The organism is Mesorhizobium qingshengii (assembly GCF_027563465.1).
Taxonomy (GTDB): Bacteria; Pseudomonadota; Alphaproteobacteria; order Rhizobiales; family Rhizobiaceae; genus Mesorhizobium; species Mesorhizobium qingshengii_A.
The window spans coordinates 450292-671483 of record NZ_JAPFQA010000002.1 but is presented as its reverse complement, the minus strand read 5'-3'; the positions used below and the strand labels follow the sequence as shown (position 1 = coordinate 671483).

General features: G+C 64.3%; 228 protein-coding genes, 2 tRNA genes and 1 pseudogene (2 of these 231 only partly in view). 125 read left to right on the top strand and 106 right to left on the bottom strand.

What is annotated here, in order from left to right:
• Positions 1-2321: the 3' portion of an aconitate hydratase AcnA gene (acnA, locus tag OOJ09_RS07885; RefSeq protein ID WP_269904644.1), read on the top strand. It extends 370 nt beyond the left edge of the window; only the last 2321 of its 2691 coding nucleotides appear in the window; the start codon falls outside the window, past its left edge; it ends in the stop codon at positions 2319-2321.
• A 47-nt stretch (positions 2322-2368) separates the two neighbouring features.
• On the opposite strand, the gene OOJ09_RS07880 is transcribed toward acnA, so the two are convergent.
• Positions 2369-3046, bottom strand: a complete 678-nt coding sequence (locus OOJ09_RS07880) for a ceramidase domain-containing protein (protein ID WP_269904643.1) — start codon at positions 3044-3046, stop codon at positions 2369-2371.
• A 174-nt stretch (positions 3047-3220) separates the two neighbouring features.
• Between OOJ09_RS07880 and OOJ09_RS07875 the strand changes: the two genes are divergently transcribed.
• Positions 3221-4006 carry a DUF1223 domain-containing protein gene (locus tag OOJ09_RS07875; protein ID WP_269904642.1) on the top strand — a complete coding sequence of 262 codons (786 nt, stop codon included), beginning with the start codon at positions 3221-3223 and terminating at the stop codon, positions 4004-4006.
• 645 nt (positions 4007-4651) lie between these two features.
• A complete protein-coding gene (locus tag OOJ09_RS07870) occupies positions 4652-5038 on the top strand; it encodes a DUF2794 domain-containing protein (RefSeq protein WP_091576226.1) in 387 nt (128 codons plus the stop codon).
• 54 nt (positions 5039-5092) lie between these two features.
• Here the strand turns inward: OOJ09_RS07870 and OOJ09_RS07865 are convergent, their stop codons facing one another.
• From OOJ09_RS07865 to OOJ09_RS07850, 4 genes are all read right to left on the bottom strand, one after another.
• Positions 5093-5671 (bottom strand): GNAT family N-acetyltransferase, encoded by a 579-nt coding sequence (locus tag OOJ09_RS07865; protein ID WP_269904641.1) that lies wholly within the window; start codon positions 5669-5671, stop codon positions 5093-5095.
• Between the two features lie 111 nt (positions 5672-5782).
• Complete coding sequence (locus tag OOJ09_RS07860; protein ID WP_269904640.1) at positions 5783-6562, bottom strand: Bax inhibitor-1/YccA family protein; 780 nt, start codon at positions 6560-6562, stop codon at positions 5783-5785.
• A gap of 239 nt (positions 6563-6801) precedes the next feature.
• Complete coding sequence (locus OOJ09_RS07855; RefSeq protein WP_269904639.1) at positions 6802-9351, bottom strand: ABC transporter permease; 2550 nt, start codon at positions 9349-9351, stop codon at positions 6802-6804.
• Entirely contained in the window at positions 9351-10046 is a 696-nt protein-coding gene (locus OOJ09_RS07850; protein WP_256752066.1) for an ABC transporter ATP-binding protein, read from the bottom strand. Before OOJ09_RS07850 ends, OOJ09_RS07855 begins: the two co-directional genes overlap by 1 nt.
• An 88-nt stretch (positions 10047-10134) precedes the next feature.
• Between OOJ09_RS07850 and OOJ09_RS07845 the strand changes: the two genes are divergently transcribed.
• Positions 10135-10779 carry an arylesterase gene (locus tag OOJ09_RS07845; protein WP_269904638.1) on the top strand — a complete coding sequence of 215 codons (645 nt, stop codon included), beginning with the start codon at positions 10135-10137 and terminating at the stop codon, positions 10777-10779.
• 129 nt (positions 10780-10908) lie between these two features.
• A complete protein-coding gene (thpR, locus tag OOJ09_RS07840) occupies positions 10909-11505 on the top strand; it encodes an RNA 2',3'-cyclic phosphodiesterase (RefSeq protein ID WP_269904637.1) in 597 nt (198 codons plus the stop codon).
• Here thpR and OOJ09_RS07835 read toward each other — a convergent pair.
• Positions 11409-11927: a low molecular weight protein-tyrosine-phosphatase gene (locus OOJ09_RS07835; protein WP_269904636.1), complete on the bottom strand. Its 519-nt coding sequence runs from the start codon at positions 11925-11927 to the stop codon at positions 11409-11411. The two genes, thpR and OOJ09_RS07835, sit on opposite strands and share 97 nt — an antisense overlap.
• A gap of 58 nt (positions 11928-11985) precedes the next feature.
• Here OOJ09_RS07835 and OOJ09_RS07830 point away from each other — a divergent pair, with 58 nt between their 5' ends.
• The 6 genes from OOJ09_RS07830 to OOJ09_RS07805 all read left to right on the top strand — a co-directional run bounded on the left by OOJ09_RS07830 (position 11986) and on the right by OOJ09_RS07805 (position 16065).
• Entirely contained in the window at positions 11986-12282 is a 297-nt protein-coding gene (locus OOJ09_RS07830) for a 4a-hydroxytetrahydrobiopterin dehydratase (protein ID WP_269904635.1), read from the top strand.
• A gap of 137 nt (positions 12283-12419) precedes the next feature.
• The gene (locus OOJ09_RS07825) at positions 12420-12782 is read left to right on the top strand and encodes a YkvA family protein (protein ID WP_269904634.1); all 363 of its coding nucleotides are present in this window, start codon (positions 12420-12422) and stop codon (positions 12780-12782) included.
• Between the two features lie 276 nt (positions 12783-13058).
• Entirely contained in the window at positions 13059-13562 is a 504-nt protein-coding gene (locus OOJ09_RS07820; RefSeq protein ID WP_091575980.1) for an invasion associated locus B family protein, read from the top strand.
• A gap of 312 nt (positions 13563-13874) precedes the next feature.
• Positions 13875-15110, top strand: a complete 1236-nt coding sequence (gene rlmN, locus OOJ09_RS07815; RefSeq protein ID WP_269904633.1) for a 23S rRNA (adenine(2503)-C(2))-methyltransferase RlmN — start codon at positions 13875-13877, stop codon at positions 15108-15110.
• 59 nt (positions 15111-15169) lie between these two features.
• Positions 15170-15556: a hypothetical protein gene (locus OOJ09_RS07810; protein WP_269904632.1), complete on the top strand. Its 387-nt coding sequence runs from the start codon at positions 15170-15172 to the stop codon at positions 15554-15556.
• Positions 15553-16065: a hypothetical protein gene (locus OOJ09_RS07805; RefSeq protein ID WP_269904631.1), complete on the top strand. Its 513-nt coding sequence runs from the start codon at positions 15553-15555 to the stop codon at positions 16063-16065. The genes OOJ09_RS07810 and OOJ09_RS07805 overlap by 4 nt, the downstream gene beginning before the upstream one ends.
• Before the next feature lie 3 nt (positions 16066-16068).
• Here the strand turns inward: OOJ09_RS07805 and OOJ09_RS07800 are convergent, their stop codons facing one another.
• The gene (locus OOJ09_RS07800; protein ID WP_269904630.1) at positions 16069-16710 is read right to left on the bottom strand and encodes a LysE family translocator; all 642 of its coding nucleotides are present in this window, start codon (positions 16708-16710) and stop codon (positions 16069-16071) included.
• A gap of 205 nt (positions 16711-16915) precedes the next feature.
• On the opposite strand from OOJ09_RS07800, the gene OOJ09_RS07795 reads away from it, so the two are divergent.
• Positions 16916-18139, top strand: a complete 1224-nt coding sequence (locus OOJ09_RS07795; RefSeq protein WP_269904629.1) for an argininosuccinate synthase — start codon at positions 16916-16918, stop codon at positions 18137-18139.
• A gap of 185 nt (positions 18140-18324) precedes the next feature.
• Here the strand turns inward: OOJ09_RS07795 and OOJ09_RS07790 are convergent, their stop codons facing one another.
• Positions 18325-19122, bottom strand: a complete 798-nt coding sequence (locus OOJ09_RS07790) for a lytic murein transglycosylase (RefSeq protein ID WP_269904628.1) — start codon at positions 19120-19122, stop codon at positions 18325-18327.
• A 269-nt stretch (positions 19123-19391) separates the two neighbouring features.
• Between OOJ09_RS07790 and OOJ09_RS07785 the strand changes: the two genes are divergently transcribed.
• From OOJ09_RS07785 to rpsP, 7 genes are all read left to right on the top strand, one after another.
• Positions 19392-20489 (top strand): zinc-binding metallopeptidase family protein, encoded by a 1098-nt coding sequence (locus OOJ09_RS07785; protein WP_269904627.1) that lies wholly within the window; start codon positions 19392-19394, stop codon positions 20487-20489.
• Positions 20490-20551: 62 nt separating this feature from the next.
• Positions 20552-21157 (top strand): DUF1236 domain-containing protein, encoded by a 606-nt coding sequence (locus tag OOJ09_RS07780; protein WP_269904626.1) that lies wholly within the window; start codon positions 20552-20554, stop codon positions 21155-21157.
• Positions 21158-21329: 172 nt separating this feature from the next.
• Positions 21330-22286 carry a CPBP family intramembrane glutamic endopeptidase gene (locus OOJ09_RS07775; RefSeq protein ID WP_269904625.1) on the top strand — a complete coding sequence of 319 codons (957 nt, stop codon included), beginning with the start codon at positions 21330-21332 and terminating at the stop codon, positions 22284-22286.
• A 120-nt stretch (positions 22287-22406) separates the two neighbouring features.
• Entirely contained in the window at positions 22407-22601 is a 195-nt protein-coding gene (locus OOJ09_RS07770) for a hypothetical protein (protein WP_269904624.1), read from the top strand.
• Between the two features lie 323 nt (positions 22602-22924).
• Positions 22925-24532 (top strand): signal recognition particle protein, encoded by a 1608-nt coding sequence (gene ffh / locus OOJ09_RS07765; protein WP_269904623.1) that lies wholly within the window; start codon positions 22925-22927, stop codon positions 24530-24532.
• A 7-nt stretch (positions 24533-24539) separates the two neighbouring features.
• Positions 24540-24866, top strand: a complete 327-nt coding sequence (locus OOJ09_RS07760) for a chorismate mutase (protein ID WP_269904622.1) — start codon at positions 24540-24542, stop codon at positions 24864-24866.
• Positions 24867-24976: 110 nt separating this feature from the next.
• On the top strand, positions 24977-25378 hold the full coding sequence (gene rpsP / locus OOJ09_RS07755) for a 30S ribosomal protein S16 (RefSeq protein ID WP_172222069.1): 402 nt from the start codon (positions 24977-24979) through the stop codon (positions 25376-25378).
• 84 nt (positions 25379-25462) lie between these two features.
• On the opposite strand, the gene OOJ09_RS07750 is transcribed toward rpsP, so the two are convergent.
• The 4 genes from OOJ09_RS07750 to OOJ09_RS07735 all read right to left on the bottom strand — a co-directional run bounded on the left by OOJ09_RS07750 (position 25463) and on the right by OOJ09_RS07735 (position 27848).
• On the bottom strand, positions 25463-25726 hold the full coding sequence (locus OOJ09_RS07750; protein ID WP_269904621.1) for a YMGG-like glycine zipper-containing protein: 264 nt from the start codon (positions 25724-25726) through the stop codon (positions 25463-25465).
• Positions 25727-25856: 130 nt separating this feature from the next.
• Positions 25857-26384 carry an SRPBCC family protein gene (locus tag OOJ09_RS07745; protein ID WP_269904620.1) on the bottom strand — a complete coding sequence of 176 codons (528 nt, stop codon included), beginning with the start codon at positions 26382-26384 and terminating at the stop codon, positions 25857-25859.
• A gap of 17 nt (positions 26385-26401) precedes the next feature.
• Positions 26402-26812, bottom strand: coding sequence for a DoxX family protein (locus OOJ09_RS07740; protein WP_269904619.1), 411 nt, complete (start codon positions 26810-26812; stop codon positions 26402-26404).
• A gap of 130 nt (positions 26813-26942) precedes the next feature.
• A complete protein-coding gene (locus tag OOJ09_RS07735; RefSeq protein WP_269904618.1) occupies positions 26943-27848 on the bottom strand; it encodes a bestrophin family protein in 906 nt (301 codons plus the stop codon).
• 200 nt (positions 27849-28048) lie between these two features.
• On the opposite strand from OOJ09_RS07735, the pseudogene OOJ09_RS07730 reads away from it, so the two are divergent.
• A pseudogene (locus OOJ09_RS07730) lies at positions 28049-28447 on the top strand (ACT domain-containing protein); the annotation flags it as partial.
• A gap of 172 nt (positions 28448-28619) precedes the next feature.
• On the opposite strand, the gene OOJ09_RS07725 reads toward OOJ09_RS07730, so the two are convergent.
• Positions 28620-29654: an aspartate-semialdehyde dehydrogenase gene (locus tag OOJ09_RS07725; RefSeq protein ID WP_269904617.1), complete on the bottom strand. Its 1035-nt coding sequence runs from the start codon at positions 29652-29654 to the stop codon at positions 28620-28622.
• Between the two features lie 105 nt (positions 29655-29759).
• Entirely contained in the window at positions 29760-30092 is a 333-nt protein-coding gene (locus OOJ09_RS07720; RefSeq protein ID WP_269904616.1) for a hypothetical protein, read from the bottom strand.
• Between OOJ09_RS07720 and OOJ09_RS07715 the strand changes: the two genes are divergently transcribed.
• Positions 30085-31956, top strand: a complete 1872-nt coding sequence (locus OOJ09_RS07715; RefSeq protein WP_269904615.1) for a DEAD/DEAH box helicase — start codon at positions 30085-30087, stop codon at positions 31954-31956. The two genes, OOJ09_RS07720 and OOJ09_RS07715, sit on opposite strands and share 8 nt — an antisense overlap.
• Here OOJ09_RS07715 and OOJ09_RS07710 read toward each other — a convergent pair.
• On the bottom strand, positions 31953-33401 hold the full coding sequence (locus OOJ09_RS07710) for a glycosyltransferase (RefSeq protein WP_269904614.1): 1449 nt from the start codon (positions 33399-33401) through the stop codon (positions 31953-31955). The two genes, OOJ09_RS07715 and OOJ09_RS07710, sit on opposite strands and share 4 nt — an antisense overlap.
• Positions 33402-33541: 140 nt before the next feature.
• Between OOJ09_RS07710 and OOJ09_RS07705 the strand changes: the two genes are divergently transcribed.
• On the top strand, positions 33542-34252 hold the full coding sequence (locus OOJ09_RS07705; RefSeq protein WP_269904613.1) for a DUF805 domain-containing protein: 711 nt from the start codon (positions 33542-33544) through the stop codon (positions 34250-34252).
• On the opposite strand, the gene OOJ09_RS07700 is transcribed toward OOJ09_RS07705, so the two are convergent.
• The 6 genes from OOJ09_RS07700 to leuD all read right to left on the bottom strand — a co-directional run bounded on the left by OOJ09_RS07700 (position 34242) and on the right by leuD (position 38884).
• Positions 34242-34727 (bottom strand): GNAT family N-acetyltransferase, encoded by a 486-nt coding sequence (locus tag OOJ09_RS07700; RefSeq protein ID WP_269904612.1) that lies wholly within the window; start codon positions 34725-34727, stop codon positions 34242-34244. The genes OOJ09_RS07705 and OOJ09_RS07700 overlap by 11 nt on opposite strands.
• Positions 34728-34731: 4 nt before the next feature.
• Complete coding sequence (leuB, locus tag OOJ09_RS07695; RefSeq protein ID WP_269904611.1) at positions 34732-35835, bottom strand: 3-isopropylmalate dehydrogenase; 1104 nt, start codon at positions 35833-35835, stop codon at positions 34732-34734.
• A 354-nt stretch (positions 35836-36189) separates the two neighbouring features.
• Entirely contained in the window at positions 36190-36531 is a 342-nt protein-coding gene (locus OOJ09_RS07690; RefSeq protein ID WP_269904610.1) for a VOC family protein, read from the bottom strand.
• 8 nt (positions 36532-36539) lie between these two features.
• A complete protein-coding gene (locus OOJ09_RS07685; protein ID WP_269904609.1) occupies positions 36540-36932 on the bottom strand; it encodes a RidA family protein in 393 nt (130 codons plus the stop codon).
• Positions 36933-37271: 339 nt separating this feature from the next.
• Positions 37272-38207, bottom strand: a complete 936-nt coding sequence (locus OOJ09_RS07680) for a hypothetical protein (RefSeq protein ID WP_269904608.1) — start codon at positions 38205-38207, stop codon at positions 37272-37274.
• Positions 38208-38278: 71 nt separating this feature from the next.
• Positions 38279-38884, bottom strand: coding sequence for a 3-isopropylmalate dehydratase small subunit (leuD, locus tag OOJ09_RS07675; RefSeq protein ID WP_256753227.1), 606 nt, complete (start codon positions 38882-38884; stop codon positions 38279-38281).
• Between leuD and OOJ09_RS07670 the strand changes: the two genes are divergently transcribed.
• From OOJ09_RS07670 to OOJ09_RS07645, 6 genes are all read left to right on the top strand, one after another.
• Positions 38871-39464, top strand: a complete 594-nt coding sequence (locus OOJ09_RS07670) for a GNAT family N-acetyltransferase (RefSeq protein WP_420107497.1) — start codon at positions 38871-38873, stop codon at positions 39462-39464. The two genes, leuD and OOJ09_RS07670, sit on opposite strands and share 14 nt — an antisense overlap.
• A 95-nt stretch (positions 39465-39559) precedes the next feature.
• Positions 39560-39871: an ArsR/SmtB family transcription factor gene (locus OOJ09_RS07665; RefSeq protein WP_208604591.1), complete on the top strand. Its 312-nt coding sequence runs from the start codon at positions 39560-39562 to the stop codon at positions 39869-39871.
• The gene (locus tag OOJ09_RS07660) at positions 39871-40317 is read left to right on the top strand and encodes an SRPBCC family protein (RefSeq protein WP_269904607.1); all 447 of its coding nucleotides are present in this window, start codon (positions 39871-39873) and stop codon (positions 40315-40317) included. The genes OOJ09_RS07665 and OOJ09_RS07660 overlap by 1 nt, the downstream gene beginning before the upstream one ends.
• Before the next feature lie 43 nt (positions 40318-40360).
• Complete coding sequence (locus OOJ09_RS07655) at positions 40361-40852, top strand: SRPBCC family protein (protein ID WP_269904606.1); 492 nt, start codon at positions 40361-40363, stop codon at positions 40850-40852.
• Positions 40853-40891: 39 nt separating this feature from the next.
• A complete protein-coding gene (locus OOJ09_RS07650) occupies positions 40892-41326 on the top strand; it encodes an SRPBCC family protein (protein WP_269904605.1) in 435 nt (144 codons plus the stop codon).
• Positions 41327-41410: 84 nt separating this feature from the next.
• Complete coding sequence (locus tag OOJ09_RS07645; RefSeq protein ID WP_269904604.1) at positions 41411-42139, top strand: DUF72 domain-containing protein; 729 nt, start codon at positions 41411-41413, stop codon at positions 42137-42139.
• A gap of 48 nt (positions 42140-42187) precedes the next feature.
• On the opposite strand, the gene OOJ09_RS07640 is transcribed toward OOJ09_RS07645, so the two are convergent.
• From OOJ09_RS07640 to OOJ09_RS07625, 4 genes are all read right to left on the bottom strand, one after another.
• On the bottom strand, positions 42188-43354 hold the full coding sequence (locus OOJ09_RS07640; protein ID WP_269904603.1) for an NAD(P)/FAD-dependent oxidoreductase: 1167 nt from the start codon (positions 43352-43354) through the stop codon (positions 42188-42190).
• A 70-nt stretch (positions 43355-43424) separates the two neighbouring features.
• The gene (locus tag OOJ09_RS07635; protein WP_269904602.1) at positions 43425-45038 is read right to left on the bottom strand and encodes an ATP-binding protein; all 1614 of its coding nucleotides are present in this window, start codon (positions 45036-45038) and stop codon (positions 43425-43427) included.
• Positions 45029-45721 (bottom strand): response regulator transcription factor, encoded by a 693-nt coding sequence (locus tag OOJ09_RS07630; RefSeq protein WP_269904601.1) that lies wholly within the window; start codon positions 45719-45721, stop codon positions 45029-45031. Before OOJ09_RS07630 ends, OOJ09_RS07635 begins: the two co-directional genes overlap by 10 nt.
• A gap of 3 nt (positions 45722-45724) precedes the next feature.
• Positions 45725-47266: a DUF4173 domain-containing protein gene (locus OOJ09_RS07625; RefSeq protein ID WP_269904600.1), complete on the bottom strand. Its 1542-nt coding sequence runs from the start codon at positions 47264-47266 to the stop codon at positions 45725-45727.
• 333 nt (positions 47267-47599) lie between these two features.
• Between OOJ09_RS07625 and OOJ09_RS07620 the strand changes: the two genes are divergently transcribed.
• Both OOJ09_RS07620 and OOJ09_RS07615 read left to right on the top strand, forming a co-directional pair.
• Positions 47600-48493 carry an HpcH/HpaI aldolase/citrate lyase family protein gene (locus OOJ09_RS07620; RefSeq protein ID WP_269904599.1) on the top strand — a complete coding sequence of 298 codons (894 nt, stop codon included), beginning with the start codon at positions 47600-47602 and terminating at the stop codon, positions 48491-48493.
• Between the two features lie 110 nt (positions 48494-48603).
• On the top strand, positions 48604-48810 hold the full coding sequence (locus tag OOJ09_RS07615; protein WP_269904598.1) for a DUF1737 domain-containing protein: 207 nt from the start codon (positions 48604-48606) through the stop codon (positions 48808-48810).
• Between the two features lie 13 nt (positions 48811-48823).
• Here OOJ09_RS07615 and OOJ09_RS07610 read toward each other — a convergent pair whose 3' ends face one another.
• Together OOJ09_RS07610 and OOJ09_RS07605 are read right to left on the bottom strand one after the other, a co-directional pair.
• Positions 48824-49249 carry a hypothetical protein gene (locus tag OOJ09_RS07610; RefSeq protein WP_269904597.1) on the bottom strand — a complete coding sequence of 142 codons (426 nt, stop codon included), beginning with the start codon at positions 49247-49249 and terminating at the stop codon, positions 48824-48826.
• Between the two features lie 7 nt (positions 49250-49256).
• Positions 49257-49679 carry a metallopeptidase family protein gene (locus OOJ09_RS07605; RefSeq protein ID WP_269904596.1) on the bottom strand — a complete coding sequence of 141 codons (423 nt, stop codon included), beginning with the start codon at positions 49677-49679 and terminating at the stop codon, positions 49257-49259.
• 182 nt (positions 49680-49861) lie between these two features.
• Between OOJ09_RS07605 and OOJ09_RS07600 the strand changes: the two genes are divergently transcribed.
• Genes OOJ09_RS07600 through OOJ09_RS07590 form a run of 3 tightly spaced genes read left to right on the top strand, consistent with a single transcriptional unit; the run spans position 49862 to position 55675 of the window.
• Positions 49862-50914 (top strand): ImuA family protein, encoded by a 1053-nt coding sequence (locus OOJ09_RS07600; protein WP_269904595.1) that lies wholly within the window; start codon positions 49862-49864, stop codon positions 50912-50914.
• Positions 50856-52331 (top strand): DUF6504 family protein, encoded by a 1476-nt coding sequence (locus OOJ09_RS07595; protein WP_269904594.1) that lies wholly within the window; start codon positions 50856-50858, stop codon positions 52329-52331. Before OOJ09_RS07600 ends, OOJ09_RS07595 begins: the two co-directional genes overlap by 59 nt.
• Positions 52328-55675, top strand: coding sequence for an error-prone DNA polymerase (locus OOJ09_RS07590; protein ID WP_269904593.1), 3348 nt, complete (start codon positions 52328-52330; stop codon positions 55673-55675). The genes OOJ09_RS07595 and OOJ09_RS07590 overlap by 4 nt, the downstream gene beginning before the upstream one ends.
• A 95-nt stretch (positions 55676-55770) precedes the next feature.
• Here the strand turns inward: OOJ09_RS07590 and OOJ09_RS07585 are convergent, their stop codons facing one another.
• From OOJ09_RS07585 to OOJ09_RS07570, 4 genes are all read right to left on the bottom strand, one after another.
• Positions 55771-56013 (bottom strand): Trm112 family protein, encoded by a 243-nt coding sequence (locus tag OOJ09_RS07585; RefSeq protein WP_269904592.1) that lies wholly within the window; start codon positions 56011-56013, stop codon positions 55771-55773.
• Between the two features lie 20 nt (positions 56014-56033).
• Positions 56034-56705: an LON peptidase substrate-binding domain-containing protein gene (locus OOJ09_RS07580; RefSeq protein ID WP_256753244.1), complete on the bottom strand. Its 672-nt coding sequence runs from the start codon at positions 56703-56705 to the stop codon at positions 56034-56036.
• Between the two features lie 96 nt (positions 56706-56801).
• The gene (gene trxA / locus OOJ09_RS07575; protein ID WP_269904591.1) at positions 56802-57806 is read right to left on the bottom strand and encodes a thioredoxin; all 1005 of its coding nucleotides are present in this window, start codon (positions 57804-57806) and stop codon (positions 56802-56804) included.
• Between the two features lie 84 nt (positions 57807-57890).
• Positions 57891-58388, bottom strand: a complete 498-nt coding sequence (locus OOJ09_RS07570; RefSeq protein WP_269904590.1) for a prolyl-tRNA synthetase associated domain-containing protein — start codon at positions 58386-58388, stop codon at positions 57891-57893.
• A gap of 220 nt (positions 58389-58608) precedes the next feature.
• Between OOJ09_RS07570 and OOJ09_RS07565 the strand changes: the two genes are divergently transcribed.
• Positions 58609-58683 (top strand) — tRNA-Gly (locus tag OOJ09_RS07565).
• A gap of 103 nt (positions 58684-58786) precedes the next feature.
• Here the strand turns inward: OOJ09_RS07565 and OOJ09_RS07560 are convergent.
• Positions 58787-59701, bottom strand: a complete 915-nt coding sequence (locus tag OOJ09_RS07560; RefSeq protein ID WP_269904589.1) for a class I SAM-dependent methyltransferase — start codon at positions 59699-59701, stop codon at positions 58787-58789.
• Positions 59702-59713: 12 nt separating this feature from the next.
• Here OOJ09_RS07560 and OOJ09_RS07555 point away from each other — a divergent pair, with 12 nt between their 5' ends.
• Positions 59714-60958, top strand: a complete 1245-nt coding sequence (locus OOJ09_RS07555) for a M24 family metallopeptidase (protein WP_269904588.1) — start codon at positions 59714-59716, stop codon at positions 60956-60958.
• A gap of 256 nt (positions 60959-61214) precedes the next feature.
• Here OOJ09_RS07555 and OOJ09_RS07545 read toward each other — a convergent pair whose 3' ends face one another.
• The 5 genes from OOJ09_RS07545 to OOJ09_RS07525 all read right to left on the bottom strand — a co-directional run bounded on the left by OOJ09_RS07545 (position 61215) and on the right by OOJ09_RS07525 (position 67231).
• Positions 61215-62651 (bottom strand): amidase, encoded by a 1437-nt coding sequence (locus tag OOJ09_RS07545; RefSeq protein WP_269904587.1) that lies wholly within the window; start codon positions 62649-62651, stop codon positions 61215-61217.
• Between the two features lie 229 nt (positions 62652-62880).
• Positions 62881-63969, bottom strand: coding sequence for a Gfo/Idh/MocA family protein (locus OOJ09_RS07540; protein WP_269904586.1), 1089 nt, complete (start codon positions 63967-63969; stop codon positions 62881-62883).
• A 293-nt stretch (positions 63970-64262) separates the two neighbouring features.
• Positions 64263-65429: an ABC transporter substrate-binding protein gene (locus OOJ09_RS07535; protein ID WP_269904585.1), complete on the bottom strand. Its 1167-nt coding sequence runs from the start codon at positions 65427-65429 to the stop codon at positions 64263-64265.
• 129 nt (positions 65430-65558) lie between these two features.
• The gene (locus OOJ09_RS07530; RefSeq protein WP_269904584.1) at positions 65559-66407 is read right to left on the bottom strand and encodes an ABC transporter permease; all 849 of its coding nucleotides are present in this window, start codon (positions 66405-66407) and stop codon (positions 65559-65561) included.
• Entirely contained in the window at positions 66404-67231 is an 828-nt protein-coding gene (locus OOJ09_RS07525; protein ID WP_269904583.1) for an ABC transporter ATP-binding protein, read from the bottom strand. The genes OOJ09_RS07530 and OOJ09_RS07525 overlap by 4 nt, the downstream gene beginning before the upstream one ends.
• Before the next feature lie 357 nt (positions 67232-67588).
• Here OOJ09_RS07525 and OOJ09_RS07520 point away from each other — a divergent pair, with 357 nt between their 5' ends.
• The 3 genes from OOJ09_RS07520 to OOJ09_RS07510 all read left to right on the top strand — a co-directional run bounded on the left by OOJ09_RS07520 (position 67589) and on the right by OOJ09_RS07510 (position 71274).
• Positions 67589-68533: a MurR/RpiR family transcriptional regulator gene (locus OOJ09_RS07520; protein WP_269904582.1), complete on the top strand. Its 945-nt coding sequence runs from the start codon at positions 67589-67591 to the stop codon at positions 68531-68533.
• A gap of 210 nt (positions 68534-68743) precedes the next feature.
• Positions 68744-70528: an NAD(P)/FAD-dependent oxidoreductase gene (locus OOJ09_RS07515; RefSeq protein ID WP_269904581.1), complete on the top strand. Its 1785-nt coding sequence runs from the start codon at positions 68744-68746 to the stop codon at positions 70526-70528.
• Positions 70529-70743: 215 nt separating this feature from the next.
• The gene (locus OOJ09_RS07510) at positions 70744-71274 is read left to right on the top strand and encodes a CatB-related O-acetyltransferase (protein ID WP_269904580.1); all 531 of its coding nucleotides are present in this window, start codon (positions 70744-70746) and stop codon (positions 71272-71274) included.
• A gap of 149 nt (positions 71275-71423) precedes the next feature.
• On the opposite strand, the gene OOJ09_RS07505 is transcribed toward OOJ09_RS07510, so the two are convergent.
• Positions 71424-72659 carry an amidohydrolase/deacetylase family metallohydrolase gene (locus OOJ09_RS07505; RefSeq protein ID WP_269904579.1) on the bottom strand — a complete coding sequence of 412 codons (1236 nt, stop codon included), beginning with the start codon at positions 72657-72659 and terminating at the stop codon, positions 71424-71426.
• Between the two features lie 28 nt (positions 72660-72687).
• A complete protein-coding gene (locus tag OOJ09_RS07500) occupies positions 72688-73053 on the bottom strand; it encodes a RidA family protein (RefSeq protein WP_269904578.1) in 366 nt (121 codons plus the stop codon).
• A gap of 217 nt (positions 73054-73270) precedes the next feature.
• Here OOJ09_RS07500 and OOJ09_RS07495 point away from each other — a divergent pair, with 217 nt between their 5' ends.
• From OOJ09_RS07495 to OOJ09_RS07485, 3 genes are all read left to right on the top strand, one after another.
• A complete protein-coding gene (locus OOJ09_RS07495) occupies positions 73271-73756 on the top strand; it encodes a hypothetical protein (protein WP_269904577.1) in 486 nt (161 codons plus the stop codon).
• 158 nt (positions 73757-73914) lie between these two features.
• Positions 73915-74670 (top strand): COG4280 domain-containing protein, encoded by a 756-nt coding sequence (locus OOJ09_RS07490; protein ID WP_269904576.1) that lies wholly within the window; start codon positions 73915-73917, stop codon positions 74668-74670.
• Positions 74667-74879, top strand: a complete 213-nt coding sequence (locus OOJ09_RS07485) for a hypothetical protein (protein ID WP_269904575.1) — start codon at positions 74667-74669, stop codon at positions 74877-74879. Before OOJ09_RS07490 ends, OOJ09_RS07485 begins: the two co-directional genes overlap by 4 nt.
• 11 nt (positions 74880-74890) lie before the next feature.
• Here the strand turns inward: OOJ09_RS07485 and OOJ09_RS07480 are convergent, their stop codons facing one another.
• Positions 74891-75526: a methyltransferase family protein gene (locus OOJ09_RS07480; protein WP_269904574.1), complete on the bottom strand. Its 636-nt coding sequence runs from the start codon at positions 75524-75526 to the stop codon at positions 74891-74893.
• A 265-nt stretch (positions 75527-75791) separates the two neighbouring features.
• On the opposite strand from OOJ09_RS07480, the gene OOJ09_RS07475 reads away from it, so the two are divergent.
• The 9 genes from OOJ09_RS07475 to OOJ09_RS07435 all read left to right on the top strand — a co-directional run bounded on the left by OOJ09_RS07475 (position 75792) and on the right by OOJ09_RS07435 (position 84321).
• Positions 75792-76049: a hypothetical protein gene (locus OOJ09_RS07475; protein ID WP_269904573.1), complete on the top strand. Its 258-nt coding sequence runs from the start codon at positions 75792-75794 to the stop codon at positions 76047-76049.
• A 145-nt stretch (positions 76050-76194) separates the two neighbouring features.
• Positions 76195-76986, top strand: a complete 792-nt coding sequence (locus tag OOJ09_RS07470) for a hypothetical protein (protein WP_269904572.1) — start codon at positions 76195-76197, stop codon at positions 76984-76986.
• Between the two features lie 133 nt (positions 76987-77119).
• The gene (locus OOJ09_RS07465) at positions 77120-77803 is read left to right on the top strand and encodes a winged helix-turn-helix domain-containing protein (RefSeq protein WP_269904571.1); all 684 of its coding nucleotides are present in this window, start codon (positions 77120-77122) and stop codon (positions 77801-77803) included.
• Positions 77800-79176, top strand: a complete 1377-nt coding sequence (locus tag OOJ09_RS07460) for a sensor histidine kinase (protein ID WP_269904570.1) — start codon at positions 77800-77802, stop codon at positions 79174-79176. Before OOJ09_RS07465 ends, OOJ09_RS07460 begins: the two co-directional genes overlap by 4 nt.
• A gap of 112 nt (positions 79177-79288) precedes the next feature.
• Positions 79289-79894, top strand: coding sequence for a hypothetical protein (locus OOJ09_RS07455; RefSeq protein ID WP_269904569.1), 606 nt, complete (start codon positions 79289-79291; stop codon positions 79892-79894).
• A 1-nt stretch (position 79895) separates the two neighbouring features.
• Entirely contained in the window at positions 79896-80558 is a 663-nt protein-coding gene (locus OOJ09_RS07450; RefSeq protein ID WP_269904568.1) for an ABC transporter ATP-binding protein, read from the top strand.
• A complete protein-coding gene (locus tag OOJ09_RS07445) occupies positions 80551-81234 on the top strand; it encodes an ABC transporter ATP-binding protein (protein ID WP_269904567.1) in 684 nt (227 codons plus the stop codon). The genes OOJ09_RS07450 and OOJ09_RS07445 overlap by 8 nt, the downstream gene beginning before the upstream one ends.
• Positions 81231-83885: an ABC transporter permease gene (locus OOJ09_RS07440; protein ID WP_269904566.1), complete on the top strand. Its 2655-nt coding sequence runs from the start codon at positions 81231-81233 to the stop codon at positions 83883-83885. Before OOJ09_RS07445 ends, OOJ09_RS07440 begins: the two co-directional genes overlap by 4 nt.
• 181 nt (positions 83886-84066) lie before the next feature.
• A complete protein-coding gene (locus OOJ09_RS07435; RefSeq protein ID WP_269904565.1) occupies positions 84067-84321 on the top strand; it encodes a DUF1344 domain-containing protein in 255 nt (84 codons plus the stop codon).
• 496 nt (positions 84322-84817) lie between these two features.
• On the opposite strand, the gene OOJ09_RS07430 is transcribed toward OOJ09_RS07435, so the two are convergent.
• The gene (locus OOJ09_RS07430) at positions 84818-85246 is read right to left on the bottom strand and encodes an Lrp/AsnC family transcriptional regulator (protein WP_269904564.1); all 429 of its coding nucleotides are present in this window, start codon (positions 85244-85246) and stop codon (positions 84818-84820) included.
• Positions 85247-85448: 202 nt separating this feature from the next.
• Between OOJ09_RS07430 and OOJ09_RS07425 the strand changes: the two genes are divergently transcribed.
• Positions 85449-86552 (top strand): saccharopine dehydrogenase family protein, encoded by a 1104-nt coding sequence (locus tag OOJ09_RS07425; protein ID WP_269904563.1) that lies wholly within the window; start codon positions 85449-85451, stop codon positions 86550-86552.
• 269 nt (positions 86553-86821) lie between these two features.
• Here the strand turns inward: OOJ09_RS07425 and lpdA are convergent, their stop codons facing one another.
• The 4 genes from lpdA to OOJ09_RS07405 all read right to left on the bottom strand — a co-directional run bounded on the left by lpdA (position 86822) and on the right by OOJ09_RS07405 (position 92045).
• Positions 86822-88216, bottom strand: a complete 1395-nt coding sequence (gene lpdA, locus OOJ09_RS07420) for a dihydrolipoyl dehydrogenase (protein ID WP_269904562.1) — start codon at positions 88214-88216, stop codon at positions 86822-86824.
• A 246-nt stretch (positions 88217-88462) separates the two neighbouring features.
• Positions 88463-89794 carry a dihydrolipoamide acetyltransferase family protein gene (locus OOJ09_RS07415; RefSeq protein WP_269904561.1) on the bottom strand — a complete coding sequence of 444 codons (1332 nt, stop codon included), beginning with the start codon at positions 89792-89794 and terminating at the stop codon, positions 88463-88465.
• A 1-nt stretch (position 89795) separates the two neighbouring features.
• Positions 89796-90809: an alpha-ketoacid dehydrogenase subunit beta gene (locus tag OOJ09_RS07410; RefSeq protein WP_269904560.1), complete on the bottom strand. Its 1014-nt coding sequence runs from the start codon at positions 90807-90809 to the stop codon at positions 89796-89798.
• A 3-nt stretch (positions 90810-90812) separates the two neighbouring features.
• Positions 90813-92045 carry a 3-methyl-2-oxobutanoate dehydrogenase (2-methylpropanoyl-transferring) subunit alpha gene (locus tag OOJ09_RS07405; protein ID WP_269904559.1) on the bottom strand — a complete coding sequence of 411 codons (1233 nt, stop codon included), beginning with the start codon at positions 92043-92045 and terminating at the stop codon, positions 90813-90815.
• 569 nt (positions 92046-92614) lie between these two features.
• Between OOJ09_RS07405 and holA the strand changes: the two genes are divergently transcribed.
• A complete protein-coding gene (gene holA / locus OOJ09_RS07400; protein WP_269904558.1) occupies positions 92615-93658 on the top strand; it encodes a DNA polymerase III subunit delta in 1044 nt (347 codons plus the stop codon).
• 45 nt (positions 93659-93703) lie between these two features.
• Here holA and OOJ09_RS07395 read toward each other — a convergent pair whose 3' ends face one another.
• The 7 genes from OOJ09_RS07395 to mnmE form a co-directional block, all read right to left on the bottom strand.
• Positions 93704-94492 carry a DUF2182 domain-containing protein gene (locus OOJ09_RS07395; RefSeq protein ID WP_269904557.1) on the bottom strand — a complete coding sequence of 263 codons (789 nt, stop codon included), beginning with the start codon at positions 94490-94492 and terminating at the stop codon, positions 93704-93706.
• 32 nt (positions 94493-94524) lie between these two features.
• A complete protein-coding gene (locus tag OOJ09_RS07390) occupies positions 94525-95151 on the bottom strand; it encodes a DUF1326 domain-containing protein (protein ID WP_269904556.1) in 627 nt (208 codons plus the stop codon).
• 418 nt (positions 95152-95569) lie between these two features.
• Positions 95570-96457, bottom strand: coding sequence for a ParB/RepB/Spo0J family partition protein (locus OOJ09_RS07385; protein ID WP_269904555.1), 888 nt, complete (start codon positions 96455-96457; stop codon positions 95570-95572).
• Positions 96458-96522: 65 nt separating this feature from the next.
• Positions 96523-97323: a ParA family protein gene (locus tag OOJ09_RS07380; protein WP_091575900.1), complete on the bottom strand. Its 801-nt coding sequence runs from the start codon at positions 97321-97323 to the stop codon at positions 96523-96525.
• A 42-nt stretch (positions 97324-97365) separates the two neighbouring features.
• Complete coding sequence (gene rsmG / locus OOJ09_RS07375) at positions 97366-97998, bottom strand: 16S rRNA (guanine(527)-N(7))-methyltransferase RsmG (protein WP_269904554.1); 633 nt, start codon at positions 97996-97998, stop codon at positions 97366-97368.
• Positions 97995-99866 carry a tRNA uridine-5-carboxymethylaminomethyl(34) synthesis enzyme MnmG gene (mnmG, locus tag OOJ09_RS07370; RefSeq protein ID WP_269904553.1) on the bottom strand — a complete coding sequence of 624 codons (1872 nt, stop codon included), beginning with the start codon at positions 99864-99866 and terminating at the stop codon, positions 97995-97997. The genes rsmG and mnmG overlap by 4 nt, the downstream gene beginning before the upstream one ends.
• A 199-nt stretch (positions 99867-100065) precedes the next feature.
• On the bottom strand, positions 100066-101397 hold the full coding sequence (mnmE, locus tag OOJ09_RS07365; protein WP_269904552.1) for a tRNA uridine-5-carboxymethylaminomethyl(34) synthesis GTPase MnmE: 1332 nt from the start codon (positions 101395-101397) through the stop codon (positions 100066-100068).
• Positions 101398-101454: 57 nt separating this feature from the next.
• Between mnmE and OOJ09_RS07360 the strand changes: the two genes are divergently transcribed.
• Entirely contained in the window at positions 101455-103473 is a 2019-nt protein-coding gene (locus OOJ09_RS07360) for a thioredoxin domain-containing protein (RefSeq protein WP_269904551.1), read from the top strand.
• A 2-nt stretch (positions 103474-103475) separates the two neighbouring features.
• Here OOJ09_RS07360 and OOJ09_RS07355 read toward each other — a convergent pair whose 3' ends face one another.
• The 4 genes from OOJ09_RS07355 to hemE all read right to left on the bottom strand — a co-directional run bounded on the left by OOJ09_RS07355 (position 103476) and on the right by hemE (position 107591).
• A complete protein-coding gene (locus OOJ09_RS07355; RefSeq protein ID WP_269904870.1) occupies positions 103476-104414 on the bottom strand; it encodes a DMT family transporter in 939 nt (312 codons plus the stop codon).
• A gap of 173 nt (positions 104415-104587) precedes the next feature.
• Positions 104588-105853, bottom strand: a complete 1266-nt coding sequence (gene rho, locus OOJ09_RS07350; RefSeq protein WP_082525387.1) for a transcription termination factor Rho — start codon at positions 105851-105853, stop codon at positions 104588-104590.
• Between the two features lie 161 nt (positions 105854-106014).
• Complete coding sequence (gene hemJ / locus OOJ09_RS07345) at positions 106015-106551, bottom strand: protoporphyrinogen oxidase HemJ (protein ID WP_420107504.1); 537 nt, start codon at positions 106549-106551, stop codon at positions 106015-106017.
• 8 nt (positions 106552-106559) lie between these two features.
• The gene (gene hemE / locus OOJ09_RS07340; protein WP_269904549.1) at positions 106560-107591 is read right to left on the bottom strand and encodes a uroporphyrinogen decarboxylase; all 1032 of its coding nucleotides are present in this window, start codon (positions 107589-107591) and stop codon (positions 106560-106562) included.
• A 310-nt stretch (positions 107592-107901) separates the two neighbouring features.
• On the opposite strand from hemE, the gene OOJ09_RS07335 reads away from it, so the two are divergent.
• The 5 genes from OOJ09_RS07335 (at position 107902) to dnaQ (ending at position 112140) form a co-directional block, all read left to right on the top strand.
• Positions 107902-108816, top strand: a complete 915-nt coding sequence (locus OOJ09_RS07335; RefSeq protein WP_420107496.1) for a pyruvate, water dikinase regulatory protein — start codon at positions 107902-107904, stop codon at positions 108814-108816.
• Positions 108817-109100: 284 nt separating this feature from the next.
• Positions 109101-109700, top strand: coding sequence for a Maf-like protein (locus tag OOJ09_RS07330; RefSeq protein WP_269904547.1), 600 nt, complete (start codon positions 109101-109103; stop codon positions 109698-109700).
• Positions 109693-110535 carry a shikimate dehydrogenase gene (locus OOJ09_RS07325; protein ID WP_269904546.1) on the top strand — a complete coding sequence of 281 codons (843 nt, stop codon included), beginning with the start codon at positions 109693-109695 and terminating at the stop codon, positions 110533-110535. The genes OOJ09_RS07330 and OOJ09_RS07325 overlap by 8 nt, the downstream gene beginning before the upstream one ends.
• On the top strand, positions 110532-111113 hold the full coding sequence (gene coaE / locus OOJ09_RS07320) for a dephospho-CoA kinase (RefSeq protein ID WP_269904545.1): 582 nt from the start codon (positions 110532-110534) through the stop codon (positions 111111-111113). Before OOJ09_RS07325 ends, coaE begins: the two co-directional genes overlap by 4 nt.
• 322 nt (positions 111114-111435) lie before the next feature.
• Complete coding sequence (gene dnaQ / locus OOJ09_RS07315) at positions 111436-112140, top strand: DNA polymerase III subunit epsilon (RefSeq protein ID WP_269904544.1); 705 nt, start codon at positions 111436-111438, stop codon at positions 112138-112140.
• 101 nt (positions 112141-112241) lie between these two features.
• Here dnaQ and secB read toward each other — a convergent pair whose 3' ends face one another.
• Both secB and OOJ09_RS07305 read right to left on the bottom strand, forming a co-directional pair.
• Entirely contained in the window at positions 112242-112742 is a 501-nt protein-coding gene (gene secB, locus OOJ09_RS07310; RefSeq protein ID WP_109663564.1) for a protein-export chaperone SecB, read from the bottom strand.
• A 125-nt stretch (positions 112743-112867) separates the two neighbouring features.
• On the bottom strand, positions 112868-113368 hold the full coding sequence (locus OOJ09_RS07305; protein ID WP_269904543.1) for an FxsA family protein: 501 nt from the start codon (positions 113366-113368) through the stop codon (positions 112868-112870).
• A 214-nt stretch (positions 113369-113582) separates the two neighbouring features.
• On the opposite strand from OOJ09_RS07305, the gene OOJ09_RS07300 reads away from it, so the two are divergent.
• The 4 genes from OOJ09_RS07300 to OOJ09_RS07285 all read left to right on the top strand — a co-directional run bounded on the left by OOJ09_RS07300 (position 113583) and on the right by OOJ09_RS07285 (position 116416).
• On the top strand, positions 113583-114290 hold the full coding sequence (locus tag OOJ09_RS07300) for a Tim44/TimA family putative adaptor protein (RefSeq protein ID WP_256753290.1): 708 nt from the start codon (positions 113583-113585) through the stop codon (positions 114288-114290).
• A gap of 127 nt (positions 114291-114417) precedes the next feature.
• Positions 114418-115524: a murein transglycosylase A gene (locus tag OOJ09_RS07295; RefSeq protein WP_269904542.1), complete on the top strand. Its 1107-nt coding sequence runs from the start codon at positions 114418-114420 to the stop codon at positions 115522-115524.
• Positions 115521-116051 (top strand): Smr/MutS family protein, encoded by a 531-nt coding sequence (locus tag OOJ09_RS07290; protein ID WP_269904541.1) that lies wholly within the window; start codon positions 115521-115523, stop codon positions 116049-116051. The genes OOJ09_RS07295 and OOJ09_RS07290 overlap by 4 nt, the downstream gene beginning before the upstream one ends.
• Positions 116048-116416 carry a helix-turn-helix domain-containing protein gene (locus OOJ09_RS07285; protein WP_136620337.1) on the top strand — a complete coding sequence of 123 codons (369 nt, stop codon included), beginning with the start codon at positions 116048-116050 and terminating at the stop codon, positions 116414-116416. The genes OOJ09_RS07290 and OOJ09_RS07285 overlap by 4 nt, the downstream gene beginning before the upstream one ends.
• A 90-nt stretch (positions 116417-116506) precedes the next feature.
• On the opposite strand, the gene OOJ09_RS07280 is transcribed toward OOJ09_RS07285, so the two are convergent.
• The 4 genes from OOJ09_RS07280 to OOJ09_RS07265 all read right to left on the bottom strand — a co-directional run bounded on the left by OOJ09_RS07280 (position 116507) and on the right by OOJ09_RS07265 (position 119725).
• Positions 116507-116761, bottom strand: a complete 255-nt coding sequence (locus OOJ09_RS07280) for a hypothetical protein (protein ID WP_269904540.1) — start codon at positions 116759-116761, stop codon at positions 116507-116509.
• A 178-nt stretch (positions 116762-116939) separates the two neighbouring features.
• Positions 116940-117557: a transglutaminase-like cysteine peptidase gene (locus OOJ09_RS07275; RefSeq protein ID WP_269904539.1), complete on the bottom strand. Its 618-nt coding sequence runs from the start codon at positions 117555-117557 to the stop codon at positions 116940-116942.
• 290 nt (positions 117558-117847) lie between these two features.
• The gene (locus tag OOJ09_RS07270) at positions 117848-119125 is read right to left on the bottom strand and encodes a polyhydroxyalkanoate depolymerase (RefSeq protein ID WP_269904538.1); all 1278 of its coding nucleotides are present in this window, start codon (positions 119123-119125) and stop codon (positions 117848-117850) included.
• Between the two features lie 231 nt (positions 119126-119356).
• Entirely contained in the window at positions 119357-119725 is a 369-nt protein-coding gene (locus OOJ09_RS07265) for a septal ring lytic transglycosylase RlpA family protein (RefSeq protein WP_269904537.1), read from the bottom strand.
• Positions 119726-120030: 305 nt separating this feature from the next.
• Between OOJ09_RS07265 and OOJ09_RS07260 the strand changes: the two genes are divergently transcribed.
• The 4 genes from OOJ09_RS07260 to OOJ09_RS07245 all read left to right on the top strand — a co-directional run bounded on the left by OOJ09_RS07260 (position 120031) and on the right by OOJ09_RS07245 (position 122731).
• A complete protein-coding gene (locus tag OOJ09_RS07260) occupies positions 120031-120216 on the top strand; it encodes a hypothetical protein (protein ID WP_269904536.1) in 186 nt (61 codons plus the stop codon).
• A gap of 455 nt (positions 120217-120671) precedes the next feature.
• Positions 120672-121640: a glycine betaine ABC transporter substrate-binding protein gene (locus OOJ09_RS07255; protein WP_269904535.1), complete on the top strand. Its 969-nt coding sequence runs from the start codon at positions 120672-120674 to the stop codon at positions 121638-121640.
• The gene (locus OOJ09_RS07250; RefSeq protein WP_269904534.1) at positions 121637-122341 is read left to right on the top strand and encodes a L,D-transpeptidase; all 705 of its coding nucleotides are present in this window, start codon (positions 121637-121639) and stop codon (positions 122339-122341) included. The genes OOJ09_RS07255 and OOJ09_RS07250 overlap by 4 nt, the downstream gene beginning before the upstream one ends.
• Positions 122342-122395: 54 nt before the next feature.
• Entirely contained in the window at positions 122396-122731 is a 336-nt protein-coding gene (locus OOJ09_RS07245; protein ID WP_269904533.1) for a hypothetical protein, read from the top strand.
• A gap of 132 nt (positions 122732-122863) precedes the next feature.
• Here OOJ09_RS07245 and OOJ09_RS07240 read toward each other — a convergent pair whose 3' ends face one another.
• The 9 genes from OOJ09_RS07240 to OOJ09_RS07200 form a co-directional block, all read right to left on the bottom strand.
• The gene (locus tag OOJ09_RS07240) at positions 122864-123679 is read right to left on the bottom strand and encodes an ATP-binding cassette domain-containing protein (protein WP_269904532.1); all 816 of its coding nucleotides are present in this window, start codon (positions 123677-123679) and stop codon (positions 122864-122866) included.
• An 8-nt stretch (positions 123680-123687) separates the two neighbouring features.
• On the bottom strand, positions 123688-124464 hold the full coding sequence (locus tag OOJ09_RS07235; RefSeq protein WP_269904531.1) for an ABC transporter permease subunit: 777 nt from the start codon (positions 124462-124464) through the stop codon (positions 123688-123690).
• Positions 124461-125624, bottom strand: a complete 1164-nt coding sequence (gene ssuD, locus OOJ09_RS07230) for an FMNH2-dependent alkanesulfonate monooxygenase (RefSeq protein ID WP_269904530.1) — start codon at positions 125622-125624, stop codon at positions 124461-124463. Before ssuD ends, OOJ09_RS07235 begins: the two co-directional genes overlap by 4 nt.
• Positions 125625-125700: 76 nt before the next feature.
• Positions 125701-126654 (bottom strand): sulfonate ABC transporter substrate-binding protein, encoded by a 954-nt coding sequence (locus OOJ09_RS07225; protein ID WP_269904529.1) that lies wholly within the window; start codon positions 126652-126654, stop codon positions 125701-125703.
• A gap of 244 nt (positions 126655-126898) precedes the next feature.
• A complete protein-coding gene (locus OOJ09_RS07220; RefSeq protein ID WP_269904528.1) occupies positions 126899-127081 on the bottom strand; it encodes a hypothetical protein in 183 nt (60 codons plus the stop codon).
• 20 nt (positions 127082-127101) lie between these two features.
• Entirely contained in the window at positions 127102-127962 is an 861-nt protein-coding gene (locus OOJ09_RS07215) for an ABC transporter permease subunit (RefSeq protein WP_269904527.1), read from the bottom strand.
• Positions 127959-128732 (bottom strand): taurine ABC transporter ATP-binding protein, encoded by a 774-nt coding sequence (locus OOJ09_RS07210; protein WP_269904526.1) that lies wholly within the window; start codon positions 128730-128732, stop codon positions 127959-127961. Before OOJ09_RS07210 ends, OOJ09_RS07215 begins: the two co-directional genes overlap by 4 nt.
• A 193-nt stretch (positions 128733-128925) precedes the next feature.
• Complete coding sequence (gene tauA, locus OOJ09_RS07205; RefSeq protein ID WP_269904525.1) at positions 128926-129939, bottom strand: taurine ABC transporter substrate-binding protein; 1014 nt, start codon at positions 129937-129939, stop codon at positions 128926-128928.
• A gap of 253 nt (positions 129940-130192) precedes the next feature.
• A complete protein-coding gene (locus tag OOJ09_RS07200; RefSeq protein ID WP_269904524.1) occupies positions 130193-130540 on the bottom strand; it encodes a hypothetical protein in 348 nt (115 codons plus the stop codon).
• A 111-nt stretch (positions 130541-130651) separates the two neighbouring features.
• Between OOJ09_RS07200 and OOJ09_RS07195 the strand changes: the two genes are divergently transcribed.
• The 9 genes from OOJ09_RS07195 to OOJ09_RS07155 all read left to right on the top strand — a co-directional run bounded on the left by OOJ09_RS07195 (position 130652) and on the right by OOJ09_RS07155 (position 142096).
• On the top strand, positions 130652-131155 hold the full coding sequence (locus OOJ09_RS07195) for an RrF2 family transcriptional regulator (protein ID WP_269904523.1): 504 nt from the start codon (positions 130652-130654) through the stop codon (positions 131153-131155).
• Positions 131156-131186: 31 nt separating this feature from the next.
• A complete protein-coding gene (locus tag OOJ09_RS07190; RefSeq protein ID WP_269904522.1) occupies positions 131187-132521 on the top strand; it encodes an FAD/NAD(P)-binding protein in 1335 nt (444 codons plus the stop codon).
• Between the two features lie 256 nt (positions 132522-132777).
• Positions 132778-134202: a pyridoxal-phosphate dependent enzyme gene (locus OOJ09_RS07185; protein ID WP_269904521.1), complete on the top strand. Its 1425-nt coding sequence runs from the start codon at positions 132778-132780 to the stop codon at positions 134200-134202.
• Positions 134199-135395, top strand: coding sequence for a trans-sulfuration enzyme family protein (locus tag OOJ09_RS07180; protein ID WP_269904520.1), 1197 nt, complete (start codon positions 134199-134201; stop codon positions 135393-135395). The genes OOJ09_RS07185 and OOJ09_RS07180 overlap by 4 nt, the downstream gene beginning before the upstream one ends.
• A 283-nt stretch (positions 135396-135678) precedes the next feature.
• Positions 135679-136647: a GlxA family transcriptional regulator gene (locus OOJ09_RS07175; RefSeq protein WP_269904519.1), complete on the top strand. Its 969-nt coding sequence runs from the start codon at positions 135679-135681 to the stop codon at positions 136645-136647.
• 261 nt (positions 136648-136908) lie between these two features.
• Positions 136909-138213, top strand: a complete 1305-nt coding sequence (locus tag OOJ09_RS07170; RefSeq protein WP_269904518.1) for a M24 family metallopeptidase — start codon at positions 136909-136911, stop codon at positions 138211-138213.
• Between the two features lie 235 nt (positions 138214-138448).
• Positions 138449-139129, top strand: coding sequence for an isochorismatase family protein (locus tag OOJ09_RS07165; protein ID WP_269904517.1), 681 nt, complete (start codon positions 138449-138451; stop codon positions 139127-139129).
• Positions 139126-140088, top strand: coding sequence for an alpha/beta hydrolase fold domain-containing protein (locus OOJ09_RS07160; RefSeq protein ID WP_269904516.1), 963 nt, complete (start codon positions 139126-139128; stop codon positions 140086-140088). Before OOJ09_RS07165 ends, OOJ09_RS07160 begins: the two co-directional genes overlap by 4 nt.
• A gap of 367 nt (positions 140089-140455) precedes the next feature.
• Positions 140456-142096, top strand: a complete 1641-nt coding sequence (locus OOJ09_RS07155) for an ABC transporter substrate-binding protein (protein ID WP_269904515.1) — start codon at positions 140456-140458, stop codon at positions 142094-142096.
• A 253-nt stretch (positions 142097-142349) separates the two neighbouring features.
• On the opposite strand, the gene OOJ09_RS07150 is transcribed toward OOJ09_RS07155, so the two are convergent.
• Entirely contained in the window at positions 142350-142865 is a 516-nt protein-coding gene (locus OOJ09_RS07150; protein WP_269904514.1) for a hypothetical protein, read from the bottom strand.
• A 1286-nt stretch (positions 142866-144151) separates the two neighbouring features.
• On the opposite strand from OOJ09_RS07150, the gene OOJ09_RS07145 reads away from it, so the two are divergent.
• Together OOJ09_RS07145 and OOJ09_RS07140 are read left to right on the top strand one after the other, a co-directional pair.
• Positions 144152-144415: a hypothetical protein gene (locus OOJ09_RS07145; protein ID WP_269904513.1), complete on the top strand. Its 264-nt coding sequence runs from the start codon at positions 144152-144154 to the stop codon at positions 144413-144415.
• 62 nt (positions 144416-144477) lie between these two features.
• Positions 144478-145524: a hypothetical protein gene (locus OOJ09_RS07140; RefSeq protein ID WP_269904512.1), complete on the top strand. Its 1047-nt coding sequence runs from the start codon at positions 144478-144480 to the stop codon at positions 145522-145524.
• Between the two features lie 114 nt (positions 145525-145638).
• On the opposite strand, the gene lepA is transcribed toward OOJ09_RS07140, so the two are convergent.
• The gene (lepA, locus tag OOJ09_RS07135) at positions 145639-147444 is read right to left on the bottom strand and encodes a translation elongation factor 4 (RefSeq protein ID WP_269904511.1); all 1806 of its coding nucleotides are present in this window, start codon (positions 147442-147444) and stop codon (positions 145639-145641) included.
• A 275-nt stretch (positions 147445-147719) separates the two neighbouring features.
• On the opposite strand from lepA, the gene OOJ09_RS07130 reads away from it, so the two are divergent.
• The 5 genes from OOJ09_RS07130 (at position 147720) to msrA (ending at position 151587) form a co-directional block, all read left to right on the top strand.
• Positions 147720-148796 carry a TadE/TadG family type IV pilus assembly protein gene (locus tag OOJ09_RS07130; RefSeq protein WP_269904510.1) on the top strand — a complete coding sequence of 359 codons (1077 nt, stop codon included), beginning with the start codon at positions 147720-147722 and terminating at the stop codon, positions 148794-148796.
• 134 nt (positions 148797-148930) lie between these two features.
• The gene (locus OOJ09_RS07125; protein WP_269904509.1) at positions 148931-149302 is read left to right on the top strand and encodes an endonuclease domain-containing protein; all 372 of its coding nucleotides are present in this window, start codon (positions 148931-148933) and stop codon (positions 149300-149302) included.
• 257 nt (positions 149303-149559) lie between these two features.
• Positions 149560-150264, top strand: a complete 705-nt coding sequence (locus OOJ09_RS07120; RefSeq protein ID WP_269904508.1) for a DUF1223 domain-containing protein — start codon at positions 149560-149562, stop codon at positions 150262-150264.
• A gap of 99 nt (positions 150265-150363) precedes the next feature.
• On the top strand, positions 150364-150657 hold the full coding sequence (locus OOJ09_RS07115) for a hypothetical protein (RefSeq protein ID WP_269904507.1): 294 nt from the start codon (positions 150364-150366) through the stop codon (positions 150655-150657).
• 192 nt (positions 150658-150849) lie between these two features.
• Positions 150850-151587, top strand: coding sequence for a peptide-methionine (S)-S-oxide reductase MsrA (gene msrA / locus OOJ09_RS07110; RefSeq protein WP_269904506.1), 738 nt, complete (start codon positions 150850-150852; stop codon positions 151585-151587).
• Between the two features lie 190 nt (positions 151588-151777).
• Here the strand turns inward: msrA and OOJ09_RS07105 are convergent, their stop codons facing one another.
• Together OOJ09_RS07105 and OOJ09_RS07100 are read right to left on the bottom strand one after the other, a co-directional pair.
• The gene (locus OOJ09_RS07105) at positions 151778-152281 is read right to left on the bottom strand and encodes a hypothetical protein (RefSeq protein WP_269904505.1); all 504 of its coding nucleotides are present in this window, start codon (positions 152279-152281) and stop codon (positions 151778-151780) included.
• A gap of 343 nt (positions 152282-152624) precedes the next feature.
• Positions 152625-152897: a DUF4242 domain-containing protein gene (locus OOJ09_RS07100; protein WP_269904504.1), complete on the bottom strand. Its 273-nt coding sequence runs from the start codon at positions 152895-152897 to the stop codon at positions 152625-152627.
• A 222-nt stretch (positions 152898-153119) separates the two neighbouring features.
• Between OOJ09_RS07100 and OOJ09_RS07095 the strand changes: the two genes are divergently transcribed.
• The gene (locus tag OOJ09_RS07095) at positions 153120-155708 is read left to right on the top strand and encodes a helix-turn-helix transcriptional regulator (RefSeq protein ID WP_269904869.1); all 2589 of its coding nucleotides are present in this window, start codon (positions 153120-153122) and stop codon (positions 155706-155708) included.
• A gap of 46 nt (positions 155709-155754) precedes the next feature.
• Here the strand turns inward: OOJ09_RS07095 and OOJ09_RS07090 are convergent, their stop codons facing one another.
• The 3 genes from OOJ09_RS07090 to OOJ09_RS07080 form a co-directional block, all read right to left on the bottom strand.
• Complete coding sequence (locus OOJ09_RS07090) at positions 155755-158298, bottom strand: mechanosensitive ion channel family protein (protein ID WP_269904503.1); 2544 nt, start codon at positions 158296-158298, stop codon at positions 155755-155757.
• A gap of 192 nt (positions 158299-158490) precedes the next feature.
• Positions 158491-159495, bottom strand: a complete 1005-nt coding sequence (locus OOJ09_RS07085; RefSeq protein WP_269904502.1) for a cytochrome d ubiquinol oxidase subunit II — start codon at positions 159493-159495, stop codon at positions 158491-158493.
• Between the two features lie 4 nt (positions 159496-159499).
• Positions 159500-160861 (bottom strand): cytochrome ubiquinol oxidase subunit I, encoded by a 1362-nt coding sequence (locus OOJ09_RS07080; RefSeq protein WP_269904501.1) that lies wholly within the window; start codon positions 160859-160861, stop codon positions 159500-159502.
• Positions 160862-161099: 238 nt separating this feature from the next.
• Here OOJ09_RS07080 and OOJ09_RS07075 point away from each other — a divergent pair, with 238 nt between their 5' ends.
• On the top strand, positions 161100-162026 hold the full coding sequence (locus OOJ09_RS07075) for an ABC transporter ATP-binding protein (protein WP_269904500.1): 927 nt from the start codon (positions 161100-161102) through the stop codon (positions 162024-162026).
• Positions 162023-162784: an ABC transporter permease gene (locus tag OOJ09_RS07070; RefSeq protein ID WP_269904499.1), complete on the top strand. Its 762-nt coding sequence runs from the start codon at positions 162023-162025 to the stop codon at positions 162782-162784. Before OOJ09_RS07075 ends, OOJ09_RS07070 begins: the two co-directional genes overlap by 4 nt.
• A gap of 32 nt (positions 162785-162816) precedes the next feature.
• Here the strand turns inward: OOJ09_RS07070 and OOJ09_RS07065 are convergent, their stop codons facing one another.
• On the bottom strand, positions 162817-163854 hold the full coding sequence (locus tag OOJ09_RS07065; RefSeq protein ID WP_269904498.1) for a phosphatidylglycerol lysyltransferase domain-containing protein: 1038 nt from the start codon (positions 163852-163854) through the stop codon (positions 162817-162819).
• Positions 163855-164211: 357 nt separating this feature from the next.
• Between OOJ09_RS07065 and OOJ09_RS07060 the strand changes: the two genes are divergently transcribed.
• The 3 genes from OOJ09_RS07060 (at position 164212) to OOJ09_RS07050 (ending at position 166716) form a co-directional block, all read left to right on the top strand.
• On the top strand, positions 164212-165402 hold the full coding sequence (locus OOJ09_RS07060) for a flavin-containing monooxygenase (protein WP_269904497.1): 1191 nt from the start codon (positions 164212-164214) through the stop codon (positions 165400-165402).
• A gap of 151 nt (positions 165403-165553) precedes the next feature.
• Complete coding sequence (locus OOJ09_RS07055; RefSeq protein ID WP_269904496.1) at positions 165554-166039, top strand: MarR family winged helix-turn-helix transcriptional regulator; 486 nt, start codon at positions 165554-165556, stop codon at positions 166037-166039.
• A complete protein-coding gene (locus OOJ09_RS07050) occupies positions 166036-166716 on the top strand; it encodes a GNAT family N-acetyltransferase (protein WP_269904495.1) in 681 nt (226 codons plus the stop codon). The genes OOJ09_RS07055 and OOJ09_RS07050 overlap by 4 nt, the downstream gene beginning before the upstream one ends.
• 22 nt (positions 166717-166738) lie before the next feature.
• Here the strand turns inward: OOJ09_RS07050 and OOJ09_RS07045 are convergent, their stop codons facing one another.
• Both OOJ09_RS07045 and OOJ09_RS07040 read right to left on the bottom strand, forming a co-directional pair.
• Positions 166739-166963 (bottom strand): hypothetical protein, encoded by a 225-nt coding sequence (locus OOJ09_RS07045; RefSeq protein WP_269904494.1) that lies wholly within the window; start codon positions 166961-166963, stop codon positions 166739-166741.
• A 134-nt stretch (positions 166964-167097) separates the two neighbouring features.
• Complete coding sequence (locus tag OOJ09_RS07040) at positions 167098-169089, bottom strand: PhoX family protein (protein WP_269904493.1); 1992 nt, start codon at positions 169087-169089, stop codon at positions 167098-167100.
• Between the two features lie 220 nt (positions 169090-169309).
• Between OOJ09_RS07040 and OOJ09_RS07035 the strand changes: the two genes are divergently transcribed.
• The gene (locus OOJ09_RS07035; protein ID WP_091576210.1) at positions 169310-169651 is read left to right on the top strand and encodes a hypothetical protein; all 342 of its coding nucleotides are present in this window, start codon (positions 169310-169312) and stop codon (positions 169649-169651) included.
• Between the two features lie 13 nt (positions 169652-169664).
• Positions 169665-170366 carry a phosphatase PAP2 family protein gene (locus OOJ09_RS07030; protein WP_269904492.1) on the top strand — a complete coding sequence of 234 codons (702 nt, stop codon included), beginning with the start codon at positions 169665-169667 and terminating at the stop codon, positions 170364-170366.
• 49 nt (positions 170367-170415) lie between these two features.
• Here OOJ09_RS07030 and OOJ09_RS07025 read toward each other — a convergent pair whose 3' ends face one another.
• From OOJ09_RS07025 to OOJ09_RS07015, 3 genes are all read right to left on the bottom strand, one after another.
• The gene (locus tag OOJ09_RS07025; RefSeq protein WP_269904491.1) at positions 170416-170610 is read right to left on the bottom strand and encodes a hypothetical protein; all 195 of its coding nucleotides are present in this window, start codon (positions 170608-170610) and stop codon (positions 170416-170418) included.
• Positions 170611-170793: 183 nt separating this feature from the next.
• Positions 170794-171720 carry a DMT family transporter gene (locus OOJ09_RS07020; protein WP_269904490.1) on the bottom strand — a complete coding sequence of 309 codons (927 nt, stop codon included), beginning with the start codon at positions 171718-171720 and terminating at the stop codon, positions 170794-170796.
• Between the two features lie 136 nt (positions 171721-171856).
• On the bottom strand, positions 171857-172717 hold the full coding sequence (locus OOJ09_RS07015) for an SMP-30/gluconolactonase/LRE family protein (protein WP_269904489.1): 861 nt from the start codon (positions 172715-172717) through the stop codon (positions 171857-171859).
• 113 nt (positions 172718-172830) lie between these two features.
• Here OOJ09_RS07015 and OOJ09_RS07010 point away from each other — a divergent pair, with 113 nt between their 5' ends.
• Positions 172831-173628 carry a helix-turn-helix domain-containing protein gene (locus OOJ09_RS07010; protein WP_269904488.1) on the top strand — a complete coding sequence of 266 codons (798 nt, stop codon included), beginning with the start codon at positions 172831-172833 and terminating at the stop codon, positions 173626-173628.
• A 110-nt stretch (positions 173629-173738) separates the two neighbouring features.
• Here OOJ09_RS07010 and OOJ09_RS07005 read toward each other — a convergent pair whose 3' ends face one another.
• From OOJ09_RS07005 to OOJ09_RS06995, 3 genes are all read right to left on the bottom strand, one after another.
• The gene (locus tag OOJ09_RS07005; protein ID WP_269904487.1) at positions 173739-174539 is read right to left on the bottom strand and encodes a lipo-like protein; all 801 of its coding nucleotides are present in this window, start codon (positions 174537-174539) and stop codon (positions 173739-173741) included.
• 233 nt (positions 174540-174772) lie between these two features.
• Complete coding sequence (locus OOJ09_RS07000) at positions 174773-175714, bottom strand: CHAD domain-containing protein (RefSeq protein ID WP_269904486.1); 942 nt, start codon at positions 175712-175714, stop codon at positions 174773-174775.
• Positions 175711-176184, bottom strand: coding sequence for a CYTH domain-containing protein (locus tag OOJ09_RS06995; RefSeq protein ID WP_269904485.1), 474 nt, complete (start codon positions 176182-176184; stop codon positions 175711-175713). Before OOJ09_RS06995 ends, OOJ09_RS07000 begins: the two co-directional genes overlap by 4 nt.
• Positions 176185-176293: 109 nt before the next feature.
• Between OOJ09_RS06995 and OOJ09_RS06990 the strand changes: the two genes are divergently transcribed.
• From OOJ09_RS06990 to OOJ09_RS06975, 4 genes are read left to right on the top strand one after another with little or no spacing between them, the layout of a single operon-like run.
• Entirely contained in the window at positions 176294-176983 is a 690-nt protein-coding gene (locus OOJ09_RS06990; protein ID WP_269904484.1) for a CerR family C-terminal domain-containing protein, read from the top strand.
• A complete protein-coding gene (locus OOJ09_RS06985) occupies positions 176980-177930 on the top strand; it encodes an HlyD family secretion protein (protein WP_269904483.1) in 951 nt (316 codons plus the stop codon). Before OOJ09_RS06990 ends, OOJ09_RS06985 begins: the two co-directional genes overlap by 4 nt.
• Positions 177927-178847: an ABC transporter ATP-binding protein gene (locus tag OOJ09_RS06980; protein ID WP_269904482.1), complete on the top strand. Its 921-nt coding sequence runs from the start codon at positions 177927-177929 to the stop codon at positions 178845-178847. The genes OOJ09_RS06985 and OOJ09_RS06980 overlap by 4 nt, the downstream gene beginning before the upstream one ends.
• Positions 178844-179980 (top strand): ABC transporter permease, encoded by a 1137-nt coding sequence (locus OOJ09_RS06975; RefSeq protein WP_269904481.1) that lies wholly within the window; start codon positions 178844-178846, stop codon positions 179978-179980. Before OOJ09_RS06980 ends, OOJ09_RS06975 begins: the two co-directional genes overlap by 4 nt.
• Positions 179981-180096: 116 nt before the next feature.
• Here the strand turns inward: OOJ09_RS06975 and OOJ09_RS06970 are convergent, their stop codons facing one another.
• The 4 genes from OOJ09_RS06970 to OOJ09_RS06955 all read right to left on the bottom strand — a co-directional run bounded on the left by OOJ09_RS06970 (position 180097) and on the right by OOJ09_RS06955 (position 182630).
• A complete protein-coding gene (locus OOJ09_RS06970; protein WP_269904480.1) occupies positions 180097-180702 on the bottom strand; it encodes a DNA-3-methyladenine glycosylase in 606 nt (201 codons plus the stop codon).
• Positions 180703-180714: 12 nt separating this feature from the next.
• Positions 180715-181095, bottom strand: coding sequence for a nuclear transport factor 2 family protein (locus OOJ09_RS06965; RefSeq protein WP_269904479.1), 381 nt, complete (start codon positions 181093-181095; stop codon positions 180715-180717).
• 84 nt (positions 181096-181179) lie between these two features.
• Entirely contained in the window at positions 181180-182163 is a 984-nt protein-coding gene (locus OOJ09_RS06960) for a threonine/serine dehydratase (protein ID WP_269904478.1), read from the bottom strand.
• A 143-nt stretch (positions 182164-182306) separates the two neighbouring features.
• On the bottom strand, positions 182307-182630 hold the full coding sequence (locus OOJ09_RS06955) for a hypothetical protein (RefSeq protein ID WP_269904477.1): 324 nt from the start codon (positions 182628-182630) through the stop codon (positions 182307-182309).
• A 178-nt stretch (positions 182631-182808) separates the two neighbouring features.
• Here OOJ09_RS06955 and mbfA point away from each other — a divergent pair, with 178 nt between their 5' ends.
• Positions 182809-183798: an iron exporter MbfA gene (gene mbfA, locus OOJ09_RS06950; protein ID WP_269904476.1), complete on the top strand. Its 990-nt coding sequence runs from the start codon at positions 182809-182811 to the stop codon at positions 183796-183798.
• Positions 183799-183970: 172 nt separating this feature from the next.
• On the opposite strand, the gene OOJ09_RS06945 is transcribed toward mbfA, so the two are convergent.
• Positions 183971-184315, bottom strand: coding sequence for an antibiotic biosynthesis monooxygenase family protein (locus tag OOJ09_RS06945; RefSeq protein ID WP_269904475.1), 345 nt, complete (start codon positions 184313-184315; stop codon positions 183971-183973).
• The gene (locus OOJ09_RS06940) at positions 184312-184644 is read right to left on the bottom strand and encodes an NIPSNAP family protein (protein WP_269904474.1); all 333 of its coding nucleotides are present in this window, start codon (positions 184642-184644) and stop codon (positions 184312-184314) included. The genes OOJ09_RS06945 and OOJ09_RS06940 overlap by 4 nt, the downstream gene beginning before the upstream one ends.
• Positions 184645-184799: 155 nt before the next feature.
• Between OOJ09_RS06940 and OOJ09_RS06935 the strand changes: the two genes are divergently transcribed.
• Entirely contained in the window at positions 184800-185474 is a 675-nt protein-coding gene (locus tag OOJ09_RS06935; protein ID WP_269904473.1) for an ArsR/SmtB family transcription factor, read from the top strand.
• A 25-nt stretch (positions 185475-185499) separates the two neighbouring features.
• On the opposite strand, the gene ligD is transcribed toward OOJ09_RS06935, so the two are convergent.
• Both ligD and OOJ09_RS06925 read right to left on the bottom strand, forming a co-directional pair.
• Positions 185500-188010: a DNA ligase D gene (ligD, locus tag OOJ09_RS06930; RefSeq protein ID WP_269904472.1), complete on the bottom strand. Its 2511-nt coding sequence runs from the start codon at positions 188008-188010 to the stop codon at positions 185500-185502.
• Between the two features lie 12 nt (positions 188011-188022).
• Entirely contained in the window at positions 188023-188889 is an 867-nt protein-coding gene (locus OOJ09_RS06925; RefSeq protein WP_269904471.1) for a Ku protein, read from the bottom strand.
• Between OOJ09_RS06925 and OOJ09_RS06920 the strand changes: the two genes are divergently transcribed.
• The 6 genes from OOJ09_RS06920 (at position 188888) to OOJ09_RS06895 (ending at position 193579) form a co-directional block, all read left to right on the top strand.
• Positions 188888-189271 carry a hypothetical protein gene (locus OOJ09_RS06920; protein ID WP_269904470.1) on the top strand — a complete coding sequence of 128 codons (384 nt, stop codon included), beginning with the start codon at positions 188888-188890 and terminating at the stop codon, positions 189269-189271. The two genes, OOJ09_RS06925 and OOJ09_RS06920, sit on opposite strands and share 2 nt — an antisense overlap.
• Entirely contained in the window at positions 189268-189408 is a 141-nt protein-coding gene (locus tag OOJ09_RS06915) for a hypothetical protein (protein ID WP_013528645.1), read from the top strand. Before OOJ09_RS06920 ends, OOJ09_RS06915 begins: the two co-directional genes overlap by 4 nt.
• A 283-nt stretch (positions 189409-189691) precedes the next feature.
• Complete coding sequence (locus tag OOJ09_RS06910) at positions 189692-190078, top strand: thiol-disulfide oxidoreductase DCC family protein (RefSeq protein ID WP_269904868.1); 387 nt, start codon at positions 189692-189694, stop codon at positions 190076-190078.
• A gap of 24 nt (positions 190079-190102) precedes the next feature.
• Complete coding sequence (locus tag OOJ09_RS06905) at positions 190103-191821, top strand: SDR family oxidoreductase (protein WP_269904469.1); 1719 nt, start codon at positions 190103-190105, stop codon at positions 191819-191821.
• A 136-nt stretch (positions 191822-191957) separates the two neighbouring features.
• Positions 191958-192335: a YciI family protein gene (locus tag OOJ09_RS06900; RefSeq protein ID WP_269904468.1), complete on the top strand. Its 378-nt coding sequence runs from the start codon at positions 191958-191960 to the stop codon at positions 192333-192335.
• Positions 192332-193579 (top strand): RNA polymerase sigma factor, encoded by a 1248-nt coding sequence (locus tag OOJ09_RS06895; RefSeq protein ID WP_269904467.1) that lies wholly within the window; start codon positions 192332-192334, stop codon positions 193577-193579. Before OOJ09_RS06900 ends, OOJ09_RS06895 begins: the two co-directional genes overlap by 4 nt.
• Before the next feature lie 21 nt (positions 193580-193600).
• Here OOJ09_RS06895 and OOJ09_RS06890 read toward each other — a convergent pair whose 3' ends face one another.
• The 6 genes from OOJ09_RS06890 to hrcA form a co-directional block, all read right to left on the bottom strand.
• Positions 193601-194227: a glutathione S-transferase family protein gene (locus OOJ09_RS06890; RefSeq protein ID WP_269904466.1), complete on the bottom strand. Its 627-nt coding sequence runs from the start codon at positions 194225-194227 to the stop codon at positions 193601-193603.
• A gap of 130 nt (positions 194228-194357) precedes the next feature.
• Complete coding sequence (gene cysK / locus OOJ09_RS06885) at positions 194358-195338, bottom strand: cysteine synthase A (RefSeq protein WP_269904465.1); 981 nt, start codon at positions 195336-195338, stop codon at positions 194358-194360.
• Positions 195339-195535: 197 nt separating this feature from the next.
• The gene (locus OOJ09_RS06880) at positions 195536-196153 is read right to left on the bottom strand and encodes a LysE family translocator (RefSeq protein WP_269904464.1); all 618 of its coding nucleotides are present in this window, start codon (positions 196151-196153) and stop codon (positions 195536-195538) included.
• Positions 196154-196358: 205 nt separating this feature from the next.
• On the bottom strand, positions 196359-197708 hold the full coding sequence (locus OOJ09_RS06875; RefSeq protein WP_269904463.1) for a PQQ-dependent sugar dehydrogenase: 1350 nt from the start codon (positions 197706-197708) through the stop codon (positions 196359-196361).
• 94 nt (positions 197709-197802) lie between these two features.
• Positions 197803-198000 carry a hypothetical protein gene (locus OOJ09_RS06870; protein ID WP_091576205.1) on the bottom strand — a complete coding sequence of 66 codons (198 nt, stop codon included), beginning with the start codon at positions 197998-198000 and terminating at the stop codon, positions 197803-197805.
• Positions 198001-198176: 176 nt separating this feature from the next.
• Positions 198177-199274, bottom strand: a complete 1098-nt coding sequence (gene hrcA / locus OOJ09_RS06865) for a heat-inducible transcriptional repressor HrcA (RefSeq protein WP_269904462.1) — start codon at positions 199272-199274, stop codon at positions 198177-198179.
• 200 nt (positions 199275-199474) lie between these two features.
• On the opposite strand from hrcA, the gene rph reads away from it, so the two are divergent.
• From rph to OOJ09_RS06835, 6 genes are read left to right on the top strand one after another with little or no spacing between them, the layout of a single operon-like run.
• A complete protein-coding gene (gene rph / locus OOJ09_RS06860; RefSeq protein WP_269904461.1) occupies positions 199475-200191 on the top strand; it encodes a ribonuclease PH in 717 nt (238 codons plus the stop codon).
• Between the two features lie 15 nt (positions 200192-200206).
• On the top strand, positions 200207-200617 hold the full coding sequence (locus OOJ09_RS06855; RefSeq protein WP_269904460.1) for a VOC family protein: 411 nt from the start codon (positions 200207-200209) through the stop codon (positions 200615-200617).
• Positions 200617-201279 (top strand): RdgB/HAM1 family non-canonical purine NTP pyrophosphatase, encoded by a 663-nt coding sequence (gene rdgB / locus OOJ09_RS06850; protein ID WP_269904459.1) that lies wholly within the window; start codon positions 200617-200619, stop codon positions 201277-201279. Before OOJ09_RS06855 ends, rdgB begins: the two co-directional genes overlap by 1 nt.
• Positions 201276-202439 carry a radical SAM family heme chaperone HemW gene (hemW, locus tag OOJ09_RS06845; RefSeq protein ID WP_269904458.1) on the top strand — a complete coding sequence of 388 codons (1164 nt, stop codon included), beginning with the start codon at positions 201276-201278 and terminating at the stop codon, positions 202437-202439. The genes rdgB and hemW overlap by 4 nt, the downstream gene beginning before the upstream one ends.
• A gap of 20 nt (positions 202440-202459) precedes the next feature.
• Positions 202460-202783 carry a low molecular weight protein tyrosine phosphatase family protein gene (locus OOJ09_RS06840; RefSeq protein ID WP_269904457.1) on the top strand — a complete coding sequence of 108 codons (324 nt, stop codon included), beginning with the start codon at positions 202460-202462 and terminating at the stop codon, positions 202781-202783.
• A 21-nt stretch (positions 202784-202804) separates the two neighbouring features.
• A complete protein-coding gene (locus OOJ09_RS06835; protein WP_269904456.1) occupies positions 202805-203242 on the top strand; it encodes an EamA family transporter in 438 nt (145 codons plus the stop codon).
• Between the two features lie 73 nt (positions 203243-203315).
• Here the strand turns inward: OOJ09_RS06835 and OOJ09_RS06830 are convergent, their stop codons facing one another.
• Positions 203316-203504 (bottom strand): hypothetical protein, encoded by a 189-nt coding sequence (locus OOJ09_RS06830; RefSeq protein WP_269904455.1) that lies wholly within the window; start codon positions 203502-203504, stop codon positions 203316-203318.
• Between the two features lie 148 nt (positions 203505-203652).
• Here OOJ09_RS06830 and rsmI point away from each other — a divergent pair, with 148 nt between their 5' ends.
• Both rsmI and OOJ09_RS06820 read left to right on the top strand, forming a co-directional pair.
• Complete coding sequence (gene rsmI / locus OOJ09_RS06825) at positions 203653-204549, top strand: 16S rRNA (cytidine(1402)-2'-O)-methyltransferase (protein WP_269904454.1); 897 nt, start codon at positions 203653-203655, stop codon at positions 204547-204549.
• Positions 204550-204633: 84 nt separating this feature from the next.
• Positions 204634-205011, top strand: a complete 378-nt coding sequence (locus tag OOJ09_RS06820; RefSeq protein WP_269904453.1) for a YraN family protein — start codon at positions 204634-204636, stop codon at positions 205009-205011.
• Between the two features lie 140 nt (positions 205012-205151).
• On the opposite strand, the gene OOJ09_RS06815 is transcribed toward OOJ09_RS06820, so the two are convergent.
• Complete coding sequence (locus OOJ09_RS06815; protein WP_269904452.1) at positions 205152-205958, bottom strand: undecaprenyl-diphosphate phosphatase; 807 nt, start codon at positions 205956-205958, stop codon at positions 205152-205154.
• Between the two features lie 160 nt (positions 205959-206118).
• Between OOJ09_RS06815 and OOJ09_RS06810 the strand changes: the two genes are divergently transcribed.
• The 13 genes from OOJ09_RS06810 (at position 206119) to OOJ09_RS06750 (ending at position 218117) form a co-directional block, all read left to right on the top strand.
• Complete coding sequence (locus OOJ09_RS06810) at positions 206119-206811, top strand: glutathione S-transferase family protein (protein WP_269904451.1); 693 nt, start codon at positions 206119-206121, stop codon at positions 206809-206811.
• Complete coding sequence (queG, locus tag OOJ09_RS06805; protein ID WP_269904450.1) at positions 206792-207952, top strand: tRNA epoxyqueuosine(34) reductase QueG; 1161 nt, start codon at positions 206792-206794, stop codon at positions 207950-207952. Before OOJ09_RS06810 ends, queG begins: the two co-directional genes overlap by 20 nt.
• The gene (locus OOJ09_RS06800; protein ID WP_269904449.1) at positions 207949-208848 is read left to right on the top strand and encodes an SDR family NAD(P)-dependent oxidoreductase; all 900 of its coding nucleotides are present in this window, start codon (positions 207949-207951) and stop codon (positions 208846-208848) included. Before queG ends, OOJ09_RS06800 begins: the two co-directional genes overlap by 4 nt.
• 87 nt (positions 208849-208935) lie before the next feature.
• Complete coding sequence (gene mepA / locus OOJ09_RS06795; RefSeq protein WP_269904448.1) at positions 208936-210012, top strand: penicillin-insensitive murein endopeptidase; 1077 nt, start codon at positions 208936-208938, stop codon at positions 210010-210012.
• A 187-nt stretch (positions 210013-210199) separates the two neighbouring features.
• Positions 210200-211246 (top strand): glucokinase, encoded by a 1047-nt coding sequence (locus OOJ09_RS06790; RefSeq protein WP_269904447.1) that lies wholly within the window; start codon positions 210200-210202, stop codon positions 211244-211246.
• Between the two features lie 78 nt (positions 211247-211324).
• Positions 211325-213196 carry an ABC transporter ATP-binding protein gene (locus OOJ09_RS06785; protein ID WP_269904446.1) on the top strand — a complete coding sequence of 624 codons (1872 nt, stop codon included), beginning with the start codon at positions 211325-211327 and terminating at the stop codon, positions 213194-213196.
• Positions 213193-214035, top strand: a complete 843-nt coding sequence (dapB, locus tag OOJ09_RS06780) for a 4-hydroxy-tetrahydrodipicolinate reductase (RefSeq protein WP_269904445.1) — start codon at positions 213193-213195, stop codon at positions 214033-214035. Before OOJ09_RS06785 ends, dapB begins: the two co-directional genes overlap by 4 nt.
• A gap of 90 nt (positions 214036-214125) precedes the next feature.
• Positions 214126-214746: a 2,3-bisphosphoglycerate-dependent phosphoglycerate mutase gene (locus tag OOJ09_RS06775; protein ID WP_269904444.1), complete on the top strand. Its 621-nt coding sequence runs from the start codon at positions 214126-214128 to the stop codon at positions 214744-214746.
• Positions 214747-214821: 75 nt separating this feature from the next.
• Positions 214822-214906, top strand: a tRNA-Leu gene (locus OOJ09_RS06770).
• Positions 214907-215158: 252 nt separating this feature from the next.
• Complete coding sequence (locus OOJ09_RS06765; RefSeq protein WP_269904443.1) at positions 215159-216445, top strand: PD-(D/E)XK nuclease family protein; 1287 nt, start codon at positions 215159-215161, stop codon at positions 216443-216445.
• Between the two features lie 99 nt (positions 216446-216544).
• On the top strand, positions 216545-216976 hold the full coding sequence (locus OOJ09_RS06760; RefSeq protein WP_269904880.1) for a hypothetical protein: 432 nt from the start codon (positions 216545-216547) through the stop codon (positions 216974-216976).
• A complete protein-coding gene (locus tag OOJ09_RS06755; protein ID WP_269904442.1) occupies positions 216976-217284 on the top strand; it encodes a UBP-type zinc finger domain-containing protein in 309 nt (102 codons plus the stop codon). Before OOJ09_RS06760 ends, OOJ09_RS06755 begins: the two co-directional genes overlap by 1 nt.
• 290 nt (positions 217285-217574) lie before the next feature.
• Positions 217575-218117, top strand: a complete 543-nt coding sequence (locus OOJ09_RS06750; protein ID WP_269904441.1) for a cytochrome b — start codon at positions 217575-217577, stop codon at positions 218115-218117.
• A 99-nt stretch (positions 218118-218216) separates the two neighbouring features.
• On the opposite strand, the gene OOJ09_RS06745 is transcribed toward OOJ09_RS06750, so the two are convergent.
• On the bottom strand, positions 218217-218699 hold the full coding sequence (locus OOJ09_RS06745; RefSeq protein ID WP_269904440.1) for a DUF2127 domain-containing protein: 483 nt from the start codon (positions 218697-218699) through the stop codon (positions 218217-218219).
• Between the two features lie 38 nt (positions 218700-218737).
• Between OOJ09_RS06745 and OOJ09_RS06740 the strand changes: the two genes are divergently transcribed.
• On the top strand, positions 218738-219280 hold the full coding sequence (locus OOJ09_RS06740) for a phosphatase PAP2 family protein (protein ID WP_269904439.1): 543 nt from the start codon (positions 218738-218740) through the stop codon (positions 219278-219280).
• A gap of 47 nt (positions 219281-219327) precedes the next feature.
• Here the strand turns inward: OOJ09_RS06740 and OOJ09_RS06735 are convergent, their stop codons facing one another.
• Positions 219328-219507, bottom strand: coding sequence for a hypothetical protein (locus OOJ09_RS06735; RefSeq protein ID WP_269904438.1), 180 nt, complete (start codon positions 219505-219507; stop codon positions 219328-219330).
• Positions 219508-219605: 98 nt separating this feature from the next.
• Positions 219606-221192, bottom strand: partial view of a BTAD domain-containing putative transcriptional regulator gene (locus OOJ09_RS06730; protein ID WP_269904867.1) — the 3' portion only. Its footprint extends 411 nt past the window's final position; 1587 of the gene's 1998 nt are visible here — the last part of the coding sequence; the start codon falls outside the window, past its right edge; it ends in the stop codon at positions 219606-219608.

The following is a 221192-nucleotide window of genomic DNA, read 5'->3' as shown; positions in this document are numbered from 1 at the left end:
TGCCGGTCGACCTCGTCATCGACCACTCCGTCATCGTCGATGAATTCGGCACGCCGATGGCCTTCGCCCGCAATGTCGAGCTTGAATATGAGCGCAACGAGGAGCGCTACAAGTTCCTGAAATGGGGCCAGCAGGCCTTCCGCAACTTCCGCGTCGTGCCGCCAGGCACCGGCATCTGCCACCAGGTCAACCTCGAATATCTCGGCCAGGTCGTCTGGACCAACACCGAGGACGGCGAAACCACCGCCTATCCCGATACCTGCGTCGGCACCGATTCGCACACCACGATGATCAACGGCCTTGGCGTGCTCGGCTGGGGTGTCGGCGGCATCGAGGCCGAGGCGGCCATGCTCGGCCAGCCCGTCTCCATGCTTTTGCCCGAGGTCATCGGCTTCCGCCTCACCGGCAAGCTCAAGGAAGGCGTCACCGCCACCGACCTCGTGCTCACCGTCACCCAGATGCTGCGCAAGAAGGGCGTCGTCGGCAAGTTCGTCGAGTTCTTTGGCCCAGGCCTCTCCAACATGACGCTGGCCGACCGCGCCACCATCGGCAACATGGCGCCGGAATATGGCGCCACCTGCGGCTTTTTCCCGGTCGACAGCGAAACCATCCGTTACCTCACAATGTCCGGCCGTAGCGAGGACCGCATCGCGCTGGTCGAGGCCTATTCCAAGGCGCAAGGCCTGTGGCGCGACACCGGCTCGGCCGACCCGGTCTTCACCGACCTGCTCGAACTCGAGCTTGGCAGCGTCGTGCCGTCGATGGCTGGCCCCAAGCGTCCCGAAGGCCGTGTCGCGCTGGAAGGCATTCCGGCCGGCTTCGCCAAGGCGATGGAGACCGAATACAAGAAGGCCGCCGAAATCTCCAAGCGCTACGCCGTCGAAGGCACGGACCATGACCTCGGCCATGGCGACGTCGTCATCGCCGCCATCACCTCCTGCACCAACACCTCGAACCCGAGCGTGCTGATCGGCGCTGGCCTCTTGGCGCGCAACGCCAACCGGCTCGGCCTCAAGCAGAAGCCGTGGGTGAAGACCTCGCTGGCGCCGGGCAGCCAGGTGGTCGCTGAATATCTGGAGAAATCCGGCCTGCAGAAGGAGCTCGACCAGATCGGCTTCAACCTGGTCGGCTTCGGCTGCACCACCTGCATCGGCAATTCCGGCCCGCTGCCGGCTCCGATCTCGAAAACCATCAACGACAAAGGCTTGATTGCTGCCGCGGTCTTGTCCGGCAACCGCAATTTCGAAGGCCGCGTCTCGCCCGACGTGCAGGCGAACTATCTCGCCTCGCCGCCGCTGGTCGTCGCCCACGCGCTGGCTGGAACCGTCACCAGGGACCTCACCACCGAGCCGCTCGGCGAGGACAAGAACGGCAATCCGGTCTACCTCAAGGATATCTGGCCGAGCTCGGCCGAGATCCAGGAGTTCATCGAGAAGAACGTCACCCGCGAGCTGTTCGCCCGCAAATACGCCGACGTCTTCAAGGGTGACGAGCACTGGCAGAAGGTCCAGGCGCCGGAAGGCCAGACCTATGCCTGGGACGACAACTCGACCTATGTGCAGAACCCGCCCTATTTCGCCGGCATGACCGCTGGGTTCGGCAAGATCGGCGACATCAAGGGCGCCCGCGTGCTCGGCTTGTTCGGCGACAAGATCACCACCGACCACATCTCGCCGGCGGGCTCGATCAAGGCGGCCTCACCGGCCGGCAAGTACCTCACCGATCATGGCGTCGGCGTCGCCGACTTCAACCAGTACGGCACGCGGCGCGGCAATCACGAGGTGATGATGCGCGGCACCTTCGCCAACATCCGCATCCGCAACCACATGCTGGGCGAGAACGGCAGGGAGGGCGGCTACACCATCCACTACCCATCGAAGGAAGAGGAATCGATCTACGACGCGGCGATGGAGTACAAGAAGGAAGGCGTGCCGCTGGTCATCTTCGCCGGCGTCGAATACGGCAATGGCTCGTCGCGCGACTGGGCGGCCAAGGGCACGAATCTACTTGGTGTCCGCGCGGTCATCGCCCAGTCCTTCGAGCGCATCCATCGCTCGAACCTGGTCGGCATGGGTGTCATTCCCTTCGTCTTCGAGGACGGCACCTCGTGGGCCTCGCTCAACCTGAAAGGCGACGAGCTGGTCGAGATCGACGGACTGAGCGCCATCAAGCCGCGCCAGACGATGACTGCCAGGATCACCTATGGCGACGGCACGGTGAAGAATGTGCCGATCATCTGCCGCATCGATACGCTGGACGAGCTCGACTACTTCAAGAACGGCGGCATCCTGCAATACGTCCTGCGCGATCTTGCTGCGTAGCAGCAAGGGAATAGGGCTTGGGCAGTAGGGAATAGGACGCCTACTGCCTACTGCCTACTGCCTGCTTTCGGCACTCCAAACCGCGCCACCGCCGCCAGAAGCACGCCGAGCATCAGCCCGTTGAGGATGTGCCACAGGAAATGCGTGCCGAGCGGAAAGCTGGCGCAGACCAGCGGATCGATCATCCGGCAGATGACCGAGACGACGAAGATCGCCGATCCCGCCAGATTGTACCAGCCGGCGCGATTGCCGCCCGCCGCCACCAGGATGCCGAAGAAGGCGAGCGCGAGGAACGGCGGCAGATAGCCGGTCGTGCCGTTCGATGCCTGGCGCAGCCAATCCGGCACGGCCAGCGTCACCAGCCCGGCAACCGCGTAGAAGGCAACGAAGACGGCAATGGCCTTGCCCCATTTCATGCCGAGGAAGCGGCGCAGGTTGAACAGCGTGTAGGCCAGCGTGAAGCCGGCGATCGGCAGCACGTCGGCCCAGATGGTGCCCTTGGTGGCAAAGGTGTGGAATATCGTCGAGCCGATGCCGATCGCCACCACCCACCAGGCCAGCAGCTCGGCAAAGGTGCCGGTCCCCAGCCTTCGCACCTCGCGCACGCCCCACAGGCCGGCGGCGATGAAAGCGAGATTTGTCAGGGCATTGACCGGCTCGGCCCAGAGTCCCGGTCCGGTTCTCTCGCAGTAGAGATCGACCGGCGCCAAAAGTGTTTGCCACATCGTGATTGCCGCCCGAATCGGTTTCCACCCTGAAGTGCAGGCCTTGGTCCTATTGTGCCGTTGCGGTCGGTTGCAATGGCAAAATTTCACCGCAACGTGACTTCCTGTTGACTTCCGGTTCTGCCACATATTTCAGCAATCACAATAAAGCCGGCACCACCGGCGGGAATCGGAATGGCCATGGCCTCGCGAAAATCATTGTGGCTGGCAGCCTTTGCGCTGGCCTTTTCGGCGTTTGCCGGCACCGGACAGGCTGGCGAGCTCGACAAGCCCCAGTCCGACAGAGGTTCGACCGACAAACCCCTGGGCGTGGTCGAGCTGTTCACCAGCCAGGGCTGCAATTCCTGTCCGCCGGCCGATGCGTTGTTTGCCGAACTTGCCGCCAAGGAAGACATCGTCGCGCTCGCCTATCACGTCGACTACTGGGATTATCTTGGCTGGCAGGACACGCTGAGCCGCAAGGAGAACACCGAGCGGCAATATGACTACATGCGCGCCTTCGGCAGCCGCTCCGTCTACACGCCGCAGGCCGTCATCAACGGCCGCGTCCATGTCAACGGCGCCAGCCGCGGCGAGGTCGATGGCGCGCTCGCCCGTCTGGCGAAGACCGGCGAAGGCATGCGCGTCGCCATCAAGGTCAGCCGAACCAGCGACCGCGTGATGATCGACGCCGGCGATGCCGGCGCCGGGCCCAGCGATGCCCATGTCGTCATCGTCTATTTCGACCCGCCGCAGACGATCAAGATCGGCCAGGGTGAGAACACCGGCCGCAAGATGACCTACTGGAACGCTGTTACGGGTATCCAGACCGCTGGCATGTGGCACGGCAAGGCGCAGCGCTACGAATTGCCGATGAGCGAGATTTCCAAGAAGGGCGGCTGCGCCGTGCTGTTGCAGTCGGTCGGCAAGGATGGCCTGCCCGGTCCCATTCTGGGCGCCGCCTTCATCCACAAGCCTTAGGCACCCTTCAGATCCTGGTTGAGCGCCGCTATCTCGCCGGTGACGGGACGATCGTCATTTCGTCGTCCTGAGGCAGAGCAGGAACGACGCCCGTCGCGGAAACTGATGCCAGGGCTTTCAAGCACAGATTGGCAAAAGCGGGGGTGAAGGCCAATCTCCTCCTTGTGCGGGAGATGTCGGGCAGGGGCGCGAAGGATCGCCTGCGTTAGCGGATGGAGCAATGAAGCTGCGCACCTGTCGAAGACGTTCAGCCTCGATCAACCAGACATGAAAAAACCGACGCCAGCTTGCTTCTGACGTCGGTTATTCAGGTTTTGGGATCGTCGCACCCGGTCTTTCCAAGGAAAAACCGAGGTTGGTTCGATCCGACGCTGACCCGTGGGCGGGGGGCTTGGGGTTTACGAGCCGGTGCCGGACCGAACCGTCTCAGGCAACGCCGGTAAATTCGTCGGACATTGGGGCATGAGCGCGGATAAAAAAAGGCGGAAATGTGGCGAAGCATCACCAATTCCAACACGGCGTTTCATAAAAGTGACTGGACGTTGCAGAAACGGCGCAGCGCGGGGCTCGCTTCGCCGGGTCTTGCAATTCCTTCGCGAACGCGCCAACTTTGTTTGGCAAAGATTCATTTTGAAGGATCGAGGCATGACCGATGACGGCGGCGGGACGGGGGATGGCGACGCATCCGCAATATTGATCCCGCTGCACGAGGCAAGACGCGAGCGCCTCGATCAGCCGGTGCGGTTCGACCGGCGTGAACTGGACCAGATCCTCAGGATCTACGGGCGCATGGTCGCCGCCAATGAATGGCGGGACTACGCCATCGACCACCTTACCGACCGCGCCGTGTTTTCCGTCTTCCGCCGCACCAGCGAAGTGCCGCTGTTCCAGATCGTCAAGGATCCGAAACTGGCCCGCAAGCAGGGCGCTTTTGCCGTCATTGCCGCTGGTGGCCGCATCCTCAAGCGCGGCCAGGAGCTTGGCCGCGTACTTGGGGTGTTCGACGGCAAGCTGAAACTGGTCGAGGCTTAAAGCAATCCCAGGAAAAGCGCGAAGCGGTTTTCCGTCCGAAATTGCGTAAAAAGATCAAGTAGTTATCTTTTTCTGGCGGAATTTCCGCTCCGGCAGCGAATCCGGATCAGGGGGCGCCGAGGCCCCGCCGTTCAACGACAGCTGCATGAAGACCGTGTCCAGCCAGCGCCCGTGCTTGTAGCCGGAACCTTCAAGGCGGCCCGAATGGCGAAAGCCAAGCTTTTCGTGCAGCCGCACCGAAGCGCTGTCCGGCCGTCCATCGCCGATCACCGCGACGATCTGGCGAAAGCCCGCCGCGCGGCATGCCTCGATCAGCTTCCGCATCAGCAACAGGCCAACCCCCTGGCCCTTGGCCTCGGGCGCGACATAGACGGAATCCTCGACGATGAAGCGGTAGGCCGGGCGCGGCCGGAACGCCCCGGCATAGGCATAGCCAAGCACGGCTCCGTCCTTCTCCGCCACCAGGTAGGGAAAGCCGCCGGCCACCAGACCGTCGAAGCGCGCGCCCATGTCGGATCGGATCGGCGGCTCCAACTCGTAGCTGGCGGTGCCGTGCGTCACCGCATCGGCGTAGATTTCCGTGATTCGGTCGAGGTCGGCCGCTGCCGCCGGCCGTATGGTGATGCTGCTCATTTCCTACGCACGTTGTTTCTCTGCCCGCAATAACAGCAAAGGCCGGCACAAAAGAAAAGGGCGGCCGTTGGGCCGCCCTTCCAAACTCGCTGGTCCAGTCCAGATAAAGCCTTAGCGGCGATCACCCATGAACTGCAGCAGGAACATGAACAGGTTGATGAAGTCGAGATAGAGCCTCAGGGCACCCATGATCGCCTTGCGGCCGGCGACATCCGAAGCGTCGCCATCGAAATACATCTCCTTGATCTTCTGCGTGTCATAGGCGGTGAGGCCCGAGAAGATCAGCACGCCGATCGCCGAAACGGCGAAGGACAGGGCCGATGACTGCAGGAAGATGTTGATCACCATCGCGATGATCAGGCCGAACACGCCCATGATCAGGAACGAACCCATCGCGGTCAGGTCGCGCTTGGTCGTGTAGCCGTAGAGCGACAGCGCGCCGAAGGCCGCGGCGGTGGCGAAGAAGGTCTGCGAAATGCTGGCCGTCGTGTAGACCAGGAAGATCGACGACAGCGACAGGCCGACGAGGCCGGCATAGACCCAGAACGTCGTCTGCGCCGCCGCAACGCTCATCGACTGGACACGGAACGACAGGAACATCACTGCGGCCAGCGGGGCGAAGATCACCACCCAGCGCAGCGGCGAGCCGAAGATCGCGTAGCCGAAGGAGGTCAGCATTTGGCCGCTGGGCAGCGTCGCGACGGCCGAGGCCGGATCGGTGGTGGTGGCCAGCATGATCGTGCCGATCGCGGCGAGGCCGGTGATGAGGAGGCCAAGCCCCATCAGATTGTAGACCTTGATCATGTAGGCGCGCAGGCCTTGATCGATATCAGCACCGACGCCGACGCCGGGCACGGCGCGCGTCTGGTAGTTGCGAATGGGATCAGCCATGGTAGTCCTCTATTGCTTCTGCCCCGTCCGGTGTCAGGTCCGCCCGGACCCAGGCGCCGCTGGCAGGGCTCCAGCATGCCTGTGGCGAAATATGATGGTTATTCGCGTCAAGAACAAGACCGTAACGGGGTGTAATGCTTCGTGAGGCGCGCATGGCCCGGTTTTTCGGCCTTTGAAGGGAGAACATTACGCCGATTTAACCAAATGCCGGCCGCCAGCACGTGCGACTCACGCGAAACTCAGAGGTTGCGCAGCACCGGCGCGGCCTTGTGGCCAAGCACCCGCCAGGTGCCGGCGAGACCGATGCCAACCGTGATGGCGAGCGAAAAGACGATCGTCGCCACCGCTACTTCGGGCATGAAATGCGACGGCAATGTCATGATGCGCGCGACGACGAACCAGGCAGCGGCACTGCCGGCGGCCAAGGCGAAGATCGCGGTGGCGAGCCCGATCAGCATGTATTCGAGCGAGAAGGCGGCGATCAGCGTCGTGCGCGTCGCGCCCAGTGTCTTCAGCACCACCGCATCGTGGATGCGCGCCCGGTTGCCGGCGGCAAGCGCGCCGGCCAGCACCAGCACCGAAGCGATCAGCGCCACGCCGGCCGCGGCCCGGATCGCCGTGCCCAGTTGCCCGACCAGCCGGTTGACGACATCGAGCGCGTCCTTGACCCGGACCGTCGTCACCGCCGGGAAGGCGCGGGTGACGGCATTGAGGATGCGGGCGTCATCGGCCGTCGAGGCATTCTTTTCGGTCAGCGTCGCCATCCAGCCATGCGGGGCGCCGGCGAATGTGTTGGGCGAGAACACCATGACGAAATTGATGCCCATCGTCTCCCATTCGACCTGGCGGAAATTGGCGATCCTGGCCGTCACGTTGCGGCCGAGCACATTGACGGTGATGGTGTCGCCGAGCTTCAGCCCGATCTCTTTGCCTTCCACGGCCGAAAAAGAGACCAGCGGCTCGCCGGCATAATTGTCCGGCCACCAGCTGCCCTCGGTCAGCGTCGCGTTTTCCGGCAGTTTCGCGTCATAGGTCAGGCCGCGATCGCCTTTCAGCACCCAGGCGCCTTCCGCCGGAACCTTCACCTTGTCGACATCGACGCCGTTCAGCGCCATCACCCGGCCGCGCAGCATCGGCACCTTGGCGAGCGTTCCCCGTGGCGCCTCCTTGCCGATCAGCGCGGAGAACGAATCGACATCGCTGCTCTGGATATCGACGAAGAAGAAGTTCGGCGCCCGCTCCGGCAGGCTGCCGGAGATCTGCCGCCGCAGATTGCCGTCGATCAGCGCCAGCGTCACCAGCAGCGTCAGCCCGAGCCCCAGCGACAGCACGACCGATGGGGTCAGCGCACCGGGCCGGTGGATGTTGCCTACGGCGAGCCGCAGCGCCACGAAGCGCACACGCGGGCTCTTCCGCGCCGCCCATTGCACCAGCGCGCCGACGAAGCGCAGCACCAGGAAGGCGAAGATGGTGGCGCCGACGAAGATCGAGGCGATGCGGCGGTCGCTGGAAAACAGGATGGCCAGCGCCGCCAGCAACAGCGCGATGCCGACGGCTGAGGCAATATAGACAGGGCGCGGAAAGCCCCGCCCTTCCAGCCCCATCTCGCGGAACAGAGCGGTGGCCGGCACGTCGCGGGCGCGGCCGAGCGGCAGAAGCGCGAAGGCCAGCGTCACCAGCAGGCCGAACAGCGCCGCCATGCCGAGCGCGCCGGGATAGAAGCCGCCTTCCGCCGGCACCGGGATGACGGATTTGAGCGCGGCACTGGCGGCGAACGGCATCAGCGCGCCCAGCAGCAGGCCAAGCAGAATGCCCAAAGCGGCGATGATCAGGATCTGCACCAGATAGACGGCAAAGACGAAGCCGCCGGAAGCGCCCAGGCTCTTGAAGGTGGCAATGACGCCGCGCTTGCCGTCGAGATAGGCGCGCACCGCGTTGGCGACGCCGACACCGCCCACCACCAGCGCCGTAAGCCCGACCAGCGTCAGGAATTGCGAGAAGCGTTCGATGTTGGACGACAGCGCCGGGGCGGCATTGCTGCGCGTGCGGATCGACCAGCCGGCCTCGGGAAAATCCTTGGCCGCCTGATCCTGGATGGCCTTGAGCCGCGCCTCGTCGGCGCCGGCCGGCAGCCGGATCTTGTAGGCATTTTCGACCAGGCTGCCCGGCTGGATCAACCCGGTGGCCGCCAGTCCCTGACTCGAGATCAACAGCCGCGGCGCGAAGCCGAAACCGTCGGACACGGCGTCCGGCTCGGTGACCAGCCTGACGCGCAGCTCGAAGGTGGCGGTGCCGAGCTTCAGCCGGTCGCCGAGCTTGAGATGCAGCCTTTCGAACAGCAGATCCGGTGCCGCGGCGCCGAAAACGCCAAACTCTTCGCCAAACAGTTCCCGCTTCGACAGCGCCGGCTCGGTTTCCAGCGCGCCATAGAGCGGATAGGCGTCGTCCACCGCCTTGGCCTCGACCAGCGCCTGGTCGGATCCGTCGGCGAGACGCGCCATCGAGCGCATGCTGATGGTACGCGAAATCGCGCCCAGGCCGTTGAGGAAGCCGCGTTCGGCCTCGCTGGCATCGCGCTGGTTGATCTGGAAGCGAAGATCGCCGCCAAGCAGCGTCTGGCCCTGATTGGCGACGCCGGCGGTGATGGCGCGCGCCACCGAATTGACGCCGCCGATCGCCGCGACGCCGAGCGCGATGCAGGCGAGGAAGATGAGGAAGCCGGACAGGCCGCCGCGCATTTCGCGCAGCGAGAAGCGGATCGCGAGCTTCAACGTCTGCGCCAGCGGCATCAGGCGGTGACCTTGACGGGCGCCGGCGCCTCGATCCGGCCGGAGCGCATCGAAACCTGGCGCGAGCAGCGCGCCGCGAGTGCGGGGTCATGGGTGACCAGCACCAGCGTCATGCCACGCTCGGCCGCCTTGGCGAACAGGAGGTCGGCGACCTGCCGCCCCGTTGCCTGGTCGAGATTGCCGGTCGGCTCGTCGGCGATCAGGATACGCGGCGACGGCGCCAGCGCCCGGGCGATCGCCACGCGCTGCTGCTCGCCGCCCGACAGTTCGCCCGGATAATGGGTGACGCGGTCGCTCAGGCCGACCGCCGCCAGTTCGCGCGCCGCCACCGAAAACGGATCGGCATGGCCGGCCAGTTCCAGCGGCACCGCGACATTTTCGAGTGCCGTCATGTTGGGAATGAGGTGGAACGACTGGAACACGATGCCAATGTTTCGGCCGCGAAACGAAGCAATCCGGTCCTCGCTTTTGCCGTTGAGCAGCTCGCCGGCGATTCGTACCGTACCCGAATCGACCCTTTCCAGGCCGGCCAGGACCATCAGCAAGGTCGACTTGCCGGAGCCCGATGGACCGACGATGCCGGTCGCCTCGCCGCGCGCCACCTCAAGGCTGACGCCTTTCAGCACATGGACCGACGACGCCCCTTCGCCAAGCGTCAGAGACACGTCTTTCAGCTCGATGACGGCTTCTGTCAAAATGAAAGCGTCCTATATGGGAGAATGAAGGCTCTGCTTGTCGCAGACCGTCGCCGAAAGAATTCCTTGGTCATATGGGGCCTGCCGCATGTCTTTCAAACGCAGTATTGCCGCAGGCTTCATCGTTTTCCTCGCCATTTGCGGCGCCATTTCGTCGGCGCGTGCCGAGCCGTTCAAGATCGTCGGCTTCGGTGACAGCCTGATGGCGGGCTTCGGCCTTGGGCCGGACGAGGGCTTCACCGACAAACTGCAGGCCGCGCTTCGCGCCAAGGGCCATGACGTGACCGTCGCCAATGCCGGCGTTTCCGGCGACACGTCGAGCGGTGGCCTGGCGCGGCTCGACTGGTCGGTGCCGGACGGCACCCAGCTGGTCATCCTTGAACTCGGCGCCAACGACATGCTGCGCGGTGTCCCGCCCGACATCACGCAAAAGAACCTGGACGAGATGCTGGGCAAGCTGAGGGAGCGCAAGATTGCCGTGCTTTTGGCCGGCATGCGCGCCGCGCCCAATCTCGGTGCCGACTATCAGAACGCCTTTGACGCCATCTTTCCGCAGCTGGCCGGGAAATATGATGTTTCGCTCTACCCGTTCTTTCTCGACGGCGTCGCCGGCCAGCCTGGCCTGCAGCTCGAGGATGGCATGCATCCGAACGCCCGGGGCGTCGACCGGATGGTCGAACGCATCCTGCCGACGCTCGAGAAGGCCGTCGCGGCGGTGCCAGGAGGTTGGTGAGGCCGGACTGGACCTGTTTCCGTTGGGGAAGCTTTTTGGCAGGGACTGTGACCAACAAACCTCTTGCTCCGTTTGACTATCGATGATTCGCTACGGGTGACAGTTCGATTCGAGGAAGGGAGGCTCTTCATGCCGCGTCTTTTCACCGCCCTCGAAATACCGCGTGACGCCGCTCTTTCGCTGTCCCTGCTGCGGGGCGGCCTGCCAGGCGCCCGCTGGATCGACGTCGAAAACTACCATCTGACGCTGCGCTTCATCGGCGATGTCCCAGGCCATGTCGCCGACGAGATCGCCAACGCGCTCGACCGCGTTCACCGTCCCTCCTTCCCGCTGACGCTGTCCGGTGTCGGCGCTTTCGGCCAGAAGAAACCGCACGCGGTGTGGGCGGGCGCTTCCGCCTCGCCCGATCTGACGGCACTTCAGGGCGAAATCGAGCGCATCTGCCAGCGGCTCGGCATCCCCGCCGACCCGCGCAAGTTCATGCCGCATGTAACCCTAGCCCGGCTGCGCAATTCGACCCCGCTGGACGTCGCCCAGTATCTGTCGGCGCGCGGCAATTTCTCGACGCTGCCGTTCCGCGTCGGCCGCTTCGTTTTGATGTCGTCGCGCGATTCGGTCGGCGGCGGGCCCTATATCGTCGAGGAAGCCTGGCCGCTGTCGGGCAGTGACGCCCGCGCTTCCAGTCGCATAGCCAGCGCCTCTGACGCATCGCGGATCATGCGATAGACGGACGCGAACGCTTCCGCGCCGTCATGGTAGGGATCCGGCACGTCGCGCGCCGTTCCCTCGGCGAATTCCAGGAACAGGTGGATGCGCTCGTGCATGGCTGCCGGCGCCAGCGCCTTCAGGTCGCGGACATTCGACCGGTCCATGCCGAAAATCAGGTCGAAGCGATGAAAATCCCCGGATGTGACCTTGCGCGCCCGCTGTCCGGAAATATCGATGCCGTGACGCACCGCGACCGCGATTGAGCGTGGATCGGGGGCGGAGCCGACCTCCCAGCCGCTGGTGGCGGCTGAATCGAGCAGGATGTCCCGGCCCCGTCCGCGCTCCGCCCAGACGGCGCGAAACACGCCCTCGGCCAGCGGCGACCGGCAGATGTTGCCGAGGCAGACAAACAGAATGGAATTTATGGGCTTCGCGCGCATCGATCCGGCGTTATGGTGTCGGCTTCAGAGACTGTTCGAAATAGCACGGGAAATCGACATGGCGAGAGAGAAACTGGGCAGGGAAGCCGCTGAAGCAGCGCTGACCGGGCTCGACGGCTGGGTCCTCGCAAAGGACGCCGGCTCCATCAGCCGCACCTTCACCTTCAAGAATTTCTCCGAGGCCTTTGCCTTCATGACCCGTGTCGCGCTTGCCGCCGAAAAGATGGACCATCATCCGGAGTGGTCGAACGTCTACAAGACGGTCGACGTGACGCTCAACACCCATGATGTCGGCGGCTTGAGCGTGCTCGATATCGAGATGGCGAAGAAGATGAACCGCTATTTCGGCGGCTGAGTGCCTTCCGGACATGCCTGCGATTGAGCGGCGGACCTCAAATCGGAGCCGGCACTTGCAGCAGGGTTCGGATTTCACCACATCTTCCCCCGCGGGCATGCGCCAGGATGCGCATGTGCCCCCGCAAGGAGAGGTTGATGGCGCAAGAATCCGGTTTTGATTTCTTCGGCTTTGGCGACAAGCTCGGCGGCGAGAGCGAAGTGCGCGAGAAATTCTGGCGCACGGCGAAGAAGGCCGCACGGCAGATTCCGTTCATGGAAGAGGTCGTCGCCGCCTACTACTGCGCCATGGACAAGAACACGCCGTTGCGCGCCAAGGGCATATTGGTCGCCGCGCTCGGCTATTTCGTCCTGCCGGTGGACGTCATCCCCGACTTCGTCCTCGGGCTTGGCTTCACCGATGACATCGCCGTGCTGACCGCCGCCATCACCGCCGTCAGCGCCCACATCACGCCGGCGCACCGGCAGGCCGCCAAGGAGGCCATCGCCGACAAGGGCTGAGCGTCTCCACGCCAGCCCACGCCCCCTGGACATCGGCCTTAAGCGGCCAGGGAAAAAGTCAAACTCTTGCCGCTTTCGTGGCCTCCAAGTCGCCGAAGGGACGTCGCGCCACCCGCTGACGAGGCGGCGGCGCGGGAATGGCGGCGGTTTCCTCGGGTGAGGGTCCTTTTCTCGAAGGAGATTCACCGTTTGGTAACCCAGATTAAATCAAAATGAAGCGACGGGCAGGACGCCAAGCCGGCCTGCCGCCGCACCATTTGGGATACGGGAAAAACGATGCGCGGATTGATTGCTATAGTTTCGAGCCTGGTCCTGGTGGCCGCGGCAGCGCCGGCACTGGCGCAGTCGGCGACCAAGATCGGCCAGCACAATGCCTGGGGCACCTACAGCTACCAGGCATCGGGCGGCAAGGTCTGCTATGTCCTGACCGTGCCGACCGACAAGCAGCCGCCGACGCTCGACCATGGCGACATGTTCTTCTTCGTCAGCCAGCGGCCCGGCCAGCAGGTGTCCTACGAGCCGCAATTCATTGCCGGCTACAACTTCCAGGAAGGCTCCAAGGCCACCGTCACCATCGACAAGAAGTCCTTCTCGATGTTCACGCGCGGCAAGTCGGCCTGGGTCGAGAACGCCGCCGAGGAGCCGGTGCTGATCGCCGCCATGAAGACCGGCACCGACATGAAGGTGACGGCGAAGTCGGGCCGCGGCAATCCCACTTCCTATGTCTTCTCGCTGAAAGGCATTTCGGCGGCGCTGTCCTCGATCGCCAAGTGCAAATAGGCTGGCACGGCTCCCCCCTTCTCCCCCTGTGGGAGAAGGTGGCCGAGCGAAGCTCGGTCGGATGAGGGGTGTTCCAGTTTGGCGAAACCCTCCGTCCAGGCGCTGACCGACTGACGGCGGCCAGTTTACCAACGCCTCATTCCGTCCAACACCCCTCATCCGTCTCGGCGCTGCGCGCCGATCCACCTTCTCCCACAGGGGGAGAAGGAAAGGTCGTCCGGCATGACTCTGCCCTCAACCTGTGCTATGCGCCGCGCTTCATATCAGGCACGATGATGAAATCGGCCGCAAACCGCTTATATCAGTGCAACCATGACCCTTTCATTCGATCTTACCGCCGAAGGCGCCCGTGACGCATTGCGCGCCCGCGCAACACAGCCCGAGAAGCCGTCGCTGATCGGCCTGACGCGCGTCGAACTCGGCGAGGCTCTCGTCGCTTCGGGCATCGTGCCGGAGCGCCAGGCCAAGATGCGCGCCCAGCAGCTCTGGCACTGGATGTATGTGCGCGGCGTCTCCGACTTCGCCGGCATGTTCAACATCTCCAAGGATTTGCGCGCCGAGCTTGACAAGCATTTCACCGTCGCCAGGCCCGAGATCGTCGAGGAACAGATCTCTTCGGACGGCACACGAAAGTGGCTGTTCCGTTTTCCGCCGCGCGGCGCCGGCCGGCCGGTCGAGATCGAGACCGTCTATATTCCCGAAGAAGGCCGCGGCACGCTCTGCATCTCCTCGCAGGTCGGCTGCACGCTGACCTGCTCGTTCTGCCACACCGGCACGCAGAAGCTGGTGCGAAACCTCACCGCCGAGGAGATCCTGGCGCAATTGCTCACCGCGCGCGACCGGCTCGGCGACTTCCCCGACCGCGACACACCGGACGGCGCCATCGTGCCAGCCGAGGGCAGAAAAGTCTCCAACATCGTCATGATGGGCATGGGCGAGCCGCTCTACAATTTCGAGGCGGTGAAGAAGGCGCTGCTGATCGCCTCCGACGGCGACGGTCTTTCCCTGTCGAAGCGCCGCATCACGCTGTCGACCTCCGGCGTCGTGCCCGAGATTTTCCGCACTGGCGAAGAGATCGGCGTCATGCTGGCGATCTCGCTGCACGCCACCAATGACGATCTGCGCGACTTGCTTGTGCCGATCAACAAGAAGTATCCGCTGAAGGAACTGATCGCCGCCTGCCGCGCCTATCCCGGCCTGTCGAACGCCAGGCGCATCACCTTCGAATATGTGATGCTGAAGGACGTCAACGATTCCATCGAGGACGCCAAGGGGCTGATCAAGCTGCTCAAGGGCATTCCAGCCAAGATCAATTTGATCCCGTTCAACCCGTGGCCGGGCACCAACTACCAGTGCTCGGACTGGGAGACGATCGAGAAGTTCGCCGACTACATCAACAATGCCGGCTATGCCTCGCCGATCCGCACCCCGCGCGGCCGCGACATCCTGGCCGCCTGCGGCCAGCTCAAGTCGGACTCGGAGCGCATGCGCAAGGTCGACCGGCTGGCGCTGGAAGCCATGATGATCGCGGGGCACGGCGAGGCGTGAGCCGTCCCTTTGCCTGGCTGAAGCGCTTCGCCATCATAGCAGTCGGTTATATCACCGCCGTGCTGACCTCGATCCTGGTACCCGTGCTGCTGATCGCTCTTCTGGAAGGTGTGGAAGACGGGAACTGGTCCATCATTTTCGCATTCGACTGGCTGGGCTCCTTCCCGCTCGCCGTGTTGACCGTGATGGTCGGCGCCCTGTTGATCGTCGGCCCGGCAATCCTGGTCGCCGAACGGTTGTCGCTTCGAGGATGGTTCTACTTTGCGGTCACGGGTGCGATCACCTCCATCGCCTTTGGTGTTTCCATCCCGCGCTCGGCCGAAGGTTTTGTTTTCAATCCGGGCTATCTCGGTTTTCTGGCCACGGCCGGCATTGCCGCCGGTTTGGTCTACTGGCTTCTGGCCGGGCGCAAGTCCGGCCATCTCGCACGCTGGGATTTGGGATGAGCCGTTTCGCCGCCTACCTCGTCCGTTTCGCCGTCATCCTGTTCGGCTATGCGGTCGCCTCGCTGGCGGCGAGCGCCTTCCTCAACATCCTGTTCCTGGCCTCGCTCGGCTACACGCCGGAGCACGCGCAACCGGCGGCAGCAGCTTCCCTTTATTTTTCAATTCCCTTCATCGCCCTGTTCGTCGCCTATTTCGCCTTCATGCCGGCGGCGATCGTCATCCTGCTTGCCGAGATCCTCGGCCGGCGCGACTGGCTGTTCTATGCACTGGCGGGCGCGGTGGTTGCGGCGGTTTTCCTCGGCCTGGTCGACCATGCAGATGACGCCACTTTCGCGGTCAGGGACACCAGCGCCATCATGGCGGTGATTGGCGGCGGCATGGTGGGCGGCATCTTCTACTGGCTCAGCGCCGGGCGCTGGGCCGGAAGCTGGTGGCAGGACGGAACCGACCATGATCCCGAAAGGCGGAAATCGGCTTTCGGGAAGGATCCCGGTCAAACGGGAAGATGAAGCCTACTTCGCCTGCGCCGTCAGGATCTTGAGCGCGAAGGCGGAGAACACGCCGGCGAAGAGATAGTCGACCACCCGCGTGACGCGCGGGCTGGCCTTCATCGCCGCTGAAAATCTTTCCGCCGCCAGCACCATCGGCACGGTCACCGGGATGGACAGCACTATGAACATCGAGCCGAGGAAAAACAGCTTTCCGGGCGCGTTCGGATCATGCGCGGAGACGAACTGCGGCAGGAAGGTCATGAAGAACAGGATGATCTTCGGGTTGAGCAGGTTGACGCCAAGCCCCGCCGCCCAGCTGCGCAACAGCGAAATCCGGGGGCCTGTCTTCTTCTCCGGCGAAAAGGCCGAGCCCTTGGTGATCGCCTGCCAGGCCAGGAAGACCAGATAGCCGGCGCCAAAGATCTTCAATACGAAGAAGGCCATCGGCGAGGCAACGATCAGCGCCGAGACGCCGACCACCACCAGCGTGGTGTGGATCAGGGTGCCGCACAGCGCGCCGGCCATCGAGGCGAAGCCGGTGGCGCGGCCCTGGCTCAGCGTGCGCGAGACGAACAAGGTCATGTCCGGCCCCGGCGTGATCGCCAGGATCACGGTGGCGATGGCGAACTGGATCAGCGTGGTGGTGTCGGGAATGAAGGACATGGGTGGCCCCGGGGGATCGGACACGCAGCCTTTAGGGGATAGGGCCTGCGGTTGCCAGCGGCTGGGTGATTGAAACGCTGATCCAGCCCCCTTGAATCGCCTGTCCGCTTGCCGCCTCGCGGCGATCCACGGCGTTCATCTCTTGCGGTGACCGGAAACGGCGTGATACCTCGCCCGCCGAGAACTCCTGTCGCGGAACCGCCAAATGTCAAAAGCAAAAGACGTCAAGAAGGTCGTGCTCGCCTATTCCGGCGGCCTCGACACATCCATCATCCTGAAATGGCTGCAGACCGAACTCGGTGCCGAAGTGGTGACCTTCACCGCCGATCTTGGCCAGGGCGGCGAACTCGAGCCGGCGCGCCGCAAGGCGGAGATGATGGGCATCAAGGACATCCGCGTCGTCGACGTGCGCGAGGAGTTCGTGTCCGACTTCGTCTTTCCGATGTTCCGCGCCAATGCCGTCTATGAAGGCACCTACCTCCTGGGCACCTCGATCGCGCGGCCGCTGATCTCCAAGCACCTGGTCGAGATCGCCAGGGAAACCGGCGCCGACGCGATCGCCCACGGCGCCACCGGCAAGGGCAACGACCAGGTTCGTTTCGAGCTTTCCGCCTACGCGCTGAACCCCGACATCAAGGTCATCGCGCCATGGCGCGACTGGTCGTTCAAGTCGCGCACCGACCTGATCAACTTCGCCGAGCAGCACCAGATCCCGGTGCCGAAGGACAAGAAAGGCGACGCGCCGTTCTCGGTCGACGCCAACCTGCTGCATTCGTCCTCCGAGGGCAAAGTGCTGGAAGATCCGTGGAGCGAGCCGCCGGAATTCGTGCACCAGCGCACCGTTTCGCCGATGGACGCGCCGGACAAGGTCACCGAGATCGAGATCGAATTCCTCAAGGGCGATCCGATCGCGCTCAACGGCAAGAAGCTGTCGCCGGCAACCATGCTGGCGGCGCTCAACGATCTCGGCCGCGACAATGGCATCGGCCGGCTCGATCTGGTCGAGAACCGTTTCGTCGGCATGAAATCGCGGGGCGTTTATGAGACTCCCGGCGGCACGATCCTGATCGCGGCCCACCGCGCCATCGAATCGATCACGCTCGATCGTGGGGCCGCCCACCTCAAGGACGAGTTCATGCCGCGCTACGCCGAGCTGATCTACAATGGCTTCTGGTTCGCGCCCGAGCGCCTGATGCTGCAGGCGATGATCGACAAGAGCCAGGAAGACGTCGAAGGCACGGTGCGGCTGAAGCTCTACAAGGGCAACGTGATGGTCACCGGCCGCAAGTCGAAGAAGACGCTCTATTCCGATGCGCTGGTCACCTTCGAGGACGACCGCGGCGCCTACGACCAGAAGGACGCCGCCGGCTTCATCCGCCTCAACGCGCTGCGGCTGAGGACGCTTGCCGCGCGCAATCGCAACAAATAACTCGGATGCCTTGCCTCGGCCGAGGCCTGGCGCCGCTGGTTCTTCTGGCGGGTCCGGCCATGGCCGAGGATTTCGATCCGCCCTCTGCCGGCGTGAGCCTCGCCGCGCGCATCACGCTCGGCGTCTCGAAAAAAAAGCCCGGCGCATAGCCGGGCTCTTGCTCTTTCTATCGGCAGAAATTTCTATCAGTCGGCATCGATCGCCATGGCGATGCGGGCGATGGCCTGCTGATAGACGCTCGCGGAGTTCCAGCCGGCAATTGCGCCCATATTCGCCTGCGCGCTCGCGCCAGCCCGCCAACCATGACCCTTGAGGAAGTTGGCGGTGGAGGCCAACGCCGTGTTCCTGTCGCGCAGGTTTCCGTTGCCGACCGCATACTTCAAGACATTTCCGGGCAGGAACTGCGTGTGGCCAATCTCGCCATGCATGGCGCCGACAGACGAGGCGGTCAATGCTCCGCGATCGACCAGCTTCAGGGCTGCAATGGCGTGCGGATAGAAGTAGTCCGGGCGACGGCAATCATAAGCAAGCGTCAAAATGGCGGAAACCGTGTTCTGGTTGCCCATGGAGGCACCGAAGCCCGTCTCCATGCCCCAGATGGCGAGCAACACACCCGGCGACACGCCGTAGTTCCGTTCGATCTGGCTGAACAGCGCCGCGTTCGACTTCTTCAGCGAACGACCCTTGGAAATGATCGTGGCCCCGCCACGACGCTTCATGAAATCTTCCACCGAGCCGCTGAAAGCCTTGTGGATGGCGCGGTCGGCGGAGATCGTCCTTGTTGCGTAGGTGGCGCCAGCCAGTGCGGACAGCCCCCTCGAGCCCACACCTTCGGCCTTGGCCTGCTCGGCAAAATCCTGCTTCCAGGCATCGAAGCCGGCGCCGGTCTTGCCACAGCTGCCCGCCGCCTGCGCGCCCGTCGCCAGCGCAAGCACCGCCACCACCGCAGCCACTAAAATCCTACCCTTGGCAAGAAATGCCATGTTGTTCTCCTGGTTGTCTGATTCACGTCCCAGCTGCGAATTTGCCAGCGAAACACGCCCTTGTCACTGCCAAGAAGTCGTCACGTGGTTTCGTCGCGCGCCGCCGCCAGCGAATGGTGAGAACTTGACTACGATCAGGTGTTTAATGTGGCAAGATATGTCGTTCCAGCAACCAGCGGCAAAATAACCTGAGCGCACCGAGGAACACCGGCAGGTGGCGAACGTTTGAGACCTTTATCGATCGGGTGCCTGATGAAATCGAGACCTGCATGAAGCTCTTCGACTGCCCGCATTGCGGCCATCGTCTATACTTCGAGAACGCCCAGTGCCTGAACTGCGGCAGCCTCGTGCTCTACTATCCGGAGCACGCACGTTTCGCCCTGTCGGGCGTCGACGGCATTTTCCAGTGCACCAATGCCGATGAATGCGCCTGCAACTGGATGGCCGAGCCGGGACAGGCTTTTTGCCAGGCGTGCGTGCTGAACAAGCTGATCCCGGATCTCTCCGTCGACGGCAATCGCCGCCGCTGGATCCGCGTCGAGGCGGCAAAGAAGCGCGCCATCTATTCGCTGCTGGCCTTCGGCCTGCCGGTCGCGCCCAAGCAGGACCCTGCCGACGAGGCCGGCCTTGCCTTCGACTTCCTGGCCGATCCGATTGGCGGCGGTCCGGGCGGCGAGCGCATCCTGACCGGCCACGACAACGGCCTGATCACGCTCAACGTCGCCGAGGCCGATTCGGCCGAGCGTGAGAAACGTCGCGTCGAGATGGGTGAGAACTATCGCACCTTGCTCGGCCACTTTCGCCATGAGCTCGGCCATTATTACTGGGATCGCCTGATCCGCGACGTCCCGGAAAGGCTTGTCGCTTTCCGCGCTTTGTTCGGCGACGACCGCGCCGGCTACGAACAGGCGCTGCAGACTTATTACGCCGGTGGCGCGCCGCCCGACTGGCAACAGAGCCACATCTCGCCCTATGCCACCTCCCATCCGTGGGAAGACTGGGCGGAGACCTGGGCCCATTATCTGCACATCACCGACACGCTGGAAATGGTCCGTGCGCTGAACTTTCCGCTTGGCCGGCTGGCGACGGTGGAGGCGAACGACTTGCCACGGGGCGACACCGGTGGCGAACCGCAGGCGGCGCCATCGGAGCCTTCGGCTGCAGCCGAGCCGTTCGAAAGGATCCTCGCCCGCTGGCTGGTGCTGTCGGAGGCCTCCAACTCCATAAACCGCTGCATGGGCCTGCCCGACCTCTATCCCTTCATTATCTCCGACGTCACGGCGCGCAAACTGGCCTTCGTTCACGAACTTCTGACCGGTCTGCCGAAAGAAACCGGAACAAATCGTGAGTTGGCTCAGGCATTTTAGCCGGAACGCATACGCCACAGCTCCGTTTCGCTGGCGAGGGACCACGAAAACGGAGAGAACCCATGAAATCCATACTGTTTCCCGCGATCGCCGGGATGCTCACCGTGATGTCGGGTGCCGCGCTTGCCGACACCGCCGTCTCCGCCGTCACCGATCTCAACGTGCGCGCCGGCCCCGGCCCGCAATATCCTGTCATCGGCGTGCTCGCCGCCGGACAGTCGGCGACGCTCAATGGCTGCATCGAAAACAGCAAATGGTGCACCATCGCCGAAGCCGGCGGCCAGGGCTGGGTCTATTCCGACTATGTGACGGCCGACTTTGGCGGCAGCCGGGTCGTGCTGACGCAACGGCCGCACGGTTCCAGCGTTACAATCGTTTCACCGCCGGAAGACATAGGAAACTATCCGGGCGACTATACCGGAGCCATCGTTGCCGGTGAACCTGTCGAGGACGTTTTCCCGCCACCGCCGTCCGAGGTCAGAACCTATGTCGACACGCACCGCCTCGACCCCGTCTATCTGGACGGAGAGGTCGTCACCGGTGCAACCCTGCCCGACACCGTCGAGCTGCGCGAAATTCCAGACTACAACTACCGCTATGTCTATGTGAACGGTCAGCCGGCGCTGATCGATCCGCAGACACGGCGCATCATGTACGTGGTGCGCTGACAGCTCGAGCGGCCGCCACCGCGGCGGCCGCTTGCGACACGAGTGCCGATCCCACGGTACCGCGCTTCACATGACAGCGCGGCCGCCGCGCATGAATCCTTTGCGAAAACGATTCCGATTTTCGGGACCATCAGCTAGATCAACAGATGATGGATTCGGCAAAGGAGCCAGCGTGACACCAGACCCTGCCGCCTTCGAACGCTACCGGCGGTCGCCGAACCACAAGACGACCTTGCCGCGCCTTTTGCTGGGAACAGCGATCGTCATCCTGTTCTGGGCCGCAACGACGGTGGCCGTGCTGTTCGGCGCCGCCTATGCCTTCTTCACCTGGCAGGCAGCGGCCGCTCCCCCATCCGGCATGCAGGGGTTCCTTGCCTCGCCCATGGGCATCCTCACCGCGCTCGCCTCTTTTGCGGGCATCTGGATCGGCCTGTGGATCGCCATGCGCTGGGTCCACGGCGAGAAGCTGTCGGCTCTCTTCGGCGTCGGCCGTCGCGTTTCGCGATCGGGCTTCCTCAAGGGGCTGGTGGCGGTGCTGATCACCTCGCTTGTGTCCGAAATCCTGCTCTACCTGCTGCAGCCCGAGATCGCGCGCGGCGCGATCAGCCTGTCGTCCTGGCTGCTGTTCCTGGTCCCGATCGTCGCGCTGACCTTGCTGCAGACGTCGTCGGAAGAGATGCTGTTTCGCGGCTACCTGATGCGCGGCCTGGCCAACCGGTTCAAGAGCCCGGTCATCTGGGCGCTGCTGCCTGGCCTGCTGTTCACCTCGCTGCATTGGAGCCCGAGCTCGACCGCCGCCATCAACGCCTGCGTCCTGGCCTCGATCGCCGCTTTCGCCCTGCTGTTGACGCTCGTGGTCCATGCCACCGGCAATCTCGGCGCGGCCTTCGGCGCCCATCTCGGCAACAATCTGACCGGTTTTCTGCTGATCTCGCATCAGGAAAGCTACAATTCCTTCGCTTTGTTCAACGCCAGGCCGCTCGAGGGGCCGGGCTGGACGACGTCGGACGCGGTTCTGATCGCCTTTATCGGCATTGCCTGCAGCCTGCTGACGATTGCCTTGCTTCTGCATCCACGCTCGCCGCTCAGGGTTGCCGCCGAGCTTCCGGACCGGACGCGTGCGACCTGAATGCGGCTCACAAAGCAACGCGGCTCGGCGATAGCGTCTCGGTTTGAAATTAGCGTAACCGCCTAATTTCTTGCCCGAGCTGTGCAAACGCTTATATGTTTGGTGAACATAGGAAGCGTCATGATTGCCAAGTACACAACCGCCGAAGGTATGGCCCGAACTGTAGGTGTCGATCCGAACACGTTCCGCGAAGCGTTGCGCAATGTGAAGCACCCTCGGAAACGCAACACCGATTGGGAAGTGAAGATTGACAGCCCGTCATATTCGGGGATGCGCACCGTACTGGCCAGTCTCCTGCGACGGAAGGCAGCCTGACGCCCACCAAAGTCTGCGCGTTCGGGGTTGAGGTGCTTCCGAATTTCAAACTGAGACACCACCGGCTCGGCCCTTGTCTTGACTCTGCGGCCGATTTCCTGTCTACACGCCCCGAATTCCGCGACGAGTATCCCTCCGAGCAAGCCGACCAGGACGCCGAAACCTCTTCGAGGTGAAGTGCTGTAAATCGATCCTGGAGGCCAACACCCGGCAGCGCTGAGCGCCCCCGGGTGCTTTTTGGTTTTGGCTTTTGCTTTTGCTTGGACACTTGGCGCGAACGCATTACCTCTCGGGTCGAATGAACCGAGATCGAAGGACGCAAGATGTTTGAATCGCTTCAGGAGCGCCTTGGCTCCATCCTGAACGGCCTGACCGGCCGCGGCGCGCTGTCGGAGGCTGATGTCTCGGCGGCGCTGCGCGAGGTGCGCCGTGCGCTGCTCGAGGCCGACGTCGCGCTGGAAGTGGTGCGCTCCTTCACCGACAAGGTGCGTGAGAAGGCCGTCGGCGCCGCGGTGCTGAAGTCGATCAAGCCCGGCCAGATGGTCGTCAAGATCGTCCATGACGAGCTGGTCGACATGCTGGGCGCCGAGGGCGTCGCCGTCGATCTCAATGCGCCGGCGCCGGTCGTCGTCATGATGGTCGGCCTGCAGGGCTCCGGCAAGACGACCACTTCGGCCAAGATCGCCAAACGGCTGACCGAGCGTCAGAACAAGAAGGTCCTGATGGCCTCGCTCGACACGCGGCGCCCCGCCGCGCAGGAGCAGTTGCGCCAGCTCGGCGAGCAGGTGAAGGTCGCGACTTTGCCGATCATTGCCGGCCAGAACCCGGTCGATATCGCCAAGCGCGCCGTGCAGGCGGCCAAGCTCGGCGGCCATGACGTCGTCATCCTGGACACCGCCGGCCGCACCCATATCGACGAGCCGCTGATGGTCGAGATGGCCGACATCAAGAAGGTGTCGAGCCCGCACGAAATCCTGCTGGTCGCCGACTCGCTGACCGGCCAGGACGCCGTGAACCTGGCGAAAAGCTTCGACGAGCGCGTTGGCATCACCGGCCTGGTGCTGACCCGCATGGACGGCGACGGCCGTGGTGGCGCGGCACTTTCGATGCGCGCCGTCACCGGCAAGCCGATCAAGCTGATCGGCACCGGCGAGAAGATGGACGGGCTGGAGGAATTCCACCCCAAGCGCATCGCCGACCGCATCCTCGGCATGGGCGACATCGTCAGCCTGGTCGAAAAGGCCGCCGAGAACATCGACGCCGAGCAGGCGGCGGCGATGGCCAGGAAGATGCAGTCGGGCAAGTTCGACCTGAACGACCTCGCCCAGCAGCTTCAGCAGATGTCGAAGATGGGCGGCATGGGCGGCATCATGGGCATGATGCCCGGCATGGGCAAGATGAAGGACCAGATGGCCGCCGCCGGTCTCGACGACAAGATGTTCGGCCGCCAGCTCGCCATCATCTCGTCGATGACCAAGGCCGAGCGCGCCAACCCCGATATTCTCAAGCACTCGCGCAAGAAGCGCATCGCCGCCGGCTCCGGCACCGACGCGGCCGAGATCAACAAGCTGCTCAAGATGCATCGCGGCATGGCCGACATGATGAAGGCGATGGGCGGTAAGGGCAAAGGCGGCGGCCTCATGCGCGGCATGATGGGCGGCCTCGCCTCGAAAATGGGCCTCGGCGGCATGATGCCAGGCGGCGGCCCCGGGGGCATGATGGGCGGCGGCATGCCCGATCTGTCGAAGATGGACCCCAGGCAGCTCGAAGCCTTGCAGAAGCAGGCGCAGGCGGCCGGCCTCGGCGGCATGAAGGGCCTGCCCGGTGGTCTTCCCGGCGGCGGCGGCCTGCCCGGTTTGCCCGGCGGTATGAAGCTTCCCGGCCTGCCCGGTCTCGGCGGCGGCCTGCCCGGCCTCGGCAAGAAGAAGTGAGGACGCCATGAACGAAGAAAAAGACATGGCCGACGCACGCACCGTCCTGGCCGACTATCGCGCCTCGATCGACAACATCGACGCGGCCCTCATCCACATGCTGGCCGAGCGCTTCCGCTGCACCAAGGCGGTTGGCGTGCTGAAGGCGACGCATGGCTTGCCGCCGGCCGATCCGGCGCGCGAGCAGCAGCAGATCGCCCGTCTTCGCCAGCTGGCGAAGGACGCCCATCTCGACCCGGATTTCGCTGAGAAATTCCTCAACTTCGTCGTCCGCGAAGTGATCCGCCACCACGAACAGATCGCCGCTTCCAACGGCGTGACGAAAGCCGGCTGACCGGTGCATGTCGCCCAAAAGTGCTCAGCGGTTTTGGGACAACGACATGCACAAACAAAAAATTCAGCCACCAACCGATCAACGACATCAGAGCTTTTAGGAGAAAAGAAATGGCACTGAAGATCCGACTGGCCCGCGCGGGCTCGAAGAAGCGTCCTTACTACCACGTCGTCGTCGCCGACGCCCGTTCGCCCCGCGACGGCCGTTTCATCGAGTCGCTCGGCTCGTGGAACCCGCTGCTGCCCAAGGACGGCGAGCGCGTCAAGGTCGACGCCGACCGCGTCAAGCATTGGCTGTCGCACGGCGCCCAGCCGACCGACCGCGTGCTGCGCTTCCTCGACGAGGCCGGCATTGCCAAGCGCGACGCCCGCTCCAACCCGAAGAAGGCCGAGCCGGGCAAGAAGGCGCAGGAACGCGCCGCCCTGTTGAAGAAGGCGCAGGAAGACGCCGCTGCCGCCGTCGCGGCCGCAGCCGCCGCACCGGCCGAGGCGGAAGCCGCCACCGCCGAATAAGCATTGCGTCAGAGCATCGGGGAAAACGGCGGGCCTAGGCCCGCCGTTTTGCTGTTTCGACTTCGTTTGTCGAACGCGGCCCGGTCAATAGCCGCGCGGGCAGCGGTCTACATAGACACGGCCGTGACGGTCGCGATAGCGGCATTGGCCGCTTTCGCTGGCATGGCCTATCAGGGCGCCCGCAACGGCGCCAACCGCGCCTCCGACGATAGCGCCTTGGACAGGATCTCCGGCAACGGCTGCGCCGATCGCAGCGCCGCCAAGGCCGCCGACCGCGGCGCCTTTTTCCGTCTGCGAGCACGCACCGAGCGCCGTCGCCAATACCAGAATAGTCAGGATTTTCTTCATTTTCGTTCCTCTCACACGCGGATCGCCGTCTCGCCGCCGAGTCCTTAACTCTCAGACGGCCAATTTGATCCCGAGAAGAATGACGATCGCGACACCGCTTGTTCGAGCAAGCATTATCGTCTCACGCCGATCATACCTCGCTGAGGCGCTTCAAATTGGCGAGACCGACCTCGAAATCCCTACCGATCAGCGTGTCGAAGTTCATGAACAGGCCCATCAGCTTGGCGATGAACGGCCGGCCGCCGCGCATCGCCCAGGTGACGGTGGTGTTGTCGCCAGACGGCGCCAGGGTGAAATCGACGCTGTTGCTGGCCCTGAACGGCTTTTCGAAATCGAGCTTGAGCGACACCAGCGAGGCCGGCACCGAATTGACGATCTCCATGCGCCCCTTGCCGGCCTTGCCATTGCCTTCCCAGGCATAGGCGGCGCCCTTGCCGCTTGCCGCGCCGGAGAGCGTGCGCTTCATGTTCGGATCGAGCTTTTCGTAGGGCGACCATGTCGGCCAGCGTCTGAAATCGTTGATCAGCGGAAAGATCGCTTCCGGCGGAGCCTTGATATTGGCCGTGCGGGTGGTGACGAAGTCGTTCGGCCGTGTCGCGGCATAGAGGAGCACGGCGGCGACGATGACGACCAGGATGATGAGGATGGTGCTGAACATTTTTCTCTCCTTCGTGCTTATCGGCTGAACGGGAGCAGCGCCCGCAGCCTGGGGTCGCGCAGAAACAGGCCGGCCCACAGCACGACACCGAGATAGACGCCGAACAGCGTGTGCGAGAACAGCGGGTTGCCTACCCGCGCATTGGTGGCGATGGCGCCGCCCATATAGGCGGTGAGCAGGATGGCCCCGATCACCGATGTGCGCGGCAAGGCGTAGAGCGCCGTCGAGATCAGGCCGATGATGCCGAGCATGCGCGCGACGTTCGCATCGGCCGGCCAGCCAAGCGGCACCATCGTCTGGGTGACGATGTCGAGCGGCGGCAACTTGATGGCGCCATCGAAGATCATGAACAGCACGATGATGCCGCTCAGCACGCGGCCGGTCCACAGGGCGCCCGACGAGGCAGGCGCGGTTTCGGAAATGCTCATGGTGTTCCCTCCGGTTGATTCCAGCCCTTTCGCTGGGGTCGAACCAAGGACGTGGCATGAGGCGAGGATCCGACATGGTCGGGATTCTTTTTGGGACGCTGCGGCCATTAGAGAGAGGCGCGTCGAGCGCCTACGAAAAGTAGAACTTCTCCGCCGGGAGCATTTTCGGTGGCGTCTCGCCCAGTGCCTCGAACACCGAGATTTCGCAGACGCGGCAGAGGCCGTCGAGGGCGAGGTCGTTGGCCTCGGTGCCGAACGGATCCTCGAGTTCTTCCGAAAGCGCGTCGAGGCCGAAGAACGTGTAGGCGATCAGCGCCGTGAACAGCGGCGTTGCCCAGCCGGCGCCGGACACCAGCCCGAAGGGCAAGAGCAGGCAGAAGACATAGGCGGTGCGCTGCAGAAGCAAGGTGTAGGCGAACGGCAAGGGTGTTCCCATGATGCGCTCGCATCCGGCCTGCGCCGCGGCGATTTCCGACAGGCGCTCGTCGAGGATGCGGTAGCCGATCGTATCGATCGCGCCGGCCTTGCGCAGCGCGGCGATGCGGCGGCCCATCCCGCGCACCATCGCGTCCGGCGCGTTGGCCGCCCTGGCGACGATCTCGGTCTCGTCGCCGATGAAGGCGCGGGCTTGCGGCGTCGCGTCGACCCGCCTCAGCAGGCCGCGCAGGAAGTGGCAGAAGGCGATCGCTTCCATCAGCAGGCCACGCAGTTCGGTCCGGTCATCGACCAGCCCGGCGGAGGCGCGCGCCAGGTTGCGGATGTCGAAGACAAGCTGGCCCCACAATTTGCGGGCCTCCCACCAGCGGTCGTAGGCGGCGTTGTTGCGGAAGCCGAGATAGATCGACAGCGCCACGCCGAGCAGCGCGAAGGGCGCGGTGCCGGCATTGCCGAAGTCGAGCTTCAGCGCCCGCACAACCACCACCACCAGGGCGCCATAGGCAGCGAAACCAAGAATCTGCGGCAGGATGCGTGGCACCACCGAGCCGCGCATGATGAAGAACAGGTGCAGAAGGCGTGGGCGCGGGCGGACGATCATCAAAGGCCTTTCGCGGACCGGCGCTGGTCCTCAGCTCCTTTATTGTGCGATGCGACCGCTCCGCAAGCTCAGCCGCCAGCGACATCGCCATGTCGTCCGTGCGGTGCGCCGTGCGCGCTGGCGCGGACTATCGGTATTCGTCGGTCGCGGATATTGAGGAACACGCGGGCAGCGAACCCGTATCAGGCGGGGGGAGACAAGTGACAGGCGAGACCGATCTGAAGACACTGCTGGCATCGATGACACCGCGATTGCTCGCCGGCACCTATGTCTTCGTCACGCTGGCGCCCGGCGTCCCTCAGCCGGAAGGCCTCGAACCGGTGATGGTGTTTCGCGAACGCGAAGGCGCGACGCTGATCGTCACCGAGGACGCGGCCAGCGCTGCGGGGCTGACCGCTTCGTTCCGCTGCCGCATGATCACGCTGAACATCCATTCGTCGCTGGAAGCCGTCGGCTTCCTCGCCGCCATCACCACACGGCTGGCCGCCGCCGGCATGGGCGTCAATCCGGTCTCGGCTTTCTACCACGACCATTTGTTCGTCCCCGCCGACCGGGCGGAAGAGGCTATCGTGATACTGGAAAATTTGGCGGAGGAGAGCCGGCCTGAAGCTACGGCGCTGCCCCTCATCCCCCTGCCGGGACCTTCTCCCCGTGAACGGGGAGAAGGGAGCTAACGGCCGAAGGCCGAGCCCGCGACCGCGGGCCGCCGGCTTTCCGGCGCCCCCGCGGAGGGCCCGCCGCGGCAGCGGCGATACGGCCCGTGAGCGAAAACTAAGCCGCCTTCTTCTTCGGCTGGATCAGGCCGCGCTCGACCAAAAGCTCGGCGATCTGCACCGCGTTGAGGGCCGCGCCCTTGCGCAGATTGTCGGAGACGATCCACATCGACAGGCCGTTGTCGATGGTCGAATCCTCGCGGATGCGCGAGATGAAGGTAGCGTCCTCGCCGGCCGATTCCAGCGGCGTGATGTAGCCGCCGTCCTCGCGCTTGTCCAAGACCTGGCAGCCGGGCGCCTCGCGCAGGATATCGCGCGCCTCGTCGGCGGTGATCGGCTTTTCGAACTCGATGTTGACCGCTTCCGAATGGCCGATGAACACCGGCACGCGCACGCAGGTCGCCGTCAGCTTGATCTTGGGGTCGAGCATCTTCTTGGTCTCGGCGACCATCTTCCACTCTTCCTTGGTCGAGCCGTCGTCGAGGAAGACGTCGATATGCGGGATGACGTTGAAGGCGATGCGCTTGGTGAACTTCTTGACCTCGACGCCGTCGGCGACGAAGACCGCGCGGGTCTGGGTAAAGAGTTCGTCCATGCCTTCCTTGCCGGCGCCCGACACCGACTGGTAGGTGGCGACGACGACGCGCTTGATGGTGGCGAAGTCATGCAGCGGCTTCAGCGCCACGACGAGCTGGGCCGTCGAGCAGTTCGGGTTGGCGATGATGTTCTTGCGCGTGAAGAGCGAGATCGCGTCCGGGTTCACTTCCGGCACGATCAGCGGCACGTCCTGGTCGTAGCGGAAGGCCGACGAATTATCGATGACGACGCAGCCCTGCTTGCCGATCTTCGGCGACCATTCCTTGGAGACGTTGCCGCCGGCCGACATGATGCAGATGTCGGTGTCGGAAAAATCATATTGGTCGAGCGCCTTGACCTTCAGCGTGCGGTCGCCGAACGACACTTCGGTGCCCTGGCTGCGCCGCGAGGCGAGCGCCACGACTTCGCTTACCGGAAAGCCGCGCTCTTCCAGTATGTTGAGCATTTCCCGGCCCACATTGCCCGTGGCGCCGACGACTGCAACCTTGAAACTCATCGAAATCTCCTGTCCCTCTCCGCTTGGTTTTTGGAGAAACCCGCCGGCCGATGCGGGTTCCGTCCCCCGGGCCGGACCCGGGAGAGGGTGGTTAGGCCAAGGGAATCACACCGTTTTGGTGGTGGTTTTTTTGGCCATGGTTTTGCTGGAACGAGGGGACGCGCCGACACGCCCGGCCCAATGGTTCGCATTGAGGCTGGGGGCATCGAATGCAAGAAGAGCCATCGAAAGGCCGCGCATCGAAAAACGATCCCGTTCGAAGCGGGCTTTTACGCGGTTTGCGTAAAGAGTCAATTGCCGAGCGACGCGGCTTTCCCTGTACAAGAGAGGCAGCAGGAAGTACGAACGGCCAAGATTGTTTGGCTGGCGCGGCGCCGGCCCCGGCACGTGCTCCATGACGAGCGCAGACCCCGAATTCCGAAAGAGCGAGATGTCCAACTTCGAAGCTATTGTTCCAGCGCTTGCCAGGGCGCTGGAAAAACGCGGCTATTCCGAGCTGACCCCGGTGCAGAAGGCGGTTCTGGCCCCTGAACTGGGTGAGGCCGACGCGCTGGTGTCCGCCCAGACCGGCTCCGGCAAGACCGTCGCCTTCGGCCTTGCCCTGGCGCCGACCCTTCTGGGCGACGCGGAGCGCTTTGGCCACGCCGCGGCACCGCTGGCTCTGGCCGTGGCGCCGACGCGCGAGCTGGCGCTGCAGGTGACGCGCGAACTGGAATGGCTCTACGAGCTGACCGGCGCCACGGTGGCGTCCTGCGTCGGTGGCATGGACATGCGCTCGGAGCGGCGTGTGCTCGAGCGCGGCGCCCATATCGTCGTCGGCACGCCCGGCCGCCTGCGCGACCACATCACGCGGCACTCGCTCGACATGTCGGCGCTCAAGGCCGTGGTGCTCGACGAGGCCGACGAGATGCTCGATCTCGGCTTTCGCGAGGACCTCGAATTCATCCTCGACGCCGCACCCGCCGAGCGCCGCACGCTGATGTTCTCGGCCACCGTGCCGCGCTCCATCGCCACGCTGGCGCAGGGCTATCAGCGCGATGCCGTGCGCATCTCGGCCGCCGGTGAGGAAAAGCAGCACCTCGACATCGAATACCGGGCGCTGAGCGTTGCCCAGGCCGACCGCGAGAACGCCATCATCAACGTGCTGCGCTACTACGAGGCCAAGAACGCGCTGGTGTTCTGCAACACCCGTGCCGCCGTCAACCATCTCACCGCGCGCTTCAACAACCGCAACTTCTCCGTCGTCGCTCTGTCCGGTGAGCTCAGCCAGAACGAGCGCAGCCATGCGCTGCAGGCGATGCGCGATGGCCGCGCCAAGGTCTGCATCGCCACCGATGTCGCGGCGCGCGGCATCGACCTGCCCAACCTCGAACTGGTGATCCACGCCGACCTGCCGACCAACCCGGAAACGCTGCTGCACCGCAGCGGGCGCACCGGCCGCGCCGGGCGCAAGGGCGTCAGCGCGCTGATCGTGCCCAACAGCGCCCGCAAGCGCACCGAACGGCTGTTGCAGAATGCTGGGCTGAAGGCGACATGGGCAAACCCGCCCTCGGCCGACGACGTGATCCGGCGCGACGACGAGCGCATCCTTGCCGATCCGGCTTTCGACGAGGCGGTGAAGGATGACGAGCGCGGTTTCATCGACGCGCTTCTCGCCCGCCATGGCGCCGAACAGGTGGCGGCCGCCTTCGTGCGCCAGTGCCGCGCCAGCCGCTCGGCGCCCGAGGATCTGATGGAAATCGCGCCGTTCACGCCATCGCGTGAAAGACCGGCGGGCGAAAACTTCGCGCGCCGCGACGAGGCGCCCAGCCGCCGCGATGATTTCGGCGCCAGCGTCTGGTTCTCGCTGTCGATCGGCCGCCGGCAGAATGCCGAGCCGCGCTGGCTGATCCCGATGCTGTGCCGCACCGGCAGCATCACCAAGCGCGAGATCGGCGCCATCAAGATGCAGCCGGAAGAGACCTACGTGCAGATATCGGCCGATTGGGCCGACCGCTTCCTGGCGGCCATCGGTCCCGACCGCAAATTGCAGGGCAACATCGCGGTCAAGCGGCTCGAGGGCACGCCGGACCTGTCGCGGGCCGGCTACCAGCCGCCAAGCCCGGACAAGAAGCCGCATCGCGGCAAGGCGCCGTTCGACCCGAACGCGCCGAAGCGCAAATTCGACAAGCACCCGGCATCGGGCGATCAACGCCCCGCCGGCGCATTCGAGGCCAAGCCGTGGGCGAAAAAGCCGGGCAAGCCGAAATTCGAAAACACCGGCGCGCCGAAGCACAAGAAAGCGAAAAAGCGGCCGGCTTAACGGAGCCGCGTGGTTTGCAGCGGCGCGGCCGCCGCGACATTGCCAGCCACGCTTGCCTGCAGTCCTGCCTTGATGGCCGCCCAGCTTGCCGATGCCGGCGTCGGCCGATGCTGTTGGGCGATGCGCTCCGCCAGCGAGGATCGCCAGGCAGGATCCTCCGCCATCCTGCGGATGGCAGCGTACCAGCCGGCCTGGTCATTGGAATCGATCGCCGGCATCAGGCCGCCGGTCGCCTCGATCAGCGACGGCGTCGTCGAGACGATGACCGGAACGCCGAAGTCGAGGCATTCCGAGGCGCCGTAGCCCCAGCCTTCGATATGCGAGGGAAAGACGCCGAAGGACGCGCTGCGATAGTAGCGGATCAGCTCCTCGTCGCTGACCAGCCCGGTGAATGTAACCGACTGGTGCAGGCCGGGATGCGCCTTGAGATAGGCGCGCAGCGGCTCGATCATCCAGCCCCAACGCCCGGCGCAGACAAGTCTCGGCAGCTTGACCCCTTCCTCGAGCGCCTGTTGCCAGATGCGCGCCAGCAGGATGTGGTTCTTGCGCACTTCGATGGTCGAGCAGTAGATCACGAACGGTTCGCCAGCCTCGATGCGAGAGGTCTTGCCCATGCGGGAAGCGGTCTCGTGCAGAATCGAGGGCATCGGAAACCGGTATACCACCGGCGGATCGATGCCGGCCCTGCGCATGTGATCGGCGAGGGTGGCGCCGACCGCGTCGGAAGCGCAGAACGCTGGCGCGCCGGAGCGAACGAGCTGCTCGAGATAAGACCCGAAACGACGCTCGCCGGTGCCCGAACCAAGCAAATCGGGGCGTAGTGCCGGAATGATATCGTGGCAGAGGAAGGCAAGCTTGCCGGCGGCGCCGGAGACAGCGGACCGGTCTTCCTGGGTCAGGATGTGATGGCTGATCAGCACAAGGCTGCGTTCGGCCTCGGCGGTCCGGCGCCGAGCATCCTGGCTCGGGCCCAGGCGGATCCGCGCCCGCCGATACAGGCGATAGGCGCGGATCAGCAGCCTCGTCGCGCCGCAGGCAACCCCCGTCCGGCCGTTGGTCACCGTCTTGGCGAGGTGGCGGTCTGCCTCACGCTTGTCCCATGGCCGTTGCCTCACCGCCTCGAAAGCCTGCGATAACGCCATGCTTCTTCCCGGCCATCGTTTGACACGGCGGGGTGAGATCTCGCCCGTCGCGACATGTTCCTGTTCATAGGGAGCAAGCGGTCGAAACCGGCCTTCCCCGGACCTGAACGCCACCACGTCCACGCGAGGGTCGGGATCCGCCAACGCCGCGTTGATCAGAAAGCTCTCCACCCGCGGGATGCCCGCCAGACCCTTGCCGGGCGGCCACAACATCAGCCCGGTGGCGTCGATGGCCAGTGTCGGGGGCGTGATGACCTCCCCGTCCTCGGTCACGACGCTGGCATCAGAACGCTCGGCTGTCATTGTCTGCTTTTGGCGAAAGCGATTGCACTTCCTGTCTTATGCTTCATTTGCCATGGCGACGGTAGCCATGTCGCGCGGCCTTGCCGACAGGTTCGCCCCTGTGCCACACCTTTGGCGGGGTGTGGCGAGCGGGGTGGCCAATGCGCGGCGAAGTGCTTCACTATGACGAGGATCAGGGCTTCGGCTTCATCACCGGGGCGGATGGCAATCGTTACACGTTCAGGCGCGAGGACCTGCGCCGGCAAACCGCCATGGCGCGAGGCACGAGGGTCGAATTCCAGCCGGGCGGCGGCCAGGCGCGGGACGTTTTCTCGATCACCGCCCAGGCCGCGGACCCGGCCAACGATGCCGGTGCGAACGCGGCAGCGGCTCAAGCTGGCAATGCGCCGGCAGCGCGCGCAGCCCAGGCGCAACCCTTCGGCCGGTCCTCCGGGCCAGCCGAGCCCACCGACCTGTGGGGCTATTTCTGGCGCGGCCTGACAGGCAATTACTTCAATTTCGCCGGCCGCGCCCGCCGCAAGGAATATTGGGGCTATTGCCTGTTCTGGGCGATCGCCTTGCTGGCGATCATTGGCATCGGCATTTTCACCGATGTCGAGATGGGCAACCTCGACAGCGCCGAGATGCCGGCGGTGACGGTCGGGCTTTTCGGCGTTTTCCTGCTGGCAACGTTCCTGCCCGGCCTCGGCATGATCGTGCGCCGCCTGCACGATATCGGCCTGCCGGGCTGGCTCTGCCTCGTGATGCTCATTCCCACCATCGGCGGCCTGATCATCCTGGTCTTCGCCCTGATCCCGACGCAGGCCAGGGAAAACCAGTGGGGACCGGTGCCGGCAGGAGTCAGGGTTTAGCTGCAACCGCCAGCGACTCGCCCGACAATCTGAGGACAATCTTCTGGCCGTGGCGTTCGGCGCCGAGCCGCGCGTAGAAACGCAGCGCGCCCTCGTTCCAGTCCTCGGTGGTCAGGTCGATGCGGCCGATGCCGTGGCGCCGGCAATGGTCGGCGAGGAAGCCGATCAGCGCGCGGCCGATGCCGGCGTTACGAGCCTCGCCGCGCACGAACAGATCCTTCAGGAACAAGAGCCGCTCGAGATCGATGCCGGGATGCGCGATCGCCACCGATGCCAGGCCGCTGACCTCTCCCGCGACGAAGGCGAGCGCGAAATGCGGATAGGCCGGACTTTCCTCGGCCAGCCATTTCCGCGCCGCGGCAAGGGCCCGCTCGGCGGCGAGAGGCGGTTGCCGGTAATGCACCGCCATCTCGCACAGCATGGCCGCGAGTGCGGCCGCGTCCTCGGTCGTCGCCCAGCGGACGTCGACCGCCATCGGATCAGCCCAGGAATTTGGCGATGATCGCGTCGCCCATCCGCACCGTGCCGACCTCGGTCATGCCTTCGGACATGATGTCCTTGGTGCGCAGGCCATCATCGAGCACGGCGGCGATGGCGCCCTCGAGACGGTCGGCTTCCGCCACCATGCCGAAGGAATAACGCAGGCACATGGCGAAGGAGGCGATCATGGCGATCGGGTTGGCAATGCCCTTGCCGGCAATGTCCGGCGCCGAGCCGTGCACCGGCTCGTAGAGCGCCTTGCGCTTCTTGGTCTTGGCATCCGGGGCGCCGAGCGAGGCCGACGGCAGCATGCCGATCGAGCCGGTCAGCATGGCGGCGATGTCGGACAGCATGTCGCCGAACAGATTGTCGGTGACGATGACGTCGAACTGCTTGGGCCAGCGCACCAGCTGCATGCCGCCGGCATCGGCCAGCATGTGGTCGAGCTTGACATCGGAGTAGCGCGCCTTGTGGGTCTGGGTGACGACCTCGTTCCACAGTACGCCCGACTTCATGACGTTGCGCTTTTCCATCGAGGTGACGTGGTTCTTGCGCGTGCGCGCCAGCTCGAAGGCGACGCCCGAAATGCGCTCGATCTCGAACGTGTCGTAGACCTGGGTGTCGATGCCGCGCTTCTGGCCGTTGCCGAGATCGATGATCTGCTTGGGCTCGCCGAAATAGACGCCGCCGGTCAGCTCGCGCACGATGAGAATGTCGAGGCCTTCGACCACCTCCTGCTTGAGCGAGGAGGATGCCGCCAGCGCCGGATAGCAGATGGCGGGTCGCAGATTGGCGAACAGCTCCATGTCCTTGCGCAGCCGCAGCAGGCCGGCTTCAGGGCGCACTTCATAAGGCACCGCATCCCATTTCGGCCCGCCGACGGCGCCGAACAGCACCGCGTCGGCGGCCATCGCCTTTGCCATGTCGGCATCGGAGATCGCCGCGCCATGCGCGTCGTAGGCGCAGCCGCCAACCAGACCGTCCTCGGTGACGAAGCCGCTGCCGAGCTTTTCGTTCATGGCTGATATCAGCTTCTTGACCTCGGCCATGGCCTCCGGGCCGATGCCGTCGCCGGGGAGCAGGAAAAGATGCTTCGTTGCCATGGAGAACCGTCCCAGAAAGAATTTGAACCGCGGCCTTGCTAAACGCCAAGCGCTTGCGGCGCAAGGGGAGGAGGAACGCTGCCGCGCAGAACAAGCGCGGCTGTTCGGCGCTCTTCAACGGCCCTCTGGCCGGCCGACCTCTCAAGACTTGGGTTCCTCGCCCCCGCTAAGCGGGGGAGAGGTGGCCGCGAAGCGGCCGGAGAGGGGGCTTTCGTAGGGCGCAGGCCCCCCTCTCCGTCTCGGCTTCGCCGAGCCACCTCTCCCCCACTTCGTGGGGGCGAGGAACCCAAGCTGGAATGAGGCCGCGATCCTTGCGTCAACGTCGCAGCTCCTGCGGCGCCTCGCGAGATGTCGTCACCGATGCGAGAGAATGTTGACCAGCCTGCCATAGGGATCGCGCACATAGAAGCGCCGCACACCCCAGGGCTCGTCGGCCGGGCCGTATTCGACGGCGAAGCCGGCTTCCTTCATGGCGGCAAGCGCCTCGTCGACCTCGATCGACAGATCCGGCACCGGCGTGCCGGAGCCGCCTTGCGCCATGAAGCTGACCTGCACCTGCATTTGTTCCTCGGAACCGTAAGTGGCGATCCAGCCCTGATCCATCAGAACGTCGAGGCCCAGCACGTCATGGTAGAAGCGTTTCGCCGCCGCCGCATCCCGAGTCTCGATATTGGCGACGATGCGCCGGACCTTCATGGACTTCCTCAAGATCCCGCAGCCGAGCGCCGCAGCGCCGTGACTTCGATCTCGATCTTCATTTCCGGCTTGTTGAGCTGGCAGACGATCATCGTCGCCGCCGGCCTGATGTCGCCGAACGTCTCGCCCAGGATCGGGAAGACGATGTCCACGAAAGCCTGGTCGGTGATGTAGTAATGCGCGCGCACCACATCGGCCATCGCGAAGCCGCCATCCTGCAACGCCTTGCCGATCGTCGCCAGGCAATTGCGCGTCTGCGCCTCGACACCGTCGGGCATCGTCATCGTCGCGTAGTCGTAGCCGGTCGTCCCGGAGACGAAGCACCAGTCGCCCTGCACCACGGCCCGCGAATAGCCGGCGGTCTTTTCGAACGGCGAGCCAGTGGAGATGAGTTTGCGCATCGGAGGCCTCCTTACATTGATCCGCGTCGTCTAGCAGAGGAGGGTGATCCGGTCGTGGGCCAAGTCGAGCGGACAATTGTCACGATGTGGCGAAGCTCAGCCTCGGAGATTCTAGCCAGAGCATCTCTCGCATCGTCATCCCTGGGCGAAGCAAGGAGCGTAGCGACGCGGCGCAGACCATAGGATCCATGCGCGACTTCAAGGCGTTGCAGCCCCACAGAATTATGCCCCGCCGCGCTCTTCGGCCAAGGTCACGGCATGGATCCTCGGGTCTGCGCTCCGCTGTGCGTCGCTTCGCCCGTGGATGACGAAAGCGCGGCGCCAGCGCCACCCGCACCCCTAATTCGCCGAGCCCAGCGCCTTGTCCAGCGCCTCCTTCACATCGGCGGGCCATGTCGTCACCGACGGCCAAGCGTTCGGCTCGCCATTGTCGCCGCGGCGGGCGAAGTAGAGTTTGTGCTGGGCCGGGTCGACCGCCATGAAGCCGTCATTGCCGCCGCAATCATGCGGCACGCAGCCGCTGGCATAGAAGGCGCCCGACGCGGTCTTTTCCGTGCCGCCGCCGACCAGCAGGCTGGTTGCCATGTCGGGCATGTCCTTGCCGAGCAGCTTTTCCGCTTCCTTGTAGACAGCCTCGTTGTGGAAGGCGTCGATGATGTTGTCGTATTTCGACGGATCGACGTCCTTCCAGTCGGTGCCGGGTTCCGGCATGTAGGTCAGATTGCCCGAGGTGGTCAGCCCGCCGGTGGGCGACCATTGCAAAGCCGGCTTTGCATCGCCCGGCAACAGATAAGGCACGAAATAGATGGCGTTGTCGGACACCGCCGATGGCGGCGCGCCGCACTCGTCCTGCTCGACCTTGAGGCTTTGTATCGCGCCGCCTTCCGGCTTCCACACGATGACCTTTGCCGGGCCGCATTGATTGCCGCCATCGCCGACATCGACCAGCGCCACATTGATGTCGCCGATCTTCACTATCTTGTCGAAGAAGACATCGTAGTTGCTGGCCAGTTCCTTGCCGTCATAGGCAAGCACCTTCTCGCCATCCTGCTCCGGCTGGGTGATGGTCAACTGGCCGCCCTCGAAGGAGATCGGTGCCTGGCTGTCATCTTCGCCTAGGGCGGCATTGGCGGTGCTCGACGCGTCTTGGTTGGTGGCCCCACCGGATGGCTCGTCAGCCGGCACGAGCACCTTGTCGGTCTGTGCATGCGCGCCAGCCACCGGCATCAACATCCACGCCAGACCGCAAACGCCGGCTAGAAGCGAACGTGTCATGACTGTCCCTCCCTTCAGTCGCCACGAGCCCGGCCTGAAAGGGCCGGGCCTATCCGTCGGACAGGTGCCGCTCAGGCCCAGGGGCGCAGTTCGGCGTTGCGCTTCTCGAACGAGGCGATGGCGCCAGCCTTCTCCATGGTCAGGCCGATGTCGTCGAGCCCGTTGAGCATGCAGTGCCGCTTGAAATCGTCGAGGTCGAACTTGACCACGCCGCCATCAGGCCCGCGGATTTCCTTGGCTTCGAGGTCGATCGACAGCGTCGCGTTGGAGCCGCGCGAGGCGTCGTCCATCAACTTTTCCAGATCCTCGGGGCTGACGGTGATTGGCAGCACGCCGTTCTTGAAGCAGTTGTTGTAGAAGATGTCGGCGAACGAGGTCGAGATGACGCAGCGGATGCCGAAGTCGAGCAGCGCCCACGGCGCGTGCTCGCGGCTCGAGCCGCAGCCGAAATTGTCGCCGGCGACCAGGATCTGCGCCTTGCGATAGGCCGGCTTGTTGAGCACGAAATCCGGATTTTCCGAACCGTCGTCATTGTAGCGCATTTCGGCGAACAGCCCGGTGCCAAGTCCGGTGCGCTTGATCGTCTTGAGATAATCCTTCGGGATGATCATGTCGGTGTCGACATTGACGATCGGCATCGGAGCGGCGACGCCGGTGAGCTTGGTGAATTTTTCCATGGCTTTTGCCCGTGTTTTCGTTGCGGGGGAATTTGCTGAGGCCCGGTTTACACAAAGCCGCGGGCAAATAAAAGCCAACTGTTTGTGCGTGATGGCACAAGGGTATCAGGCAAAACGACTTCGAATTGCCCTCCCAATGGTGCAGTCTGCGGTCATGGTGGAAAACTCCCAAATCCTCTATGCACGCGAGCCAGCGCTCGACGTCGCCGAATTTCGCCGCGTGCTGGTGGAATCCGGCCTCGGCGAAACGCGCCCCGTCGATGACGAAGCGCGGCTGAAGGCCATGTTGTCAGCCGCCAATCTGGTGTTGACGGCACGTCTCGATGTGGACGGCAAGCCGCTGATCGGCGTCATCAGGGCTGTCACAGACTTTTCCTGGGTCTGCTACATCTCGGAACTCGCTGTTTCCCGATCAGCGCAAGGGCTCGGCATCGGCAAGGGCCTGATGGACGAGGCGCGGCGGCAACTCGGGCCGTCCGTCGCCATCAGCCTGATCTCCATGCCCGACGCCGTCGGCTTCTACGAGCGCATCGGCATGAAGCGCATGGCCGACGCCTTCTGGTTTCCCCGCAAGCACTGACGCTTTCCGCTCCTTGCCTGACGGGCAGGCAACTTTTCGTGATCCGCAAGCCGCCTTGACATGCAACCAAATGGTTGCATATTAGAGCCATGAGCATGGATGCCGTCTTTCGCGCACTGGCCGACCCGACACGCCGGCAATTGCTGGACAGCCTCCATGCCAGGAACGGGCAGACGCTGAACGCGCTGTGCGCGGAGATGGACATGACGCGCCAGGCGGTGACCAAGCACCTGGCGATCCTGGAGGAGGCGAACCTCGTCACCACCATCCGCAAGGGGCGCGAGAAGGAGCACTACCTCAACCCCGTTCCCATCAACGAGATCGCCGACCGCTGGATCGGCAAGTTCGAACGGGGACGGCTGACCGCCCTCAGCGACTTGAAGAAACGCCTCGAAAGGGAAGACTGATGAGCAACAGCTTCGTTTACGTGACCTACATCCGCACCACGCCCGAAAAGCTCTGGGAGGCGCTGACCGACCCGGAGTTCAACCGGCAGTTCTTTCTCTGCTCCTATCAGGAGAGCGATTGGAAGGTGGGCTCCAGCTGGAAGCTGATCTTCCCCGACGGGCGCCTTGCCGACAGCGGCGAAATCCTCGAGATCGACCCGCCGCGACGCCTGGTGATCAAATGGCGCAATGAATGGATGCCGGAGGTGAAGGCCGACGGCTACACGCGCTGCACCTTCACCATCGAGCAGGACGGCGAGTTGATGAAGCTTGTCGTCACCCATGAGGCGGACGGGCCGCACAGCCTGATCGGCAACGTCGCCAAGGGCTGGCCGCTGGTGCTGGCCAGCCTGAAGAGCCTGCTTGAGACCGGCAAGGGTTTTGAGCGCCCGCCATCAAAAGGATGAAGGCCTCGTTTCGATACCGAAACAACTTCATGTGGAGACATCCATGATGCACATTCCCAGGGTGCGGAGCATGACCAATGGCGAGACGATCATGGCATCCGCCGAGATCGAGGCGCCTCCGGAACGCATCTTCAGGGCGCTGGTCGGCAAGGAAGTCGAGCAATGGTGGGGTTCAGCCGACACCTACCGGATGACGGATTGGTCGGCCGACCTGCGCGTCGGCGGGCACTGGAACGTCACCGCACGCGCGGCTGACGGCAGGCACCTGCCGGCCGGCGGCGAATTCGTCGAGATCGAGGCGCCGCGCCGGATCGTGCAGACGCGGACCTATGGTTGGGATCATCCCACGCTTGGCCGGCGGCAAACGACGGTCGCCTGGCTGCTGGAGCCGATCGCCACCGGCACCCGCGTTACCATCTGCCATGGCGGCTTTGCCGGGCTGAGTGAAGCGGCGGCCGAACATGCCGAAGGCTGGGGACGGGTGCTGAGCTGGCTGCAGACGTATGCGAGTTCGGGCTGCCGGGCTGCGGCCTGACGAAGCTTCTTGTTTTCCAACCGTGAGAAGGAGGATGCCATGAAGGAAATCTGGCACGAGATCAGCATCAAGAGCCCTCCCGGCACCATCTACCAGGCGTTGACGCAAGCGGACAAGCTTGCGCAATGGTGGATTCCCGACACGCGGGGCGAGTCCAAGCCCGGCAACATACTGGAGTTTCGCTTCGGAGACGGCTGTCAGCTCATGCGGGTGTCCGCCCTCGAACCGGACCGGCTGGTGTGTTGGCAGCCGACGGAAGAGGACGATTCGGACTGGGCCGGAACGCAGGTCCAGTTCACCGTTCTTCCCGTCGACGGTCGGTCCACTGTCCAGTTCCGGCATTCGGGATTTCGTGGCGATGCCGAGCGCTACCCCTACTACTCGATGAGCTGGGCGGTCTTCCTGCTGAGCCTCAAGCAGCTTGTCGAGGACGGCGAGGGATTCCCGTTTCCGAACCGCTGGATTCACCAGTAGGGCAAAGTCGATCGGGAATCTGGACCCGTCGACTTGGCTGTGCCACCGCCTTGACCTGCTCGTCATGCTGTCCACATCCTCAGCATGGGAAAGCTTGGATGTTTGATAGGCACGGCCGGCTGGGGCATTCCGACGCGATACAAGGAAGACTTCCCACAACCCGGTTCGCATCTTGAACGATATGCCCAGCGCCTTCCGGTCGTCGAAATCGACACGTCCTTCTACAAGCCGCATCGCCGCGACACCTATGAGCGCTGGGCACGCGCCGTGCCGGAGCACTTCCGCTTCGCCGTCAAGGCACCGAAGGCGATGACCCATGAGCAGCGTCTCGTCGGCTGCGAGGCGCTTGCCGGGGTTTTTCTCCAGCAGGTTGAGGGTCTCGGCGAAAAGCTGGGCGTACTTCTGGTGCAACTGCCGCCGAGCTTGCCGTTCGAGCCCGACGTGGCTCGCGGTTTCTTCGGCATGTTGGGAAAGCGAACCCAGGCCAGGCTGGCATGCGAACCGCGTCATCCGAGCTGGTTCGATGCGGAGGCGGAGGCGCTTCTGGCCGGTTGCCACGTCGCGCGTGTCGCGGCCGATCCGGCTCCGGTCCCCGCCGCGGCGGCGCCGGGCGGCTGGCGCGGCCTTGCCTATTTCCGCTGGCATGGCGCACCGCGCATCTATTACTCGGACTACGATGCCGGGAGTCTCGACCGGATCGGCCGGCAGGTAAAAGCGGCAACGGCCGGCGCCGAGGTCTGGGGCATCTTCGACAACACGGCGTCAGGCCATGCGCTCGGCAACGCCCTCGCTGTCGACGCGACGCTTGCCTAGACGCGGTTTTCCCTTCTCTCCCTGTGGGAGAAGGCAGAGCGGCCTCACTCAAATCACATTCAATTCCCTGAACGCCCGCCCCTCGGCGACCCGGCTGTAACCAAACGCCGAACAGTCCACCGTGCGGTAGCCGCCATGCACGATCAGCTCGGCCAGCGCCTTGCCGACCGCCGGCGCCTGCTGCAGGCCGTGGCCTGAGAATCCATTGGCGAACAGGAAATTGCCGACCTGAGGATGCGGCCCGATCACAGCGTTCTGGTCAAGCGTGTTGTAGTCGTAATGGCCGGCCCAGGCGCGCGTCGGCTTGATCGCCTCGAAGGCCGGAATGCGGGTCGCCAGCACCGGCCAGATCACCTCTTCGAACAGCGGCCAGTCGACCTCGAAATCCGCGGGGTCGGCAGGGCCGTCGCCCTCTTCCGGCTCGGCGCCGCCGGTGAGGTAGACCGAGCCTTCGGGCCGCACATAAATTCCGGAGGGATCGACCAGCAGCGGCATGTCGGCGTATTTCTCGCGCGCCTCGAAGACGAAGACGTTGCGCTTGCGCGGCTCGACCGGCAGCGCCAGCCCGGCAAAAGCCGCGACCTTGCCGGCATTCGGCCCGGCGGCGTTGACGACGATGCCTGCCTCCAGCGTCTGGCCATTGTCGAGGCTGACACCGGTTATGCGGTTGCCGTCGCGCGCGATAGCAGTGACCGAAGCGGTGATGAAATCGATCTTTTTGTCGCGCAGCGCCTTGCGGAACAGCATCAGCATCGCATGCGCGTCGAACCAGCCCTCGCCGGTCCGGCCGTAGGCGCCGGCGGAAATGCCCTCGGCCGACAGCCACGCGAAGCGCCGCGTCAGCTGCTCGGCGTCCTCGAACACGATGTCGGCGCCCTCGGCGATCTGCGCCTCGTGATTGGCCTTGAGGATCGGTAAGCCATTCTCACCGGCGAGAATGAGATAGCCGCCCTCGCGGAAACCGATATCGGCGTCGGCACCGAACTCTTCCTTGAGCCGCCTGAACAGTTTCAGCGTGAATTGCGACAGCCGGATGTTTTCCGGAATGGAGAATTGCTGACGGATCGAGGCCATGGACAGCGTCGTTGCCGCGTGGGCGAATTGCGGATCGCGCTCGATCAGCGCGATCGAGCCGGAAAACCCTTCCTCACGCAAATAGTAGGCGATCGAGGACCCGACGATGGCCCCGCCAATGATGACGATGTCGTAGCGCACGCTTTTGCCTTTCCAAGCCTGGAGCATGATCCCGAAAAGTGGGTACCGGTTTCGGAATCAGGCTCCAATTTCATACAACCGGCAGATTGATCTCGAAGCGCGTGCCGCGTTCGGAGTCAACCAGCCTGATCGTACCATCATGCGCTTTCAGGAGGGCCAGGACGATGCCGAGGCCCATGCCGGTGCCGCCCGAAGCGCGTCGCGTGGTGAAGAACGGCTCGAAGATACGCGCCCGGTTGCTCGGCGAAATGCCGGCGCCGTCGTCATCGACCAGGATGGTCGTTCTGCCCTCGGCGTTTGCCGCCGTGACCGAAACCTGCGTCGCGCCATGCCTGGCCGAATTGTCGAGGAGATTGGCAAGCACGATGGCCCCGTTCTCGGCCGACATGCGCAAGGTCAGATCGCCGCCGGCCTCGACGCGGATCGCCAGCCTGTTGTCGATTGGGAGTAGCGCCAGCACTGCACCAATCGAGGTGCTTTCGCCGCTCGGCGCGCGATTTTCGGCGCGCGCCAGCTCGAGCAGGCGCCGCACCAGCAGATTGAGCCGTCCCGCATCGGTGACGATGTTGTTGGAGAATCGCCGCCGCTCGGCATCGTCCATCGCCGAACCGGAATCGCGCAGCAGCTCGGCCGCGCCCTGGATCGCCGTCAGCGGCGATTTCAGCTCGTGCGAGACATGGGTGGCGAAAGTCTGGATGCTGTCCGATCGCGCCTGCAGCTTTTCCGCCATGTCGAGGAAGGCGGCGGAAAGCTCCGCCATCTCGTATGTGCCGTGATGGTCGAGCGGCCGGATGGCGCCGCGATCGCCGGCGGCTATGCGCTGGGTGCGGTCGATCAGCGCATAGATCGGGCGGCTGACGGTGCGCAGGAAGACCAGGCCGATGAGCAGCGTGCCGCCGAGAATGGCGATCGCCGCCAACGTCACCTTGCCGCGTTCGCCATAGAGATGCTTGACGATGTTGTTGGGTGTCCGCGACACATAGACCACGCCGGCGACTCGGCCGTCGACGGCCACCGGCAGGGCGACGAAGACACGCACCTTGGTGCCACGGCTGACCGAATAGAGCGGCGGCGCCGGCTGGTCCGGGATGCGCAGCCTGAGCGCGCTGGCATGGCGCCCAGCGAGTGCCTCGCGCACCTCCTCGACGTCAGCGAGTGACTGGCCGACCTCGCCACGTCCGGCAATGACCACGCCTCGGGGGTCGAGCAGCCGGAAGCCGGCCAGCGTGGTTTTCTGCGTGGCGTCGAGAATGCCGGACAGGCGCGCGCCGATCGCGGTTAAGGCGGGATCGGCGGTCGCGGCCACCGCCGCCGGCCGGGTCGGAAGCACGGTGTCCGAGGCGAGATCGAGACGCGGCTCGATCGGCCGGTAGCCCGGGTCGATACTTCGGCCCGGATTGGCGCTCCGGCTCGCATCTCCGCCTCCCTGCGGCATCTCTGCGCCGAGCTTGTCCGGCGCAATGCCGGCGTCGCGCACGTCCTGCGCATAGATGGCGGCGAAGGCGGCACCTTGCGCGATCAGTTCCGCTTCGGTCTGGCGGATCAGCTGGTTCTCGTAGAGCCGGAAGAAGAACAGGCCGACCAACGGCAACGCCATCACCATGATCAGGATGGCAACGACGACCGTGGCGAGACGCGGCCGCCACTTGCGGCCAATCCATTTGCGCGAGGTCGTCAGCCGCATCGGCCGAGCCGGAAGCCGACGCCATGCACGGTCTCGATGACATCCAGGCAACCCAACGCCGCCAGCTTGGCGCGGATGTTGCGGATATGGCTGTCGACGGTGCGGTCGGCGACATGGACCTTGCCGGCATAGGCACTGGCCATCACCATGTCGCGGTCGAGCACATGCGTGGGCCGCGCCAGAAATCCCTTCAGGATCGAGAACTCTATCCCCGTCAGGGCAAGCGCCTTGCCATCGAAGCTGGCGGCGTGGCTGGCCGGCGCCAGGGCAAGCTTGCCGTGCGTGAACTGCCTGTCGTCGGCCGGTTCGGCCGGCGCCGGGCGGGCGCGCCGCAGGATGACGTTGACGCGAGCGACCAGCTCGCGCGGGCTGAACGGTTTTGTCACATAGTCGTCGCCACCCATTTCGAGACCCAGCACCCGATCGATTTCCTCGTCTCGCGCGGACAGGAACAGCACCGGCACATCGGATCGCTGCCGCAGCCGCCGGCAGACCTCCAACCCATCCATCTCCGGCATGCCGATGTCGAGCACGACGAGATCGGGCGCCCGGCGCCCGATCGCTTGCAGGGCGGCGGCACCATCGGCCACGGCCTGCGTTTTCATGCCGGCCTTTTCCAGCGCGAAGCAGATCACTTCGCGGATATGCGGATCATCGTCGGCAACGAGGATGTGATGCGGCATGGATCAGCGGCCCGGTACAGGTTCTGCGACATCAGGAACCACGAGCGGGGCCCTGGTGTCGAGATAGCCGAGCAGGCGCCAGTCACGGAAGCTCCAGGCACGCCAGTTCTGCTGCATGGTGCGATACCGGCCTTCGTCGCTGCCGCGCGCTCCCGCCAGCTCGCGGAAGTCCGGATCATTGGCGGCAGCAGTCCGGCTCTGATGCTCGAGGAAGCGATCAAGCGCCGGAAACGCGTCCGGACCGAGCGAACGCAGATACCAGGCGTCGAGTGAAATACCCTGGCCGGTCATTTCGAGGGAATGGTCGACATTGTAATTGGCGATCGTTGCTGCGAAGTTGATGAAACAGCAGGCATAAAGCGTCGCCGATAACGTCAGAAGATTGGCGGATAGCAGCCATTCATTGGATTTTCCAAGCGCGATGCGGGCGATGATCAGGGCAAGGCCGGCCGCCACCAGCCCCATCCAGACGAAAGCGGCGACGCGCCAGTAGGTCAGCGCATAGATGCCGATATAGAGGTCGAGCCGCAGGATCGACGAGATGACCAGCATGATGTTCTGCGCCACCCAGACGTAGACCAGCCGGCGGATGAGCGGATCCCCTGATGTTTCGCTGCCGGGCCGCAGCGCCGCAAGGACAAAACCGGCGGCAAGCAGCGCGGTGACGATCAGGGGATAGGCGCCGCGATGCGCATAGGCGGCGTAGCTCAGCCCGTCGGGAAGGGCGGCTCCGCCCCACAGATAGGCGGCGTCGAGTCCGGTCTGCAGCGCAAACAGCATGTTGAAGATAACGAGCGCGCGAAGAATGGCCGCCTTGCCGAAGAGGATGTCCTCGATGGCGGTCCTCTCGGATTGGGCACTGACATCAGCCGGCGCCGCCGTGCGCGGGATGCGGCGGAACAGGCGCGGCAGGCGTGGCCGCAAGAAAGCCCAGACGCCGGCGAGCACGAACATCCAGAAGGCAATCCGCGTTGGCTGGATGAGATCGAGCAGCTTCAGAAGGTCGATCAGCGACAGCCAGTAATCGATGACCGGATTGGCAGCGCCGAACAGCGCCAGGAAGACGGCGCCCAGCGTCAGCGGCATGACCCACACGGCGAGCGCCGCCAGGCGGACGCGGCGCCGGCCGGACCGTCGCGCCGTCTTGCGCCAGCGGATGAAATCGCCAACGAGCCGGAACGGCGCCGCCAGCAGGAACAGCGCGATCTGGCCGGCAATGCGGGCGATACGGTGCCGCAGCCTGCCACTGAGCGAAAGCGCGAAGACGATCATGGCAATAAGCGCGACCGACACCGACAGGCCGCAGACATTCTCCGTGAGCGGCAGCAGCGCGACAAGCAGGGCGACGGGCTTGATCCAGAGCCTGCCGTCGCTGAAGGCGGCGGGATGCACGGCGACGACGGCAGCGGCAATCAGGATGGCGAACAGGAAAACCGTGATGCCGGCGGGCTGGCCGTAGAAGAGGAAATCCGCAAGTGCTGCCAGCAGCACGGCAACACCGAGGCGGCTGCAATAGCTCGGCGCGGCGGTGGACAATGATGTCATGACCTGGCCTTCCCAATGGCGCTCAGCCGGATTGCCGGCGGGCTCCCGCGGACGAAAGGGATGAGGATCGCCGTGGGATTCGCGCGTGGCGGATCGACCAGCCACCAGCCTTCGCTGCGCAGCCGGTAGGGCAGGGACCAACGGGGTTTTGCTCGCTTGTGCATGCCGCCTGTCTCGCAGGCTGGCCAGGAAACGATTGGGCGGATTGGAGGAGGTTTTCCGCAAGCGTGTGCAGTTTTCGTGCAGGGGCGGCGCCAGCTTCTGCGACTGGCCAACTCGAAAGCAATGCCCTGTACGCTTGCCTCGATCGGCCACAGGCGGCATAGATTTGCTATGACCGATAGCTATCGCCCGCGCCGTTCGGTGCTCTACGTCCCGGCCTCCAACGACAAGGCCTTGGCCAAGATCGCGCAGCTTTCCTGCGACGCCATCATCATCGACCTCGAGGATGCCGTGGCCCCGGCCGACAAGGTTGCGGCGCGCGAAAAGCTGGCGGGGATTTTCGCCAACCGCCCGGTTGCCAACCACTTTGGCCAGCGCTGCGAGATGGTGGTGCGCGTCAACGCGCTGGCCAGCGAATGGGGCGCCGCCGACCTGCTGGCCGCGGCAGGCTGCGAGCCGGATGGCATCCTCTTGCCCAAGGTCGACACGCCGCGCGACCTGCTCGAGGCTGGCGATGTGCTCGACGACAATTTTGCCCCCGACAGCGTCAAGCTATGGGCGATGATCGAAACGCCCAAGGCACTGCTGAACATCGGCACTATAGCTGAACTTGGCCGGGATCCGGCCTCACGACTGGTTTGTTTCGTTTCCGGAACGAACGATTTGGTCAAGGATACCGGCGTGCTGGCGACGCCCGACCGGCGCTATCTCGTGCCGTGGCTGATGCAGATGGTGCTGGCCGCGCGTGCCGGCGGTCTCGACATGGTCGATGGCGTCTCCAACGATTTTCGCGACCTCGACGCCTTCGCCCAGGAATGTGTGGAAGCGGCCGCCATGGGGTTCGACGGCAAGACCCTCATCCATCCCGCCCAGATCGAGGCGGCCAACCGCGCCTTTTCGCCGTCCACTCAGGCCGTGGCCGAGGCGCGCCTGGTCAGCCAGGCCTTCGCGCTTGCGGAGAACACCGGCAAGGGCGTGATCGCGCTGAATGGCAAGATGGTCGAGCGGCTGCACCTCGGGCAGGCTGAAAAACTGCTGGCGAAGGCAGCCGCCATCGGCGCATGATCGGGCATGACCCCGGACCGAAGGTCAGCGAAGCAAGAAGCGGGAACCGGGTTTCGGAAAAGATCATGCTCGAAACGAAGAAAACAGAGCACTCACGACAGGACTGAAAAATGAAACTCTACCGCTTTCTGACTGGCCCGGACGACGCCGGCTTCTGCCACAAGGTGACGGCGGCGCTGAACAAGGGCTGGCACCTGTTCGGCTCGCCGACCTACGCCTACGACAAGAAGGCCAAGGCCATGCGCTGCGGCCAGGCCGTGGTCAAGGATGTCGAAGGTCAGGAATACGGGCCCGATACCAAGCTCAGCGACTGGTAGAGCACCTAACCGGCTACGGCAGCTTTGCCCAGGCGGCGCTGATTTCGTCGAACCGCGCATATGCGAGGCCGTCGACGTCATCGCAGCTGAAGCAGAGTATCGATAGCGCTGCGAGGAGGCCGGGATAGCCCGAGACGTAATCCATCTTTGTTAGTGTCTCGGAAACCGACGACAGCCTGTGCTCAATCATGGAGATCGCGCATTCCGCCAACATAGGCGCCACCGGATGGTCGAATTCGGATAGCCAAAGCTCGACCAGAGCTAAGAGGGTGGTGGACTCGACGGCAGCACTTACGGGCAGATGGCAAAACTCACTAAGCGCAAGGAACGCGGCATTCGGCGAAATGCCGACTGCGGTTGTGATCAGTTCCCGGCTTTGTGAAATGTGGTGATACGGCCAATTGCAATCGATCCGGTCGGCAAATTCTGCTTCCGTCATCTGAGTGCTATTCAGCAGCTTCCTCTATCCGCTCCATGTCATCATCCGACAGGCCGAAATGATGGCCGATCTCGTGGATCAGCACATGGGTGACGATGTCGCCCAGCGTTTCCTCGTTTTCGGCCCAGTAGTCGAGCATGGCGCGGCGGTAGAGCGTGATGCGGTTCGGCCCTTCGCCGGTCTGCGGATTCCAGCGTTCGGCGATGCCGCGTCCTTCGAACAGGCCGAGCAGGTCGAACGGCGTTTCCAGCGACAAATCGTCCATGATCTCGTCGGTCGGGAATTCGGCGATCTGGATGATGATCTCGCCGGTCAGCTTGCGAAAATCCTCCGGCAGGTGGGCGTAGGACTCCAGCGCCAGGAACTCAAATTCCTCCATGGACGGCGAGAACTGGTCGTGCCAGGTGCGGGTCTTGTAGATGCGGGCCATGCTTTGTCCTTTGAACCCGGCATATAGGCTTTCGCACCGGAATCGGCAAATGGCGCGGCGGCTGCTTCCGCACCCTCGAGGCGCGAAGGAATAAATTCCTTGTGACTCTGCTTGACTCTTGGGGCACCCTCTGGAATCTATAAGAACATAACAGGAACAATTGTGAGTGGAAGCTGACCGTCATGGCGATGACCGCCGTGGCGCGGGAGACTGTTTTTGCCCTGCGCCGCCAGATCGCGAAGATCGAGGGAACGTTGCCCGAGCGCCTGCAGGCGCCGGCCGCCGCGACCTCCGATGCTGACGTCGGCACCGATCTCACCCCCGATACTGATCTCACGATCGTCCGGCGCGGCGTTGCCGCGGCGTTGCCGGATGCCTTCCTGCCCACCGGCGTCGAGCGCCTCGATGCCGCACTGAGCGGCGGCCTGCCGAAAGCCGCCCTGAGCGAAATCCATGGCACACAAACCCGCGATGCCGGAGCCGTCGCCGGCTTCGCGCTGTCGCTCACGAGCCTGATCCTCAAGCAGGCGAAGGGCCTGCCGGTCCTGTGGATCGGCACGTCGGAGATTTTCCGCGAGGCCGGCTTTCCCTATGCCAGGGGGCTTCAAGCCTCGTTCGGCATCGAGCCCGAACAATTGCTGTTTTCCGAAGCGCCCAGACTTGTCGATGCGCTGTGGGTCGCCGAGGAGGCCGCCCGGATGACCGCGCTCGCCGCCGTCATCCTTGAAATCCGCGGCAATCCGCAGCGGCTCGACCTGACCGCGACGCGCCGGCTGCATGCAAGGGCGCTAGGTGCCGGCCGGCCGGTGTTCCTGCTGCGGCAGGCGGCGGAGCCCGAGCCGACGGCCGCACCCGTCCGCCTCATCGTCGCGTCGGCGCCGGCAACGCCGCGCGACACCATCGCCGGGCCGCTCGCCGGCTCGATCGGCCGCCCGGCCTTCACCGTCACCATCGGCAAGAGCCGCACGGCCCTGCCTGGACAATTCACACTGGAGTGGAACCCCGATGAACGCGCATTCGACGAAAGAAGGGGCGAGGAAAGACAGAAAGAACGGGCAAAGAATCCTGTCCCTGTGGTTTCCCTATCTGGCAGTGGAAAGGATCCTGCGGCAGCGTCTGGGGCGGTCCTGGCGTTCCCGGCCGTCGGATCACCTGCCGCCATCTCACCCACCGCTCGTGATCAGCCACCGCCAAGGCAACGCGCAGCGCATCTCGGCCCTCGACGAGCGGGCTGAGGCGCTGCACCTGAAGCGCGACATGGGCATCGCCGATGCGCGCGCCATGCATCCGTCGATCGACATCGTCGAGGCCGATCCGGAGGCCGACCGCCGCCTGCTCGATGGTCTTGCCGACTGGTGCGACCGCTACACCCCGCTGGTGGCGCTGGACGGTGCCGACGGCCTGTTTCTCGACATCACCGGCTGCACCCATCTGTTCGGCGGCGAACGCGCGATGCTGGACGACATCCTGTCGCGCTTCTTCCATCAGGGTTTTGATGTCCGCGCCGGGCTTGCCGCCACGCCGGGCGCGGCCTGGGCCGCGGCACGATTTTCCGGCGACCGCATCGTGCCTTCCGGTGAAGAGGAAGCGCTGCTGGCGCCCTTGCCGTTGGCGGCGCTGCGCATCGAGCCGGCGACCCGTGCCAGCCTGGAAAGCGTCGGCCTGCGCACGGCGGGCGCCATCATGGCCGCACCGCGCGCGCCGCTCGCGCGCCGCTTCGGCGCCTCCTTGCTGTTGCGCCTCGACCAGGCGCTTGGCCGTCTCGACGAGGCTGTTTCACCGCGCCTTCCCGTCGCGCCGCTTTCGGTCGAGCGCCACCTGGCCGAGCCCGTCACCCTGACCGAGGATATCGAGCGGCTGGTGGCCATGCTGGCGACGACCTTGAAGAGCGACCTCGAGCGCCGCGGCGAGGGCGCCAGGACGCTGGCGCTGCTGCTCTTTCGCGTCGACGGCGCCGTCAGCCGCATCGCCATCGGCACCTCGCGGCCGATGCGCGAACCCATGCTGATCCAGAAATTGTTCCATGAACGGCTGGCCGCGCTCGAGCAGGATATCGATGCCGGCTATGGCTTCGATCTCGTCCGGCTCTCGGTGCTGTCGGCGGCCGCCTTCGACATGCAGCAGGCCGACCTTGCCGGCGAGACGACCGACGACGGCGCCGATATCGCGCTGTTCGCCGACCGCATCCGCGCCCGGCTCGGCGATGGCGCGGTTTTGCGGCCGGTCGCGGTCGAAAGCCATCTGCCGGAGCGCGCCGTCGCCACCATCCCCTTCACCGAAGCCCCGCGCCGGACCACACCGCCGAAGAAGCCGGACAGGATGCAGGCGCCGGTGACCGTCTTCCCGCCGGAACGGCCGGTCCGGCTGTTCCGCTCGCCCGAACCCATCGACGTGCCGGCCACCGAAATGCCGGAAGGACCGCCGCTGAACTTCCGCTGGCGGCGCGCGCTCTACCGGGTCACGCGCGCCGAGGGGCCGGAACGCATCGCCGCCGAATGGTGGCGGGAAGCCGCGAGCGACGAGGCGGCCTCGACGCGCGATTATTTCCGCATCGAGGATGCCGACGGCCGCCGCTACTGGCTCTACCGGCAAGGCCTTTACGGCGGCTCCCAGGTGCCGCCGCGCTGGTTCATGCATGGTGTCTTCGCATGAACGCGCTCACCGTCATTCCCTATGCCGAGTTCGGCATCCAGTCGAATTTCTCCTTCCTGCGCGGCGCCTCCAAGCCCGAGGAGCTGGTGGTCGCGGCCAAGCTCATGGGCTTCTCGGCGATCGGGCTTGCCGACCGCAACACGGTGGCAGGCGTGGTGCGCGCCTGGCAGCAGGCCAAGGTCGAGGCGCTTTCCTATCACCCCGGCTGCCGGCTGGTTTTTTGCGACGGCACGCCGGATATTCTCGCCTACCCGCAGGACCGCAAGGGCTGGGGGCATCTCTGCCGCATGCTCACCCAGGCCAATCTGCGCGATGAAACCGAAAAGGGCGCCACCCTTCTCCAGCGCGGCGACCTCCTCGAATGGGGGGACCTGATGTCGCTGGCGGTCCTGCCCGATCTGTTGACGGGCGCGCAGGACAGTCTCGCTCTGCTTCGCCAGCTCAAGGACCGCTTCGGCAGGAACCTGCGGCTCGGCGTCTCGCCTTGTTATGCCGGCAATGACCGCTTCCGGATCGAGCAGGCGGCGGCACTGGCGCAGATCGCCGGCATCCCGCTGATGGCGACCAACGACGTCCTCTACCACACGGCGGAACGGCGCCCGTTGCAGGACGTACTGACCGCGATCCGCCTCAACACGCCCGTCGCCGAGGTCGGCCTTGAGCTCACCGCCAACGCCGAGCGTCACCTGAAGCCGCCGTTGGAGATGGCGCGCCTGTTCCGCCGGCACCCGCAAGCGCTGGCCGAGACCTTGCGCTTCGGAGAGGAGCTGACCTTCTCGCTCAGCGACCTCCAGTACAATTACCCCGACGAGCCAACGGAATCGGGCCTCGGGCCGCAGGCCGAGCTGGAGAGGCTGGCGCGAGAAGGCGCGGCCAAACGCTTCCCGGGCGGTGTACCCACCAGCGTCATAAAACGCATCCAGGAAGAGCTCGCTCTGATCGAGCGGCTGAATTACGCCCGCTATTTCCTGACCGTCTACGACATCATCAAATTCGCCCGCAGCCAGCATATCCTCTGCCAGGGCCGTGGATCTGCCGCCAATTCCATCATCTGCTTCTGTATCGGCATCACCGAGGTGGGGCCGGACAAGATCGATACGCTGTTCGAGCGCTTCATTTCCGAAGAAAGGAATGAACCGCCCGACATCGACGTCGATTTCGAGCATGAACGACGCGAAGAGGTGATGCAGTACATTTATACCAAATACAGTTCCAAGCGTACGGCGCTCGCCGCCGCCGTCATCAGCTATCGCGGCCGCTCGGCACTGCGCGAGGTCTCCAAGGCGATGGGCCTGTCGGAGGATGTCAGGGCGTCGTTATCAGGTTCGATCTGGGGCTGGTCGACCTCGGAACTCGGCGAGAAGGAAGCCCGCGTCGGCGGCCTTGACCGGAGCGACCCCACGTCGCGGCATGTGATGGAGCGCGCCAACGAGATCATGGGCTTTCCCCGTCACCTCTCCCAGCATGTCGGCGGCTTCGTCATCACCAGGGACCGCCTCGACGAGATCGTGCCCATCGTCAAGACGGCGATGGACCAGCGCAAGATGGTCGAATGGGACAAGGACGATCTCGACTCGGTGAAGATCCTCAAAGTGGACGTGCTGGCTCTCGGCATGCTGACCTGCCTGCAACGCGCCTTCACCTTGCTCGAAAACCATTACGGCGTGAGGGACGACTACGGCAGGCCATTGACTTTGGATACAATCGCCAAGGAGGACCCGCGCGTCTATGACATGATCTGCCGCGCCGACACGCTTGGCGTCTTCCAGATCGAATCGCGCGCCCAGATGTCGATGCTGCCGCGTCTCAGGCCACGCAGCTTCTACGACCTTGTCATCGAAGTGGCGATCGTCCGGCCGGGTCCGATCCAGGGCGATATGGTCCATCCCTACCTGCGCCGCCGGCAAGGCAAGGAAAAACCCGAATATCCCAAGCCGGAGCTGAAGGAAATTCTCGGCAAGACGCTGGGCGTGCCGCTGTTCCAGGAGCAGGCGATGAAGATCGCCATCGTCGCTGGCGGCTTCAAACCCGGCAAGGCTGATGAGTTGCGACGCGCCATGGCCACCTTCAAGGGCACCGGCACGATCGGCAACTATCGTCAGCAGATGATCGACGGCATGGTCGGCAGGGGCTACGAACAAGACTTCGCCGAGCGCTGCTTCAAGCAGATCGAAGGCTTTGGCGAATACGGCTTTCCTGAAAGCCATGCCGCTTCCTTCGCCCTGCTCGTCTATGCCTCGTGCTGGTTCAAGACCTTCTATCCCGACGTGTTCTGCGCCGCGATCCTGAATTCGCAGCCGATGGGATTCTACCGGCCGGCGCAGCTCGTGCGCGACGCGCGCGACCATGGCGTCGACATCCGCGAGGTCGACGTCAATTATTCCGTCTGGGACTGCACCCTGGAAAAAGCGCCTTTCGATCCTGCCCGCATCCTGCCGCGCCATGCCGAGATGCGCGGTGTCATCGACACAAATCATGCGCTTCGGCTCGGCTTCCGGCAGATCAAGGGTCTTTCCAAGGAACGCATGGAGGATTTCATAAAGCGGCGCGGTTCAGGCTACGAAACCGTCCGGGACGTCTGGCTGCGCTCCGGCCTCGATGTCGACGAGATCGAGCGGCTGGCGCAGGCCGATGCCTTCCGTTCGATCGGCCTCGACCGCCGTGCCGCACTGTGGGAGGTGCGCGCGCTGGGTGCCAAGAGTGCGGCCGAAAAGCTGCCGCTGTTCGACCAGCCGGCGCTGCGCCTGCGCGAACTCGAGCCCGAGACGAAGCTGCCGAAAATGCCGCTCGGCGAACACGTCATCCACGACTACCGCTCGCTCGGCCTGTCGCTGAAGGCGCATCCCGTCGCCTTCCTGCGCGAACGGCTCGACCGCGCCGGCGTCACGCCCAATGCCAACCTGCCTTCCGTGCGCGACGGCAGGCGCGTCTCCGTTGCCGGGCTTGTCCTGGTACGGCAGCGGCCCGGCAAGGGCAACGCGATCTTCCTGACGCTGGAGGACGACAAGGCCGTCGCCAATGTCATTTTCTGGGAGAGAACCTTTACCCGGTTTCGGCCCATCGTCATGGGTGCGCGATTCGTGAAGGTGTCCGGGAAATTACAGTCGGAATCGGGTGTGATCCATATCGTCGCCGAGAAGATCGAGGATTTGACGCCCTGGCTGACCGTGCTTCTGGAGAAGGTCAGCGAGGCCAGACCGTTGATCGCCAGCGCCCCGGCCGCCAAGGAGGGACTGGACCGCTCCAGCCGCCCCGCGCCTCGGAACGCGCCGATCCGACAGGATCTCGCAACGCTGTCGGGAGAAGCGGAACAAGTCATGCCCAAGGGGCGGAATTTTCAGTAGACGCAGCCTATATCTTCGTCATCCACGGGAGGAGCAGGAGCGAAGCGGCGTCGCGAAGACCCTTGGGATGACGAAGTGAAGGGTGGCGCTGCCAACTACGAAGGCCCACTCAAACGCGGCGGGGACAGCACGTCCTCCACTGACAACGTCCGCGCCTCCGAAGGCAGCATGATCGGGATACCGTCGCGCACCGGATAGGCGAGCTTGGCGATCCTCGATATCAGCTCGCCGCGCTCCGGATCCCAGGTCAACGGGCCCTTGGTCAGCGGGCATGCCAGCAGCTCGAGCAGCTTGGGGTCGACATTGACCTTCTTCCTGTCACGTCCATCCGCCGCCATCGGGTCCTCTTCTCCGGCCTTTATTGCAGGCTTGAGCCGAAATCCTCATTCTCGCGCGCCAGCGCCATTTCGGTGATGGCGATCAGCGTCTCGGCCCGCGTCTTCAGGTCCGCCGCTTCGAGCAGCGCCTGTTTCTCGGCCGGCCCGTAGGGCGCCATCATCGACAGCGCGTTGACCAGCATGGCGTTTTCGGCACGGCTGACACTTTCCCAGTCGGCTTCCAGGTCATTGGCCTGCAGATAGGCGCGGAATGCCCGCAGCAACGATGGCCGGTCGATCTCGCTCGCCGCCTGGTCTTCGTGGAGATCGGCGAGAAAGGGAGCCAGCTTGCACTGGCGAAACGGCGTCTTGGCCGTCAGCTCATGGGCGATGCGGAACCGGCACACGCCCTGCAGCGAAATCAGGTAGCGGCCGTCACCGGTCTCGGAAAAGGCGATGATGCGGCCGGCGCAGCCGACATTGCAGAGCTCCGGCTCGCCATCGGCGCGCAGCGCGCCATCGAGGCTGGGCTGGATGATGCCGATCAGGCGTGACCCGGCGATCGCCTCGTCCACCATCTGCAGATAGCGCGGCTCGAAGATGTTGAGCGGCATGCGGCCGCCCGGCAAGAGCAGCGCTCCGGCAAGCGGAAAGATCGGAATCGTCGACGGCAAATCCGTATCCAGCCGGTAGTGCGCGTTTCCCGCTTGCACCTATTCCTCCGATCGCTTCATCGAGAAGCGCCAAGTCCTGTCATATCTGGCGCGGTCATCGCCGACCGCAAGCCCGTGCGGCAAAACAGCCGCCGCTCAGGAGAACAGCAGCGACGACAGTTTGCGCCGCGCCGCCAGCGTCGCCTCGTCGGTCATGCCCCATGCCTCGAACAGCTGCAGCAATTGCGTCTTGGCGCCATCGTCGTTCCACGCCCGGTCGGCCTTGATGATGGCCAGCAGATTGTCGGCCGCCGCCGTGCGCTCACCCCTGGCGTTCTGGATCATGGCGAGATCGAAGCGCGCCTGATGATCCGCGGGGTTTTCGGCCAGGCGCCGCTCGAACTCGGCCGGATTGCCAAGCGCTGCTGCCTGCGCCGCCAGAGCGATCCTGGCGCGCAGGGCCGCCAGCGGCGGCGCATCCTTCTTGGCCTCCGGCGCTGTTGCCAAAAGCGTCTCGGCGCCCTCGGTGTCACCCGCCTCGAACAACAGGTCGCCCAGCCCCGCGATCGCTTCGATCGTCTCCGGCGCCTGTGCCAGGATGGCGTCGTAGATATCGGCAGCCGTCTGCATGTCGCCGGCGTCGCGCGCCTCGGTTGCCGCGGCCAGGGCTTCGGCCACCGGCGGCGCGCCATTGCCCTTGCCGCCCACCTTGGTGATGAATTCGGCGATCTGGCTCTCGGGAATGGCGCCCATGAAGCCGTCGACCGGCTGGCCGTCCTTGAAGGCGATAACCGCCGGGATCGACTGGATGCCGAGCTGGCCGGCGATCGACGGGTGGTCGTCGATGTTCATCTTGACCAGCTTGACCTTGCCGCCGGCGGCCCTGACGGCCTTCTCCAGCTGCGGGGTCAGCTGCTTGCAAGGCCCGCACCAGGGCGCCCAGAAATCGACCAGCACCGGCTGGCGTCGCGATTCCTGGATGACGTCGGCGGCAAAGGCGGCGGTGGTCGTGTCCTTGATGACATCGCCGGCGGGGGCGGCGGGCACATCGCCAAGCGCGACTTTCGCCGGGGTCGGCGCGGTTCCGCCATACTGCACGGTGGTGGCGTACTGGCCGCCAGTGCCGCCAAAGGGGCCGCCAAACGGATTGTTGTCGCTCATCTCTTTACCCTTCCATGGCGCGGCCGGCCGGCGGCCCAGCGCCATATCCCTTGAAGCATCGGTTTCAAGCCATCCATGTGGCGATCACGCCGAGACTTTCAAGATAGCAGCATCGTGCCCGGTTGCCTCGACGAATTTGATCAGGTCCTGCGCCGCGATCGATGTCGTCGCCTCATTGGTCAGCGGATGCGCGTTGATCACCGCATGCTCCATCAGCGCCCTGTCGAGCACGACCTTGACCCTGCCTGCCCTGTCGTTGATCAGGCCAAAGACCGTGACGGCGCCCGGCGCGACGCCGAGCAGCTCCATCAGCATCTCCGGCCTGCCGAAGGAGACACGGCCGGCGGCGCCGATCTCGTGGTGGATCTGCTTGAGGTCGACGACCGCGTCCTCGCCAACGGTGACCAGGAAGAAATTGTCCTTCTTGTCCTTCAGGAACAGGTTTTTGGTGTGCCCGCCGGCGATTTCGCCGCGCAGCGCCTGCGAATCGGCAACCGTGAACAGCGGTGGATGGCGGCGCGTCGAGGCGGCAATCCCGAGGTCGGCAAGAAATCTCATCAATTCGGCTTCGGTCTTCGGCATCGATCTTCTTCTTCGTCCCGTTTCCTGCCATGCCGTTTACGGCCAATGGTGCGGCCGGCACAAGACCGTCATGCGACAAGATGGTCAACGCGCCCGCCACATTGTGCCGGCGGCCCGCCGGCGGCGCCCGCCGCGTTGCAAAAAAGCCTGATATTTCCCTGTTGCAATCGCCGCGCTCTTCAGCCATATAGGCCCGGCTTGCGGCCAAGACGCCGTGTGAGCGGGTGTAGCTCAGGGGTAGAGCACAACCTTGCCAAGGTTGGGGTCGAGCGTTCGAATCGCTTCACCCGCTCCAATTTCCTCCAGGGAAATCAAGCATCGAAAACGGCTGCCTTCGGGCGGCCGTTTTGCTTTGGGGCTGTGGCGCCGCCTTGTCGCCCGGCCGCGTGGGCGGTTGCTCAGCGTTTGATCCTGATGCCGATTCCCATGACTCTGTCGGAATTGGAGTGAAATAGAAATTCATGGAAATCGGCGCGTCCCAATTCCTCGATCTTCAGCTCCCTCCAGAATTTCGGGACCGCATCGTCTCCACAAAATCGATCGTTGATATCGTGGAACATACAGAGGCGCGCCTGCCGACCGACATTCTGGTAGTCGCGGGCAACCCATTCGTAGGCGTGATTTCCGTCGATAAGAACGAGATCAAATACTTCATCGGCGAACGCGTCCGATGTCTTGCCGGCAAGGAACGCGACGGGTGTCTTGAAGACGATGCGCGCGGAAGTCGGAAGGGTGGGGGCAATATCAATGGTCGTCGCCTTCAGGCCGGGATTGAGCCTCGACAGACATGCCGCCATGAATGAAAAGGTGAATCCATCGCAAGTTCCCACTTCAAGAAAACTGAAGATCGGTTGGCTGGCCAACAGCACCATGGCTTCCGCCAGCTGCCTCGGAATCTGCCACAAACCGGGCGCGTGGAAATTCATGTCATCGACATCCTCGCCATACAGCCCACGCGGGTCGTAGCGCAGGCCAATCTGGCGGATTTTCGCCTCGAGGAACGTGCCGCGTGAAAGCTCCTCCCTTTCCGCATTTTCAATTTCTCGAACCACCCGTTCCAGCTTGCCGGTCGCGAAACGCGAACTGAGTGCATAAACCGGCTTCTTGATAAGTTGCTTGAGTGAAGGCATTTGCGGATCGCGATCCTTGGGAGCCTCGCATGCATAACACGCTTCGTGATCTGGCAAAGACCAGCAGCCCTTTCCCTCGCCGCTCGGGCCCTGTGAAAATCTTGCCCGCCGGCAGGCTGCCGCTTGCCGGTATTTGCCACTTGATCGTCGATCCCCGGAATGCTCCGTTGCCGCTTCGGACATCCGGAGAAACTCATGACGGGCTTTGTCGACCGCCAGCGCGCGACGCATTTGATGGAACGCGCCAACATTGATGCGCTGGTGCTGTGTGCGCCCGAGGCATTCCACTATGCGACCGGCGTGTCGATCGGCCCGGCGGGCCTGTTCCGGCGGGCCGGCGCCGGCTTCGTCGTCGTCCCGGCCCGGCAAGACCTGCCGATCGGTGTCGTGGCGGCGGATTTCAACGCGGCGCAGCTGCGACAGGCCCTGCCGGACGCTGTCGTGCGCGGCCACCCGATCTGGATCGAATCCGCGACGCTCGACGCCTCGACATCCGGACAAAAGCTGGCGCAACGCGTTGAGGCCGGTCTGGCCTCGTCCGGCCGCGCGCCGGACTTTTCCCGGCCGGCGACGTTCGAGCTCGCCAATTCCGTCCATCAGCTGAAGCAGATACTGGCCGGGTTCGGGCTCGACCGCGCGACGATCGGCGTCGATCTCGATTTCATTGCCGCCGCCGATTTCTCAGCCATGCGGGCGATGCTGCCGGCCTGCGCGATGGTCGACGGCTCGCCGGTCCTCGACAGGTTGCGGGCGATCAAGTCGCAAGGCGAGATCGACCTCCTGCAGCAAGGCATCATCCTGTCGGAAGCCGGGCTGGAGCGGCTGCTGGTGGATGCCATGGCCGGCATGCGCCAGGCCGATCTCATTGCCCTCTACCGGCAAGGCGTCGCCACCGCCGCGGCCGGACTGTCCCATCCGGTCGCGACCGCCGAATATGTGACGCTCGGCGCCCGGGCCAAGGGTGCCGATGCCAAGGCAATGCCGGGCGATCCGCTGAAGTGCGACATGGTCTGCACCGTCGGCTTCTACGCTTCCGACATGTCGCGCAACTTCACCTTCGGGCCGCCATCCGCCGAGCAGGCCGAACTGCATGCGATCGCCGAACGGGCTTTCGAGGATGGGCTGGCCGTGCTCGTCCCCGGAAACACGCTCGCTCATGTTCACCGCGTCACCACCGACAGCCTGGCGCGGCAAGGCCTGCCCTCCTACCGCCGCGGCCATTTCGGCCACAGCGTTGGCCAATCGGTGTTTTCAGAGCAATGGCCGTTCATCGCCACCGACAGCGATGTCGTGATCGAGCCCGGCATGGTGCTGGCCTTCGAAATCCCGCTCTATATAGACGGCCTCGCCAGCTTCAATCTCGAGGATCAGTTCCTGATCGCGGCGGATGGGCCTGTTGCGATGAACCGACTGCCGCGGCGGCTGGAGGGGATTGGGTAGGGGAAGGCTGGTCCTTGCCGCCGTTAGCACCCTACGGCGCCCCCCTCTGCCCTGCCGGGCATCTCCCCCACGAGGGGGGGATCGCTTGTCGGAACTGCCCTCGCCAATTTTCAACGTAGCAAGAGGAGGGCCGGCGCCAAAACTGCCAATCTCCCCACCCGTGGGGGAGATGGCCGGCAGGCCAGAGGGGGGCGCCGTAGAGTGCGACGGTGGATATTGGCCCTTGTCCGTTCTGCTCTCTTGCCCAGCCGACCGACTACGCGCTCACCGCCGGCCTCTTATCCCGCCACGGCATCTCCTGTTCGAGCAGCGCAGACGCGGCCAGCACCGTCGCCTCGTCGCCATAGCGGCCGATGAGCTGCACGCCGATCGGCACGCCGCCTTTCGACCAGCCGAGCGGCAGCGAGATCGCCGGCTGCCCGGAAATGTTGAAGGGGAAGGCAAACACCGCGTCCGTCCATTTGGCGTTGTAGCGGTCGATGTCGGTTTCCGACATGTCGTAATAGCCGAACGGGCGCGGCAGCTGCGTCAGCGTCGGGGTGACGAAGAGATCGTAGGCCGCGAGATCGCCGACGATGTCGCGGCCGACCTGCCTGAGCTGCTCGACATCGGAGATATGGCGGACGCCGCTGGTCGCGCGGCCGCGCGCGATGATCGCCCAGGTCACCGGCTCGACATCGCCTTGCGTCACCGGCCGGCCGATCACGGTTTCAAGATAGTCGAAAGTCGCCGCCGTCTGCACGCAGGTCATGTTGGTGTAGGTTTTCCAGACAGCATTGGCGTCGAGCGGCATGTCGTGCTCCTCGACATGGTGTCCCATCCGCTCGAGCGCCGCCACGGTTGCCAGCACCGCCGCCTTCACCTCCGCGTCGATGGCGGTGCCATTGGGCGGCGTGACGCAAAAGCCGATGCGCAGTTTCCTCGGCGCCCGCGCCGACAGGTTGAGCCAGCTGCCATCGGGAACCGGCGGCGTATAGGGGTCGCCCGGCAACGCACCGGCCACCGCATCGAGATAGGCCGCGGTGTCGCGCACCGTGCGCGAGCAGCACAGGAAATAGGCGCCGCCATACCAATAGTCGCCGAACGGGGCGAGGCTGACGCGGCCGCGTGACGGCTTCAACCCGACGATGCCGCAGCACGAGGCCGGGATACGGATCGAGCCGGCGCCATCGCTGGCCTCGGCGATCGGCACCATGCGCGCGGCGATGGCCGCGGCGGCACCGCCGCTCGAACCGCCGGGCGTGATGCCCTCCTTCCACGGGTTCTTCGTCGGGCCGTAGAGTTTCGGTTCCGTCGTGATCGACCAGCCATTCTCCGGCGCGTTCGACTTGCCGACCAGCACCAGCCCCGCCGCCTTCATGCGGCGGACGACTTCGGTGTCGAAGTCGGCGACGACGTCCTTCAGGTAGAAGCAGGAGTTGGTGTTGGGCGCCCCGGTCCAGGACGAAGCCAGCTCCTTGAGCAGGAACGGCACGCCGGCGAAGGGTGCTGATTTGTCGACCGTCCCGGCCTGGGCGCGGGCCATGTCGTAGAGGCGGTGGATCACCGCATTGAGCGCCGGATTGAGCCGCTCGACCAGCGTGATCGCCGCCTCGACCAGTTCGGCTGGCGAAACCTGGCCGCCGCGCACCAGCCCTGCCAGATCCAGTGCGTCGGACTCGGCATAGGTTTTCAGCAGGCTGTCGGTGACCATGTCTCTCTCCCAATTTGCTCTTTGTTGGCACGCCGAGTCGTGACCCTAGCCAGCTTGCCAGCCTTGGCGCCGCCCCTCATCCGGCTGCCGCCACCTTCTCCCGTATAGGGACGGGAAGAAGGGAAGCGCTCCAACGCTGACGTCCCCCTCTCCCCGTTCTTGACGGGGAGAGGGTAAGGGTGAGGGGCAGCGCCGACCTGACGCGATTGGCGCCGCCCGCCGGATCGCTTCACAGATCCACGGTCCGCCCCAGCGCGATGCTCTGTTCGGCGGCCAGCACGATGCGCAGGCTGTTGACCGCCGCATCCATCTGCTCGGTCAGGTCGAGATCCTCGCGGATGGCGCGCAGGAAGAATGCCTGCTCGCGGTCGCACAGTTCCTGGTGGCCGGGCTCGTCCTCCATGCTGACGATCTCATCCGGCTTCGAGAAATTCTTGTCGCCGTCGACTTGGGCATAGTGGATCTTCAGCGCGTCGGTCTTGGTGTGCCGGTCGATGTCGGCGGAGTTCGAGACTTCGGCGAGCTCGGTCGCGCTGCTCGCCTGCTGGCCGGCGACGATCGAGACCGCGCCCTTGGGGCCGACCACGTCCTTCACGAAATAGGCCGTCTCGCTCATCATCGGGCCCCAGCCGGCCTCGTACCAGCCGACCGAGCCGTCATCGAAGGTGACGTGCAGATGGCCGTAATTCTGCTTGTCGGCTTCCGCCCACAATTTGGCGCCTATGCCGTGCACACGCACCGGCTTGGCGCCGGTCAGCTGGCACATGACGTCGACATAATGCACGCCGCAATCGACGATCGGGATCAGCGAATCGATCAGGTTCTTGTGCCAGTGCCAGGCGCTGCCGCTGCTCTGCTGGTTGAGGTTGAGGCGCATCACCAGCGGCTTGCCGAGCGTCTTGCCGACCTCGATGAACTTGATCCACGACGGATGGACGCGCAGGATGTAGCCGAGCACCAGCTTGCGGTTCTTGGCGCGCGCCGCGGCGACGACCTTTTCGGCATCCTCGATGTTGGTGGCCAGCGGCTTTTCCATGAACACATGGCAATTGGCCGATATCGCCTTCAGCGCGTATTCGGCATGGGTGTTCGGCCAGCTGTTGATCGAGACGGCGTCCGGCTTGGTCTCCTTCAGCGCCTGGTCGAAATCCTCATAGAGCGGATAGCCGGCCAGTTCGGCCGGGATCTTCTTGTTGCTCTTGATCGAACGGCTCATGATGCCGACGATCTCGAAGCCGTCCAGCCTGTGATACGCGCTGGCATGCGAAGCGCCCATATTGCCCAGACCCACCACCAGCACTTTTACCTTGTCGGCCATGTCAGCCTCCCATGCTCTTTAATTGAATCGTGGGCGGTGATCCGTCGCCGCCCGTATGTCTACCCAGGGCAATCACTTCAGGTTGGCGCCGCCCCTCATTTGCCCTGCCGGGCATTTCTCCCCGGCACCAACGATTTCGCCAACTGCCGACGTGGCAGAAGAGGCGCTGAGGGTGCGGCCATCTCCCTTCTCCCCGTCACCATACGGGGAGAAGGTGCCGGCAGGTGGATGAGGGGCGGCGCCGACACCAACAATTCTCTGTCGAAGAAATTGCCATGCCTGTCCGCCGGTCCTTACTTGACCGCCGAATCGAACAGATGCGCCTTGATCTTCTCGACATCGAGCGCGGCAAAGCCCTCCGACAGCTTGACGCCGTCGGCATCGGCCTTGACCTTGGCCTTGTCGAAGTCGTTGGCCGGGCCAATCAGATCGTTGGTGCAGACGTCCTCGGCCTTCACCGGATTGGTGATCTGGCCGATCTTGTGGATCTCGTCGAAGAAGCCCTGCCAGCTCGCCATGTCGTGCGAGCCCCAGCCGCCGCGCTTGTCCATGTCGCCGCGGAAAACGTTGATCTGCTGCAGGATCGAGGTGGTGCCGAGCTCGGGCCCGAGATTCTTGGCCAGCGTCGGGAACTGCTCGAACACCGCTTCGACGGCGGCGCGCGGGTTCTGGTAGCCGAACTCGAGGCCCATCGCCCAGCCGCGCAGATACTTTTCCAGGAACGCCTTGCGGTCGGGGTCCTCGAGATCGGCGGCGCGCACGACGAAGGTGTTGGCCGGCAGTTTCGAGTTCTGCACGCCGAGCCAGTATTCGAAATCGAGGCCCTTGGCGATCCACTCGGCGCGCAGGCCTTCCCATGACAGGGCGGCGTCGCCCTGGCCGCCGGCAAGTGCCGTGCCCCAGGTCGGCCAGCCGGCCTCGACATATTTGACCTTCTTGATGTCGACGCCTTGCGCGGCCAGCAGCGGGTCGGTGATCGACTGCCAGGCGGCCGAGCCGAGCAGGATGGTCTTGCCTTCGAGCGTCTTCAGGTCCTTCGTTCCCTCGCCCTTGCGGAAGGCGAAGCTGAACGTGTCGCGCGCGCCCATGTGGAACACCGACTTCAGCTTCATGCCGTTCTGGATGGCGAAGGAGAACACGCCGGGCGACGGGAAGCCCATGTCGGCCTGGCCGACATCGACGAACTTCACCGTCGCCGTGCCGTCCGACGGACCCGGCTGCATGTCGGTGTCCAGCCCGTCGAAATAGCCGGCCTTCTTGGCCGCCCAATAGGGATAGTCGTCGAGCACTTCGAGTGTGCCGCGCGGCGATATCCAGGTGAACTTGCCATAGGGCTCGGCCCTGGCCTTGAGGCCCGTGGCGCCGAGCGCCGTGGCCGTCACCAGGCCGGCGCCGGTGACCTGCAGGAAGTAACGGCGGCTGATCCCCGCCCTTTGGCTGATCGAATTTTCTTTGGTCATGGCATTCCCCTTCTTGTTGATTGTCGGCCCTGTCGCCCGCCTCCCGGGCGCCGTCATTGCGTCTGCGTTAAGTCCTCGTCTTGTGCATGCCGTGTCCCAAAACCGCCGCGCACTTTTGGGCGACATGCTCTATGCCTCCCAGCTCGCCCATTTCTTGCCGATCAGGAAGAACAGCACGTAGATCAGGATGCCGAGCGTCGACAGGATCAGCACCACCGCGAAGAACTGCGGCATCTGGATCATCGACGAATAGGTGGTCAGCCGGTTGCCGAGGCCGAAACCGCCGCCGACCATCTCGGCGCCGACCGCCGTCAACAGGCCGAAGATCGCGCCGATCATCAGACCGACCAGGATCATCGGCAGGGCCATCGGCGCGCGGATCTTCCAGAAGATCTGCAAGGTGCTGGCGCCATAGGAGCGCGCCAGCGCGATCTTGGCACTGTCGACGCGGCGAAAGCCGGTGGCGGCGTTGATCATCACCATCGGCCCGGCGGCCAGCGCGACGGCGATGATGCGCGGCGTGTAGCCGAAGCCGAAGCGCAGGATCAAAAGCGGCACCAGCGCCAGCATCGGCGTGGTGACGAGCAGCAGGATGTAGGGCGCGACGATCTTCTCGGCGAACGGGAACTGGGTGATGACGGCGGCCAGCACCAGGCCGATGATGGCGCCGATTGTGAAGCCGGAAACCAGTTCGACCAGCGTGTAGCCGAGATGCGGCGCGATCAGCGGGAACTCGTCGAACAGCGCATAGGCGATCGAGCTTGGCGGCGGCATGATGTAGAGCGGCACATGGAACAGGCGCAGCGCCAGTTCGATGCCGCCGATGATGATGACCGCGACAGCGATGATGGCCGCCACCTCCTTGCCCGACTTGATGCCGGGGCCGCTGGCGAAGGCCGACAGGTTGGTCAGGCTGACCTCGTGGCCGTCGCCGGACTTGGCTTTCGGGAACTCCGGGATCGCGTCGCCTCCGCTCACGGTCTGATCCTCACGATTTCGGCGCTCGTGCGCTCCGCCGGCTTCGGTCGCGTGCGTTCGCCGACGATGTCCATCTTGATCCGGTTGGTGAGGTCGAAGACTTCCTTCGTCGCCATGATCTCCAGCGAGCGCGGCCGTGGAAACGGCACGCGATATTCCTTGGCGACGCGTCCCGGCCGCGCGCTCAGCACCACCACGCGGTCGGAAAGGAAGATCGCTTCCTCGATGCTGTGGGTGATGAAGACGATGGTGGTCTTGGTGTCGAGCCAGATTTCCTCGACCAGCCGGTTCATCTCCTCGCGGGTGAAACTGTCGAGGGCGCCGAATGGCTCGTCCATCAACAGCACCGACGGCTTCAGCGCCAGCGCCCGCACGATCGCCGCGCGCTGCTGCATGCCGCCCGAAAGCTCGCGCGGAAACTTGCCGCCAAAGCCATCGAGCCCGACGCGGTTGAGCAGATGCGCGATCCATGCCCGGTCCTGCTTCTCGCCCTTGATCTCGAAGGGGAAGCGGATGTTGGCGTCAAGATTGCGCCAGGGCAAAAGATTCGCTTCCTGGAAGACGATGCCAATGTCCGGGCGTGGGCCGGTGATCTTGATGCCATCGAGCCGGATCTCGCCGCTGGTCAGGCCGTGCAGGCCGGACATCGACCACAGGAGCGTCGTCTTGCCGCAACCGGAAGGACCGACGATCGAGACGATTTCATTGGCCTTGATATCGAGGCTGCAGCGGTCCAGGGCCAGCAGATCGCCGGACGCGGTGTGATAGATCTTGGTCGCGGCCTGCACGCCAAGCTTCGGGGTTGGTGCATCGCCCAAGTTCATGCGCCCCTCGGAGATTGCGCGATGATCCAACGGGTTCATCCGACCGCGAAAACAGTTTGTAACTATCCTACTTTCCTGTCAAGCGAGGAGTCTGAGACTTCGCTGTCGAAATACCCGTATCGCGCTCATCACCATGTTTTCATTGTGGTTTCTTCATCTTGAAATGCATGTTGCTTTCCTACATACTCATTGCCGTCGGGCGGATGAGGCGCGAGACCGTGCGGTTGTGAGAGACAAGCGGCGAAGGCAATATGCATTGGCGGCACGCAGCAGTTGTGGCGTGCCCGAACGCATGGAACGACAGCGTGCAACCATGGTAAGAAGTCGGCTCCGCAACCCAGGGAAAGACTTGACTTCATGACCGAAGCTGACAGCCAGGACCGGCGGCTCTCGAGCGGCGATGTGGAGGGACGCGAGCCTGTCCGGCGCATCCCCGACATCATCTCGCTGGTCAAGGATTCCTACAGCGACTTGCGCCCGGCCGAACGCCGCGTCGCCGATGTCGTGCTCGACGATGTCAAATACGCGGTCGACGCCTCCAATGCCGCACTGGCCCAGCGCGCCGGCGTCAGCGAGCCGACGGTGACCCGGTTCTGCCGCGCCATCGGCTGCGAGGGCGTGCGCGACTTCAAGCTGAAGCTGGCGCAGAGCCTGGTCGTCGGCGCGCTCTACCTCAGCAAGCCACCCGCCACCAGCGGCGACAACGGCATGCCGTTCTGGAACGCCGTGTTCGGCGAAGCGCGCCGGGCCCTGCAGGAGGCCGAGCGGCAGCTCGACCCGGGACAGTTGCAGAAGGCGGCCGAGCTGATCGCCAAGGCACGCCAGGTCACCGTTTTCGGCCTCGGCGGCAGCTCCTCGGCGCTGGCGCAGGAAACCCAGTACCGGCTGTTTCGCTACGGCATCACCGTCAGCGCCCAGTGCGACCCCTATCTGATGCGGATGACCGCCTCGACCCTGAAGCCGGGCGACCTGGTGATCGCCATTTCGGCGACGGGGCGCACGCGCGAGGTGATCGAGGCCGTCGAACTCGCCAAGCACTACCGCGCCAATGCGATCGGCGTGACGGCGCCCGACACCGAACTCGCGCGCGTCTGCGACGTCAGGCTGACGGTGGCGGTGCCGGAATATCCAGACACGCTGAAGCCGACGGCGTCGCGCTTCGCCTTCCTGGCCGCGATCGACCTTTTGGCGGTGGCTTCCGCCTACAGGCTCGACGGCTCGGCCCGCGAAACCGTGCGCCGCATAAAGTACAACGCCCAGATCCACCGCACCGGCAAGGAGATGGAGCCGCTCGGGGATTGAGGCATGACTTGCGGGCGTTTGCGCTGCCCCTCACCCTTACCCTCTCCCCGTGAAGAACGGGGAGAGGGGGGATCTCCGGCGCTGGAGCCAGTCCCTTTCCCTCGTTCTTCACGGGGAGAGGGTGCCGGCAGGCAGATGAGGGGCGGCTCCAAGTTCGACAACCGACGTCCCCGATACGAATTGGGCGCATTGAAGCAAGAGGGAAGACAGATGCTCGACATGGCACCATCGAAACAGGCCGCCGCATGGCTCGGGTCTTTTGCGAAGGCGCTCGAAGCGGGCGACGTCGCGGCGGCGGGCAATATGTTCGTCGATGACTGCTACTGGCGTGACCTTCTGACCTTCACCTGGAACGTCAAGACCATGGAAGGCCGCGAGGCGATCGCCGACATGCTGCGGGCGACGCTGCCGACGGCGAAACCGGCCGCATGGCGGCTGGCCGGCGAGGCAACCTCGGACGAGGGCACCATCGAAGCCTGGTTCAGCTTCGAAACCGCGGTGGCTACAGGCCAGGGCGTCATGCGGCTGCGTGACGGACGCTGCCAGACGCTGTTCACGGCGATGACCGAGCTCAAGGGGTTCGAGGAGCGCAAGGGCCCGGCGCGGCCGCTCGGCGTGCGCCACAAGGCCGACCCCGAGCGCGAGACCTGGTCGGAAGCGCGGGCGCGCGAGACGCGCGAACTCGGCGCCGGCGAACAACCCTATTGCCTGGTCATCGGCGGCGGCCAGGGCGGCATCATGCTCGGCGCGCGGCTGCGGCAACTCGGCGTGCCCACCATCATCATCGAGAAGAATGCGCGGCCGGGCGATTCCTGGCGCAACCGCTACCGCTCGCTCGTTCTGCACGACCCGGTCTGGTACGACCATCTGCCCTACATTCCGTTTCCGGAAAACTGGCCGGTGTTCACGCCCAAGGACAAGATGGGCGACTGGTTGGAAATGTACACGCGCGTCATGGAGCTCAACTACTGGGTCGCCACCAAATGCCTCAGCGCTTCCTATGACGAGACCGAAAAGGTCTGGACCGTGGTCGTCGACCGCGTCGGCCGGCACATCACGCTGAAGCCGAAGCACATTGTCTTTGCCACCGGCGCATACGGCCCGCCGCGGCGGATCGACCTGGCCGGCGCCGAAACGTTCAAGGGCGAGTTGCTGCATTCCAGCCAGTATTCCAGCGGCGAGAAATTTCGCGGCAAACGCGTTGCCGTCATCGGCGCGGCAAGCTCCGGCCACGACGTCGGCGTCGACCTGTGGGAAAGCGGCGCGAAGGTGACCATGATCCAGCGCTCGCCGACCACGGTGGTCAAGTCGGACACGCTGATGGAAGTCGGCTTCGAGATCTTTTCGGAAAACGCGCTGGCGCGCGGCATCACCACCGAGAAGGCCGACATGATCGTCGCCTCGACGCCCTTCGCGCTGGTGCCCAAGGGCCAGCGGGCGCTCTACGAGGTGATCAAGAAGCGCGACGCCGCCTTCTATGACCGCTTGCGCGCCGCAGGCTTCGCCATCGATTTCGGCGACGACGAGACTGGCCTCTTGATGAAGGCCTACCGTACCGGCTCGGGCTATTACATCGATGTCGGCGCGTCCGATCTGATCATCGACGGCGAGATCGGCGTCCGCAGCGGCCTCGCCATCAAGTCGCTGACGCCGACAGGCATTCTTTTCGAGGACGGCAGCGAACTGGCCGCCGACGCGATCATCTCCTGCACCGGCTATCAGTCGATGAACGAGACGGTGGCGCAAATCGTCTCGCGCGAGGTCGCCGACAAGGTCGGCCCGTGCTGGGGCCTCGGCTCGGGCGTGAAAGGCGACCCCGGCCCATGGCAGGGCGAGCTGCGCAACATGTGGAAGCCGACGGCGCAGGAAGCGCTGTGGTTCCACGGCGGCAACCTGGCACTGTCGCGCTTCTACTCGAAATATGTGGCGCTGCAGATCAAGGCGCGCATGGAAGGCATTGCAACGCCGGTCTATGGAGCACCCAGTAACTCCTGATCCGATGCCTTCGCTTCTTCTTCGCAACGACGGGTCTGACGGCCTGGACGAGCACATGGGTTAACCCAAAGCAGCGTTGGGCCAGTACTCGAAATTGCTTGCGCACTTTTCGGATGCGGTAGTAATCCCCCCTGTATTGCCTGGCAATTTCCGGGGGGGAGCCGGTGGGACTGCTAAGAGGACTTCGCATAAGACTGGGGCTGAAAAAGGTAGCGTTGCCGCCGCTGCCCGGTATCGAGATCGGCCGCCACACCTACGGCCTCACCAAGGAATCTTTCTTCGTTCCGCATAAAAACGTGCCGGTGCGAATAGGCTCGTTCTGCTCGGTTGGGCCGGGTGTACTCTTCATCTGCGCGGCCGAGCATCGCGTCGACACCGCAACCACCTTTCCGATCCAGTTTGTGGACGGGAAGATCCGCAATGCGCCCGGCACAGTCGGCAAGGGGCCAATCACGGTCGGCCATGACGTATGGTTTGGTGCCCGCTGCATTGTCCTTGGCGGCGTCACCATCGGCAACGGCGCGGTCATCGGTGCCGGCAGCATCGTCACCAGGGACATCCCGCCCTATGCCATAGCGGTCGGCAATCCCGCTCGTGACATCCGATACAGATTCTCACCTGAAATCATTGAACGTTTGCAGTCATCACAATGGTGGAACTGGAGTGACGATCTGATCCGCGAGCGCGTTGAGCTTTTGACGACCGTGGACGCCGAGAGTTTCGTCAACGCGCTGGACGCGAAGTGACCGCCTGATAGTCCTTCAACCGCTCACGGACCGGCCGGCCTGGAGTCTGTTCCATCTCGATGGAATCGGGATGGAGCCCTATCTCTTTGTTTGAGCATGATCTTTCCCGAAAACCGGATTCCACTTTTCGGGATCATGCTCCAGCGGGCTCAATCGTGGCTGTGGCCGAAGTGCCTGGCCGCAATATCGACATGGGTGTGCCGGGCTGACGCCTCGAAACGTTCGGTCTCGCCGGCATCGTTTGCCGCCTCGTTCGGCCACCAGGTGCCACCGATGACAATGCCTTCGCAGATCAGCCTCTGGTCGGCGACCAGCGATGCGCCGACCGCATCGACAAAGGTGAAGCGGCCGGGGCGCTGCCGAAGCACGGCGACATCGCCGACGGTGCCGACCGCCAGCGTGCCCAAATCAGGCCGGGCGATCGCCTGCGCCGGACGCTGCGTCGCCGCGCGCAGGACCTCGACCAGCGGCATGCCGAGCGCCAGCAGTTTCGACATGCAGACCAGGATGTCGAAGGCCGGCCCGTCGACGCAGTAGAGATGCACGTCGCTGCTGATGACGTCGGGCGCCAGCCCGTCTTCGAGCATGGCTCTCGCGACCGCGAAATCGAACGAGCCCATGCCATGGCCGAGATCGAAGATGACGCCGCGTTCGCGCGCCAGCCGCATGTCGGGCCTGACCGCGCCGGAGGCGAACACCGGCGCGTTGGGAAACGGCCGGAAGCAGTGGGTGAGGATATCGCCCTTGCGCAGGCGCGGCAGCACTTCCGAGCGGCCGGGCGGCGGCTCGTCGATATGCGCCATCAGCGGCAAGCCGGCCTTGTCCGCCGCCTCCAGCGCGAGATCGACCGGGGCGATGCCGCTGGTGCCGCCGGCATGGCGCCCGGAGCGAACTTTCACGCCGACAACCACGTCCGCGTGCTCGCGCACCGCGGCGACGACCTCGCGCGGATCGCAGAGCCTCAGATCGCTGCACTCGCCGACCGACACCGTCTGCGAGAAGCCGAAGATGCCGGCAAAGGAAATGTTCACATAGGCCAGGATGCGCACCCTCGACCGCTCGATGACATGGCGGCGAAAGCCGAGGAAATTGCCCGCGCCCGCACTGCCCGCATCGATGAAGGTGGTGGTGCCGCTCTTGGCGGCAAGACGGTCGGCGTCGACGCCCAGCGAGGTGCCGCCCCAATAGACGTGGCTGTGCAGGTCGACTAGGCCGGGCGTGACGATGCAGTCTCTCGCATCGATGACCTGCGTGGCGTGTTCGGCATCGATCGCGGCTTCGGTCGCGGCAACACGGCCATTGGCGATGGCAACGTCGCGCTGCCCGTCAAGACCCGTGGCCGGGTCGATGACGCGGCCGCCCTTTATCAGCAGATCAAATTGCATCGGCACCTGCCTCCGTGGTCTCTTGCCGTCAGACCGGCCGATAGGCGACGGCCTCGACTTCGATCTTGATGTCGATCATCAACCGCGATTCGACCGTGGTGCGGGCTGGCGGATTTTTGGGAAAATGCCTGGCATAGACCGCGTTGAAGGCGCCGAAATCGCGCGCGTCTTCCAGCCAGACCGTCGTCTTGACCACATCGTCCATGGTGCAGCCGGCGAGCGCCAACGCCGCCTTGACGTTCGACAGCACCTGTTCGGTCTGTTCTGATATGCCGCCCTTGACCACGATGCCGTCGCCGCCGACCGGAACCTGGCCGGAGACATAGACCAGATCGCCGGCCCGCACGGCCGGCGACAACGGCACATGGGACGTTCCAAAACACTGCTTCGGCAAGGCACAGCCTCCTCTGATGACGCGACGGGACCCATGGCGGCTCCCGCTTCGATCGACATTTACCCCGATCGCGGCGATCCTCATAGAGGCCTTGTTGGAAAGCAACATTCTTCGAAATCCATGTTGCTTTATTACAGGAGCGCTTGCATCGTACCCATTGACAGGCAGGCTTCAAGCCGCGACGGACAGACGCATTCCATACCCGGAGAAAACAGCAATGACCTACGACAAGAACCCGTTTCCGGCCGGCGACGCCGATCGCCACGCGCTTTGGGAAATGCTGGTGCGGCGCGACATCGATGCTTTCATCAGCCAGGACTGGTCGATGGTCGAGGATGATTTCGTGGCCTCGAGCTTCTTTGGCATGCACGCGCATTTCCTCGGCAATGCCGACGCCTGGCGGCTGCAGTTTCCGAGGCTGGAAGTCTATCGCGACGAGTGGCTGCGCCAGGCCAGGGAGACCGCGGCGACGAAATTCGCCGAGCCGCTGCGCGAGGCGCTGTTTCGCGTCACCAACATGCGCGACATCGATGTCGACGGCGACCGTGCCGTGCTGCACAAGAAATTCGACGGCTCCGTCGCCAAGGCCGACGGCGGCGTCGACAGGCTGAAATGGCAGACGCTGTATTTCTGCACCAGGGTCGGAGGCAGTTGGAAGATCGCGGGCTTCGTCGGCTACATGCCGTACCCGCTCGGCAGCTAAAGGTCCGGTGAAAAGGCGGCGAGCGCGATCCTCATTAGCCGGCTATGATATTCTGTGGTCCCTGCGCGTCCCATTGCATACGGATCTGGAAGAATTCGCTGTCCGGCGCCGTGGTGATGTCTATGCTAGGACGCGTGCCTTCCCACAGGACAGGAGCCATGACCAATCTTGCACCGTTGGTTTCGACCATAAGCGCGGCTTTTCTCGGCTCGTTCGTCGAGATGGTCGAAGCCTTCACGATCGTGCTTGCGGTCGGCCTGACCCGAGGCTTGCGGCCGGCATTGACCGGCGCTGTGCTGGCACTGGCGGTGCTGACCGCGCTCGTGCTGGCTTTCGGGCCATTGCTGGCGCTTGTCCCCATCACCATCCTGCAATTCGCGGTCGGCGTCCTGCTCATCTTGTTCGGCATGCGGTGGCTGCGCAAGGCCATCCTGCGCAGCCTCGGAATTGTCCCGTTGCATGACGAGGAGGCCGCCTTCTCGGAAGAAACCGCGGCGCTTCGCCGGCAGGCTGGCGATCGCCGGGCGGACTACCTGGCCGGGCTGGCGGCATTCAAGGCGGTGCTGCTGGAGGGTGTCGAGGTGGTGTTCATCGTCATCGCGGTTGGCGGGGCGCATGGACAGACACTCAACACCAGCCTTGGAGCGCTGGCAGCGTTCGTCCTGGTGGTGGTCATCGGCCTCGCCGTGCATCGCCCATTGGCGCGCGTTCCCGAAAATGCATTGAAGTTCGTTGTCGGCCTGATGCTGACCAGCTTCGGCATTTTCTGGACCGGTGAAGGTATCGGCGCCGACTGGCCCGGCGCCGATCTCGCCTTGCTGGCGATCTTCGCGGTCGTTGCGCTCGCGTCCCTTGCCATCGTCCGCTGGCTGCGCGACGCCCATCCCGCTCCAGCCGGAGAACGTCCTCGATGAACGTCGTGCGTATTGTCCTGAAAGAGCTCGCCGGCATGTTCATCGACGATGGCAACCTGGCGCTGCTGGCGCTGATCCTGATTGCCGGGGTCACCGCGGCGGTGAAGCTGCTGGCGCTGCCGCCGCTTCTCGGCGGCATCCTGCTGCTGATTGGCTGCCTGGCTATTCTCGCGCGGAGCGTGCGGCGGGCCGCATCGCGGCGCCGATGATCAGCCGATGATCAATAGAGCGTGACAAAGGGCTGGAACAGCAGGCCGCTCGCCCTGAAATGCTCGACCAGCTCAATGGCCGGGAAAATGGCAAGGAAATAGAGCCCGTCATAGAACGTTCGCTTCAGCGCCCGCGTCGAGAACTGCAGCTCGTCGAGGTCACGGTACAGCAACGGGTTCGGCCAGAACCGGGGCGTGCTCCTGATGTAGGCAAGGTAGGAGGGGCCGAACTTGCCCAGCAGATATTCGGCTTCCTTGCGCGCCGTGACCCGGAAGATGAGAAAGCTGGCAAGGCCCAGCGCCACGGCCGCCAGAAAGGAGCCATAGATCAACCCGACACCGACCGCACCGACTGTCGAGAAGAAATAGAGCGGGTTCTGCATCATCGAAAACGGTCCCGTCGACACCAGTTCCTCGTTCTTCTTGCCGCCGACATAAAGGATGCTCCAAAGCCGCCCGGCAATGCAGACGAGCACCAGGCTCAAGCCGAAGAGTTCGAGCGTCTCATGTCCGTTCGAGCCCTCGATCAGGGCTGGCTTGGCAACCAACAGAAGCAGCACCGCGAGCAGCGCCGCGGCGCGCACGAAGATCAGCCGCTTGCGCTGGACGAAGGCTTGTGAAGCCGGCTTGAGGGAAGCGTAGGTCATCGCGTTTTCCTTGGGGCCCTTACAAACCCTGTGGGCACTGGTCACGACATTGATGGCGGATGCAAGGCACTGGCCTTCTATCGGCGCACGGCGTGGCGTTCGTAAAGGCTTTTTGCGCGGCCCGCGCCAAATCTTACGAAATTGTAAGCCACCGGACAGGCGAGCGTGAACTCGCTTGCCTACTGTGCGGATGCCGGCCCGCCCACCATTGGGCCGGATTCAACCGACGTAGCCAAGTAAACGGCATCATACAGGGAAACACCTCATGAGAAGATTTGCGTTTGCCATCGCACTGGGCACATTTGCCGTTTCCGCTCCGGTTTCCTCTGTTTTCGCGGCCGCCGCGCCTTGCGAGGATACGTTGAAAACCCTTCGCGCCGCGGAGGCGGCGGCCACGCTCAACGCCGACGACAAGGCGAAGGTCTCGGCGCTGGAGACCAAGGGCATCGAACGCTGCAACGCCGACGACGACAAGCGCGCCGACGACTTCTTCGCCCAGGCCATGAAGGTCATGGGCAAATAGCCATGTCGCCCAAAGGCGCCCTCGGGCCTGACCCCGGGGGCGTGCGGCGATCGGGACATGACATGCATGAGATCAAGGCGGATCGCATGAATCCCTCGCGATGCGCTTCAATTCTACCCCAACCATCAACCTCAGGACTTTAGTCATGCTCGCCAACAAGCAACCTGCCGGACCGAGCTACAACAGGGTCCCGGACGTCACCGTCGATTTCTGGCTGATCAAGCTGATGGCGGTAACCATGGGCGAAACGGCGGCCGACTATCTCGCCGTCAACCTCGGGCTTGGGCTGACCGTCACCTCGCTGATCATGACCGCTGTCCTGGTCGTTGCCCTTGTCCTGCAGTTCGCGCAAAAACGCTACATGCCCTGGGCATACTGGCTGGCGGTGGTGCTGATCAGTGTCGTCGGAACGCTCATCACGGACAACCTCGTCGACAATTTCGGCGTCCGCCTGCAAACGACGACGATTGCGTTCAGCGTCGTGCTCGCCGCGACATTCGCGGTCTGGTACGCCAGCGAGCGGACGCTGTCGATCCACACCATCTTCACCACCAGGCGCGAGATCTTCTACTGGCTGGCGATCCTCTTCACCTTCTCGCTCGGCACCGCCGCCGGCGATCTCGTGGCCGAGACCTTCGAGTTGGGCTATCTGACGACAGGCCTGCTGTTCGGCGGCATCATCGCGCTCATCGCGCTTGCCTACTACCTGCTCGATCTGGACGCCATCCTCGCCTTCTGGCTCGCCTATATCCTGACGCGGCCGCTTGGCGCCTCCTTCGGCGACCTGCTGTCGCAGCCGGTCGAATATGGCGGCGTCGGTTTCGGCACCACCTTCACCAGCCTGATCTTCCTTGGCTGCATCATTGCGCTTGTCCTCTACATGAGCCTGAAGAGGACAGCCGACGAGGCCGACAAAATCCTGCTGGAGTCGGATTAGAACAAAACTTCGCCAGAAAGCCGAGCCATGAGCCCGCTGCGAGCCGCCGCGGGTTTCAGGCTCGTGATATCCTAGGAACGGGTCCATGCCGGTGCTAGCCTATCCTCGATGTCGGCAGCAAACCGGAACAGCCATGCGACTTCTTCTTGTCGAGGACGACCACAAGACGGCCGACTACATCGTCAAGGGATTGACCGAGGCCGGTCATGTCTGCGACTTGCTTCGCAACGGACACGACGCGCTTTTCGCGGCGACCAGCGGCGGCTATGACGTGATCGTGGCCGATCGAATGATCCCCGGTCTCGATGGCCTGTCGATGGTCAAGGCGATCCGCGCGGCAGGCGTGCGGACCCCGGCGATCTTTCTCACCTCCGTCGGCGGCATCGACGACCGCGTCGAGGGCCTCGAGGCGGGCGGCGACGACTATCTGGTCAAGCCCTTCGCCTTTTCCGAGCTGCTTGCCCGCATCAACGCGCTTGGCCGTCGCCCGGCCGCGCAGGAGCAGAAGACCGTTTTGCGGGTTGCCGATCTGGAAATGGACCTGATCATGCGGCGCGTCACCCGGCAGGGCCATCCGATCGACCTGCAACCGAGGGAGTTCAGCCTGCTGGAAGTGCTGATGCGCGGCGAAGGACGCGTGATCACCCGCACCATGCTGCTGGAGCGCGTCTGGGATTTTCACTTCGATCCCAAGACCAGCGTGGTCGAGACCCATATCAGCCGGCTGCGGACCAAGATCGACAAGCCGTTCGAGGCCCAGCTCATCCACACGGTCCGCAACACCGGCTACAGTCTGCACGCACCGCTCGCGCCATGACGGGTACAAGAGCCCGTCTGCTGCGCAGCACGCCCTTCCGGCTTGCCCTGACATTCGCCTTCCTGTTCGTGCTGGCCTTCGTGCTGTCGGGCGCCATCGTCTACCAGATGATGAGCGCCGATCTTGCCGGGCGCCTCGATGAAACCATCAAGGCAACCTACTCTCTCGTGGCGGCAACCTATGAGAGCGATCCCGAGGACATGATCGCCACGGTCGTGAGTCATTCGGAGCTCAGCCCCAAGAAGGAGCAGCTTTTTTCGCTCAGCGATGCTGCCGGAAACCATCTGGCCGGCAATTTCACCGCGGCGGGGCTTCCCGACGGTTTCTCGATGTTCGACGCCGTCCTGCCCGGCGTGCCTCCAGGCACCGAGTATCGTGCCTATTCCGGCTCGATCGGAGGGAACAGTCTGACGGTTGCCTTCAGCCTTTCCGAGACGGAGGAGCTGGAAACGGTGGTGCTGATGAGCTTCGGCTGGGGAACGCTCATCATCAGCGGGCTGGCGGTTGCCGGCGGTACCCTGCTTGCCACGCGCGTCCAGCGCCGCCTCGACGGCATTGCCGCCACGATGGTGGACGTCTCGCATGGCCGGCTGGATGCCCGCATCCCCCTGACCGGCAATGGCGACGATATCGACGTCGTGTCCACCCAGGTCAATGCGGCGCTCGACCGCCTGTCGGGGCTGGTCGAGGGCATGAAGCAGGTCAGCGCCAACATCGCGCACGACCTGAAGACGCCGCTCAACCGCCTGCAGATGATCCTGGAAGGCGCCGCCGACAAGGCCGCGCAGGAACAGGATGTCTCCGACGATCTGGCCGACGCGCGCGCGGAGGGCTATCAGATCAACGAAACCTTCGATGCTCTGTTGCGGATCGCCCAGATCGAGGCCGGCGCGCGCAAGGCGCGGTTCACCGATCTCGATCTCGGCGAGGTCCTGGAAACCATCGCCGAGATCTACGCCGAGGTTGCCGAGGACGACGGAAAGTCGCTGTCATCCGTGCAGCTACGCGAAACGGCGGACCCGATCCATGGCGATCGGGAGCTATTGACGCAGATGTTCGCCAATCTGGTGGAGAATGCGCTGCGCCATTGCCCGCCCGGCACGACCATCAGAATGCGGGTGACGCGCCAGGGCGAGCGTGTCCTTGCCAGCGTCGCCGACAACGGACCTGGCATTCCCCCGGACGAGCGCGAACGGGTGTTTCAGCGGCTTTACCGGCTGGATCACAGCCGGTCGACACCCGGCAACGGCCTCGGCCTCAGCCTGGTGCGAGCCATTGCCGATCTGCACGGAGCATCCATCGCCCTTGACGATTGTCAGCCCGGTCTCGCCGTGGTGGTGAGCTTTCCGCTGGTAAGATCGGCGGCGTCATAGGGCCGAAAACTGGCGCAAGAAACTTACCAAAGCGTATGAGGCCGGCGACCCGCCCGTAAGCTTGCAGCGGCATAATGGAAGGAGCCACCCTTCCATCGAAAGGCCGCGGAAAATGAAAATCCTTTTTCGGAAAACCACTGGCGTCTTGCCCGCTCTCGCCGTCGCGGCGTGCCTGGGCACGGCAGCCGCCCTGGTTGCGGTGCCTGGTGGCCTGCCGGCCTCGGCTGCCGAGAAACCCGTCCAGCAGGAGAAGAACCCGCCGGGCGACATTCCCGATACACAGGTCTTCATCGACTACACCTCGCCGGATGGGTTCACCCTGAAGGTGCCGGAGGGCTGGGCACGGTCGGACCGTGCCGACGGCGCCAGCTTCGTCGACAAGCTGGATGGCGTCGTTGTCTCGGTTTCCAAGGCGGACGCCGCACCGACCGTCGACAGCGCCAAGGCGGATTATGTTGTGAAGCTCGAGGCCGCCGGACGCGCTGTGCGGGTAAGCGCGGTCAAGCAGGTCAAGCTGCCGGCCGGCACCGCGATCCGCATCGTCTACACCTCGAACTCCGAGCCGAACGCGGTAACCAACCGGCAGGTTCGCCTCGAGAACGAACGCTACCTCTATTTCAAGGACGGCAAGCTCGTCGCGCTCGAACTCTATGCACCCAAGGGCGCCGACAATGTCGATCAGTGGCAACTGATGTCCAATTCGTTCCGGTGGAAATGAGATGCACGCGTTGGACGCGCATGAACTCTATCGGTTCTTCCACATTGGCGACGACGAGACGGCCGCATTGCGGGGCGTCAGTTTCCACGTGGCCGCTGGCGAGATCGTCGCCCTGGTCGGGCCTTCCGGCAGCGGCAAATCCACCTTGCTGGCCTGCGTAACCGGCCTCGATGAACCGGATGGCGGCTATGTCGAGGTGGCCGGCGTCCGGCTGACCCGGCGACCGGAGGCCCATCGCACGCGCGTTCGCGCCGCCAGCTTCGGCATTCTGCTGCAGTCGGGAAACCTGTTCGGTCACTTGAATGTCGAGCAGAACCTTCGATTGCAGATGCTGCTGGCGAAGAAGCCGGATGACGAGCGAATGGCCGGCCTGCTGGAAAGCGTTGGCCTTTCGCATCGCGCGCGCGCTTTTCCGACCGAACTGTCAGGCGGCGAGACGGCGCGCGCTGGCCTTGCCGTGGCGCTGGCCGCCGACCCGCCGATCCTGATTGCCGACGAGCCTACCGCGGAGGTTGATGCCGATACCGAATCCCGGCTGATCGCTCATTTCGAGGCGCGGCGCGACGCCGGATTGGCAACGCTGCTGGCTACCCACAGCAGGGCGCTGGCGCAGAAGGCCGATCGCGTCATCAGGCTGAAGGATGGGAGGATCGACCGTGGGTGAAACGCTCGTCATCGCAAAGGGCCTCGGACGAGAGTTCCGGGATGGCAATGCCGGCCGGATCAGCGTACTGCGCAATGTCGACTGCGAGATCGCGTCGGGCGCGCGCATCGCTCTCGTCGGACCTTCGGGTAGCGGCAAGACGACACTGCTGCATATTCTTGGCGGCCTCGACCGGCCGACGGCCGGTATCGTCGAATGGCCCGGACTCGGCGCATTCGAGACCCTGAGGCCGCGCCAGATCGGGTTCGTATTTCAGTCGCCCAGCCTGTTTCCTGCCCTCACCGTTGCCCAGAATGTCGGCCTGCCCATGCTGCTGGCCGGCGAGAATGTCGGCGACAACGACGTCGGGGCATCACTTCTGCAATCGTTCGGTCTCGGCGAACTCGGCGACAAGCTGCCGGAAGAACTGTCCGGCGGCCAGGCTCAGCGTATTGCCATGGCGCGCGCCCTGGTCATGGGTCCGAAGCTTGTGCTTGCCGACGAGCCGACCGGGCAGTTGGACAGCCGAACGGCGCTGCGCTTCTTCGACGCCGTGTTCGACCGCCTGGAGGGCACCGACATCGCCCTGGTCGTTGCCACACATGACGAAGTCGTGGCCAACCGCATGGCGACGCGCTGGACCATGGACCACGGCCGGCTCACCACCGGGCATCGGCCTGGGGCGGCTGCCGCATGATGTTCCTGCTGTGGATTCGTGGTGTGCTTGCCCGCCGTTTCCTGCGCGTGGCTGGTGCTGCTGCCGGCATCGCGCTGACGGTCGCTCTGCTCGCGGCGATGGCGCTCTTCCTCGCCAACGCTGGGGCATCGATGACCGCTCGCGCCGTGTCCGCGGTTCCAATCGACTGGCAGGTGCAAGTGATTTCCGGTGCCGATCCGGACCACATCGGCAAGGCGCTGACTGAAGCTGCTCCGGTCAAGGCCGTGCATCAGGTCCGCTATGCGGATGTCGCCGGCTTCGAGGCCCGAACCGGCGGGACGACCCAAACCACGGGGCCTGGCCAGGTTGTTGCTTTCGACCGCGGGTATTCCAGCAATTTCCCGGCGGAAATCCGCTCGCTTTCCGGCACCCTCGACGGTGCGCTGATTGCCCAGCAGACAGCCGCCAACCTCCATGTCGGCCCCGGCGACGCTGTCTCGATCCAGCGGGTGGGTTTGCCGCCGGCGGAGGTCCGGATTGCCGGCGTGATTGACCTCCCGGACGCCGACGCCCTGTTCCAGGCTGTCGGCCTGCCGCCTCAGGCAGCGCCGCAGGCTCCGCCCGACAATGTCGTCATTCTGCCGCAGGAAGCCTGGCGACAATTGTTCGATCCGCAGCAGAAGGCGCGCCCCGACACCACCCGGCTGCAATTGCATGTGCGGCTTGCCCACGAGGCGCTGCCGCCGGATCCCGTCACGGCCTATACTTTTGTCACTGCCGCCCAGCACAATCTCGAGGCGCGGGTCGCCGGTGAGGCCCTGGTGGCCGACAATCTCGGGTCGCGCCTCGGAGCGGTCCGCGAGGATGCGCTATACGCCTCCGTCCTGTTCCTGTTTCTCGGGCTGCCCGGCGTCGCGCTGGCGGTTGCGCTTACCTTTGCCGTCACCTCGTCCGGTGCGGCACGCCGTCGGACGGAGCAGGCGCTGCTACGCGTCCGCGGCGCGACGATCAACGCCATCCTGTTTCTGTCCGCCATGGAAGCCGCCGTCGCCGCCATTGGTGGAACCGCGATCGGCATGGCCGCGGCATCGCTCCTTGCCATCATTGCTCCGGGCCTCAAGGCGGCGCTTGGCTTTGACGGGCCGACGCTGCTTCTTGTCGCCTTCTTCGGGCTGCTGGTCGGGTTCATCGCCTTTCTCTACCCGGCCTGGCGGGACGCGCGCTGGGCGACCGTGACCGCGGCGCGGCGCACCGTGAGCAGGCCGAGCGCGCCGCTCTGGCAGCGCCTGTGGCTGGACTGCCTGCTGCTTGCGGCGGCGGGATTGTTCTTCTGGCAATCGGCAAGCACCGGATACCAGATCGTGCTTGCGCCCGAAGGCGTGGCGGCAACATCGGTGGACTACAAGGCATTCATCGCGCCGGCCTTGTTCTGGATCGGCATGGCGTTGCTGACGGTCAGGCTGTCGGCCGCGATCATCGCGCGCAATGGCGCGCTCCTGCGGATGATTGTTGCCCCGGTATCGGGATCGCTGGCGCCTGTTGTATCAGCCGCCCTGTCGCGGCAATCGGGACGGCTGACGATCGGCATTGCGATGACTGCGCTGGCCATCTCCTTCGCCACGTCGACCGCCATCTTCAACACCACCTACAATGCCCAGGCGCGCATCGACGCCGAGCTGACGAACGGCTCCGACGTCACTGTCTTCGGCACGACGGACAGACCGGCCGGAGCTCACCTGGCAGCTCTGGCCTCGCTGTCCGAAGCCGCGGCGGCCGAACCCATGCAACATCGTTTCGCCTATGTCGGCGCGGACCTGCAGGACCTTTATGGCATAGATCCCGGCCGCATCGGACGGGCCACCGGTCTCTCCGACGCTTATTTCAGTGGCGCCAGCGCGGCCGGCACGCTCGCCCTGCTCGCCGCGACGCCCGACGGTGTTCTGGTGTCGGAAGAGACCGTGCAGGACTTCCAGCTCCAGCAGGGCGATACGATCAACCTGCGGCTTATCGATGCCAGGGATCACCAGTATCATCCCGTGGCCTTCAAGTTCATCGGCGTCACCCGCGAGTTTCCGACCGCGCCAAAGGATTCCTTCCTTGTCGCGAATTCGGCCTACGTAGCCCGTATGACCGGCTCCGATGCATCCGAATACGTGCTCATGCGAGCCAGGGCGGATCCTGCCGCGCTGGCGCGGCAGGCTTCGTCGGTGATCACTTCTGATCCGTCGCTGAAGGTGGCCGATATCGGCCAGGCGGCACATCTCATCGGCTCGAGCCTGACCGCGGTCGATCTCGGGGGATTGACGACAATCGAACTGGGCTTCGCGGTCGTCATGGCCGCGGCCGCCGCCGGACTGATGCTGGCGCTAGAGTTCTTCGAGCGTCGCCGGCCTTTCGCCATACTGGCCGCGATTGGCGCCAAACCGCGCCAGCTCGCGGCCTTCCTCTGGAGCGAAGGTCTGCTGATCCTCGTTGGCGGCGTGACGTTCGGCCTCCTTTCGGGCCTGCTCACGGCATGGATGCTGGTCAAGCTGTTGACCGGCGTTTTCGATCCGCCACCCGAAGCACTGTCGATCCCCTGGCTTTACCTGGCAGTCATGCTTGGTCTCGTCGCGGCTTCGGTGGCTGCAGCCGTTCTGTCCGCAAGGCCATCGGCGGGACAGGCGGCGGAACAGCTGCGCGACTTGTGAGGCCGAACGTCGATTTACCTATTTGTAAACCTGCGGCCAGCCCACCGAAAACTCCACGGCCTAAGCTCGTTTCGTCTCTCGCAGGAGAGACAGACCCGGCGGCCAAGCGGCCCGGGTACCGGAGCCGCTGCAGAGCCAAATGGCCTGCGGCTCCACAACCAAGCCAAACGGGAAAAAGAACATGAAGAAGTCAGCTATCGCAGCCGCAATGGTACTCGCCGTCGTATCCTCGACCGGTGCTTTCGCGAAGGCGGCCACCGGCACCATTGCCAGCATCGACAAGAAAGGCGACTCGATCACGCTTTCCGACGGCAAGACCTTCATCCTGCCGGAAGGCATAGAAGCCGAGACGCTGAAGGTTGGCGAGAAGGTGGTCGTGACCTATTCGACCAAGGCCGGCAAGCTGGCGGCATCGGGCATCCAGCCAGCCAAATAGACGAACGCCAAGTGAGGACTCGTCGGCGAGCTAGCTTGGGCGGGGTCGCGTTACGGGTCCTCCACGGCGGCGGCGATCTGAAACTCGTCCCTATCAAGGTCAAATGCATGTCGCCCAAAACCGTGCAGCGGTTTAGGGGCAAAGACATGCATAAAAACGGGGACTTGAAGCGCGTCGGCTGAATCCGTCTCAACGCGACGCGATTTAGGACGCTACCACACCCAAAGCAAGTAAGACCGTTCGTCAAGGCCCGTCGAATGGCCGGACATGACCAGCAGCAGGCAAACCATGGCGAGGAGCGCCATGGAGGTGGCAAAGCGAATCCAGTTGCCCGAGGAATAGCCGCGACCCTGCATGATAAAGCCTCTTCAACGCGACGGGCTTTCGGCGCCAGGAATCCAAGCTGCCGCAGCGGGTCATCCGCGACTATGTCCGACCGAGAATACCGCCGCTTTGCCGGGTGTTTACAAATCGGTAAGGGCCATCATTGCGGCGATCATCGGTCGATGCGCGTCGACAGGATGATCGACGACAAGGTCCGCTCGACCCCTTCCATGGCGCCGATCTGGTCGAGCAGCAGATCGAGATCCCGGATCGACGACGCATCGACGATGACGATCATATCGAAATTGCCGCTGACGGAATGCAGCGTCCTGACCGGCGCCAGCGCGCGCAGGCCGCGCACCACCTTGTCGGCGAGCTTGGGCGTCACGGTGAGCAGCACATGCGCCCGCACCAGCCCCTGCTCGTAGTCCGGCGCCAGCCTGACGCCATAGCCGGTGATGATGCCGCGCTGTTCCAGCCGCTCGATCCGGCTTTGCACGGTTGTCCGTGACACGCCAAGCTTCCGCGCCAGCTCGGCGGTCGAGGCGCGCGCATTCTCGCGCAGCAGGGAAAGCAGGGCTTGTTCGGCGTCACTGAGCATTTCGACGATTCCCGTCGGCATATTGCGCAATCAGAGTTTCGTTTCGAACAATTCCACGCTTCCTTTCGACGGGCAAGCTGCGATTCTCATGCATGTCGTCCAAAAGCACGCCCACGGGCCCGACCCGGGAGCGTGCAGCGGTTTTGGGACAACGGCATGCACAGACAAAACAGCAAAATCAGTTTCGCGCGAGGGATCGGTCATGAAGAAAATTGTTGTTGTCGGCGCCGGCAAGATCGGCTCGACCATTGCCGGGATGCTTGCCGGTACGGGTGATTATCAAGTCACCCTGGTCGACCGCTCCGCGGCGCAACTCGCCGCAGCGGAACTGCCCGCGGCGGTCGCCACGCTGGAACTCGACATCGAGGCATCGGGCACGCTCGAAGCGGCCTTGGCCGACAAGTTCGCGGTGCTCAGCGCCGCCCCGTTCCATCTGACGACGCGCATCGCCGAGGCGGCGGCCAGCGCCGGCGTGCACTATCTCGATCTCACCGAGGATGTCGTCAGCACCCGGCGGGTCAAGGAACTGGCCCGCTCGGCCAGCAGCGCCTTCATCCCGCAATGCGGCCTTGCGCCGGGCTTCATCTCGATCGTCGCCAATGACCTGGCCAGCCGCTTCGACACGCTGGAGAGCGTGCGCATGCGGGTCGGCGCCCTGCCGCAATATCCCTCCAATGCCTTGAACTACAATCTGACCTGGAGCACCGACGGCGTCATCAACGAATATTGCGAGCCTTGCGAGGCGATCGTCGAGGGCGAGCTGGTCGAGGTGCCGCCGCTGGAGGAGCGCGAGGAATTCTCGCTCGACGGCGTCACCTACGAGGCGTTCAACACGTCCGGCGGGCTGGGCACCCTGGCGGAGACGCTGAAGGGCAAGGTGCGCACGCTCAACTACCGCACGATCCGCTATCCCGGCCACGCCGCGATCATGAAGGCGCTGCTCAACGACCTCGGGCTCCGCCACCGCCGCGAGGTGCTGAAAGACATCTTCGAGAGCGCCCTGCCGGCGACGCTGCAGGACGTGGTCATCGTCTTCGTCACCGTCTCGGGCCGCAAGAACGGCCGCCTGCTGCAGGAGACCTACGCCAACAAGATCTACTCCAGGCGCATCGGCCAGACGGTGCGCAGCGCCATCCAGATCACCACCGCGTCCGGCATCTGCGCCGTGCTCGACATGCTCGCCGATGGGACCTTGCCCGCGACCGGTTTCATCCGGCAGGAAGACATCGCGCTCGACGCCTTCCTCGCCAACCGCTTCGGCCGCGCCTACGCGCAGCACGAGATGGAGAGCCGGCTCGCGAGCTGAGCGGCACCCCTTTCCTCTCCCCCGTCGACCGGGGGAGAGGTGTCGAGCGAAGCTCGACGGAGTGGGGGTCGACCTGGCTCGGGCGTTGTTATTTCAAGCCGGGGCGATGCCTCGCCCTGGGTGAGGCCCTTTGGTGAGTTGCCACCGCGGCGCATTTGAAGAACGGCTTCCCCCACTCCGTCGCTGCTTCGCAGCGCCACCTCTCCCCCCTCCGGAGGGAGAGGAAAGGAGCCTTTCCCCTTGCGTCCCACAAGGGGGAGGGTAAGCCCCTAAATATGCAGCGCGTGCCCGAGCGCCTTCAGCGCCGCTTCCTGGAAGCCCTCGCCCTGCGTCGGATGCGCGTGGATGGTTCCGGCGATATCCTCCAGCCGCGCGCCCATTTCCAGCGCCAGACCGAATGCCGCCGACAGTTCCGACACGCCCTGTCCGACCGCCTGGATGCCGAGCACCAGATGGTTGTCCGCGCGCGCCACCACGCGGACGAAACCGTCCTCGCCGAGCCGCGTCATCGCGCGCCCATTGGCGGCGAAGGGAAACAGGCCGATCTTGATCTCGCCTTGAGCCTTGGCCTCTTCCGGCGACAGCCCCGCCGTCACCAGCTCCGGATCGGTGAAGCACACCGCCGGAATGGCTCGCTTGTCCCAGCTGCGCTTGTGGCCGGCGACGATCTCGGCGACCATTTCGCCTTGCGCCATCGCCCGGTGCGCCAGCATCGGCTCGCCGGTGACATCGCCGATGGCGAAGACGCCGCGCATCGAGGTGCGGCACTGCTCGTCGACGCGGATGAATTTGCCGGCCCTGTCGAGGTCGATCTGGTCGAGCCCCCAGCCTTCGGTCACAGGCTTGCGGCCGACCGTCACCAGGATCCTGTCGGCGGCCACCTTGGCGCTCTTGCCATCCGATGTCTCGACCAGCAGCGCGTCGTCCTTGGTGGAAATCCCCTTGGCCTTGGCGTTCACCAGCACCTCGATGCCGAGTTCGGCCAGCCGCTTGACCACGGGCCGGGTCAGCTCGGCGTCATACTGCGCCAGCACCCGCGGCAAGGCCTCGACCACGGTCACCTTGGCACCCATCTTTGCGAAGGCCATGCCGAGCTCCAGCCCGATATAGCCGCCACCGACGACGGCGAGCCTCTTCGGCACTTCGCTCAGCGCCAGTGCCTCGGTGGACGAGATCACCGGCCCGCCGAACGGCAGGAACGGCAGTTCGACCGGCGCCGAGCCGGTGGCGATCACGATCGTCTCGGCGCGGATCACCTGCATCCCGGTCTCGGTCTCGACCTCGACGGTCTTGCCATCGCGGAACGTCGCCCAGCCCTGGACGGTCTTCACCCTGGCCTTCTTGAGCAGGCCTGCCACGCCGCTGTTGAGCCGGCTGACGATGCCATCCTTCCAGGCCACGGTTCTGGCAAGGTCGAGCACGGGTGCCGAGACCGAGATGCCGAGCGGGCTGTTGCCGCCGGCCATGTGCGACACCTTCTCGAACTCTTCCGCCGCATGGATCAATGCCTTGGATGGGATGCAGCCGACATTGAGGCAAGTGCCGCCCGGTTTGCCGGCTTCGACGATCACGGTGTCGATGCCGAGTTGGCCGGCACGGATGGCGCAGACATAGCCGCCGGGACCGGCGCCGATGACGAGCAGCTTGCAGGAGATTTCCTTCATGACGACTGCTCCCCTTCGGCGAAGGCCGCGACGCGCCTTTTCCTTCCCCCCTTGGGGGGGGAGGTGGATCGGCGCGATAGCGCCGAGACCGATGAGGGGTGTTCCAGCGAAGTGAGGCGTTGGCGTTCCCTGGAGCACCCCTCATCCGTCGCCTCCGGCGACACCTTCGCCCACAAGGGGAGAAGGGGGAGCCCACACACCAGCGCCGGCAACTTCCGACGAACCGTCTTGATCAACCGCATCACTCTAATCCACGAAAATCAGCGCTGGTGTTTCCAGCAGCGTCTTGATGCGCTGGATGAAGACGGCGGCGTTCCAGCCGTCGATGACGCGATGGTCGAAGCTGGACGACAGGTTCATCATCTTGCGCGGGATGAACTGCGTGCCGTCCCACACCGGCCGCACCATCATCTTGTTGACGCCGATGATCGCCACTTCCGGATGATTGATCACCGGCGTCGTCGCCACGCCGCCCATGGCGCCAAGCGAGGTGATGGTGATGGTCGAGCCGGACAGCTCGTCGCGTGTCGCCGTGCCGGACTTGGCCGCCTCGGCAAGCCTGATGACCTCGGCGCCACAATCCCAGATGTCGCGCGCCTCGGCATGCTTGACCACCGGCACCACCAGTCCCGACGGCGTCTGCGCGGCAATGCCGATATGGATGCCGCCATGCTGGTGGATGATGCCGGCCTCGTCGTCGAACAGCGAATTGAGGTTGGGCTGGTCGGCGATCGCCTTGACCATCGCCCGCATCAGGAACGGCAGCAATGTCAGCTTCGGCCGCTCTGCCCCACCCTTGTCCGCGCGCTTTTCCTTGTTGAGCGCGGCCCGCAATTCTTCCAGCGCGGTGACGTCGATCTCCTCGACATAGGTGATGTGCGGGATGCGCGATTTGGAGAGCGTCATCTTCTCGGCGATCTTGCGCCGGAGCCCGACCACCTTGATGTCCTCGACGGTGTCGTTGCGGGCGAGGCCGGAGGTCTTGGCGACCTGCGGACCGCGTGCCAGATAAGCCTCGATGTCCTCGTGGCTTATGCGGCCGGCCGGACCGCTTCCGCCAACCTGCCTGAGATCGATGCCGGCGTCCCTCGCCCGCAGGCGCACGGCCGGCGACGCCAGCGGTTTCTCGCCTTCCGGACGCGGCGCGCCGGAGACGGAAGGCTGCTGCACGTTCTTCGAAACGGCCGCAGCCGGCTTCACGTCCGTTGCGCCGGCCTTTGGCGAAGTCCTCGCGGTTGGCGCAACGGCTTCGGGCTTCGGCGTCGGGAGCCTCGCCGGAGCTTCGGCGGCCACCGCTTCCCCCTCGTCGCCGCTCCGTGGCGTCGCGTTGCCCTCGCCCGCCACCTTCAGCCGCACGATGGGCGAGCCGATCGCCACCGTGTCGCCGATCTCGGCGCCCAGCCACAGGATTTGGCCATCGACGGGCGACGGAATTTCGACCGTCGCCTTGTCGGTCATGACGGCGGCGAGCACGGTGTCCTCGCGCACGATATCGCCGACCTTGACATGCCACTCGACGAGCTCGGCTTCGGCGACGCCTTCGCCGACATCGGGCAGCTTGATGACGTGCTCGCCCATCTCAGGCCTCCATGGTTTCAAGCAGAGCGCGGCCAACCCGGGCAGGGCCGGGGAAATAGTCCCACTCCTGCGCATGCGGATAGGGCGTGTCCCAGCCGGCGACCCGCGCCACCGGCGCCTCCAGATGGTAGAAGCAGTTTTCCTGCACCAGCGCCGACAGTTCGGCGCCGAAGCCGGAGGTCAGCGTCGCCTCGTGCACGATGACGCAGCGCCCGGTCTTTTTGACCGACGCCACGATGGTGTCGAGATCGAGCGGCAGCAGGGTCCTCAGATCGATGATCTCGGCGTCGATGCCGGTCTCCTCGACGGCGGCCTGCGCGACATAGACCATGGTGCCGTAGGCCAGCACGGTGATGGCGGAGCCCGTCCTGCGGATCGCGGCCTTGCCGAGCGGTACCGTGTAGTGGCCGTCGGCAACCTCGCCAAGCTCATGCTTCGACCATGGCGTCACCGGCCGGTCGTGATGGCCGTCGAAGGGGCCGTTGTAGAGCCGCTTCGGCTCGAGGAAGATCACCGGGTCCGGGTCCTCGATCGCGGCGATGAGCAGCCCTTTGGCATCATGCGGGTTGGACGGCACGACGGTCTTCAGCCCCGACACATGGGTGAACAGCGCTTCCGGACTCTGGCTGTGCGTCTGGCCGCCGAAGATGCCGCCGCCGGTCGGCATCCGCACCACGATCGGGCAGGTGAAATCGCCATTCGAGCGGTAGCGCAGCCGGGCCGCTTCCTGGGTCAGCTGGTCGTAGGCCGGATACATGTAGTCGGCAAACTGAATTTCCACGCACGGCTTCAGCCCATAGGCGGCCATGCCGATGGCCGAGCCGACAATGCCGGATTCGTTGATCGGCGCGTCGAAGCAGCGGCTCTTGCCGTATTTGGCCTGCAGGCCCTGCGTGCAACGGAAGACGCCGCCGAAGAAGCCGACATCCTCGCCGAACACGACGACTTTGTCGTCACGTCCCATCGACACATCCATGGCGTCGCGGATCGCCTCGATCATGGTCCGTCTTGGCATGGTTCAGACTCCCGCCTGCTGGCGCTGGCGCCGCAGATGCGGCGGCATCTCGGCATAGAGACCTTCGAACATGTCGCGCGTCGACGGCTTGCCGCCGGCATGCAGCGTGCCATGGCTTTCGGCTTCCTTCTGCGCCGCGATCACCGTGTCGAGGATTTCGGCCTCGGCCTGCGCGTGGCGCTCGTCCGACCAGACACCGAGCCGGATGAGATGGTTCTTCAGCCGCACGATCGGATCGCCGAGCGGCCAGGCGTCGGATTCGGTCTTCGGCCGGTAGGCGGAGGGATCATCCGAGCTCGAATGCGCGCCGGCGCGATAGGTGACATATTCGACCAGCGTCGGCCCGAGATTGCTGCGCGCGCGCTCCGCCGCCCATTTGGCCACCGCGTGGACGGCGAGATAATCGTTGCCGTCGACGCGCAGCGACGGGATGCCGAAGCCGAGCCCGCGCGCGGCGAAGGTGCCGGAGCCGCCGCGGGCGATGCCCTGGAAGGTCGAGATCGCCCACTGGTTGTTGACGACATTGAGCACCACGGGTGCCTTGTAGGTCGACGCGAACACCAGCGCCGAATGGAAGTCGGACTCGGCGGTCGAGCCGTCGCCGATCCAGCCGGCGGCGATGCGCGAATCGTTCGAGATCGCCGAAGCCATCGCCCAGCCGACCGCCTGGATGTACTGCGTCGCCAGATTGCCGGAGATCGAAAAAAAGCCGTGCTCCTTCGACGAGTACATGATGGGCAGCTGCCGGCCCTTCAGCGGATCGGCCTCGTTGGAATAGATCTGGTTCATCATGGTGACCATCGGGTAGCCGTCGGCAATGAGCAGGCCGGCCTGCCGGTAGGTCGGGAAGTTCATGTCGCCCGGGCTGAGCGCCTTGCGGAAGGCGCAGCTCACCGCCTCTTCACCGAGATGCTGCATGTAGAAGGACGTCTTGCCCTGGCGCTGCGCCATCTGCATGCGGGCGTCGAAGGTTCTGAGCGTCATCATGTGGCGAAGGCCAGCCAGCAACTCGTCATCGGAAAGCAGCCCCGCCCAGGGGCCGACGGCTTCGCCGTTGCGGTTCAGCACACGGATGATCGAGAAAGCGAGGTCGCGGATCGTGCGCGGATCGACATCGATCTCCGGGCGCGGCACCGAGCCGGCCTTCGGGACGGTCACGTTGGAAAAGTCAGGCGTTCCGCCCGGCCGCACTTCCGGTTCCGGAACGTGAAAACGCAACATCCCAGCATCGGCCATGACCTTTGTCCTCCAAAGTTGCCTGGCCAGGGATACTTGCATATCCGCGCGGCCAGACCAGTGCGAATTCGTCGGGCAAGCCTTCGGTCTCCATCCCGGCCGCGCCGGCCGATGCAGCCTCCCGCGCACCAAGATGAAGATATGTCCGCGAAATTTCTTGTCGATGTTTCATCGCCGCGCGCAATTTGGCGCAAGATTGCGCCGGGGTTTCCGCCAGATAAGGCGATTGGGCGGCAATACCCGGGTCCTCGCCCCCGCTTTAACGCCTCCTGAGGGAGAAACGGGCGCCAAGGTTGGCGAACTCGCGCCTTTCCTCTCCCCCGTCGATCGGGGGAGAGGTGTCGAGCGCCGCTCGACGGAGTGGGGGTCGATCTTTCATCGAAGCCATGCTCCGCCTGATTGCCGCTTGCCTAAGTTTTCTTGCTCGCGCGATTGTGCCTGTCTCGCGGTGGCGCGTCTGGCGAGCGGCTTCCCCCACTCCGTCGCTGCTGCGCAGCGCCACCTCTCCCCCTCCGGAGGAAAAGGAACCCAAGCTGGAAGCCGTCCCGACATCATGCTAACCACCCTTCATGGCACAGAAGAAAGCTTTCGAGGTCGATTCCTGGCTGGCGCGGCCCGATCCGCGCATCTCGATCGTCCTGCTCTATGGCCCCGACCGTGGGCTGGTCGCCGAGCGCGCGAAAGCCTTTGCCGAAAAGACCGGCCTGCCGCTCGACGATCCGTTCTCGGTGGTCCGGCTGGAGGGCTCGGAGGTTGACCGCGACGAGGGCCGCCTGCTCGACGAAGCGCGCACCGTACCGATGTTCTCGGAGCGGCGCCTGCTGTGGGTGCGCAACGCCAGCGGCCAGAAGGCGCTGGCCGACGACGTCAAGGCGCTCACCGCCGAACCGCCGCGCGACGCCATCATCGTGATCGAGGCCGGCGATCTCAAGAAGGGCGTCGGGCTGCGCGCTGTCGTCGAGGCGGCGGACAATGCTATGGCGCTGCCTTGCTATGCCGATGAAGCCAGGGATATCGACGCGGTCATCGACGATGAACTGCGCAAGGCCGGCATGTCGATGACCATGGAGGCGCGACAGGCGCTGCGCCGCAATCTGGGCGGCGACCGGCTGGCCTCGCGCGGCGAAATCGAGAAGCTCATCCTCTATGCCCATGGCCAGAAGGAGATCGGGCTGGAAGAGGTCAAGGCCATGTCGGGTGACGTGTCCGGCGCGTCTTTCGACGACGCGGTCGACGCACTCCTCGAAGGCAAGGTCGGCGACTTCGACACCGCCTTCACCCGCCATTGTCAGTCCGGCGGCCCGCCCTTCCTGGTCCTTTCATCGGCGATGCGGCAGCTGCAGCAAATCCAGGCCATGCGCGGCCAGATGGATTCGGGTGGCCGCAACGCGGCATCCGTCGTCGCCGCCGCCCGTCCGCCGGTGTTCTTCTCGCGGCGCAAGCTGGTCGAGAAGGCGCTCGAGCGCTGGAGCAGCGAAGCGCTCGGCCGCGCCCTGACCCGCCTGCAGACCGCCGTGCTGCAGACACGACGGCGGCCGGATCTTTCGGTCGCGCTGGCGCGGCAGGCGCTGCTCGGTATCGCGGTGGAAAGCAGCCGGCTGGCGCAAAGGTAGGGGAGCGATCCTTCCCTTTTTGGCGCCGAGCGCTGCCTCCATTGGTCAATTCATTGTCATGGCGCCCACTGGCTGGAAGGTCGGCAGCGCCTGTGGAAAGACCAGCACCGCCGCGCCATAAAGGAGCAGAGCGACACCCGAGACCTTTGCGATCCCCTCTCCTGACGGAAGCGTCTTTTCCGCAAAGATCAGCAAGGTGACCACGGCCATTGCGGCGACGTTCATGATCCCGAGAGGAAAGAGGGCGAGAAACAAAAGCCAGCAGCAGCCCAGGCAAAAAAGTCCATGCTCCAGGCCCATGCGAACCGCGCCCCAGTAACCATCGCGCCATGAGGTCAGGATGAAACCAATCGGCGTGCGGCATTTGGCCAGACACAGATCTTTCAGTGGGGAGAGTTGATAGGCGCCCCCAATCATCAGCAGCGCGCCGCCGATGCGCGCGGCCGTCGCCGTGGACAATCCCACATGCCCGGCAAGCATCTCCGCACCCGCCGCACCGGCAAAGGCGACAACGCCCATTACGCCCCAAACCAGCATGTACCCGGCGACGAACACCCAGCTCGAGACAAAGGTCTCGCCCCGGCCCTGTTTGCCGGCCTGGACCTGGTGAAACGTCAGGATCATGGGCGCGGCCGTCGGAAACATCATGGCAATCATCATGATCATCCAGACGGCAAGAAACAGCGGCGCCTTCATGCCCATGGTGAGTGAGTACATTTCCATGCGCATGTCCGCGTCCATGCCCATCTGCTGCCAGACAAGCAGGGCCCACGCCGCCGCGGCGATAGCGATCAGCAGCGTGAGAATGATGTTTCGCTGCAACGTCGGCGCCATGAACGAGTGCGTTCCGACTGTACGGCCAACGGCTACTGCTGGCCGGACCAATTGATCGGGGCGTAATGTCCGTTTCGGCGGGAATTGTCCCAGCTCATGCCATGGTCGCTGAATGCACTGCCTTCCGCCCCCATTGCCAGGCCGAGCCAGTCGGGATTGATCGGATGGCCGGTAGCCGCCCACATCTGCCCGTCCTCGCGCATTGTCGGCAGCGGCTCGACCGCCATCCGCATGACGCCCGCAATCTCCGCCGACCGCTTCTTGCCGTCTATCCGGTAGTCTATCGGCACCTTCTTGGCGCCGAGATTCGTGCCAATCATCGGTGCCAACACCGCCATGGGGCCACCCGCGGCGCCAGTGAAGATGGCACCTAGCGCCTCTGTTTGCCTGTCATCGGCCCGTTCGTCGATATAGGCGGCGGCCGTCCAATTGCCGTTCGCCATCGGACCCGGCGTGTGAGCAACCATCGCGACACTGAGCCCATCCAATCGAACGTCGCCGTAATTGCCCTTATCGATATGAAAGACCAAACCGACGTCGCAGACGCCTCTCGTGGGCTTCGATGTCAGCTGTGCGTTGGTGGATAGCAGGCAAGGACATACGACATCGCAGCTACAATTTTCGAAGTAACTTCCGGACAATTGCCAACGGACTGCCATTTGCACCTCCCACTTGCGTCAGGCGCGTCGGCATATCGCTTTGGCGAGGCGGTGCCATTTCACGACTATTGTAGGAATGGCAAATAGCCCTCGCCGCGACTGATCGGCACGCTTGGGCAGATAATTTAAGCCATGTCTAATTCAGGTTACGCCGTTGCCCGGCACTGTCAAGCCGCGAGCGCCAGGGCTGGCGATAGCCAAAAGCGGCGATGACGGGCAATCCCGCCCTTTGGGTACCTTTGGAGAGATTGGCAGCTCCACCGTTTTCGCCTGTCGCAAGCGCCGGGGAAGCAGAAGGGCCGGCAGCAAGCCAGCCCTCTATCGTGTTCTCATCGAATGCCGAACAGCTTCAATCGGTCGGACTTGACCTTGAGCCGAGAGATAATTTGCCGGCTAAATTCGTTGCCGCCTCAGGCACCTACTGCTCGTCCTTCAGCCGCCGGCAGAGCTCGTCGAGCTGGTCCAGCGTCCGGTAGCTCACCCGCAGCACGCCACCGCGATCCTTGTGCTCGATCGTCACGATCATGCCGAGCGTGTCGGTCATCAGCTTTTCCAGCGCCAGCGTGTCGGCATCCTTGTCCGGCGCGCCCGGCGCTGACTTGGCCTTGGCGGGCGTCGGGCCGGCCGGCATCTGTGCCAGCGCTTCGGCCTGGCGCACCGAAAGTCCTTCTTCGACGATGCGCTTGGCAAGTCCGGCCGGATCCTCCGCCGTCACCAGCGTGCGGGCATGGCCCGCCGACAGCGCACCGTCGACCAGCATGTCGCGGATAACGTCCGGCAGCTTCAGGAGCCGCAGCGTGTTGGCGACATGGCTGCGGCTCTTGCCGATCACCTGGCCGAGATCGGCCTGGGTGTAGCCGTGCTCATCGATCAATTGCTGGTAGCCAAGCGCTTCCTCGACCGCATTGAGGTCAGTGCGCTGGACGTTCTCGATGATCGCCAGTTCGAGCGCCGTGCGATCGTTGACCTCGCGGATGATGACCGGGATCTCGCTCAGCCCCGCGCGCTGCGCCGCCCGCCAGCGCCGCTCGCCGGCGATGATCTCATAGCGGCCGGCCTGGGTCGGCGACGGCCGCGCCACCACCGGCTGCACGATGCCATGTTCGCGGATCGACTGCGCCAGATCGGTCAGATCGGCGTCGCCAAAATGCCGGCGCGGATTTTTCGGGTTGGGACTGAGAAACTCGATCGGCACCTTGCCGTCGGCGCTCATACCAGGCTTTTCCGGCGCCGCCGGGCGATCGATCTCGCCGATCAGCGCAGCCAGCCCGCGGCCCAGTCTTTTTCTCGAAAGGTCTTCGCTCATCTTTATTTCAAGGTCCCGGATCGTTTCGGTATCGAATCGGCTTTTGATCTATGCATCCGGCCTAATCAAGCGGCGCGCAATTTACGCTCGCGGCGGATCACTTCCGATGCCAGTTGCAGATAGGCCTGGCTGCCCGAGCATTTGAGGTCGTACAGGATCGCCGGCTTGCCATAGGACGGCGCCTCGGAAACCCGCACATTGCGCGGAATGATGGTCTCGTACACCTTGTCGCCCATATGGGCGCGGACATCCTGGACCACCTGGTTCGCGAGATTGTTGCGGCCGTCATACATTGTCAGCACGATGCCCTGGATGGTGAGATCCGGATTGATCGAACGGCGAACCTGCTCGACGGTTTCCAGCAACTGGCTGAGACCTTCGAGCGCGAAGAATTCGCACTGCAGTGGCACCAGCACCGAATCGGCAGCCGCCATCGAGTTGAGCGTCAGAAGGTTGAGCGACGGCGGGCAGTCGATCAGCACATAGCCGAAGCCGGCCGAACGCGCCGAAGCGGCACGCAAGGCGTTGCGCAACCGCAGGACCCGGTCCGGCGCCGACGCGATCTCCATTTCGATGCCAAGCAGGTCGAGCGTCGACGGCACGATCGACAAGCCCGGCACAGCGGTCGGGATGGCTGCCGCTTCCAGCTCCAGCTCACCCGTCAGCACGTCATAGGACGACACCGTCCGGTCCTTGCGGTCGATGCCAAGGCCGGTGCTGGCATTGCCTTGCGGATCGAGATCGACGATCAGCACCTTTTCGCCGATTGCCGCCAGCGCCGTGGCCAGATTGATGGCGGTGGTCGTCTTGCCGACGCCACCTTTCTGGTTGGCTACGGTGATGATTCGAGGGCCATTCTTCATCATGGGTCTATGCCAGAAATTCATATCGAGGTCGCCAAACAAAAATCAGACAGGCCGCAAATTGGACAGCTCGAGGATGACGCCGCCAGCGTCGGTCACGCTTGGATGTTCTACCAGATCGAAGGACCATCGGTGAACGCTTTCTTGCACTTCGGCGCGGTAATCCCGGCCTTTGTGGAACAGCCCGCGCGCGCCCGATGTCAGCCACGGCGCCGACAGGTCCAGCAAGGTCGAAAGCGGGGCCAACGCCCGCGCCGTGACGATTTGCGGTGTCGAAACAAGCGCATGGCTGTCATCGATGCGACGCGCCACGACGCGCGCCGGCAGGTTGAACTGGCCGACGACGGCCTGCAGGAAGGATGCTTTCTTGCGGTTGCTTTCAACCAGATCGATGCTCGCGCCGTCACGCTCGGCAAGCAGGAAGGCCATGACAAGGCCCGGAAATCCGCCACCCGAACCCAGATCGACCCAGCGCGTGGCGGAGGGCTCTATGCGCCCGAGCTGCGCACTGTCCAGGATGTGACGCTGCCAGACATCGCCGGATGTCGACTGCGCGACGAGATTGATGCTGCGGTTCCATTTCTGGAACATCTGCTCGAACGCCACCAGGCGATCGAATGTTTCACGTGAAACCGGGCCCGCCGCGTCCTGCAGGCTCTTCCAGGAGAAAGAGCTCACGCAACGTCCCTCCGCGCATTCTCCTGGTGGCGGACATGCGCGACGATGATCGCCAACGCCGCCGGCGTCATGCCTTCCATGCGCTGGGCATCGGCGACGGAGCGGGGCCGCCGCGCCTGCATCTTCTGCTTGAGCTCGTTGGACAGCCCCGGCACGCCGGCAAAGTCGACGGTCTCGGGAATCAACCGGCTCTCTTCATGCCGGATCTGCGCGACGTCCGTCTTCTGGCGATCGAGATAGACCGAATATTTCGCTTCCGTTTCGAGGCGCTCCGCCGTCTTGGCGTCGATCACCGCGAATTTCGGCTCGATGCTGGCCAGCCAGGCGACGTCGACGCCGGGATAGGCCAGCAATTCGTAGCCCGAACGACGAACGCCGTCGCGATTGATCTCCAGCCCGTGACGCGCCGCTTCATTGGGGGTCATGGCGAGCGCGAGCGCCAGCTCCCGCGCCGCGTCGAGCCGCTGCATCATGTCGCCGTAGCGCTGCATCCGTTGTGCCGACGCAATTCCCAGCTTCGCGGCGAGAGGCGTCAGCCGCTCGTCGGCATTGTCGGCGCGCAGCGACAGCCGGAACTCGGCCCGCGAGGTGAACATCCGGTAGGGCTCGCTGATGCCGCGGCTGGTCAGGTCGTCGACCATCACGCCGATATAGGCCTCGGTCCGGCTGAGCACGATCTGCGCGCCGCCCGACGCGCGCCGCGCCGCATTGAGGCCGGCAAGCAGGCCCTGCCCGGCCGCTTCCTCATAGCCAGTCGTGCCGTTGATCTGCCCGGCGAGAAAGAGGCCGCCAACGCGCTTCGTCTCGAGCGTCTGATGCAGTTCGCGCGGATCGACATGGTCATACTCGATGGCATAGCCAGGCTGCAGCATGATAGCGCGCTCAAGCCCGGGAATGGTTTTCAGGATATCGAGCTGCACATCCTCGGGCAGCGAGGTCGAGATGCCATTGGGATAGACGGTGTCGTCATCCAGCCCTTCTGGTTCCAGGAAGATCTGGTGCCCGTCCCTGTCGCCGAACTTGACGATCTTGTCCTCGATCGACGGGCAATAGCGCGGTCCCACGCCTTCGATCGATCCGGAATACATGGCCGACCGGCCAAGATTGGCGCGGATCAGTTCATGCGTGGCCGTGGTCGTGCGGGTGATGCCGCAATCGATCTGCGGCGTCTCGATACGATCGGTCATCAGCGAGAACGGCACCGGATCCTCGTCCGCCGCCTGGCTCTCCAGCGAGGTCCAATCGATGGTGCGCCCGTCGAGCCGAGGCGGCGTGCCGGTCTTCAGCCGGCCAAGCTTGAAACCGACCCGTGTCATCGTCGCCGACAGGCCGATGCTGGCTTTCTCGTTCATGCGGCCGGCGACAATCTTCTTCTCGCCAATATGAATCAGCCCGCGCAGGAAGGTTCCGGTGGTCAGAACCACCGCACCGCAGGCCAGCCTGCGGCCATCGGCCAGAAGAACAGCGGCGATCTGGCCCTCGTCGATTTCGAAATCGAGGACCTCGCCTTCAACAACCTCGAGATCGTTCTGCTGCCGAATCGCTGCTTGCATCGCAAGGCGATAGAGCTTTCTGTCGGCCTGCGTGCGCGGGCCGCGCACCGCTGGTCCCTTGCGACGGTTCAGCAAGCGGAACTGGATACCGGCGGCATCCGCCACCCGGCCCATCAGCCCATCCATGGCGTCGATCTCGCGAACCAGATGGCCCTTGCCGAGCCCGCCGATCGCCGGGTTGCAGGACATCACGCCGATCGTGTCAAAGCGCAACGTCACCAGCGCGGTTCTCGCCCCGGCGCGCGCGGCGGCGCTGGCCGCCTCGCAACCCGCGTGGCCGCCACCCACCACAACCACATCATAGTGATCGGTCATTCCAAACATCCCTGGACTCAAAGATTCGGTCGACACATGTCCTCGCGTGACCTTGCTGTCAAGAAAACTCGGCGCATCGTTTCACGTGAAACAGCCTCGCGACCCGCCTTCACCCCGTTTCACGTGAGTCGCGATCCGTCCCGATGTTTCACGTGAGTCATCCCAACGCGTTCCCGGGCGAGCGGATGTTTCACGTGAGTCATTTCCCAATACAGAACTGCGAGAAGATGACGTCCAAAAGGTCCTCGACATCAACGGCGCCAACGAGGCGGCCGAGGCGGTCGGCGGCGAGCCGCAACTCCTCGGCGCGCAGTTCCTGTCCGACGCCCTGGTCGCTGGTCGCGCGAAGCAGGTGGCGGTTCGTTTCGCCAAGCAATTCAATATGGCGCAAGCGCGACGGCAGAATGTCGCCGGCGCTGCCGGCGGCACGAGCCGCGCGTTGCCCGATTTCCGCGAGCAGTGCCCCGACGCCGACCCCCTCCGCGACCGAAATGACAAGATCATAGTGTGCGGCCGCATTCGCAGCCGCCTGACCATCCAACAGGTCGAGCTTGGTGCCAACCCGCAAGGCTGGTATCGCCGCCGGCAGCGGACCGACATCCCTGGGATCCGCCAGGTCCTGGAGCAACAGCAAGAGATCGGCGCGATCCGCCTTGGCTCTTGCCTTCTCGATCCCTATCGCCTCGATCTTGCCCGGCGCATCGCGCAATCCGGCTGTGTCCGTCAGCCGGACGCGCAGGCCCTCGAGATCGAGCGTCACCTCGAGCAGATCCCGCGTCGTGCCCGGCTCATCCGTTACTATAGCTGCATCCCGCCGCGCCAAAGTGTTGAACAGACTCGACTTGCCGGCATTGGGCGCACCCAGGATAACGACCTCGAACCCGTCGCGGATGATTTCGGCAGCGCGAAATCCGGCAATGTGGCGGTCAATCTCGCCGATCATCGCCTGGACATCAAACCAGACCGTAGCCGAAACGGAACCCGGAACATCGTCCTCGTCGGCAAAGTCGATCTCGGCCTCGATCATCGCACGTGCATGGATCAGCCGCCGCCGCCAGCCGAAATAGAGCTCGCTTTGGGCGCCCTCGGCATTCTGGATCGCAAAGCGCCGCTGCGCCTCCGTTTCGGCGTTGACGAGATCCGCCAGCGCTTCCGTTTCAACCAGGTTTACCTTGCTATTGAGGAAGGCGCGGCGCGTGAATTCGCCGGGTTCCGCGTGCCTGACGCCGTCAAAACCGGCGATCGTCTCCAGCATTCTGGCCACCACGGCCCGCCCGCCATGGACATGGAACTCCGCCACATCCTCGCCGGTGAAACTCGCGGGGCCAGGGAAGAAGACAACCAGGCCATGGTCGAGCACGGTTCCGTCGGGCGCCCGCAGCCTGCGCAGAACCGCCACGCGGTCCTTAACCATGCCGCCGGAGATCGTTTCGACCACGAATCGAGTCTGTGGGCCGGAAATGCGAATGACGGCAACGCCGGCGGGTAGCCGGCCGCTCGACAGCGCCACGATTGAATCCCTTGAAATCATTTGCCCGCTCTATCGAACCGCCCTAGCTTCCGCCCCATTGCCAACCGAGTTGCCGATGTGACATTGCCAGCGCAAAACCTGCTTGCCGACGAGGCCAGCCCCTATCTGCAGCAGCACAGCTGCAACCCCGTGCACTGGCGGGCCTGGTCGCCGGCTTCGCTCGAAGAGGCAAAGGCCCTGGACAGGCCGATCCTGCTGTCCGTCGGCTATGCCGCCTGCCATTGGTGCCACGTCATGGCGCACGAGAGCTTCGAGCACGACGGCGTCGCCGCCGTCATGAACCGCCTGTTCGTCAATATCAAGGTGGATCGCGAAGAGCGCCCCGACATCGACCAGATCTACATGGCGGCGCTGTCCTCGATGGGCGAGCAAGGCGGCTGGCCGCTGACCATGTTCCTGACGCCGGACGGCAAGCCATTCTGGGGTGGTACCTACTTTCCGCGCGAGCCGCGCTACGGCCGCCCGGGCTTCGTCCAGGTGATGGAGGCCGTCGACAAGGCCTGGCGCGAGAAGAGAGCCAGCCTGAACCAGAGCGCCGACGGCCTGACCACGCATGTCGGGGCGCGGCTTGCCGGCTCGCATGCAGCGACGGCGCTTGACCGCGACACGCTGGCAAAGCTGGCGAGTGGCATCGACGGCATGGTCGACCGCGATCTCGGCGGCCTGCGCGGCGCGCCGAAATTCCCGAACGCACCATTCATGCTCACGCTTTGGCTGTCCTGGCTGCGCGACGGCGACGCCACGCATCGCGACGACGTCCTCATCAGCCTCGAACGGATGCTGAGCGGTGGCATCTACGACCACATTGGCGGCGGGCTCAGCCGCTATTCGACCGACGCCGAGTGGCTGGTGCCGCATTTCGAGAAGATGCTCTACGACAACGCCCAGCTCATCCGTCTGTGCAACTGGGCCTATGCAGCAAGCGGCAATGATCTGTTCCGGATACGAATCGAAGAGACGGTCGACTGGCTGCTGCGTGAAATGCGGGTCGACGGCGGCGCCTTTGCCGCCAGCCTCGACGCCGACAGCGATGGCAAGGAAGGACTTTTCTACACCTGGGACAGACAACAGATCGAAGCTGTTCTTGGTGACGATTCTGCCTTGTTTTTCAAACACTTCACCCTGTCCAGCCCGCATGGCTGGGAAGGCAGGCCGATTGTCCATCAAAGCCGGTCCCAGCAATCACAAGGTGTGACCCAACGCGAGCGGCTCATGCCGCTCAAGGCGAAGCTTCTCGCCGCGCGGGAGGAGCGGGTCAGGCCCGGCCGCGACGGCAAGACCCTGACCGACTGGAACGGCCTGATGATCGCGGCCCTTGCCGAGGCCGGTCGGTCGCTGGCGCGGCGCGACTGGATCGACGCGGCGGCAAAGGCCTTCGCCCAGATCAGCGCCGCCAGCCGCGACGACCGCTTGCCGCATTCCATGCTTGGCGTCAGGAAACTGTTCCCTGCCTTGTCCAGTGACTACGCTGCCATGGCCAATGCGGCGATCTCGCTGTTCGAAGCCACCGGCGATTGGAACTATGTCGATCGGGCCAGGCAGTTCATCGAGCAGCTCGACCATTGGCACGCCGACGCCGAGAAGACCGGATACTACCTGACGGCGTCGGACAGCACCGACGTACCGATCCGCATCAGGGGCGATGTCGACGAAGCCATCCCTTCGGCGACCAGCCAGATCATCGAGGCGATGGTCCGGCTGGCGTCAATCACCGGCGATCTCGACCTGCAGGAGAGAGCCTGGAAAGCCGCCGAACATGCCGCCGGCCGCGCGGCGCAGCAGGCCTATGGTCAAGCCGGCATCGTCAACGCCTGCGCTTTGGCGATCGAGCCGCTGAAGGTTGTACTGATAGATGATCCAATAAATCCAATACTTGTTCCGGTTGCGAATCGAAGCCCGGACCCGCGTCGAGTCGATATCGTCGTGCCGATCGGTTCGGAAGCGAATCGATCGCTGCTGCCCGGCGGTATCCTGCCGCCGACCGACAAGGCCGGCGCCTGGCTGTGCACCGGTCAGGTCTGCCTGCCCGTCGTGACGGATCCCGAAGAGCTCGACCGTCTTCTGCGCCGCCAATAGCGTCAGGTTGCTTCGGCTTCCGCAGGCGCTTCTGAAGGCAAGACTGTTGCTTCGGCCGCAGGGACATTCCGCTGGGGCTTGAACAACAGATCCTTGGCAGCGATCACCGCACCGATGGTGATCAGGACGCAAGCGAGCGCCACGGACCAGTGGAAGACGCCAAAGCCCGCGAGCAACAGCACGATCACTGAAAACAGCGGCGCCGCGTAGGACAAAGCGCCGAGAATCATGATGTCCCCATGCTTGCAGCCATAGTCCCAGGCATAAAAACCGGCACCCAGAGGGATCGTGCCTAGAATCGTGATCGCGCTCCACTGCGTCATCGTCTGCGGCCAGACAGTGGTTTCAAGCATCAGGTGAAGCGCGAAGGCGACCGCTGCCGTGATGAAGCAGTATCCTGCCACGACATCGGTCGGTACCTGGCCGAAGCGGCGGGACAGAACTGAATAGCCCGCCCAGATGAAGGCACAGAACAGGGCAATGACATGGCCCTTCATCACCCCGTTGGCCAGGCCGACATTGCCACCCTTGGTGATCACGACGATAGCGCCGGCAAGGCCAAGAATCACGCCCATGACGTGATGAGCCTTCAGCCTCTCTCCGGGCAGGAAGGCGGCGAAGACGACAATCAGCAGCGGCCAGAGATAGGCGATCAGGCTGACCTCGACTGGCGGAGCAGACTGGATCGCAAAGAAATAGGCGCAGTGGTAGATGCACAATCCCGCGGTCCCGATCGCCCAGACCGGCCATGGCTGCCGTAGTGACCGGATAGCCTGGGGGCGAAAGATCCAGCTGCTCGCGCCGAAGAGCGCTCCGAGCAGAAACGTCATCGCCGCCAGCTGAAAGGGTGGAATCGGGCCCGCGGCGGTCGAAAGCAGCGCCAGAAAGGACCAGGTCAGGATGGCCGAGAAGCCGATCAGGGTCGGGATTGTCTTGTTCACGTCGTCGTCTCTCGCCTGGCAAACACGAGTCGTCGCACAAAGGTGACACTGCCCGCTGCCGCATACGGCCACTCGATGTCGGGAATGCGACCTGATCCAGGCAACGAAAAACCCCACCCCGGTTTCCCGGAATGGGGTTCAATGCATGGACCGGAACGTCCCCGGACAAACTGTTACGTGTTCATCGAATCGAAGAAGTCGGCGTTGGTCTTGGTCTGCTTGAGCTTGTCGATCAGGAACTCGATCGCATCGGTCGTTCCCATCGGCGCCAGGATGCGGCGCAGCACGAAGATCTTCTGCAGGTCCTGACGCGGCACCAGCAGGTCCTCCTTGCGGGTACCGGACTTCAATATGTCCATGGCCGGGTAGATGCGCTTGTCGGCCACCTTGCGGTCGAGCACGATTTCCGAATTGCCGGTGCCCTTGAACTCTTCGAAGATGACTTCGTCCATGCGGCTGCCAGTATCGATGAGCGCCGTGGCGATGATGGTCAGCGAACCGCCTTCCTCGATGTTGCGTGCCGCACCGAAGAAACGCTTCGGCCGCTGCAGCGCGTTGGCGTCGACACCACCGGTCAGCACCTTGCCGGATGACGGCACCACGGTGTTGTAGGCACGGCCGAGGCGGGTGATCGAATCGAGCAGGATGACCACGTCGCGGCCATGTTCGACCAGGCGCTTGGCCTTCTCGATGACCATTTCGGCGACTTGCACGTGACGCACCGCCGGCTCGTCGAAGGTCGAGGAAACGACCTCGCCCTTCACCGAGCGCTGCATGTCGGTCACTTCCTCCGGCCGCTCGTCGATCAAAAGCACGATCAGATAGCATTCGGGATGGTTGGTGGTGATCGAGTGGGCGATGTTCTGCAGCAGCACCGTCTTGCCGGTGCGCGGCTGCGCCACGATCAAGGCGCGCTGACCCTTGCCGAGCGGCGCCACCAGATCGATGACGCGCGCGGAGATGTCCTTGGAGGTCGGAACCTCCATTTCCATCTTCAGCCGCGAGGTCGGATAGAGCGGCGTCAGATTGTCAAAATGGATCTTGTGGCGGATCTTTTCGGGATCGTCGAAATTGATCGTGTTGACCTTGAGCAGCGCGAAATAGCGCTCGCCCTCTTTCGGGCTGCGGATCGGTCCTTCGACCGTATCGCCGGTCTTCAGCGAAAAGCGCCTGATCTGCGACGGCGAAATATAGATGTCGTCGGGACCCGGCAGGTAGTTGGCATTGGCCGAGCGCAGGAAGCCAAAACCATCCTGAAGCACTTCGACAACGCCGTCGCCGATGATCTCGACATCCTGGGCGGCCAGCTTCTTCAGGATCGCGAACATCAGCTCCTGCTTGCGCATGACGCTGGCGTTTTCGACCTCGAGCGATTCGGCATAAGCGATCAGCTCTGGTGGTTTCTTGTTCTTGAACTCGGCGAGTTTCATTTCTTGCATAGACGGACTCTGAGTAAGCTTTGGGGAAATATCGGCGGGATGCGACAAATGCCGGGCGCGGCCGAAAGCAATGACGGGCGGCGCATGACGGGAAGGAAGACCCGTCTTTTATCGTCGGTCGGGTGAAAGAGCAAGCTGCGTTTTACGAGCCCGATAAAGGCTCAGAACGGCTTGACCACAACCAGGATCACGATGGCGATCATCAGCAATGTGGGGATCTCGTTGACGATTCGCCAGTGCCGTGCCGGTTTTTCGTTACGGTCCTCGGCAAATTTGCGCACCGCCCCGGCCAGATAGCCGTGGACGGCCGACAGCAGAAGCACAGCACCGATCTTGGCGTGCAGCCAGCCGCCCTGGAAACCATAGCCTTTCCAGGCAAGCCACAGCCCGAACATCCAGGTGACGATCATCGCCGGATTGATGATGCCGCGCAGCAGGCGCCGCTCCATCACCTTGAAGGTCTCCGACTGCACCGAACCCTTCTCGGCATCGGCGTGGTAGACCAGCAACCGCGGCAGGTAGAGCATGCCCGCCATCCACGAAATGACAGCCAGGACATGGATCGCTTTCGCCCACGGATAGAAACTGTCGGGCGCGACGAAAAACAAAAGTGCCGTCAGGGCAACCAGGACGGCAAGGCTGACCGTCATGCGCATCATCGCCTGGCCGGTGCTGTTGGTGCTGTTGGTATTGTTCATCTCGCTCATCAGCGTGTCGCGCTCCGCACCAGTTTCACCATTGCCTCGACATGCGCGATCGGAGTCTCCGGCGTGATGCCGTGACCGAGATTGAAAATCAGCGGCCCATCTCCCAACGCCTTCAGGATCGCCTCGACGCCATCGGACAGGGCCTTGCCGCCAGCCACGAGCCGCAAGGGATCGAGATTGCCCTGGACCGCACCCGAGCGCTGCAAATCCTTCGCCGCCGTCAGAGGCACCGTCCAGTCGATCCCCAGGGCCGTTACCCCGGTCTTCTGTCGATAGGTCCGGTAACGAGCGCCGGCGCCCTTGGGAAAACCGATGATCGGAACATCGGGATGGATGGCGCGCACTTGCCTGACGATCTCCGCCACCGGCCAAACGCAAAACTGGTCGAACGACGCATCGTCGAGCACGCCGGACCAGGAATCAAAAATCTGGACAACGTCGGCGCCAGCTTCGATCTGCCGGATCAGATAGGCAGCCGAATGATCGGCCAGCACCCTCAGCAGCTGTTGAAATGCCGCCGGCTCGCGATAGGCGAACAGCCGCGCCGGAGCCTGGTCAGGCGTTCCATGGCCGGCAATCATGTAAGTCGCCACCGTCCATGGCGCACCGCAAAAGCCGATCAGCGTGGTTTCATCAGGCAGTTTTGCCCGCAACCGCCGAACCGTCTCGTAGACCGGTTCGAGATTCACGTGAAACACGTCGCTCTCCAGAGCCATGATCTCTGCCACCGTGATCGGCGTCAGCAGCGGCCCTCGTCCCTCCTCGAAGCGCACGTCGCGGCCAAGCGCATGCGGAACGACGAGAATATCCGAGAACAGGATCGATGCATCGAAGCCGAATCGCTCGATCGGCTGCAGCGTCACTTCCACCGCAAGGTCGGGATCGTAGCAGAGGTCGAGGAATGACCCGGCCCGTCTGCGCGTCTCCCGGTACTCCGGCAGATAGCGTCCGGCCTGACGCATCATCCAGAGCGGAGGCGGAAACACCGTCTTGCCCTTCAGGACGTCCAACATGATCCGGTTCTGGGGCATCGAGCGCTCGCTTCTCCAAGCCTCTCTATAATCAAATATTCTTATATCTAAGATTCTTCTGATTCTAAGAGTCTGTTGGTTGTGGTGGTTGTCACCTGTCCCGCTTTAACCCGAAAAATGCCAGCAAGCATATTGTCGCGCGCTTCGCTCGCGGAATTGCAGGGTTCTGGGGAAGGTCGGGAATCCGCCACTGGAGTCAAGGCGTTAGGACGCGCCGGGAAAAGATCCCCCTGTGGACAGCTGAAAGGCAAGACAGGCCGTCCCCGGACTTGTCCCCAGCCGCTCGACGAAGCCTGTAGCGCATCGAATTGTGGACAAACTGCCATCTGATACAGTCGCCTGCGACCGACCCGTCTTTTCGTCCGACCTTATCCACACAAGCCCACAGCCTGGAGTGACCCCTGTGAACAAACCCCAGAGCTTCTTCCATCTGCACCTGATTTCGGACGCGACCGGCGAAACGCTGCTCGCCGCCGGCCGGGCGGCTTCCGCGCAGTACAAGGATGCGCGCGCCATCGAGCACATCTACCCGCTCATCCGCACCGAAAAGCAGGTGGCGAAGGTGTTCGAGGATATCGAGGAGGAGCCCGGCATCATTCTCTATACGGTCGTCGACCAGAAGCTGGCGCGCGGCATCGACGAACGCTGCGCGACCATGGGTCTGCCCTGCGTCTCCGTGCTGGAGCCGGTGCTGACCGTGTTCCAGTCCTATCTCGGAACCCCGGCCGGCCGGCGCGTCGGCGCCCAGCATGTTCTCGACGCCGAATATTTCCGCCGCATCGATGCGCTCAACTTCACCATGGAGCACGATGACGGCCAGCTGCCGGCCAACATGGATGACGCCGATATCGTGCTGGTCGGCATCTCGCGCACGTCGAAGACGCCGACCAGCATCTACCTCGCCAATCGCGGCATCAAGACCGCCAACATACCGATCGTGCTCGGCGTGCCGGTGCCGGAAAGCCTGGTCAATGCCAAGCGGCCGCTGATCGTCGGACTGATCGCCACCGCCGAGCGCATCTCGCATGTCCGCCAGAACCGCGTCCTCGGCAACAGCAGTTCCTACGAGGCAACTGATTATGTAGACCGCGCCGCCATCACCGAGGAGCTCGCCTATGCCCGCCAGATCTGCACGCGGCATGGCTGGCCGATGATCGACGTCAGCCGCCGCTCGATCGAGGAAACGGCGGCGGCCATCGTTGCCCTGCGGGGGAAGACGAGATAGACGAGCGAGGAGTGCGTTTTCCGAGACTTCTTAGCGGAAACTCGGCGCCGCCCCTCACCTGCCTGCCGGCATCCTCTCCCCGTATAGTGGCGGGGAGAGGGGCGCTGTCATCGAAGGTTTCGCCAATCACCGGCGTGGCCGAAAGAGCGCCCACGCTGAAGCTGCCCCTTTCTCCCCGTCTCTATACGAGGAGAAATGTCCGGCAGGACAATGAGGGGCGGCGCCAACGTTACAGATTGAAACCCATACCCCAACTGCGCCTGTGTCTGCGCCCGAGTGCCAAAATGACAGAGAAAATCATCCTCGCTTCGGGCAGTCCGTTCCGCAAGGCGATGCTCGTCAATGCCGGCGTCGGCGTCGAGGCGGTTCCGGCTGAAGTCGACGAGCGCGCGCTCGAGTCGCCCTTGCAGGGCAGCGGCGTCTCCCCCGAGGACGTCGCCCTGGTGCTGGCCGAGGCCAAGGCCACCGAGGTGAGCGCGCGCAAGCCTGGCGCGCTGGTGCTCGGCTGCGACCAGACGCTGTCGCTCGGCGACGAACTGTTCCACAAGCCGGCCGACATGGAAGGCGCGCGCCGTCATCTGCTGGCGCTGTCGGGAAAGACCCATCAGTTGAACAGCGCTGCCGTGCTGGTCCGCGACGGCGCGGTGCTGTGGCGGCATGTCGGCATCGCCAGCCTGACTATGCGCAAGCTCGATCCGGCTTTCATCGGCCGCCATCTCGCCCGCGTCGGTTCCAGGGCGCTGTCCAGCGTCGGCGCCTATCAGGTCGAGGGCGAAGGCATCCAGCTGTTCGACAAGATCGAAGGCGACCATTTCACCATTGTCGGCCTGCCGCTGTTGCCGCTGCTTGCCGAACTGCGCACGCTGGGGGCAATCGATGGCTGAAGCGACAAAAAAGGCCTTCGTCACTGGCCACCCGATCAAGCATTCGCGCTCGCCGAAAATCCACGGCCATTGGTTGGCGAAACACGGCATTGACGGCAGCTATGAGGCGATCGACGTGGCGCCGCAAGATTTTCCCGAATTCCTGGCGACGCTTTGGAAAAGTGGCTATCGAGGCGGCAATGTCACCATTCCCCACAAGGAGGTCGCCTTCGCGCAGGTCGCCCGCCGTGATGATGCCGCCGAGCAGATCGGCGCAGTCAACACGCTTTGGTTCGAGGACGGCACCTTGTGGGGCGGCAACACCGACGCTCACGGCTTCGCCGCCAATCTGGATGACCACGCGCCGGGCTGGGCGACCAACGGTCCAGCCGTGGTGCTTGGCGCCGGCGGCGCGTCGCGCGCGGTTATCCATGCGCTGAAGCAGCGTGGCGTCGGCGATATCCGCATCGTCAACCGGACGCTCGCGCGGGCACAGGAATTATGCGATCGCTTCGGCGCCGGCGTTACCGCCCATGGCCCGGAGGCGACGAACGAACTCCTCACGGGCGCCGGCCTGCTGATCAACGCCACGGCGCTCGGCATGCACGGCAATGAAGGCCTGTCCGCCGATCCGTCCAGACTGCCCGACCAGGCGATCGTCACCGACATTGTCTACGTGCCCCTGGAGACGCCGCTGCTTGCCGCGGCACGCGCAAGGAAGCTGAAGACGGTCGACGGTCTCGGCATGCTGCTCCATCAGGCCGTGCCCGGCTTCGAGCGCTGGTTCGGCATCAGGCCCCAGGTTACGGCTGAGCTCCGCGCGATCATCGTCGCCGACCTGGTGCCGAAGGCATGATCGTGCTTGGTCTCACCGGCTCGATCGGCATGGGCAAGTCGACGACGGCCAAGATGTTCGCCGAGGCCGGCGTACCTGTCCACGATTCCGACGAGACGGTGCACCGCCTCTATGCCGGCAAGGCCGCGCCGCTGGTCGAGGCGGCCTTTCCCGGCACCACCGCTTCCGGCTCGGTCGACCGCACGGAGCTGGCCCGGCGGGTGCTCGGCGATGCCGCCGCGCTGAAGCGGCTCGAGGCCATCATCCATCCGCTGGTGCGCGCCGATGCCGATGCCTTTCTGGCCAGGCATCGCGCCGCCGGCGCACCCTTGGCGGTCCTCGACATCCCGTTGCTGTTCGAAACCGGCGGCCGCGACCGCGTCGACAAGGTCGTCGTCGTCACCGCCTCGGCCGAGATCCAGCGCACCCGCGTGCTGGCCCGGCCGGGCATGACGGAAGAAAAACTGGCGTCGATCCTGGCCAAGCAGGTTACCGACGCCGAAAAGCGCCGGCTTGCCGATTTCATCATCGACACCGGACAAGGGTTGGACGCCGCCCGCGTCCAGGTCGATGGGATCATCAGGCAGCTGGTCGGGTAAGCAAGCTGGGCAACTGACATTGGCGCTCGACAGGCCAACTGTTGACGTCGGCGCTGCCCCTCATCTGCCTGCCGGCATCTTCTCCCCGTATAGTGACGGGGAGAAGGACGACTTCGCAAAAGATTTAGCCAATCTCCAGCGTTCCAGAGAGAGCGCCGAGGTTGCGGCCGGCCCCCTTCTCCCCGTCACTATACGGGGAGAAGTGCCCGGCAGGGCGATGAGGGGCAGCGCAAACCTGTAGGGATTGTCCTGGCCATCGTCGTTTTCCATTGCCATTTTGTTCCGGTCTCATGATTCTGCTCCCCAGGAGCAGAGTGATTCGATGCGCGAGATCATCTTCGACACGGAAACCACCGGCCTCGATTCGCGCGACGACCGCGTGATCGAGCTTGGCGGCGTCGAGCTGGTCAACCGCTTCCCGACCGGCCGCACCTTCCATCACTATATCAATCCGCAAGGCCGCGCGATCCACGCCGAGGCGCAGGCCGTGCACGGCATCAGCGCGGCGGACCTGCAGGGCAAGCCGACCTTTGCCGAGATTGCCGAAGAGTGGCTGGCCTTCATCGACGGCGCCAAGCTGGTCGCCCACAACGCCACCTTCGACGTTGGCTTCCTCAATGTCGAATTCGGCCGGCTGGGCCACCCGGTCATCGACAACGGTCTTGTCGTCGACACGCTGGCGCTGGCGCGCCGCAAGCATCCGATGGGCCCCAATTCGCTCGACGCGCTCTGCCGGCGCTACGGCATCGACAACACGAGGCGCACCAAGCATGGCGCCCTGCTCGATTCCGAACTGCTGGCCGAGGTCTATATCGAGCTGATCGGCGGCAAGCAGGCGGCGCTCGTCCTCGACAGCGCAACCGCGCCCGCCCAGGGCAGGGAGAATGTCCGCCAGATCGAAATCACGATAAGCCAACGCCCGGCGCCATTGCCAGCCCGCCTGACCGAAGCCGAGCGCGACGCCCATGCCGGCATGGTCGCAGCGCTGGGCGAAAAGGCGCTTTGGCTGAAGGTTGCGGCTGGCTGATTTCCGCCGCAGCGATCCTTCACGCCCCCTCTGTCCCACAGGCATCTCAAACAAAAAACCCGGCACAAGGCCGGGTCTTTCGTGAATTCTGCAAGGCAGGATCAGCTCACCTTGACCTTGGTGGCTGCCTGGTCCTCGGCCAGCTTCTGCTGGAACATCTGCGCGAAATCGATCGGGTCGAGCATCAGCGGCGGGAAGCCGCCATTGCGCGTCGCCTCGGCAATGATCTGCCTTGCGAACGGGAACAGCAGGCGCGGGCATTCGATGAACAGGATCGGCAGCATGTGTTCCTGCGGAAAGCCGCTGATCGCGAACACGCCGCCATAGACCAGCTCGACGTTGAACAGCACTTCCTGGTCGAAGGAAGCCTTGGCGTTCAGCGTCAGGTTGACGTCGAACTGCTTGTCGGAGAGCGGATTGGCATTGACGTTGACGTTGATGGCGATGCCGGGCGCCTTGTCGCGGCCGCGCAGCGAATTCGGCGCGCCGGGGCTTTCGAAGGAAAGATCCTTCACATACTGGGCCAGAACGTTGAGCGACGGCTGCGCCGCATTGCCGTTTCCGTTGGCTGCGCCGACCGGCGCGTCATCTTTGCTGGCCATGAGCCGTTGTCCTTTTGCCTGGGCAGCTTCGCTGACCGAATTGAAATCGGGCGTTCGCTACCATGGCCGGCATGACAAGACAAGGTTTGCCGCCTTGCTTGTGGCGGCCCGAGAAAGCCGCTGCCTCAATCGTCCTTCAGGCGCCGCCAGGGCGAGTTGTGGTCGGGACCGCGTTTCAAATCGTCCTCGCGCGAATAATCGCCGTCGTCGAGATCGATGACCCTGTCGCGCGGCCGGCCGCTAAAGCCCCCGGTGGTGAAACTGCTGGCCACGACGATGCGGCCCTTGAAAGTACGCCAGGCAAGGTCGCGCACCGGCGGCAGGAACAGCAGCAGGCCGATAATATCCGTGATGAAACCGGGGATGATCAAAAGGATCGACGCGACCACGATCATGGCGCCATGCGCAAGCTGGCGGCTTGGATCGCGGCCGGCATCCATCTCGGCGCGGATCCGCGTCATGACGCTTAAACCCTGGTGCCTGAGCAGCATCGCGCCGGCGATGCTAGACGCCAGCACCAGCCCGACCGTCGCCAGCGCGCCGATCTCGCGACCGACAACCACGAAGCCGGCGATCTCCAGAAGCGGAAGCGCGAGGAGAAAAAGAGGAAGGAATGAAATACGCAAGTCTTGCCAACCCTTCCGATCGTCTGGCCGTTTCGATGTTTTGGCGGCCGGCGAGCAATCGCCGCTGGCACTGAGCCTGTTAGATAGGTATGCCTGCCTTTGATTTGAATGATTGCGCCTTGCGTTCTATATGCTTTGAATGTTGAACGCTATGCGACCGCGGCGCCTTGGCCGGACGGTCCGGCCAAAAGGCAGGGATTGATTGGCGGAAGATATGGGATTCTTCGACTTCGGCACGATTTTCTTCCTGATTGCGGCGGTGGTCATCTTTTTCCAGCTGCGCAATGTGCTGGGCCGTCGTACCGGCAGTGAACGGCCGCCCTTTGACCCCTATACCGCGGCCCGCGGCGGCGACAAGGATGCCGCACAGAAATCCGAAAATGTCGTTTCGCTGCCGCGCAAGCGGTTGCCCGGCGAGCCGGCGGCCGACACCTATGCGGCGATCGACGCCTTCGCCAAGCCCGACAGCGATCTCAACAAGGGCCTGCGCACGATCAAGGACAACGACCCCTCCTTCGATCCCAAGGGCTTCGTCGACGGCGCCAAGATGGCCTATGAGATGATCGTCATGGCCTATGCCGACGGCGATCGCAAGACGTTGAAGAACCTGTTGTCGCGCGAGGTCTATGACGGCTTTGTCGCCGCCATTGGCGAACGCGAGGCCAAGTCGGAAAAGATCCAGTCCTCCTTCGTCGGCATCGACAAGGCCGACATCGTCTCGGCCGAGATGAAGGGTGGCGAGGCGCATGTCACGCTGCGCATCATCAGCGAGCTGATCTCGGCGACCCGCGACAAGGCCGGCGCCGTCATCGATGGCGACCCCGAAACCGTCGCCGAGGTCAAGGATGTCTGGACCTTCGCCCGCGACACGCGCTCGCGCGATCCGAACTGGAAGCTGGTCGCCACCGAGGAAGAAGACTGAGCCCCGATGCATGTCGCCCGAAAGTGCGAAGCGTTTTTGGGACAAAGACAGGCATCAAACCCAGGACCCGAAGCGCGTCGCATGACACTCTTCAAGCACGACGCGCTTTAGTCGAAGGCGGGCTCCGGTGTCGCTATCGCCTCTCCTTGTCGGAAAATCGTTTGAGGATCTCCCCGGCTGGGGCGATGACGACCATCTGGCGGCCTTCGCGGCCTTCCGCCGCTCCGCCTTTCATGTCCTGACCAAACCCTATCGCACCGGTTCGCTCGGTGTCGATTTCAACGCCTTCGCCGACGCCTACACCGAGGCCCGCACTGTTTCGCCGGCGAATCGGTCGCTGGCCCGTGCCTTCTTCGAGCGCCACTTCTCACCCGTGCATGTCCGCGCCGAGAACGGCGGCGCCGGCCTCGTCACCGGCTTCTATGAGCCCGAAATCGAGGCGTCGCCGGTGCAAACCCGGCACTTTTGCGTGCCGCTGCTGTCGCGTCCGGCCGATCTCGTCGATATCGACGACGCCAACCGGCCGCACGGAATGGACCCCTATCTCGCCTTCGCGCGCCAGACGCCGGACGGGCCGGTCGAATATCCCGACCGTGGCGAGATCGAGTGCGGCGCGCTTGCGGGCAAGGGGCTGGAGATCGCCTGGCTGGCCGACAAGGTCGATGCCTTCTTCATTCACGTGCAAGGGGCGGCGCGGCTCAACATGACCGATGGCCGGCTTCGCCGCGTCACCTACGCGGCCAAATCCGGCCAGCGCTTCACCGGCCCCGGCAAGATCCTGAGCGAGATTGGCGAGATCCCGCTCGAAAAGGTGACGATGCAGTCGATCCGCGCCTGGTTCAAGGCGCATCCCGGCCGCGTCGATGAAATCCTCTGGCGCAACCGCTCCTATATCTTCTTCCGCGAGGCTGATGTCGACGACGCGACCCTTGGTCCGATCGCCGCCGCCAAGGTGCCGCTGACGCCGGGCCGCTCCATCGCCGTCGACCGCCTGCTGCATACATTCGGTACGCCGTTCCATATCGACGCTCCGTCGCTGACCGCTTTCGACGGAAAACCGTTCCGGCGCCTGATGATCGCGCAGGACACCGGCTCGGCCATCACCGGGCCGGCGCGTGGCGACCTGTTCGCCGGTTCGGGTGACGCGGCCGGCGAGATCGCCGGCGTGGTGCGCAATGCGGCGGACTTTCACGCGCTGGTGCCGCGCGCGCTCGCTTCGGGTTCGAATCGATGACCCGCCGAACCGAGAGGCTGAGCGAGGATGACCGGGTTCTGTGGAACCTTGTGGCGCGCACGGCCAAGCCGCTGAAGGGCAGGACAGCCGTCGACATTCCCGACATCGGCGCCGAGACCAGGCCGACGCCGCCGCAACCAGCGCCGCTCGCCGGCGCTCCGGCCGGCGCGGCGAAGCCGAAGGCACAGCATATCGCGCACGCGCTCGACGAACCGACGCTGGACAAACTGTCGAAAGGCCGGCTGCCGATCGAGGGCCGCGTCGATCTGCACGGCCTGACCCAGGACGAAGCCTATTCGCTGCTGTTTTCGTTCCTGCGCCGTGCGCATGCCGGCGGCATCCGCTATGTGCTGGTCATCACCGGCAAGGGCTCGTCCTCGGGCGGCGACGGGGTGCTGCGCCGCGCGGTCCCGGCCTGGCTGTCGACGCCGGCCTTCCGGCCGCTGGTCTCCAGCCACGACCATGCCGCGCGCAACCATGGCGGCTCGGGCGCGCTCTATGTCCGCTTGCGGCGGGTGCGGTCATGACCCCCTTCGGCGAGAAGCTGCGCGCGCTGCGCAGCGAACGCGGTGTCAGCCAGAAGGACATGGCGGCGGCGATCGGCGTCAGCGCCGCCTATCTGTCGGCGCTGGAACATGGCCGGCGCGGTGCGCCGACCTGGACGCTGATCCAGAAGATCATCGGCTATTTCAACATCATCTGGGATGACGCCGAGGAACTGGCGCGGCTGGCCGAGGCCTCGCACCCGCGCGTGAAGCTCGACACGTCGGGTCTCAATCCCGCCGCCACCGAGCTTGCCAACCTCCTGGCCGAGAACATCGAAAAACTCGACGAGGCCGAGCTTCGCCGCATCACCGCGTCGATCCGCGCGGCACTGGGCCGGCGGCCGTAACCCGGCGATTTGCGCCAGACGGCGCGGGTTGTCGTGCTGGCGCCGGCGCTCCCTTCACCCGAAGAGCCGCCGGCGCTCAGTCGTGACGGATCAGGGCTTGCCGGCCGCGCCGCCATTGTTTCCGCCGCCATTGGTGCTCGGGCCGCCATTGTCGTGATGGTCGCGTCCACCGTTACCACCGCCCAGGCAATCCGATGCGCCGGCTGCGCTGCAGCAGCGGCCGCTCCACAGATCATTGAGCGTGGTCTTGGCGCAGCTCGTGACAGTCTGGTCAGCCAGAGCGGATCCGGTCAGGGCCGACACCGCAGCGGCGGCGAGAAGGGCATTTCGCAGAAAAGCAGTCATCTGAAGTCTCCATGGTTGGGTTTCTGTCGTCCACGGCTGTGTGTCGCCGGGCGAACGGAAATGGTTCATGGAGAGGCGCGAAATTTATCGGAAGATGGCGCGATGCGCGGCTGAGACAGCTGCCACCGCCTTGGATCAGGAGATCGTCATTGCGTTCTCGGGCGGAGCGTCCAGTCCGCTACTGGACGGCGCCGACCAGCACCTGCTGGCCGCCCCGGATCGAGACCCAGCGGCCGGTGTTGTCGATCGCCTGCCGCTTGAGGAAGCGATAACCGGTCTGGTCCCACGGCTTGACCTTGTCGGTCAGATTGTCGAGCACGTAGTCGCCCTTGTCGGTGCGCACCGTCAGCACCGCGTGGCCCTCGCCGTCGGGCTTGCGCACCACGGTGATCAGCAGATCGGCAAGCGAGATGCTCATGCGCGAAAGCTCGCGCCGCTTTTCCAGCACGTAGTCTTCGCAGTCGCCCAAGCCCTTGTCGGGATAGGCCCAGACCTCGTCCTTGCCGTAGATTTCCATGTCGCTCATCGGCTTGACGGCGGCGTTGACCTTGGCGGTGACGCTGATCAGCTTGCGCATCAGCCCGTCGGTCATCGGGGTGGGCGCGAGGTTGGTCGGGCGGATCGAGCATTCGCCCGGATTGAGCTTGCAGAAATCATAGTGGCCAATCGGCTGCGAGGTCAGCCCCCCGGTCGCCATTGCTCCAGCCGCCAAAGCCGGTGCCACCCAGCCTCCCGTTGCTGCCAGCCCGGCTAACACGCACAAGCGCAGCCTTCGTGCCATTGGTGAGGAAGTCATTGTCCCCGCTCGCCCTTTGTTATTAACGAAAGGTTAAGGGCGATTGACAGTCCGTGTCAATTACGACGACGGGCGGATTGCCGGCATGGTTACCCGAGGGGCAGGACAGCGTCTATTGTGCAACAGAATCGGCCGCCCCCCTCATTCTGGCGGCCAATTGGCCCGGACTATCGCCGTCGTACTTAAAACGCATCGCGCTGGAACCGCGTCAGTCGCCGCGTTTTAAGCCTTTTGTGTTATGCAGCCATTGTCCCGAACCGCCGCGCACCCTTGGCTCAGGCCCTTGGGAATTATTTTTTGGCGGTGCGGACCAGCTTCGGTTTCACCGCAACGCGGTTCTGTCGGCCATAGCTGGTGATGAAGTCGACGATGCGCGGCACGATTTCGGAGCGGAAGCGCGAGCCGTTGAACACGCCGTAGTGGCCGACCGCCGGCTGCATGTAGTGGGCGTGCCTGTCGGCGGGGATGTTGGGGCACAAATCATGCGCCGCCCTGGTCTGGCCAATGCCGGAAATGTCGTCGTTCTCGCCCTCGACCGTGAACAGGGCGACATTGCGGATGTCAGACGGGTCGATCCTGGTGCCGCGATGCGTCATCTCGCCCTTCGGCAAGGCATGGCGCACGAAGACGGTGTCGACGGTCTGCAGGTAGAACTCCGCCGTCAGATCCATCACCGCCAGGTATTCGTCGTAGAAATCACGGTGCTTCTCGGCATTGTCGCCATCATGCTTCACCAGGTGCATGAAGAAGTCCTTGTGGGCGATGATGTGGCGGTCGAGGTTCATGCTCATGAAGCCGGAAAGCTGCAGGAAGCCCGGATAGACCTCGCGGCCGAAACCAGGCACCGGCCAGGGCGCGTTCATGATGACGTTGTCGCGGAACCAGTCGATGCCCTTTTCCTCGGCCAAAAGGTTCACCGCGGTCGGGTTGCGGCGGGTGTCGATCGGTCCGCCCATCAAGGTCATCGTCGAGGGAACGAAGGGGTCGCCGCGCGTTTCCATCAGCGCGACGGCGGCAAGCACCGGCACGGAAGGCTGGCACACAGCCATCACATGCGTGTCGGGCCCGAGCGTGTGCAGCATGTCGATGATGTAGTCGATATAGTCGTCGAGATCGAAACTGCCGTCGGCCAGCGGCACCATGCGGGCATCGACCCAGTCGGTGATATGCACGTCGGCATGGGGCAGCATCGCCTCGGCCGTGCCGCGCAGCAGCGTCGCGTAGTGGCCGGACATCGGCGCCACGATCAAAAGCTTCGGATCCGGCCGGCGCCCGGCGGGCACTGCGCGTTCGAAGCGGACGAGATTGCAGAACGGCCGCGACCAGACGGTCTTTTCGGTGACCTCGACGCTCTTCCAGTCGACCACCGTCTTGTCGAGGCCGAACGTCGGCTTGCCGTAGCGGCGCGTCGTACGCTCGAACAATTCGGCGGTGGCCGCGATCGAACGGCCCCAGGGCGTATGGGAAAACGGATTGAGCGGATTGGCGTAGAACATCCGCACCGCGTCGGCGTAGAGGCGCGCGGGCTGCATGGCGGCGTGGTTCATTTCATAGAGCTGGTAGAACATCGAGAACCCCGCTGCTGCCGCCGACCGAAGGGACGACGAGCAGCGCCGAGCCTTAGATATCTCGCTGCGAGGTTAACAACTAATTGTTGCGATGCAATACGTCACGTCGCGTGACCAATGGTTCTTTCGTCCAAAGCGTTGAAAAACCGCCTCGAACGGCGCAGCCGGCTCAATGTGCGTTGCGAAGTGTGTAAGAAATGTGTCCGACCTTCGCGCCGGACACATGGGACATCAGACGCGCGCCATGCAGACGGCGGTGTGGCCGGAGCCGATGAAGCCGAGCTGACCGGCGGCACCCTTCGACAGGTCGAGCACGCGCCCCTTGATGAACGGGCCGCGATCGTTGATGCGCACGATGACGCTGCGGCCGTTGTTCTGGTTGGTCACCCGAAGCTTGGTGCCGAATGGCAAAGTGCGGTGGGCGGCGGTCAGCGCGGAAGGGTTCATCCGTTCGCCCGAAGCGGTTCTGGAATGCAGGGCGTACCAGGAGGCGCGGCCGCACTGGCCGGCGGCGGCGGCTGCCGAAGTGGCGGAGGCGCCGACCATCAGGCCAGCAGCAATCGTTACCGCGACAAGCGCGGTCTGTTTTGTGTTCTTCATATTTGGGGACTCCGTTTTTGACAGACCCCAGCCGTTAGGTAGTGAATAAGGCGGGAAATGCGGCAAGCATCTGGCGGTTCCGTGGCGAAGGCACACGTTTGGAGTCAACGGGTAACAGTCTGTCAGGGATATTCCGGTGCCCGATGATCAATTCATCATGATCTTCGTGCCGATATCCGAGATTTGTTTGACAAGATTGAACGTTGATATCCAAGTAGAAGTCGGCATGGGCGAGCCGCTTCCTTTGGCTCATTCATCGCCGAAATGACACCGCAACGGATCGACTTGGGAAGGGATATCGGACAGTGAGACTGACCAAAAATCTTCTGGCTTTGATCGTTCTTGCCATCGGCGCGCTGTGGTCGCTGCAAGGCATCGGCGTTGTTGGCGGCAGCTTCATGACCGGCCAGTCGCAATGGCTCTATGTCGGCCTCGTCACCATGCTGATCGGCCTGGCTGGGCTGGTGTGGGCGAACCGCGGGCGCAACTGACACATCGAATACAGTCCCGCCCAAGGCCAGCATTCCCAAAGGAAAAATATCTGGACTGGATGCCGGTTTGAACATGCGACTCGGCGCAGGGAACCGCCAGGCTGACGGTGAACATCCTTGGCGGGGCTTGGCAAGTCACCAAGCCAACTGTTTGGCGCCCCTTGATCCGATACCGTTGGAAGCAGGTCCGCGAGAGCAGGCTAGAGGGGTATTATCTTCGAATTCGCCGTGCGTTGCACGATCTTGGCACAGATCGCAGATGCCTCCGCCGCGAAGCGGATTATGCTCCCGCCAGAGGGGGTGCGTTGAGCTGTTCGATCTTGATTTAGTTGCGCTAAAAGAGGATACTTATCCTGTTTAGCACGCATATATTAAGCAGAACGCATATATATATTGCACGGACGCATCGCTGTCTTCAGCAGAATTCTAAAGGAGCACGTGAAGAGGATCACCTGATGGCCGACCTGGTGAAACTGGCATTGAAAGTGGCGGTGGTTGCCTCGGCGATTGTGCTCGGCGATATACGCACCAAGGCTGCCGATCTTGTTATTGCGATGCCGAACTGGTCGTCGGGCCAGGCTACGGCCAACATCCTGAAGGTGAGCCTCAAGAAGGAATTCGGGCTCGATGCGGATGTGGTGGAGATGGGCACCATGATCGCATTCGCCGGCCTCGACTCCGGCCAGGTCGACATCCATCCGGAAGTCTGGCTGCCGAACCTCGACACCCTCGTCAAGAAGTATGTCACCGATGCGGCTACGGTCGCGATCAGCCCGATCGGCGTTCCGGCCTGGCAAGGCATCTGCGCCAACAGGACAGCGGCCGACAAATACGGCTTCAAGGACATTTCCGACCTCAGTGATCCGAAGAAGACCGAGGCGCTCGACACGGACGGGGACGGCAAAGGCGAGATGTGGATCGGCGCCGAGACATGGTCTTCGACCACAATCGAGCGCATCCGTGCCAACAGCTACGGCTACGCCAAAAACCTGTCGCTGCTCGAGATGCCTGAAGATGTGGGCATGGCGGCTGTCGATGCGGCGGAGGCGGCGGATCGACCTATGGTCTTCGCTTGCTACTCGCCGCATGTGGTTTTCAAATTGCACGACATCGTCCGCCTGACTGAACCGCCATACGATGCCGCCAAATGGAAGATCGTCCTGCCGACGGAGGACCCGCTTTGGCTTTCGAAGTCGAACGCCGCCGTTGGCTGGGATACGGCCCATTACCACATAGCCTACGCGACTTCGCTGCGTAAGAAACATCCGGAGGTGGTTCGCTTCCTGGAGCACGTCGACTTCAAGCCGGAGGAGGCGATCGACATGAGCTATGCGCTCCAGGTCGAGCGGCAGCCGCCCTATGCCTATGCCGAGCAATGGGTGGCCAGGAACGAGGCGCGCGTCGAAGGGTGGGCCAAGCCATGACCAGCCTCTCGAGGACAAGGTTCGGCAAGGGAGAACAGGCGAAGGGGCATGCGGCAAGCCTCGCGGTTGTGCTGGCACTGGGGCTGGTTTTTTCCACGGCCGCGTCCCTTGCCGCAGGAACGCAGGTCTACGATCCCAAGACGCGGCAGTGGACGGACTACAACCGCACCAAGGCCTACCAGTATTACAAGCTTCACAAGCAGGTGCCGGAATCCTTCCGGCCGCAGGTGGTCAAGTTCCGGACCGCGGAGCAACCCGGCACCATCATCATCGATGGCAACCAGCATTTCCTCTATCTCGTTCAGCCGGGCCAGCAGGCGATCCGCTATGGCATCGGGGTAGGCCGGGACGGCTTCGGCTGGGCAGGCATCGTCAAGGTCGGCCGCACCGCGGAGTGGCCGACCTGGACGCCGCCTGCCGAAATGGTCGCCCGGGACCCAAAGGCCCGGCCCTGGGCCAACGGCATGCCCGGGGGTCCCGACAATCCGCTCGGCGCGCGGGCACTCTACCTCTATGAAGGCGGCCACGACACGATCTACCGAATCCACGGCACACCCGAACCGTGGACGATCGGTCTGGACGTATCTTCCGGCTGCATCCGCATGAACAATGGCGACATCATCGACCTGCATTCCCGCATCAAGGTCGGGGCGAAGGTCATCGTGCTGATGCAAGGAGCTGCCCTCTACAAGGGCGTCTGACACAAGGGCGTCTGATCGAGGACGGGCGTATAATTCGACAATGGGGACAGGACTATGGCTATGGTGACCCGCAGGCAGTTCCGGATGAGCCACTGGACCATGCACGGATCAGGCTCGATTGTCATCGCAGTGGTTCTCGGGGCATGCCAGAGCGCCCCGACACCCGACCAGATGTCGAGGACCACGGTCGAAACCGCACCTGCCGATCTCCAGCTTCTTTGCGCCGGTGCGGCGGCGAAGGCGAGCGGGGTCGATAGCAGCAAGGCGTTGCCGACCAGTTCGCGCAAGCTCGATTCCAAGAGCTTCCAGGTCGAGCTCAACGTCGCGGGAAAACCAACGAGTTGCATCGTCGATACCGACGGCAAAGTGGCTTCGGTTCAACCGGCCTGACGGTCAGGAGCCGCCTCGCCGGGCTGGTGTGGGGTGAACTGTTCGCGGGGTGAGCCCGCGTTGCAAAGCGAGTGCCGGCGATCCTTCGCGTGCCGTTTGTCCTGCCGACAGATCTGGCGTTGTGCCTGCCCTCTAACCGAACAGCCGGTCCAGAATGGTGCCTTCGAGACGGGCAAGCTCGGCGGAACCGCGCCGGCGCGGCCGTTGCACCGGCACATCCAGATCAAGTGCGATCTTGCCGGCGCTGATCACCACCACCCGGTCGGCCAGCGCAACCGCTTCGGCGACGTCGTGCGTGACCAGCACGGCGGTGAATTTCTGGGCAAGCCAGATGCGCTCCAGCAATTGCTGCATCTCGATGCGGGTCAGCGCGTCGAGCGCGCCCAGCGGCTCGTCGAGCGCCAGGATCCGCGGGTGGCCGACCAGCGCGCGGGCCAGCGCCACACGCTGCTTCTGGCCGCCGGACAGCACCGAGGGCCATTCGTCGGCACGATCGGCGAGGCCAACCTCGGCGAGCATATCGAGCGCGCGTTGCCTTGCGTCCGTGCCGGAAGCGATGCCGGTCAGCCCGACCTCGACATTTTTCACCACGCTGGCCCAGGGCAGCAGACGCGGCTCCTGGAACATGAAGCGCGTGCGGCTGTGGTCTTGTTCTTCCCCGCCGCGCTTTTCTTCGGCCCGGAATGTCAGCGATCCCGCCGTCGGTCGGTCGAGCCCGGCCAAGAGCCGCAACAGCGTGCTCTTGCCGCAGCCGCTCTTGCCGATGACGGCGACGAACTGCCCGACCGGAACCTCCAGATCGATGCCGTCGAGAACGACCTTGTCGCCAAAATTCTTGCCCACGCCCTTGAAGGCAAAGGCGCGCGGTCTTTCGATGAATTGCTCCGCAGGCAGCGCCGGTGGCGTGGCGACAAACGAGCGGACGGCGGCGAGACTGGCGGCGGGCATCGAAACCCTCAAGCGTTCTGGAAGGCGGGATGCCAGCCAAGCGACAACCGCTCGAGCAGGCGGGCGAGACTGTCGGCGAGCTTGCCGAGCAGCGCGTAGATCAGGATCGACAGCACGACGACATCGATCAGCAGGAATTCGCGCGCCTGCATGGCCATGTAGCCGAGGCCGGAACTGGCCGAGATGGTCTCGGCGACGATCAGCGTCAGCCACATGATGCCCAGGGCATAGCGCAGGCCGACAAAGATCGCCGGCAGCGCGCCGGGCAGGATGACGCGAAAGAACAGCGCGCGCCGGTCCATGCCGTAGACGCGGCCCATCTCGACCAGCTGCGGGTCGACGCTCTGGATGCCGAGCAGCGTGTTGACGTAGATCGGAAAGAACACGCCGAGCGCCACCAGGAACAGTTTGGCTTCCTCGTCGATGCCGAACCACAGGATGACGAGCGGGATCAGCGCCAGATGCGGGATGTTGCGGATCATCTGCAGCGTGGTGTCGGTCAGGCCACGGCTGAGCCGCGACAGCCCGTTGGCGAGGCCAAGCGCAAAGCCGATCGAGCCGCCGATGGCGAAGCCGGCAAGCGCGCGCGCCGTGCTGACGCCGATGTTGCGGATCAGTTCGCCCGACAGCGTCAGCCGCCAGAAGGCCTCGGCGACGGCACTTGGCGCCGGCAGCACGTTGGCCGGCATGACGCCCGCGCGGGAAGCCGCCTCCCATCCTGCAATCACCAGCACCGGCAGCGCCCAACCGATGCCCTCCCTGTGCAGGCGCGTGGAAAAGCTCATGAAGAGGCCTGCAGGCGGGCGGCGCCGTGGAAGCCGACCGAGAATTCGTTGGCGATGTCTTCGCGGGCTTTCAGCCGCCTGGTGCCCAGCCCGAGCTTCGGAAACAGAAGCTCGGCGACGCGGTAGGCTTCCTCCAGATGCGGATAGCCGGAGCCGACGATGGTGTCGATGCCGATCGCCTGGTATTCGCGGATGCGCTCGGTGATCTGCTCCGGCGTGCCGACCAGCGCCGTCCCGGCGCCGCCGCGCACCAGTCCGACGCCGGCCCACAGATTGGGCGACACAACCAGCCTGTCGCGGCGGCCGCCATGCAGCTCGGCCATGCGGCGCTGGCCGACCGAGTCCATCTGGTTAAGGAAGCGCGCCTGCGCGTTCTCGATCTGGGCATCGGTGACGTGGCTGATCAGCCGGTCGGCGGCGCGCCAGGCTTCGTCCTCGGTCTCGCGAACGATGAAATGCAGCCTGATGCCGAAACGCAGCTTGCGGCCGCGCAGCGCCGCCTTCCTGCGTGCCGAGGCGAGCTTTTCGGCGACTTGGCGCGGCGGTTCGCCCCAGGTCAGGTACATGTCGACGAGATCGGCGGCGAGATCCTGCCCGGCATCGGACGATCCGCCGAAATAGAGCGGTGGCCGCTCTTGCAGCGGCAGCAGGTCGAGGCGGCCATTCTCGACGCGGTAATATTTGCCGTCGAAATTGACGCGCTCGCCGGAAACCAGCCCGCGCCAGATGGTCAGGAATTCATGCGCCTGGGCATAGCGCTCGTCATGCGGCAGGAAGATGCCGTCGCCGGCGAGTTCGGTCGGGTTGCCGCCGACCACGACGTTGAGCAGCAGGCGGCCATTGCTCAGCCGGTCGAGCGCGGCGGTCTGGCGCGCGGCGAAAGTCGGCAGCGTCACGCCGGGCCTGAGCGCCACAAGGAACTTGAGTTTCTCGGTCAGCGTGGCGAGGCCCGTCGCGGTGATCCAGGAATCCTCGCAGTTCTGCCCGGTCGGCAGCAGCACGCCGGGAAAACCGAGCCGGTCGACCGCCTGCGCGATCTCTTTGAAATAGCCGAACTCCGGTGGCCGCTGCTGCTCCTCGGAGCCGAGATAGGAACCGTCGCCATGCGTCGGGATGAACCAGAAGAAATCGAGTGGCGCGGTGTCGGCTGGCGTGGTCATGAAAGCCCTCCTGGAGATGTGGACGGAAACGGCAACGGCGCCGGGCGTTCTCGACCCGGCGCCGCCAGCGAAAAAATCAATTGCCCGGTGCGGTCCACACCGCGTCGGAAATGCGGACCGCGTTGGGAATCAGGCCGAGCTTGTAGAAGCGGTCGGCGGTCGCCTGCTGGCCGGCGATGATCTCGTCGGTGATCGGAAAGATGCCGAACCTGGTGCGGTTGGCGGCGATCGTCTGCGCGTCGAGCGGCACCCCGGTCACCTCATGCAGCGCGGCGGCCACCTTGTCGCGGTTCTGGTCCGCCCATTTCGCCGCCTCGCCAAGTGCGGCGATCGTCGTGGTGACGACTTCAGGATGCGCCTTGGCGAAATCCTTGTTGGCGAGGAAATAGGTGTTGACCTTGAGCACCTCGCTGGAGCGCGCCAGCACGCGCGGCTGGTAGCGGGTTTCGGCGATGGCGAAGAACGGATCCCAGACGGTCCAGGCGTCGATCTGGTCGCTGGCGAAAGCGGCGGCCGCATCGGCCGGGCTGAGATAGACCGGCGTGATCTGGTCGAAGGGAACGCCTGCCTTTTCCAAGGCCGCCACAAGAAGGTTATGCGCACTGGTGCCCTTGCCGACGCCGACGCGCTTGCCCTTGAGGTCGGCGACCGACTGGATCGGCGAGGCCGGCTTGACGAAGATCGCCTCGCCGTCGCCGTTGGACGGCAGGGCTGCCGCATAGACGATGTTGGCGCCGGCCGACTGGCCGAAGATCGGCGGGGCGTCGCCGGTCCAGCCGGCGTCGATGGCACCGACATTGAGCGCCTCCACCAGTGGCGGCCCGGCGGTGAACTCGACCCACTTTACCGTCACGCCCTTTTCGCCCAGCGCCTTTTCGAGAACCTGCTGCTGCCTGGCGATCACCGGCAGGCCGGTCTTCTGATAACCGATGCTGAACTGCTTCAGTTCCTGAGCCGCGGCGCCGAATGATACGGCAACGCTTGCCGCCAGCAGACCGATGCCGAAAACGCGTCTCGTCAGATTGAACATGATCCCACTCCTTCAATGCCGATCGGCGTCGGGAAATGTCCTCGCCGGTTGGAAGATGGGTCAGGCTAGGTAGTTCTATAAATTTAGTAGAGGAATGATTTTGCGAGTTGACGTCGCGATGTGGAAATATCTTCTGCGGCAACCCGGCATTCGTCATCCCAGGGCCTGCGCTTCGTCGCTTCGCTCCTTGCTACGCCCTTGGGATGACGAGGTGCCGGGGCTGTCGCAAAGTCGAGCCGCCCCCTCACTGCGACCAGTACTGCCAGGCCCAGTAAAAGCTCTCGTCGCGTGGTGGCAGGCGGTCGCGCTCGGCGTCCCAGCGGACCGGCGCCGGCGATCCGGGTTCGGCGTCGTCGAGCTGTTTGTCCCGGATCAGGCGAAGCCGGGTTGCCAGGAAAGCGAACAATGCCGGGGCTGGGTGGGCCATGGATGTCGATCCTCTTGGGGTCATTCGCGTCCCGCCCACGGAACGAGCACGCACTCGATCCGGCGGATGGTGAATTCGAGCACGAAGGCGATGGCCGCGATCACCAATATGCCCATCACCACCACGTCGGTGACGAGGAACTGGGCGGCCGACTGGATCATGAAGCCAAGCCCGCGCGTCGCCGCAACCAGCTCGGCCGCGACCAGCGTCGACCAGCCGGCGCCGAGCGCGATGCGCAAGCCGGTCAGGATCGCGGGCAGCGCGCTGGGCAGGATGACGTGGCGGACCACTTGGCGCTTCGTTGCTCCAAGCGAACGCGCCGCGTCGATGCGTTCTTGCGAAACACCACGAACGCCCGAAGCGGTCGACAGCGCCACCGGCGCCAGCATGGCGATGGCGATCACCAGGATCTTCGACGGCTCGCCGATGCCGAACCAGATGATGACCAGCGGCAGATAGGCTAGCGGCGGGATCGGCCGCAGGAATTCCAGCAGCGGATCGAAGATGCCGCGCCCGACGGTGCTGATGCCGATCGCCAGCCCGACCGGCACGCCGACGAGGATGGCCGCGACCAGCGCCGCGAACACGCGGCCCAGGCTGGCGACGACATGCTGCGGCAGCGTCGCGTCGACGAAGCCATCCCGGGCGACCACGATGAATTTGTTCCACACGGCCACCGGCGAGGGCAGGAACACCGGCGACACCAGTTGCAGGCGAGCCGACAGCGCCCATACCGCCAGCACCACCAGAATGGTGACCGCGCTGACCGCGCGTGCCGAAACCCGGCTGCGGTTCGGACGCGGCCGCGACCACGGCACCGACAGGCCGTCGGCCTCGTCGACCTTCTGGGTCGGCCGTTCCGTGTAGGAGGTGACGGTCATGCCGCTTCTCCTTCGAAGATGGCATCGGTCAGGTCGCCGCGCGCCGCCGCGAAGGCCGGGTCGGCCTTGATCGCGCGAATGGCTTCACCTGACGCGTAACGCCGGCTGAAGCCGGGCTCGATGGTCCGCACGACGCGGCCGGGTGCGGGAGCCAGGACGACGATGCGGGTGGCGAGCACCAGGGCCTCCTCGATGCCGTGGGTGACCATCAGCACGCCGACATGGCTTGCCGTCCACAGATCGAGCAGCGTTGTCTGCATGCGTTCGCGCGTCAGCGCGTCGAGCGCGCCGAGCGGTTCGTCGAGCAGCAGGAATTCAGGTTCGGCGGCGAGCGCACGGGCCAGGCCGACGCGCTGGCGCATGCCGCCGGAAAGCTCCCAGATGCGCTTGTCGCCGGCGTCAGTGAGCTTGACCAGCGCCAGCAGTTCATCGGCGCGGCGTGCTCGCTCGGCCGGCCTGACGCCGCGCAGCCGCAGGGCAAAGGCAACGTTCTCGCGCGCCGTCAGCCAGGGAAACAGCGCATCGTTCTGGAACACCACCGCCCGGTCCGAACCCGGCGCGGTGATCGGCCTGCCGTTGATCGCGGCACTGCCGCGCGCCGGCGTGACCAGGCCGGCGGCGACATTGAGCAGCGAGGTCTTGCCGCAGCCGGAACGGCCGACAAGGACGACGAAGTCACCCTTGGCGACATCGATCGACACCCGCTCGACGGCAGGTGCTGCCTGGCCGTCATAGTGGATCGAGATTCGGTCGAGCACGAGATGCGGCATGGGCCCTCACGGGAGGTTGGTTCAAATCCGCCTGCCCCGAAATCGCTCCTCGTCGACGGTTCCGGGGCGGGCGGCACGCGGCGTCAGGGAAGAAGATCCGCGCGTGTTCCGAGCAATTCCAGGAAAAGTGTGAAACGGTTTTCCCGGGAAAAGCGCACAGCGCTTTCCCTTGGGAATTGCGTGAAGACGAGCGTCAGTTCGAAGCCAGCGCTTCGGTGACGTATTTCGATGTCACGTATTTCGAATAATCCGGCAGCACCGCGTCGATCTTGCCTTGCTCCTTGAGGAAGGCGGATGCCGCTTCGATCGCCTTGACCGTGCCGCCGCCAAGGAACTTGTCCGAGGCCTGTTCTTCCAGCGTCGGGAAGACATAGCCCTTCAAGAGCTGCGGCACTTCCTCCAGCTTGGCGCCGGTGATCCTGGCGATTTTCTCGGCCTGTGGCGACGACACCGACCAGGCGTCCGGCTTGGCCAGGAATTCGGCATAGGCAGCGCCGGTCACCTTGACGAAGTCGCGCACCGCTTCCGGGTTCTTTTCGGCGAAGTCGGCGCGCACGATCCAGGCGTCGAAGGTCGGCGCGCCCCAGGCTGCGACCTGCGAGGAATCCAGCACGACCTTTCCGCCAGTCTTGATCTGGCCGAGCGCCGGATCCCAGACATAGGCCGCGTCGATGTCGCCACGCGCGAAGGCCGCCGCGATTTCCGGGGGCCTGAGATTGAGGATCTCGACAGACTTCGGATCGACGCCTTCATGCTTCAGCGCCGCGAGCAGGCTGTAATGCGTCGTCGAGACGAACGGCACGGCCACCTTCTTGCCGGCGAGGTCGGCGACCTTCTCGATGCCGGCGCCGTTGCGGGCGACCAGCGCCTCGGATTCGCCGATCAAACCGACGACGAAGATGGTCTGGATCGGAAGCTCGCGGCTGGCCGCCGCCGCCAGCGGGCTCGAACCGACATAGCCGATGTCGACCGAGCCGGAGGCGACCGCGGCGATGACATCGGCGCCGGAATCGAACTTGCGCCAGTCAATGGCCGCCTTGGTCGCCTTTTCATAGGCGCCATCGGCCTGTGGCACTTTCGAGGGCTCGACCACCGTCTGGTAGCCGATGGTGATCTTGAGATCCTGCGCCTCGACCGGGCCAAGGAAGGCGGCACCCGCGAGTGCCGCGGACGACAGGAGAAGGATGCGTCGCGAAATGATGGACATTCAGGGCTCCATGAAAACAGAGAAAACCGGATTGCCCCATGATAGTCAGCTAATTCTATCGTTGTTGTAGAGTTAAATCCTTCTAGCCGAAGTCGGTTTGTTGGAAAAAAGTCATCTGCCAAAGGCCCGCAAAACGGATTTGACGGCTGAAAGCCCCTTTGTCGCCCTTTCGGCAACAGGCAGGGTGCGGCGCGCAGGTGCGGTGCGGCGCCGGCGAGCACGAGCGAAACGCCATCCTGTCGCCCCGAACTTTCTACGCAAGCCACCAATTCAGCAAATTTCTGCTGAAAAAATCCGGTGAATTGGAATGAGATTCCATGTGTTCGGCATTAAGTATAGTATTCTTATCGACATTAGGGAGTTGAGAACGACGATGAACCACCTCATGGCCGGCAACCCCCGACCCGCCCGCGGGACACAACGTCTCGGCGCATTCCCGGTCGCCTCCGGCCTCGATCTGGCCGATGGTGACGCCGCTGCGGTGCGGCGTGAGCGGCGCGCGCCGCGGCGCCTCGTGCCGCCAACGCCACGGAGATGTGTCGAATTGGCCGCGGCGGCTTGAAAACGAAACAAAATCAACGTTTCTTGGCTTGTAGATCATGTCACTAGAATTTATCTATGATGACAGCCTGGTCGCGGCGAATTCCCGGAGCGCCGGGTGTTTTGGCGCCGATGGTTTCACGCCGTCGCATGACAGAGAAATTTTGATTTCATGCTCACAAAAAAGGGCAAGTACGGCCTCAAGGCGCTTGTGCACCTCGCGCAATTGCCGGCCGGCCAGCTCGCTTTCGTCAACGACATCGCGACGGGCAACAACATCCCGAAGAAATTCCTCGACGCCATCCTGGGCGAGCTGCGCAATGCCGGCTTCGTCCAGAGCCGCAAGGGCAAGGATGGCGGCTATCGCCTGGCCCGGCCCGCAGACGAGATCAAGGTCGGCCACGTCGTGCGCGTCCTCGACGGGCCGCTGGCGCCGATCCCTTGCGCCAGCCGCACCCAGTACCAGCGCTGTGAAGACTGCAACGAGGCGACATGCCAAGTCCGACATCTGATGCTCGAGGTCCGGCAGGCGATCGCCGAGGTGCTCGATCAGCGCAGCCTCGCCGAAATGCGCGATATCGTCATCGACGACCTGCTGGTCGCGCGGGACATCGACGACCTTGCGGCCGCGAGCGGCATCGACGCCCCTTCGGTCCTGGTGAAAATCCCGGCCTGAGGCCGGCGCTTCGCACAGGGCGGTCCTGCGCATGACCGGGCGCGCGAACTCCATCATCATTGTCGGCGGCGGCGCCAGCGGCGTCGTGCTGGCCGCGCATCTCCTGAAATCGCCCAATCCCGATCTGCGCGTCACGCTGATCGAGAAGCGGCCGCATTTCGGCCAGGGCATCGCCTATTCGACGCTGCTCTCGGCGCATGTTCTCAATGTCAGCGCGGCCGGCATGAGCGCCTATGCCGACGATCCCGGCAATTTCTGGCGCTGGCTGCTGGAGCGCGGCCTGGCCACCCCGGAACAGGCGCCGGTCTATGCGCCGCGCAGCGTCTACGCCCGCTATCTCGGCGAGTTGCTGGACGATCTCGAGGTTCGCGAACAGGCGACGGGGCGGCTTCGCCTGATCCGCGAGGAGAGCCTTTCCATCACGCCCACCGCATCGGGCGTCGAGGTCGCTCTCGCCAACGGCACCAGCGTCGTCGCCCATCTCGCCGTGCTGGCCACCGGCCACGACGAGGAGCCGGCGCAAGGGCACGCGATCAGGATGGGCTCGGAGGCCGACACGGCGCTGCCCCCCGACAGCCGCGTCACGGTGCTGGGCACTGGTCTCAGCATGGTCGATGCATTCCTTTCCCTGGAGCAGCGTGGCCATCGCGGCGACATCATCGCGGTGTCCCGGCGCGGCCTGCTGCCCTCGCCGCACCGCAAGGGCAATCCGATCAAGCTCGATGTCGCCGACATTCCGCTCGGCACCCAGCTTTCCTATTTCGTCGGCTGGTTCCGCGACCTGATCAGGGAGAACCAGAAGGCCGGCATCGACTGGCGCGACGTCGTCGACGGCCTGCGGCCGTTCAACCAGAAGATCTGGCAGAACTGGCCATCCTCGGCCAAGCGACGCTTCGTCGAGCACACCAAGGCCTGGTGGGACATCCACCGCCATCGCATGGCGCCCGAAGTCTACGCCCGCGTGACCGAGGCCGTGCAGTCCGGCCGCATCCGCCTGGTCGCCGGGCGTGTCGTCGGCATCACCGCGGCTGACGGGTTCACCGTGGAGGTCCAGTCGCGCCGCACGCAGCGCCTCGAGGCATTCGACGTCGCCCGCATCTATGATTGCTCAGGCATCGTCAGGGACATCTCGACCTCGTCGAACAGCGTGGTGCGCTCGCTGGTCGATCGCGGCCTGGCGCGGCCGGATCCGCTGCGCATCGGCCTCGATGTGTCAGCCAATTGCGAGATCATCGCCGGCGACGGGACCGCCTCGGCCAAGATCCTGGCGGTCGGCCCGTTGACGCGCGGTACCTTCTTCGAGATCGACGCCATTCCCGACATCCGCGTTCAATGCGCCAGGCTGAGCAAGCGGCTGCTGGGTTGAAGCCATTCATGCCGGCAAACCGGAATTTCATTCCGCATCTGCCCGGTTGATTGGTACGATCTATCTTCTTTCCGACTGTAAAGGACTGGAAAAGAGGATACGCTGCCGCCCAGAGCCGGATGATTTCAGGTCGAAGCGACCCGAAATCTGAATCCGGCTCTAAATCAAATAGATAGAGCATGATGTCGTCCGAAAACCGCTCACACTTTTCGGCATCATGCGACCCGAGGCGGTCGCTTGACCATGGAGCATCGATATGAGCGAGCACAAGATCGCCGCACCCGAGAGCGCGTCGTCCCGCCTGCGTCCGCCCTATAAGTCGGTTCTCGACCTGATCGGCCAGACGCCGGTGGTCGAGCTGACCAGGTTCGACACCGGCAAGTGCCGGCTGTTCATCAAGCTCGAGAGCCAGAACCCCGGCGGCTCGATCAAGGACCGCATCGCGCTGTCGATGATCGCCGCCGCCGAGAGAGAGGGCAAGCTCAGGCCCGGCGGCACCATCGTCGAGGCGACCGCGGGCAACACCGGCCTCGGCCTCGCCCAGGTCGGCATTCCCAAGGGTTACCGCATCGTGCTGGTCGTGCCCGACAAGATGTCGCGCGAGAAGATCCAGCACCTGCGCGCGCTCGGCGCCGAGGTGCGCATGACGCGCTCCGATGTCGGCAAGGGCCACCCCGAATATTACCAGGACATGGCCGAGAAGATCGCGGCAGAAGTGCCCGGCGCCTTCTATGCCAACCAGTTCGCCAATCCGGCCAATCCGCTGGCGCACGAGACCACCACCGGCCCCGAAATCTTCGCCCAGCTCGACGGCGATGTCGATGCGGTGGTCGTCGGCGTCGGCTCCGGCGGCACGCTGACCGGGCTTGGCCGCTACTTCGCCAGGGTGTCGCCGAAGACCGAGATGGTGCTGGCCGATCCGGTCGGCTCGGTGCTGGCGCCGTTGATCAAGACCGGCAAGATGGAAGAGGCCGGCAGCTGGACGGTGGAAGGCATTGGCGAGGATTTCGTGCCGCCCAATGCCGACCTGTCGCTGGTCAGGAAGGCCTATTCCATATCAGACAAGCAGAGCATGCTGGCGGTCCGCGATCTCCTGTCGAAGGAAGGCATCCTCGCTGGCTCGTCGTCCGGCACGCTGCTGTCGGCCGCCTTGCGCTATTGCCGCGAACAGACCGTGCCAAAGCGCGTCGTCACCTTCGTCTGCGACAGCGGCAACAAATATCTGTCGAAGGTGTTCGACGATTTCTGGCTGGCCGAGCAGGGGCTGGCCGAGCACGAACAGCATGGCGATCTGCGCGACCTCGTCATGCGCACGCACCGCACCGGCGACACCGTCTATGTCGGCCCCGACGAAAGCCTGCTCAATGCCTATGGCCGCATGCGCCGCTCCGATGTTTCGCAGCTGCCGGTGCTCGACAATGGCAAGCTGGTCGGCATCGTCGACGAAAGCGATATCCTGGCCAAGGTCGACGGTCCCTATGACGGCCGCTGGGAGCGCTTCAACGGGCCGGTGCGCACGGCCATGACCTCCAATCTGCACACGCTGCAGGCCAGCCAGACGCTGGACGCGCTGCTGCCGGTGTTCGACCGCAACGAGGTCGCCATCATCTTCGACGGCGACGAGTTCGTCGGCCTGATAACCCGCATCGACCTGATCAACCATCTGAGGCGCGCACGATGACCAGCAACGCACCGCCATCCGGCCCATCATCGTCAGGCAAGAACCGCCTGGCTTTCTCGACGCGCACCATCCATGGCGGCCAGAGCCATGACCCTTTGACCGGCGCGGTGATGGTGCCGATCTATGCCACCTCGACCTACGGCCAGCAGTCGCCCGGCGTGCACAAGGGTTTCGAATATGCCCGCAGCCAGAACCCGACCCGCTTTGCCTTCGAGCGTGCCGTGGCCGACCTCGAAAGCGGCTCGGCCGCCTTCGCCTTCGCGTCGGGCCTGGCGTCGATCGCCACCGTGCTCGAGCTGCTTGATTCCGGCGCCCATATCGTCGCCACCGACGACATCTATGGCGGCTCCTTCCGGCTGATGGAACGGGTGCGCAAGCGCTCGGCCAACCTGCAGGTCTCGTTCGTCGACTTCACCGATCTTGCGGCGGTAGAGGCCGCGATCCGCCCGGAGACGAAACTGCTCTGGGTCGAAACGCCGACCAACCCGCTGCTGCGCATCGTCGACCTCGAAGGCGTCGCCGCGCTGGCCAGGCGCAAGGGTGTGCTCACGGTCGCCGACAACACGTTTTGCAGCCCCTACCTGCAGCGGCCGCTGGAGCTCGGCATCGACATCGTCGTCCACTCGACGACCAAATACCTCAACGGCCATTCCGACATGGTCGGCGGCGTCGCCGTGGTCGGCGACAACAAGGATCTCGCCGCCCAGCTGAAATTCCTGCAGAACGCCATCGGCGCCATATCGGGCCCGTTCGACAGTTTCCTGGCGCTGCGTGGTTTGAAAACCTTGGCGCTCAGGATGGAGCGGCATTCCGCCAACGGCCTGAAGATCGCGCAATGGCTGGAAGGCCGCAAGGACGTGCGCCGCGTGATCTATCCCGGCCTCGCCAGCCACCCGCAGCACGCCATCGCCGTCCAGCAGATGCATGCCTTCGGCGGCATGATCACCGCCGTGCTCGACCGCGACCTCGCCGGAACGAAACGCTTCCTCGAACGCACGCAGCTGTTCACGCTGGCCGAAAGCCTCGGCGGGGTGGAGAGCCTGATCGAACATCCGGCGTTGATGACGCATGGCTCCATCCCGGCCGAGAAGCGCGCCGAGATCGGCATCTCCGATTCGCTGGTGCGGCTGTCGGCCGGCATCGAGGATGGCGATGATCTGATCGCGGATCTGGATCAGGCGCTGGGGGGATAGAAGAGCCCGCCCCGTTGGTCGAAGGCAACTGTCGATGTTGGCACCGCCCCTCATTGCCCTGCCGGGCATTTCTCCCCGTATAGTGACGGGGAGAAGATCCTGGCACCGATGATTTCGCCAACTGCCAACGTTGCGAGAAAGGCGCCGAGGGCGCCACAGCTTCCTTTCTCCCCGTCACTATACGGGGAGAAGGTGCCGGCAGGCGGATGAGGGGCGGCGCTGTCGTTAGTGATAGGTATCAGCCCGATTGACCTAGCGCGCCATTCGCCCGAATTGTAGCGCCATGGCCATGCGCGACCCCCCAAAACCCACCGAGCCGCTCACCTTCGCGGTGCTGGTGTTCCCCGGCTTTCCGATGATGGCGTTCAGCTCGGTCATCGAGCCGCTGCGCGCCGCCAATGTCCTGGCGAAGCGGCAATGCTATCGCTGGATCATCGTCGGGGCGACCCAGGGTCCGGTCGAGGCCTCGAACGGCGTCGTCATCCAGCCGGGCTTCTATGCCGAGGATGCGCCCAAGGTCGACCGCATCGTCGTCTGCTCGGGCGGCGATGCCGATCATCTCGTCGCCGAGGGCGCGGCGAGCTGGATCCGTAGAAGCCTGCGCAATGGCGCCCATATCGGCGCGGTGGCGGACGCGGCGTTCTTCCTCGCGCGGGCCGGCCTGCTCGACGGCCATGCCTGCACGCTGCACTGGACCAGCCAGGCCGCCTTTACCGAGGCGTTCCCCAACATCGAGCTCAGGCGCGACCTCTATGTCATCGACCGCAAGCGTTTCACCTCGGCCGGCGGCGTCGGCAGCCTCGACATGATGCTGGAGATCATCACCAGCGACTATGGCGCCGAGCTCGCCGCCGGCGTCGCCGAATGGTTCGTGCACAGCCCGCTGCGTTCCAGCGTCGACCGCAAGCTGATGCCGCTGCGGCTGCGCACCGGCGTCCAGAACGAGTTGGTGCTGTCGGCCATCGCCATCATGGAGGACGCTGTCGAGGAGCGGCTGGGCATGGCCGAGTTGACCGCCCGGCTCGGCGTCTCATCCGACAAGCTTGAGCGCTCCTTTCGCTCCGAACTCGCCATTTCGCCCAATGGCTACTACCGGCGCCTGCGGCTGAAACGTGCCGCCGACCTGCTGGCGCATTCGACGCTCGCCGTGCGCGACGTGGCGCTGGCCTGCGGCTTTGCCTCGATGTCGAGCTTTGCCCGCGCCTTTCGCGAGGAGCATGGCCACCCGCCGAAACTGGCGCGACGGCATTAGGCGCGGCGCTCTATGAGGGTCCCCCTCATCCGGCCGCTACGCGGCCACCTTCTCCCCGCTGGGGAGAAGAGACTGGCGCCTGCGCTGGCAATCTCCTCTCCCCTCGGGGAGAGGTCAGCCGAGCGAAGCGGAGGCTGGGTGAGGGGCGGCGCCATGTGTAGCCCAGCGGCATCCCGCACAACACACGCGGTTTTCCGCACAATGCTTCGGCTCCTCCTGCGCCATGGTCTGGACTTGCAACCGACCCAAGGCTAGGCACCCATGAGCATCGTCGTATTCGACCCCGACAGCACGCAGGATGTGGACTTCAAGGACCGCATGCGCCACCCCGCCGCGGCCGATCCGGCCGGCGGCATGTGGCTGTCCGACACCGAGCCGTCCTTCATCGATACCGACGCCTTGCGCAAGGGCCGGCTGGCCAAGCTGCGCGGCTGGATGCGCGAGGCGGGCTATGGCGGCGTCGTGCTGTTCGACCCCTACAACCAGCGCTACGCCACCGGCTCGCGCAACATGTTCGGCTATTTCCTGCGCAATTCGACCCGTTATTTCTTTATCCCGACCGAAGGGCCGATCGTGCTGTTCGAATACCCGCAGAGCTACCATGTCTCGATGGTGCTCGACACGATCGACGAGGCGCGTCCGTCCAAGCTGGTCTGGTCGTCGGTCTCCGGCCGTGACGACGAGACCGCCGGTCCTTTCGCCGGCGAGATGGCCGACCTTCTGAAGCAGCATGGCGGCGGCTCGATGAAGCTCGGGCTCGACCGCTGCAGCCATCTGCAGGCGCTGGCTCTGGAAAAGCGTGGCTGCGAAGTCCGCGACTGCCAGGGCGAGATCCTGGCGGTGCGCGCGGTCAAGACGCCGGAAGAGGTCAAATGCCTGCAGGTGTCGATGGCCGGCGCCGAGGCCGCCGTCTACGCGGTGCGCGAGGCGATCAAGCCCGGTGTCTCCGAAAACGACCTGTTCGCCATCATGTATGGCGAGGTCATCCGCCAGGGCGGCGAGTTCATCGAGACGCGGCTCTTGACCTCCGGCCAGCGTACCAATCCCTGGTTCAACGAGGCCAGCGGCCGCAAGATCCGGCCCGGCGAATTGCTGGCGCTCGATACCGACACGATCGGCTGCTACGGCTATTACTCGGATTTCTCGCGCACCTTCCGCTGCGGGCCGGGCAAGCCGACACCCTACCAGAAGTCGCTCTACCGCATGGCGCACGACCAGGTTCAGCACAACATTTCGATCGTCAAGCCCGGCATGGCGTTCCGCGAGATCGCCGAGAAGGCCTGGAAGATTCCGGACCGTTTCGTCGACCAGCGCTACACCTCGGTGATGCACGGCGTCGGCATGCATGGCGAGACGCCGTTCATCGCCCACGCCATGGATTACGAGACCTATGGCCGCGACGGCCATATCGTGCCAGGCATGGTGGTGAGCGTGGAAAGCTATATCGGCGAGAAGGGCGGTCGCGAGGGCGTCAAGCTGGAGGACGAGATCCTGATCACCGAGACGGGTATCGAACTCCTGTCGCGGTTTCCTTATGAGGATGAGTTTCTGGAGACGCAGGTTTGATGGTCTTTGCACGACCCTTGTCAACCGGCGCAGCCTCCCATCGCTTCGTCATCCCAGGGCGAAGCAAGGAGCGCAGCGACGCGGAGACCCTGGGATCCATGCCGTTACATCTCGGCGTTGCGGCGGTGCAGGATCTTGTACCGCTGCATTCCTCGGCTAAGCTCGCGGCATGGATCCCAGGGTCTCCGCGACGGAGCTTCGCTCCTGCTTTGCCCTGGGATGACGAAGGCGCAGCATGAAGTCCCCCATCTCCATCAAGCGTGGCACGGTGGCCGCTATCTTCATCGACCTGCAGGAAGAGCACCGGCAGGACAAGCGCTACCTCGTCGAGGGCTTTCCCGGCATCCTCGGCAATGTCCAGCGCCTGCAGGCGGCGGCGCGGCAAAACCATGTGCCGCTCTGTCACTGGGCCTACATCGTCGATCTCGACAAGCAGCACCGGCCCTTTCATCCCGTCGGTGCCGATGGCAAGTCGGCCTTCTCCGACAAGAGCGATCCGTTGACGCAGATCTGCCATGAGGTGGCGCCCGCCAGGGGCGAGGCGCTGCTGGTCAAGGCCGAGGCCAGTGCTTTCCGCACCGGTCCGGCGGCCGATGAACTCAAGGCGCGCGGCATCGAATGGCTGGTCGTCGCCGGTGTGTGGACCGAGGCCTGCATCGACGCGTCGGTCAAGGACGCGGTGGCCAAAGGCTTTCGCGTGCTGCTGGTCAAGGATGCCTGCGGCAGCGGCAGCGCGGCCATGCACCAGACCGGCATCCTCAACCTCGCCAACCGGCTCTATGGCGGTGCCGTCACCGACACCGACGGCGCCTGCCGGCTGCTGGCCGGCGAGACCGTCACCGCCTGGCAGGTCGAAGGCTCGGTGCCGCTGCGCTTCACCTTCGGCAACGCGGCCGCGCTTTACGCCGATCTATGACGGCCGGAAGCAAGACTCGCGGCAAATACGAAACCCGGCTCGACCCCGCTCTATGGGCCTATATCGACGCGGTCGACGCCTGGTGTCCGCCCGAGATCACCGGCCTGCCGATCGACAGGCAGCGCGAAGTCTATGACAGCATGTGCCGGGCCTTCCACCAGGGCCGACCGCCCGGGGTCAAGGCCAGCGACGGCCTGATCGCCGCCTCGGATCACGGCATCCCGGTCCGCCGCTACCAGCGCGCCGGCAAGGCGGCGCCGGCGATGGTGGTCTACTACCACGGCGGCGGCTTCATTCTCGGCAACCTCGACAGCCATGACGACATCTGCGCCGAGCTCTGCGCCGGCACCGGTTTCGACGTGCTGTCGGTCGACTACCGGCTGGCGCCGGAACATCTCCACCCCGCCGCCTTCGACGACGCGCTGGCCGCCTTCGAGTGGGCGGCGGCGGCCACCGGCCTGCCGCTCGTGCTGTGCGGCGAAAGCGCCGGCGGCAACCTCGCCGCGGCGGTGGCGCAGGCGGCCCGCCATCATCCCCGCGCCGCGATCGGCCAGGTGCTGATCTATCCCGAACTCGGCGGCGATGAGGCCGCCGGCTCCTATGGCGAGCACGCCGAAGCGCCGCTGCTCTCCGTCGGCGACATCGCCTTCTGCCGCGACATCCGCTCGGCCAAGCGGCAGTCGCCGGACGACCCGACCTTCGCGCCTTTGCGCGACACCGATTTCTCCGCCCTGCCGCCAACGGTGATCGTCACGACCGAATGCGACCCGCTGTCGTCGGACGGCGAGACCTATCGCGACCGCATCGTTGCCGCCGGCGGCAAGGCATGGTGGCACGAGCAGCCCCGCCTCGTGCACAGCTTCCTGCGCGCCCGCGCTACGGTGCCGGCGGCAGCGGAGGCTTTCGCGCGGATCGTGGCGGCGGTCGCGGCGCTGGGTAAGGGCGAGTGGCCGTATTGACCTTTCAAGACTTGGGTTCCTCGCCCCCGCGAAGCGGGGGAGAGGTGGCCGCGAAGCGGCCGGAGAGGGGGCCTTCGTAGGGCGACCCCCTCTCCGTCTCGGCTTCGCCGAGCCACCTCTCCCCACTTTCGTGGGGCGAGGAACCCAAGCTGGAGCCCCCTTGCGGAGCACCGCACAAGAACTGCGGAAAACCGAACACTCCGCACCATCACCCCGCCCTATCATCGCCTCAGGCAATGGCGCCCCCGGCGGTCGTGTCCGCCCTTGCAGGCGTCGATTGGCCGGGGCGAGACTTTCTTCGTGCATGCCGTTGTCCCAAAACCGCTGCGCACTTTTGGGCGGCATGCACCAACAAGAGGGAACGACGATGAAGTTCATGCTGACCGACCGGAAACTGCACCCGAAAGCCAGGCCCGTCGCCGACGATTTCAGGCAGGGCGGCATCAGCCGCCGCGAATATCTGGCTCTGATGGCCGGCCTCGGCGTCAGCGCCGCCGGCGCGCTGGCGCTGGGCGGCCTCGGCGCCACCCCTGCCCGCGCCGCCGAGCCCAAGCGCGGCGGCACCTTGCGCGTCGCCATGAACGTCAAGGGCTTCAAGGACCCGCGCACCTTCGACGGCGTCGAGATGTCGAATGTCGCGCGCCACTGCAACGAATATCTGGTGCGCTGGAACACCGACTTCTCCTTCGAGCCCTGGCTGCTCGAAAGCTGGGAAGCCAGCGACGACGCCAGGACCCTCACCCTTCATGTGCGCAAGGGCATCACCTGGTCGAACGGCGATGCCTTCAACGCCGACGACGTCATCCACAACCTCACCCGCTGGTGCGAGGCCGGCGTCGCCGGCAATTCGGTCGCCGCGCGCATGGGCGCGCTGGTCAATGCCGACACCAAGAAGGTGGTCGATGGCGGCATCGAGAAGGTCGACGACTTCACCATCAGGCTCAATCTGCCGAAACCCGACATTTCGCTGATCGCCGGCATGGCCGACTATCCGGCGCTGATCATGCACCGCTCCTATGACGGCGAGGCTGACCCGAAGAAGGCGCTGGCGATCACCACCGGCCCATGCGAGCTGGTCAGCTGGGATGCCGAGACCGGCGCCGAGGTCAAGCGCAAGGACAGACCGTGGTGGAAGGGCGAATTCTGGCTCGACGGCATCAAATGGGTCGATTACGGCTCCGACCCCAATGCCATGCTGTCGGCCTTCGAATCCGGCGAGATCGACACCGATCACGAGACCGCCTCCGACGCCGTCTCGCAGACCGGCAAGATGGGGCTGATCAATTCCGAGATCGCCACCGGCTCGACCATCGTCGCCCGCTTCAATGTCGGCAACGCGCCCTATGACGACGTCAAGGTGCGCCGCGCCGCCCAGCTTGCCGTCGACAATGCCGCCGTGCTGAAGCTCGGCCTCGACGGCAGGGGCAAGCCCGCCGACAACCACCATGTCGGCCCCATGCACCCCGAATATGCCGATATCGGCCCGGCCAAGCGCGACGCGGACGCATCGAGGAAGCTGCTTGCCGAGGCCGGCAAGGCCGACCACGAATTCGACCTCATCTCCGTCGATGTGGAATGGCAAAAGAGCACCGGCGACGCCATTGCCGCGCAGATGCGCGAGGCCGGGCTGAAGATCAAGCGCACCGTGCTGCCGGCCGCCACCTTCTGGAACGACTGGAGCAAATACCCCTTCTCCTGCACCGAATGGCTCGGCCGCCCGCTCGGCGTCCAGGTGCTGGCGCTCGCCTACAAGTCGGGCGCCGCCTGGAACGAGAGCGCCTACGCCAACAAGGAGTTCGACGACCTGCTCGACAAGGCGGTGGCCGTGCCCGACGCCAAGGCGCGCAAGGAGATCATGGCGAAAATCGAGCAGAACCTGCGCGACGCCGGCATCATCATCCAGCCCTACTGGCGCTCGGTCTTCCGCACCTACCGCAAGGGCGTCGAAGGCTGCGAACAGCACCAGGCGCTCGAGCAGCACTTCGAGAAGGTGTGGATCGAGTCCTAGACAATCCTTTTGGGGGCGGACCACTGTCGATGTCGGCGCCGCCCCTCATCGCCCTGCCGGGCACTTCTCCCCGTATAGTGACGGGGAGAAGGGGCTGGCCGCAACGCCCATGCCTACCTTGCGACGTCGACAATTGGCGAACCCATCGATGACAGCGCCCCTCTCCCCGTTCTTCACGGGGAGAGGAAGCCGGCAGGCAGGTGAGGGGCAGCGCCGCCGCTCTTCCTGGTGTGGATTTCGACGATAGACCCGCTCACCGCACAGGCCTGAGCAAGGTCCAGATCCAGCCGATGAAGGTCAGCACTAGGAACGGATAGCCGGCGGCGGGCAGCGGCGACGAGGTCGGCAGCAAGGGCGTGCCCCACAGGATCATGCAAGCCGAGACGACGAACAGCAGGGCGGCGACGAGCGCGGTGAGCCGCATCCACAAAGCGAAGGTTTTCGGCGCGCTGACCAGGACCAGTGCTGCCGCCCACAGCGAAATACCGCCGACATAGGAGGGAACGCTGGCCTCAAGGCCCGCCGCATTGCCGGCCAGCAACAGGCTTTCGCCGGCGAGGAAGGTCAGGAAGCCGGCAGCTATGCAGTCATTGCCCAGCCGCTGGTACTTCATCGTCAGCAGCGCGGTCGCCACCACCAGCGCCACGCCGTCGATCGTCCACAGCGTTTCGCGCAGCGCGTCGCTGCCCACGAAGGTGCCGGCAAGCCCGAAAGCGCCACCGATCGCGAGGCCAGTCGCGGCGACGATGTCCAGAGAATTGGAACGCATTTGAAATCCCCCCAAGCCGGAGCGGAGGATACTCCTGGGCGGAGCGTTCTCAAAGCGGGTGTCCAAGGGCAGCGCGAGGCGGCAAGCGGCGGAGGGTCGCCTCGGGCGATCCGCCCTCCCGGGCCGATCCGGCAACTTAAGGGTGCGGGGAATGGCCGGCGCGAATGCCGGTGAGGGCAGTTGCCTGAGCCCGCGCCGGCCACTGGCGAACCTATGAAGTCCGCCGCCCGACGTTTCTACCGCCCGGGTGCCGCACGAGCAACCAACTCAGGGTTGGGTGCGGACCGACCTGGAAGAGTTGAAGAAAGGCGCTGTCCCGCGACAGCGCTTCAAAGCTCGCCCCGGCAGGGCAGGCTTGAAGAGCATGCTATCCGCAGGGCTGCGACACTGGACACGCTATAGCCGTGACGGCCGAAAGCTTCTCGCGCCTGTTCAGCGTTGGCCTTTCATAGATCTTTTTCACGAACAGTCCATTTAGCCCCCGATGGCCGGCGCCCAATGACGCCGGTACGCATCCATTGTCGATCCGGGGAGATGCGCTGCGCTTGGCACAGGTAATGCCGCGTTGAGGTCAGCTGGATCATCTCTCAATTAGCTAGGGCTGGTAGCCAACATCTGAATCCGCCATATTGGAAATGCACGATTCGGATCCGACTCGGACCGCCACTATCTCGCGACATTGCCCTGCACGCCCGGGGCAACTGCCCCGGGAAGGAGGTGATCGCGATGCAGATGCGATTTGTGTGGGACGAAGCGAAGACCGTCTTTGTACGGGAATATCTTCGTCTCAGATACGGAAGATGGGAGACTGTGGTATCTCATTTTCGTAGGCCGCCACGCGCCAACGTGACGACCTACTAAGGTATCTCAGAGCGATGGGGCGGGCGGTTCCGTAAAGGGGCCGTCCGCTCATTTTCTTAGCGCACCACGAATCAGAGGCAGTGTCGAGTGCAATTCGTGACATGGCCGGATTCGACGGTCAATAACTAATCAGCTACTAATTAGTTATGGCGAAGGGGCAACAAAAGGCTTCGCCGCTCAATCCGAGTTTGCCTCCAGAGACACTCAAGTATCTGAAACGGCTTACAAAGACGGGCGTGCATGGCAAAACCGCGAGTGAGGTAGCTCGGGTCCTAATCTGGGATCAGATCAAGATGCTGATCCGAGAGGGTGTCATCGATTGGGATATGGATGGCAGTGATGATGGGTAGCACAAGGGATTTGATATGGGACTTTCGCACACCAGGTCGGGTTACCGCTCGCCGTCTTAAGTAACTGGGAATTTAATGGTCTATATTTTGACTTGGGTAACGTTGATATGCGGTCTGGTGAGCGCCATACTTTGGTGGGCGTCGAGCTACTTTTCGATCCAGACGGTAGAAAGGCTTGACGCCGCCATGGGCGATGAGGGCGACATTGCGTTTGAGATCACAGATAACAAGACTACGATTTTCAAGATCAGACGGACAGCTCGCATCAATTCCGCCGCGGCATTTTTTGCCGGCTTGTCCGTCGCCGCCCAGGCGCTAACGGCTATTTCTCATTGGTGATGTTCGTTGCGGCAGCTAACGACGGGTCATGAGCACTTTCTGGTTTTCTAGAGGGGTCGCGGTTGCAGTTCGAATTTACCGATCCTCAGACCGAATTTGAAAGGCTCATTGGCGGGTCGTTTTCGATCAATGCCCTTGGAACCATTCGGGCGGGAGATGGGCTCAAATTTCGCGAATTCGTAGAACGATCTGCGCCTCCGCCTCGGACGACTGTTTACATCGATTCGAGCGGCGGCAACGTCGAGGAAGCGATGATCATCGGTCGAATAATACGAGATTGCTGGTTCTCGACGTCGATCGGCAGGTATCTTCTTAACCGCAATGAGATTTCCGATGTTTCGCATCTTATGACCGCTCGCGTGCGGTTGCCTGGCAGGTGTATGAGTGCGGCAACCCTGATTTTTCTCGGTGGCCGGCTAAGATATTTTCCACAAGGATCAGAGTTCGGAGTCCATCAGTTCTCATTTAAAAATCCGTCGCCCAACGACGTTGGCCAAACACAGTTACTCTCGGCAAGAATTGCTCGATTTATGGCGGATATGGGAGTTTCTCCTGACTTCCTTGAGTTCTCATCGTCGGTTCGAAGCGATTCAATACTCATCGCCGACGAAGACAATCTAAAGAAGCTCAGCGTAGTGACGGGTGGCGAGACCGATACCAGTTGGACAGTGCAGGCACGGGCCAACATGATCTATGTGCGCGGAGAACGAGATTCGCTCTATGGCCACCACAAAGTTATGCTTGGGCACACCAGGGGAGCGGGTTTCTTTTTCTGGGCTGTGATCGAAGCTCAAGGTAGGGAGGACGAACTGACTACACTCGGCCTTGTTGAGATCGTATTGAACGGCGAGGAAGAAAGGATCGATATTTCAAATAGGTGCGAGCGAGTGGTGAGTGGCATCTATGTGAACGTCTTTGCCAAGATCACACAAGCTGAGGCTCAGGCAATTGCCCACTCGACCAGTTTCGGGGTCCAGATTCGATTTTGGTTGGACTCTCCGACCTTTCTTGGCATAGCCGCGATGCCGACAGCAGGCGGAACAGAGCAGTTGGAAACGATCTATGATGCATTTTCCAAAGACGAAAGGACTCTTCCAAGAACGTCTTGAGATTTACTCCACCGCACCCCCCGGGGTGGGACCCGCTGCCTGCGGCAGCTCCCACCCGGACTTGCGCTCGCATCGACCCACCGGGTCGATGCGTTCGGCCGAAGGCCGAACCGCTTAGTCCCCCATCTTCAGCGCCTGGATGAACGCCTCCTGCGGAATATCCACCTTGCCGAACTGGCGCATCCGCTTCTTGCCTTCTTTCTGCTTGTCCAGCAGCTTGCGTTTGCGCGAGACGTCGCCGCCATAGCATTTGGCGGTCACGTCCTTGCGCAGCGCCGAGATGGTTTCCCGCGCGATGACCTTGCCGCCGATCGCGGCCTGGATCGGGATCTTGAACAGGTGGTGCGGGATCAGCTCCTTTAGCTTCTCGCACATCTGCCGGCCGCGCTTTTCCGCCGCCGTGCGATGCACCAGCATCGACAGCGCGTCGACCGGCTCCTCGTTGACCAGGATCGACATCTTCACCAGGTCGCCTTCCCTGTAGTCGGTCAAATGATAGTCGAAGGAGGCGTAGCCCTTGGAGATCGACTTCAGCCGGTCGTAGAAGTCGAACACGACTTCGTTGAGCGGCAAGTCGTAGGTCAGCATGGCGCGCTTGCCGACATAGGACAGGTCGGCCTGGATGCCGCGCCGGTCCTGGCAGAGCTTCAATATGCCGCCGAGATAGTCGTCGGGGGTCAGGATCGTGGCGCGGATCCACGGCTCCTCGATGGCGGAAATCTTCACCACGTCGGGCATGTCGGCCGGGTTGTGCAGTTCCTTCACCGAGCCGTCGGTGAGCAGCAGCCGGTAGACGACCGAGGGCGCGGTGGCGATCAGGTCGAGGTTGAACTCGCGCTCCAGCCGCTCCTGGATGATTTCCAGATGCAGCAGGCCAAGGAAGCCGCAGCGATAGCCGAAGCCGAGCGCCGCACTGGTTTCCATTTCATAGGAGAAGGAAGCGTCGTTGAGGCGCAATTTGCCGACGGCGGCGCGCAGATCCTCGAAATCGGCGGCGTCGACCGGGAACAGGCCGCAGAACACCACCGGCTGCGCCGGCTTGAAGCCGGGCAGCGCCTTGGCGGTCGGGCGCCTGTCCTCGGTGATGGTGTCGCCGACGCGGGTGTCGGCCACTTCCTTGATCGAGCCGGTGAAGAAGCCGAACTCGCCGGGGCCGAGCTCGTCGACATTGATGCGGGCGGGCGTGAACACGCCGGTGCGCTCGACCAGGTATTTGGCGCCGGTGCCCATCATGCGGATGGTCTGGCCCTTCTTCAGCACGCCGTCGATGACGCGCACCAGCACGATGACGCCGAGATAGGCGTCGTACCAGCTGTCGACCAGCATCGCCTTCAAGGGCGCGGTCGCGTCGCCCTCGCGCGGCGGCGGCAATTGGTGGACGATCGCTTCCAGCACGTCGGGAATGCCAAGCCCGGTCTTGGCCGAGATCAGCACGGCGTTGGAGGCGTCGATGCCGATCACCTCCTCGACCTGCTCGCGGATGCGCTCCGGCTCGGCCGCCGGCAGGTCGACCTTGTTCAGCACCACGACGATCTCGTGGTTGTTGTCGATCGCCTGGTAGACGTTGGCCAGCGTCTGCGCCTCGACGCCCTGGCTCGCGTCGACGACCAGCAGCGAGCCCTCGCAGGCGGCGAGCGAGCGCGACACTTCATAGGCAAAGTCGACGTGGCCGGGCGTGTCGATCAGATTGAGGATATAGTCCTCGCCATTGTTGGCGTGGTACTTCAGCCGCACCGTCTGCGCCTTGATGGTGATGCCGCGCTCGCGCTCGATGTCCATCGAGTCCAGCACCTGCTCCTTCATGTCGCGCAGCTCCAGCCCGCCGGTGGACTGGATCAGCCGGTCGGCAAGCGTGGATTTGCCATGGTCGATATGGGCGACGATGGAGAAATTTCGGATGTGGTCGAGGGGCGTGCTCATGTCGCGCGCTTTAGCAGGGGCGGGTTGCTGCGGCAAGCGGCACAGCCGCAGCCTGGGCAAGCGGTGCCGCCACTGCCGGGCAAGTGGTGTGGGTCTCCGCGCGGCCCACAAGCCGCTGGCTTCAAGCGGCCGACACATTTTTCAATGCCTGGCGACGTCAGGCGAGGATCGGTCCGGGAAACCTGGAAATCCTTAAACTTTGATCCATCCCTTTAGGGCATAGTTTGCCTCCGGTATGCTAATTTAGCCTAATGTTACGCTGTCGAGGAAGACAAATGCCAAGGATTGCAAGCGATTTTCTGCGCTCGCGGAGCGGCTCGCTCGCGCCGATACTCATTCTCAGCATGATCCCGCTGCTCACCGCCGTCGGCTTCTCCGTCGACTATACCTCGGCGGTCCAGACCAGGTCGAACATGCAGGCCGCGCTCGATGCCGGGATCCTGGCGATCACCACGATGCCGACGACCTCGACGCTGCCGCAGCGCCAGGTGACGCTGCAGGATTCCTTCGTCGCCAACGGTGGACAGGGAACCGCGACGCTGGGCAGCTTCGTGGTCAGCGCCAACGGCACCGCCACCGCCCAGGCCACGGCAAGCTATTCCATGCCGACCGTCTTCATGCAGATCGCCAGGATCAGCAGCGTGCCGGTCGCCGTCGCGGCGGCGGTGACCAAGACGCCGGCGCTGGTGCAGACCACCTTCAAGGTCTCCAAGGTGTCGGGCTACTGGGGCAAGACGATGACGCTCTACGGTACGCAATTCGGGGCGACGGTGGCCAAGCCGCTGATGACGATCACCTACGCCTATAACGGCTTCGGCGATCCGAAAGGCTACGGCACAACCACCGTCAACACCATCACCAACAATGGCGGCGCCGACATCAGCACGACCGTCCAGAAGCAGGTTTGCACAACCGCCAAGGTGAGCAACTTCAACAATGCCCCGGCCGGGTCCATCCAGCAGACCAGCGGCAGCAACAAATACCTGACCACCTGCGTCGATACATTCTATCCCGCCAACGGTACCGGCGCGGTGATCGACGTCAGCCAGATGAACGCCCTCTATCTGCAGATGGACGTGCCATCGGGCAACCCGAAGGTTCTGAAGTCGAACGATCCGGCCACCTCCAACCGGCTCTATATCGGCACAAGCACGACCGACATGCCCGAGGTCGCGACCGGCCAGACCGTCGACATCTTCACCGCCGTGCCCTGCGGCGTCCCGAGCTACCAGGCCTGGGAAGACGGCGGCAACGCGGTGCCGGCCGCGGTCTCCAATGCCGACTTCTTCTACAACGTGAACGGCAAGTGCGACTTCAACCAGCGGCCTTCGGACACGGTGCTGACGCAGTAGCGAGCCCGCCACTTCTCGCCCTTGTGAGGCCAGAAGGGTGGGCGAAGCCCGTGACTCGCCCAGGGCGGTGGGCGAGCGAAGCTCGGCGTAGGAGGGGTGCTGGACGGAGCACAACGGTTAGCTAATCTGACGCCATGCCGCATCAACCCGTTCCCCCAGTCAAACGTAGCTTTGCCCGTTCGCTCCGGCGTGAAATGACGGAAGCGGAAAACAAGCTTTGGCATGAACTGCGTGATCGCAGGCTCGACCGGACAAAATTTCGGCGCCAGATTCCCTTCGGAAAATACATTGCCGATTTCGTTTGTCTCGAAGCTGGGCTGATCATCGAGATTGATGGCAGCCAGCATGCGGGGTCCGAGTCCGATCGGATCCGCAAGGCCGAGCTGGAGGCGAAGGGCTTTCGCGTTCTGCGTTTTTGGAATGATGATGTCCTGAAAGACTTGAACGCCGTCTGCGACACGATCATCGCCTATGTACGGGATACAAATCTGCAGCCTTGGCGATAGGGGCGCCCTTGCCTTCTCCCCTTGTGGGAGAAGGTGGATTGGCGCGCAGCGCCAAGACGGATGAGGGGTGCTGGAAGGAATGAGGCGTTAGCGTTCCCTGGAACACCCCTCATCCGTCGCCTTCGGCGACACCTTCTCCCACAAGGGGAGAAGGGAAGGCGACGATCACAAACCGGTGAGCGCTGTAACGAACTCCGTGGCGACGGCGAAGTGGGGACATGACCGGCGCATCCTGGCGCCGCCCACGGAGCCAGCCAATGTCGGGATATCAAGCCAAGCGCAGCAAGCTTACCCTATTGTTCGGCCTGGGAGCGCTCGCCGCATCGCTCGGTGCCGCCGCCGCCCAGCCGCTCACCGTGGTCGAGCTGTTCACCAGCCAGGGCTGCTCGTCCTGCCCGCCCGCCAATGCCAACCTGATCAAGGTCAAGGACCAGCCCGGCGTGCTGGCGCTGTCCTTCAACGTCACCTACTGGGATTACCTCGGCTGGAAGGACACCTTCGGCAGGCAGGAATTCACCCAGCGCCAGGTGAGCTACGAACCATCGCTCGGCCATGACGGACCGTTCACCCCGCAAGTGGTGGTCAACGGCCATGCCGATGCCGTCGGCGCCGCGCCCGGCGAAATCCAGCATCTGATCTCGAGCGCCGGCCGCGCCAGCGGCCCATCGCTGTCGCTCGACAGCGGCAAGATCAGCATCGGCGCCGGCTCGGTGCCGGGCGGCAAGGCCGATGTCTGGCTGGTCCGCTACACCAAGGGTGTCGTCCAGGTGCCGGTGGCGCGCGGCGAAAACACCGGCCGCACGCTGCCGCATGCCAATGTCGTGCATTCGCTGAAGAAGCTCGGCAGCTGGACCGGCGAGGCCACGGCGCTGAACCTGCCGGCGGCATCGGATGGCCTCAGCACCGCGGTGCTCGTCCAGTCGCCCGGCGGCGGGCCGATCCTGGCCGCCGCCACCAACTAGAAATCACGCTTCGACAAGAGATTGCGCAACGCCGCACAAGCGGCGCCGCAAGAACCCGGCCGCCTGGAAGGCGCGCCATCAACCCACCAGGAGACCATCATGACCGTTCTTTCCCGCCTGACGCTGCCGGCGCTCGCTTTCGCTCTGTGCTCGACGGCGTTGTTTGCCGGCGGCATCGCCCGCGCCGACGACGCCACCAACGCCATGAAGCCGGCGAACGCCATGGCAACCGATGCGATGAAGCCGGCCACCGACGCCATGAAGCCGGCCGATCCGATGGCCACCAGTGCCATGAAACCAGCCGCCGACGCGATGAAGCCAGCCGCTGATGCCATGAAGCCCGCAACGGACGCCATGAAGCCGGCGGCTGATGCGATGGCCCCGGCCAACTGAGATTGATCCGTGGCCGGCTGTCCCTGGCGGGCTCCCTGTCCAGCCGGGGACAGTCCCTTGCCGGCCCAGGCCGGCAAGTCTGGACCGATTGACGGGCGCACGTGAAATTGAGGCGTCGGCCGCAACTCGCCTGTCGCACAATCCTATCTCATCCAATAGACTCCACACGATGGACGTCACAGGAGTTCAGCCATGACCGACATACAACAACCAGCCGCCAGACAGTCGTCGAACTTTTTCAAAGGCGCGCTCGCCGCGCTCGTGCTGGCCGCGGCTGGCGCCGCCTTCTGGCAGACGCCGGCGATCTCCGCCGAGGACGCGGTGGTCATCCCGCCGCCGGCGATGGACGAGAAGGCAGCCCCGGGCAGCGAAAAGGCGATCTTCGCCGGCGGCTGCTTCTGGGGCGTGCAGGGCGTCTTCCAGCACGTCAAGGGCGTCAGCAAGGCCGTCTCCGGCTACACCGGCGGAGCCAAGGACACCGCCGTCTACGAGACGGTCGGCAGCGGCCGCACCGGGCACGCCGAATCCGTCGAGATCACCTACGACCCGTCTGTTGTAACCTATGGCCAGCTGCTGCAGGTCTATTTCTCGGTCGCCCACAATCCGACGCAGCTGAACTATCAGGGGCCGGACAGCGGCACCCAGTACCGTTCGACGATCTTTGCCGAGAACGATGCGCAGAAGAAGATTGCGCAGAGCTACATCGCCCAGCTCGACCAGGCCAAGGTGTTCCCGAAGCCGATCGTCACCACGCTGGAGACCGGCAAGACCTTCTATCCGGCCGAGGATTACCATCAGGATTTCCTGACCCTGAACCCGACCTATCCCTACATCGTCTACAACGACCTGCCCAAGGTGGCGAACCTGAAGCAGCTCTTCCCCAAGCTCTACAGCGAGAAGCCGGTGCTGGTGCTGTCGGCCAGCAACTAGGGTCCAGACCCTAGATCTGGATGTTGGCGCGGAGAGCCGAAGCTCCCCGCGCGCCCCCGGAACCAACCGGCATCCGGCCCGCCCCAGCCCTTTATATGGGCTGGCGCCGATCGGTCGCGGGGCCTGGTGTGATGACGATCGGGGTCGCCGCACACCATAGCGAAGGCCGGCGCCGTGCCGGCAATCGGGATCAGCCGCCCATCTTCATCGCCTCGCACGACACGTTGGGGTTCATGTCGGCGAAGGTGCCGGTCGGGTTCTTCTTCCAGGCCCAGACATGCAGTTCATAGAACGGGCCGAGGCCGTAGCGGTTGGGGGCGCTGTTGAAGTTGAACAGCTGCCCTTCCAGCGAGGCCGGGCCTTTCGACGTGATGTATTCGACCGCCACGAGCTTGAGCTTTCCGTCGGCCATCGGCTCGTACATGACGGCCTCGGGCTTGGCGAGGTCGACCGCATCGTCCTTGAGATAGCCGGCATTGACGTAGTGGATGCCCATCGCGCCGCCGGTGATGCCGCTGGCGCAAGGGATCGGTGCATAGCCCTCGGCCGTGGCCGCCGCCACGTTCTCGAAGCGGCCATTGGCGGCACGCACCTTCGCATCCAGCGTGCCGCTGTCACCGGCATTGGCGGCCGTCGCCGCGATCGACAGGATCGACAGGTTGATGAGATGCTTGGTCCACAGATGGATGTTCATGTTCTCTCCTCGTTGTTGATGGCGCATGGGAGCGGCGAGCCGCCCCGCCGCGAAGTCGGACCTGGGCTGCACGCATCAGCGGCCCGACCGGGTGAAGTCCCAGTATTGCGGCAGCTCCTCGAGCTCCGGCAGGCCGATGTCGCGTCTCAGATAGTCGTCCTGCGGAGGCAACCGGCGCCGGCTCTTGCGCAATGACGCGAACAGCAGCGAGGCAATCCGCCGGAGAACCCGGCCCAGTAACGGGCCTCGTCCGACTGGTCTCGAAGCAGCCAACACCTCGCTGGACGGGTCGTCAGACAAGCCGCCATCGCCGCGAAGGGCCGTTTGATATCCATGGAGGGGATCAAAGATAAAAGTAAGGGTCAAGGACCCGCACCTCCGTGATCTTGTCGACTGGCAGCGAGTTCATCTGGGCGGTGCTGCGGATGGCTTCGGGCGAAGGCCCATCGTAGATGCAGAAACTGCGCTTCTTGTCGGGCGACACGAAGGACTGCACCCAGGTCACTCCCTTCTCCGCATTGCGCATGATGACGCCCTTCATCGCATCGGCGCCGGCGTCGTTCATCGGCACATTGAGGCCATCCGGAAATGTGCGTTCAATCAGGTAACGGGGCATGGCTTGGTTTCCTTTTTCCAGTGATTCACGCTCGATCCGAGCGCGGCCGGACAAAGATCACGCTCGTCAACGGCGCGCATCGGAGCCTTTCCCCATGTTTGGCGGGACGAATCCCCATGTTTGCAACGTTTGGTTTCGGGAGCCACAAAGCGGATACCGAACCAGGCTACCCTGGCGGACAGATCGTGGGGCCGCCGGCTCGCGACCTGGGAGAGGACGATGATGCTTCTGGAACGGCAGCCACAGCTGGAGCACCTGGACGCCCTTCTGGCGGAGGCGGCGCGCGGCCACGGCCGCGTCGCGGCGTTGACCGGCGAGGCCGGCGCCGGCAAGACAACGCTTGTCGAGGCCTTCATCGACGCGGCAGCCAAGGGCACGCGCCTGTTCCGCAGCGCCTGCGAGGATCTGTCGATACCCGATACGCTGGGGCCGCTCTACGATCTCGCCCGCGAGGCGCGATGGGCGCTGCCGCAGGCGATCGACATCCGGCAGGGACAAAGGATGGCGCTGTTCTCCGACGCTCTCGACGTCTTCGAGACAAAGGCGCAGCCAACCCTGCTGATCATCGAGGACCTCCATTGGGCGGACGACGCAACCCTCGATTTCGTGCGGTTTCTCGGCCGGCGCATTTCAAACACCCACATTCTCCTGCTGCTGACGGCACGCACCGACCGCAGCGAGGGACAGATGCGCGTCCGCCGCGCGCTCGGCGAAATTCCGGCCAATAGCGTCGCACGCATCGATGTGCCGCTTTTGAGCGAAGCGGCGGTCCTGTCGCTCGCCGGCGCCGCCGGCCGCGATGGCGATGCCATCTACCGGGCCACGGCCGGCAACGCCTTTTTCGTCACCGAACTGTTGAGCGCGGAAGATGAAACCGTCTTGCCGGCCAGCGTTCGCGACGCCGTTGTCGCGCGGGCCGAACGCCTGTCCGCCGGCGCCCGCTCGATGCTCGACGCGGTGTCGGTGTTCCCCAGGCGCGCCGACGCCTGGGCCTTGCAGGGCCTGTGCGGCGTGGCCAGCGCCGGCCAGCTTGCGGAATGCGTCTCGAACGGCCTGCTGGAGGATCTCGGCGACGGCTACGCGTTCCGGCACGAGATCGCCCGCCGCGCCATCGAGATGATGCTGTCGACGAGCCACAGGAGACAGTTCAACCAGCGCGCGCTGTCGGCACTGCTCGAAAATAGCGAGGTTGCCACCGCGCGGCTGGTGCATCACGCCGTGGAGGCACACAATCTGGAAGCGGTGCGCGAACTGGCGCCGATCGCCGCAAAGGAGGCCTCCCGCGTCGGCGCGCATCGCGACGCCGCTGGCTACTATGAGATCGCCTTGCGCCAGGCCGACAGCCTGCCGATGGCGGAGTGCGCGGATCTGTACGAGCGCTATGCCTTCGAGCGCCACTTGATTGGGCAGATCGACGAGGCCGTCGCCGCGCAGGAACAGGCGCGCGCGCTGCAGCGGGCCATGGGCAACACGCTGAAAGAGGGAGACAGCCTCAGATGCCTGTCGCGCTTCGCCTACCTGCTGGGCGACCGCAGGTCCGCGGATGCCTTCGGAGCGCAGGCGGTTGCGCTGCTGGAGACCGTGCCGGCCGGCGCCGAACTCGCCATGGCCTATTCCAACCTCTCGCAGCTGGCGATGCTGGCCGAAAGGCTCGACGAGACGGTGTTGCTCGGCGACAAGGCGATCAAGCTCGCCGAACGGCTGGACCGGCCAGACATCATCTGCCACGCCCTCAACAATGTCGGCGCCGCCGGCCAGTGGCTGGACCTGGCTATCGGCCGGCAGCAGCTTGCCCGCAGCCTTGACATCGCGCTTGAGCACAATTTTCAGGAACACGCGGCGCGCGCCTTCACCAACTGCGCCTGCAGCGAGATGAACCAGCTCGGCTACCGCCAGGCCCGGTCCTTCCTCGATCGCGGGATCGACTATTGCGTCGAAAACGACCTCGCGACCTGGCGTGACTATATGCGCGGCGTGAAGGCGCAGTTGCTGCTGCGTCACGGACAATGGGACGAGGCTGCCGCCGAGGCGCTTGATGTCATCACCAACGACCAGGCGACGGCCCTGGTGCGTTATCCGGCCCTGGTGGCCCTGGCCCGCCTGCGGCTGCGGCGCGGCGATCCCTCGGCCGAGCCGGTTTTTGAGGAGATGACCCGGTTCCTGGAAAAAGGAATCGAGCTGCAGCGCCTGGCACCCTATGCGGCGGTCATGGCCGAGCGGGCCTGGCTCGGGCAGATCGACAAGGCGCAGGCGCTCGCCCTGATCGACCGTGCCGAGACCCTTTCACCGACGCGGGCGGTTTTCGCCGAACTGGCCAGCTGGCGGCAGCTGCTGGCTCCCGACCGCGACCCCGGTGACACTGACGGCATGGCCGCTCCCTACAGGATGCTGCTGGCGGGAAACTGGCTGGAAGCGGCGGCTTTGTGGGCGGAGCTGCAAGCCCCCTTCGAACAAGGGCTTGCGCTGATGCAGGGCGACGAGGCGGCCCAGCGTTCGGCGCTGGAGATTTTCGAAACCCTCGGCGCAAGGACGGTTGCCCAGCACATGCGCGAGATCATGCGCAAAAACGGCCTCAACAACATCGCGCGGGGGCCGCGCCGTACCACGCGCGCGAACGGCGCCGGCCTGACCCAGCGCCAGATGGAAGTGCTGCAACTGATCGAGCGCGGCTTCTCCAACAAGAGGATCGCCGAGCATCTCACCATTTCGCCGAAGACCGTCGACCACCACGTCTCGGCGGTGCTGGGCAAGCTGGATGCTGGCTCTCGCGGCCAAGCCACGGCGGCGGCGCGCGACTCGGGGCTGATCTGAAACCGGCCCGCTTTCGCGGGCGCGAAGTCGTGCCCTGGCCGTTCCGTCACGTGCCCTTTCGCCAGGGCAGGCTCCAGCGCACCTTTTCCAGCGTCGCCCTGGCCTCGGCCGATTGCGGGTCGGGTTCCGTCTCGCGGTAGTGCGCCGATCCCTGTGGCGGGTAGGCAAGCGTGTTGTTGAGGGCAAACCTGTCGAGCTGGCTGAAGTCGGGGAAGGGCAGGTTTTCCGCCTCGCGCCAGTCGCTGACCCGTTTCTCGGCGGCGACGCGCTTGTCCTCGTCGATCGGCAGGTCGGCGGCGCTGTACTCCAGCTGCGCCGGGAAGGCGAACTGCGCGCCGGCTTCGTCCATGATGTTGATGATCGACAACAGGATGTCCTCGCGGATGGCGAGGAACTCGGACGCATCGGATGTCATGATGTAGGTGGAGATGTCGACGTCGAGCGAATAAGGGCCGAAGCCGACGAAGCGGACGCGGCACGGGTCCTCGATGACGCGCGGGTGCGCAATCAGCAGCTTGCGCAACTCGGCCAGCGTGTAGCGCAGCTGGTCGGGCGTGGTCTCGTAGCGCAGCTGCAGCGTGGTGGCGAAGCGGGTGCGGTCTCGATGCGCGTAGTTTTCGATCTGCATGCCGGCAAAGTCGGAATTCGGCACCGAGATGATGGTGCGGTCGAGCGAGCGGATACGCGTCGAGCGCATGCCGATATGCTCGATGGTGCCCGACTGGTCGCCGAACTTGCAGAAGTCGCCGACGCTGACCGGACGGTCGGCATAAAGCGTCAGGCCGGAGAGGAAGTTCTGCAGCGTCGGCTGCGCCGCCAGCGCCACGGCCAGGCCGCCGATGCCGAGACCGGCGATGACGCCCTCATAGGGAATGGCAAGCACTTCGGCGAGCAGCAGAAAGGCGACGACCAGCACCGCGACGCGGGCAACGCCGGTGGACAGCGAAATCAGCGTGTCGTGATAGCCGGGCACTTGCCACATCTTGCGATAATGGCCGGCTAAACTGCCGATCAGGTGCCAGACCACCGGCACGAAGCCGATGACGATCAGGCTCCAGGCCACCGCCTTGACGGGGGCCGCGATGACCTGCGGCAGGCCGAGCGGGCGCAGCGCGAACAACAGGAACAGGCCAAGCACGATGGCGCGCACAGCCCACGCGACGACGCGCAGGAAGGTCGAGCGCTCGGCGTCGCCGCGAGCGCCGGCAACAAGCCCGATCACCGCACTGGCGACGAAGCCGAAAGCGATGCCGGCCAGTGCCGTCAGCCCGAGCGCCAGCCACTGCCAGCGTTCGATCGGCCCGGCGCGGGTAAGCAAGGCGGGGCTGATCTCGCGAGCGAAGCCCCGGGTGGCGAAGAACGGATCGCCGCTGGCGAAGGCGGCGAATTCCGGCGCCACCGGCACGTCCTCGACATCGGCATAGAGCGTTCGGATGTTGGCCAGCGTCTCGGGCGTGAATTGCCAGACTTTGCCCTTGCCGGTGTCGACCGGGCCGACGACGACATTGCCGGACGGATGCTCGAAATAGACATAGGGCGTGTTGCTCTTGGGATCGTCGGGAATCTCCTGCCAGTAGACATAGCCGATGCGGTCGATGACCTTCTTCAGGTAGCGCTCGAGCAGGATCGCCTCGTCGGCGCGCACCGCCGGATTGTAGTCGCGCAGGTCAAGTGCCGCCTCCGCCGGATCGCCGACCTCGGAGATGCCGCCGAGCAGCATCTTGAAAGTATCGCGCGGCGAGGCGAGCTTGCTGGGATCGTCGACCATGTCGACGGCTTCGCCGCGCGCCGCCTGGAATTCGGCGAGCTTGGCCTGCAGCGCGACCAGCGGCGGGCCGACGATGAACCACGCGCCATTCTTGCGGCGGAAAGTGACGTCGAAGGAGACGCTGGTGCCGTATTGCTGCAGCCTGGCCGTCACCTCGTCGGCGGCGATCGCATCGTGCGGCAGGCTCCACAGGCGGAAGGTCGCCTTGTCGACGACGGAAAACAGCAGCTTGGTGTAGTCGGGCATGTTGAGGCCGCCGCGATCGGCCTCGCTGACATCGATGAGGCCGGCGGCGAGCGCGGCAAGGCCCATGCCGCCACCGGTGGCGCGCGGCACGTTGTCGGCGCCGCTTTCGTTCATGGTCTGCAGGAACGAGCGCATGGTGGTCATCGGGCTGGCCTGATCGACGCCGATATTGTCGACGGCGCTGACCCGCACGCCTGTCCACCATTCGGCGGTGGCGGATTCGAAGCGGCCCATGAAGCTCGCGCCGTCGGGCGACTGGACAAAGCTGAACTCGCCCTGGCGATTGCCTTCGAACCAGCGACCTTCCAGCGTTCCGCCTTCGGCCCGTGCCTCGATGCGGCCATTGTAGAGCGGGTAGACGCCTTTGACCTCGGCGCCATTCTGCTCGAACTTGATCTGGGCACCGCCACCGCGCCATTTGGTGTCCCAGACGCCAGCCCAATTGGCTACCTCCTGCGCGTGCGCCAGCGAAGGCAGCAGGCCGGCAAGGACAAGCGCGGCAATGAGGGCAAGCACGCGTAGCAAAAGAAAGACCAAGCGCTCCCGGCCTGCCGGGGTGAGGTGGACATCGCGCATCGGATTGCCCTTCTTCTCGCCGGCTCATATGGCGCGCCAGCCGAAGAAGGTTATTCCGCTTGAAGATGAATATTGTATTTCCGGCAGATGATCAGGCGCGACAACTTTTTCGTCAGCAACTCAGAATCAACAAGGATTAGGGCAAGCCAATTCGCATTTTGCAGGCCTGCATCACCTGCATCACAATACACCTCAGTCGTAGGTCAGGTCGGTCGCCTTGCCGCCGAACACCCGGTAGGCATAGAACGAATAGAAGATGATGACCGGCAGCACGACCACGGTGCCGGCCAGGATGATGGCCAGGCTTTCGGGCGCCGAAGCCGCCTGCCAGATGGTCAGCCTGTCGGGCACCACGAACGGGTAGAACGACCAGGCAAGACCGGCAAAGCCGAGCGCGAAGATGGCGGCCAGCGTCAGGAACGGCGTCAGCGAATGGCGGTCGTCTGCCTTTGGCAGATGGAAGGTCTGCCGCCACAGCCACAGAAACAGCAGGCCCGAAAGGATCGGCAGTGGCGACAGATAGAGCATCGAGGGCAAGACGAACCATTTGTCGAAGATGCGCGGGCTGGCGAACGGCGTCGCCAGCGACACCGCGGCCATGCCGAGCGCGGTCAGCACCAGCGCCGTGCGCAGCCACCGCACCGCCTTCTTCTGCAACTCGCCTTCGGTCTTGTAGATGACCCAGGCCGCCCCCATCGCCGCATAGGCGGCGGCGAGGCAGAGCGCCACCAGCGCGCCGAAAGCCATGCCGCCCAGGCCGACATCGAGGCCGAGCACATAGACGCCCAGCATATAGCCCTGCGCCAGCGAGGCGATGAGCGAACCGAGGAAGAAGATACGGTTCCAGCGATGCTTGCGTTCGGTCGGCACCTTGGCGCGGAAATCGAAGGCGACGCCGCGCAGGATCAGCCCGACCAGGAGCACGAACACCGGAATGTAGAGCGCGGTCAGGATGACGCCGTGCGCCAGCGGGAAAGCGACAAGCAGCAGGCCGACGGCCAGCACCAGCCAGGTCTCGTTGGCGTCCCAGAACGGCCCGATGGCCGCGATCATCGTGTCCTGCTCGGCGTCTTGCGCGGCGGCGAACAGGATGCCGATGCCGAGATCGAAACCGTCGAGAATGACGTAGATCAGGATGGCGAGGCCCATCAGGCCGGCGAAGATCAGCGGCAGCAGGGTTGGCCAGTCGAGGGTCATTTTCCTACTCCCCAGCCGATGGCTGCGACAGCGCTGCGTTCATCACACCCGGCAGCGGCGATGAATCGCCGTCCTTCGCCGCCTTCAGCGCCAGGTGCACCAGCACGCCGAGATAGGCGATCAACAAGAACGCATAAAGAATGAGATAGATGGCCAGCGTCAGCGCGACATGGCTGCCCGCCACCGGGCCGACGGCGTCGGCGGTCTTCAGCACGCCTGTCACCAGCCAGGGCTGGCGGCCGATTTCGGTGGTGTACCAGCCGGCCAGCGTCGCCAGCCAGCCCGACAGCGCCATCGGCACCATCAGCAAGGCGAGCGGCTTCGGCAGGCGATGCCGGCGCCTGAGGAAGAAGGCGGCGGACCAGGAGACAGCCAGCATCAGCAGGCCGGTGCCGACCATGATGCGAAAACCCCAGAACACCGGGAAGACCGGCGGATGGTTGCCGACATAGTCGTTCAACCCCGGCACGACACCGTCGGTGCTGTGCCGCAGCACAAGGCTGGCACCGTCCGGAATGGCGATTTCGAACCTGTTTTCCCTGGCCGCCTCGTCGGGCAGGGCGAAGAGAACCAGCGGCACGTTGGGGCCGGTGTTCCAGTTGGCCTCCATGGCGGCGATCTTCTGCGGCTGGTGCTCCAGCGTGTTCAGCCCGTGCTGGTCGCCGGCGAAGATCTGGATCGGGATCAGGATCGCCGCGGTGAAGACGCCGGTGCGCAGCGCCTTCCACATCGATTCCGAACGATCGCCCTTGAGGTAGCGCAACGCCGAAAGGCCGGCGATCAGGAACGACACCGTCAGGCCGGAGGCAAGCAGCATATGGACCAGCCGGTAGGGCATCGACGGGTTGAAGACGATCGCCCACCAGTCGACGGCATGCGCGACGCCGTCGCGCATCTCGAAGCCGGCTGGCGTCTGCATCCAGGAATTCAGCGCGATGATCCAGAAAGCCGAGACGGTGGTGCCGCCGGCCACCAGCACCGTCGCCAGCGTGTGGATGCGGTTGGAGACGCGGCGGAAGCCGAACAGCATGATGCCGAGGAAGGCCGCTTCGAGGAAGAAGGCGGTGAGGATCTCGTAGGCCAGCAGCGGCCCGGCGATGTTGCCGACCTTTTGCATATAGCCCGGCCAGTTGGTGCCGAACTGGAAGCTCATGGTGACGCCGGTGACCACGCCCATGGCGAAGGACAGCGCAAACACCTTCACCCAGGTGAAATAGGCGCGCATCCAGGCGGAATCGCCCGTGGCGTTGTAGCGGAGCTTGAAGAACAGCAGCACCCAGCCAAGCGCAATGGTGATTGTCGGAAACAGGATGTGGAACGAAATATTCGCGCCGAACTGCATGCGCGACAGGATGAGCGGGTCCATTGGCGGCTCCGGCTGCTTCTTATGTGCAAAGGATAGGCTCGAAGCGGGATTGGGTCAAAGCGTCGTGGCGCCGCGCGGGGCGCGTTGTCGCAGCAGATCAAGGAAAGCATCACCACACGACAGGCCGCGGGACGTGCGATGATTGTCGAGAACTGTCAGCAGCGGCATTGACTTCCGGTTGCATGCAACGACATTCGGCCTATATCAGGTCACCTCTTTCAGGCAGCCGTTTTCAGCCATGCCCTCCATCCTTTCCATTTCCGGGGTCTCCAAGACCTACGCCACCGGCTTTACCGCGCTCAAGGAAGCCAATCTCGACATCCAGCGTGGCGAGATCTTCGCGCTGCTTGGTCCGAATGGCGCCGGCAAGACGACGCTGATCTCGATCGTATGCGGCATCGTCAACCGCTCGTCGGGCACCGTCACCGTCGACGGCCATGACATCAGCAAGGATTATCGCGCCGCGCGCAGCCTGATCGGCCTGGTGCCGCAGGAACTGACCATCGACGCTTTCGAAACCGTCTGGGCGACGGTCAACTACAGCCGCGGCCTGTTCGGCAAGCCGGCTAACCATGCCTTCGTCGAGAAGGTGCTGCGCGATCTTTCGCTGTGGGACAAGAAGGATGCCAAGGCGATCACCCTGTCGGGCGGCATGAAGCGGCGGCTGATGATCGCCAAGGCGCTGTCGCACGAGCCGCGCATCCTGTTCCTCGACGAACCGACCGCCGGTGTCGACGTCGAGCTGCGCCAGGACATGTGGACGATGGTGCGGCGGCTGCGCGAGGACGGCGTCACCATCATCCTCACCACCCATTACATCGAGGAGGCCGAGGCGATGGCCGACCGCGTCGGCGTCATCAATCGCGGCGAGATCATCCTGGTCGAGAACAAGGCCGAACTGATGCGCAAGCTTGGCCGCAAGCGGCTGCTGCTGGAACTGCGCAATCCGCTGACGGCCATTCCCGAGGCCTTCTCGCGCTACGCGCTGGAGCTGTCGCCTGACGGCGGGCAGCTGACCTACACCTATGACAACCAGGCCGAGCGGCCGGGCGTCGCCTCTTTGATCCGCGATCTCGAGGCTGGCGGCATCCAGTTCCGCGACATCGACACGCAAAACAGCTCGCTCGAGGAGATCTTCGTCAATCTGGTGAGGAGAGAGCCATGAATCTGCGCGCTGTCTGGGCGATCTACCGGATGGAAATGGCGCGTGCCTTTCGCACCGTGCTGCAGAGCATCGTCTCGCCCGTCATCTCGACATCGCTGTATTTCGTCGTCTTCGGCTCGGCCATCGGCTCGCGCATCACCGAGATCGACGGCATCAGCTACGGCGCCTTCATCGTGCCGGGGCTGATCATGCTGTCACTGCTGACGCAGTCGATCTCCAACGCCTCCTTTGCCATCTACTTCCCGAAATTCGTCGGCTCGATCTACGAGTTGCTGTCGGCGCCGGTCTCCTATCTGGAGATCGTCATCGCCTATGTCGGCGGCGCGGCGACCAAGTCGATCATCCTCGGCCTGATCATCCTGGCCACCGCCTCGCTGTTCGTGCCGCTTTCCATCCAGCATCCGTTCTGGATGGTCGCCTTCCTGGTGCTGACGGCGGTGACCTTCAGCCTGTTCGGCTTCATCATCGGCATCTGGGCGAAGAGTTTCGAACAGCTGCAGCTGGTGCCGCTGCTGATCATCACGCCGCTGACCTTCCTCGGCGGCAGTTTCTATTCGATCAACATGCTGCCCGGCATCTGGCGCACGGTGACGCTGTTCAACCCGGTCGTCTACCTGATCAGCGGCTTCCGCTGGAGCTTTTTTGGCAAGTCCGATGTCTCGGTCGGCATCAGCCTCGGCATGACTGTTGTCTTCCTGCTGGTCTGCATAGCGATCGTCGCCTGGATCTTCAGGACCGGCTACCGGCTGAGGAACTGACGCGGCTTCGCAAACCCAAGTCCCGCAGAACCTCAAACAGCCTTGACCAGCCGCAGCAGTCCCAGCATCTCGACATATGTCCCCTTGCGGAAGGCGATATAGGTCGGCTCCTCGGTGCCATGGAAGCGGCGCTTGAACGCCGCCTGGCCTTGCAGGTTGAACCTACGGCGGTTGACCCATGGCGATTCGTAGGCGCGCTGGAAGGTGTTGCGCCAGAAATCGCTTTCGGCAAATCCGCTTGGCCGGATATCGAGCATCGGCGACAGGCCGAGCGTAACCACCGACATGCCTTGCTCGCGAAAACGGTCGACGGCGAATTTGGTCAGGCCGATCTCGGCATGCGGCGAGGCATCGATATGCTTGCGCTTGAAGGCCGTGGTGTAGCCGATGACCTTGCCGTCTCGAAACAACGGATCGAAGTCGAGCAGGGCGATCAGCTCGCCATCGGGGCCGTGCAGGACGAAACGGCGCATGTCGATGCCGAGATGGTCCGCAAACGGGCGGTTGAGAAAGCCCATCTCCCAGCGTTTGACGATGCGGTCGCCGCGCCAGTTTTCGGAAAGCCGTGCGATCTCGTCGAGAAAGATTGTCCGCTTGTCCTCGTCGAACGAGAACCCCTTCTTCAACAGCCAGCGCTCGGAGTAACGCACGGTTTCGTTGCGCTTCCCGGAAAAATCATGGTCGGGCAAGCTGAGGCGGGTGTCCATGCCGAGCCGATTGACCTTGTAGCCGAGCCTTGCCAGCACGCGCGCGGTCGCCTCGCCGATCTGCACGAACCACGGGCTGCCGGCGGTCTCGACGAAGCGCCTGATGTAGTCGGGCCGATGGGCCGGAGCCGCCACGGGATCGCCGAGCGCGAAATGATGCTTCATCTTGGTGCCGAAGGCGATGTAGCCGTTGGCGTCGCCGAAATAAGAAAGCTTGCCCTGCACGGCGGTCGAATAGGCGAGCGAGAAATCGCCATGGCGGCGGACGAGCGCCAGGCGCTCGACATGCGTCAGGTCCCGCCGCGGGACCTTGGGCGCGGCGCCCTCAAGGATTTTGTCGAAATAGATCCGCAAGGAGGGCATGGTCGAGATTCCGCGTACCGTCTACGGCGCCGCGCACCGTGTGGACACGCAAGACACGCCGTGGCGCTTTGATTTCGCCCGTGAACTCGAAAACCGACTGCGAGTTTCGGGTTCACGCGCTGGTAACACGAGATCCGCCAAGCCCCCGGATCTCGAATCAATCACATTGCCGCGACCTGATTACCGCCGATATCGCGTATATGCCATATAGGACGCAACCACGGCCCGGCGCATGGCTCGAGAATCGGTGGCGATTCGCGACAAGGATCATGCGCGGTATCAAAACGCCGCGGCGTGCCTTGCGCTTCCACGACGGAGGCGCGGCGCTGGAAGGGTCGGATGAGGATTCGAGAGGCAATGGCTGACACGACAATCAAACCGGTGGCGCACCAGCCGGTGGCAGTCGAGCCGGCGATCGTCATTGGCGCCGGCGCCGCCGGACTGGCCGCCGCGCATGCGTTGATCGAGGCCGGCGTGCCCGCGGCGATCCTTGAGAAGGAAAGCCGGCTGGCCGAGCCCTGGCACCGGCGGCACCTCAACCTGCACCTCAACACCCATCGCGACCTCTCTTCGCTACCCGGCGTCAGCTTCCCCGCCGGCACGCCGGCTTTTCCGCCCCGTCCCCTTGTCATCCGCCATCTCAATGAGTTCAGCGAGACGCACGGGCTGCCGGTGCAGTTCGGCGTCGCTGTCGAGGAGATCGCATTCAAGGGCGATCATTGGGCGGTGCTGACCAGCACCGGACCGCGCCTGGCCCGCCATGTCGTCATCGCCACCGGGCGCGACAGGCAGCCTTTCGTTCCCGAATGGAAAGGAATGAAGGATTTCACCGGCCGGATCATCCATTCGGCGGATTTTGGCGTCGCGAAGGACTATGCGGGTAAAAAGGTGCTGGTCGTCGGCGCCGGCAATTCGGGGTTCGACGCGCTCAATCATCTGGCGACTGTGGACACGGCCGCGGTCTGGCTGTCGGCCCGCAACGGCCCTGCGCTTCTGCCCAAGCGGATCGGCAAGATCGCCGTGCACCGGCTCTCGCCGCTCATGGCGCGCTTGCCCTTGCGGCTCGCCGATGCGGTGATCGCGGCGACGCAGCGCCTGGCTTTCGGCGACCTGACCAAATTCGGCATGCCGCCCGCGCCTTCGGGCGGCGTAACGCGCCTGGCCTCGGACTACACGGCGATCGCCGCCGACGATGGCGCCGTCAACGCCATCAAGTCGGGCCGGATCGTCGTGGTGCCGGCAATAAGGGAATTCACCCGCGACGGCGTGATACTGGCCAATGGCAACCTGATCGCTCCCGACATCGTCATTGCCGCGACAGGCTACCGCACCGGGCTGGAGCCCATAGTCGGCAAGCTGGGGGTGCTCGACAGCAAGGGCTTTCCGCTTTTCAACGGCGGCGAAAGCGATCCGAAATGGCCCGGCCTCTGGTTCACCGGCATGCGGCCAAGCATCCGCGGCTGCTTCGCCAATTCCGTCATCATGGCAAAAGCGATCGCCAGGCGGATTGCCGGGTCCGGCACCTACCCATCAGGTGCGTCACGCTGATTTCGGTTCGAGGCGCCGGGAACCGACGGTCTGCCTCGGTCGATTCAGGAACGCGCTTATGGCACATGGCTGGAGGCGTGTCCGCACAGCGCAGGTTGACCTGTTTCTTGCCCCGTTATATAACATGTTATAGTTTGCGAGCGAGGGGATGATGGAAGACGTCCTGCGATCTCTTGGCTTCCTGTGCCTGGGCAGCAGGTTGAAGCGCATCGGCGAGCAATTGCAGGCCGATACGCAGCGTCTGCTCGATTGCCTGGACGTTCCGGTTCAGTCCAGCCAGTACCCTCTCCTGGCCGCGCTCGACCGGCTGGGGCCGCTGCCCGTCGGCGAGCTGGCGCAATCTCTCGGCATCACGCAGCCAGGGGTGACGCGAAGCGTGTCGCTTCTGTCCGATCTGGGATTGGTCGAGGTCACGCAATCGGACGGCGACCAGCGGCGCAGGATGGTTTCCCTGACAAAGAGCGGTCGGAGCCTTGTCGATCTTGCAAAGCGAGACGTCTGGCCGCGCATCGAGAGCGCCGTCGCGGATTTGTGCCGGGACCTTTCGGGGCCGCTGCTTGCCCAACTGGCCGCCATCGAGGACGGTCTGGCCGCGGCCCCGCTCGATCGTCGTGTGGAAAAAGGCACAGCACAATGAAGCACGTGCTCGATCGTCCCGTCTGGAGCGCGCTGGACACGCGCCATCAGGCCTTCGCGCAGGGTGACAAGCTCGCCAGGCGTTATCCCCTGTCGATCGTTCCCTTCGCGGCCACCGCCACGGACGACGCGGAAAGCCTCCAGGCGCTCGCAAAGCTCGTTTCCCCAGACGAGAGCGTGATCATGCTTCAGGCGGACGCGATTGCTCTTCCTGTGGGGCTATCGGCGATCTCGACCGCTTTCGGCGTGCAGATGGTTGCCGAGACGCCGCTGCGCACCGTGTCGGATGAGCGCGTGCAGCCCCTGACGCAAGACGATGCAGCCGAGATGCTCGCTTTGGCGTCGCTCACCAGGCCAGGCCCGTTCACGCTCGGGGCATTGAGCCTCGGCGAGTTCTGGGGTGTGAAGGTCGAGGGTAGGCTGGTGGCGATGGCCGGCGAGCGCATGAAGCAGCCCGGTTATACCGAACTCAGCGGCGTGTGCTCGCATCCGGAATTTCGCGGCGGCGGCCTCGGCCGGCTGCTGTCCGTGTTCGTGGCAAACCAGATTCTTGCGCGCGGCGAGATACCCTATCTTCACGCCTATGCCACGAACGCTGCTGCCATCAAACTGTACGAGTCCATCGGCTTCCGATTGAGAAGCGCGATGAATGTGGCCGTGGTTCAGCGCGCGGGGTAGGGCAGCCGTCGGCTCGTGGGTGTCATGCCGACTTCGGCTCGAGCCGCCGGAAACCGACGGCTTCCATCAGCATGTCCTCCTCGACCATGCCGGCATTGTGCAGGGCGAGCAGGGTGAGGGCCAGTTCGCGCGCCTCTGCCGAATCGGGATGCGCTTCGCGCCGCCGGCAGGCCTCGTCGAAGACGCGCTGCAGCCTGGCGATCTCGCCAGGCTTGAGCAGGCCACGGTCATAAACGGACTTCGGCATGGTGGGTCTCCTGGTCATGACCTAGGGCGCCACGTGTAAATTGCCAATCTTTCCCGAGGCTTGAATGATGTCGTGCAAAAAAGGGGAGGACTTCGGTGATCCGAAGTCCCGTTCAGATCGAAAAATGGTCCGTGTCAGACCGCGATCTTGCCGCCGCCCTGTTTGGTGATCGCAACGACCGCCGGCCGCACCGGCATGTCGGGCCTGAAATCGGGCCAGCGGGTCGACAGGTCCTCATAGTAGGACGGGCGGCCGAACGCCTCCCAGTCCTCGCCGCCATCGCCCGGATGCTGGACAGCGACGAAGGCGGTCTGATCATCCGGCGCAAACAGCGGGCCGCACATTTCGGCGCCGATCGGCACGCGGAAGAACAGTTTTGAGGTCGCCCGCGCCGCGCCTTCGGTGTCCACCGCCCACAGGCCGTCGGTGCGGCCGGTGGCCTTGGGACCCTGGCCGTCGGTGGCGACCCACAGCCGGCCGGCTGAATCGACCGCGCAATTGTCGGGCATGCCGAACCAGCCATGGGCCGTCGTTGCCGTCGAGAAGGTGGCGCCAACCTCGGCCACCGCCGGATCGCCACATTTCAGCAGCACCTCCCACTTGCCGCTGGCGGCAGTGAAATCGCCGCCGTCCTCCGATATCTCGATGATGTGACCGAAGGCGTTGGCGGCGCGCGGATTGGCGGCATCGACCTGGTCGGCCTTGCGCTTCGAATTGTTGGTCAGCATGACATAGACCTTGCCGTTGACGGCATTGGGCTGGATGTCCTCGGGGCGGTCCATCTTGGTGGCGCCGAGCAGGTCGGCGGCGCGCCGCGTCTCGATCAGCACGTCGGCCTGGCTGGCAAAACCGTTCTCGGCGGTCAACGGGCCTTGGCCGAAGACGATCGGCAGCCATTCCACCGAGCCGTCCTCGGCGAATTTGGCGACGTGCAGCGTGCCGTCGTCGAGCAGGTCCTTGTTGGCGGCGCGATCGCTGGCATTGAAGCGGCCGGTGGTGACGAACTTGTAGACATAGTCGAAGCGCTCGTCGTCGCCGAGATAGAAGACGACGCGGCCATCCCTGGCGACGATCGATTCGGCGCCCTCATGCTTGAAGCGGCCCATGGCGGTGCGCTTCCTCGGCGTCGAGGTCGGATCGTTGACGTCGACCTCGACGATCCAGCCGAAGCGATTGGGCTCGTTCGGTTCCTTGGCGAGGTCGAAGCGATCGTAGTGCGCCGCCCATTCATAGGCGCCTTCGGGGATGCCGAGGCGCTTGTAGTTGGCGGTTTCCTTGTGGCCTTGCGGCAGTTCGCCGGAGAAATAGCCGTGGATGTTCTCCTCGGACATCACATAGGTGCCCCAGGGCGTGACGCCGCCGGCGCAATTGTTGATGGTGCCGAACACCTTGGTGCCCGATGGATCGGCATTGGTCTTGACGCGGTCATGGCCGGCGACCGGGCCGGACAGCGCCATTTCGGTGTTGGCGGTGATGCGGTGGTTGAGCTTGCCGTCGCGCACCACCTGCCATTTGCCGGCTTGCTTGCGGATCTCGACGATGGTGCCGCCATGGGCCGCCATCTCGACATCGACCTGCTCCTTGCTGAGCGGCGCTTGGCTGGCCTTGCCGTCGGCGATGGTGACGAGGCCGGGAAACATCAGATGCGGGTTGGTGTATTCGTGGTTGACCACCAGCAGGCCGTGTTCGGCCGAACCGTCGATCGGGATGTAGCCGACATAGTCGTTGTTGTAGCCGAACTGCCTGGACTGCGCCTGCGCCGACTGTTTCGTCGGATCGAATTCCGGCGAATCGGCAAACAGCGGATCGCCCCAGCGCAGCAGCACGTCGGCGTCATAGCCCGGCGCGACATGGTGCTTGTCGTCGATGCCGGCCTCGAGCTCGTCGAACGAGAAGGCGGAGCCTTCGGCGGCCCGGGCCTTGCCGGCGCTGACCAGCGCCAGCGGGCTGACGGTGGCGGCGATCGCCGAGACGGCCAGCGAACCCTTCAGGAAACCACGGCGCGAGAATCGCGCGGCGATGATCTCGCCCATGGTGCGGTTGTCGGTGGGGTTGGTGGCCGGTCCTTCGTTTTCCTCGAGCCGGCTGGTGGCGAATCCGGTGTCGGGGGAGCGATGATCGGTCATGGGGGTAGCCTCTGGCTATTGGAGTGGCTGGAGCGGGATCGGAGTTTGACCCCTTATAGCCGGCCGATCACATTTTCGTGACACCGGCAGCCCTCTTTCAGCCGCCCACGGCAATCCGCCATCCGCCGTTCGGGCAAGAGGTCTGCTTGACGTGCCCGCACGCTTCGGAAACAAGGTCTGCGACACACGCGGCGCGCGCCGCTTCGAGAGGGGACAGGGCGTGAGTTTTTCCGGATTGCTGCAACTCGGCTTTTCGACGGTCATCTTCCTGCTGGCGGCGACCGCCGCCAAGCAATGGGGACTGGCGCCAAGCCTGGGCAAGATCCTGCTGACGCTCGCGCTCTATTCGCTGGGCAATCTGATCATGCTGAGGCTGATCCGCGAGTTCGGCATGTCGGTGTCGTTCAGCCTCTCGGCCGTCATCCAGCTGGTCTCGGTGAATGTCGTGGCGCTGGTGTTCTTTGGCGAGCGCGTCAACGTGCTGCAGGCAACCGGCATCGTGCTGGCGGTCGCCGCCGTGGCGCTGATCACGCTCGGGCCCTATCTGCAAGCGCGGTTGTAACGGCGGATAACTGATGAAGAACGCTGCGAACGCTCTGCTCAACCGGCTCGAATTCCCAGTGCTGCTGGCCGGCCTGGTCATCGCCGGCGGCCTGTGGGGATTCGAGGAATTGATGGAGGTGGCGCGGGCCACCACGCCGCACGCCTTCGACACCGAAATCCTGCTTGCCTTCCGTCAGGCCGGCCAGCCGGGTGTCCCGATCGGCGCTCCATGGCTGGAGGGCGCGATGCGCGACATCACCAGCCTCGGCAGCGTCAGCGTGCTGGTGCTGATCACGGCGGCGACAATCATCTACCAGCTGTTGATCCGCCGTCCGGCAACGGCGCTTCTCATGTTCGTAGCGGTGGCGGGCGGCCAGGTGCTGTCGAGCCTGTTGAAAGTCGGCGTTGACCGGCCACGACCCGAACTCGTCTCGCATCTGGTCACCGAGACCTCGCTGTCCTTTCCGAGCGGCCACGCCATGCTGTCGGCGGTGACCTATCTGACACTCGGCTCGCTGGCGGCTCGCTTCCTGCCGGGCCGGACAATCAAGGTCTACGTGTTGTCGCTGGCGGTGCTGACGACGCTGCTGGTTGGCGTCAGCCGCATCTATCTCGGTGTCCACTGGCCGTCGGATGTGCTGGCCGGCTGGTGCGCTGGCTTCGCCTGGGCGATGCTGTGCTGGTTGGTGGCGCGGCTTCTGCAGCGACGCAAGGTGGTGGGCGACGACGCCTGACCGGCAAGGTCCAGCCTTCGGCCTGACGACGCCCCCGTCACGCCCGCGGTCAGATCAACCTGTTGATCAGGTGCCCGCAGCCCGCCAGCGCGAAAATCGTCGACAGCAAACATGCCGATGTCATCAAGGTTTTCAGGATTTTCAACGGCTTTATCCCTTTGACTCTGTCGATGAAATTGGGATTGCCGCCGATTTCCCGCCAAAAGACAACAATGCGCCAGCCTAGCATGACAGCCGCACGCACCGCCATCTCGTCCCGGCGTCATTGAACGTGGCGTGTGATCACCTGGGAATTGCAGCGGCTGGATCAGTTGGCCCGACCCGATTGGGTCGAAGGTGTTCATGCGCACCGCGCGCAACCTTCTTGGTTAGCTTCCAGGCCAGCGGCGTACAGCGTCACAATGGCCCGTTGGAAAGACATGCTTCTTCAAACCGCCGCCTCGATTGGCTCGGCGAGCTTCGGGTTTGCGCGCGCGGCGAGCAGGCAGCCGGCGACGATCAGGCATGCTCCCGCCAACGTGGTCCAGGCAGCCTCCTCGTCGAAGAAGAACCAGCCAAGCGCGATCGCCCAGATGAAGGCCGAGTATTCCGTCGGGATCAGATACTGCGCTTCGGCACGCGCATAGGACCAGCTCATCAGGAATTGCCCGGCAAGCGACAGCACCGTCACTCCCGCCAAGGAAAGCCATAGATTAGCCGGCAAAGCGACAGCGAGCCAGGGTGCGGCGAGACCCATTATGATGGCGACGCAAAGGTTCTGGAACAGCATGATCTCGATCGGCTTGGCCAACTGCGCCTGTTGCCGGGCGAGGATCAGATTGTAGCCGTAGAACACCGTCGAGACGAGCACCGCCGCCGTGCCAAGCAGGGCATCCTGCGAATAGCTCGCCTGGCCAAACTGGCCGGCCAAGATGATGGCGACGCCGGCGATGCCGGCCAGCGATGCCCAGATCGCTTGCCGCCGGATGCGTTCGCCCAACAAAAGTGCGGCGAGGAAGAGGGCGAACAAGGGCGCCACGAAGCTGAGCCCGATCGCCACCGCCAGCGGCAGCCTGGCGAGACCCCAAAAGAAACAAATGAGAACCATGGCGACAATCGCGGCGCGCAGCGCATGCAGTCTCAGCACCGCAAGGGTTGGCTTCGCGCGTGGCCCCGCCGACCAGGCGGCGCCCGCGACGACAGTCGCGACCATGCTGCGCCACAGCACCGTGTTATAGACGCCGACGGCGACAACCAGCGTCTTCATCGCCGCATCCATCCCCGACAGCAGGCAGATCGCCAGCGCGCAGACGAGCACCGGGATCATCGGGGAAACGGCGCCGGTCAGGCTGGGTGTCTTCACGGCTTCACTCATGCAACGGATTGCAGGCGCATATCCCGGAGCGAACGGCAGGACCAGATGGCAGGCCGGTCGATGTGGAGGTCCAATGCCGATTGGGCGACGCTTTGCGAGAGTCTCGCGGACCGATCCGGAAGCATCGCACGTATTCTCAGTCGAGCTTCAGCGCCGCCACTTCGCCCTCGTTCATCAGCGGCACGTAGAGGATCGACTTGCCGTCTGTGCCGATGTCGGCGCTGCCCGGCTTGAAATGCGCCACCGCTTCCGGCGCGCCGCCCGCATGATAGCGGTAGAGCGTCCCGGTCATGTAGGCGGTCGCATAGATCGTGTCGCCGATGGCGATGACGCCGTCGAGGTCGGCGAATTTCTGCGCGCCTGGCAATGGCGAAACCACCTGGCTGGCAATGTCGACCGACAGCAGCCCGCCCGGTTCCGCGGTGCTGAAGTCGGGCTTGATGCCCTTGCCCCAGGACGCCACGACCAGCCGGTCGCCATCGGCGAAGACGCCATTGGGCGAAGCCAGCATCGCGTCCTTGACGAACAGCTGCGGCCGGTCACCGTCGATGCGGTAGATGGCGTCGGCCAGCATGTCGGTGACATAGACCTTGCCGGATTGGTCTGAAGTCATGTCGTTCAGGAAGACGGCATTCGGCACCGCGATGCTGGCGACGAGCTTGCCGCTGGCGAGATCGACGACGCGAACCTTGGTGATGTCGGCGACATAGAGCTTGCCGCCCAATATCGCCATGCCCTTGGGTGCATCCATGCCGCCGGTCCAGTGCCGGGTGAGCGTCTTGCCGTCCAGGGACAGCACGCTGAGATAGCCGTTGCCATCGGCCTCGCCGGGATTGCCGACGATGTTGGAGACGATGATGCGGTTGTTGGCGGCGTCGAACAGCGCCGATTCCGGTTGTTCAAGGCTGGTGGCGCGCCAGAGCTCGCCGGCCTGGGCGGCAGGCGCCGAGGCAATGCCGATGATGGCGAGAAAGGCCGGGGTGATGAAGCTGTTCATGGTTGGTCTCCTGTGATGACGACGCAGAATTATGATTTTCGATACTTTTCCGAAAGTCCGATTGGCGATAGTATCGAAATTCAATACGAAACTGCCGGCAAGAGGTGCATCCCATGAATGGCCTGATCTTTGAGGCGCTGAAACGGACGCTGAAGGCGAAGGGCGTCACCTATCGCGAACTTGCCGAATGCATGGGCGTTTCCGAGCCGACGGTGAAGCGCATCTTCCACGAGCGCAACTGCAAGCTCGACCGGTTGATGGAAATCTGCGCCGCCGCCGGCGTCGAGCTGGAAAACGTGCTCGGCTCGATGAACCGCGGGCCGGGGCCGGTCAACCACATCGCGCCGGAGATCGAGCGCAAGCTGGCCGGCCGGCCGGCGCTGCTGTTCGTCTTCGTCATGCTGTCGGAAAAATTCACGCCCGAAGGCATCATGCGCTCGCAAGGCCTGAGCGAAGCCTCGATGTTTCTCTATCTGCGCGACCTCGAGGAACTGGGTCTGGTCGCCCTCGGCCGTGGGTTGTCGGCAAGGTTGCTGGTCGAGACGCCGATCCAGTGGAATTTCGAAGGGCCGCTGAGACCCCTGTTCGAGATGACCAACAAGAACTTCGTCGGCTGGGCCATCAGCCATATCGACAAGGAGGCCACCTTCGTCAGCTTCTCCAGGCGGATGCGGCCGGAGACGGCGGAGATGGTGCGACGCGAGGCCGAGGATCTGGCCGATCGCGCCAAACTGCTGGCCCATCACGACCAGCACACGACGCCGGAGGACGGGCTGGTCGGCTACAAATGGACATTCGCGTTTGGTGCGACGCCGTTTGAGGCGATCATGCCGATCGGCCCCCACCCGCGCGACGCCGGCGCGAGAGCAGACGGCCGGGCCGCCAAGGCACGGAAACCCATGCCGGCGTAGTTGAACCTGCTAGAGCAATTCCAGGAAAAGCGCGTAGCGCTTTCCCTTGGGAATTGCGTCAAAACAAAGAGTTAGAGCGGTTTGCCGTTTTCGTGAAACGGTGAACTGCTCTAGTCAGCCGCCTGCGCATCGGCAGCCCGGTCGTCCCACGTCACGGCCCGGTAGTCGAACCCATATTCCAACGTCGGCTTGACGATGCGGAAATAGGGCGACAGGTCGAAGTCGCGCGGCGTGTACAGCGAGTGATGGCGGATGTGCAGGATTTCCTTGCGCGAATAGTTCGACTGCGCCGAGGCGCGGCCTGGCGCGCGGGTGATCTCGGGCAGGATCGGATAGGGGATCTGGCCATAGGCCTCGGCGATCAGCGTCGAGCAGATCGCCCGTGTCGGGTCGCCGGAGCCGAAGGCCAGCATGCGGCGGCGCCAGCGCACAGGCACCGGCGGCGTCGGCAGGAAATAGCGCAGCATGTCGAAAAGGTTCTTGAGATCGTATTTGAGGCCGAGCTTGCCGATCATGAAGGCGACGACCTTGTCGCGGTCCTCCGGTGTCAGCCCGTTCGCCTGGCAGATACGGGTATTGTAGGTGCGATAGCGCGACAGCGGCACGGCGACGCAGCCTTCGCCGAGCGTGACCTCGATCAGGCGCGGCCGCTCCGATCCGTCCTCCGGCTCGGGCAACGCATCGCCGACATAGAAGGCCGCATGCGACCAGGTCGACTGAGTGAGGTACTTGATCGCCGCCGAGATCTTCTGGTTGCCCTCGATCAGCAGGATGTCGCCGGGCTCCAGCGTGCGGCGCAGCGTCTCGGCATCGGACGGGGTATAAGGCTCATAGCCGGAGGATTCTTCCTGCAGCCGGCCGGCAAGCCAGCGGCCAAGTCGATCCAGAAGCGTGTCGCCGGGCTTGCTCATGCCAAAAGGCAATTACCACAGGCGGGCAATGTGGACCATGATCAGCCGACCCTGAAAACCAGCCAGATTTGAATTCGCCCCGACACTTACCGTTTTCGGGCGTTTGCGCTGCCCCCCACCCCTTACCCTTCTCCCCGTTCTCTACGGGGAGAAGATACCGGCAGGCGGATGAGGGGCGGCGCCAAGGACGACAATTGGTGGAGGCGAGAAACCCACCCGCACCCATATGATGATCAGCCGGGCACGCCGGCATCCTCGTTCACTGCCGCGCCAGCCAGGTCGTCGCGTGCCTTGCGGGCCAGTTTTCGTGTCGAGCGCTTGGGACTGTCCCCGAACAGCTCGGTTGCCTCGGCCAGACAGGTCTTCTTGAGGTTCTTCTCCGACCGTTTCAGAAGCTTGCCCAGAAGCTTCTTGTCCTCGGGCGATCCGAGCGGCCGCTCACCGCTGTCGAGGAGCGCGCGCATCACCAGCACGTCGTGCAGCTCGCCCAGCCGCTCGCCCAGCTCGTCGACCGCCTTGCGCCGGGCCTTGATCGGTGCCGGCCACAGCCTGCCGAGCAGCGACAGATGCATGCCGTGCGTCTTGGCCGCCTTACGCAGATCGTGGAAGTCATTGGCTTCGCCGCGCGATCTGGCCTTGTCGAGCGCTTTCCTGGCACGGCACAAGGTGCTGCGGGCGCCGTCGGCAAGCACGTCGGCCGCCTGTTCCGGCTGGTCCGGCAGGGTGAGGCTTTCGATCCGCTTCAAGCCTTCTTCACAAGCGGCGGTTGCCGCGCCGATCGCCGCTTCGAGCCCGCTACCTTCATGCAATTCCTGCTGGTGAGCGACCAGCCTGTCGCGCACCACGCCCAGCCCGTCGCCGGCGCTCTCCTCGGGGAAGCTTGCCGCAAGCCGGTCGATGGTCTCGATCAGCGCCGTCGCCTCGCGTGGCCCGGCAAGCAGGCCCGCCACATTGCGGTAGCACTGGTTTTCTGTCTCGCAGAATGTTTCGTCTCCGGAACGAACAAGGCGCAACAACGCGCGCACATTCTTCAGCCGCCTGCGGCATTTGTGCAGCGCCTGTTCCGGCCGGCTGGGCGCGGCGTCGAGATGAGCCAGCGCCTTGCCGATTTCCTCGGCCAGGATACGCCTGACCTCGCCGGTCAGCGGCAGGCGCGGATCGATACGAAAACTCATGCGGCGATCTCCGGAATCCCCCCAAGGGCGAGCGACGCGTTGTAGAATTTAGACTCGCCGGTGACCTCGCGGCCGAGCCAGTCGGGCAGCATTTCGTCCGGCACGTCTTCCGGCGTTTCGAGTTCGGCAACCACCAGTCCCGCAAGCGGCCCGCCAAAGACATCGACTTCATAGAGATAGCCGCGATGCCTAACATGGTGACGTGTCTTCTCTATGACACGTCCGATGGCGAAGGCCAGCATCTCTTCGGCTTCCGCCAGGGGGATCGAATATTCGAATTCGTCACGCTCGCGCGCCCTGCTGCCGAACTTGAGCGTCAGCTTGGCGGAGATGCCATCGCTGATGCGGATGCGCACGGTGCGACCGGGTGCCGCGGCCAGATAGAACTGGCGAATGCGGATATCCGCCTCCGCCAGATCCCGCCATGCGGTGCTGGAGACCAGGAACTTGCGCTCGACTTCCTTGCCCATGGCCGCGCACTAGAGCGTCTGCGACCGGCGATGGCAAGTGCCCCCGGCGACGGCAAGACAGCCGCGCACGCAAGTTGACTTTAATCAATCGATTGATTAAATAGCGCTCATGATCAGGTCGTCGGATGCCAAAAGCCCGCGCCGCGAGACATCACCCGCGGAACTTACTCGAGCCGCCCTTGTCCGGGCGGCGCTGAGACTGTTCGGGCGGCAGGGTTTTGACGGCACCTCGACGCGCGAGATCGCGGCGGAGGCGCAAGCCAATATCGGCTCGATCGCCTATCATTTCGGCGGCAAGGAAGGGCTTCGCACCGCCGCTGCCGACTTTATCGTCGAGACCATCCAGACGGTTGCCGGCCAGGCGCTCGGCAATGCGCAGGCGCCTGTCCCGGGCAGTCCGGAGGCGGCGCAGGCGCAACTGTTCGCCGCGCTGGAACGGATGGTCGGCTTTGTCGTGGCAAGTCCCCAGGCCGGCGAGATCGTGCAGTTCGTCTTGCGCGAGCTCTCCCATCCGACCGCGGCGCTCGACCGCATCTATGACGGCGTCTTCGAGCCGACGCACCGCCGGCTTTGCCAGCTGTGGGAGCAGGCAACGGGCGAGCCTGCCGAAAGCGAGGCGACCCGGCTCACCGTGTTCACGCTGATCGGCCAGGTCATCTATTTCCGCATCGGCCGCGAAGCGGTGATGCGCCGCATGGGCTGGCGCGATATCGGCGCCGCCGAGGCGGCCAAGGTGGTGACGGCCACATCGGACAATCTCAAGGCCATATTGGCTGCCAGGAAGGGGCAAAGACCATGAGCTTTCTGTGTTCGCTGCCGCTCGCCGCCCAGCTTCTCGGCGCCTGTGCCCCGGCAGCACCGCTGGCCGTCGGCTATGTCGAAGGCGACTATGTGCTGCTGGCGCCGATCGAGGTGGCGCAGGTCGAGACGGTTTCCGTCAAGCGCGGCGATCGCGTTGTGCCCGGCACGCCCGTGGTGACGCTGGAAAGTGCCGATGCCAGGATCGCGGTGGCGCAAGCGCAGGCAAGCCTCGCCCAGGCACAGGCGCAGCTCGCCGATCTGCAGGTCGGCAAGCGGCCGGAGGAGATCGCGGCGCTCAAGGCTCAGGTCGACATGGCCAAGGCGCAGGCGGATGACGCAAGGCGCAAATACACTCGCGCCGCCGACCTGTTCAAGCGCGGTACCGGCAGCCAGGCCGATTTCGACACCGCGTCGGCAACGCTGGAGACAGCCGACGCGCAGCTCGGCCAGGCAGAGGCCAATCTCGCGGTGGGCGGCCTGCCGGCGCGCCCCGAGACGATCAAGGCCGCCGACAACCAGGTCAAGCAGGCGCAGGCAACGCTCGAGCAGGCGCAGTGGCGGCTGTCGAAGCGCGCGCTGGCGGCACCCTCGCCCGGCCGCGTCAACGACGTCATCCGCAATCCGGGCGACACCGCCGGCCCGACCGCTCCGGTCATTTCGATCCTGCCCGACGGCGCGGTGAAGCTCACCGTCTACATACCGGAAAGCGCCTTCTCCTCGGTCAAGGTCGGCACCTTGCTCAACGTCCACTGCGACGGCTGCGGTCCGGATGTGAAGGCGCGGGTCAGCTATGTCTCGCCGGATCCGGAGTTCACTCCGCCGGTGATCTACTCCCTCGAGAACCGGCAGAAGCTGGTCTATCTGGTCGAGGCGCGGCCGGAGGGCGATGCCGGCCCGCTGCAGCCCGGCCAGATCGTCGATGTCGAGCTGGACGCTGAAAAATGAACGCCATCGACGTCCACGGCCTGGTCAAGCGCTTCGGCGACAAGACCGTCGTCGACCATGTGACCATGGCGGTGGCGGAGGGCGAGATCGTCGGCTTCCTCGGGCCGAACGGTTCGGGCAAGACCACCACCATCCGTATCATGTGCGGCCTGCTGACGGCCGACGAAGGCGAAGGCACGGTGCTTGGCTTCAACATCCGCACCGAGAGTCTGCGCATCAAGCGCGAAGTCGGCTACATGACGCAGAAATTCTCGTTCTACGAGGATCTGACGATTGGCGAGAATCTCGAATTCGTGGCGCGGCTCTACCGGCTGAAGCCGGTCGGTGAGTATGTCGCCAGGACGCTGGAGGAGCTCGGCCTGACCTCGCGCCGCGACCAGCTGGCCGGCACATTGTCCGGCGGCTGGAAGCAGCGTCTGGCGCTGGCCGCCTGCATCATGCACAAGCCGAAGCTGCTTCTGCTCGACGAGCCGACGGCTGGCGTCGATCCGAAGGCGCGGCGCGAATTCTGGGACGAGATCCATCGCCTCGCCAGCGGCGGACTGACCGTATTGGTCTCCACCCACTACATGGACGAGGCCGAGCGCTGCCACCGCATCAGCTACATCTCCTATGGCAAGATGCTGGCCACCGGCACCGTGGCCGAGGTGGTCAGGAATGCCGGGCTGACCACTTTCATCGTGCAGGGCCCGCATCTCGACCAGGTCGCGGCGGCGCTCGATGGCCGGCCCGGTGTCGACCAGGTGGCGCCGTTCGGCGCGACGCTGCATGTCGTCGGTTCCGACAGGGAGAAGCTCGAAGCCGCCCTCGCCGATGTCGAGAAGGAGCATAAGGGCGTGATGGTGACGCCTGGCGAAACCAGCCTCGAGGATGTCTTCATCCAGTTCATGTCCGGCTCGAAGGACAACATGGCATGAACAGCGTCTTTTCCTTCGCCAGGCTCGGCGCGCTGCTGATCAAGGAATTCATCCAGATGCGGCGTGACCGCATCACCTTCGCCATGATGCTGGGCGTGCCGCTGATGCAGCTGGTGCTGTTCGGCTTCGCCATCAACAATGATCCCAAGAGCCTGCCCACGGCGCTCGTTGCCATCAGCAACGACCAGTATACGCGCGCCATGGTCTCCGCCCTGCAGATGACGGGCTACTACCGCTTCGACTATGTGGCGCGGAGCGCCGCCGAGGCCGAGGCGCTGATGGCCAAGGGCGCCGTCTCTTTCGTGGTGACGATCCCGGCCGATTTCGCCCGGCGGGTCGAGCGCGGCGACAACCCGCAGATCCTGATCGAGGCCGACGCAACCGATCCTTCCGCCGCGAGCGGCGCCGTTTCGACCTTGAGCAATGTGGCGAGCCAGGCGCTGCTGCGCGCGCAGGGCATGCAGGCGACCGCCGCGGAAAGCGCCAGGGGGCAGCTGCAGGTGGTGGTGCACCGGCGCTACAATCCGGAAGGCGTCTCGCAGTACAACATCGTGCCTGGCCTGCTCGGCGTCATCCTGCAGATGACCATGGTGATGATGACGGCCATGGCGCTGACGCGCGAAACCGAGCGCGGCACGATGGAGAACCTTCTGGCGATGCCTTCCAGCCCGGCCGAGATCATGCTCGGCAAGGTGCTGCCCTTCCTCGTTGTCGGCGCCGTGCAGGTGGCGGTGGTGTTGGTCGCGGCGAAGCTTCTGTTCAGCATCCCGTTCGTCGGCTCGCTGACGCTGCTTCTGTCGGCGGTGCTTGTCTTCGTGCTGGCGCTGGTGCTGCTCGGCTACACGATCTCGACCATGGCACGCTCGCAGATGCAGGCGATGCAGCTGACCTTCTTCTTCTTCCTGCCGTCGCTGCTCTTGTCCGGCTTCATGTTCCCCTATCGCGGCATGCCCGGCTGGGCGCAGGTCCTGGGCGAGATCTTCCCGCTCACGCATTTCCTGCGCATCACCCGGGCGGTCATGCTCAAGGGCGCCGACTTCAATGCGATAGGGACCGAGGTCGGCTGGCTGCTGCTGTTCGTGGTGGTGTTTGCCGGCACCGCGCTGCTGCGGTTCCGCCGCACGCTGGATTAGCATCAAGCTGGCTGGCCCAGATGGCCGAGATGGGTTGGACGGCGGACATTTGGATCGAGCCACGGAACCACATCGCGCGCCGGACATCGGGGCGACACTGAAAGTGTGGCTGTCTCCTATTCCCTGAGCGATCCCGGACCGCTGACGAACGGGCTCTCCCTGACATAGAATCGCAGCAGGCGGTCCGCATCCTTCGAAATACCGATCCGGATGCTCTGCCCGATGTCGCCGGGTTGGTGGTCATCACCTGCGAGCCACAGTGGGCCTTGCCGGCAAAGATCGAGCCCGTCGAGCGAACGATCGATCCGCAACGCCGCAGCGAGCCTTCCCGGTCCTCGCGCCAGGTCGCGCACGCGCTCGACGCCGCGGTTTTGCCGCATGATCGGGATGCCTTCGAGCGGCTCGAGGGCCCTGATCAGCACACCGGTGCCGACCCCTTGCCTCTCGCTCGAGACATTCAGCATGTAGGAGACGCCATAGGCGAGATAGACATAGGCATGCCCGCGTTCGAGGAACAGCGAGCGGTTGCGCGGGGTCATCCCGCGGTAGCCATGCCCGGCGGCGTCGCCGACGACATAGGCCTCGGTCTCGACGATGCGGCCGCTGACGACGCCTTCGGGCAACTCGCGCACCACGACCTTGCCAATGAGAGTGCGGGCGAGATCGGCCGTATCGTCAGGCAACTCCGAGCGTGCGAGCGGGCGGCGGATGGTCATCCTCATGGCGGCCAGGTTTCAGGGTATCCGCTCGACCCATTGCGCGCGCGAAGGCCCCGGCTCGAACGGATCGCCGAAATACTGGGTCTCGCGGGCCACCTTGCCATCGAGGAACTCCATGATGCTCACCGTGTAAGACGGCCGCCCGTCATAGGCCAGGACATATTCCGTGACCCAGAGGTCGCCCGCACCGACGATCCGCCGCACTGTGAAGCGCTTCCGGTTCGGCTGCGCGGCGCGAGATGACTGGATCTTCCGCCGCCCGCGGATGCGCTCGCCCGATTGCGGATAGTCGAGCACCGCGTCTTCCCGATAGATCTGGTGCTCCCCTTCGAGGTCATCAGCATCGGAGGCAGCCCAATGATGATCGAGGGCCGCTCGGATTTCCCGGTCCTCCATGTCAAACTCCTTCACCCTCGCCGTCGATACCGTGCGGTGGCGCTCCAACACTTTGGACCGCTGCGTGACCAGACCGTCGCCACCCTATGCGGCCGCCATGATCCCCGCATAGGTGCCGAAATCGACATTTCCGCCGGACAGCACCACGGCGATGCATTTGCCTGCCAGCTCGATCTCGCCCGACGACAGCGCCGCCAGCCCGACACAGCCGCCGGGTTCGACCACCAGCTTGAGATAGGCCATGGCGTCGCGCATCGCTTGGGCCGTCGCCTTGTCGGAGACGGCGATGCCGCCGGCAAGGTTCCTGCGGTTGATCTCGAAGGTGATCACGCCCGGCTCGGCGGTGAGGATAGCATCGCAGATCGAACTGTGGCCCGGCGCGTTCGCGACCCTGGCGCCCGCTGCCAGCGAGCGGCGGGTGTCGTCGAAATGCTCGGGTTCCACGGCCCAGACGGCAGTGCCGGGCGAGGCGTCCTTGACGGCGACAGAGATACCGCTGCTCAGGCCGCCGCCGCCGCAGGGCACCAGCACCGCGTCGAGGCCCACGCCAAGCGCTTCCACCTGGCGCATCAATTCGAGGCCGATCGTACCCTGGCCGGCGATGATGGCCGGATCGTCGAAGGGCGGCACCAGCACCATGCCCCTTTCGATGTACGGGCCCACCACGGTCATGCGGTCGTCGCGGAAGCGGTCGAACGGCACCACCTCCGCTCCCATCTTGCGGACATTGCCGATCTTCATGGCCGGCGCGTCGGCCGGCATGGCGATGACCGCCTTGACGCCGAACATCGCGGCGGAGGCGGCGACGCCTTGCGCGTGGTTGCCCGACGAGAAGGCGACGACGCCCCGGCGGCGCTCCTCTTCGCTGAGCGACGACAGCTTGTTGTAGGCGCCGCGGAACTTGAAGGAGCCGGTGCGCTGCAGCGTCTCCGGCTTGAACAGGATGCGGGCGCCGAAGCGCTTGTTGAGTTCAGGCGATTCGATCAACGGCGTTTCGACAATCAGGCCGGAAAGCCGGGCTGCGGCACGGTGGATGTCGGCTATGCCGGGAGGCGTGGTGGCGGTCATGCGAGGTCCAGCAAAAAGAGACAGTGTCTTCTCATGATGCCTGCAAACAACGGTGGCACACCATTGAAAAAATGTGACCGTCACAAGGTTGGGGTTCATGAGAGGCGCCGGGACCGGCAATTGGCCTTGCAGCCAACCTCTCTTCACCCCAGAAGCGCCCGCTGCCTCTTCGTGCCGCCCAACTTGCGCCAGTTGTTGAACCGGTGGGTGGCGGCGGCAAACGAGATCTTCATCTGCTGGGCGACCGAATAGCGCGACTTGCCTTCGTCGAACATGCGGTAGCAGCACTCCACGCCTTCCTCCGTCAGCTTGCCGTCCGGGGCCTTGTTGTGCGGATTGGCGGGATCGAATTTCTCGACCTGCTGCTCGACCAGGCCCTTCAGGCGCTGCAGGTCGGCCTCGATGCTGGCGATGAGATCGAGAACGGGCTTGGGGTCGAATTCCGGTGCGTGCTGCCTTGTCGTCATCTGCGGCTTTCCCTATTCTTGGCTTAGGTTCAGCTATATAGGTGAATCTTTGCCGATAATGAAGGGCCGGCGCCGACCGGAGACTTCAACAATTCTTGACTCGCGACGCAAGCGCGCGATTGACCGGGGGCGTGTCAAACCCTAGTTTAGAATTATTCTAAACTAGGGTGAATTCCTCATGCTTTCCCGTGTTTTCGGCTTCGGCTTCGGCCGCCGTCCTTTCGAATCGCTCTCCGAGCAGGAAATCCTGGCGCTGGCCATTTCGTCCGAGGAAGATGATGGGCGCATCTACCGTGCCTATGCCGACGGGCTGGCGGAAAGCTTTCCGCAATCGGCGAAAGTGTTCGAGGAGATGGCCGAGGAAGAGGACGGCCATCGCGACTCGTTGATCGAGCTTCATCGCCAGCGTTTCGGCGAGCGCATTCCATTGATCCGGCGCGAACATGTGAAGGGTTACTATGAGCGCAAGCCCGACTGGCTGGTGAGACCCCTCGGCGTCGAGCATGTGCGCAGCCAGGCCGAAGCGATGGAGCGGCAGGCCTATCTGTTCTACGTCGAGGCGGCAAAGCGCACCACCGATGCCTCGACCAGAAAACTGCTCGACGACCTGGCGCTGGCCGAACAGGGGCACGAGACGCTGGCGCAGCGCCTTGAGCAAAAGCACGTGCCGGGCGAAGTGAAGGACGAAGAGGCCGCGGCCGAGCGGCGCCAGTTCATCCTGACCTATGTGCAGCCGGGACTGGCTGGCCTGATGGACGGTTCGGTGTCGACGCTGGCGCCGATCTTCGCCGCCGCTTTCGCCACGCACGACACCTGGCAGACCTTTCTGGTCGGCCTTGCCGCCTCGATCGGCGCCGGCATCTCGATGGGCTTCACCGAAGTGGCGTCCGACGACGGCAAGCTGTCGGGCCGCGGCTCGCCGATGAAACGCGGCATCACCACCGGCGTCATGACGTCGGCGGGTGGCCTTGGCCACGCATTGCCCTATCTCATCCCGCATTTCTGGACGGCGACCGCTGTCGCCGCGGTGGTGGTGTTCTTCGAGCTGTGGGCCATCGCCTTCGTCCAGAACCGCTACATGCAGACGCCGTTCCTGCGCGCCGCCTTCCAGGTGGTGCTCGGCGGCGCTCTGGTGTTCGCGGCCGGCGTGCTGATCGGCAATGCGTAGGTAAGAGCGGCAAAGGTCAGCGCCGCCCCTCACCCTTACCCTTACCCTCTCCCCGTGAAGAACGGGGAGAGGGGGTCGCCGGCGCCGGAGCTTGTCTCTTCTCCCCGTCACTATACGGGAAGAAGGTGCCGGCAGGCGGATGAGGGGCGGCGCCCACATCAACCCGTAAGCCTCACCCATTCACCGCCCGGCTGTCCGCCGGCGCCTCGTCCCTCTCGGTCAGCCCGTAATCCCTCACCACATGCGCGATGCGCAGACGGTAGCCGGCAAAGATGCCGCCGCGGCCGGCCTGTTGCGCCTGCCGGTGCTCCTCGGTGTTGCGCCAGGCCTTGACCGCGTCCTCGTCGCGCCAGAACGACAGGGACAGGATGCGGTTCGGGTCGACCAGGCTCTGGAAGCGCTCGATCGAGATGAAGCCGTCAACGCCGTCGAGCAAAGGGCGCAGTTTGGCGGCGATCCCGAGATAGGCATCGCGTTTGCCTTCCGCGGGTTCGACCTCGAAGATGACGGCGATCACGGCAGCACCAGCTTGGCGTGTGGGCCGGAAGCCAGTTTCAGGAACATGCGGTCCTCCTTGAGGATGAATCTTTCGCGGCGGGCGAACGCGTAGTTTGCCTTGCCGGCGGGATCGGCGGCAAGCCGGGCACGATAAGCTTCGTAGGCGGCCAGGCTCTCGATGTTGTAGGCGGCATAGGCTGTCGTGGCCGAGCCCTCGTGCGGCGCGAAATAGCCGATCAAATCGGCGCCGCAACGCGGTATGGCCTGGCCCCAGTTGCGGGCGTACTCCTCGAAGGCCGCCTTGCCGAACGGGTCGATCTCGTAGCGGATGAAGCAGGTGATGGCCATTGTCGTCTCCTCGGTCGTTGCATCGATGGTTCGAGCACGGTCGAAACGTCGCGCGCTTCATTGTGCTAGGCAGCTGGCGGTCGGCTGCGCCGCCTGCTTGAGCTGAACCGAGAATAGTGATTATCTCGCAGCGATGCTTCAATGGATAACGAACTATGCGTGAAGGACCCGACATTGCCCGCATAGCCAGCCTGGTCGGCGATCCGGCGCGGGCCAACATGCTCTCCGCGCTGATGGGCGGCACCGCACTGACGGCGAGTGAACTGGCGCTCGAGGCCGGCGTATCGCTGCCGACCGCCAGCTCGCATCTGTCGAAGCTGATGGAGGGCGGATTGCTGACGCTGGCGAGCCAGGGCCGGCATCGCTACTACGGTCTTGCCGGTCCGCAAGTGGCCGGAATGATCGAAGCCATCACCGGCGTCGCCGCTTCTGTCGGGCCGCAGCGCGTGCGGCAGGGCCCACGCGATTCGGCCATGCGCGTGGCGCGCGTCTGCTACGATCACCTCGCTGGCGAGCAGGCCGTGGCGATGCTCGACCGTTTTGTCGAGAAAGAGATCATCCTGCGTAACGACCAGGAGATCAGGCTCGGGCCGTCGGCGGCATCGCATTTCGCCGCCATCGGCATCGATGTCGATGCCAAGCCGCGACGGCCGGTCTGCCGCGCCTGCCTCGACTGGAGCGTCCGCCGCTCGCACCTCGCCGGCACGCTGGGCGCCGCCATCCTCGACAAGATCCTCGCCCAGAAATGGGCGCGCCGCGAGAAGGATAGCCGCGCGGTCATTTTCTCGCCGCCGGGCAAGCAGGCTTTCGAGAAGGTGTTTCTGGCCTGATGCTTTGCCGACTAATGCGCAGCGGCTAACCCCGCTTCAGCGCCTTGCCCTGCGCGAAGAAATCCGCCCACGGATCGGTTTGCGCCAGCCGCTTCAGTGTCGACTTGTCGCCGATCGGGAAAGCATTCGGCGCCAGCCCGGCCTCGATCTCGGGCCAGGTCACCGGCATCGACACGGTGGCGCCCTTCTTGGCGCGAGACGAATAGGGCGCGACCGTCGTCGAGCCCCGGCCATTGCGCAGATAGTCGACGAAGATTTTTCCCGTGCGCGCCTTCTTCGACAGCGTCGCCGTGTAGCGGTCGGGGGAGGCCTGTTCGAGTGCCTTGGCGAAATCATGGGCAAAGGTTTTCACCGCATCCCAATCCGCTGAGGGCTTCAGCGGTACCAGGACATGGTAGCCCTTGCCGCCCGATGTCTTGACGAAATTCGGCAGCGCCAGCTCGTCGAGCCTGCCCCTGATATCGAGTGCCGCCTCTCGCACCGCCTTGACCTCGACGCCTTCATCGGGGTCGAGATCGAAGATGATCTGGTCGGGCTTTTCCAGTTCGTCAACGGTGCAGCCCCAGATATGGATCTCGACCACGCCGTACTGGACGAGTGCCGCGACGCCGTCGAAATCCCTGACGAACAGGATCTCCTCGCCGTCCGTCGGGTCTTTCATCCGCGCGATCTTGTCGCTCATGCCGGCGGATGCATGCTTCTGGAAGAAGCGCGGACCGCCGACGCCGTCCGGCGCCCGCACCAGGCTGAGCGGCCGGTTGACGATGAACTGTTCCATGCGCGGCCAGACCTGCGCGTAGTGGTCGAGCAGGCCCTGCTTGGAGATCTTTTCCTCGGGCCATAGCAGCTTGTCGGGATGGGAAAGCTTTACCGTGGTCGTCATCGCCCCGGCGGGTTCGGCGGCGCCGCTTGATGCCGCCTTCGCCCTGGCCGGGCTCTTGCCTGTCGATGCCTTCGGCTTTTCCTGCACGACTTCCTCCGCCGGCTTGTCCTCGCGCAATCCCTGGAACGAGGCATGGCGTATTATACGGTCGGAGGTCCAGCTGCGGAACTCCACTTCGCCGACCAGCTCCGGCTTGACCCAGACCAGGCCCTTGCCCTTCGGCACCGCTTCGTCGAAAGGCGACGATGTTGCCTTCAGCGCGTCGAGCCTTGTCTTCAGGTCGGCGGCGCCCTTGGCGGAGAAGCCGGTGCCGACGCGCCCGGCATAATGCAGCTTGCCGCCTTCGTGATAGCCGACCAGCAGCGAGCGCAGCCCGCGCCCGGTCTTTTCCGACGGCAAATAGCTGCCGATGACGAATTCCTGTCGCGCCGTGCACTTCGACTTCACCCATGTCGGGCCGCGCCCGCTGCGATAGGGCGCGTCGGCGCGCTTGGAGACGACGCCTTCCAGACCCATGCGGCAGGCATGCTCCAGCATGATCTTGCCGGGTTCGGAAAAATGGTCGCTGAAGCGGACCGCCGCATTCTCGGACTGCTCGCCGAGCAGCTCCTGCAAGGCCTGCTTGCGCTCGACCAGAGGCTCGGCGCGCAAATCCTTGCCGTCGAGGCGCATCAGGTCGAACACATAGTAGATGAAGCGATTTGTCCGCTTCGCCGACAAATCCTGCTGCAGCAGCGCGAAGGAAGAGACGCCGCTGTCGGCCAGCACGACGATCTCGCCGTCGATGATGGCGTCGCTGCATTTCAGCGCTGCCAGCTCCGCGATGATCTCGCTGCCGAATTTTTCCGTCCAGTCGAGGCCGGTGCGGGTCAGCAATCGCACGTCGGTGCCGGCGATCTGCGCCTGCATGCGGTAGCCGTCGAACTTCACCTCGTGCAGCCAGTCCTTGCCCGGCGGGGCTTCCCGCTCAAGCGTGGCGAGCTGCGGCTCGATGAAGTTGAGGCGCTTGCCGGGCTTCGCCTTGCCGGCGGCCGGCTTGTTGGAATGCCAGACGCCAGGCCTCTCGCCCCTGGCGGTCTTGCCCTCGCCGACCTCCTCGACCGTCAAGCCGGACTTCACAGATTCCGGCGCCTCCTTGAGGATGTCCTCGCCGGGACGCGCGGCGGCATCGTCGGACTTGATCAGCAGCCAGTTATCGCGCTTCTCGCCCGCGCGCGGCTTCAACCTGACCAGATGCCAGAGACCGTGCAGCTTGTGGCCGTGCAGCTCGAAGCTGATATGCCCCTTCTTCATCGCCTTGGCCGGGTCGGTCTCGGGGGTCCATGTGCCCTCGTCCCAGACGATGACCGAGCCGCCGCCATATTCGCCCTTGGGAATGGTGCCCTCGAACGGCGCGTAGTCGAGCGGATGGTCCTCGACATGCACCGCCAGCCGCTTCTCATGCGGGTCCAGGCTCGGTCCGCGCGTCACCGCCCAGCTCCACAGCACGCCGCCATGCTCGAGGCGAAGGTCGTAATGCAGCCTCGTCGCCGCGTGCTTGTGGATGACGAAGATGCCGCCCGCGCTGCTCCCCTTGCCGAGCGGCACCTTGCCGGCCGGCTCGGACGTCTTCTTGAAATCGCGCTTGGATTGATATTGTTCGAGGCTGGCCATCTCTGCGTCTCCTCAGGCCGATTTGCGCTTGGGCACGCCGGCTTTCGGCTTGGGGCGCTTTGCCGCCGGTTTGGCTTCCGCCGAAGCCTTCGTTGAGCTTGCATCCGACGACAGGCTCTTCTTCAGCGCGTCGAACAGACTGACGACATTGGAGGGTTTGGGCGCGGCTTTGGCCTTGGGTGCCGTCTTGCCGGCCTTCTTGGCGCGGATCAGTTCGAGCAGGGCGGCCTCGTATTTGTCATCGAATTTCGACGGATCGAACTTCGCCTTCTTCTTGTCGATGATCAACTCGGCCAGGTCGGTCATCTCCTGGTCCGTCTTCACCGCCTTGATATCGCCGAACACGGTGTCCGGCTGGCGCACCGTGTTGTCGTAGCGCAGTGTCGTCAGCACCATGCCCTTGCCCAACGGTTCGATGACCACCGGGCGTTCGCGCTGATAGAGCACGATGCGCGCCAGCCCGGCCATCTTCCTGGCCTCCATCGCGTCGCGGATGACGGCGAACGCCTCCTCCGACACCTCGTCGGCCGGCGCGACATAATAGGGCGTGTCGAGATAGATCTGCTGGATCGAGGATTTGTCGACGAAGCCGTCGAGGCTCATCGTGTGCGAGGACTCGATCTGCACCGCTTCGATCTCGTCTTCATCGATGTGAACGAAATCGCCGTCGCTGACTTCGTAGCCCTTGATCTCGTCGCCGTCGCCGAGCGGCTTGCCGGTCTGCGAGTCGACGTAGATGCGTTTCACCGTATTGCCGGTCTTGCGGTTCAGCACCCGGAACGAGACCTTCTCGGTATGGGTGACGACGTTGGTCAGTTCGACGGCACAGGTGACCAGCGACAGCTTGAGATAGCCCTTCCAGGCCGGACGCGGCGCCATGACATTTTCCCTTCCGGATCCAGATGAAGGTGAGAACGGACAGACCTCGCTCCAGTTCCGCCGCCGCGTGACGATCCGAATGCCGAGACGCCGCGCCGGATTCGGGCAGGCAGGCACAGACATTTCGCGGCGGCGGCAAAAATTGAAACAGAACCGCGCGCAGGCGACATTCAAACGAAACATATGTGATGCAAAAGTCACACTGGGCGGAATGGCGACAAAAGGCACGGAAACACCCCGAATCAGCCGCATTCCGGCCACGAAGCGACGGGTTTTCGACCAGAAATTAACATCACGTTCACCGACTATTCACGCCTCGATGTTATCGTTCTCGCAATTCGGAAGGGACATCCGAAAATCGGGACAGGGACAGGTAAAATGAACTTCCTCGCGCACCTCATCGGCTATGCCGCCGCCATCCGCGAATTTGTCGCGCCGACCTATCGGCCCGAGCGATACTACATGCGCGGCCCCGGCCCGGCTTGCGCCCGTCGCGGCAATTCGCTGGGCGCGCACTGATCATGACCTTCGAGACCCGTCACGACAGCCGGATCTGCAGGCCTGCGGCGGAATCCCGCGCCACGACCTATCGCGCCGAGCGTCCCGCTCTCGCCGACAGACGGCGTGCGACATCGCCACGTCTTTGATGCCGCCTCTGGCTGGCTTGGTGTCTTCAGACACGAGCAGCCGAGGCCTGCGTGACCGACCTTCCCAGGTCAAGTTGACCCCAGTCAAATCGGCCGTCCCAATCAAATCGGCCTAAGCCAAGCCGCCCCCCGAGCCTTTCGATGCACGCCATCCGCTGATCGTCTTCGATGGCGTCTGCGTGATGTGCTCCGGCTTCGTCCGCACGGTGGTCAGGCTCGACCGCCAAAGCCGCTTCCGCTTCGCCACCGCGCAGTCGCCGTTCGGCCAGGCGCTGTTCAGCAAGCACGGGCTGCGGACGGACAGCTACGAAACCAATCTCGTCCTGGTCGACGGCGTCGCCTTCGCACGGCTCGACAGCTTCGTTGCCGCCATGTCGGAACTCGGCTGGCCCTGGCGGACGGCCAGAGTACTGTTGCTGCTGCCGCCCCCGCTTCGCGACTGGCTCTACAATCGCATTGCCAAGAACCGCTACGCCCTGTTCGGCAGGAAGGACAGTTGCGAGGTCCCTTCCGCCGAGATGCGGGAGCGGTTCCTTGGTTAAGAGTGGCTCTGGGGGGAGCAGCGGATGAAACTTCTCATTGTCGGCGGCTACGGCACTTTTGGCGGCCGCATCGTCCAACTGCTGGTGAATGAGCCGCGCCTGACAGTGATCGTTGCCGGCCGCTCGCTGGCCAAGGCGGAGGCCTGGTGCGGGCACCGTGGCGGTGTCGCTGCCCAGCTGGTGCCGGCGGTGTTCGACAGGGATGGCGATCTCGCCGCGCAACTGGCGTCGCTGCGCCCTGACGCGCTGGTCGACGCCAGCGGCCCGTTCCAGGCCTATGGCGAGGGCCGTTATCGGCTGATCGAGGCCTGCATCGCCAAGCGCGTCAACTATCTCGACCTCGCCGACGGCTCGGATTTCGTCGCTGGCGTGCCGGCCTTCGATGCAGCTGCGAAGCGGGCCGGGCTGTTCGTGCTCTCCGGCGTCTCCAGCTTTCCCGTGCTGACGGCGGCGGTGGTGCGCCGGCTGTCCTCCGACATGGCGAGGATCGACACGATCGCCGGTGGCATCGCGCCGTCGCCCTACGCGGGCGTCGGCGAAAACGTCATCCGGGCGATCGCTGGCTACGCCGGCCAGTCGGTCGCGCTGGTGAGCGACGGCATCAAGACGCAGGGCCACCCGCTTACCGAACAGATGCGCTACACCATTGCGCCACCGGGCCGCGTGCCGCTGAAGAACACGCTGTTTTCGCTCGTCGACGTGCCGGACCTGCGCGCGTTGGGAGAACTGTGGCCGCAGGCCAAAACCATCTGGATGGGTGCCGGGCCGGTACCCGAAATCCTGCATCGTGCTCTTGTCGGTCTGGCCTGGCTGGTCCGCATCGGGCTGGTTCGCTCGCTGTCGCCGCTCGCCCCGCTGATGCATTGGGCAACCACCCGGCTGCGCTGGGGCGAACATCGCGGCGGCATGTTCGTTGAAGTCACCGGTGCCAGCCAGGCCGGTGCGCCGGTCAAGCGCTCGTGGCATCTGCTGGCGGAAGGCGATGACGGGCCACTGATCCCGTCGATGGCGGTCGAGGCGCTGGTTCGAAAGACGCTGGACGGCCATGCACCTACACCCGGGGCACGTGCTGCAGTGAGAGATCTCGAGCTTGCCGACTATGAAGCCCTGTTTGCAGTCAAGACGATCCATACCGGCTTTCGCGACGACACGGACGCTAATCCGGATGGACAGCTCTATGCCGTCCTGCTCGGCGATGCCTGGCAGCGTCTGCCCGAGGAAATCCGGGGCATGCACGACTGCACGAAAATAGCTGAAGGTCGCGCCAGCGTCGAGCGCGGATCAAACATCCTTGGCCGGCTAACGGCATCGCTGGTCGGCTTCCCCAAGACGAGCGCCGACATCCCGGTCCGTGCCCGCTTCGACGTCGACAGGAATGGGGAGACATGGACGCGGACTTTCGGCAAGCATAGCTTTTCCAGCCGCCAGTTCGCAGGTCGGGGCCGTTCGCATCGCCTGCTTTGTGAACGCTTCGGACCACTGAGCTTTGCCATGGCGCTGGTGGCCGAGGAGGGAAAGCTGTCCCTTGTCCTGCGCCACTGGAGCCTGTTGGGCCTGCCGCTGCCGATGTGGCTCTGCCCGCGCTCGACATCCCACGAAACGGTCGAGGATGGCCGCTTCCGTTTTCATGTCGAGATCTCGCATCCGCTCACCGGGCTGATTGTGCGCTATCGCGGCTGGCTCGTGCCCGTGGACTCGCATGGTTCCAGGGATGCAACGTCGCTTGGTTCAGCCGTTGGGTAGCGGCGTCGGCCAGCGTCTCCTTGCACAATGGCCGACTAGGCGCGAAAGTTTTTCTTCAGCCTGTCGAAATCGGACATGGCCGCGCGACATACGTTCGGCCCGCAACGATGCGGCCCTGTAACCACGGGAGATGACCATGCAGTATCTGCTTCTTATCTATTCCAACGAAGCCGCAATGGCGGCGGCACCCAAGGAGGCGGCCGTCCAGATGAGCGCCGCTTACGGCGCCTATACCGAAGCGATGAAGAAAGCTGGCGTGTTCGTTGGCGGCGAGCGGTTGAGGCCGACGTCGGTGGCAACCTCCGTGCGGGTGGCCGGCGGCAAGACCAACGTGCTTGACGGCCCCTATGCCGACACCAAGGAACAGCTTGGTGGCTACTACATGATCGAAGTGCCGGACATGGACGCGGCAATTTCCTGGGCGTCGCGCTGTCCTGGTGCCAGCGCCGGCACTCTGGAAGTGCGGCCGATCTGGCCGATGGCGGAATACATGACAAAGTATACTGCTGCGTGACCGCTACCGGATCAGATACCGCGCGGGCGGTCGCGGAGGCGGCCGCCCGGCAAAGCTACGGCAAGCTGATCGCCTATCTCTCGGCACGGTCCCGCGACGTGGCCGGCGCCGAGGACGCGCTGGCCGATGCCTTTGCCGCGGCGCTCGAACGCTGGCCGCGAACCGGCGTGCCTGAAAAGCCGGAAGCCTGGCTGCTGGCGGTGGCGCGGCGGCGACGCGTCGATGCGGTCCGGCGGCGGCTGACCAGCGAGGCCGGCCGTGACCATCTCAAGCTGATCGCCGAGGAGGTGGAGGCGCGCATGACCGATGAAGATCTGCCCGACGAACGGCTGCGGCTGATGTTCGCTTGCGCCCATCCGGCGATCGAATCGGGCGTGCGGGCACCGCTGATCCTGCAGACTGTGCTGGGCTTCGACGCGGCGGCGATCGCTTCCGCCTTCCTGGTCTCACCGGCAACGATGGGTCAGCGCCTGGTGCGCGCCAAGACCCGCATCCGCGAAACCGGCATTCCGTTCCGCGTGCCTGAGCGGGCCGAACTCGGCGAGCGGCTGGATGCGGTGCTGGAAGCCATCTACGCGACCTTCGCCGAAGGCTGGTCCGACCCGGCTGGCACCGAGACGCGGCGTCGCAACCTCGCCACCGAAGGCATCTGGCTCGGCCGGCTGGTGGCCTCGCTGCTGCCTGATGAGCCGGAGGCGCTCGGCCTGCTGTCGCTGATGCTATTTGCCGAAGCGCGCCGCGCCGCGCGGCGCGATGCGGCCGGAGATTATGTGCCGCTCGCCGAGCAGGATTGCGCGCTTTGGGATCACGCCTTGGTCGACGAGGCGGAAGCCTTGCTCGGTCGCGCCGCCAGCAGGGGCATCATCGGCCGCTACCAACTCGAGGCAGCCGTGCAATCCGCCCATGCGACACGACGGCGGACCGGGCGCACCGACTGGGTGGCGATCCGCGAGCTCTACGACGCGCTGCTTTCGGTCGCGGGATCGCCGGTGGTGGCGATCAACCGCGCGGTGGCGATCGCCGAAGCCGAGGGCGCCGCGGCGGGACTGGCGGCCCTCTACGTGCTGGGCGACGACAAGCGGCTCGATGACTATCAGCCCTACTGGGCAGCCCGGGCGGGTCTGCTGGCCAGGCTGGGTCAGGTGCAGTTGGCGACCGACGCATATGAGCGGGCGATCGGCCTCGAAAGCGATCCGGCGGTGCGCCGCTTCCTGCAGGGAAAACGGGCAGCGCTCCGAAATTGAGCCTCGCTTCCAACAGCCCGTTCAGATCGGCCACATCTCGTGCGATGTGTTGAGCTTCTTCATCAGCGGATGGTCGCGCAGCCTGGCCCACAGCCGTTCGATGTTCGGCCAGGCCGTACGGGCTTTGTCGACGTCGGGATGCCAGGCCACCAGCATGACGAGATAGATGTCGGCCAGCGACATCAGGTCGCCGACCAGCCAGTCATGGCCATCGAGAGCGGTATCGAGAACGGCAAAGCCGCGGTCCATCTCGGCAATGGCCGCCTGTTTGACCGCTTTCGTGCCGTCGGCATCGGACGTATAGCGGTTCGCGTAGTAGAAACGCAGCACCGCCGGATAGAGAACCGACGACATGAAGGCCATCCAGCGCAGGAAGTCGGCGCGGGCGGGCGCGTCGATCGCCGGCGCCAGTCTGGCGTCGGGATGGCGTTCGGCAAGCAGGACGCAGATCGCCGCCGATTCGGTCATCGAGCGGCCGTCCGGCAAGGTCAGCACCGGCACCTGGTTCAAGGGGCTGATGCCGAGGAAGGTCGGATCGGGCTGGTCCGTCTTCGGCACGTCGATCTGCTCGAATGGCGCGTTCGCCAGCGTCAGTGCCGCCTCGACGACGAAGCCGCCGCTGCCCGGACGGGTGTAGAGCTTGTACATGAAATCCTCCCCCGCCGGCGCGTGGCCGGCAGCGGATTTGACACGCAAGCCGCCTTGCACTCAAGCGCGCAACGGCGGCCACGAAGCTCTTTTCAACGGACCAGACGGTCTAGCCGGCCGAAACCCGTCCTTAAGCCCCCAGCCCCTCGAACAGCACAGTCGACAGATAGCGTTCGGCGAAGGACGGGATGATCACGACAAGGTTCTTGCCCTTGTTCTCCGGCCTTGAGCCGACCACGATTGCCGCCTGCAGGGCAGCGCCCGACGAGATGCCGACCGGCACGCCTTCGAGGCGGGCGACGAGGCGCGCGTTGGCGACGGAATCCTCGTTCGAGACCTTGACGATCTCGTCATAGATCGTGGTGTCGAGGATTTTTGGCGCGAAGCCGGCGCCGATGCCCTGGATCTTGTGCGGGCCGGGCTGGCCGCCCGACAGCACCGGCGAGGCTTCCGGCTCGACGGCGACGACATGCACCGAGGGCTTGCGCTTCTTCAGCACCTGGCCGACGCCGGTGATGGTGCCGCCGGTGCCGATGCCGGCGACGAAGATATCGACCTCGCCATGGGTGTCGTTCCAGATCTCCTCGGCCGTCGTCTTGCGATGGATTTCCGGGTTGGCCGGATTCTCGAACTGCTGCGGGATGATCGCGTTGGGGATCGTCGCCGCCAGTTCATCGGCCTTGGCGATGGCGCCCTTCATGCCTTTCGGACCCTCGGTCAGCACCAGCTCTGCGCCGAGCAGCGCCAGCATCTTGCGGCGCTCGACCGACATTGTCTCCGGCATGGTCAGGATCAGCTTGTAGCCCTTGGCGGCGGCGGCGAAGGCGAGCGCGATGCCGGTGTTGCCGGACGTCGGTTCGACCAGCGTGGTCTTGCCGGGAGAAATCTTACCGGCTGCCTCCAGCGCCTCGATCATCGCCACGCCGATGCGGTCCTTCACCGAGGCGATCGGATTGAAGAATTCGAGCTTGGCGATGAGATTGGCGACGATGCCCTTTTCCTTGGCGAACTTGTCGAGCCGCACCAGCGGCGTATCGCCGATCGTATCGGTGATGGAACTGTAGACGCGGCCGCGACCGGGCACGCGGGCGGATGTGACGGGCTTGTTCATTGGTTTCGCTCCCAGAACTTCAGGCAAGTGAGGATTTCAGGCAAGTGGCACTGCAGCCGGCAAGATAGAGCCTTCGGTCGCGCAAGATAGACTGTCGATTGAAAATATCCGAGTGGGACCCGTGTCTAAAACGCCCCGGTCCCGGAAAAGCATTTCCCGGAAAAGTCAGTCCCGGGAATATTTTGGCCGAAAGAGCCCTACTGACGGGCGGCGATCGCCGCTGCGGCGCCGACCATGAAGCCGGCGGCGGTGCGGTTCAGCGCCTTGAGCGCGCGCGGCGATTTGAGGAACCAGCGCGCCTTGGCCGCCAACGCCAGATATGGCAGCAGCACCACCAGGAGCACGACGATCGTCAGCGCGACGAGAATGCCGTAGTCGGCCAGCGTGATGGTCTTCAGGTCGACGATGGTCGGCGTGATGGCGAGATAGAAGATCATCGTCTTCGGATTGCCGAGCGTGACGGTGAGGCCGGCGACAAAGCTCGACAGCAGCCCGCCCTTGCCTTTCCTTGCCTCGACCGTCTCGGGCGTGATGCCGCTGTTCCAGAAGCGCCAGCCAAGGAAGGCGAGATAAGCGACGCCCAGCCATTTGATGGCGAGAAAGACCATGCCGAAGGTCTGCGCGACGAAAGCGAGGCCAAGCACCACGGCGGTCAGATAGGTGAGGTCGCCTAGCATCAGGCCGAAGGACATTGCCAGCGACGAGCGGAAGCCGGAGCCGAGCGCGCGTGCGACGAGCGCGGTGATGCCGGGGCCGGGAATGGCGGCAGCGATGCCGAGAGCGGCACTGTAGGCGAGGAATCCGGTGAGGGTCATGGCATTGGTCTCAGATCAGAAGGCCTTGTCGCATGCAACGGACCAGGGTTGAATTCCCTGGGGTCGGAATCCATTGCACCAGATATTGCTGCGACACCCGCAGACCCCCTCATCCGGCCGCTTCGCGCACACCTTGTCCCAGCGGAAGAGGAGTCTGGCGGCGGCGTTGGCAATCCGGGTGAGGGGTCTGCCCTGCCGAGCAGGATCAGGAGCGACCGCCGCCATAGGTGACGCGCCAGATGGTGCCGTTGCCATCTTCGCTGACGATCAGCGCGCCGTCGCTTGCCACCGCCACGCCGACCGGCCGTCCCCACACCTCGCCGTTGGAGATGACGAAGCCGGTGATGAAATCCTCGTATTCGCCGGTCGGCTTGCCATCCCTGAACAGCAGGCGCACGACCTTGTACCCGGTCCTGTTGCCGCGGTTCCACGAACCGTGCAGGGCCACAAAAGCGTCGCCCTGGTACTCCTGGGGAAAAGTCTTCCCGTCGTAGAAGGCGATGTTGAGCGGCGCCGAATGTGCCTGCATCAGCACATCGGGAAGGGTTGCCTTGCCGGCAAGATCGGGGCGTTCGCCCTTGTGGCGCGGATCCTCGTTGTTGCCGATATAATACCAGGGCCAGCCATAGAAGGCGCCCTGTTTGATGACAGTTGCGTATTCAGACGGCACATTGTCGCCCAGCGCATCGCGCTCGTTGACCACGCACCACAGCGCGCCGGTCGCCGGCTGAACCGTCATGCCCGAACAGTTGCGCAGGCCGGTGGCGACGATGCGGCCATTCTTGCCGTCCGGATCGAAGGCCAGCACATCGGCACGTCCATCCTCGGAACCCCAGGCCGCACCCAGCGGCTTTGACTTCGCCCACGCCGCGAGCCCACCCTGCGGCGCCTTGCCCATGTCCTCGGCGACATTCGATCCCGAGCCGACCGACAGATAAAGCGTCTTGCCATCCGACGAGAAAACGATGTCGCGGGTCCAGTGATGATTGGCAGGGATGTTGTCGACGATGGTTTCCGGCGCGCCAGCGGCCTTCAGGTCGCCATCGCGGTAGGCAAAGCGCACGATGCTGTCGCTGTTGGCGACATACACCCATTGCGGATCGTTGCCCGGCGGGTAGAAGGCAATGCCATAGGGCTGGTTGAGGTTGCCGGCGAAGATGCTGTCCTTGGCGGGCTTGGCGCTGCCCTCGCCCAGGCGATAGACGCGGACCTGGTTGGCTTCGCTGTCGGCGACGAACAGGTCGCCGTTCGGCGCGACGCGCACGACGCGCGGATTGTCGATGCCCGACGCGACCAGCTCGGCCGAAAAGCCCGGCGGCAATTGTGGTTTGGCACCAGCCGGCCTTTCGGCGAGGCCGGCGCTGTTCGAAGCGGATTTGGTGACGTAGGGCTTCGGCAGGTCTTCCGGCCTGATCAGGCGGCGCACCCCCGGCCTGTCGGCACGCCAGTCGCCGAAGGCGGCCGCGCCCTTCAGCACCGGCTGATCCGCCTGCTGGGCGAAAGCGGCGGTGGTGAGAAACAGTGCGGGAAGCACCAGTCCGGCCAATCGGATCATTTTGTCCTCCACCTGGTCGCGAAGGAAACCAACGGCCGGTTCTGTCCCTCGGTTCCGTCTCACACGATGAGTTGAAGGAAACGAAGGTCCGGGCTCAACTCCCGGCGGCGTAAAAATCGTCGTCGAGGCGTTTTTCCAGCGCGACGAGATCGGCCGGCAACGGCAGGCCCATGGCGCGCATTTCCCGCAGCTTTTCGCGCAATTGTTCCTGGATTTCGTGCTGGTCCTCCGGCTGGTTGACCATTTCCTCCAGCAGCAGGCTGATCCGGGCCTTGAGTTCTTCGAGAGCCATTGTTTTTCTCCTTGGCAGCCTGTTTCGATTTTGGGACTAAGGTGTGGAGATTCAGGTCAGGCCGAGCCGAAAATGGTGGTTTCCGAGAACCGGAGCGGAGCGTACTTGAAGTACGTGAGCACCGGAAGCGCAGGAAGCCGCCATTTGCAGGCCGGCATCACCTGAATATCAACACCTTAGCGCAGCATGCGGGAAATCAGCTGTGCGGTATAGTCGACCATCGGCACGATGCGGGCATAATTCAGCCGGGTCGGGCCGATGACGCCGAGCGCGCCGACGACACGCGCATCCTTGTCGCGATAGGGCGCGACCACCAGCGACGAACCCGACAGCGAAAACAGCTTGTTTTCCGAGCCGATGAAGATGCGCACGCCCGACCCCTCCTCGGCAAGGTCAAGCAGCTGGATCAGCCCGTCCTGCGTTTCCATGTCCTCGAACAGGTGCCGCAGCAATTCGATGTCGGCCTGGGCGGTGACGTTTTCGAGCAGATTGGCACGGCCGCGCACGATGAGCCGCGCCGGCAGGCCGCTGTCGGCACCCGCCCACACCGCCAGGCCCTTCTCGACCAGGTCCTGCGACAGCGTGTCGAGCGCCGCCCTGGTCTCTTCCTTGATGCGGGCGATCTCCACCCGCGCCTCGGCCAGCGTTCGGCCACGGATATGGGCGTTGAGGAAATTCGACGCCTCGTGCAGTTGCGAGACGGTGATGCCGGCGGGCAGGTCGACGACGCGGTTTTCGACGTCGCCATTCTGCGACACCAGCACCGCCAGCGCCTTGGTCGGCTCGAGCTGGATGAATTCGATGTGCTTCAGCGCCACCTCGTTCTTGGCGGCAAGCACCAGGCCGGCGCCGCGCGACATGCCCGACAGCATCTGGCTGGCCTCGGTCAGCATGTGTTCCAGCGTCGCGCCCGAGCCGGACGCCCTCACCTGCGCCTCGATGGTGCGGCGTTCCTCGTCGGAGAGGTCGCCCAGCTCCATGAAGGCGTCGACGAAGAAACGCAGGCCCGCCTGGGTCGGCAGCCGGCCGGCGGAGATGTGCGGGGCGTAGATCAGGCCGAGATGCTCGAGGTCGCTCATCACATTGCGGATGGTGGCGGGCGACAGCGAGGACGGCAGAATGCGCGACAGGCTGCGTGATCCCACCGGTTCCCCGTCCCTGAGATAGGAATCGACGATGCGCCGGAAGATGTCGCGCGAGCGCATGTCGAGCGCCTGAAGTACGGGCGATTGAAGCACGGGCGACTGCGAACTGGGATCGACTGCCTTGGTCATTGCGGCCAAAAACCTCCGTATCAAGGATATAGACTTCACCACGGCCCGCGCAACCCGGTGTCTGTCTCAGATCACCCCGGTGTCTGCGTCGGATCACCCCGGTGTCTGTACGGGTGTTCAGGCCATTTTCCTTTGCGCCGTGCGTCCCATGCGGCTACAAGCCGGCCAAGATTCCGAAAAATGACAAGAAAGCAGCCTGAATGCGCCCTTCCAAACGCCAATTCGACGAAATGCGCGCCATCTCCTTCGAGCGCGGCGTCTCCAAGCACGCCGAAGGTTCGTGCCTGGTGAAGTTCGGCGACACCCATGTCCTGTGCACGGCAAGCCTCGAGGAAAAGGTGCCGGGCTGGATGCGCAATTCCGGCAAGGGCTGGGTGACGGCGGAATACGGCATGCTGCCGCGCTCGACCGGCGAGCGCATGCGCCGCGAGGCTTCCGCGGGCAAGCAGGGTGGCCGCACGCTGGAAATCCAGCGGCTGATCGGACGCTCCTTGCGCGCCGTGGTCGACCTGCAGGCGCTGGGCGAACAGCAGATCACCGTCGACTGCGACGTCATCCAGGCCGATGGCGGCACCCGCACCGCCTCGATCACCGGCGGCTGGGTCGCGCTGTACGACTGCCTGCGCTGGATGGAAGCGCGGCAGATGGCCAGTGTCGCCAAGGTGCTGAAGGATCATGTCGCGGCCATTTCCTGCGGCATCCATGACGGCCAGCCGGTCATCGACCTCGATTATCTCGAGGATTCGGCGGCCGGTACCGATGCCAACTTCGTCATGACCGGCAAGGGCGGCATCGTCGAGATCCAGGGCACCGCCGAGGGCGAGCCGTTCTCCGAGGAACAGTTCGCGGAATTGATGGGCCTGGCCAAGAAAGGCATCCATCGCCTGGTCAGCCTCCAGCAGATGGCGGTGGCGTAAGCCATCGATTTTCCGGTGAACCCCTCCGCCATCCTTGAATCAGCCCTCTACGTCACCGATCTGGCGGCGGCGGAAGAATTCTACACCGGCGTGCTTGGACTTCACCTCCTCGGCAAGGTCGACGGCAGGCATATCTTCTTCCGCTGCGGCCCCGGCGTGCTGCTGGTCTTCAACGCCGAGGCGACCAGGGTGCCGCCGGCGCCCGACGCCCGGCTGCCGGTGCCGCCGCACGGCGCGGTCGGCGAGGGCCATCTCTGCTTTGCGGCGACCGCCGTCGAAATCGCCGGCTGGAAAGCCCATCTCGAGGCGAGGCACATCGCCATCGAAAGCGAATTCGAATGGCCGCAAGGCGGACGTTCGATCTATATACGCGACCCCTCGGGCAATTCGATCGAGTTCGCCGAGCCAAGAATCTGGGGCCTTTGATGCATTCTCTTAATGGAAAGAAGATCGTCGTCGCCAGCCACAATGCCGGCAAGCTGCGCGAATTCGCCGACCTGATGGCGCCGTTCGGCTTCGAAGCGAAATCGGCCAGGGAGTATGGCCTGCCGGAGCCTGACGAAACCGGCACCACCTTCGAGGAAAACGCCTACATCAAGGCGCTGGCCGCCGCGAAGGCCACCGGCCTGCCGGCGCTGTCGGATGATTCCGGCCTGTGCGTCGACGCGCTCGACGGCGCGCCCGGCGTCTACACCGCCAACTGGGCCGAAACCCCGGACGGCTCGCGCGATTTCGGCATGGCCATGCAGCGCACCGAAGTGGCGCTGCAGGAAGTCGGCGCCGCCTCGGCCGAACAGCGCAAGGGGCGCTTTGTCGCCGTCATCTGCCTGGCGTTTCCCGACGGTGACGCCGAATATTATCGGGGCGAGGCCGAAGGCACGCTGGTCTGGCCGCCGCGCGGCGAACTCGGCTTCGGCTACGACCCGGTGTTCCTGCCGAATGGCTTCGACAAGACCTTTGGCGAGATGAGCGCCGAGGAAAAGCACGGCTGGAAGCCTGGCCAGGCCAAGGCGCTGTCGCACCGCGCCCGCGCCTTCCAGAAGTTTGCCGAAGCACGATTGAATCTGGCCGGATTGGGCTCGACATGAGCATGCTGCTCGACCGGGCGCCGGGTTTTGGCGTCTATATCCATTGGCCGTTCTGCGCGGCCAAATGCCCCTATTGCGACTTCAACAGCCATGTCCGCCACCAGCCGGTCGACCAGGAGCGCTTTGCCGCCGCCTTCGAGGCGGAACTGGCGACCATGCGCCAGCGCACCGGGCCGCGCGAAGTGACCAGCATCTTTCTCGGCGGCGGCACGCCGTCGCTGATGAAACCGGAAACGGTGGCCAGGGTCCTCGACGCGGTGGCCAGGAACTGGACCGTGCCCGATGGCATCGAGGTGACGCTGGAGGCCAATCCGTCCTCGGTCGAGGCCGAGCGCTTCCGTGGCTACCGGGCGGCCGGCGTCAACCGCGTCTCGCTCGGCGTGCAGGCGCTGAACGACAAGGATCTGCGCTTCCTCGGCCGGCTGCACAATGTCGATGAAGCGCTGCATGCGATAGGCCTGGCGCGCGAGATTTTTCCGCGACTGTCCTTCGATCTGATCTACGCGCGGCCTGGCCAGACGCCGGAGACTTGGGCATCCGAGCTCGAACAGGCGATCGGCCATGCCGCCGATCATCTGTCGCTCTACCAGCTGACCATCGAGGAAGGCACGCCCTTCCATGCGCTGCATGCGGCGAAGAAATTCGTCATTCCCGACAACGACCATGCCGCCGACCTCTATGCGCTGACGCAGGAGATCACGTCGGCGCACGGCCTGCCGGCCTATGAGATTTCCAACCACGCCAGGCCGGGCGCCGAAAGCCGGCACAATCTGACCTACTGGCGCTATGGCGAATATGTCGGCGTCGGCCCCGGCGCGCATGGCCGCTTCGTCGAGAACGGCCGCCGCACCGTGACGATCGCCGAGCGGATGCCGGAAACCTGGGCCAATCTGGTCGAGGCCAAGGGCCATGGCGTCACCGGCGGCGAGATCCTGACCCGTTCCGAAGAGGCCGACGAGTTCCTGCTGATGGGGCTGCGGCTGGCCGAAGGCATCGATCTCTCCCGCTACGAGGCGTTCTCCGGGCGCGGCCTGTCGAGCGCGCGGCTGTCGATGCTGCAGGGCGAAGGGCTGGTGGCGCCGATCGGCAATACCCGCCTGCGCGCCACCCCGGCTGGCATGATCGTGCTCGATGCCGTGGTGGCCGATCTGGCGCGGTGAGTATGGTCCCGAAAAGCTCTTTGAAAAACGTCCTCTTCGTCTGCAGCCAGAACCGCTTGCGCAGCCCGACCGCCGAGCAGGTGTTTTCCGCGCGCCGCGATATCGAGGTCGCATCTGCCGGTACCAATCACGATGCCGACAACCCGCTGACGCATGAGTTGGTGGCGTGGGCCAATATCATCTTCGTCATGGAAAAGGCGCACCGAACCAAACTGCAGAAGAAGTTCAAGGCGAGCCTGAAGACGGCCAAGGTGATCTGCCTCGATATACCAGACGACTACGAATTCATGGATCCGGAGTTGATAGCGCTTCTGAAAGAGCGCGTTTCACGGTATCTGGACTGAGACGTCGCTTGCGAGGCTGCAATGAACCTGACCGTTTCCTCCTGGCAGTTCTGGGCGCTGCTGTCGGCGGCTTTCGCGGCCTTGACAGCGATCTTCGCCAAGGTCGGCATCGAAAACATCAATTCCGATTTCGCCACCTTCATCCGCACGGTCATCATCCTGATCGTGCTCGGCGCCATCCTGCTCGCCAGCGGCCAGTTCCAGTCACCGTCTACGATCTCGGGAAAAACCTGGCTGTTCCTCGGCCTGTCCGGCCTGGCGACCGGCGCCTCGTGGCTGTGCTACTTCCGCGCCCTGAAAATCGGCAATGCGGCGCAGGTAGCGCCGATCGACAAGTTAAGCGTCGTGCTTGTGGCGGTGTTTGGCGCGGCCTTTCTCGGCGAGCGACTCTCCGGAGCGAACTGGCTTGGCGTCGCCCTTATCGCGGCGGGCGCGGTGCTGGTCGCCTATCGGGGGTAGCGGCGCGTCGTTGCGGGCGTTCTTCGTTTCAAGACGGGTGATGAAGATATCGAAGCGATTGGGCATCGTCCGGTCAGTGCTCCGTCGTGCTGTCGGGTTCGGTGTCGAAAAGCCTGATGTCCGCTGGCACGGCGCTTGCGGCCAGCTCGTTGGTCAGGCTGGTTTCAGTCTTGGCAGGCAGGCGCCTGTCCTTGGGCGCTGCAAAGCGCTTTCGGCCGGCATAGTAGGGCGTGAAAGCGTCCTGTATCTTCAGGCTGTCCATCCTGTCCTCCTCGGAATCAGGGGCTAAATCTGCCAATCCCGGTTTCGTTCCCTACTGTGGCAAAGGAATGGCGGGAATTTCACTTCGCTCGACGCTTTTGCAACCGGGCGTGAGCCGTGCCAAACAGGGCCGAACGGAGAAGGCATCAGTGACCGGCGAAACGGGCAAGCGCAGCTATGTGGTCGGGCAGACCGAGATCGCGGCCCGCCCGCTCGAACCGGCGCTGTATCTGGTGGCGACGCCGATCGGCAACCTGGCCGACATCACGCTGCGCGCGCTGGAGACGCTGGCCGCCGCCGACATCGTCGCTTGCGAGGACACGAGGGTGTCGCGCGTGCTGCTCGACCGCTATGGCATTCGCCGCCGCACCACGGCCTATCACGAACACAATGCCGGCGAGGCCGGGCCGAAACTGATCGCGGCACTTCAAGCCGGACAGAGCGTGGCGCTGATCTCGGACGCCGGCACGCCGCTTGTGTCCGATCCCGGCTACCGGCTGGTCGGCGAGGCGCTCGACCATGGCATTCGCGTCGTGCCGATCCCGGGTCCGTCGGCGCCCCTCGCGGCACTGACGGCCTCCGGCCTGCCCTCAGACGCCTTCCTGTTCGCGGGGTTCCTGCCGGTCAAGACAGGCCAGCGGCTGACGCGGCTGGAAGCCTTGAAGGCCGTGCCGGCGACGCTGATCTTCTTCGAATCGCCGCGCCGGCTGGCCGAGTCGCTTGGCGCCATGGTCGAAGCGCTCGGTGGCGAGCGGAAGGCCGCGATTGGCCGGGAATTGACCAAGACCTTCGAGGAGATGCGCACCGGCACGCTGCAAACGCTTGCCGATCACTACGCGGCGGCCGATACGCCGAAGGGGGAGATCGTCGTTTGCATCGGTCCGGCCGAGGCGAGGTCGGACGAGCCGGCGGACATCGACCGGCTGCTTTTGTCGCTCGCCGCCGAAATGCCGGCCTCCAAGGCGGCGGCCGAAGCCGCGAAGATGACCGGTGGCCAGAAGCAGGCGCTTTATCGGCGGCTGCTGGAGCTCAGGGACAGACCATGATCCCGAAAAGTGGAAACCGGTTTTCCCCGACAAACGGTTCCGTTTGTCCAGAGATCATGGTCAAACAAAGTTTCGGAGAGGGTGGTGGCTGAGCGCCCGAGCGCCAGCCGCCAGAAGGCCTACAAGCGCGGCCATCGCGGCGAATGGCTGGCCGCGATGGCGCTGATGCTGAAGGGCTACCGCATCCTGGCACGCCGCCATCGCACCCGCTTCGGCGAGATCGACCTGATCGCGCGGCGCGGCGACCTGGTGCTGTTCGTCGAGGTCAAGGCGCGCGGCACGCTGATCGAAGCCATGGAGGCGATCGGCCGCGAATCGGAACGCCGCATCGAGGCGGCGGCCGACATCTGGCTGTCGCGCCAGCCCGACTATGGCAAGCTGTCGATGCGTTTCGACATGGTCGCGGTGCTGCCCTGGCGCTGGCCGGTGCATGTCGAGAACGCGTTTTATGGAAGGAATTGAGGGGCTTACCCTCCCCCTTGTGGGGAGGGTCGGCGAGCCGACGACGCGAAACGTCGTTGGCGAACCGGGGCGGGGTATGGCGCCGACCCCACCCCGATCCGCTTTGCGGATCGACCCTCCCCACAAGGGGGAGGGTAAGCTCACCCCCAAACAAACAACGCAACCAACCCGACGCCGCCCACCACCAGCCGCCACCAGCCGAACAGCGCGTAGCCGTTGCGCGAGACATAATCGAGCAGGTAGCGGACGACGACCAGTGCCGTGACGAAGGCGGCGACGAAGCCGATGGCGATGATCGGCAGGTCGGCGCTGCTCAAGACGTTGCGGTTCTTGAACAGGTCGAAGGCGAAGGCGCCGACCATCGTCGGGATGGCGAGGAAGAAGGAAAACTCGGCCGCCGCCCGCTTGTCGACGCCCAGAAGCAGCGCGCCGACGATGGTCGATCCCGAGCGCGAGGTGCCGGGGATCAGCGACAGGCACTGGAAAAGCCCGATCTGCAGGTAAAGCCGGGTCGGGAAGCGTTCGACGTCGCGATAGACCGGCTTGAGGTTCATGCGGTCCACCGCCAGCAGGACGACGCCGCCGATGATCAGCATGATGCAGATCAGCCGTGGCGATTCGAACAGCACCGTCTTGATGAAATCATGCGCCAGCGCGCCGATGATCGCCGCCGGCAGGAAGGCGATGAGGATGCCGATGACGAAATGCCGGGTCAGCCGGTCATGCGGCAGGTCGAGCAGCATCTGCCACAGGCGGCGGAAATAGACGCTCAGGATCGCCAGGATGGCGCCAAGCTGGATCAGGATCTCGAAGGCCTTGCCGGTCGAATGGAAGCCGAGGAAATGGCCGGCGAGCAGGATATGGCCGGTCGAGGAGACCGGTATGAACTCGGTCAGCCCCTCCAGCAGGCCGAGCAGCAAGGCTTCGACGATGGTCTGGCTTTCCATGGCTACCTCGGCATTGGCGTGACGGCTGAGAGAACGGTTTGCTTGTCATGGCCTGCAAGTCCCCCTATAGGTCGCAACACCATGACGGCCCGCTAACCGGGCGGCCAAGACTTACCGGTGCGCCCGGCGATTCGCCAGTGCGCTTTATCATCGCGGAACCATGCTGACGCTTTTCCACCATCCCATGTTCGCCACCTGCCGCTTCGTCCGCCTCGCTTTCGGCGAGTATGGCGAGGAGCTGGCCCTGATCGAGGAAAAGCCGTGGACCCGGCGCAAGGAATTCCTGGCGCTGAACCCGGCCGGCACGCTGCCGATCCTGCTGGCAGAAGGCGACGTGCCGATCGTCGGCGCAACGGTGATCGCCGAATATCTCGACGAAACGCGCGGTGTGCTCAAGCGCGACAAGCGGCTGTTCGCCGAGGACCCGATGCAGCGCGCCGAAATCCGCCGGCTCATCGACTGGTATCTCAACAAGGCCGAAAGCGAAGTCACCCGGCATCTGGTGCGCGAACGCGTGCTGAAGCCGATCATGCCGGAAACCGCCGGCGGTGGCTCTCCCGATTCGGGAGCGATCCGCGCGGCGCGCGCCAACATCCGCCAGCATATGAAATACACCAACTGGCTGGCCGGCACCCGCCATTGGCTGGCCGGCAGCAGGGTCACCTACGCCGACCTCGCGGCCGCGGCGACGCTGTCGGTGCTCGACTATCTCGGCGAGATCGACTGGCGCGAGCACGCCGCGGCGCGCGAATGGTACACGCGGGTGAAGTCGCGGCCGTCCTTCCGGCCGCTCTTGACCGACCGGGTGCGCGGCCTGTCACCGGTGTCGCATTATGCGGACCTCGACTTCTGACGCCGCAAAACTGCGCGCGCTGATCGACGCGGAGGCGCATCGCGCCGGCTTCGATGCCGTCGCCGTCACCACTCCCGATGCGATCCCGCTGGCACCGGCCCGCCTTGCCGAATTCGTTGCCGACGGCTTCCACGGCTCGATGGACTGGATCGCCGAGACGCTTCAACGCCGCGGCGAACCGACCGCACTCTGGCCGCAGGTACGCTCGATCATCGTGCTGGCGATGAACTACGGCCCCGACCACGATCCGCGCGGGGTGCTGGTCAAGCGCGACCGTGGCGCGATCTCCGTCTATGCGCAGAACCGCGACTACCACGATGTGATGAAGGGCCGGTTGAAGGAAATCGCCGGCAAGATCGTCGCGCGCGCCGGCGGCGACGTGAAGGTGTTCGTCGACACCGCGCCTGTCATGGAAAAACCGCTGGCCGAGGCCGCCGGGCTTGGCTGGCAAGGCAAGCACACCAACCTGGTCAGCCGCGAGCATGGCTCCTGGCTGTTCCTCGGCACCATCTTCACCACCGCCGAACTCGTGCCCGACCGGGCGGAGATCGACCATTGCGGCTCTTGCCGCGCTTGCCTCGACGCGTGCCCGACCGATGCTTTCCCGGCGCCCTACCGGCTCGATGCGCGGCGCTGCATCTCCTATCTCACCATCGAGAACAAGGGGCCGATCCCGTATGAGTTCCGCGAAAAGATCGGCAACCGCATCTATGGCTGCGACGACTGCCTCGCCGCCTGCCCCTGGAACAAGTTCGCCCGGGTCGCTTCCGAGGCCAAGCTCGCCGCGCGCGACGATTTGCGCGAGCCGCGGCTCGCCGACCTGTTGCAGCTGGACGATACGGCCTTCCGCGCTTTCTTCTCGGGTTCACCGATAAAACGCATCGGCCGCGATCGTTTTGTCCGCAACGTGCTGATCGCCGCCGGCAATTCCGGCGATGCCTCGCTTGCCGGCGCCGTGCGCGTCTTGCTGGACGACGCCTCGCCGCTGGTGCGGGGCGCGGCAATTTGGGCGCTGGCGCGGCTGGTGCCCAAGGCCGAATATTCGCAACGGGCCGCGACCGGCCTGAAAACCGAGGGCGACGGGGCCGTGCGCGATGAATGGCGCCTGGCGCGGCCAGATCCAACCGGGGCACATGCATGAGCGAACGCCAGATCTTCATCTTTGGCGCCGGCTATTCCGGCAAGGCCTTTGCCCGCGCCAACACGGACGCCGCCACGATCCTTGGCACGACGCGCTCCGCGGAAAAATTCGAGGCGCTGCGCCGGGCCGGCATCGCGCCGCTGCTGTTCGACGGCGCGCTGACGGGCGAAATCGGCGAGGCGCTGAGGAAAACGACGCATCTGGTGATTTCGGTCGCTCCGGAAGAGGCCGGCGATCCGGTGCTGAATGCCGCCCGCGCCGCAATCAGCCAGATGCCGGCGCTGGAATGGATCGGCTATCTCTCGACCGTCGGCGTCTATGGCAATTATGACGGCGCATGGGTCGATGAAACGGCGCTATGCCGGCCAGTATCGAAGCGCTCGGTGATGCGGGTCGCCGCCGAGCAGGACTGGCTGAAACTCGGCCGCGACATCGGGAGGCCGGTGGCGATCCTGCGCCTGTCCGGCATTTACGGGCCGGGCCGCAACGCCTTGGTCAATCTGGAGAACGGCACCGCGAGACGGCTGGTCAAGCCCGACCAGGTTTTCAACCGCATCCATTGCGACGACATTGCCGGCGCCCTCTGGCAACTCATGGACGGCAATGCCGGCGGCATCTTCAACGTCACCGATGACCTGCCGGCACCGCCGCAGGATGTCGTCGCCTATGCCGCCGCCTTGATGGGAATCAAGCCACCGCCCGAAATTCCCTTCGACGCCGCCCAACTTTCGCCCATGGCGCGGTCCTTCTATGGCGAGAACAAGCGGGTCGCCAACGCGGCGATCAAGGCGGCGGGCTATCGCTTTCGCTTTCCGGACTACCGCTCGGCTCTGGACCATATGTGGGCAAGCGGCGACTGGCGCGACGGCGAGCCGCGCAGCCCGATGAAGCGTTGATGGTCGAAGCATCGCGCGTTGCGTGATATGATACGGCCATGGTCGCGTCTCGACCATGGCTTCGGGATTTCGGAGGGGTCCGGCTTCATGAACTTGCTATCCGCCTTCAGGACACCGCTCTTGGTGGCCGTGCTTGCGGCCCTGGCCGGGTTCACCGCGAGGCCGGCAGCGGCCGAGGAGCGGGCGAAGGACCTGTTCGGCTCCAAGAAACTGCCGGCGGCGACATCGGCGCAGTCGATCGGCTTCTATTCCAAGGGCTGTTTTGCCGGCGGCGTCGCCATTCCCATGGACGGCCCGACCTGGGAGGTGATGCGGCCGTCGCGCAACCGCCGCTGGGGCCATCCGGCGATGATCGCGCTGATCGAGAAGCTGTCGCGCGACGCCGCCGCCGACGGTTGGCCGGGCCTGCTGATCGGCGACATTTCGCAGCCGCGCGGCGGTCCGATGATGACCGGTCATGCGTCGCACCAGATCGGGCTCGACGCCGACATCTGGCTGACGCCAATGCCCAGTCGCCCGCTGTCGATGGCGCAACGCGAAAGCATGAGCGCCACCTTGATGGTCGACGAGAAGACGCATCTGGTGAAGGACGCGCTGTGGACGCCGCAGCATACAAACCTTCTGAAGCGGGCGGCGAGCTACGCGGAAGTCGAGCGCATCCTGGTCAATCCCGGCATCAAGAAAAAGCTCTGCGACACCGTCAAGGGGGACCGCTCCTGGCTGCGCAAGGTCCGGCCGTTCTGGGGCCACGACTATCATTTCCACATGCGCATCGGCTGCCAGCCGGGCTCGCCCGACTGCAAGGCGCAGGAGGCTACACCGGACGATGACGGCTGCGGCAAGTCGTTGGCCTGGTGGTTCACCGAACAGCCCTGGCGCCCCAACAAGAACCCCGATGCGCCGAAAGCCCGCGACCTCATGACGATGGCGAACCTGCCCAGGGAATGCCGCGCCGTGCTCGACGCGCCGGGGCCAGCCTCGGTCGAGGCCGCGACCTATCATGGCGGCGCCGTCCCGGTCGCGGTCGCCGCGCCCGAGCCTGAAGCGCCGTCCGTGCCGGCGACCGCGGCCAGCGGCACGACCGGCTTGCCGGCCTCGGTGAACGCTTTCACCGCGACCCCGGAGATCGGCGTGCCGATACCACGGCCCCGGCCGGGAAACTGATCGCCGCGGCTTTGTCGGACACTGAACCGGTTCAGCCGCCCTTTTTTGCGAAACAGTGGCCGTTTGGCCGCAGAACGGGCCTGTGCGCAGCATCGGTTTCGAAAACCGTTTCCCTTTTCAAACTCATGCGCTAGTCAACGGGAGAACGGCGACAGGCCGTTCGGGGGCGCCGGGGACGGAAGAGAGCATGCCAGGCACAGGCGATGACGATACTTTGCTGCGGTTTCCGATCCTGATCGGCGACATTGGCGGCACCAATGCGCGCTTCTCGATCGTGCTCGACGCCAATTCCGAGGCCGGTGAGCCGACCATCGTCCAGACCGCCAACTACAACACCATAGACGACGCGATCCAGGCGGCGGTGCTCGACCGCTCGTCGGTTCGCCCCAATTCAGCGGTGCTGGCGGTGGCCGGCCCGGTCGATGGCGACGAGATCGAGCTCACCAACTGCCCCTGGATCGTCAAGCCCAGGCAGATGTTCGCCAGCCTGGGCTTGAGCGACATCGTCGTGCTCAACGATTTCGAGGCACAGGCGCTGGCCGTCGTCGCGCTCGGCGAGGAGCACATGGAAAAGATCGGCGGCGGAGCGCCGGAACCCAATGCCGGGCGCGTGGTGCTCGGTCCCGGTACGGGGCTCGGCGTCGCCGGGCTGGTCCATGCGCTGCGCCACTGGATACCGGTGCCCGGCGAGGGCGGCCATATGGACATCGGCCCGCGCACACCACGCGATTTCGAGGTGTTCCCGCATATCGAGAAGCTCGAGGGCCGCATTTCGGGCGAGCAGATCCTGTGCGGACGCGGCCTCGTCAACGTCTACCGGGCGGTGGCCAGGGCCGACGGCAAGCCGTCGCCCTTCACCACGCCGGCCGAGATCACCGCCGCGGCGCTGGCCAAGAGCGATCCCGTCGCGCAAGAAGCGCTCGAGATCTTCGTCACCTGCCTCGGGCGCACCGCCGGCGACCTCGCCTTGGTGTTCATGAGCCGTGGCGGCGTCTTCCTCACCGGCGGCATCGCGCAGAAGATCGTGCCGGCGTTGAAAGCCGGCAATTTCCGCGCCGCCTTCGAGGACAAGGCGCCGCACAGCGCGCTGATGCGCACCATGCCCGTCTACGTGATAACCCATCCGCTGGCGGCGCTCCTGGGCCTTGCCGCCTATGCCCGCAACCCCTCGCTGTTCGGCGTCCAGACGGCGGGCCGGCGCTGGCGCGACGAAGTTAGTCAACCCAAGGCATAGGCAAGCCGGCTCCTTGGCGTTAAGAGGGGTGCCGAATTGCCCGGCCGCGGGAAGCGGAAACCTACGAAGCGCTCCGATTTGACACTTCCACCCCCCAACCTGTCGAAACCCCGTGCGGGCGAGATCGTGGCGGTCATCCGCCGCATCCTCGAGGAGAACGGCCGCGACTATCGAGGGGCGTATATTTTCACGATCCTCTGCCTGCTGACCGTGTCCGCGACGACGGCGCTCTCCGCCTGGATCATGAGTCCGGTCGTCAATCAGATCTTCTATGAACGGCGCGGCGATCTGATCCCATGGATCTGCGCCGCACTCCTGGGCGCTTTCATCTTGCGCGGGCTTGCCGGCTACGGCCAGGCGGTGACGATGGCCAGGATCGGCAACAATCTGGTGGCGCGCTACCAGCAGCGCATCTTCAACCATCTGATGAAGCTCGGCGTCAGCTTCTTCAACGACACCCGTTCCGGGCGGCTGGCGGCGCAGATCAACGAGAACGTCAACGGCATTCGCGACCTTTTGTCGATGACGGTGACGTCGACCGCGCGCGACGCCGTCTCGCTGGTCGGTCTGGTCGGCGTCATGATCTATCAGGACCCGATACTCTCGCTCAGTTCGCTGCTGATCGGGCCGCCGCTGATCTACACCGTCACCTACCTGATGCGCCGGGTGCGGCGCATCACCCGCGAATCGGTGCAGATCAACTCGCGGCTGATCGGCGCCATGCAGGAGGCCACGCAAGGCATCGCCATCGTCAAGGCCTTCACCATGGAGGACGAACTGGCGCGCCGCATCGGCAAGCTTGCCAACGATGCCGAACAGCGGTCGAACAAGATCGCCCGCGTCTCGGAGCGGCTGACGCCGATTTCCGAGATGCTGGCCGGTGTCGCCTTCGCCAGTGTCATCGCCTATTCAGGCTACCGGGCCACCGTTCTTGGCCAGCCGCCGGGCGCGGTCTTTTCCTTCATCACGGCGCTGACGCTCGCCTATGATCCGGCCCGCCGGCTGGCGCGCATGCAGGTCGGCATGGAGCGCGCGCTGGTCAATGCGCGCATGATCTACGAGCTTCTCGACCTGGAGCCGCAGCAAGGTGACGTGGCGGGAGCCGCCGAGGCGAAATTCACCTCAGGTGAAGTGCGTTTCAACAACGTGTCCTTCCGCTATGTCGAGGAGGCGCCGGTACTGCAGGATCTGACTTTTGTCGCCGCCGCTGGCAAGGTGACCGCCATCGTCGGCGCCTCGGGCGCCGGCAAGACGACGCTGGTGGCGCTGCTGCAGCGCTTCCACGACGTCGAGGCGGGTACGATCGAGATCGACGGCCAGGACATTTCAAAGGTCACCAAGCAGTCGTTGCGCAACTCGATCGCCTATGTCTCGCAGCAACCCTATCTGTTCGAAGGCAGCATCCGCGACAACATCCGCTATGGCCGGCTGAGCGCCACCGACGCCGAAATCGAACAGGCCGCGCGCCAGGCCGCGGCCGACGATTTCATCCGCCAGCAGCCGCAGGGCTACGACACGCCGGTCGGCGAGAACGGCGTGACGCTGTCGGGCGGCCAGCGCCAGCGCGTGTCGATCGCCCGCGCCATCGTGCGCCAGGCGCCGATCCTGCTGCTCGACGAGGCGACATCGGCGCTCGACAACGAGGCCGAGGCGCGCGTCCAGCAGGCGCTCACAACGGTCATGGAAGGGCGCACCACCATCGTCATCGCGCACCGCTTGTCGACGGTGGTCAATGCCGACCACATCGTCGTCATGGAACAGGGCCGGCTGGTCGAGGAAGGCACCCATGCCTCGCTGATGGCCGATCCGCACAGCGTCTATGCGCGCTTCCACAGGGTGCAGGGCATCAAGGGCCTGGGGCTTGTCGACGACGCCGCGCCGATCCAGACTTCGGCGCCAATCCCATCGCAAGACATCGAGACGCAGAGCATCGCCGGGAGCACGACATGAGCGACACGCCCGCAACCGACATACCAGCAACCGACATGGGCCTCGTGGTAGTCGGCGCCGCCGGCCGCATGGGCCAGACGCTGATCCGCGCCATCCACACCATTCCCGGCGCGCGGGTCATCGGCGCGGTCGAGCGTGCGGATTCGCCCCATCTGGGCAAGGATGCCGGCGAACTGGCCGGCACCGGCCGCATCGGCGTGCCGATCAGCGCCGATCCGCTGCCGGTCTTCGCCAGGGCCGACGGCGTGCTCGATTTCACCACGCCGGCCTCGACCGTCGAGTTCGCCGGCTACGCGGCGCAGGCGCGCATCGTCCATGTCATCGGCACGACCGGGTGCTCGGCCGAGGACAATGCGAGGATCGAGGCGGCGGCGCGCCACGCGACGATCGTCAAGTCGGGCAATATGAGCCTCGGCGTCAATCTGTTGGCGGTGCTGGTCGAACAGGCGGCGCGCGCCCTCGACGCCGACGATTTCGACATCGAGATCCTCGAGATGCACCACAAGCACAAGGTCGACGCGCCGTCGGGCACGGCGCTGCTTTTGGGCGAAGCCGCCGCCGCCGGACGCGGCATCGCGCTTGCCGGCAATGACGTGCGTGTCCGTGACGGCCATACCGGCGTGCGGAAAGTGGGCTCGATCGGCTTCGCCAGCTTGCGCGGCGGCTCGGTGGTCGGCGATCACAGCGTGATTGTGGCCGGCACCGGCGAGCGCATCACGCTGTCCCACCACGCCGAGGACCGCGCCATCTTCGCTCGCGGCGCCGTCAAGGCGGCGCTGTGGGCGCGGGGCCGCAAGCCAGGACTGTATTCGATGCGGGACGTGCTCGGCCTGAGCTGACGCGGACCATCCACACCTCTTTGTTTAACGCAATTCCGGACGGAAAACCGCTTCACACTTTTCCTGGAATTGCTCTTCTAGGGAGCAAACATGTCGAGAACCCTCGTGCTCGTGCGCCACGGCCAGAGCGAATGGAACCTGAAGAACCTGTTCACCGGCTGGCGCGACGTCGGCCTGACCGAGCAGGGCCACGCCGAGGCCAAGGCCGCCGGGCAGAAGCTCAAGGCGCGCGGCCTGAAATTCGACATCGCCTTCACCTCGGCGCTCACCCGGGCGCAAAAGACCTGCCAGCACATTCTCGACGCGGTCGGCCAGAGTGATCTGAAGACCATCCGCGACCAGGCGCTCAACGAGCGCGACTATGGCGACCTTTCCGGCCTCAACAAGGACGATGCCCGCAAGAAGTGGGGCGAGGAGCAGGTGCATGTCTGGCGCCGCTCCTATGATGTGTCGCCGCCCGGCGGCGAAAGCCTGAAGGACACCGGCGCGCGCGTCTGGCCCTACTATCTGCACGACCTGCAGCCGCACGTGCTGCGCGGCGGCACGGTCCTGGTCGCCGCGCACGGCAACTCGCTGCGCGCGCTGATCATGGCGCTCGACGGCAAGTCGGGCGAGGAGATCGTCAAGCTGGAACTCGGCACCGGCGTGCCGATCATCTACCAGCTCAACGCCGATTCGACCGTGGCTTCCAAGGAAGTGCTGGAGGGCTGAGCCGGCGAACCGCAAACGGCTTTGAAAAAAGCGCGTTGACACACATCGCTTGCCCGCTTACATGAGCCCGCACCAGCCCAGATGGCGGAATTGGTAGACGCGCACGGTTCAGGTCCGTGTTCCGCAAGGAGTGGAGGTTCGAGTCCTCTTCTGGGCACCATTTTTTCCCGACTACCAACGGGATCAAGCCACCTGGAAGTCAACGATCTGCTTCGCCGGTCTCTTGGCGAGGCAGCTTGTATTGTACCTTGCCAAAGGTATTGGTAGACGGCACCACCCGCCGCGCTCGGTCATAGAGTGCCAGTCGTCACCCAGGCATGAACTCTGTTGAAACAGAACAAGCTGTCAATGATATCGCCGCGAGAAATTTGATGCCGTTGACTTTCCGCTGATCATGTCGCGAGACGCGCTAATGCAGGACGAACTAGAAGGCCTCTTCGTTAACAACGAACGGCTGCAGCAGATCCAAGCCTATATCAACCGCTTCAATCCGATCAGGGTCATGCGGATGGAAGGGATGGAAATCCGCCATTCGGCCGTTCTCGCCTGGCTGATGGATCCCCAAGAAACACATGGGTTCGGGGACCATTTCCTGAAGTCGTTTCTTGCTGAGGCGTTGCGCGGGAATAGTGGTCGCCATCCCTCAGCATTGGAAGTCGCACAAGCCGATTTGCGCGATGCCGATATTCGCCGAGAGTGGAATAACATCGATATCCTTGTTGTATCACCTCACAACTGCTGGGCGTTCGTTGTGGAGAACAAGTTTCACAGCGTCCAACATGGCGGGCAGCTAAAGAAGTATCGTGATCGAATAGATGAATTGATTGGTGTCTCTCACAATAATTCGCAAGCGAAACTGCAGATACGAGGCGTCTTCCTGACTTTGTCGGATGAGATACCGGAAGACAGTTCCTATGTAACGATTCGCTACACAACGGTATGCACATTCCTGCAGCGTTTCCTAAAACAAGAAGCCTATCAGATTTCTACGGAAGTACGAACTTTTCTGAATCACTATATAGAAATCCTAGAGGTCGCGACTGGCATGAGCAAAGAGCTATTGGAAATGCAAAAACTGGCTCGGCAACTTTACCGTGAGCATAGGAAAGTTCTTGAATTTGTCCAAACACACGGCGCGGGTTCAGATTTTGCTTTGGCGGCTCGAAATCTCTTTGGCGAGAATACCGACTACCTGGATCAGATTTCCATTGACGGAAGAGACTACATCTTCAACGCCCTGTCGAACTCAAATGTGAGCTTTCTGCCGCTAAATTGGTACAAGGCATTGGGTGAAGACGCGATGGAATGGCCTGGTTGCGAAGACTGGTGGGCCGGCTATCCACTTATTGTTTGGCTCGATATGTGGAACAACCCTCAAAGAAATGGGGGCGGGCTAAAATTGCACGTTGAAGTGGGGCCTCTTACGGATCACGAATTTCGCAAGGCACTCATCGAAAGTATCCAATCCATTGCTCAAGAAAAGAAATTATCCAACATTCGCTTTCAAAACGGTGCCGCTGACAAAGCAAAAAAATACTCTAAGTTTTTTAGGAATAATTCAGCGAATGTCGAAGACGTTCAGAATGTTGAAAAAATTGAAGATCAAATGAAAAGTCTTTTGAATAAATTCCAGCCAGAATTTGACGCTGTGGGTTCTATATTGGCGCAATTCAAGAAATATGGCAAAGTTGACGCATAGATTGTATAGAAAATGCCTCGGCGTCAGATAGATTCATAGCCTGCGGCAAGAAGCGCCCAATAGGCACAGCCATGTTCCACCGCGCGTGAATATTTTCTGATGCCGCTATCTGTCTGCGATGAGGCAGCCGAGAAGATCTCTCCGATATTGCGGCTCGACGCTTTGATCGTCTACGCCGAGCGAGAGTGCGCAGCGTTCTGCGCTGGATTTGCGGCAGAGGGAGGAAGGAGGGAACGGCCGCTGGCAAACCTCCCCTACCGACCAGGGCACCCAACAAACCACTTCAAACCGCGTGACGGCTTCGCTACGCTCGCAGCCATGTCTCAATCCGCCACCGCCATCTTCGGCGCCCGCCGCGATCAGGCCTTCCCCACGCTGGCTGAGGCCGACATCGATCGCATGCGCCGGTTCGGCGAGGCCGGTGCCCATGCCGCCGGTGAGCACATCGTCACCGCCGGCGATGTGGCGCCCGCTTTCCCAGGGAATTGCGCAAAGGGAATAGTTGAGCCTGAACGGGTCGGGAGAGTGTGATGGCGGATGAATGCAGACATGCAGCCGGGATCAAGGATGTGACGCCGAGCGCACTCGGCTGCGAGGAATGCCTGCAGAGCGGTTCGGAATGGGTGCATCTGCGACTCTGCCGCACCTGCGGCCATGTCGGCTGCTGCGACGACTCGCCCAACCGTCACGCCACCAGGCATTTTCATGCCACCCGCCACCCGATCATCGAGGGCTATGATCCGCCGGAAGGCTGGGGATGGTGTTATGTCGACGAGGTCTTTCTCGACCTCGGTGACCGCACCACGCCACAGAACGGCCCGATCCCGCGCTTCTATTGAGCAGCTGAGCAGCGCCAGTCAGATGGCGCACGGCGCCCTAGCGAAAAGCCCGGTTCGTCCGGGCTTTTCCCTGTCTGACGCATCGTTGTCGTCTGCCCGACTGTCAGCGAACTGACAGGTTTCCTGTTCCAGTGTCCGGCAAATCACGATCACCAGAGCCCGATCCTGGGACGCTTTTTTCAGCGGAATCGTACCTGTGTCATCGAGTGCGACCAAAAAGAGATCGCCGCCCGACAAGGCTTTGACATGATCGCGGCTAGTTTGGAAACATTCAGAACTGGAAGGCTCGCATGAACCCCACCTATACAAGCGCGCAGAAGGCCATTCACTGGGCGGTGTTTGCGCTGGTTATCGGCCTTTATGGCCTAACCTACATGGAGGAGCTTTTTCCGCGCGGCGATCCCGGGCGCGCGCTCGTCTGGTGGCTTCATATTTCGTTTGGGTTGCTGCTGTTCGCGCTGGTCGTCATCCGCGTCGGCCTGCGGCTGGTGCTGGGAACGCCAGGGCTGCCGACGGAAATGTCAGGGCTTGAACGATGGGCGGCAAGGATCGCGCATCTGCTGCTTTATGGGCTGCTCGTGGCCATTCCGGTTCTTGGCATCCTGCTGACGTGGTACAGGGGCGACGCCTTGAGCTTCTTTGGCCTTTTCACCGTCCCGGCTCCGGTTTCTGCCGACCGCGACACGGCCCGATTCATCAAGGAGCTGCACAGCCTCTGCGCCAATCTGATCCTCATCCTTGCCGGAGTGCACGCGGCGGCGGCCCTCTGGCATCATTTCATCCGCAGGGACGACGTGCTTAAGCGAATGCTGCCGGAAGCCACGGGCTCCTGACGCAATGCCAGGAAAAGCGTGAAACGGTTTTCCGCCCGGAATTGCGTGAAGACAGAGCTCCAGACCAGTGAAAAGGGACAAGGCCGGCGGGTTCACCCTTCATGCCGGCTTGTGCCGTCGCACGATCTTCCACTCGTGCCAGATCAGCACCATGACGACCGCATCGAACACGGTCAGGACGAGCAGGCCGAACGAATGGGTGTAGGAGTAGCGGTAGACTTGATAGACCATGAACAAGCTCAATGCCGCGAGCGATGCCGGATACGACCAGAGCTTGCCTCTCAGGAGGCCGACAACAAGGGCCAGCTTTATCAGGCCATGGCTGAGCAGGTAAAAGGCGTAGAACTCCTTGCTGGCGATCGAAAAATGGCTTGCCATCTGCAGCAGATGGCCCGCTATGAAATCGTTCGGATCTTCGATCAATTCCTCCTGGGTGAGAGCCTTGACCCAGGAGGCGATGGTGTCGGTGGAGATGACAAAGAGCAGTATCCCACCGATGCATTCGATCAGGGCATGCGCGCCCTTGAGCCAGACGCTGACTTCAAAGATCTGATGGATGCGGTGTTCATCGACGGGCTTCAAAGATTCACCTCACGACCAATCGCGGAAACCGACACCAAATGGATGCAGCTTTAACGCACTGGATAAACGCCGCGGCCGGTATCAGCCCTTTTCTTGATAAGGCAATGGTCGGCGTCTCACAAATCGGCGTTCCCCTCATGGTGCTGGCCGTGGTCCTGCAATGGTGGGCGAAGGCCGACCGTCACCATGTTCGTCACGCGGCGGTTTCGGCCGGCCTGGCGTTTCTGCTGGCTCTTGCGGTCAACCAGTTCATTCTCCTCTTCGTGCATCGGATACGACCCTACGATGCCGGTGTGACGCATCTGTTGATTGCGCCCAGCGCCGACTGGTCATTCCCGTCCGATCACGCGACAGCCAGCATTGCGATTGTCGCGGCCTTTGCGATGCAAGGCCTCCCGCGCCGGACGACTGCGCTTCTCGTCATGGCATTGCTGATCTGCTGGTCGAGAATCTACATCGGGACGCACTACCTGACCGATATTGTCGGCGGGGCCATCACTGGCGTCCTGGGCGCCATCATGGTGCGGCTGGCTTACCGGGAGAACTCCCGGCTGGACAAGCTGGTGACCAGGATTCTTTAAGCAGGCGCGGTTCGAAGCTCCCTGACAGGGGTTCGCTGCCGCGCCGTTTATCGCACCGATCCCGTGACAGTCGGGTCGAGCGTGTTGGGAACGGATTTGCGTTCGTTGCCGGCAAGTGCCGCTATGATCAGCAGGCTGGCAACGACCGGCACGAACAGGAGGGCAACGCGGGCTTGTATATAGAAAATGGCGCGCCATTCGCTGCGCTTCTCGGGGCTGTTGCTCATCATACTCACTTTGTCATGCCCCCCAGCGGGTGACATAGCCGCGAACGGTTAAGCAACCCCTTCCGGCTTTGTTAACCGGCGGGACGTCGCGCCCGGCTTCAGCCCAGCCCAATGCGCCTGGCGCCTTGCCGGAAGAGCGCCGCTGCATCGGGCCCGAAGCGGAAAGTGCCGATGAAATCGTCGCTCGAGTAGTGCGGCAATGTCTTGCGCATGGCGGCGGCATAGCCGCGCGCCTCGTCGAGGCGGCCCGCCAGCGCCAGGCAATGCGCGGCGATCGCCAGGATGATGGCGTGCGCGTTTGGCCGCGCCGCCGCCTTCAGCGCCCATTCGGCCGCCTCCTCGAACTGGCCGAGCCGGACATGCGCCATGGCCCGCGCCCCCAGCATGCCGAACAGCAGCGGGTCGAAGGGGCTGAGATGGCGCGAATGGTCGGATGAGCCGATCGCCGCTTGCGGGTCGCCCGACTGCGAGTGCACGAAGGACAGCGCGTAGTGGCCAAGCGCGAAATTGGGGCTGAGGTCGACCGCCCGTTCCAGTTCGAGCAGCGAGCCGTCCTGCTCGCCACGCAGCCAAAGCGCCCGGCCCATCGCCCAGTGCGCGGCCGGATTGTGGTCGTCGAGCAGCAGGCTGTGGCCGGCGCTCTCGAAGGCGAGCGCGCTTTCCCGGTCGCGGTCGCCCCAGCGCTGGAAGGCGTTCTGCCAGTGGGTGAAGGACAGGCCGGCATAGGCGCGGGCGAAGGTCGGGTCGAGCCGCAAGGCCATGTCAAAGAAATGCCGCGCCTGCTCGTTCTCGGTCTGGGTGAAGCGGTACATGTGCCAGAGGCCGCGATGGTAAGCTTCCCAGGCGTTGAGCGAGTTGGGCGCCTTCAGCATCGCGCGGTTGCGTTCGACCGTTTCGATCTCGGCCGAGATCGATGAGACGATGCTGTCGCAGATATCGTCGAGCACGGCGAAGATGTCGTCGGGCCGGCGCTCGAACGTCTCGGCCCAGACGATCCTGGCCGTGCGCACCTCGATGAGTTCGACACTGACAATGAGCCGGCCGGTCGGGCTACGCACCGTGCCGCCGGTCGGGCCGCGCACCGTGCCCGTGGCGACATAGTCGACATTCAGCCTGCGGCCGGCATCCTCGGGGGCGATGTTCTTCTCGGCCAGCGCAAACACCGATCCGCGCGCGATGACAAAGAAATCCCTGAGCTTGGCAAGCCGGGTGATGATGTCGTGGGTGAGGCCGTCGGCGAGCCCGCCACCGGTGCCGTCGCTGATTTCCTCGACAAACGGCATCACCGCCAGCGAAGCATGGTTTGGCTCCACCGGGCCAGCATCCAGGGGCGTGGCCACCAGACGTGGTCCCGCGGGCACCAGGGCCCGCGGCATCGGAGGCGAGGCAGCCGGCGGCCTGTCGCGGATCGCCCGCCAGGCCGCGTTGACTGCTCCGAAATCGAGGTCCTCCGACTGGAACAGCCGCGCCGCCGCCGCCAGATGCTGCTCGGCCGCGCCGATCTCGCCGCGCCCGGCCAGTCCTGCCAGCAGCGCCGCATGCGCGCGCTCGTCGAACGGCGCCAGTTCCACCCACCTTTGCAGATGGCCTATCGCCTCGTCGCAGCCCGCCGGCAGGCTGCCGGCAAGCTGCTCCAGCACCGCCGCGTGGCACGAGCCGAAGCGGTGGCGCTGCGCGATCAGCCA

Excerpts from the sequence above, each read along its gene's own strand:
- OOJ09_RS07880 (WP_269904643.1), bottom strand. The coding sequence starts at position 3,046 with ATGTGGCAAACACTTTTGGCGCCGGTCGATCTCTACTGCGAGAGAACC.
- OOJ09_RS07875 (WP_269904642.1), top strand. The coding sequence starts at position 3,221 with ATGGCCATGGCCTCGCGAAAATCATTGTGGCTGGCAGCCTTTGCGCTG.
- OOJ09_RS07870 (WP_091576226.1), top strand. The coding sequence starts at position 4,652 with ATGACCGATGACGGCGGCGGGACGGGGGATGGCGACGCATCCGCAATA.
- OOJ09_RS07865 (WP_269904641.1), bottom strand. The coding sequence starts at position 5,671 with ATGAGCAGCATCACCATACGGCCGGCGGCAGCGGCCGACCTCGACCGA.
- OOJ09_RS07860 (WP_269904640.1), bottom strand. The coding sequence starts at position 6,562 with ATGGCTGATCCCATTCGCAACTACCAGACGCGCGCCGTGCCCGGCGTC.
- OOJ09_RS07855 (WP_269904639.1), bottom strand. The coding sequence starts at position 9,351 with ATGCCGCTGGCGCAGACGTTGAAGCTCGCGATCCGCTTCTCGCTGCGC.
- OOJ09_RS07845 (WP_269904638.1), top strand. The coding sequence starts at position 10,135 with ATGTCTTTCAAACGCAGTATTGCCGCAGGCTTCATCGTTTTCCTCGCC.
- thpR (WP_269904637.1), top strand. The coding sequence starts at position 10,909 with ATGCCGCGTCTTTTCACCGCCCTCGAAATACCGCGTGACGCCGCTCTT.
- OOJ09_RS07835 (WP_269904636.1), bottom strand. The coding sequence starts at position 11,927 with ATGCGCGCGAAGCCCATAAATTCCATTCTGTTTGTCTGCCTCGGCAAC.
- OOJ09_RS07830 (WP_269904635.1), top strand. The coding sequence starts at position 11,986 with ATGGCGAGAGAGAAACTGGGCAGGGAAGCCGCTGAAGCAGCGCTGACC.
- OOJ09_RS07825 (WP_269904634.1), top strand. The coding sequence starts at position 12,420 with ATGGCGCAAGAATCCGGTTTTGATTTCTTCGGCTTTGGCGACAAGCTC.
- OOJ09_RS07820 (WP_091575980.1), top strand. The coding sequence starts at position 13,059 with ATGCGCGGATTGATTGCTATAGTTTCGAGCCTGGTCCTGGTGGCCGCG.
- rlmN (WP_269904633.1), top strand. The coding sequence starts at position 13,875 with ATGACCCTTTCATTCGATCTTACCGCCGAAGGCGCCCGTGACGCATTG.
- OOJ09_RS07805 (WP_269904631.1), top strand. The coding sequence starts at position 15,553 with ATGAGCCGTTTCGCCGCCTACCTCGTCCGTTTCGCCGTCATCCTGTTC.
- OOJ09_RS07800 (WP_269904630.1), bottom strand. The coding sequence starts at position 16,710 with ATGTCCTTCATTCCCGACACCACCACGCTGATCCAGTTCGCCATCGCC.
- OOJ09_RS07795 (WP_269904629.1), top strand. The coding sequence starts at position 16,916 with ATGTCAAAAGCAAAAGACGTCAAGAAGGTCGTGCTCGCCTATTCCGGC.
- OOJ09_RS07790 (WP_269904628.1), bottom strand. The coding sequence starts at position 19,122 with ATGGCATTTCTTGCCAAGGGTAGGATTTTAGTGGCTGCGGTGGTGGCG.
- OOJ09_RS07785 (WP_269904627.1), top strand. The coding sequence starts at position 19,392 with ATGAAGCTCTTCGACTGCCCGCATTGCGGCCATCGTCTATACTTCGAG.
- OOJ09_RS07780 (WP_269904626.1), top strand. The coding sequence starts at position 20,552 with ATGAAATCCATACTGTTTCCCGCGATCGCCGGGATGCTCACCGTGATG.
- OOJ09_RS07770 (WP_269904624.1), top strand. The coding sequence starts at position 22,407 with ATGATTGCCAAGTACACAACCGCCGAAGGTATGGCCCGAACTGTAGGT.
- ffh (WP_269904623.1), top strand. The coding sequence starts at position 22,925 with ATGTTTGAATCGCTTCAGGAGCGCCTTGGCTCCATCCTGAACGGCCTG.
- OOJ09_RS07760 (WP_269904622.1), top strand. The coding sequence starts at position 24,540 with ATGAACGAAGAAAAAGACATGGCCGACGCACGCACCGTCCTGGCCGAC.
- rpsP (WP_172222069.1), top strand. The coding sequence starts at position 24,977 with ATGGCACTGAAGATCCGACTGGCCCGCGCGGGCTCGAAGAAGCGTCCT.
- OOJ09_RS07750 (WP_269904621.1), bottom strand. The coding sequence starts at position 25,726 with ATGAAGAAAATCCTGACTATTCTGGTATTGGCGACGGCGCTCGGTGCG.
- OOJ09_RS07745 (WP_269904620.1), bottom strand. The coding sequence starts at position 26,384 with ATGTTCAGCACCATCCTCATCATCCTGGTCGTCATCGTCGCCGCCGTG.
- OOJ09_RS07740 (WP_269904619.1), bottom strand. The coding sequence starts at position 26,812 with ATGAGCATTTCCGAAACCGCGCCTGCCTCGTCGGGCGCCCTGTGGACC.
- OOJ09_RS07735 (WP_269904618.1), bottom strand. The coding sequence starts at position 27,848 with ATGATCGTCCGCCCGCGCCCACGCCTTCTGCACCTGTTCTTCATCATG.
- OOJ09_RS07725 (WP_269904617.1), bottom strand. The coding sequence starts at position 29,654 with ATGAGTTTCAAGGTTGCAGTCGTCGGCGCCACGGGCAATGTGGGCCGG.
- OOJ09_RS07715 (WP_269904615.1), top strand. The coding sequence starts at position 30,085 with ATGTCCAACTTCGAAGCTATTGTTCCAGCGCTTGCCAGGGCGCTGGAA.
- OOJ09_RS07710 (WP_269904614.1), bottom strand. The coding sequence starts at position 33,401 with ATGACAGCCGAGCGTTCTGATGCCAGCGTCGTGACCGAGGACGGGGAG.
- OOJ09_RS07705 (WP_269904613.1), top strand. The coding sequence starts at position 33,542 with ATGCGCGGCGAAGTGCTTCACTATGACGAGGATCAGGGCTTCGGCTTC.
- OOJ09_RS07700 (WP_269904612.1), bottom strand. The coding sequence starts at position 34,727 with ATGGCGGTCGACGTCCGCTGGGCGACGACCGAGGACGCGGCCGCACTC.
- leuB (WP_269904611.1), bottom strand. The coding sequence starts at position 35,835 with ATGGCAACGAAGCATCTTTTCCTGCTCCCCGGCGACGGCATCGGCCCG.
- OOJ09_RS07690 (WP_269904610.1), bottom strand. The coding sequence starts at position 36,531 with ATGAAGGTCCGGCGCATCGTCGCCAATATCGAGACTCGGGATGCGGCG.
- OOJ09_RS07685 (WP_269904609.1), bottom strand. The coding sequence starts at position 36,932 with ATGCGCAAACTCATCTCCACTGGCTCGCCGTTCGAAAAGACCGCCGGC.
- OOJ09_RS07680 (WP_269904608.1), bottom strand. The coding sequence starts at position 38,207 with ATGACACGTTCGCTTCTAGCCGGCGTTTGCGGTCTGGCGTGGATGTTG.
- leuD (WP_256753227.1), bottom strand. The coding sequence starts at position 38,884 with ATGGAAAAATTCACCAAGCTCACCGGCGTCGCCGCTCCGATGCCGATC.
- OOJ09_RS07665 (WP_208604591.1), top strand. The coding sequence starts at position 39,560 with ATGGATGCCGTCTTTCGCGCACTGGCCGACCCGACACGCCGGCAATTG.
- OOJ09_RS07660 (WP_269904607.1), top strand. The coding sequence starts at position 39,871 with ATGAGCAACAGCTTCGTTTACGTGACCTACATCCGCACCACGCCCGAA.
- OOJ09_RS07655 (WP_269904606.1), top strand. The coding sequence starts at position 40,361 with ATGATGCACATTCCCAGGGTGCGGAGCATGACCAATGGCGAGACGATC.
- OOJ09_RS07650 (WP_269904605.1), top strand. The coding sequence starts at position 40,892 with ATGAAGGAAATCTGGCACGAGATCAGCATCAAGAGCCCTCCCGGCACC.
- OOJ09_RS07645 (WP_269904604.1), top strand. The coding sequence starts at position 41,411 with ATGGGAAAGCTTGGATGTTTGATAGGCACGGCCGGCTGGGGCATTCCG.
- OOJ09_RS07635 (WP_269904602.1), bottom strand. The coding sequence starts at position 45,038 with ATGCGGCTGACGACCTCGCGCAAATGGATTGGCCGCAAGTGGCGGCCG.
- OOJ09_RS07630 (WP_269904601.1), bottom strand. The coding sequence starts at position 45,721 with ATGCCGCATCACATCCTCGTTGCCGACGATGATCCGCATATCCGCGAA.
- OOJ09_RS07625 (WP_269904600.1), bottom strand. The coding sequence starts at position 47,266 with ATGACATCATTGTCCACCGCCGCGCCGAGCTATTGCAGCCGCCTCGGT.
- OOJ09_RS07620 (WP_269904599.1), top strand. The coding sequence starts at position 47,600 with ATGACCGATAGCTATCGCCCGCGCCGTTCGGTGCTCTACGTCCCGGCC.
- OOJ09_RS07615 (WP_269904598.1), top strand. The coding sequence starts at position 48,604 with ATGAAACTCTACCGCTTTCTGACTGGCCCGGACGACGCCGGCTTCTGC.
- OOJ09_RS07610 (WP_269904597.1), bottom strand. The coding sequence starts at position 49,249 with ATGACGGAAGCAGAATTTGCCGACCGGATCGATTGCAATTGGCCGTAT.
- OOJ09_RS07605 (WP_269904596.1), bottom strand. The coding sequence starts at position 49,679 with ATGGCCCGCATCTACAAGACCCGCACCTGGCACGACCAGTTCTCGCCG.
- OOJ09_RS07600 (WP_269904595.1), top strand. The coding sequence starts at position 49,862 with ATGGCGATGACCGCCGTGGCGCGGGAGACTGTTTTTGCCCTGCGCCGC.
- OOJ09_RS07590 (WP_269904593.1), top strand. The coding sequence starts at position 52,328 with ATGAACGCGCTCACCGTCATTCCCTATGCCGAGTTCGGCATCCAGTCG.
- OOJ09_RS07585 (WP_269904592.1), bottom strand. The coding sequence starts at position 56,013 with ATGGCGGCGGATGGACGTGACAGGAAGAAGGTCAATGTCGACCCCAAG.
- trxA (WP_269904591.1), bottom strand. The coding sequence starts at position 57,806 with ATGAGCGACAACAATCCGTTTGGCGGCCCCTTTGGCGGCACTGGCGGC.
- OOJ09_RS07570 (WP_269904590.1), bottom strand. The coding sequence starts at position 58,388 with ATGCCGAAGACCGAAGCCGAATTGATGAGATTTCTTGCCGACCTCGGG.
- OOJ09_RS07560 (WP_269904589.1), bottom strand. The coding sequence starts at position 59,701 with ATGTCCGAAGCGGCAACGGAGCATTCCGGGGATCGACGATCAAGTGGC.
- OOJ09_RS07555 (WP_269904588.1), top strand. The coding sequence starts at position 59,714 with ATGACGGGCTTTGTCGACCGCCAGCGCGCGACGCATTTGATGGAACGC.
- OOJ09_RS07545 (WP_269904587.1), bottom strand. The coding sequence starts at position 62,651 with ATGGTCACCGACAGCCTGCTGAAAACCTATGCCGAGTCCGACGCACTG.
- OOJ09_RS07540 (WP_269904586.1), bottom strand. The coding sequence starts at position 63,969 with ATGGCCGACAAGGTAAAAGTGCTGGTGGTGGGTCTGGGCAATATGGGC.
- OOJ09_RS07535 (WP_269904585.1), bottom strand. The coding sequence starts at position 65,429 with ATGACCAAAGAAAATTCGATCAGCCAAAGGGCGGGGATCAGCCGCCGT.
- OOJ09_RS07525 (WP_269904583.1), bottom strand. The coding sequence starts at position 67,231 with ATGAACTTGGGCGATGCACCAACCCCGAAGCTTGGCGTGCAGGCCGCG.
- OOJ09_RS07520 (WP_269904582.1), top strand. The coding sequence starts at position 67,589 with ATGACCGAAGCTGACAGCCAGGACCGGCGGCTCTCGAGCGGCGATGTG.
- OOJ09_RS07515 (WP_269904581.1), top strand. The coding sequence starts at position 68,744 with ATGCTCGACATGGCACCATCGAAACAGGCCGCCGCATGGCTCGGGTCT.
- OOJ09_RS07505 (WP_269904579.1), bottom strand. The coding sequence starts at position 72,659 with ATGCAATTTGATCTGCTGATAAAGGGCGGCCGCGTCATCGACCCGGCC.
- OOJ09_RS07495 (WP_269904577.1), top strand. The coding sequence starts at position 73,271 with ATGACCTACGACAAGAACCCGTTTCCGGCCGGCGACGCCGATCGCCAC.
- OOJ09_RS07490 (WP_269904576.1), top strand. The coding sequence starts at position 73,915 with ATGACCAATCTTGCACCGTTGGTTTCGACCATAAGCGCGGCTTTTCTC.
- OOJ09_RS07485 (WP_269904575.1), top strand. The coding sequence starts at position 74,667 with ATGAACGTCGTGCGTATTGTCCTGAAAGAGCTCGCCGGCATGTTCATC.
- OOJ09_RS07480 (WP_269904574.1), bottom strand. The coding sequence starts at position 75,526 with ATGACCTACGCTTCCCTCAAGCCGGCTTCACAAGCCTTCGTCCAGCGC.
- OOJ09_RS07475 (WP_269904573.1), top strand. The coding sequence starts at position 75,792 with ATGAGAAGATTTGCGTTTGCCATCGCACTGGGCACATTTGCCGTTTCC.
- OOJ09_RS07470 (WP_269904572.1), top strand. The coding sequence starts at position 76,195 with ATGCTCGCCAACAAGCAACCTGCCGGACCGAGCTACAACAGGGTCCCG.
- OOJ09_RS07465 (WP_269904571.1), top strand. The coding sequence starts at position 77,120 with ATGCGACTTCTTCTTGTCGAGGACGACCACAAGACGGCCGACTACATC.
- OOJ09_RS07460 (WP_269904570.1), top strand. The coding sequence starts at position 77,800 with ATGACGGGTACAAGAGCCCGTCTGCTGCGCAGCACGCCCTTCCGGCTT.
- OOJ09_RS07455 (WP_269904569.1), top strand. The coding sequence starts at position 79,289 with ATGAAAATCCTTTTTCGGAAAACCACTGGCGTCTTGCCCGCTCTCGCC.
- OOJ09_RS07450 (WP_269904568.1), top strand. The coding sequence starts at position 79,896 with ATGCACGCGTTGGACGCGCATGAACTCTATCGGTTCTTCCACATTGGC.
- OOJ09_RS07440 (WP_269904566.1), top strand. The coding sequence starts at position 81,231 with ATGATGTTCCTGCTGTGGATTCGTGGTGTGCTTGCCCGCCGTTTCCTG.
- OOJ09_RS07435 (WP_269904565.1), top strand. The coding sequence starts at position 84,067 with ATGAAGAAGTCAGCTATCGCAGCCGCAATGGTACTCGCCGTCGTATCC.
- OOJ09_RS07430 (WP_269904564.1), bottom strand. The coding sequence starts at position 85,246 with ATGCTCAGTGACGCCGAACAAGCCCTGCTTTCCCTGCTGCGCGAGAAT.
- OOJ09_RS07425 (WP_269904563.1), top strand. The coding sequence starts at position 85,449 with ATGAAGAAAATTGTTGTTGTCGGCGCCGGCAAGATCGGCTCGACCATT.
- lpdA (WP_269904562.1), bottom strand. The coding sequence starts at position 88,216 with ATGAAGGAAATCTCCTGCAAGCTGCTCGTCATCGGCGCCGGTCCCGGC.
- OOJ09_RS07415 (WP_269904561.1), bottom strand. The coding sequence starts at position 89,794 with ATGGGCGAGCACGTCATCAAGCTGCCCGATGTCGGCGAAGGCGTCGCC.
- OOJ09_RS07410 (WP_269904560.1), bottom strand. The coding sequence starts at position 90,809 with ATGCCAAGACGGACCATGATCGAGGCGATCCGCGACGCCATGGATGTG.
- OOJ09_RS07405 (WP_269904559.1), bottom strand. The coding sequence starts at position 92,045 with ATGGCCGATGCTGGGATGTTGCGTTTTCACGTTCCGGAACCGGAAGTG.
- holA (WP_269904558.1), top strand. The coding sequence starts at position 92,615 with ATGGCACAGAAGAAAGCTTTCGAGGTCGATTCCTGGCTGGCGCGGCCC.
- OOJ09_RS07395 (WP_269904557.1), bottom strand. The coding sequence starts at position 94,492 with ATGGCGCCGACGTTGCAGCGAAACATCATTCTCACGCTGCTGATCGCT.
- OOJ09_RS07390 (WP_269904556.1), bottom strand. The coding sequence starts at position 95,151 with ATGGCAGTCCGTTGGCAATTGTCCGGAAGTTACTTCGAAAATTGTAGC.
- OOJ09_RS07385 (WP_269904555.1), bottom strand. The coding sequence starts at position 96,457 with ATGAGCGAAGACCTTTCGAGAAAAAGACTGGGCCGCGGGCTGGCTGCG.
- OOJ09_RS07380 (WP_091575900.1), bottom strand. The coding sequence starts at position 97,323 with ATGATGAAGAATGGCCCTCGAATCATCACCGTAGCCAACCAGAAAGGT.
- mnmG (WP_269904553.1), bottom strand. The coding sequence starts at position 99,866 with ATGACCGATCACTATGATGTGGTTGTGGTGGGTGGCGGCCACGCGGGT.
- mnmE (WP_269904552.1), bottom strand. The coding sequence starts at position 101,397 with ATGATTTCAAGGGATTCAATCGTGGCGCTGTCGAGCGGCCGGCTACCC.
- rho (WP_082525387.1), bottom strand. The coding sequence starts at position 105,853 with ATGCAAGAAATGAAACTCGCCGAGTTCAAGAACAAGAAACCACCAGAG.
- hemJ (WP_420107504.1), bottom strand. The coding sequence starts at position 106,551 with ATGAACAATACCAACAGCACCAACAGCACCGGCCAGGCGATGATGCGC.
- hemE (WP_269904549.1), bottom strand. The coding sequence starts at position 107,591 with ATGCCCCAGAACCGGATCATGTTGGACGTCCTGAAGGGCAAGACGGTG.
- OOJ09_RS07330 (WP_269904547.1), top strand. The coding sequence starts at position 109,101 with ATGACAGAGAAAATCATCCTCGCTTCGGGCAGTCCGTTCCGCAAGGCG.
- OOJ09_RS07325 (WP_269904546.1), top strand. The coding sequence starts at position 109,693 with ATGGCTGAAGCGACAAAAAAGGCCTTCGTCACTGGCCACCCGATCAAG.
- coaE (WP_269904545.1), top strand. The coding sequence starts at position 110,532 with ATGATCGTGCTTGGTCTCACCGGCTCGATCGGCATGGGCAAGTCGACG.
- dnaQ (WP_269904544.1), top strand. The coding sequence starts at position 111,436 with ATGCGCGAGATCATCTTCGACACGGAAACCACCGGCCTCGATTCGCGC.
- secB (WP_109663564.1), bottom strand. The coding sequence starts at position 112,742 with ATGGCCAGCAAAGATGACGCGCCGGTCGGCGCAGCCAACGGAAACGGC.
- OOJ09_RS07300 (WP_256753290.1), top strand. The coding sequence starts at position 113,583 with ATGGGATTCTTCGACTTCGGCACGATTTTCTTCCTGATTGCGGCGGTG.
- OOJ09_RS07290 (WP_269904541.1), top strand. The coding sequence starts at position 115,521 with ATGACCCGCCGAACCGAGAGGCTGAGCGAGGATGACCGGGTTCTGTGG.
- OOJ09_RS07285 (WP_136620337.1), top strand. The coding sequence starts at position 116,048 with ATGACCCCCTTCGGCGAGAAGCTGCGCGCGCTGCGCAGCGAACGCGGT.
- OOJ09_RS07280 (WP_269904540.1), bottom strand. The coding sequence starts at position 116,761 with ATGACTGCTTTTCTGCGAAATGCCCTTCTCGCCGCCGCTGCGGTGTCG.
- OOJ09_RS07275 (WP_269904539.1), bottom strand. The coding sequence starts at position 117,557 with ATGACTTCCTCACCAATGGCACGAAGGCTGCGCTTGTGCGTGTTAGCC.
- OOJ09_RS07270 (WP_269904538.1), bottom strand. The coding sequence starts at position 119,125 with ATGTTCTACCAGCTCTATGAAATGAACCACGCCGCCATGCAGCCCGCG.
- OOJ09_RS07265 (WP_269904537.1), bottom strand. The coding sequence starts at position 119,725 with ATGAAGAACACAAAACAGACCGCGCTTGTCGCGGTAACGATTGCTGCT.
- OOJ09_RS07255 (WP_269904535.1), top strand. The coding sequence starts at position 120,672 with ATGGCCGACCTGGTGAAACTGGCATTGAAAGTGGCGGTGGTTGCCTCG.
- OOJ09_RS07250 (WP_269904534.1), top strand. The coding sequence starts at position 121,637 with ATGACCAGCCTCTCGAGGACAAGGTTCGGCAAGGGAGAACAGGCGAAG.
- OOJ09_RS07245 (WP_269904533.1), top strand. The coding sequence starts at position 122,396 with ATGGCTATGGTGACCCGCAGGCAGTTCCGGATGAGCCACTGGACCATG.
- OOJ09_RS07240 (WP_269904532.1), bottom strand. The coding sequence starts at position 123,679 with ATGCCCGCCGCCAGTCTCGCCGCCGTCCGCTCGTTTGTCGCCACGCCA.
- OOJ09_RS07235 (WP_269904531.1), bottom strand. The coding sequence starts at position 124,464 with ATGAGCTTTTCCACGCGCCTGCACAGGGAGGGCATCGGTTGGGCGCTG.
- ssuD (WP_269904530.1), bottom strand. The coding sequence starts at position 125,624 with ATGACCACGCCAGCCGACACCGCGCCACTCGATTTCTTCTGGTTCATC.
- OOJ09_RS07225 (WP_269904529.1), bottom strand. The coding sequence starts at position 126,654 with ATGTTCAATCTGACGAGACGCGTTTTCGGCATCGGTCTGCTGGCGGCA.
- OOJ09_RS07220 (WP_269904528.1), bottom strand. The coding sequence starts at position 127,081 with ATGGCCCACCCAGCCCCGGCATTGTTCGCTTTCCTGGCAACCCGGCTT.
- OOJ09_RS07215 (WP_269904527.1), bottom strand. The coding sequence starts at position 127,962 with ATGACCGTCACCTCCTACACGGAACGGCCGACCCAGAAGGTCGACGAG.
- OOJ09_RS07210 (WP_269904526.1), bottom strand. The coding sequence starts at position 128,732 with ATGCCGCATCTCGTGCTCGACCGAATCTCGATCCACTATGACGGCCAG.
- tauA (WP_269904525.1), bottom strand. The coding sequence starts at position 129,939 with ATGTCCATCATTTCGCGACGCATCCTTCTCCTGTCGTCCGCGGCACTC.
- OOJ09_RS07200 (WP_269904524.1), bottom strand. The coding sequence starts at position 130,540 with ATGATCTACAAGCCAAGAAACGTTGATTTTGTTTCGTTTTCAAGCCGC.
- OOJ09_RS07195 (WP_269904523.1), top strand. The coding sequence starts at position 130,652 with ATGCTCACAAAAAAGGGCAAGTACGGCCTCAAGGCGCTTGTGCACCTC.
- OOJ09_RS07190 (WP_269904522.1), top strand. The coding sequence starts at position 131,187 with ATGACCGGGCGCGCGAACTCCATCATCATTGTCGGCGGCGGCGCCAGC.
- OOJ09_RS07185 (WP_269904521.1), top strand. The coding sequence starts at position 132,778 with ATGAGCGAGCACAAGATCGCCGCACCCGAGAGCGCGTCGTCCCGCCTG.
- OOJ09_RS07180 (WP_269904520.1), top strand. The coding sequence starts at position 134,199 with ATGACCAGCAACGCACCGCCATCCGGCCCATCATCGTCAGGCAAGAAC.
- OOJ09_RS07175 (WP_269904519.1), top strand. The coding sequence starts at position 135,679 with ATGGCCATGCGCGACCCCCCAAAACCCACCGAGCCGCTCACCTTCGCG.
- OOJ09_RS07170 (WP_269904518.1), top strand. The coding sequence starts at position 136,909 with ATGAGCATCGTCGTATTCGACCCCGACAGCACGCAGGATGTGGACTTC.
- OOJ09_RS07165 (WP_269904517.1), top strand. The coding sequence starts at position 138,449 with ATGAAGTCCCCCATCTCCATCAAGCGTGGCACGGTGGCCGCTATCTTC.
- OOJ09_RS07160 (WP_269904516.1), top strand. The coding sequence starts at position 139,126 with ATGACGGCCGGAAGCAAGACTCGCGGCAAATACGAAACCCGGCTCGAC.
- OOJ09_RS07155 (WP_269904515.1), top strand. The coding sequence starts at position 140,456 with ATGAAGTTCATGCTGACCGACCGGAAACTGCACCCGAAAGCCAGGCCC.
- OOJ09_RS07150 (WP_269904514.1), bottom strand. The coding sequence starts at position 142,865 with ATGCGTTCCAATTCTCTGGACATCGTCGCCGCGACTGGCCTCGCGATC.
- OOJ09_RS07145 (WP_269904513.1), top strand. The coding sequence starts at position 144,152 with ATGGTCTATATTTTGACTTGGGTAACGTTGATATGCGGTCTGGTGAGC.
- lepA (WP_269904511.1), bottom strand. The coding sequence starts at position 147,444 with ATGAGCACGCCCCTCGACCACATCCGAAATTTCTCCATCGTCGCCCAT.
- OOJ09_RS07130 (WP_269904510.1), top strand. The coding sequence starts at position 147,720 with ATGCCAAGGATTGCAAGCGATTTTCTGCGCTCGCGGAGCGGCTCGCTC.
- OOJ09_RS07125 (WP_269904509.1), top strand. The coding sequence starts at position 148,931 with ATGCCGCATCAACCCGTTCCCCCAGTCAAACGTAGCTTTGCCCGTTCG.
- OOJ09_RS07120 (WP_269904508.1), top strand. The coding sequence starts at position 149,560 with ATGTCGGGATATCAAGCCAAGCGCAGCAAGCTTACCCTATTGTTCGGC.
- OOJ09_RS07115 (WP_269904507.1), top strand. The coding sequence starts at position 150,364 with ATGACCGTTCTTTCCCGCCTGACGCTGCCGGCGCTCGCTTTCGCTCTG.
- msrA (WP_269904506.1), top strand. The coding sequence starts at position 150,850 with ATGACCGACATACAACAACCAGCCGCCAGACAGTCGTCGAACTTTTTC.
- OOJ09_RS07105 (WP_269904505.1), bottom strand. The coding sequence starts at position 152,281 with ATGAACATCCATCTGTGGACCAAGCATCTCATCAACCTGTCGATCCTG.
- OOJ09_RS07100 (WP_269904504.1), bottom strand. The coding sequence starts at position 152,897 with ATGCCCCGTTACCTGATTGAACGCACATTTCCGGATGGCCTCAATGTG.
- OOJ09_RS07095 (WP_269904869.1), top strand. The coding sequence starts at position 153,120 with ATGCTTCTGGAACGGCAGCCACAGCTGGAGCACCTGGACGCCCTTCTG.
- OOJ09_RS07090 (WP_269904503.1), bottom strand. The coding sequence starts at position 158,298 with ATGCGCGATGTCCACCTCACCCCGGCAGGCCGGGAGCGCTTGGTCTTT.
- OOJ09_RS07085 (WP_269904502.1), bottom strand. The coding sequence starts at position 159,495 with ATGACCCTCGACTGGCCAACCCTGCTGCCGCTGATCTTCGCCGGCCTG.
- OOJ09_RS07080 (WP_269904501.1), bottom strand. The coding sequence starts at position 160,861 with ATGGACCCGCTCATCCTGTCGCGCATGCAGTTCGGCGCGAATATTTCG.
- OOJ09_RS07075 (WP_269904500.1), top strand. The coding sequence starts at position 161,100 with ATGCCCTCCATCCTTTCCATTTCCGGGGTCTCCAAGACCTACGCCACC.
- OOJ09_RS07070 (WP_269904499.1), top strand. The coding sequence starts at position 162,023 with ATGAATCTGCGCGCTGTCTGGGCGATCTACCGGATGGAAATGGCGCGT.
- OOJ09_RS07065 (WP_269904498.1), bottom strand. The coding sequence starts at position 163,854 with ATGCCCTCCTTGCGGATCTATTTCGACAAAATCCTTGAGGGCGCCGCG.
- OOJ09_RS07060 (WP_269904497.1), top strand. The coding sequence starts at position 164,212 with ATGGCTGACACGACAATCAAACCGGTGGCGCACCAGCCGGTGGCAGTC.
- OOJ09_RS07055 (WP_269904496.1), top strand. The coding sequence starts at position 165,554 with ATGGAAGACGTCCTGCGATCTCTTGGCTTCCTGTGCCTGGGCAGCAGG.
- OOJ09_RS07050 (WP_269904495.1), top strand. The coding sequence starts at position 166,036 with ATGAAGCACGTGCTCGATCGTCCCGTCTGGAGCGCGCTGGACACGCGC.
- OOJ09_RS07045 (WP_269904494.1), bottom strand. The coding sequence starts at position 166,963 with ATGCCGAAGTCCGTTTATGACCGTGGCCTGCTCAAGCCTGGCGAGATC.
- OOJ09_RS07040 (WP_269904493.1), bottom strand. The coding sequence starts at position 169,089 with ATGACCGATCATCGCTCCCCCGACACCGGATTCGCCACCAGCCGGCTC.
- OOJ09_RS07030 (WP_269904492.1), top strand. The coding sequence starts at position 169,665 with ATGAAGAACGCTGCGAACGCTCTGCTCAACCGGCTCGAATTCCCAGTG.
- OOJ09_RS07020 (WP_269904490.1), bottom strand. The coding sequence starts at position 171,720 with ATGAGTGAAGCCGTGAAGACACCCAGCCTGACCGGCGCCGTTTCCCCG.
- OOJ09_RS07015 (WP_269904489.1), bottom strand. The coding sequence starts at position 172,717 with ATGAACAGCTTCATCACCCCGGCCTTTCTCGCCATCATCGGCATTGCC.
- OOJ09_RS07010 (WP_269904488.1), top strand. The coding sequence starts at position 172,831 with ATGAATGGCCTGATCTTTGAGGCGCTGAAACGGACGCTGAAGGCGAAG.
- OOJ09_RS07005 (WP_269904487.1), bottom strand. The coding sequence starts at position 174,539 with ATGAGCAAGCCCGGCGACACGCTTCTGGATCGACTTGGCCGCTGGCTT.
- OOJ09_RS07000 (WP_269904486.1), bottom strand. The coding sequence starts at position 175,714 with ATGAGTTTTCGTATCGATCCGCGCCTGCCGCTGACCGGCGAGGTCAGG.
- OOJ09_RS06995 (WP_269904485.1), bottom strand. The coding sequence starts at position 176,184 with ATGGGCAAGGAAGTCGAGCGCAAGTTCCTGGTCTCCAGCACCGCATGG.
- OOJ09_RS06990 (WP_269904484.1), top strand. The coding sequence starts at position 176,294 with ATGATCAGGTCGTCGGATGCCAAAAGCCCGCGCCGCGAGACATCACCC.
- OOJ09_RS06985 (WP_269904483.1), top strand. The coding sequence starts at position 176,980 with ATGAGCTTTCTGTGTTCGCTGCCGCTCGCCGCCCAGCTTCTCGGCGCC.
- OOJ09_RS06980 (WP_269904482.1), top strand. The coding sequence starts at position 177,927 with ATGAACGCCATCGACGTCCACGGCCTGGTCAAGCGCTTCGGCGACAAG.
- OOJ09_RS06975 (WP_269904481.1), top strand. The coding sequence starts at position 178,844 with ATGAACAGCGTCTTTTCCTTCGCCAGGCTCGGCGCGCTGCTGATCAAG.
- OOJ09_RS06970 (WP_269904480.1), bottom strand. The coding sequence starts at position 180,702 with ATGAGGATGACCATCCGCCGCCCGCTCGCACGCTCGGAGTTGCCTGAC.
- OOJ09_RS06965 (WP_269904479.1), bottom strand. The coding sequence starts at position 181,095 with ATGGAGGACCGGGAAATCCGAGCGGCCCTCGATCATCATTGGGCTGCC.
- OOJ09_RS06960 (WP_269904478.1), bottom strand. The coding sequence starts at position 182,163 with ATGACCGCCACCACGCCTCCCGGCATAGCCGACATCCACCGTGCCGCA.
- OOJ09_RS06955 (WP_269904477.1), bottom strand. The coding sequence starts at position 182,630 with ATGACGACAAGGCAGCACGCACCGGAATTCGACCCCAAGCCCGTTCTC.
- mbfA (WP_269904476.1), top strand. The coding sequence starts at position 182,809 with ATGCTTTCCCGTGTTTTCGGCTTCGGCTTCGGCCGCCGTCCTTTCGAA.
- OOJ09_RS06940 (WP_269904474.1), bottom strand. The coding sequence starts at position 184,644 with ATGGCCATCACCTGCTTCATCCGCTACGAGATCGACCCGTTCGGCAAG.
- OOJ09_RS06935 (WP_269904473.1), top strand. The coding sequence starts at position 184,800 with ATGCGTGAAGGACCCGACATTGCCCGCATAGCCAGCCTGGTCGGCGAT.
- ligD (WP_269904472.1), bottom strand. The coding sequence starts at position 188,010 with ATGGCCAGCCTCGAACAATATCAATCCAAGCGCGATTTCAAGAAGACG.
- OOJ09_RS06920 (WP_269904470.1), top strand. The coding sequence starts at position 188,888 with ATGACATTTTCCCTTCCGGATCCAGATGAAGGTGAGAACGGACAGACC.
- OOJ09_RS06925 (WP_269904471.1), bottom strand. The coding sequence starts at position 188,889 with ATGGCGCCGCGTCCGGCCTGGAAGGGCTATCTCAAGCTGTCGCTGGTC.
- OOJ09_RS06915 (WP_013528645.1), top strand. The coding sequence starts at position 189,268 with ATGAACTTCCTCGCGCACCTCATCGGCTATGCCGCCGCCATCCGCGAA.
- OOJ09_RS06905 (WP_269904469.1), top strand. The coding sequence starts at position 190,103 with ATGAAACTTCTCATTGTCGGCGGCTACGGCACTTTTGGCGGCCGCATC.
- OOJ09_RS06900 (WP_269904468.1), top strand. The coding sequence starts at position 191,958 with ATGCAGTATCTGCTTCTTATCTATTCCAACGAAGCCGCAATGGCGGCG.
- OOJ09_RS06890 (WP_269904466.1), bottom strand. The coding sequence starts at position 194,227 with ATGTACAAGCTCTACACCCGTCCGGGCAGCGGCGGCTTCGTCGTCGAG.
- cysK (WP_269904465.1), bottom strand. The coding sequence starts at position 195,338 with ATGAACAAGCCCGTCACATCCGCCCGCGTGCCCGGTCGCGGCCGCGTC.
- OOJ09_RS06880 (WP_269904464.1), bottom strand. The coding sequence starts at position 196,153 with ATGACCCTCACCGGATTCCTCGCCTACAGTGCCGCTCTCGGCATCGCT.
- OOJ09_RS06875 (WP_269904463.1), bottom strand. The coding sequence starts at position 197,708 with ATGATCCGATTGGCCGGACTGGTGCTTCCCGCACTGTTTCTCACCACC.
- OOJ09_RS06870 (WP_091576205.1), bottom strand. The coding sequence starts at position 198,000 with ATGGCTCTCGAAGAACTCAAGGCCCGGATCAGCCTGCTGCTGGAGGAA.
- hrcA (WP_269904462.1), bottom strand. The coding sequence starts at position 199,274 with ATGACCAAGGCAGTCGATCCCAGTTCGCAGTCGCCCGTGCTTCAATCG.
- rph (WP_269904461.1), top strand. The coding sequence starts at position 199,475 with ATGCGCCCTTCCAAACGCCAATTCGACGAAATGCGCGCCATCTCCTTC.
- rdgB (WP_269904459.1), top strand. The coding sequence starts at position 200,617 with ATGCATTCTCTTAATGGAAAGAAGATCGTCGTCGCCAGCCACAATGCC.
- hemW (WP_269904458.1), top strand. The coding sequence starts at position 201,276 with ATGAGCATGCTGCTCGACCGGGCGCCGGGTTTTGGCGTCTATATCCAT.
- OOJ09_RS06835 (WP_269904456.1), top strand. The coding sequence starts at position 202,805 with ATGAACCTGACCGTTTCCTCCTGGCAGTTCTGGGCGCTGCTGTCGGCG.
- OOJ09_RS06830 (WP_269904455.1), bottom strand. The coding sequence starts at position 203,504 with ATGGACAGCCTGAAGATACAGGACGCTTTCACGCCCTACTATGCCGGC.
- OOJ09_RS06815 (WP_269904452.1), bottom strand. The coding sequence starts at position 205,958 with ATGGAAAGCCAGACCATCGTCGAAGCCTTGCTGCTCGGCCTGCTGGAG.
- OOJ09_RS06810 (WP_269904451.1), top strand. The coding sequence starts at position 206,119 with ATGCTGACGCTTTTCCACCATCCCATGTTCGCCACCTGCCGCTTCGTC.
- queG (WP_269904450.1), top strand. The coding sequence starts at position 206,792 with ATGCGGACCTCGACTTCTGACGCCGCAAAACTGCGCGCGCTGATCGAC.
- OOJ09_RS06800 (WP_269904449.1), top strand. The coding sequence starts at position 207,949 with ATGAGCGAACGCCAGATCTTCATCTTTGGCGCCGGCTATTCCGGCAAG.
- mepA (WP_269904448.1), top strand. The coding sequence starts at position 208,936 with ATGAACTTGCTATCCGCCTTCAGGACACCGCTCTTGGTGGCCGTGCTT.
- OOJ09_RS06790 (WP_269904447.1), top strand. The coding sequence starts at position 210,200 with ATGCCAGGCACAGGCGATGACGATACTTTGCTGCGGTTTCCGATCCTG.
- dapB (WP_269904445.1), top strand. The coding sequence starts at position 213,193 with ATGAGCGACACGCCCGCAACCGACATACCAGCAACCGACATGGGCCTC.
- OOJ09_RS06775 (WP_269904444.1), top strand. The coding sequence starts at position 214,126 with ATGTCGAGAACCCTCGTGCTCGTGCGCCACGGCCAGAGCGAATGGAAC.
- OOJ09_RS06765 (WP_269904443.1), top strand. The coding sequence starts at position 215,159 with ATGCAGGACGAACTAGAAGGCCTCTTCGTTAACAACGAACGGCTGCAG.
- OOJ09_RS06760 (WP_269904880.1), top strand. The coding sequence starts at position 216,545 with ATGCCGCTATCTGTCTGCGATGAGGCAGCCGAGAAGATCTCTCCGATA.
- OOJ09_RS06755 (WP_269904442.1), top strand. The coding sequence starts at position 216,976 with ATGGCGGATGAATGCAGACATGCAGCCGGGATCAAGGATGTGACGCCG.
- OOJ09_RS06750 (WP_269904441.1), top strand. The coding sequence starts at position 217,575 with ATGAACCCCACCTATACAAGCGCGCAGAAGGCCATTCACTGGGCGGTG.
- OOJ09_RS06740 (WP_269904439.1), top strand. The coding sequence starts at position 218,738 with ATGGATGCAGCTTTAACGCACTGGATAAACGCCGCGGCCGGTATCAGC.
- OOJ09_RS06735 (WP_269904438.1), bottom strand. The coding sequence starts at position 219,507 with ATGAGCAACAGCCCCGAGAAGCGCAGCGAATGGCGCGCCATTTTCTAT.